Origin of the sequence: Winogradskyella thalassocola, from assembly GCF_900099995.1 — a bacterium.
GTDB lineage: Bacteria > Bacteroidota > Bacteroidia > Flavobacteriales > Flavobacteriaceae > Winogradskyella > Winogradskyella thalassocola.
In genome coordinates, this window is sequence record NZ_FNCZ01000001.1 from 288,357 (window position 1) to 519,042 (window position 230,686).

Here is a 230,686-nt window from a genome sequence, read left to right on the forward strand (position 1 = left end):
CATTAAAGTTGCACACCTCTTTGGTGGTTTAGATTTGGGTGAATCGGATATGCTGCGTCGTGGTATGTCTGGAAAATTCCGCTCGCGGGACGAGTTTGCCAAAGTGAAGCAAAAATTCTTTGACAATTGTAAACACGATGGAAAACCTGAAGATTTGGTTGCTGATATTTGGCGACAAGTTGAAAGCTTTGCTGGTTACGCATTTGCCAAAGGCCATTCTGCATCTTATGCCGTAGAAAGTTATCAAAGTCTGTTTTTAAAAGCCTATTATCCGTTGGAATATATGACAGCGACCATTAATAATTTTGGTGGATTTTACAACACAGAATTATATGTTCATGAAGCGAGAATGCATAACGGCAACATCGAAGCTCCATGTATTAATAAGTCGTTTACACAAGCCATTATAAAAGAGACAACGATCTATTTAGGCTTTATGTTTTTACAATCCTTAGAAGCTAAAATCATTAAACGCATTCTTAATGAACGACAAGAACATGGCAAATTTGAATCGCTCGACGATTTTATAGAACGTGTTCCAATCTCCATTGATCAGATCTCCATTTTAATTAAAATCAATGCTTTTCGGTTTACAGGAATTAACAAACGTGAATTACTTTGGGAGGCGCATTTAAAAATTAGTAAAACCATCATTAAAGAAGACGTCGTTACACTGTTTAAAACCGAACGTATCAATTATAGTACACCTGAACTACCTAGTACAGATCTAGAAAACGCTTTCGATTCGATTGAACTATTAGGATTTAGCCTTTGCAATCCGTTTTATTTACTAAAAACACATTCGATTAGTAATTTGCGTGCAAAACACCTTATACAACTAGAAAATAAACTTGTTAGCATCGAAGGCTACTTAATTACGACCAAAAACACCAAAACAGCGAATGGAAAAATGATGCATTTTGGCACCTTTTTAGATCGTGATGGTGATTTTTTAGACACCGTTCACTTCCCTCCTATTGCAGCCAAATATCCTTTTAGAGGTAAAGGCATTTATAGCATTACAGGAAAAGTAATGGTAGAATTTGATTGTGTAACGATTGAAGTTTCAAAACTTGAAAGATTAGACATTATTGAAGATCCGCGTTATGCAGTAAAATCTTTGAATCCTACATTTCAGAATAAGAAAAGCTTTCAAGATCTAAAACAGGCACAAGCATAAAAATTAAAACCTACTTATCACTTCGGGTGATTTATGAGCTAGGGTAAATTTAAAATTTTCTATATCCTGCAAGGTTTCAAAAACCTTGTAGGTATAATTAACACCCCTAAAGTCCCCTCAAGGGGACAGTCTCACTGTTGCGAATAAAAAAATCTAAAAGATTTTTTTATTAATTGTCCCCTTGAGGGGACTTTAGGGGTGTTTTTAAATCTCACAGGAAAGAAAACCCAAATTAAAAATGAACAAAAACCGCAGCATTGTACACATGGATCTCGACACCTTTTTTGTGTCTTGCGAAAGACATACCGATAGTAGCCTTAACGGAAAACCAATTCTTATTGGTGGCACAAGCGACAGAGGTGTTGTAGCATCTTGCAGTTACGAAGCTCGAAAATTCGGTATCCATTCTGCGATGCCAATGCGTATGGCAAAACAATTGTGTCCTGAAGCTATTGTATTAAGAGGAAACTCTGGTGTATACACCAAATTTTCAAACGCTGTTACCGATGTGATTAAAGAAAGCGTACCGCTTTATGAAAAAACATCAATAGATGAATTTTACATCGATCTCACCGGAATGGATAAATTTTTTGGTTGCCACAAACTCGCTTCAGAACTACGTCAGAAAATCATCAAAGAAACCGGCTTACCGATTTCCTTTGGCTTATCGCTTAACAAAACAGTGTCTAAGATTGCCACAGGAGAAGCCAAACCCAATAACGAGATTCGTATTCTTTCTGGTAACGAAAAACCATTTTTAGCTCCTCTTTCGGTTAAAAAGATTCCTATGGTTGGTAATGTCACTTACAAAGCTTTGTGTGATTTGGGTGTAAAACGCATTCATACCATACAAGAAATGCCCATGGAACTCATGCATAAAGTATTGGGTAAAAATGGACTTGTGATTTGGAAAAAAGCCAATGGCATAGACAACTCTCCTGTGGTACAATACCATGAGCGTAAATCTATTTCTACAGAGCGTACGTTTAATCAAGATACTACAGATGTTGACAAACTTAAAAGTATGGTCGTTGCGATGGCAGAGAATTTAGCCTACCAATTACGTCGTGGTCATAAATTAACGGCTTGCGTCACATTTAAAATTCGGTATTCAGATTTTCAAACGTACACGCAACAACAACGCATTCCCTATAGCGCCATGGATCATATGCTTATTCCTGTGGTATTAGATTTGTTCAAAAAACTATACCATCGTAGACTTTTAGTACGGTTAATTGGCGTAAAGTTTAGTCATTTGGTAGAAGGAGGCCATCAAATAAATCTGTTTGAAGACAACGAAATGCACCTCAACCTCAGCAAAGCCATGGATAAAATGCGCGAACGTTATGGAGACAGAGCTGTAATGAGCGCTGCTGGTATGGACGCCAAAACCATTAGTCGTTTTAATCCTTTTAATGGTGAACCTCCTCCGCTATTGGCTAATCGACGTCACTAATTTCACTTAGCACCCAACCAAGCATCACGATTTGCTTTAGCAACTTCAGATAAATCATTCAAACTTGAAATAGCATAAGATGTATCGGCATCTAAAGTTAGCTTTACAGTGCGCTGTTTTCCGAAGCGCTCATAAACCACATTGACGGTTTGATTCGGTTTTACTGTACCTAAAATTTTATTTAAGTCTGAAGTTTCATTGATCTCAACACCATCAATTTTAAGTAATTTATCTCCTTTTTCGAGTCCTGCGGTATAAGCTCCAGAACCGACCATTGTATTACTCGTTATCACTTGGTTTTTTAAACGCAATCCAAAAGCAGGCTGCTCTATGTTTTGTTTTAACTGAACACCAACGGTTTCAAACAAGGTTTCAAAATCTGGCATGCCGCTTTTGTAGATATAATTATTAAAAAAAGCATCACCAAATTCAGCACCAGCATAAGCCTTTAAAGTTTGCTGTAAATCAGCAATGGTATAATAGGTTTCTGTCTTGCCGTAGGTCTTCCAAACCAATGTCATATAATCGTCTAGATTCAAATTTTCGGCTCTAAGCGATAAATCTAAAGCCAAACCTAGCATACTGCCATACGAATAATAGGAAATAAAAGTATTGCCACGATTGATATCATCTACAGAACGTGCCGCATCTACAAACGGAGCTTGGTAGCTCATCTCAATAGGATTAAAAAACTGTCGTCCTGGTGAATTCCAAACGTAGTTAAACGTTCCTGTCAGCCCTTTTATATAATCCTCTCGTGTGATAAGTCCGGCTCTGGTTAAGGTTAAATCGTCATAGTAACTGGTAAACCCTTCAGCAAACCAAAGCTCGCCACTCATGTTGGCTGCTTCAAAATTAAAAGGCTCTAAACTTTGTGGTCGTATACGTTCAACATTCCAGCAATGAAAAAACTCATGAGACACCGTCCCAATATTTCGATCTGCTCCATCAGCTAAACTTCGTGTGCTGGTGACAATGGTAGAGTTTCGATGCTCCATACCATCTCCTGTAGCATTAGGAATATAACAACCTAAAAACGTGTATTCTCCGTAATCGAAAGTTGGTAATTCGCCAAAAACGGCTTTTTGCTGTAAGATTGTTTTTTTGACCTTTTCAAAATAGTCATCAAACTCTGCTGCGGTTCCATTATGATGTAATGCAAAATTGATCTTTTGACCATCTACCTCAAACGAACGTAACATATGGTCGCTAATTTCCGTTGGACTATCCATAAAATACTGTAAGTTGTCAGCGGAATAAGTGTTGCCTTCTACGAGCTTTAACTGCGTTGCAATTTTCCAGTTTAAGTCTTTGCGAGGTTTAAATTCAATGTTGAAGGTGTCGTTTTCCAAACTCGGAGCATACATAAACGTCGCTGGCATATTAAGATGCGCATGCGTTTCATCAACTTGTGCGTAGGTGCCATCTCCATGATTGGCGTATAAGGTGTAATTGACTATGATAGTGCCATCGTGATTGTTCACGCCCCAAGAATACGGATCGGGACGTGTTGTTTCTAAAACATTACCCTTCCCATCTGTAACTTTTACGTTATAAACATTCTTAGCAAATTCGTGAATAGCGTAACGTCCTGGTGAGCTTCTAGACATTCTAAATTCGGCTTCACCAGTTTTTAAACCTTTAAAAGTGGCCGTAATTTCAGCTTCATGATGCGCTGCATTTTCAAATGAAATGGTATAGTTTGAACTTCCTGTAGTTGTTAATTCTGTTTCAGAAGTTTTGTCTTCCTTGCAATTCACTAAACATAAAAAAGACAGTAATAAAATTAGGCTTCGCATCTATTCAATTTTTTAGACACCCAAGATACTAATTTTTAAAACCTTTTAATCTTCTACGTATTCTAATATATCACTAGGCTGACAGTCCAAAGCTTTACAAATGGCTTCCAAAGTTGAAAATCGAATGGCTTTTGCTTTTCCTGTTTTTAAAATGGACAGGTTTGCGGTTGTAATCCCTACGAGTTCTGCAAGTTCGTTGCTCTTCATGCCACGTTTGGCTAGTATGATGTCTAGGTTAACTATTATGGACATGCTTATATAGTTAGATCGTTTTCTGCTCTCAAATTTTCACCTTCTTTAAAAATCTCTGCCATTACAAAGGCCAAAAGCATATAAATTACAGGAGTCAATGATAAATGTGCAATAGTTTGACTTCCACTTTCAAATCGAAGTACCGTATAACTTATCAGAATTGTAACCACAATAATATAGATTCCAATCTTCCTAAACAGTTTTGCATTACGACTACTAAATGTATGTAATGTTTTTACAGATAACATAATGGTTTCGAAAGCCCTAAGGATTAAAAATAGTAACACGGCAACAATAATGACTTTAAAATAAATTGATATACAAGGATACTGTTTTTAGTTTTCCAAAAGTATAAGGTTTTGAATCATATTTGGCATCCTCAGTATCATCCTTCCAAACATCCGAGATTATAGTTGAAACACCAACATAACCTGGATTAGCCTTTAACACAATCTCTTCTTCTGCAAACCTATCTTTATCAATTTGAGCATATACAAATAAGCCTGTTAAACTTATGGCAACAATTATTAATATGATTTTTAACAGCCTCGTCACCCAAATAGCCGTATTTAAAAGTGTGTTTTTAGTCATAATTAAATCGTTAAATCGTTTTCTTCTTTTATAATCTTAGTATCTCTAAGCACTGTACTCATTAGCATTAAAAATAAGCCCATCGCAATTATCAATAAATAGACTAATGTTTTTTCACTTAACCCAAGTACAACTTGCCGTTTATAAAACATATTGCCAATCTCATCAACCAACCATAAAGCTACTGAAGACAGCACCATTAGTTGTCCCGAGAAGAACATTTCCATTATAAGTTTGGCGTTATGAAAATGATTTTTCAATAATAATTTTGTCGCCATTCTTAATCTCCAAAGTGCAACAACAAAAGCAGCATAAACCCCAAGCTCTAAAAAGGTAAAAACATATAGCATTCTCTCCGTTTTAAAAACCAATGCATCGTGTTTTAAACCAATCAAATCCTGATCTATACCAAATAGAACCATTGCTAAAACAAAAATTCCCAAACCAATACCAATGAGTAAAAGGAAAATAATAACATTTAGTATTGCATAAAGTGTCTTTGCTGAATTCATAATTATCGTTTTACGATAACAAATATATAAAAATTATTGATAAACGATAATTATTTATTAAAAATGATAATTTTCCCAAGACCTAGCAGGTTTTAAAAACCTAGCAGGTCTTTTTCCTATATTTGAAACATGATATCCAATAGCATCATTTCAGAAAGTCCAAGACCTATTTGGCAAATTCCCATTGCTGCCCTATTCTTTACTGCAGCAACCTTTATCCTCTTATTTGCTTTATATGGCATACAATTATCAGAAGAAGGTTTTATACTGTTTTTACACCGACTCGAACCTTGTATTATCTTAATATCTTTTGGGATCGGCTTTACCTTAACAAAAAGCATTCATATTGATATCGTAAACTCAAGGTTTAGACCAACCTACAACATAGGTCCTATAAAATTTGGATCCTGGCAAACCATTAAAAATTACCAATATGTCTCGGTTTTTCATCAGCCCACAGTAGGTGGAGATTACATATTTGAAGTGAATCTGTGGTACGACAACAACAAACATTTTGAACTGTATGAAGAAGACAATTACAAAGAAGCATTTCTTATCGGTTATGAACTTTCGGAACAATTAAACATCGATTTACTAGATGCTACCGAACCAAACAATTTTAAATGGATTGATAAAGACGAATGGAAAGCCAAAATAGCATCTGGTAAAATTGATTAACTCCCTAGAAACCTGTCAGGTTTTGAAAACCTGAAAGGTCTAGTTATATTTACAACATGCAAGACACCTTCGTTACCATAGCCAAATTTCAATATTCAACAGAAGCCGAAATCATAAAAGGCAGACTAGAGTCTGATGGCATCAAAGTATTCCTAAAAGACAATATCACTATTGATACAGATCCCTTAGTAAGTAATGCTATTGGCGGTATAAAATTAAAAGTATTAGCTGCGGACGAAGCCAAAGCAAAAGATATTTTAAATTCCATTAAAGCATATTCTCTAAATGATGATGGCGAAGCTATTGTCTGTCCCAACTGCGGAAAACACCGTATTGAGCTTTATTCTACCATTACCAATTTTAAATCCTTAGTCTCTTTTCTTATTGCTTTTATTACCGGAACACTACCCTTTAGCGCGCGTTACCAATACAAATGTGAAGATTGTAAGACGGAATTCCCTATTAAAAATTAAGGACGTTAACATAAGCACGTTTCAGTTTTTTAATCACGATTTCTAATTCGTCCTCATTTAAATGGCCAAAACCAAAACGAATAGCACAGGTCGTTTTATCTTGATATAAAATCGTTTTTGGGAGAAACAAATCTAGCTTCTCAGCTTCTTCAGCCAGTTTCACCAAGGAAATGGTATTCACAAATTGCAACCATAGCGCCAAACCACCTAAGGGTATATCCCAAGTAATAGCACCTTCAAAATAATAGTTTAAATATTGACATAAACAATCACGTCGCTGTTTGTAAGTGATAATATTTTTCTTCTTAAGGCGATAGATTTCACCTTCCGAAATAAGCTCAGATAACATTTGCTCTTGTATTAAATCTCCTTGCTTATCTAATAATTGTAAATAGTTTTTGGCTTCAGAAATGAGATTTTCAGGTGCCACTACAAACCCTGTATGAAAGCTTGGAAATAACGACTGTCCTAATTTCCCTAGATATATAACCATCCCATCAGCATCTGCACTTGCCATAGGTAACATAGCAGAACCTTCAAATTGAAAATCATAATCGTAATCGTCTTCGATAATAGCAAATCCGTAAGCTTTGGCGAGTTGCAATAATTGCAAACGACGTTTAGCACTTAACGTTACCGTTGTCGGATAATCTCTATGGGCACAGATATACACACAGCGAATACTTTTCTTTACAAAATGGGTTTTTATATAATCCACATCCAAACCTTCATCATCAACCGGAATGGTCCGCATAGTGGCACCAGCTTCCTGAAAAATCATATTAGCAGCATAATTACTTAACTGCCCAACCAACACCAAATCATCTTGTTTTATAAGCAGTTGCGACACCACATAAAGGCTCATTTCTGTGCTACGCGTATTTATTAAATGATGAGGATTAATATGAAATCCTCGTGTGGCATTCAAATAATTACAGAGTTGTGTACTAAAAACCGAAGGTCTTAAAGCGGTTGTGCTGTTCCATTTATTAACTAAGGGTTTCCGTTTCATGGCTGCACTATACCATCTCGAAAATTGGTGCACAGGATGCAAACGCAAATCGGGCTTACCATCATTTATAGAATATTTAGCAGTCGTTTCTTGTACTGTGGATGCTAAATGAAACGATTTTTGAAACGGAAAACCAGCAACTTTAGGATACGAATACGCTTGTTGCAAGTGCTGGGTTGTGGCTTTTATTTTTGCCGTAGATTCTTCGGGTACTAAAACAAAAGTTCCTCTATTAGCTATAATATCTACCCAACCTTGCGAAGCTAATTCTTCATAAATAGCAACAGCCGTATTCCGATGAAGGTTCAACAACTGACTAAAAACGCGAGTGCCTGGCAATTTACTGCCTTTTTCTAAATAGCCACGTTGTATCGCATTGACGATTTGTTGCGCCACTTGAACATACACAGGTTGCACAATAGTTTTATCAAATGTGATAAGCTGTTTTAGTATTTTATTAACCGGACTATTCATTGTTTTAAAACTGGACTACTTTAATCGTCCGGAAAGTTACGACTTTTGCAGCGTTAAAATTAAATGATGCAATAACAACAATTGCAAAACTCAAACAGATGAAAAATACAGTCTTACTTTTTACATTCATAGTAATCGCGTTTTTTAAACTAAACGCTCAAGAAGCAGAGCCCATCATTAAAACAGATTCTTTAAAAGAGGTCATAATTACCTCAACGCGAATTGATTTACCCTTCAGAGAAAATTCCAGAACCATTAACATTATCACCTCAGCAGATATTAAAAGTAGTGCGGCGGTGACCATTTCAGATGTATTACAGCAAATTGCTGGAGTCGATATTAGACGTCGTGGCACAGGAGGAAGTCAAGCTGATTTATTTATTAGAGGTGGTGGATTTGATCAGACATTGTTATTAATTGATGGTATTAAAATGGACGATGCGCAAACAGGGCACCATACCTTAAATGCTGCTTTACCATTGGAAGTCATTCAACGTATCGAAGTCATAAAAGGTCCTGCAGCCCGTGTATTTGGACAAAATGCATTTACAGGAGCTATTAATATTGTGACGAAATCGAGTTTAGACAATGCCGTGTCTGCAAATCTTGAAACCGGTTCCTTTGGTCAACTTAATGGTTCGGTAACTGTTGGTTCTGAATTAAAAAACTCAACACACATCCTTCATGTAGGGAAAATGACGTCTGAAGGCTACCGAAACAATTCAGATTACGACAATTCTAATTATTTCCTAAAAAGTGTCTTCAATAAAAATGCCCAAGCTATTGAAATGATTGCCACATTTTCTGAACGTAAGTTTGGTGCCGAAAACTTTTACACCACCAATCCTACGTTCAGCGAATACGAAGAAACTCAAAACAGTCTAATCGCATTCACCACGAAATTTCAATCTAAAAGATTCAAAATTCAACCACGTATCTACTGGAAACGTAACCAAGATATGTTCCTTCTAAAACGTTTTGAACCTGAATTCTTCAGAAATTTCCACCTCTCTAACAAAATTGGAGCTGAAGCCAACGCGGCATACACCTCTAAATTAGGAGTTACAGGCTTTGGGATAGACCTCTCTAAAACCTATTTAAAAAGTAACAACTTAGGGAATCGTAACCGTTTTATGACGACCTTATTTTTAGAACACCGTTTTCAGTTTATTGATAACCGTTTAGATATTACACCTGGTGTTGCCGTAACCTATTTTTCAGATTTTAAATTTAATGGGTTCCCAGGATTAGATATCGGTTTTGATATTACCAATAACCTTAAAGCCTATGGAAATATTGGATTCACCTATAGAATTCCGACCTATACCGATTTGTATTACACAGATCCAAGAACCAACGGCAACGAAAATTTAGAACCTGAAGAAGCCTTCGCTCAAGAAATTGGAATTAAATATCATTCACCAAGGATTAGAGCAAGCCTATCTGTTTTTAATCGCGATGCTAAAAACCTGATTGATTTTGTAAGACCAAACACCGTTGAAGAAATCTTTACAGCAACCAACATTGCAGAAGTCAACACCAAAGGTTTAGAAATTGATGTCGCTTATAATTTTGAAATGAATAGCTTCAACCAAACCTTAGCTTTTGGTTATGCCTATTTAGAAGATGATATTTTAGAGCAAAACGAAGAACTATCGCGTTATGCCTTAAATACCTTAAAACACCATTACACCACGAGATTAAGCACCCAATTATTTAAAAACGTCAGTCAAAGTATCGTTTACAAATATGCCGAACGCACCACAGGACAAACCTATAACGTTTGGGATGCATCAATTATGCTACAATTAAAACAAGTAGAATTATCGGTAACGGCAAGCAATATTTTTGATGCCGACTATATAGAATCGGGCTTTACACCAATGCCACCAAGCAATGTCTTATTTGGTCTGCGCTACAAATTCCTTTGAAAAAAGGAATCTCGTAAATTGAAACTAAATGCTTATCGCAACGATCCTGCAAGGTCTTTTTTTTGACCTTTTAGGTATAAAAATAACCATCAATCAAAATCTGCGAAAATCTTAAAGAATCTGCGGGACACCAATAAAAACCAAATCATAATCAAAAAAACCAAAGCTATTTGTAGGGTTGCCCCCTTCAGTATTAGCAAGAAACAAAATAGATCATTAGCACTAATTTTCATCTAAACTAAAATGTCTAATCTGTAGATTGTCCCCTTGAGGATTAGTGAGAAACAAAATATATTTTGTTTTGAAGCTACCTAGCGCAGCTCATTAGGGGTGTATAACGTTTATTAAAGCTACAAAGCGCAGCTCACTAGAGGCGTTGAGGTGTAATTAAAAAATATTCCCCAAATTTTTTGTAACAAAATGCCTCCATCCACTACCTATATCTTGAAAGTGGTCCAAATCTCAAAACTTCTTTGAGGCTCCAAATAGTATAAAAACGACCGTACTTCAATAACCATCACAATACAATCAGTATTCTAAGCTTGAATGAGTATAATTCAAATGCGGCAAAAAACTGAGACTTCAAACGTCCGTCTGCTGGTTAAATTTGGTCCGACTTACTTTCAAAAAAAGATTGCAAAGTCTTACAATGGTCGTATATTTAGTAACTCAAATTTAAACAGCATCTTATGGCAGAATGGTTTTCAAATCTAGAATTTCTACCCCAACTCTATTGGTTAGTTGCTATTATTGGTTCTCTTATTTTTTCTGTAGTCATGGTGATGGCTTTTGCAGGCGGAGAAGCTGATGATATTGATGGAGATATTGAAGCCGGATTCCAATTTATATCCTTTAAAAACCTCGTAGGCTTCTTTACCATTTTTGGTTGGAGTGGTATTGCGTGTATAGATGCTGGCTTGTCTTCAGCACTGACCATAATTATATCTGTAATTTGTGGCTTGTTGATGATGGTAATTATGGCGGCCCTATTTTACTTTATTAGCAAACTGTCGGATAGTGGTACTTTAAATTACAAAAATGCACTCGATGCTATTGGTGAAGTCTATTTACCTATTGGAGCAGACCGCTCAAAAATGGGCAAAGTAAATGTAAGTGTGCAAGGCACAATGCGAGAACTCGATGCACTTACCGACTCATTAACGCCCCTAAAAACCGGGACAATCATAAAAGTCGTCGATGTGACCTCTAACGGTATTCTCATCGTTGACCAAACCCGAAAACCGATTGAACCTTCAAAATTACATACTGAAGAATTATCTGAAGGAAAAGACCGATTTATCGAAAATTAAGTCACACTAATATTAAGCTTTATAACCAACCAATCAAATCTAAATGAATATGAAATTACTAACCATTCAAGAAAATTTTAATGTGGAAAGCCTAGGCGGTCCCATGCTACTCATTTTTGTAGCCTTATTTATTGTATTGACCTTAATTATTTTAATTAAACGTTACAAACGTTGTCCTTCAGATAGAATTTTAGTGGTCTATGGAAAAGTGGGTGGCGGACAATCGGCTAAATGTATTCATGGTGGAGCGGCTTTTATAATTCCGGTCATTCAAGATTATGAATTCTTAGAATTAACGCCAATTTCTATAGAAGTAAATTTGGTTAACGCTTTATCTAAACAAAACATTCGTGTTAATGTACCATCGCGTTTTACCATTGGTGTCTCTACAGAGCCAGGTATTATGCAAAATGCAGCAGAGCGTTTATTAGGATTGGGTCAAAATGAAATTCAAGATTTAGCACAAGAAATTATTTTCGGACAATTACGTTTAGTTGTGGCTTCAATGGACATTGAGGAAATCAACAACGATAGAGATAAGTTCTTAACGAATATTTCAGAATCTGTTGAAACGGAATTAAAGAAAGTAGGTTTAAAGTTAATCAACGTAAACATTACAGATATCGTCGATGAATCGGGCTATATTGAAGCACTTGGTAAAGAAGCTGCAGCACATGCTATTAACGCAGCACGTAAATCGGTTGCAGAAAAAACGAGAGATGGATCTATTGGTGAAGCGAACGCTGTACAAGATGAAAGAACGCAAGTAGCAGCAGCCAACGCACAAGCTGTAGAAGGTGAAAATGCAGCGAAAATCTCGGTAGCAAATTCAGATTCGTTACGTCGTCAACGTGAAGCAGAAGCAGAACGTGTGGCAAATGCGTCTGAAAAAGTACAATCTGCAAACGCCTTAACGGAATCTTATGCTGCAGAGCAAATCGCCGAAACAGCAAGAGCGGAACGTGAGCGTTCGTCTCAAATGGCAGATGTTATTGTCCCTGCTGAAATTGATAAACGTAAAGTTGAAATTGATGCTGAAGCAGAAGCAGAACGTATTAGAAGACGTGCAAAAGGTGAAGCAGATGCCATACTTTTTAAAGCACAGGCCGAAGCGCAAGGACAATTTGAAATCTTAACCAAGCAAGCTGCGGGTATGGAGCAAATTGTAAAAGCTGCTGGTAACAATAGTAGAGATGCGGTATTATTATTAATTGCAGATAAATTACCAGAATTGGTAAGAATTCAATCGGAAGCGATTAAGAATATTAAAATTGATAAAGTAACTGTTTGGGATAATGGTAGCAGTGGAGAAGACGGAAAATCGTCAACTGCTAATTTCTTATCTGGCATGTACAAATCAGTACCACCTTTGCAAGAAATGTTTAATATGGCTGGTATGGATTTACCAGAATATCTAAAAGGAAAAGACAAAAAAGAAATCGCAGCAGACGACGCGACTATAGATAAGTTATAATAACAAAATCATCTTTTCTTGACTATAATTAGCTACAAAAGACCAATACCTAAATTAAAGTTTATTTATGGTATTGGTCTTTTTTTTATCGGAATTCTGAGTATCGACACCTATTTTGGTGTGCTTTTCTTAGGAGCAGGAGTCTTCTTTTTCTATACCGATGGTATCGAAATTGACCTCACAACAAAAAAATACCGTAATACTATTAACCTATTTGGCCTTACCTATGGGAAATGGAAAGACTTTCCTGAAATAGAATACGTTTCTGTGTTTAAAACCACGCAGACCACACGCGTTTGGGTCTCCACAGCAAGCACAAACGTAACGACAACGGTGGTTAAAGTCAATTTATTTTATAATACCAATCAGAAAATTGAAGCCTATGAAACCGATGCTACGGATACCGCTTTTGATATCGCCAACCAAATTGCAACAGCCCTACAGATTGATGTCTTAGATGCCACATCGCGAGACACCAAATGGCTATAATTTAATACCAACTGTCATTCCTGCGCAGGCAGGAATCTATGAGATATAAAACCTTCAACTCTATTTAAGTTTTAGGGAGTCCGAGCCTAGTTAACACAAAATCTCAATAATAAAAAATGAATGATGAAGTGGATTCCTGCCTACGCAGGAATAACAAACCATAACGAAGTTTTAAAAATCATATCCAGAACCAATCAAAAAACAACCTACAAATAAACCCTAAAAGCTTAATCCGTAAATTGTCCCCTTGAGGATTAGTGAAAAACAAAATATATTTTGTTTTGAAGCTACCGAGCGAAGCTCATTAGGGGTGTTTCAAAAAACATTGTCAGTTCGAGTGATTTTCGAGTTATCGAAATCAAAATATATTTTGATAGAAGATACCGAAACGAAGTTTTTAAAATCGTATCGAGAACCATCCACCATCCCATTCATTAAACCTAAAACAGAATACATAAATTTTACTAACCTTTTCTTAACTTCGCAACCTAAACTTTGCTCACATTTGAAACTCAATCTTCAAGATATTCCGCGTGTTAAAACCATCACTAAGGAAGATTTTATAAACAATTACTTCAAACCACAAAAACCTGTGGTGATAGAGCATTTTATAGAAGATTGGCCAGCCTATACCAAATGGAATTTAGATTACATTAAAAAAGTTGCTGGCGACAAAACCGTACCGCTTTACGACGACAGACCTGTAGACTATAAAGATGGTTTTAACCAGGCGCATGCCAAAATGAAAATGAGCGATTATGTAGATTTACTGCAACGCGAACCCACGCGATATCGCATTTTCTTATGGAACATTTTAAAGGAAGTTCCACAACTACAAAAGGATTTTAAATTTCCTGATTTTGGATTGCGTCTCATGAAAAAGCTACCCATGCTATTCTTTGGCGGACGCGACTCGTACACCTTTATGCATTACGATATAGATTTCGCTAATATTTTTCATTTTCATTTTGAAGGTAAAAAGCAGTGCATCTTATTCGACCAAAACCAAAACAAATATTTGTACAAAGTGCCCCATGCCTTAATTACAAGAGAAGATATTGATTTCTCTAATCCAGATTTTGAAAAATGGCCAGCCCTCAAAAAAGCAAAAGGTTGGATCTGCGATTTAAACCATGGCGAAGTGCTCTACATGCCCGAAGGCTATTGGCATTACATGCGTTACATCACTCCAGGGTTTTCTATGAGTTTAAGAGCGATTGCCCGAAACCCTAAAAACCTCAGCAAGGCTATTTACAATGTGTTTATCATGCGAAATTATGATAACCTCATGCGACGTCTTAAAAGGCAAAAATGGATTGACTGGAAAAACAAAAAGGCCATTACCAATACCAACCGTTATATTTAATTTTCTGACATTAATAAAATACTATTTGTATATTTGACCCCTATTTTTAAAATTAAAAACATGAAAAACATTGTATTAGTAGTCGCTTTATTAGCTTTTAGTTTTGGTAACGCCCAAGCCTTTGAAGGTAAAGGAGATCAAAAATTTCAGGTAGGAGCTAATATTCAAGATTACGCTACAGGAATTAATGTAAGTTTCGATCACGGTTTAGGAGAAAACATCTCTGTGGGTGTATCGTCTTCTTACGCTTTAGGTGGTGCTAGTGGTATCGAAGATCTAGATTTTGGAGATCGTTTCGATTTCAAAGCACGTTTTAACGCTAACCTAGGTAACGTTATTAACATTGATGAAAACTTTGATTTGTATCCGGGTTTAAACCTTAGCCTTAAAAACTTTGGTGGCCATGTTGGAGCACGTTATTTCTTTACAGAAGGTTTTGGTGTGTATACAGAAGCCAACTTTCCTTTAGCTAAATATGAGAAAGATGCAATTGACATACATAACCAATTTGCTTTAAACATTGGTGCTGTTTTCAACTTGTAGATAAAAAACCGCTGCGCTGTTAGAATTAAAAACATAGATTAAATTCTAGCAACGAACAAACATAATACTAAGCCTTTTCATTCACGTGTAAAGGCTTTTTTTATGGAATTAAATGCTATTAAATCAAAGACTGTCATAATTTACAATACTAATTTCAAGTCTTATTTCTTAATTCTTAAATTTTGATTCTTGGCCCTCTTCTCTCAACCATCAACCAAGAACCAACAACCAACACCACCAACCATCACCCAAAATAAGCATTCAACTTCTCATAAACCAAAGCCGATTCCCAACCACGATACAACAAATAATCAGCTACCTTTTTCTTTTTCTTATACACATTAGGCTCTTTCACTTGAGCAATACGTTTTTGCACCAAATCGTCTAAGGTGTTATAATAGTCATCTAAGTCTATTTCTTTTAGAGCCGAATCGATACTGTATTTAGAAATATCCCTAAACTTCAACTCGCGCAGCAAACGGTTTTTTCCCCATTTCTTAATCCTGAATTTCCCACTAACAAACGCTTTAGCAAAACGTTCTTCGTTAAGGTAATTCTCCTGAATTAAATGCACCATAATCACATCAATAGCTTCAGGAATCATACGCATTTCCCATAGCTTTTGCCGTACCTCTTTATGGCAACGCTCTTGGTACGCACAATAGTGTTCTAATTTTTTTTGTGCTTCGTTTACCGTGTATGTTTTATTGCTATCCATCCATTTCAAAAATACAATAGATTAGGAAAAAAGAGCAGTTTAAATCATATTAAAAAAGGCGCATATAAGTGTATAAACAGCTAGTAATATATACCCATCGCTCTAACTGTAATGACATTTTGTCGTCGTTTTCTTGCATTTAATAGATAACTTGTAAGAAATCTTAACAATTTGTTAATAAATACCTACTTTTCAAGGCACTGACCTACAGACTATTTAATATATCTTTGGTCTTAATTAATTGAATCTATACATCCCTAATATCCCTATGATAAAAAACTACTCCCTCGTTTTTATAGCATTCCTATGTTTTAGCTTGTCTGGTTATGGGCAAGAAATTTTTAATGTAGCCGGTGGCGGTGCCTTTCCTGCCGGTTGGACCGACACTAATAACATCACTCCCAACAATACATCCATATCGGATTACTATCTTGTAGAACCAGGTAACCCCGGAGATATAATAGAAACTGCATCTTATAACTTAAGCGCCAACACCAGTGCAACTTTTGAAGTGGATATTAGATCTTATGGTAGTGGAACACATCGAAGTCTTTTAGTAGAAGTTTCAACAGATGGAGGTACTACCTTTACACAATCGTACACAACCCCTAATGCAACAACAAGCTTCACAACAAGAACAATAAACATTGCAACAGTTTCAGCAAATACGGTCTTAAGATTATCAGTAGATGCAACCTCTGGTAGAGGTATCCGATTGCAAGATTTAATATTAACTGGAGTTGGCGTTGGCTCTACAGACACAGAACTAAATTTCGCTTCAACAGCCTATACAGCAAATGAAGGAGATGGCACGGCAAGTATTTGTGTAGATATAATAAACCCAAGCGCTACACCAACAACAGCAAATGTAGTTTTAACCTCAACTAACGCACCACATGTTACATACGCAACAACAGGAATTACATTCCCTGCTAATAGTTCTACGCAACAATGTGTTACAGTCAATTTAGCAGATAATACCAATTGTGGAGATGCTACAGATTATACTTTTGAATTACAAAGTGTAAGTGGTGGCTCTAGTGCGAGCGCAGGTAGTGATAACGAAACTACTTTAAGTGTTGGTGATGATGATGAAACGTCAAGCACCCCTTTTAATGAAACTTTCTCAAACTTTGGAACTTTTACCCCTGTAAGTATATCTGGAAGTAAAGACTGGGAAATATCCAGTGGAAGAGCTTCAATAAATGGCTATGGAAGTTCAGGAACAGCAGAAGATTATTTAATATCAGCTTCAGTAGATATGTCATCTAACAGTGTAGCAACTTTAGCTTTTGATTTATCTGATGACTATTCTGGACCAGCATTACAAATAATGTACTCAACCAATTTTAATGGTAATTACAATAGTACAGATGTCAATGCAGCGACTTGGACTTCAGTTCCAGGTGTAACTATTTCTAGCGGAACTAGCTCTGTTAACGCAAATGTTTTAGCAATTACAGGTTCTAACGTCTATTTTGCTTTCTATTATACAGCAACTGGCACAGGTGGTGGCCAAGCTGCAACTTGGACCGTTGATAATTTATCTTTAAATATTACAGCCTGTTCAATCCCATCCCCAGAAATAAACCTCCAAGGAAACACAACAAATATAGCAGATGGTAACACAGCTATTAGCACAACAGACGACACCGATTTTGGAGATGTCCTAGTTGGCAATTCAGAAGCACACACCTTTACTATTCAAAATACAGGAACAGCAGATTTAGATTTAACAACGATTACAAGTTCAAACTCTGATTTTGTAGTGTCTGCGTATACAAATCCGACGACAGTTACGGATGGTGCTTCTACAACATTTATTGTAACATTTACTCCAACAACGACAGGCACAAGTACATCAACAATAACAATACTAAGTAATGACGCAAATGAAGCGACATATAATTTTAATGTAGAAGGAAATGGTACCGCAATACCATCCATACTTTTAAATTCTTCAAATCCTGCAGTTGCTGCTAGCAATATTACAGACGGAACGGATGACAATGTTATTTATGCGTTCAACTTGTCAGTCACAACTTACGAAGCAGAATTAACAGCATTTAATTTTACAACATCTGGATCTGCTACAAATGCAGATATTACAAACTTTAAAGTGTGGTACTCTACTAATTCGACTTTTAATGCGGGCAGTGATACTACATTACAAACCATAACCACAAGTTTAGGTTCAGGCTTACATGCGGTAACTGGTGCCTCACAAACCATAGCAAACGGAAGTACAGGCTATATTTTTATTACTACAGATTTACCTTGTGGTGCTACAGATGGAAGAACTATAACAGTAAACGCTATTACAACAGGAAATCTAACCTTTACCACAGGAAACAAATCTGGGACAGCTTATGCAAGTGGCACACACACCATAACCGAAGCAACACCAAACAATGTTGCAAGTTTAGCAACTGCAAACTGTGAAAACGGTGGTGTAGATGTATCTTGGACAGCGGCTACAGGGTGTTTAGATGATTATATCGTTGTGACTTCTACAAGTCCTTTAACAACATCTCCTAGTGGAAATGGAAGTTCTTATACTGCCAATACAACCTATGGTTCTGGTTCTAGTTATGATGATGGTTTTGTAGTTTATAAAGGCACAGGAACATCAACAAGTATTACAGCTTTAACAAATGGTACACAATATTACTATACAGTGTTCACAAGAAATGGAAATTCCTGGAGTTCAGGGGCAACGGTGAATTGCACACCTAATCTAGCCTATTGCGACCCTGGAAGCTGGTCATCTGGAGATTCAGAAATAGAAGGAGTGGTATTAACTGGTGAAAACAACGCTATAAACAACATAACACCAAATACCTGTACAAATACAGTACAAGACAATACAGCTATGAGTGCCGATTTATTTGATGGAGATTCTTATACACTTACAGTTGAATTTGGTGAATGTGACGGTGGATCTTTTTATAGTGGAGCAGGTGGTGTTTGGATAGATTGGAATAATGATGGGGATTTTGATGATACAGATGAGTTAATTGGAACAACTACGCTTTCTTTTAGCGGCTCTAATCTTTTTGAGAATTTCACTATAAACGTGCCTTCTGGTCAAACACTAGGAAATTACAGAATGCGTATTATCCAAGATGAAGGCGGTTCTGAAGCGAGTATAGACCCCTGTACAAGTCCTGGTTGGGGAACCATTGCAGATTACACCATAGAAGTCATAGCTTCTTGTACACCAACACACACATTTACTTCCATGTTACCAACAAGCGGCCCAGAAGATACTGAAATCACAGTAACAGGAACAGGATTCACAGCAAGTACAACCGCTAGTTTTGGTGCTGTAAATGCAACAGTAGATTTTGTAGATGCAACAACATTAATTGTACACGTACCAGCAGGTGCTACAACAAATATGATTAGACTTACTGAAGCTGGTTGTAGAGTTCAAACTGGAACTTTTACTATAGTTTCTACTAGTGGAACTTGTATCAGTTCATCAGGAACTTTTACAGATCTATTTATTTCAGAAGTTTATGATTCAGACGCTAATAATGTTTGGTATGTAGAACTATACAACCCTACTCCTTTTCCAATTGATTTGGATGCTGGAGACTACGAAATTGATAGATACGCTGATTTAACAACAACTGCTGTTACAGGAAATGTTGATTTAACAGGTACAGTTCCTGCTTATAGTGTTTTCACCTTAAGTTTAGGTTCAAGTGCAAATACATGTTTTAATACATTTGATATTAATATAAATGCAGGAGGAATCAATGCAGAGGATAGAAACGTATTAACAAAAGGGGGAGTAGATATTGATGCCGTTGAATTCCCTAATCAAACAGGATATACAATAAGAAGATTAGGTACGGCAACAGGACCTACGGCAACTTATAACGCTGCTGATTGGGATTTGTTAACCACAGAAGAGTGTGATGATATAGGTGTTGCTCCATTGGTAACTTACTCTAATCCAAATATTTCAACAATACTAGATGCTAGCGATTGTACTGTTTTAGATTATTCAGTTACAGCCACCGAAGGTGACTCCAATACAACTGGAGACTTAACATACCAATGGTATTTTAACAATGGTGTAAATGATGTTTGGACTCCAGTAACAAGTACATTACCTTCAGGATATACCATTCTAGGCGAAGATGGAAATAACTTATTAATGGAAGGTGACATTAATTCATTAAATGATTTAGCCAACTATCAATTTTATTGCGAAGTAACCGAAGCAGGCAGTTGTACAAATGTATCTAATGCTATTCAACCAAATTATAACGTGGTGACCTGGAACGGTAGCTGGTCTTCTTTCCCTGGCACAAATAGCACCGTTGTCCTTAATGCTAATTATGATACTGCCTCCGGAGGTGATCAAATTAGTTTCAGCGCTTGTAGTCTAATTATAAATAATGTGCTCTTATCAATTGGTGATGGTGATTTTGTTGAAGTAACAAACGATGTAACAGTTAACGGAACTAATGGAGCTATTGAGATTGAACCTCAGGGATCTTTCGTTCAAATTAATGATTCAGGAATTGTTACTGCCACGATACCAACAAATCTTAAGGTTAGCAAACTAACAGCTCCTTCAAATAACTGGTATGAATACACCTATTGGAGTTCACCTGTTTTTCAAGAAACTCCAGCCAATGGTTTAGCGCTCTCTAATCCTAACAGACGCTATCAATACAATGCGGAATACTATAGAGATTCAACCTTTGAGACCGCTAATGATGGCACAGCTACAGTTGGAGCAGGTGTAGATGATATTGATGATAATGGTAATGATTGGGGTAATATTTCAACAACATATTTAACTCCTGGTGTAGGTTACGCTTCAACACACAACCCTACTGTATTTTCAAGTACGCCGGGATGCCCAGGGCCAACATGTAGAATACGTTATACATTTTCTGGTCTATTTAATAATGGTGTCATCACGGTTCCTTTATACAGAAATGACGAAGAACTAGGTGATAACAATTGGAATTTTGTCGGCAACCCTTACCCTTCAGCAATTAGTGCAGATGTCTTTTTAGCAACCAATATGGGACTTATAGATGAAGAAATTTTGGAACCTAATCCTATTATGGGCGGAGCTATTTATTTATGGTCTCAAAATACCGCACCTTCTAATACTGCAAATGGCAATAATGGTTTAAATTTTTCGGATACAGATTATGCAATTATTAATGGTACCGGACAAACCGCAGCTCAAGAGAATGGAGGCGATTCTACAATCCCAAACAGGTTTATTCCATCTGGTCAAGGGTTCTTTATTTCTATGGATAATAATGCAACTTCAACCACCGTATCACCATCTCCTGTTCCTACTCAAGACATACAGACGGCAAATCTAATTTTTAATAATGCCATGCGTGTTACAGGGGACAATAATCAATTTTTTAGACCTAGTAATGACGCTAATTCTATAAATAAGCTATGGCTTAACCTAACATCAGATAACGGTGTGTTTAGTCAAATTTTAGTGGGTTATCTCGATCATGCCACAGATGCTTATGATGGTATGTATTTTGACGCCCCTAAAAATGGAGTGACATCCTCACATTCTGCGATATATACTTTAATTCCTAATTCTGATAAAAAATTAGCGATTCAAGGTAAAAACTCAAATAGCTTAACACTAGATGAAGTGGTTCCATTAGGCTTTTATACGTCTATAGATGTTGCAACACTATATACGTTTACTATTTCACAATTTGAAGGTGCTTTTATGACTGAAAACGCTGTTTACATTAATGACAAACTACTAAACACGTTTCATAATCTTAAAAATTCAGATTATACCTTTACCTCAGAAATTGGCGAATTTAACGACCGTTTCGAAATTGTATTTACACCAACCATACTACTCTCTATAGACGACAACCTAATTAATTCTAATGAGGTAACGCTTACAGAATTGCAAAATGGTGATGTTGAAATCAAAGTCGGACAGACACATACTATAAAGCATGTGGATATTATAGATATTACCGGAAGACGCGTTTATAGTTTACAAGGCGATGATTCTACCGAGGTGTACAACCTATCTAAACTAAGTCAGGCCGCTTATGTTGCTAAGATCACATTATCTAATGGACAAGTCATTAGTAAAAAAGCGATAAAACAAAAATGATACGATAATTAATATCAAAATAAAAAAGGTTCAATCAATTTGGTTGGACCTTTTTTTATGGCCTTTACCCAAAAGACCTAGCTTTTCTGAATAATTCTGCACTGCTCCAACCCCCTTTCCAACACGCAAACTAACTGACACTTAACATTTAACGTATTGCATCTTAATATTGAATTTTGTATTTTTACTTGTTTTTATAGCATAACATTAGTAATATCCTAATAAGCACCTAAATTACAACACGCTGATTGGCAGTGATTTTAAAAATTATTGAGATTAATCCATTTTTCCTATGATAAAAAACTACTCCCTCGTTTTTTTAGCATTCTTATGTTTTAGCTTGTCTGGTTTTGGGCAGGTTAAGATAGCTGAATTAACTTTTGAAACTCCTGGTGACTATACTACAAGTGTAACTGAATTTTCAGATGGATCTTTAGATTACTTTACTCGAACCGATGGAACCAATATTAGTAGCTCTATTAGTTTTACAAATGTTCAAGGAAGCTATTATTTTGCAGCTCATGACATTGACGGTGAAGTTAGTAGCCCTATACAATCATTATTCTTTACAGGAATTAACATTTCTGGGTACACCACTTTAGAAGTTAGAATTCATATTGCGGAAGATGACGATGGAAATAATCAAGATTGGGATGCTGCTGATTATTTTCATTTAAACGGAAAAATTGATACTGGTGGTTCTCAAAACTTAATTTGGGTAGAAAGCTCTGGCGGCACAAATACTACACCTGCTATTGACACGGATTATAATGGGACAGGTGATAGTACCCAAATAACAGATGCATTTGCACAATTTACAAAAAGCATAGCAGGTACAGGTACCAACCTAGACCTCGAATTAATTTTTAATTTAGATTCTGGTGATGAAGATATAGCAATAGATAATATTGAAATTTGGGGAGTTTCAGCAGGTCCAACAACCTATTCTATTACATATAACGGTAATAGCAACACTGGAGGAACAACTCCAACTGATAGTAATGCCTATGATTCTGGGGATACAGTAACAGTTTTAGGCAATACAGGATCCTTAGTAAACACCTGCAACGCTTTTAATGGATGGAACACAGCATCTGATGGTTCTGGCACATCCTATGTTGCTACTGATACTTTTAATATTACAGCAAATACCATATTATACGCGCAATGGCTACCTACAGGAAATACCGTAACATTTAACAGTAATGGCGGTACAGGTACAATGTCTCCTCAAACAAATTGTGTGGCAGAAAATCTCACAGCCAACACGTTTACCAATGCGGGTTTCACTTTTAACATTTGGAATACTGCTGTTAATGGTAGTGGTACTAGTTATGCAGAAGGAGCTTCATATGATTTTTCTGCTGATATTACTTTGTATGCACAATGGGATGTTTTTGTTGGGCCTTGTTTTACAATGTATGGAAAGGATTTCCCTAATACCTCTGGTTATACAACTAATGATGGTAATGCTAAAAGACTAGCTTCTGGAGGCACTGGCGGTTCAATTTCGACTGACCCATTGTCTGGAGTTTCTGGAGATATTACAGTAGAATTTAACGCTGAAGGATGGGATGATAATGAAAATGAAGTAACCGTCACCTTAAATGGTGTGTCTCAATTTTTCAGTACTATTACGGATGACTCTTTCAATGTATATACGGCAACGTTTACTGGAGTACCAGCAAATTCTGTTTTAGAATTTTCTACGGATTCAGGGAAACGCGTTTTAATAGAATTAGTAGAGGTCTTTTGTGCTGCATCAACTCCTAGCCACACAATCACATTTAATGGCAATGGTAACACTGGTGGGACAATGGCAGATCAAACCATAAACGAAGGAGCTTCAGAAAATTTAACAACCAATACCTTTATAAGAACAGGATATATGTTTGATGGTTGGTCTACGACTTCAGGTGGCGCAGTAGTTTATGCTGATAATGCTTCTTATACAATGGGAACATCAGATGTAACACTGTATGCACAATGGAGCATTGGTAATTATACTGTAAGTTATGATGGTAATGGCAATACTGGTGGTACCGCTCCTGCTGCGAATAATGGCAACTATAATACGTCTATAACATTACCAGGAGTTGGTTCTTTAGTTAGAACCGGATTTGCATTTAATGGTTGGAATACGGCCACTAATGGAAGTGGTACCCACTACAATGCTGGTGCTAGTTATACTATTGGCTCAGCGAATACAACGCTATATGCAGAATGGCTTTCTACATCACCTCCAAATGTTACAAGTGCTTTAACAGCCATTGGAGATTTAGTTAATGCTTTTACATATACAATAACTGCCTCCAACGCTCCAACAAGTTTTAATGCTACTGGGTTACCTCCAGGTTTAAGTATTAACACTTCAACAGGTGAAATTAGCGGTAATCCTACAGTAACAGGGACGTATAACGTGACTATTTCTGCAACTAATGCTTATGGCACTGACACCGAAACATTAGTCATCACTATTAATGACGCACCAGCATGTAATCCTCCTATTTGGGAAGAAAATTTTGATTACGGTTGTGAAGATGCTGCAGATATTTCGACAACGCTTGCATTTCCTAATTGGTCTTTCCAAAGTAACGGAACTGACCCATTAAAATACAGTGCTACAGGTCTTACTTATGCAAGTTACGCAAGTTCTGGTATTGGAGGAAGTGCACAATATCAAGGTGGTGGTGATGACGATATAAAAAGAGAAATCAAATATGCAGACAACACATATCCTGCATCAGGCAATCTTAATAATCCAGATAACAATCTTTTTGTTTCTTTTCTAATTAATATGACCAATTTAGGATCATCAGATTATTTTGTCTCACTTATAGATGGGAGCAATAATTATTATAGTAGAGTATATGCTCGTAATTCTGGATCTGGATATCAAATAGGGATTGTCAAATATACTGGAACAATACAATGGAGTTCCGTTTTAGATTATAATAAAACCTATTTATTAGTATTAAAAAATGAGTTTGTTGTAGGCACAGTTAATGATGTATTAAAATTATGGATAATAGAATCGGGCTTACCTGTATCGGAATCACTTGCAGGGAGTGCAACACTACAAGCTATTACTAATGATACAGATCCGGCACCAGCAAGCGGTGCATCTATTAGAAATTTTATGCTCAGACAAAGCGGGAAAGAAAATGGTGTTGTAGACGGAATTCGTGTAGCAACAAATTGGGAAGACTTATTATGTCCTGTACCTACAACAGCGCTATATTATAGGAGTAAAGATGTTGGGCCATCCAATTGGGCTAATAGTTGTGGATGGGAATCTTCACCTGACAATGTGAATTGGAGTAATTCAACCTCTGCACCAACAAAAGACGCCAATACAATTACTATAAGACCTACTCACACCGTATATGTGGAATCATCTATCTCACTTGATCAAACTGTAATTGAAGGTACATTGGAGTTGAGAACAGGCTCCGAACTTAATATCAATGATGGTACTGGTGATGACATAAAAATTGAATCTGGAGGTCTAATTAGTGTAAAGAATAATTCGGGAGATTATACATCAATTTTTTATCAAGATCCTGATGCATCTATTCATGTAGGATCAAATGGAAAAATAGAAATCATTGGAGGTGTTTCTGCTGTTCCAGGCAATATGGGGAATCTTGCTTCCAATGTTAAAAATGTTTGGGATGATGGATCTATTTATGAATGGAACAGTACAGTTGGTACTCCTGATGGTTCTGGAATAACCTATTTTCCTAATTCAGACAACTCTACCATTCCAATTTTTAGAATCAGCGCTTTATATTCGGGGGATGATACGATAGGTGGATCATTTCCTTTAATTGTTAATGGGCTAATTGATGCCAAAGTGGACATTACATTTAAATCATCCGGTACTAAAGACTTTAGAAATGGGTTTATTGGATCTAATGTTACAATTACATTTTTGGACACTTTAGGGACACTTACCATGAGTGGTCCAAGCGCTGAATTATCAGGAACTCTAAATATTGTGTTGAATAAAACATTGAATCTTACAAATGGCGCCAACGTACCTACAGGCAGCTTAGTCATAATTGACAATGGAAGTAGTTCTAATATTGCAAAGTTGGGAGGAGTTTTTAATGTAGAAACTAATGCCATTTTTGATATAGGAACAAATTGTACTATGTCCAATACATCGGGAAGCGTAGATGTTTCGGGTACTTTTAGAACTGGAAACACTAATGGTTTTACAGGAACTCTTAGTAGCTTACCAACGATAGGTGGGGTTTTAAATCTTAGTACTAATAGTACGATAGAATTAAATAGAAATGATGGAACACCTCAAAATCTTACAGCAAGAAATGACTTTAAAAACTTAACGTTTTCAGGTAGTGGTATAAAAACTATTTCGTCTGGTTTTAACCCAAATGGTCTTGTTTATATCACTGACAACGCCACTTTAGATGTTTCAAATTTTACATTTGGAAACAGTTTAACAAATTTAACGATGGATATGAATAGCCGATTCCGTATAAGTGGTATTGGTACTAAACCAGATATTACAGGTGATTATGATTTACAGGCTGGTGTAGTCGAATTTTATAATTCCGGAACTGCATTAACAGAAAATATTAGAGGTACAAGTGGTGGCACTATAGAATATTATCAAATTGAAGTAACTGGAGATATGGTTGGAAATAGTAATGCTAATATTACATTACAAGACAACGGCATATTTACAGTTAAATCTACAGGTGTTTTTGAAATTAATAATAATGCCATTGTTGGTCCTACCGGAACTCAAACAGTAAGAGTAGAAAATGGAGGTGTCTTTAAAACTGGAGATGTTGATGGTTTCAACGGAGGAACTGGAGCAGTAGCTACTTCTGTACGAAATGATGTAGAGATAATTATACTAGAAGCTGGTAGCACAGTCGAATATTCACGTATTGGTGATCAAACACTAACAGATTTCAATTCTAATGCTGACCCTTCAAATGATTATTATGCAAACCTAACTATTTCGGGTACAGGCACCAAACAAATGGGAGCTAACGACGGAATCATTATCGGTGAAGACCTAAATGTTATAGCGAGTGAACTTTATATAGACAATTCAAAATTTGTACAGGTTGAAGACAATGCTGTTATCGCTGGCGCTATTAAAGTGGAAACAAAAGGAGCGTTCGTTCAGGTTGATGATGCAGGAACATTTAGTCTATCGGGATCCGGAACGGCTACCGCAAATAAAGTGTCTGCCTCTAAAAACACACTGTTAGATTACACCTATTGGAGCTCGCCAATAACAGCGGCTAATCTAAACACGTTATTTTCTGCCGTACCCGTAAACAGAAGATACAAGTACAATGCAGCAAATTACCGCGATGAATTTATGGAAGCGCTTAATGACAACACACAAACCTTAGGGCAAGATGATATTGATGACAATGGTGACGATTGGCAATTAGCGACGGGCATAATGACACCAGGACAAGGATATGCATTTACAGGTCCTACTTTTGTAGGTGGATTTCCTTATGTAGATGATATAGATTTTACAGGCGAATTCAACACTGGAGATATTACAATTCCAATCTATGAAAACGGATTTGCACCAGATAATGATTGGAATTTGATAGGAAATCCTTATCCCAGTGCATTAGATTTTTCGGCTTTTCATACTAAAAATAATAGTTTGGTTGAAGGTGTCGCATATTTATGGTCACATTATAGTGCACTTGACAATACAAATAATGGAAATGAAGGTTACAATTTTAATCAAGATGATTATGCAATTATCAATGTTGGTAGTGGAGGAACCGCTGGTTCAAGTGGCATCATACCACAATCATACATCCCTTCTGGACAGAGCTTCTTTATCGTTGGAACAGCTACTGGAAATGCCGTTTTTAAAAATGCCATGAGAAAAGCCGATGGCACAAGTAATAATCAATTTTTTAGAAGTAATGAACCACAAAACGAAGCCAATAAATTATGGCTAAATTTAACCTCAGATAACGGTATCTTTAATCAAGTCCTAATAGCATATGTCCATGGAGCAACAGACAACTTTGATAGTTATGCTTATGATGCCCCAAGAAATTTATCAAGCGGAACAGCGGCTATTATTTATACTAAGATTGAAGACAGTCCAAATAAGAATTTTGCCATCCAAGGTAAACATCCAAATAGCTTAACACTAGATGAAGTGATACCATTAGGCTTTTACACCTCAATAGATGTCCCTACAATTTACACATTTTCTATCGCACAATTTGAAGGAGAGTTTATGACTAGCAACCCGATATATGTGTTAGACAAACTAAAAAACATAACACACAACCTTAAAGATTCAGATTACACCTTCACCTCAGAAACAGGTGAATTTAACGACCGTTTCGATATTGTATTTACACCAACCACATTGTCTATTGACGATAACATAATGGATGCAAATGAGATAACGATTACAGAATTACAAAATGGTGATGTTCAAATTAAAGTTGGAAACACCCACACCATAAAACACGTCGCTATTATAGACGTAACAGGACGCGTCGTTTATAATCTACAAGGCAATGATGCTATTGAGGTTTACGATCTATCTAAGTTGAGTCAGGCAGCTTATATTGCCAAAATCACCTTATCCAATGGACAGGTCATCAGCAAGAAAGCAATCAAACGCCACTAAATAAACGATCTCTATATTATGTAAAATAAGCCGCATTCAAAAAATGAGGCTTATTTTCGTTTTAGGCCAGAGATGGCAAGGCTTCAACAAGAATCACAACCAGATTTCAATAAGGGTTCACCCGTAGTTGCGTCGGGTCTCCCTCGGGTATGCGTCGGGTATGCGTCGGGTGAGCCTCGGGTACAATTCAAGTCAGATAAGAGTCAAGCAGGAGTAATTCACAGACAAAACATCAAAAAAAAGTTGAGCCCTCTTTTAACCAAATAACTATTAAAGGGTATATTTTAAAGCTAGAATAAAGTTTCTACCTGCTGCAGTTATTCCCGAAGAATACGGTCTATAACGTTGATCCGTTATATTTTCTAAACTAGCCGTTAGACTAAGTTGATCATTATACTGGTATTGCGCTCTAAAATTAAGGGTGTGCCAAGCTGGTGCATAAGGATCTCCATTAGCATCCAAAGCATAAATATAATCTTTCGACGCTTCCGAAGGTGACAATTGATTAAAGGCCAATTCGTTATTATAAACCACAAAAGCATCCAATAACAATTTGTTTGTCTTCCAACTCAAATGGGTACGACCAAAATTGGGTGCCACATGCCGTACGGGTTCTTCTACTCCATTATTATCTTCTGTACCACCAATAACATTGTACTGAGAACGGAGTTTTAATTGTTTGGTGAAGTTAATTTCTACCCCTGCTTCAAAGCCATAAATCCAAGCTTTTGAAGCATTCTGTATCGCCTGAATTGTACTTAATTCACCATTATAAACCATTTCGGTGTCATCATTAAGCTCATAATCGCGTCGAATTAAGGCATTGTCTAAAAAGGTGTAATAGGTGGCTAAATCTACAATGACTTTATTATCAAAATTCAACTTTAAACCCAACTCACCATTATAAGCGTATTCCGCCTTCAAGTCTTTGTTGGGTACCACAACAGCTCCGGGTTCGCTATCAAACACCTTACCGATATCATCTATATTTGGTGCTCTAAATGCTGTAGAGGCGTTAAGCTTCCATTGAATTAAATCGCTCGGAGACCATGTAACACCAGCTGTACCAGTTAAGGCACCGGTATTAACCTCAGCATCATCGAAAGGTAAATTTAAAAATACGTTGTTGGCTGTAAAATCGGCTTTCGCAATCACCTGATTAAACCGAAGTCCAGACTGAAACACAAACTTGGAATTCGGTTTATGCTTTAAACTCGCATAAGCCGCAATAGACTGCCAGGTAGAACCATCCGGATAGCGTGTAATGCTCACCGTGTTTTCATCGGTGTCAATGTTTTTATCATACCCATTTGAATGTACCGTATTATGTAAATATTCTAGACCATAAAAAATACTAGTTTTAGTATTGACGCTTTTTTCTAAATCTAAATTAAACGACACAGCATCAACCGATTCTGCTCTTACAGCACGAATATTAGATTGAAAATCACGATCCTCCCGGCTCTCTTTAAAATTCTGATATGCTAAAGTGGTCTGAATTTTATCATACAAATTAGAACTACTACTCAATTTGGTTAACTGAAAATTCCCCATAAACCATTGTTGTGGTCCATAGTTCCATTCCGCAGAACGTAATTCATCTCCTCGGTAACGAATAAGTCTATCATATCTAGAAAAATCTGAGGTGCTAGAATAATACAAGCCTAAATCAAAATCTAAATGGTCAGACGATTTATAGCTTACCTTTTGCATTGCATTAATTTGATCGTAACCAGTTGGTGTTTGTACTTTAGGATTTGGGTTAGTAACTATAACATCTTCACCGTTTTGCTGCGTTACATATTCTGGTCGCAAATAATCATCCAGACCATGGCTTCCCATTCTTAAATCATCAAAGTCAGTATAACTCACGCTGGTTAAAAAGGCCCAGTTTTTATAACCCAAATTAAAATCTAAATGACCTGTTTTCTCTGTATTTGCAGAGGCGAATCGTGTTATCGCTGTGGCACCAAAATTTAAAGCATCTGTTTCAGAAAATTGAGGCTTCTTAGTATAAAAGCTCATCACACCACCAATCGCATCACTACCATAAACTACAGAACCTGCTCCAAGAGTGACCTCTGTATGTTGTACTGAGAATGGATCTATGGCAATAACATTCTGAAGATTACCTCCTCTAAAAATAGCATTATTCATGCGTACTCCGTCTACTGCAATTAAAAGTCTATTAGTGGAAAACCCTCTAATCATAGGACTTCCACCACCCAATTGACTTTTTTGAATATAAATATTACCCGTATTCTCTAACAAATCGGCACTCGTTTGTGGGTTAGACAAGGCAATGTCTTTGGCACTTATATTCACTATGGTTTGTGGAATATCGCGTTTATGTTGTTCAAACTTAGAAGCTGAAATTAGAATTTGATCTAAACCTTCTACTTTAGGCGTGAGATAAACAATACCCTTATTTTTTGCTATTTGAGCTTTTGTTAAGCGCTGTTCTTCATATAAGAAATCTTTAAAAAAGATGACTTCGTAATCATTAAAGATAGATAAAGACACTTCCCCTTTTAAATCGGTAATAATGGTTTTGCTTTTTATCTGATTAACCACTGCCACACCTGGAATAGGCATATGGCTATCTGCTTCTAAAACAGTAATCGTTTGAGCAGTACTCAGCTGTAAAAAAAGAAATATAAAAATAATATGCGCACTAATGTGCTTCACGTATGAACTCACAATCATTATATTTTATTTTGGTAAAAAGTGATCTAACGAAACACGTCATTAAGTACTTGTAATGATTTAGGTTTTTTAAAACTTCCCAAATGTAATTCAAAATAATACAAGAGCATATTTAAAAACTCTTGCCTTTGTTTTGCCTTAATTGTTATGGTGTTTAGTGCATCAAAACTTGTGCCTAACAAACGTTTTAGGAGTGTTAAATTTTCACCCGACACAGAGTAAATCCCATGATTAGATGCTTCAAAAATTCCAGATTCTAAATTAAAGAATGCGTAGTCATTATCTAAGTTTTCTGGTAGAAATCCTAAATAGCGGGTTAGCTTTAACAAAAACAATAAATGAAAGTTTGAAAATTGATCTTCATTATCTAAATACTGAAGTGACGCTGTTATAAAATGAAATAAATCTTCGTTCTTCTCTTCTTCCTTTAACACATTAGAAAGAATTTCTGATAGAAATAAAACGATTGCACTTTTATAGATATTGGTATGAAGACTTTTGTAGATGTAATTAAACTTGGTCTCATTTATAAAATGAAGCGACTGATTAGGCTTATAATTTTCTTCAATTTGAAGTTGAGATAAAGCTTGAAAATAAACAGTTTTAGAAAGCCCTTTTTTAGATTTTAAAACACCTCTTAGCATATAACTAACCACTCCGCGTTGCTCCGTATAACATTTCACAATGAGGTCGTTATCTCTATACTTTAATTTAGAAAGAACGATGCTGTTATTTTTTGAAAGCATGTTTACCTAACTATTAATACTTTAAGCACTTTGGTTTCAAAAGAATCTAAATCTGAAATTAATATCAAATACACACCAGTTCGCACCACGTTGTTACCAAGGTTTTTACCATTCCAAATAGCAGTTCCTCCATCTATGGCGAAGTTATAACTGGTATTAGATGATCTTAAATTAACGTTAGACTGTGCTTCTGCAACCAGATTACCTTCAATATCTGTAATCTTAATATTCACACGTTCAGTAAGCCCACTAACCTTAATCCCTTTATTTATATCATTAAGATCATTAAAACCAAGAATATTGTATTCTGGTCGTACTGGATTTGGATACACAAAGGCATCCTCTAAGGTAGATCCTGTTTTTGAACCTCCAGCTTTAAAAGACAATAACCCTTTGGTTGTGGCGATATAAACAATACCATTACCTCCATCTATTGAGATATCATTAATTCTATTAGATGGTAACGGAGAATTGTCTTTTGTAAAGTGATAAATCGTAGTTTGCCCATCTGGCGAGAAATAAAACACTCCAGAATCTACTGTGCCAACCCATTTGTTATTCGAGCCATCAACCTTAATATCTGTTATCGTTTCACCTTCTAACAATTCTTTTGCAATCCCATTTTCTAAAATAATGATAGAACTTAGTGTTGGATTAGCATCTTCATAAAACCCAGAAGTATTATAAAGTACTCTTAGTCCTGTAAACATCCCAACCCAAAGTTGATTTCTATTATCTATGGCAACGGCATTAACTCTCGGAACTGGCAAACCTTGCTCTTCAGTACTAATATTACGAAGTGGTGTATTACTTATAGTTTCATTAAAAACATAAAGTCCGTTTTTATAACCACCAATCCATTTGGTACCATTATTATCAATAGCTATATCAAAATAACCAAACTCATCGCGAATAGCATCTTGGATAATACTCGAAAAATCATAGCTTTTCCAATTGCCTGAAATTGGGTCATATGATTTTAAAGGTTCAAATAATAGTGAGCTCAACGACCACAAAAGTCCATTACGGTCAAATGCAGTAGCAGAAACTCTAAGACTCCTAAAGTTTGGTGACCCTGGCAATACTAAGGATTCTAAACCACTATTGGTTTCATCATATAAAATAGTGGGTTCATAATCATTTAATTCTAAAAGGCCATCTTGAAATGAACTTACAAATACTTGGTTTTGAATAAATGGATTTACAGCTATTTGCGATAGATTTTTTGCACCAAAAACACTCTCATAAGGGATACTCTCCCATGCTTCATTTCTATAATAACTTAAACCTCTAGATCGAAGTGGACCAGGAACTAATGCTTCCGTATAATCACCAAAACTAGACCAAACGACACCAGATTCTGCATTAAGCCTAAACGTTTCATTAAATAAAGGGCCATTAGGTTTTATCTCAACATACTCGCCAACTGTAGAAATAGCATTACTTAGTACTCCAAAAGCCTCAGTACCTATATAAATAGAATCATCTAAACTCGTTGCCGAAGTGAAATTAGAATCAAATTCTTCTGTAGGTTGAAAGCTCTTTACGAGTTGTAAATTTTCATCATACACATAAATCGCAGTTGTAGTTGAGTAAATTAGGTTTGATGCTGACATATCAGCGTCTAAAGGTAACAATGGTAAAGTAAACAAGGTATTAATTGAAGCTCCATTTATTTCATAAAGCACCTTATTATCTCGTACCGAATACACTCTATTATTAATGGTATTCATTGTATAATAATTTCCTATTATAACGGTTTGCCATTGCTGATAATCTATTAAATTAGGATTGCTTAAGTCTGCCTTTTTTATTCCATTATTATCTAAGCAGGCCACGTAAATTTCATTATTTAAAATGGATACTTGTTTAACCGTAACCTGAGATCCACCGGTCCCAATAAAATACGTATCACCAAATTCCAAGCGCTCTAGATCATATACCGAAATTCCATAATCTGTTGAAATATAAATTTGTCCTTCATGTTCAAAGAAATGATTGATTCGTTTGTTAACCGGAGTAATGTTAACCTTATCTAAAATATCGACTACGGATAATACCGAATTTTCTGTTTCAGAATAAACTTCAATCAAACCGGTTTCATAACCTATTAGTACGTATTGATACAACTCACTGTAGTAAATGGTGGTAATTTGCTCACCCGAAAGTCCTTCTACCGACGTAATTGTGGTTAGTTCATTGGTTTGTGTATCATATCTAAAAACAGCATTTTGAGCTGCTGCATAAATTTTATGCTCACCACTCACCACATCTATGATATCATTATAAGAATAATGGCCTTGCCATAACGTTGAGAAATCTTGACTATAGCAAGAAGCCGTAAGCCCAAATACTAGAATAAAGATTTTAAAAACAGTACTATACATTAATTAATAAAGGTTTGCTCAAAGATATTTAATACTAACGATAATTATGCGCTTATCATATATAATGTCATAAAAAAAGCTTCTGTAAAAAACAGAAGCTTAAAATATTTTTTTTTTTAAATGGCTTATACTACTCCTTGTGCCAACATCGCATCTGCAACTTTCACAAAACCAGCAATATTTGCTCCTTTGATATAATCTATAGAACCATCTTCGTTTTTCCCATAGTCTACACAAGAATCATGAATCGCTTCCATAATATTTTGTAAGCGTGCATCTACTTCATCCCGAGTCCAGCTTAAGCGAAGTGAATTTTGACTCATCTCTAATCCTGATGTAGCAACACCACCTGCATTAGAGGCCTTACCAGGAGCAAACAACAATTTTGCTTCTTGAAATACTTGAATAGCCTCAGGTGTAGACGGCATATTTGCCCCTTCAGCTACACAAATACAGCCATTTTCAACTAACTGTTTTGCTTCTTCTCCATTTAATTCATTCTGAGTGGCACAAGGCAAAGCAATATCGCACTTTACAGACCATGGTCTTGCGTCAGCAAAATATTTTGCATTAGGATATTTATTTACATATTCACTGATACGACCACGTTTTACGTTTTTAAGGTCCATAACAAAATTTAATTTCTCTTCATCAATCCCTTCTTCATCTAAGATATAGCCGCCAGAATCTGATAACGTAAGTACTATTGCTCCAAGTTCTATTGCTTTTTCCGTTGCGTACTGGGCCACATTACCAGACCCTGAAATTATGATTCTTTTGTTCTTCAATGAATCTTTCTTAAGCTTTAACATATTTTGAACAAAATAAACCGTCCCATAACCTGTAGATTCTGGTCTAATTAACGAACCTCCCCAAGTTGGTCCTTTACCTGTTAATACACCGGTAAATTCATTTTTTAGTTTTTTATAAGCTCCAAACATAAACCCCACTTCTCTTGCTCCAACACCTATATCTCCTGCAGGGACATCTGTAAACTGTCCTATATGTCTAAATAATTCACTCATAAACGCTTGACAGAAACGCATAATTTCATCATCCGACTTGCCTTTTGGGTCAAAATCTGAACCTCCTTTTCCGCCTCCCATTGGTAGTGTGGTCAATGCATTTTTAAATACTTGTTCGAAAGCTAAGAACTTTAGAATACTTGCATTAACAGATGGATGAAAACGTAAACCTCCTTTATAGGGTCCAATAGCAGAATTCATCTGAATTCTATAACCTCTATTAACTTGTATCTCTCCTTTATCATCAATCCAACTAACTCTAAATGATATTAACCTTTCGGGTTCTACCATTCTTAATAGGATATTTTTACCAGTGTATAATTTATTTTGAGCAATAAAAGGGATTAATGATTCTGCGACCTCTTGAACGGCTTGTAAAAATTCTGGTTCATGACTATTTCTTTCCTGTACTTCTGCTAAAAAAGCATCAATTTTCTGTCTCATTAGTAATTATTTATTATCGAAATTAAATAATTCAATGACCATTTCTAAATAATAATCTATTTTTGTCAAAATAACGGGATATTTTATTTTAAACATGTAATTGTAAGAATATTTTGATATATTGTGGCTTCCTTATTACTTTAATAATTAAGCATATATCAATTTTGTAAATGTGATATTATAGCTATTCTTGTTCAATACGAAAAGGGATTAAATTTTATGAAAAAAATAAAAACATGCATTTCGTCGGTTTTATTTGGTAGTTTATCGAGTTTTTATATATTTGCTAGGTAAAAGCATCAATTTTAAAAATTACATGACACTAAAAATAAAAAAAATATCTATTGCATTTGTATTGCTTTTATCAATGCAATTGAGTTTCTCGCAAGCCTTTTCTCACGAGGTTGGAATTATTGCTGGTCCTATAGCTTATCAATCTGACTTTGGTGAGCGTTACGATTTTGAAACAAACTCTGGTAATGTAGGGTTTGGAATCGGTCTTGTTTACTATATGAACTTTGACTACCTTACTAGCTACTATTCTTATTCGAGAAATAACTTTTTCACAAACCACTTTAAAGTGCGAGCTGAAATTTCTTGGAACAAAACAGGACTAAACCATTTTGGCCAATGGGTAGATGAAAATAAAACGAGTACTTCTGCAGATAAATTAAGAGCACATTCTGGGGAATCTCAAAACTTTGATATAGGAGCACAACTAGAATACTATCCTTTAACAACAAGAGCATTGTCTCGAGGAGGTGATAAATTTGCTCCATTTGTAGGATTAGGTGTGCACTACGTATTTTTTAATCCAACTGTAACGACTACGTACGGGGATGAAAACATTAATGACCCTAATAATTTCCATCCAAGTTGGGAGCCAGGTTCTGTAGATGCCCAAAATGGAACAACCTGGTCGGTAGTAGGTAGTTTAGGAGTAAGATATAACCTCAGCCCAATTGCAAATTTAATGCTAGACTTAAGAGTTCAAAGCTTCTTTGATGATAAGACAGATGGGTTAGACCATCAATTAAAATCTAACAAAACAAATGACTGGCTAGTTTGGTTAAATGTGGGGTACATTTTCATGTTCGATTAAAACATTAAAATAATATTTATAAAAAAGACCAAATCTTCTGATTTGGTCTTTTTTATGTTTACGAGATCTTATTCAATGGCCTGTTTTAAATCGGCAATTAAATCTGCTTCATCTTCAATACCAACACTCAATCTAATTAGCGAGTCCACAACACCTATTTTTTCACGTTCTTCTTTTGGAATACTCGCATGCGTCATACTTGCCGGATGACCAGCCAACGACTCCACACCACCAAGTGATTCTGCTAATGTAAACACTTTTAGATTTTCAACTATCTTAATAGCCTCATCAAAATTATTACCTCTAGTTGTAAACGAAACCATACCTCCAAAACCACTCATCTGAGATGTTGCAATCGCATGATTTGGATGACTTTTAAAACCTGGCCAATACACATTTTCAATTTTAGGGTGCTGCGCTAAATATGTTGCAACAGCCATTCCATTTTCACAATGACGTTGCATACGTACATGCAGCGTTTTTAGCCCTCTTAAAGCTAAAAATGCATCTTGCGGACCGCAAATGGCACCACTAGCGTTTTGAATAAAATACAAACGCTCAGCCAAATCTCTATTCTTCACAATTAACGCTCCCATCACCAAATCACTATGTCCACCAAGATATTTTGTAGCTGAGTGCATTACAATATCTGCCCCCAAATCTAATGGTCGCTGCAAGTACGGAGTCGCAAAGGTGTTATCTACCGCAAACAACACATTATGTTTGTTGGCAATCGTGGCAGTCTTTACAATATCAATAATATTTAACATTGGATTGGTTGGTGTTTCAACCCAGATCAGTTTGGTTTTTTCATTAATATAATCTTCAATACTAACTGCATTTTGCATACCTATAAAATGAAACTTTATTCCAAAGTTTTCATATATCTTAGTGAATAAACGATACGTTCCACCGTATAAATCGTTAGTAGAAATGACCTCATCCCCTTGCTTCAACAATTTTAAGACAGCATCAATAGCCGCTAATCCTGAACTAAAAGCCAAACCATGTGTTCCATTTTCGATACTTGCAAAAGAATTTTCTAAAGCATGACGTGTTGGATTTGCTGAGCGTGCATACTCATAGCCTTTATGTCCACCAGGTGTTGATTGTGCAAAAGTAGAGGTTTGATAAATTGGAGGTATTACAGATGCATAAGCAGTATCTGGCTTTTGACCACCATGTATTGTTTTTGTGTTAAATTTCATAATCATCAGGTTAGACGTAAGCCACTAAAATATTAACAGAATTATCGTTTTTGTAGCATAACAAATTTAACGGATAATTCGTTCTATTCAAATCTATACAATACCTTTATTGTTTATTAAACTTAACTCTAAATACTGTGAAACACATAATTCCATTTTTAATATTTGTGATCTTTTTAAATTCATGCAGTTCTGAATTTAAACCTGCTACATTTGATACTATTACAGTTGAAGAACCCTTTGAAGCCGAAATTTCTGCGGTTTATAGCAAGGCAACCGGAAATAGTGAGCTCAGTAATAGTATAAATTCAAATGTAGAAAATGCAATTATTGCAACCCTAAACACATCTGAAAGCAAAATCAATCTAACAGATGTTTTAAAAGCGTTTAATGAAGAATATCTAAGTTTTAGAAAGGATTATGCTGAAATAGACGAACCTGCTTGGGAGCTTCATATTGAAACAGAGCTCGTTTACCAATCTGACGCTATTATTACGATAGCTATTAGCACATATGAGTTTAAAGGCGGTGCTCATGGAAACGATAAAATAAAATTATTAAATCTTGACGCCAAGAGTGGAAAAACAATACAAATCAATGACTTTATCAACGATATTGATGGCTTTACTGCATTAGCGAAGGCTCAATTTATTAAATCTTTAGAAAAAAATAAGGACCAATTAACTATTGAAAATTTCTTCTTTGGTGAACCTTTTCAATTACCTGAAAATATAGGTTTTAGCGAAGAAGGTTTGGTTTTAATTTATAATGTTTATGAGGTAGCTTCATACGATCTAGGCTATACCGAATTTATGATTCCCTTTGATGACGTAGAGTCTTATTTAAAGATGAACTAAACTGCTTTTTTTGTCAATCGCTTTATTATTGGGCCAACCGTTAATCCCTGTCCAACAATAGAAACTACAACGACAACGTAGGTTATTACTAAGAATAATTCTCGATACATATCTTCTGTTAAACTCAATGCTAAAGCAATAGATATACCACCTCGTAAGCCGCCCCAAGTCATTATTAAATTTGTTTTTGGCACAAAATCTAATCGCTTTTCAAAGAATTTAATGGGCAACCAAAGCGAAATATAACGGCAAATTAATATTAAAGGAATCGCTAAAAGACCAGCATAAATGTATTTCCCATCCAATGTTAATACTAACATTTCCATACCAATCATTACAAACAAAATAGTGTTTAATAAGACATCTACAAGCTCCCAAAATTTGTCGACATAAAGTTCTGTAGTTTCAGACATAGCGGAATTTCTAACCGTGTCATTTCCAACAATAAGTCCTGCTGTGACCATGGCCAAAGGAGCCGACAAATGAAATTTATGAGCTAGCATTGTGCCTCCCATAACGGTCGCAAGGGTTAATATCACTTCAATTTCGTAACTATCAATCGATCGCATTAAACGGTATGTAATCCACCCTAAGAAAAGTCCCAAAACAATACCACCAATAACTTCTTGTCCAAATAAGGTGGCGATATCAGCCAACTCAATAGCAGCATTAGGTTTCGCTGCAATTGCAAAAATGGTTAAGAAGACTACAACTCCTACTCCATCATTAAATAATGATTCTCCTACAATTTTAGTTTCTAGTTTTTTTGGTGCACCTGCTTTTTTCAAAATACCTAAAACAGCAATAGGATCCGTTGGAGAAATTAAAGCACCAAACAATAAACAGTAGATAAAATCTACATTTAAATCCATTAACTTTAGGACGTAAAACATCGCAATACCAACTAAAAATGTTGACACCAAAACACCTACAGTAGCAAAAGCCATTATTGGCCAGCGCTGCACTTTAAGCTGATTAAAATTGGTATGTAAAGCACCTGCAAACAACAGGAAACTCAGCATAATATCTAAGAGAACCGTTTCAAAATCTATCAATGCTATAAACTCTCGTTCTTGTATCAATAAGGTATCATCAAATTGAGCAACACCAACCAAAACCACGGTGAACACTATGGTAATTACCATTAAACCAATAGTAATTGGCAACTTTAAAAACTTCTCATTTATATAACCAAAGCCTGCAGAAAGAACGATTAAAATAGTAGCAATTGAATAGTAATCCATAGTTATAGTGATTTTCGGAGTGCTAAAATATACCCTAAATGAATACCTTCATGAAAATTATTGAAATCAATGGCTTCTTCAACATTACTCAGCGTACTTTTTGTAGTCACGGTATATTGATTATAGGTCTGAAAAACTTTATCATCGTAATCTTCCTTCGTCTTTTCTATTGTAGAAAACAATAAGCCTTTTATGGTATCTACTTCAGACTGCGATAAATCGCGTTCCGTTTTAGTTCCTTTTTTAAAACCTTCTACCATCTCATCAGAAACAACCATTGGCAATCCTGATAATTTATATACCAATAATTGTTGCGTAACCACTGTATGCGCAATATTCCAAATGATATTATTATTAAACCCTCTTGGCACTTTATTTAACTCCTCTAAAGTGTGATTTTCAATAAAACTTTTTAATAATTTCCTATTCTTAAGCGCGACGTCGAAAGCAAAATCCATAAAATCATATTTTTTTTAAAAGTAATAAAATTCATTAGAAATACGGTTTCTTTGCATATTGAAATTAAACCGTTTTGATTATGAACAAAATATATTATTTAAGTAGCTGTAATACTTGTACTCGTATCATTAATGAGCTTAATCTTCCTGAAGGCTTTCAACTTCAAGATATAAAGACAGAACCTATTACTGAGGAACAGATCTCACAAATGCGAGCACTAACGGATAGTTACGAGAGTCTGTTTAGTAAGCGTGCTAGACTTTATAATGAATTGGGTTTAAAAGAGAAATCACTAACTGAAGATGATTACAAAAACTATATTTTAGAACATTATACGTTTTTAAAACGTCCGGTAATTTTATATAACGATTCTATTTTTATTGGCAATTCTAAGAAAACAGTCGAAGCCGCCAAACTCGCGATACATGAATAGTAGAAAATTTGCCATTTTCGCACTGATCATGGTGCAAGTATTATATGGTCTCAATTTCACTATTGCAAAAACGGTAATGAATGAAAATTTCATTAAACCCTTTGGATTTGTTCTAATAAGAGTTGCCGGTGCTACGGTTTTGTTTTGGATTATGAGTCTCTTTTTACCAAAGCAAAAAATTGACAAAAAAGACTATCTAAAACTCTTTGTAGCTGCCATTTTTGGAGTCATGATTAATATGCTTTTCTTTTTTAAAGGCTTAGAATACACCTCTCCAATCCATGCTTCTGCCATTACAATTACAGTACCTATTATCATTTTAATTTTGTCTGCTATAATTTTAAAAGAAAACGTTTCTAAGTTAAAAATAGTTGGAGTTACTTTGGGCTTAATAGGCGCTTTAGTTTTAACTATTTATGGTAAATCTGCTAGAGCGGGAGATAATGTACCTTTAGGTAATTTACTCGTGTTTTTAAATGCTATTTCGTATAGTATCTATGTGATAATGATTAAAAAACTGACCTCTAAATACCATCCATTTACATTTATTAAATGGTTGTTTTTGTTTGGTCTCATTATGTTAATTCCGTTCGGTTATAATGACTTAAAAGCCGTAGAGTGGCACACGTTTACACCTAATGCCATTTGGTCTGTTGTATTTGTTGTTGTCGGGGCGACTTTCGGAACATATTTATTTAACCCATTAGCATTAAACAAACTAAAAGCATCTACTGTAGGCATATTTATTTATCTTCAACCTGTAATTGCTGGGCTTTTTGCTATTTCAATTGGTGCAGATTTTATAGACCCCATAAAGATCGGAGCTATGTTACTCATATTTTTAGGAGTATTTCTTGTATCTAAAAAACCTAAAAACGCAATTTAATTTGTCTTTAAGATCTCAAGTTTTTAAAAGCATTGATACTATTCCACAAACTTATTGGGATAGTGTCAATTGCTGCACAAATATTTATTATTCACCCGAATTCTTAAAAGCTTTTGAACTTGCAAATACAGACATAGAATTTAATTATATTTTCATCATTAAAGACCATGAAGCTGTTGCTTTTGCCAATGCTCAAATCGTAACCATCGGTGTTGAAACCATTACAAAAAACATTAAAATGTCTGACAAAATAAGACATTGGGTTAATAACATGTTCTGCAACAATCATATTCGTGTGTTGTTCTGTGGAAATGTATTTTTAAGTGGAGAATATGGTACCTTTCTGAAAGATGGTGAAGATAAAGTCGACACGTTTAAAGCCATTGCAGAAGGTGTAAAACAATTATCAAAATCTACAAAAAAACTAAATGCCATTTTCGTTAAAGATTTTAAAAACGAATCGCTTCCTATTACCAATCATTTAGAATCTTACGATTACGCAGCCATGCAAGTTGAGCCTAATATGATTATTACGCTTAAACCAGAATGGCATTCTTTTGAAGATTATACAACCGCTTTAAAATCTAAATACCGTGTAAAAGCGAATAGAGCAGATGCGAAAAGTACCGCTTTAAATGCTAAATTATTTTCTGAAGACGATATAGAAATTCACAAAGATGCACTTCAAGAATTATATCAAAATACGATTGATAATGCCGATTTTAATGCCCAGATTTTAAATCTCGACACTTACATTCATCTTAAAAAAACCTTTAAAGATCAATTTATAGTGAAAGGTTATTTTCTCGAAGAAAAATTAGTTGGCTTTTTGTCTGCCATGCAAAACGACTCACATCTCGATGCGCATTTTATTGGTATCGATTATTCTCAAAATAAAGATTTTGCTATCTATCCAAGAATACTAAATGATTACATAAGACTCGGAATTGAAACACAATCAACACAGATTAACTTAGGCAGAACTGCTTCTGAAATAAAAAGCACATTGGGTGCAGAACCAGAAGCACTAACTTGTTATTGTAAGCACAAACGGTATTTACCAAATCAGATTTTAAAACCATTTATAAAAAATGTGCAGATTAAATCTTTTAAGCAGCACTCGGTTTTTAAGTAAAATTATAGCTTCATTGGCTTTGGTCGTACTCCATGCTTACGCGTATCTTCTTTTGTCAAAACCTTAAAACTTTCAGACTTCGGGAATTTATGAGCCAATTCTAATAATGGTTCTGGTAAACTCGTTAATTTTCTTGCTTTAAGATCTATCCAACCACCCTGCATTTCGCAATACGCTAAATTTTCACCTTTATGATTGTAAAAATTATGTTCAAACATAAACAACATGCCATCTTCACTTAAGCCAGACACTTCAATAGTTACCGTAATTGGGGTTCCTAGAAATGATTCCTTAAAGTAATACATATGCTCATAAAACACAACAGGACCAACATTGTATTTCATTATTTCTGGCATTGTAAACCCTTGCTCAGTAAAGAAAGCCATACGTGCATGACTCATAAAATTGGTGTAAGCAGAATTAGCTAAATGACCATTAGCATCAACATCACTCCAGCGAATTTCAAATTGTTTTTTGTACATAAGTTTACTTTCAATTTAGGTTTACAAAGTTATAAAAGTCTAATGAGAGAATTGGGCGCTTTCTAAACTATTTAAAAACCATTGATTTTTGTACCTTTACGCAACTTTAAATGCAAAGTTTTAATGATACAATCCATGACAGGTTATGGGAAATCTGTACTTCAGCTCCCAACTAAAAAAATATCTATAGAGTTAAAATCTCTAAATAGCAAAAGTTTAGACCTCAACGCTCGTATGCCTTCTATGTATAGAGCAAAAGAGTTAGATATAAGAAAGCTTATTGCTAAAAACTTAGTTAGAGGAAAGGTAGATTTCTCACTATTTGTAGAAATTACAGGAGAGGACACCAGTTCTAAAATCAACCAAACAGTCGTAAAAGAATACATTAAACAGCTTAAAGAAGTTGTCGATGGTGATGCTACTGAGTTGTTAAAAATGGCGATTCGTATGCCAGATGCCATAACTACTGAACGCGATGATATCGATGAAGAAGAATGGTCTTTAATCAGTAAAGAAATTGACAAAGCTATTTCTAACATTATTATCTACCGAGAAGATGAAGGAGCGACATTAAAGCAAGATTTTGAAGATAGAATCAGCACTCTAAGGCGTTTATTAAACGAAGTCATTACAATGGATCCTGAACGTATTGATGGTGTAAGAGCGCGTTTGGAAAAAGGTATTGCTGACATTAAAGAAAAAGTAGATGAAAACCGTTTTGAACAAGAATTGGTTTATTACATCGAGAAATTTGATATTACTGAAGAAAAAGTACGATTAGAAAATCACTTAGATTATTTTACACAAGCCTTAAATTCTGAAGATTCTAACGGTAAGAAATTAGGTTTTATTTCTCAAGAAATCGGAAGAGAAATCAATACTATCGGTTCAAAATCTAATTATGCTCCAATGCAAAAATTAGTTGTTCAGATGAAAGATGAGCTCGAAAAAATTAAGGAACAATTATTAAACGTACTCTAAATTAGTTGACCATCACAGTCGCGGTATATAGTAAAAAGTAAAACAATTTATTTTGTCAGAAATTAAAAACGAAGTACAAGGCAAACTCATAGTATTCTCAGCACCCTCTGGTTCTGGAAAAACAACAATAGTTCGCCATTTATTAAAACAACAAGAACTCAATTTAGAATTTTCAATTTCGGCGACATCACGCGAAAAACGCGGTAATGAAGTTAATGGAAGAGATTACTATTACCTATCACTTAAAGAATTTAAAAACCGAATTAAAAACGATGAGTTTTTAGAATGGGAAGAGGTCTATAGAGATAATTTTTATGGGACGTTAAAAACCGAAATTGAGCGTATTTGGGCAAAAGGCAAGCATGTAATTTTCGATATTGATGTATCAGGTGGCTTACGTATTAAAAGAAAATTTCCAGAGCAAACTATCGCCATTTTTGTAAAACCACCAGATTTGAATGAGTTGGTAAGACGACTAAAAGAGCGCGGTGAAGAAAGTCCAGAAAAAATAAGCATGCGTGTGGCAAAAGCACCAGCAGAATTGGCTACAGCTCCTCTTTTTGATGAAATTGTGGTAAACGCTAATTTGGACGAAGCTTTAGAGAATGCCTATAAATTGGTTTCAGATTTTATAAAAGAATAGATACTGAAATAAATTCAGCATAAAATGAAAATAGGATTATATTTTGGGACCTTTAACCCCATTCATGTTGGTCATTTAACTATCGCCAATCATTTGGTAGAACATAGCGATTTGGACCAGGTTTGGTTTGTAGTCACGCCATTAAGTCCTTTTAAAAAGAAAAGCAGTTTATTAGATAATTACCACCGTTTAGAAATGGTTCATTTGGCGACAAAAGACTATGATAAACTGAGACCAAGCGATATTGAATTTGGATTAAAAGAACCCAATTATACCATTGACACCTTAACTTATCTTTTTGAGAAACATCCCAACTATGAATTTTCCTTAATTATGGGAGAAGACAATCTTAAAAGTTTTCATAAGTGGAAAAATTATGAACTTATCCTCGAAAATCATAGTATTTACGTCTATCCAAGAATATCTGAAGGCAAAATAGACACTCAATTTAACGATCATTCTAAAATTATAAAAGTGGATGCACCCATTATGGAGCTCTCTTCTACCTTTATTAGAAATGAAATTAAAGACGGAAAAAATGTCCGTCCGATGTTGCCAGAACATGTGTGGCAATTTATTGATGAGATGAATTTTTATAGGTAACTAATGTCATTCTGAACGCAGTGAAGAATCTTTTCCAAATAAATTCTAAATACTGTCATTAAGAAATTTCCAATTGCAATTAAATTCAGAAATCATTATATCCTTTTTAAATCGTTTCCACCCTTTTATTTGTTTTTCTCTTTGTATAGCAGTTTCAACAGAGTTATAGTGTTCATAATAAACCAAATAAAAACACTTGTATTTTGAAGTAAATGCCTTCGAATTTATGCCAGCATTCTCTCTATGAAACCTCACTCGATTATTCAAATCATTAGTTACACCAGTATATAATACTGTTTTATTCTTATTTGTTAAAATATAGACGTAGTAATTATGTGTTCCAAGTGTTTTATGCATTACTCTTTGTTTTAGAGATTCTTCACTTCGTTCAGAATGACAAAAATTAAAAATGATAAAAAGCATTCTCATAATGGGTGAGTTGCTCTGTCGTTTTATTCTTTAAAACAGCAATAATATCAAAACGGGTTTCTAAATCGATATCATTTTCAATTATAAAAGCATCCATGGCTTTCACGAGTAATTTAATTTTACTTGGTGTTACAAATTCTTGGGGATCACCGAAAAAATCAGAATTTCGGGTTTTTACCTCAACACAAATCATTGCATTATTATGTTTAGCTATAATATCTATTTCAGCTTTTTGAAACACATAATTACGAACGATGATTTCATAACCTTTTTTTATAAGTAATTCTGCTGCGAGTTGCTCTCCTAATTTACCAAGTTCGTTGTGTTGTGCCATTTTTTAATCTATTGTTAATCAAGCTAATGATACTTTAGAGATAGCATCAATATACAAAATTGCTTCGACAGAAAAGAAACAGTTATATTTTTAAGGACTATACCTTTAGCATAATCTAGGAATTAATCTCCAACTTATAACCAACACCATGAACATTCGTTAGTTTTATCGTTTTATCGTCTTTAAGTTTTTTTCTCAACTTAGAAATATAGGTATCTAAACTTCGACCAACAAAAACGCCATTATCTTCCCATACTCTTTTGGTAAGTTCTTCACGTTTTATAATCTGATTGGGGTTAGCTACAAAGATTTCTAATAATTCGACTTCCTTTTTTGAAAGGCTAATTTCCACAGCTTCTTTTATCAATTTATTTTGAGCCGCATAAAAGTGAAAACTGCCTATTTTAGAATAATTTTCATCCGTCACTTCGATTGTTTCTATTTTCGTTCTTTTATAGATAACAAAAGCCAATACCATAATCAACCCAAAAAAGACAATCAAAATAATGGTTTGTCGACCAAATATAGAAGCTACTCTCCTATTAAATTTCACCTCAATAGTATAACAACTTTCGGGTAAAATTCTACCAGCACAAGGAATAATCGTACTTTCTTTATCTTCGCTCATTTGGTAACTATAAGCAACTTCGTTATCTATACATTGAATAACCTCTACGCGGTAATGCTGCGGTAATAACGATTTCTGAAACGTATTCTGAATAATAAACACCAAATTACTTGGTTCAAACGTTAACGGTTGCTGAAACGATAATCTATATTCAGATTCTTTTAACGCAATAACAGGAAGCACCAAAGATGTTGAATCTTGGTTAGACAACAATAATTGATTCCCAACCTCTCGTAACGAAATTTTAACCCGTTCTGAAAATGCATCATTTTCGATACTTGAACATGAAAACACTAAAATAAAGAGTAAAACTAGACTACAACTTCCAAATGAATAAATACGTATGCTTCTCATAATTACTGTAAAGAACATACAATTTGATGACATTTTACAACCGTTGACACTTCTTTTACATTTTTTTGACACTCTTGATTTTATCTCAACCTAGTTTTATCGAAAGAAAAAATAATTTTAAAATCAAACTCATGAAAAAACAAATTCTATTCGTTCTATTTACAATTTACACAGTATGCTCTAATGCCCAAATGGCAATAAATCATACAGACGAAACACTAAAAATTGACACCTCTAAAAGCGAGATTAAGTGGACTGGTGAATACGCTTTCTATTTTGGAGGTCATGATGGTACCATTTCATTTAAAAAAGGGTATTTTATTAAAAATAAGAATGTCATAATTGGAGGTGAATTTATTATAGATATGCATTCTATACTAAATACAGACATAAAAGAAGAAGAGGCTAACGAAGATTTAGTGAACCATTTAAAAAATGAAGATTTTTTTGATGTTAAAAAATTTCCTACTGCTAAACTAATTTTCACTAGTGTATCCTATCACAACACCACTACAATGAAAATATATGCAAACCTCACCATAAAAGATGTGACATTGCCTATTAATTTCCGAGCAGAAGTTGATTATGAGCTAAAGCAAATGACGACAAAGTTTAAAATAGATCGCACACTTTGGAATATAAAATACAATTCTAAAGAAATTGAAGGCAATCTAAAAGATGGTCTTATTTCTGACGCTATAGGATTTGAAGTTACATTGGCTCTATAATAAGCCTACTCGTTTAACCTAAAAACCTCTTATAATTATAATTAGTCATACCTTTGCAGTTACTTTAAAAATGCAAAATGGCTAGCCATATCAAATGTCCAAATTGCGGTATCTATAATACAAATAAGGATTATTGTACCAATTGCAACACACTTTTATCCTACAAAAAAAGACGTGAATTAGCCTTTGCTAAAGAAGAAAAAGAGCGTCGTGAGCGCCAGCGCATTCAAGACGAAAAGTCACCCTCATTCTATGAGAAGTATAAAGATCATCGATTTTTAGTAGTGCGTGTTTTTGTAAAAATCACGCACTCTATTTGGATGGGATTTATGGCTATTGGTATGTTTATCGCTTGGTTAATAACTGCTATTGCGGCATGAGAATTTTAAAACATCCAATATTTCTAGTTACTGTTGTAATAGCGATTACATTGTATAGTGCTAATCGTTTTGAAGTACCACTTCCTAATTGGATGTATTTTTATGTCAACGATTTTTTGTGCATGCCTATTGTTCTAAGTACGTGTTTAGCAACTCTAAGAATCATCAAGAAAACTGAAGCGCTTTACGTACCAATAGGTATCGTTTTAGCCTTAACTATGTATTTTTTAATCTATTTTGAATGGTTAATGCCTCAAATAAACACACGTTATACTAGTGATATAATTGACGTTGGACTATATGTTTTAGGAGGCCTTTTATTTTTTAGATTTCAAAAACAATTATTCTGAAAATTTCAACGTCGATTGCGCTTTACCGACTTTCAAGTCTAGAGTTCTCCCTAAAACCAAAGCACGATTATCTTTTTCGTGTCCCGCAGGCATATTAAACGTAATTGGAAAATCGTAGTCTTCTAAAGCATCTAAAATTAATTGCTCAACCGAAGTTCCCCAAAGCGTCGTATTCTTTCGCATTCTAGACATATCACCAACAACAAGTCCATTTAAATTATCAAAATAACCAGCACGCTTCATACTCTGTAGCATACGATCTATATGGTATTTGTATTCACCAATTTCTTCAATAAAAAGAATTTTTCCAGAGGTATCTATACTCTCTTTAGATCCTAACATGGTATGTAGCATCGTTAGATTCCCACCAACCAATACCCCTGAAGTTTCGCCTACTTTATTATAATCAGATCCTTTTAAAGTATAATCCGTCGCATGGCCAAATAAAGCAGCTTTAAACGTATCTACAGATGCGGCAATTTCAGTTAAATCAGTGGTTAAACTCACACACATTATAGCATGTAAGGACTGAAACCCTTCATTATGTACCTGGTTGTGTAATGCTGTAATATCGCTATAACCAATAACCCATTTCGGATTTTTCTTAAATTCCGTATAGTCTAACTTATCTAAAATCCTTACCGTTCCGTAACCACCTCTCGCACACCAAATCGCACTCACAGTAGGATTATCCATAGCGTTCTGTATATCTAAACAGCGCTCATAATCATCTCCTGCAAAATGATTAGATTGACTAAACACATGGTCACCAACAATAGCATACAAGCCCCAACTTTTTAAAAGCGCAACGGCTTGTTGCACTTCTCCTTCACGACTTTTTAAAATTCCAGACGGAGCGACAATGGCAACGGTATCTCCTGCTTTTAAATATGGTGGCTGTATTAATTCTGAAGTCATATCCATAGATTTATTGATTTCTATTTGCGCTCTAACATCGGTGTTCACAACCATAATAAAAATTAAAATGAGATATGAAACGTACTTTTTCAAAATCATAAAATAGTTTTTGTAAATATAAAAAGTAAAAATTGAAGCTTATCAATTTATATAACGAATAACACTTTAAAAAAATACGTCGCCCTTTTCAATCTTCAATTTAAATCAATCAGAAATTTTAGCGCATAAAAAAAGAGATAATCCTATACATAAGACCATCTCTTTTTTCAAAAATTTAATACAATTATTAATTGAATAATGCTTTAGTTTTTGTTGCATTAGAAGTCGCTGATCGACCTAAATCAGATGAGTAATCAACTGACACTAAAGATCCTGTATAGTAACCCGAAAATGAAGCACCGTTAGATACCGTTCCTTCAAATTCAAACTCGTAAGAAGAACCATCATCTAAAACCGTAAAAGTTCCTGAGTTTATTTCGAATGCATCGTAATCTTCATCAACAGTAGCATCGATGATTATCTCAGCATAGCTATAGGCACCCCCTTCAATATTATTTCCAAAAGTATATACTCCTTCTGCTAAATCCTGTGAATTTGATGTAAATAATTCAAAATATACTCCAGAAAAAACATCATTAGTAGGCACCGCTTCACCATCTACAATTCGAAGCCCTGAGTCCACTAAAGAAATATCAAAGTTATATATACCATTAGAATATTCGCCATAATCCTCGATAACTCCTGATTTTAATTGATATTCCGTATCACCATAAACTAATACACCCGAACCACTAGTAGATCCTCCGTCTCCATCATCATCACTTCCACAAGAAAAAGATACTAAGCTAATTGACACTAATAAAATAAGTAATTTTAAATTCTTTATTTTTATAAATTTGTTTGGTTAAGCGCTAAATGTAGTTTAATTTATATTTTTCCAAAAAAAATGTTAAAACTTTTCGATAAAGCGTTTCTATATTTCATTATAATCCACACTACAAAATGCTTACTTTTGTAGCTTCAAAAAAATAAAAACCATGTCGAAAAGATATACTATAACAGCAGCATTACCATATACTAACGGCCCAATTCATATTGGACATTTAGCTGGTGTTTATGTGCCTGCAGATATTTATTCTAGATACTTAAGATTAACAGGTAATGACGTTGCTTTTATTTGCGGAAGTGATGAGCACGGTGTGCCGATTACCATCAAAGCAAAAAAAGAAGGAGTCACTCCACAAGATATTGTGGATAAATATCATGCTATTATCAAACAATCTTTTATTGACTTTGGTATTACTTTCGATAACTACTCACGTACTACAGCTAAAATTCATCATGATACGGCTCAAGAATTCTTTAAGACACTTTACGACAAAAAAGAGTTTGTAGAAGAGGTTACTGAACAATTATATGACGAAGAAGCGAATCAGTTTTTAGCGGACCGTTTCGTAACAGGAACTTGTCCAAAATGTGGAAATGAGGAAGCTTATGGCGACCAATGTGAAAGTTGTGGATCGAGTTTAAATGCTACAGATTTAATAAATCCTAAATCGGCAATAACTGGCAATGTACCAACTTTAAAAGAAACCAAACACTGGTTTTTACCTTTAAATAAGCATGAAGACTTTTTACGCGAATGGATTTTAAAAGGCCATAAAAAAGATTGGAAACCTAATGTTTACGGTCAAGTAAAATCTTGGATTGACGATGGCTTACGTCCACGTGCCGTAACCAGAGATTTAGATTGGGGAATTCCGGTACCTGTTGAAGGTGGAGAAGGCAAAGTACTTTACGTTTGGTTTGATGCTCCTATTGGTTACATTTCTGCAACCAAAGAATGGGCAGCACGCGAAGGTAAAAACTGGGAAGATTATTGGAAAGACGAAGACACCAAATTGGTACACTTTATAGGAAAAGATAATATTGTGTTTCACTGTATTATTTTCCCATCCATGTTAAAAGCTGAAGGCTCTTATATTTTACCAGACAACGTACCAGCTAACGAATTTTTAAATTTAGAAGGTCAGAAATTATCAACCTCTAAAAACTGGGCCGTTTGGTTACCGGATTATTTAATCGATTTCCCAAATCAGCAAGATGTGTTGCGTTACGCTTTAACGGCAAACGCCCCAGAATCTAAGGATAACGATTTTACGTGGAAAGATTTTCAAGCTAGAAACAATAATGAATTGGTAGCTATCTTCGGAAACTTTATCAATCGTGTGGTGGTTTTAACGAATAAATATTACGATGGCATTATTCCAACACCATCGGAATATTCTACTATTGACGAAGAAACATTAGCAGCTGTAAAAGCGTATCCTGCTGTGATTTCGAGTTCTATTGAACGCTACCGTTTTAGAGAAGCGAGTCAAGAGTTGATGAACTTAGCACGATTAGGTAACAAGTACCTTGCAGACGAAGAACCATGGAAGACAATAAAAACTGATGAAGCACGTACCAAAACCGTAATGTTTGTAGCTTTACAAATTGCATCGGCATTAGCCGTTTTATCGGAACCATTTTTGCCTTTTACTTCAAAAAAACTGAAAGGTATTTTAAATTATAATGATGCTTCTTGGGAAGATGTTTCAACAAAAGATATTCTACTTCCGGCAGAACATAAACTACAAGAAGGAAAAGCTGATTTACTATTTTCTCAAATTGAAGATGCTGAAATTGATAAGCAACTTGAAAAATTAATTGCGAGTAAAAAAGCAAACGAAGCGGCTAATAAAGTGGTTGAACCTCAAAAAGAAGAAATTACGTTTGAAGATTTCACAAAATTAGATTTGCGTGTCGGTACAATTATCGAAGCAGAAAAAATGCCGAAAACTAAAAAACTTTTAGTATTAAAAGTAGACACCGGTATTGATACAAGAACCATTGTTTCTGGTATTGCCGAAAGCTTTTCTCCAGAAGACGTCATAGGTAAACGTGTTACTGTTTTAGTGAATTTAGCACCAAGAGCCTTACGAGGTGTTGAAAGTCAAGGAATGATTTTAATGACGGAAGATGAAGGTGGTAATTTGGTTTTTGTGAATCCTGATATTGACGGTGTTAAGAATGGATTGCAGATTAGTTAAGCCCTCCATCTTTTTATTTTAGATTATAAAAGATGGAGCCTCATACAGGTTCCATCTTTTTTTGCTAATGCATCAATAATTTTTTCTTTTCAAGCAAGCCACGCATTACCCTTTAAGTAATTTTGAATTCAAACATTACTTAAAGACAATGAAAAAAATAGCAATACTATGTTTAACCCTTTGCTTTTTAGCATGTGGGTCTTCAAAAACCGTTCGTCAATCAAAAAAAACGATTAAAGGAGATTGGACCTTAACGTCCATAAAATCTTCAGCAATTGGAGATTTAAAAATCACACTACTTAATGATGCCGAAAAAGCTTGCTTCGATAATAGTATATGGCAATTCATACCTAATAACAATACAGGAACTTATACTCTATCCGGATTAAATTGCACTTCCGATAAACGGTTTTTCGTATTCACCATAGATGAAGTTAATGAGGACACGGGATTATATAATTTTCTATTAAAACCCACCAACGAAAAAGGCAAATCGGAAACTAATGCAGGATTCAGACTCGAACTCACGTCTTTATCTGAAACCACTATGCAGTGGCAACAAATAGTGACCTTAGATGGAAAGCCCATCACCATTACAATGAACTTTACTAAACTATAAATATTATGAAATTATTCAATTATAAATTAACATTAGCCATAACCTTATCATTACTTTTAGTACTAATGACCAGTTGTAAGGCTGTAGACAATGCAAACAATAAACAAAAAGGTGGTGTCATCGGAGCCGCTGGAGGAGCCTTATTAGGTGCCATTATTGGAAATAATGTTGGTGATGGTAATAACAGTGAATTAGGAGCTGTTATTGGTGGAGTTGTTGGCGGCGGAGCCGGAGTGCTTATTGGAAACAAAATGGACAAACAAGCCCAAGACATTGAAAATGAAATTCCTGGAGCAACGGTAGAACGTGTAGATGACGGTATTGTACTTACTTTTGATGAACAAAGTGGGGTATATTTTGATACTGAAAAGTATAACATCAATGCAAAATCCCAAGAAACACTAAATAAATTAGCAAGTGTATTTACAGAATACCCGGACACAAACATACTAGTCGTTGGCCATACGGATAGTTCTGGTAATGACGCTTACAATATGACGTTGTCTAAAAACAGAGCTGAAGCTGTAACTAATTACTTAACCGGAAAAGGTTTAGGTTACGGACGATTTACAACCCATTGGTTTGGTGAAGAACAACCGATGTACGATAATACAACAGCAGAAGGACGTTCTAAGAACAGACGTGTAAATATTGCTATTGTGCCGAACGAAACAATGGTTAATGATGCGAAAAAAGAAGCCGGATCTAATTAATAACTTTTGCTAAAACTATTCGGCAATTACAACAGAGTTAAATATATTACAGACCTTATAATTTTAAATTTATAAGGTCTTTTTTATGATGATTAAATATATAGTTCAACACACGCAATTAGCCGAAAAAAATATAAAAAGTACCGTTCAATTACTGAATGAAGATTGTACCATTCCATTCATTTCCCGATACAGAAAAGAAGCTACAGGAAATTTAGATGAAGTTCAAATTGCTGATATCGTCAAATACAAAGAGTTATTTGAAGCTTTAGAAAAACGAAAAATTGCCATTTTAAAAGCTTTAGAAGAACAAGACGTTTTAACCGAAGACTTAAAACAAAAGATTGTAAATACTCAAGACCTAATAACACTCGAAGATCTTTATTTACCCTTTAAGAAAAAACGAAAAACAAAAGCTGAAACCGCTCGTAAAAATGGTTTAGAGCCTTTGGCTAAAATCATCATGAGTCAAAAGGCAAATGACATCGAATCTATTGCATTTAAATATGTAAAAGGCGACCTTTCATCTGTTGAAGATGCTTTAGAAGGAGCCAGACATATCATTGCAGAATGGATTAATGAACGCACTGATATTAGGAATAGTTTACGGAACGAATTAGAACGACATGCTCAAATTACTACCAAAGTAATTAAGTCTAAATCTGCAGACGAAAAAGCGCAAAAATTCCGAGACTACTTTGATTGGTCTGAATCCCTATCACGAATTCCTTCACATAGATTATTAGCCATTTTAAGAGCAGAAAGCGAAGGCTTTATCCGTGTGAAAATTGAAGTTGATGCTGTTAGAGTTTTAGAACGTATTGATAATAGAATCATACAAAGCCAAAATGCTTGCGCAGATCAAATAGAATTGGCCATTTCAGATGCCTATAAACGTTTATTGTTTCCATCATTAAGTAATGAAGCCCTTCAAAAGGCAAAGGAAAAAGCCGATGAATCCGCGATTACTGTTTTTGCTAAAAATTTAAAGCAATTATTATTAGGCTCACCTATTGGTGAAAAACGGGTTTTAGCCATCGACCCTGGTTTTAGAAGTGGTTGTAAAGTCGTTTGCTTAGATGCACAAGGTGCTTTAAAACACAATGAAAACATCTATCCACATGCCCCAAAAAATGATAGTATTGGTGCCATAAAAAAGATTTCTTCTTTAGTCGAAGCTTATAAAATTGAAGCGATTGCGATTGGAAACGGAACAGCATCAAGAGAAACCGAAGCTTTAATTCGAAAAATTCAATTTAAAAACGATATCCAAGTGTTTGTCGTTAGTGAAGCTGGTGCGAGTATTTATTCGGCATCAAAAATTGCTCGAGACGAATTTCCAAATTATGATGTTACAGTTCGTGGTTCGGTTTCTATTGGAAGACGTTTGCAAGATCCCTTAGCCGAATTGGTAAAAATTGATGCTAAATCTATTGGAGTTGGGCAATACCAGCACGATGTGGACCAAACAAAGCTTCAAAAACAACTCGATGTTGTGGTTGAAAATTGTGTGAATGCCGTTGGTGTTAACATTAACACCGCAAGCATACCACTACTAAGTTCGGTCTCAGGAATTGGACCAAAACTAGCAGAAAATATTTTTAATTACCGAAACGAAAACGGAGCCTTTACATCGAGAAACGATATTAAAAAAGTGCCACGTTTAGGAGGAAAAGCATACGAACAAGCTGCTGGTTTCTTAAGGATTCGCGATGCCAAAAATCCATTAGACAATTCTTCTGTGCATCCTGAAACTTATAAAATAGTAGAGAAAATGGCTAAAGACGAAGGGGTTTCGCTTCAAGACTTAATTGGAAACAAAACCATTCTTCAAAAAATAGACTTAAAAAAGTATTATACAGAAACGGTTGGTTTACCTACGCTTCAGGATATTATTAAAGAATTAGAAAAACCTGGATTAGATATTAGAGAAACAGCCAAAGTGTTTACATTCAACCAAAATATAAAAACCATCACCGATTTACACGAAGGGCAATTATTGCCTGGCATTGTTAATAATATCACCAATTTTGGTTGTTTTGTAGATGTGGGGATTAAAGAAAGTGGACTGATTCATGTGTCAAATTTATCGGATAGTTTTGTAAAGGACGTTAACGAACATGTGCATTTACATCAGCAAATTATCGTCAAGGTTTTAGAGGTTGATGTGGCAAGAAAACGGATTCAGCTTAAATTGCATAAATAGATATCTTTAACAACTAGAAAAATCTGATTAAAATTTAGTACTTTACCGTGGATTAATAATCTTTTCTTGGCCTAATTTTTGTCCCATTTTTTTAAACCAACACTTATGAAAAAACACGCTACTCCATATTCTTGTCATTTTGTTTTTATTCTTTTGTTATTCAGCTTTGTTTCTATTAACGCCCAAGAAGATTCTCAAATTTTAGACAGTTACGAGGAGTATACTGAAGCTGCTCGCGAAGTGGTTTACTTACATCTCAATAAATCTAACTACATTAAAGGAGAAGACATCGCTTTCACAGCTTATGTCCTAGACAAAAAAGATAAAAAACCATCTCTTCTTACTACAAATCTATATGTAAGTATTGCGGATAAAGATGACACTATACTAAAACAAAAATTAATAAAAGTCGTCGATGGAGTGGCATCAAATACGTTTGAAATCGACTCCCTTTTTAAGTCTGGCCACTATAAAATAAAAGCATACACCAATTGGATGCTTAATTTTAATGAGAAAAATTATTTTTCAGAATCCATTAGAGTTATCGATGCGGATACCGAAGACTATGCTGATGAAAAAAGAATAGATAATAAAATTGACGCACAATTTTTACCAGAAAGTGGCCACTTATTAAATGGGGTTGTTAATGTGGTTGGTGTGGTTATTAAGGATCAACTTGGTTTTGGTATTCCTTTTGCAAAAGGTGAGGTCGTAGATAAAAACAACGAACTACTAACCTCTTTTGAAACGAATCAATTTGGTATTGGAAAATTTCAGTTATTGCCAGAACTTGGCAACCAATACAAAGTAAATGTAAAAAACACTAATAAAGATTTTACGTTTAACATCAATCAAAACATAGAAAAAGAAGGTATTATCATAGCACTAAAAAGTTTAAATTCTAAACTCTTTGTCTCATTAATAACAAATAAAAAAACATTAGAAACTGTTAAAAACAAAAGGCATACCTTAATGATTCATAACGGAGATCAATTCGATATTATGGACATTTACTTTACAGATTCTACAGAAATAACAAAAGCTATTGAGTATGGCAATACGGCTTCTGGCATCAATACATTAACGCTTTTTAATGACAGTGACCAACCCATTGCAGAACGTTTATTCTTCAACTATGAAGGTCTCTCTATTTTAAAAACAGATACTATAACTCTGAATAAAACAAAAGATTCCGTAACTCTAAATCTTAATTTTAAAGGTATAAATGCGGATACTTTTAATTCCTTAAGCATCTCAGTTTTACCAGAAGAAACCAAATCTTACACTAGTCATAACAATATTATGTCTTATGTGTTTTTAGAACCTTATGTTAATGGAACTATTGAGCAATCTAAATACTATTTTACAGATATCGATGCCAAAAAGAAATATGAATTAGACAATCTACTCATAACACAAGGTTGGAGTAGTTATAATTGGTATCACATTTTTAATACAGAACCAGAAACACCATACGCTTTTGAACAGGGCATTACTATAAAAGCCAACCTTACGGCTAAGGATAAAAATAACGGTAAAGAAATAAATTTTTTAATGCACGCTATAGGTAATGACGCACCAAGAGTCTTCAATGTTAATGATACGCATAATAGTTTTTTAATTGAAAACACCTTTCCTGAAGAGGCGACTACAATTAAGATTTCAAAAATGACTGAAACTAACGGCTTATTGCCTGCCACATTGTATTTGCAGTTTTTCCCGAATATAATACCTCCTTTAAACGATAAAAATTCATTGCTAACACCCAAACCTGATTATAAATTATTAGAAAGCCTTAGTCGCTATCGCAGTAATTTTATGTTTAACAATGCTAACAACGTACAAAAACTAGATGAAGTCACTATAAAATCTAACGTTAACAATAATAAACAGCGATTAGAAAAATTGAACAACAGCGTAGGAGGAAACATTACTGTTTTTGATGAACAAGACAAAAAAACATTTACCACTTTAACTAACTTTTTAATATCTAAAGGCTTATTTGTGGATGACTCAACAAGCGGACTAGACGTCCGTTCTACTTACAGCCCAGATACACCAATGTTAATTTATTTAGACGATATGCTTTTATATGATACAAGTATTTTAAACCGATATAGTATAGAGAACATTGACTATATAGAAATTAATAAAACAGGAATTGGACAAGGATTAAGAGGCGAAAGCGGTGTTATTAAAATTTATTTGAATGAGATTAGCACCACAACCAATTACGACAAAAGCACCATGAAGGAGTTTAAACTTCCTTTAGCATTTAGTCCAGAAAAAAAATACTACGTCCCTAAATATAGAAATACAGGTGATTCATTTTACAAATCGTATGGTGTCGTAGATTGGAAACCGCAATTAAAGATTGATAAAAATGGTAATGCAAGTTTAAAATTTGAAAGACCTAGACTACCAATTACATTATTCATTGAAGGTATAATTAATGACGGCTCTTTTATTTTTGAAGAAAAAACAGTCCCAATGAATTAGGAAGCTTAATCTCCTTATAATAGTAATGTTAAAAATAGCGTTTCACCCAATCTACAGGCATTTATTACCAGAAGGCCATCGTTTTCCTATGGAAAAATATGAATTGTTACCACAACAATTACTCCATGAAGGCACCTGTAGTGACACTAATTTTTTTGAACCAGAACGACCTAATGACAAGCATATTGTTGCTGTTCATGATCCTGAGTATTATTATGATCTAATCAACATTACACTAAATCAACGCGCTGCTCGAAAAATAGGATTTCCGTTGAGTAGGACTTTAGTAGAACGTGAAATACTCATTACAGATGGCACTATAAAAGCTAGTACGTATGCATTACAACATGGCATTGCTATGAATATTGCAGGAGGCACACATCATGCGTTTACGAATCGTGGGGAAGCGTTTTGCATGTTGAACGACCAAGCTATTGGAGCGCGATATCTTCAACATAAAGGACTCGTAAAAAAGATCTTAATTGTAGACCTAGACGTGCATCAAGGCAATGGCACAGCAGAAATTTTTCAGAATGATTCTTCTGTATTTACCTTTTCAATGCACGGCAAAAGCAATTATCCATTTAAAAAAGAACAAAGTGATTTAGATATCGCTTTAGCGAATGATACTGATGATTCTGCTTATTTAAAATTATTAGAAACCACGCTAGCAAAGCTCATCGCAGAACAACAACCAGATTTTATATATTATTTATGCGGAGTTGATGTTATTGCTTCTGATAAATTAGGAAAACTAGGACTAACTGTTGAAGGCTGCAAAGCTAGAGACCGTTTTGTTTTGGAACAATGTAAATTAAATGAAATTCCTGTAATGTGCAGTATGGGCGGCGGTTATTCTCCCTATATTAATACAATAGTAAATGCCCATGCTAATACGTTTCGATTAGCACAAGAACTTTACTTCTAAACCAAAAAGCAATTTCTCACAATTATTTTACCAACGTATTTACAATCCCTATCTTTGTTTAAAACACCACAACTATGTTATCAAAATCTATTGAAGCTGCATTAAACAAGCAAATAAGAATCGAAGCAGAATCGTCTCAAGCCTATTTAGCCATGGCAATTTGGGCAGAAGTAAAAGGACTAGAAGGTATTTCTAGCTTTATGTACAGCCAATCGGACGAAGAGCGCGAACACATGCTAAAGCTGGTAAAATTTATAAACGAACGTGGTGGTCATGCGCATATTTCAGAACTGAATGCGCCAAACGTAACGTTTACATCTTATAAAGCCATGTTTGAAAAACTTTTAGAACATGAAATTTTTGTCTCTGAGAGCATTAACGAATTAGTCCATATTTCTTTACAAGAAAAAGATTATGCCACGCACAATTTCTTACAATGGTATGTTTCCGAACAAATTGAAGAAGAAGCTATGGCAAGAACAATCCTAGATAAAGTAAAGATGATTGGAGATGATAAAGGTGGATTGTATTTGTTTGACAGAGATATAAAGCAACTCACAGTTAGTTCAGCAGCAGATACTCCTGGAGCCTAAATGTTAAATATTATTTAGATTAAATATAAATAGCTATTTTTGCACTATTGATTTTTCATGCAATGGGCAAAAAGAAAAAAAATAAAAAACTAAAAAAAGAACGTATTAAAGTTCTTGAGGCTTCTGGTATTGAAACACTTGGAAATGTAAAAACCAAGTGCTGTAAAAAATATAAAAAAGCCGAAAGCAAGCGTTGTAAAAAATGCCCTTGTTTCGATTTACTAAAAAAGGTGGCTTAAAACTATCGCATTTTATGTTTTAGTTTTTAACAAACATAAAATCTATTATAGATTTATAAACGAGAAACAGGAACCTATTTGGTTGCTGTTTTTGTTTTTTTAGTAATTTAGGATAATGAAACACATCGCCTTCCTTCTACTTTTAATTTTAACGAGTTGCAAAAACGATACAAAGACCGACATACAAACAGAAAACAGCATTGATAAATCCGTTTATGACATGTGGCATAATTACACCGCCTCTCATCCCGAATTTTCAAAAGACGAACTCCCAGACTCTTGGTATTTTCATAACAATAAAAAAGACGCCAATCGGTTAACGGAATTGGTTGTTAACGGCAAAAAGAAAGCAGGCTCTGGTTTATACACTTGGTATGAAGACGCCAGTGCCGATTTACCCAAAATTGGAACAAAACATATCATTACCGATTTTGACGGTAAAGCAAAAGCGATAATTGAAATTAAAAACGTAGACACTATTCCATTTAATCAAATTACTAAAGATTATGCCTCCTTAGATATGGGAACAACTATAGACCCACTTCAAAAATGGAAAAAAGCACATTGGGACTTTTTCGCAAGTACCATGGAACAGAGCGAAGACACACCAATTGAAGAGATGCTAATCGTTTGCGAAAGATTTGAAACGATTTGGCCAGAATAATTCAAATCTCAAAAACACTTCAAAATCATTACACTTTTCATTAGACAAGTTTATAAATAAAGTCATACCTAATGATTTTAAAGCTATATTTATCACAATACAATTTATATTAAAAATATAGTTAAAAGTCACACCTTAATAAAATCAAATAACGAGACTTAAAATAATATAAAGATTGTTATTTGTTTTAAAGACTTTATTTCAAATGATTGCATCAGACCAATTAGTAACCTACATGTGGATTTTATTAGCAGTTTATGCTGCTGTAATTTTGTTTTTCGTGATTCGAGGCGCTCGAAAAAACACGAGTATAAACGATTATGCCGTTGGTACTATTGGTTTCCCTTCTTGGGTTGTTGGTTTATCTTTAGCCGCCTCAATGACGAGTGCTGCGACTTTTATTATTAACCCAGGATTTATTGCACTCTACGGCATCTCTGGAGTAATCTCGTTTGCCATTGTCTTACCAATTGCGGCATTTATTTCGTTAATCGTTTTTACAAAAGGCTTCGTAAAACAAGGAAATGCGGTAAAAGCAACCACCATGGCACAATGGATTGGCAAACGCTATAACAGTAAAAGCTATGCCTTTTTCTTTGGCATCATCGCACTCTTACTCATTACATTTATTGTCTTAATTAATGTTGGATTAACACAAGTAATTTCAAAATCCTTGAATGCCGATCCGTTTTATGTCTTAATGGGAATTACTGCTTTTGTATTTGGATATATGATGTTTGGCGGAGCCAATTCTATGGTGTACACCAACACCATTCAGGCGATAATAATGTGTATTGTAGCCTTAATTTTAATAGGTTCAGGTTCCGAATATTTCGCAGATGGCATCACTGGATTCTTTGATAAATTAAATGCGATTGACCCAAATCTAACAAAACCCACAAATACAGAAAGCTTTCTGTTTCGAGATTATTTTGAAATCATTGCCACCCAAATCGTGATTGGAGTTGCTATCGTTTGTCAACCACACATTATTACCAAATCGTTGTTATTAAAAGATTCAAGTAAAATAAACACCTACCTATTTAGTGGTATTGCTTTTATGATTGTATTCTTTTTAGTAGTCGTAGTCGGTTTATATGCCCGAATCAGTTTTCCTGATTTTATGGTCAACGGTGACAAACTACGAATGGATGAAATCATCCCAACATACGTCGTAACCAAATTTTCTGTTGGAGTTGGGTTGGTGATTGTGGTTGGTTTAATTTCAGCAGGATTGTCTACTTTAGAAAGTTTAATACAATCCTTATCTATTACCATTACTTCAGATATTATCAATCCATTATTTAAGGATAAGTTTACCGAAAACACCATAACTATTAATAAAGTGGTGATTATTGTTTTAGGTATCGTGAGTTTCTTGCTCAGTTGGGAGCAGATTAAAAATCCAGATGTTAGTGTCGCCATTTTTGCTCAAAATGGGGTCTATGCTTATTTTGCTGCTGCATTTGTTCCAGTATTATTTGGAACATTTTTAAAACATGTATCTACCCGATCTGTTTTTATAGCAAGTATCACAGCCATAGTAGTGCATTTCGGAATTTATTACGGAAGAATAACACCTTATATGCAAGAGCCCGTAAACAACCCTGGAGTTTCAGCAGCCATTGGAATCATAACCTCATTAATCGTTGGTTATATAATTTATAAAATAGACACAAAAAAAGTAGAATGTGGACACGCTAGATTGGACAGCTAAATGGGCAGATTACACGCCTGATAAAATTGCTCTTACATCGTATGACGCTAATAAAAGTTATACGTATAGTGACTTACACACTTATGCTAATCGTTTAGTCGATAAATTTACAGCGCTAAAACTAGAGGAAGGAGACCGAATTGCAGTATTAGCAGAACATGGCTTAGAGTATATGGTGCTTTTTGTAGCGTGCCAACGTATGGGACTTATTATTGTACCCTTAAATTATCGTTTATCTTTAAACGAAATCGGAAAACTGATAACAGACTGTACACCAAGTTTATGTATTTATAATTCTAATCATAAGGACCACGCTGAACACTTACCAATTCAAAATTTAAAAACAGTTTCATTTGAAGCACTAGAAGATTATTTTGAAAATTCAGAATGTCCAACCAGTCGAAGCTTTAAAATTAAAGAAGATAATCCTTTATTCATTTTCTATACTTCAGGTACAACAGGCTCTCCAAAAGGAGTAATTTACACTAACAAAATGCTGTTTTGGAATAGCCTTAACACCTCTATGCAATTGGGAATCACCTTTAGAGATTCCACAATAAACACCTTACCACCTTACCATACCTCTGGATGGAATGTGTTTATAACACCATTATTACATAAAGGCGCTCATATTGGTATGCTCGAAAAATTTGATGCCGAAAAAATACTATGCCTTTTAGAACTCAATAAAACCACATTATTTATGGCGCTGCCAACAATGCTGTTAATGATGCAAAAAACACCTGTTTTTAAAGATGTGAATCTTAAGAAATTACGCTACATCATTTCTGGAGGTGAAAAAGTACCATCAGAACTCGTTAGCTTTTGGAAAAATGAAAAGAACATTTATATAAGACCAGGTTATGGCTTAACGGAAGCAGGACCAAGTATTACCTCGCTCCATCATAAAATGGCAGAGCTAAAACCAAACTCTATAGGGAAACCTAATTTTTATTTAGATATAAAAATCTTGAATCAAAATGGTGACACTGTTAAAGTAAATGAGGTTGGAGAACTTTGCATAAAAGGAGATATTGTAACACCGGGTTATTGGAACAATTCGGTTAAAACAAGCAACAAAATTAAAAAGGGATGGTTGTTTACTGGTGATTTTGCCTATAGTGATGCTGAAGGTTTTTTATATATGAAAGGCCGCAAAAACGACATGTATATTTCAGGAGGAGAGAATATTTATCCTCAAGAAATTGAAGTACAATTAGAGCTTATTAATGACATAAAAAAAGCTGTCGTTTTAAGCGTGAAGGATGAAAAATGGGGAGAATGTGGCATAGCCTTTGTAACTTCAGAAAGCAAAACCCTTTCCGTTTTAGACATACGTAAAAACCTCACAACGAATTTAGTGGCTTTTAAGCACCCAAAGTATATATTTATTTTAGACGACATTCCATTAACAAGTTTAGGAAAAGTATCTCGAAAAAAACTCTATAAATATTTTAACGCGATTAAATCAGAACAATGATCAAAACAATGAAACGACTTAGCATACTACTTATATTTATACTGATAAACACCAATGTATTTTCCCAAAACTCTAAACCACTCATGAAAGACATGCTTTCTGAATATAATTTTAAAACCCAATCTACGACTATAGATAGTTTAGAGATCAGTTACATTAAAGAAGGTGTCGGAAAACAAACCTTACTTTTTGTACATGGACTAAGTAGCAATTCTGATGCTTGGTCAAAAAACATTAGCACCCTAAGAGAAAACTACACCTGTATCGCATTAGATTTACCAGGTTATGGAAAATCATCTAAACCCGAAGCTACCTATACCCCAAGTTATTTTGCTGAAATTTTACACAAATTCATCAAAAAACTAGACTTAAAAAACACCATCCTCATTGGACATTCCATGGGAGGACAAGCAAGCATTAAATTAGCAACCACCTATCCTGACACTATAGAAAAATTAATTTTAGTTGCACCAGCTGGTCTCGAACAATTTTCAGAAGAAAATGCTGCTTTTATGAAAGCTTTTTTCACTCCAGAATCAGTAAAAAACACGAGTGATGAGCAAATCGAAAAAAATTATGCTTTAAACTTTTATGCGCAGCCAGACGACGTTTCTAAAATGGTAAATGATCGAAAAAAAATTAAAGCATCATCAGATTTTGAAGCTCATTGCAAAGCCATCGTCAATAGTATTTCGGGTATGTTAGATGATACCGTTTTTAACGACCTAAAAGCTATTTCTCAGCCGACCTTAGTTATTTTTGGCGATAAGGATATGCTCATTCCCAATCGCTATTTTAACCCAAGTCTAACCGTTGAAACTGTTGGAGATATTGCAAAGAAGCACATAGAAAGCGTTACCGTTACGTTTATAAAAGATGCTGGTCATTTTGTTCAATATGAAAAGCCAACCGAAGTGAACACACTCATTCAGCAATTTGTAGATGCAGAATGAAAACAAAGCTTAAAAAATTTACAGAATTTAGCAAAACCATTCTACCCAATGAAGCTAAATATCTAGAATCACGATATCAATTTACAGACCCAGAAAAGCTAAGCATAATTACGCTTGTGGTTACAAATGCGCTGTCTCAAAATAAGCCTATAGATTTTGATGGTGACATCGATAAGCGAAAATATTCCTATATTAAAAATTGGATTGAAAACAAATTAGCAAGCATAGATGTTGATGCCACCATTGCCTGGATCATGTCTCTCAAAAAAAAGATTCTAACCGATGCGATAGCCTCTCACGAAGAAAAAGAGTTTCTACATTACATTTCCACCTATAAAAACATAGAGTTTAATTTTCAGAATTTATATGATCTCGCCAAAGAGTACAAATCGTATCTCTTGGTCAGAATGCGCTACAAAGACCATAAAATTGTAGCTGATTTTTTAGATGCTTATTTAGACAGTTATATCGAAGCCAAAGCTACCAAAGACAAACTTTACGACGCTACAACAGAAATTACCAATCAATATACCCGTAATAATAACGAAACAAAACACTTAGAAACGTGGTTGCTTCAGGTATTTAAATATGAAAACAGTGACGGTAAAAACCGATATCAAGCTTTTGTCTTATTGGCTTTTATGTACACTAATTATAATGAAAACGATAAATTAAAGGTCATTTTCGACCAAATTGATTATTACTTCAGTCAAGGAGAGATGTACTCTAGACGATTATTATCTAATTATTATGCTAGTCGTGTTTTACTACATTCTAAACAAGATGAATTTAAGGAAGCCGAGTTTTATGGATATTTATCCATACGACAAAACAACAATGATGTTTTAATGTATCTAAATAATTTGGTCGCCATTTTATTACGAAATCACAAACCCGAAAAAGCAGTTTCACTTTTAGAAAAGCATCACGATTTATATAAGGAAACGCACAATTATCACCAAAAGATTGGGTATTGTTCTTATCAAATCCGAGTATTGTCTGAACTTCAGAAAAACAAATTGGCAGAAGCTACCGCCAAAACATTTTTGCGACAGTATAAAAATGAAGTGCTAAACCATCGTTGGCATCATTTTTTTACCTCTTATATTAATGTCTTAATTATCTTAGAAAAATATGATGATGTTTTAAAATTAGCTTCAAAATTCAACCTTACAGAAAAGGAAAGTGAACGGCAAAAGCAGAATAATTATGTACCTAATATTTCATGGAGTATTTCACTATCAAGATATATGGAAGGTCAAATTAATTCTTTGCGATTATTAGAGGAAATAAAAGCACCACTTAAAGACATTCAACCTACAAAAAATCAAAAACAACTGATGATTAAGGTTATTGATCGACTCTCAAACAACCTCCCTGAAGCATTTTTAAAATTAAAGTCGCACATCTAGTTCTTTACAGTAAAACAGTACTTACATTGTGAGATTCCTAATTTAATAGCTCTTATTTTAAAAAAGTCACACTCATAAGCTTGTCAATTTATCAATGTTTAATTTGTTTTTCATAATAGATTGCCATTCAAACTAACTTAATCAATAGTCACGAATTATGAAAAAATTATTTTTTTTACTAACCCTCATTAGTTCTTTTATCGTTACTGCTCAAGAAACGGGTAGCATTAAAGGAATAATTACAGAAGAAAGCGGTATGCCACTATCTGGTGCAACCGTATATATTAAGGCATTAGATAAAGGAACCGTTACCGATTACGATGGAAAATTTATGCTAGATAACATTGCAGAAGGCACATACAATATTTCTGTGTCTTATGTTGGATACGGAACCTCAACCACAAGTGTGTCGGTAACAGGTGGTAATACAACCACATTAAATCTTACTTTAAATGAATCTAACAGTCTTTTAGATGAAGTGGTATTAACAGCCAACAAACAACCTCAAAAAATCACAGATGTACCTGCAACCGTCAACGTTATTACAGCTAGAGATATCGAAGAATTTCCGAGTTTTAATATTGGTGAATTAGCCTCTAGACAAAAAGGAGTTGATTTTGTAAGAAGTGGTGTCTTAGGTACAGGAATTAACATTAGAGGGTTTAACTCTGCTTTTAATTCTAAAAACTTACAAGTTACAGACGATAGATTATCTACATTAATTGCAACAGGTTTGCCAATGGGCTCATTCTCTACAGTGACCAAAGATGACATTGCACGTGTTGAAATATTATTAGGCCCTAACGGAACACTTTACGGACCAAATGCACACAACGGTTTAGTAAGTACAATTACTAAAAACCCAAGACAATCTGAAGGAACTACGGTTGCTTTAGGTTTTGGTAACCAAAGTGTTTTTACGACGCGCTTAAGACATGCGGAAGTGATTAACGATAAGTTTGCTTATAAATTTCATTTTGAACATTCACAAGGAAAAGAATTCAATTATGCAGATAGTGTTTACGTAGGCACAAAAGCGTATAAAGAATTGGATTTAGATCGTGATTTTGAATCTTCAAAATATGGTGCTTCTTTATATTATAAACCAACAAAAGCCTCAGAGCTTATCGGATATTATGGTCATAGTAAGAGTAACAACATTGGTATTACAAGTGCCGGACGTAATCAGATAAAAGATTGGACCATTGATGTGGCACAGTTAAAATTTGTATCAAAGCACTTTTTTGCTAATACCTATTACACGTGGAGTAAAACCGACGATACGTATGCAATGAACCAAAGAACACAAAACTATGTATCGTTTATAGAAAATGGCTTTTCAGAAGCTGAAGCGTTAGAGCGTTCATTTACAGAACAGTGGTTTCCAATAAGTCCTGGTTTTGGTGTCCCACTTCAAAGAGGCGCACTCTTCAAAGATGATTCACAACGTTTTAATGCCGAAGCTCAGTACAATAATAACTGGAATGATCTCTATGTAACCTTAGGCGCACAATACCAATTAGACATGGCAGATTCTAAAGGTACTTATCTTTTTGATGAAGGCGGAATTGATTTAGACCAAACAGGTATATACACACAATTAGAGTACAAATTAGACGATTCTGGATGGGGATTTTTGCTTGGAGGACGAATTGATAATCACGAATTATATGGTTCTAACTTTATCCCAAAAGTAGCTATTACGAAAAAACTGAACAACGGAACGTTTAGAGCAACTTACGGAAAAGGTATTGCTGTACCTTCTATCTTAAACCTTAAAGGAAACTTATTTGGTGGTTTGGTAATAGGAAACGGAGAAGGATTTACTTTAACTGATGGTACTAAAATTGGAAGATTAGATGTAGAAACCATTAATTCTTACGAAATAGGCTATAAAGGTCAGTTATCTGAAAAATTATTTATCGATGCCAATGCTTACTATAACCAATCTGATAATTTTATAAGTCCATTAGTAAATGTAGCAGATGCTGCAAATGGAAATAATGTAACACATGTTGGAGATACACCAATTGGCGAACTTGTAGAAGGTTCTGACGGATCGTTTGTATTAACGTATTTAAACTTTGGAAGTGTAGATACTTATGGAGTTGATGTAGGGTTGAATTATTATTTCAGTAATAGCTTTAGAACCACATTCAACTATTCCTATTTTGGTCGTGAGTTAGATAAAGATGACCTTGCTAATGATGGAAATTTAGACGGACAAGTTTTAGAAAGTGAGTTACCAATAAACACACCAAACCACAAGTTTAGCTTAGGATTTCACTACAACAAAGGAAAATTTTATAGTGCTATCTATGGAAGATACGTTCAAAAATATGATTTCTTCTCCGGTATAAATGTTGCCGCAGAAACACAAGATCAAGACGGAGATGGTGTTAACGAAATTGTAGAAAATGCACGTGTAGGAAGAACTTGGAATTACGGACAACTAGGAGGTTTTACTATCGATGCAAATGCTGGCTATAATGTAACGGACCAATTATCAATGGGACTAAGCATCACCAACTTATTAAATGCTAAAAACAGAGAGTTTGTTGCTTCTCCAATTATTGAAACATTAGTTTCTTTTGAATTAAAGTACCAATTCAGTCTTAAACAAAAGACTGCAACCGTAAACTAAGTTTCTAAAACATGTTAAAAAGACAAGTTAACGACATAGAACTAGATTATGAAGATCACGGCAAAGGGCAAGTCCTTTTAATGCTTCATGGCCTAGGATCCACTAAAAAAGATTGGGACGCACAAGTCCCTTTCTTTTCTAAAACCCATCGTGTTATTACTGTAGATTTAAGAGGTCATGGCGAATCTACAAAACCAAAAGACGCGTACGGAGTCAAATTAATGACCGAAGATGTTAAGCAACTTTTAGACCAACTGAATATAAAAAAAGCCACACTAGTTGGGTTTTCAATGGGTGGTGCGATTGCTTTTGAAATGGCTGCAAAACACCCAGAATATTTAGAGAATTTAGTGATTGTAAATAGCGGACCAGATTTTAATGCCATGGGCCAAATAGGAAAAGACCTTTTACAGAACCGAACCCATTTTTTAGAAACTCAAGGTTTAGAAATTTTATCGAAAGAGATTTCTTTTAATATGTTTCCGGAAGATCATCAAATAGATTTAAGAAACGCATTTGAAACCCGTTGCAAAAACAACGATTATAATGCCTATTACAAATCGTTTGTCACCTTAATGGATTGGGGTTTGGGAGACCAACTAAAAGACATTAAAACCCCAACTTTAGTGATCGCTTCAGATATGGATTACACTCCAGTTTCATTTAAACAGGATTACGTCAATCGCATGCAAAACGCAAGCTTAGTTGTAATTAAAAATTCTAGACATGGAGTGGTTTTAGATCAGCCCGATGCTTTTAATTTAGAACTTCAAAAATTTTTAGAAGCATAAAACATCCATAACTAGATTTTAAGACCAAAAGGAAATCATTATATGGATGTACCATGTGACAATTAAAAAACAATAGATATAAACACATGAATAAGACCGTACTTATAACAGGAAGCACAAGTGGTATTGGTTTAGGCATTGCCAAAAAATTTGCTAAAGAAGGTTATAATATTATGTTTCATGGTTTGGAAGCCAACGGACAAGATATTGCTAATGATATAGCACAAGAGCATAATATAAACGTCGGATTTTCTAATGCCAATTTATTGCAATCTGACGCCATAGAACATTTGGTAAATGAAACGATAAACACCTTTGGAAGTTTACATATACTCGTTAATAATGCAGGTATTCAGTTTGTGTCACCTATTGAAGATTTTCCGAATAGTAAATACGAAAATATCATAGCCATAAACATGAATGCTGTTTTCTACGCTTCAAAAGCTGCTTGGAAACACATGAAAAATCAAAACTTTGGAAGAATCATTAATGTGTCTTCCGTACATGGCTTAAGAGCATCCGAATTTAAATCGGCCTACGTCACCGCCAAACACGGCGTTATTGGCATGACCAAAGTGATGGCTTTAGAAGGAGCTCCTTTTAATATTACTTGTAATGCTATTTGCCCTGGTTATGTAAAAACACCTTTAGTTATTGGTCAGATAAAAGACCAAGCCAAGGCACATAATATGACGGAAGACGAGGTTGTAGAAAAAGTAATGCTAAAAAAACAAGCCGTTAAACAATTTGTCCCAGTCGAAGCCATTGCAGACATGGCCATTCTATTAGCTAAAGACAGCTCAACGACTATCACAGGTACCTCTTTTGTTTTAGATGGAGGTTGGAGTGCGCAGTAGTTGTTGGCTGTTAACTGTTAAAAACAGTGACTTATAATTTATATGATTTACTTGTATGTATTTTTTAAACTTCTGCTATTTATAAAATCATACGTTTATTAAAATTAGGCATCAGAACCTTTAAGTGTTAGTCTAAAACTCTGGTGCCTTTTTTATACTTTATCCAGAACGCTTCATATATAATTTTTTCGGTTTGTAATTTTTCGGCTACTTATTAGACTTAGTAGCTATGACTCACACTTTTAAAGAATTTTCTACAAACGCTATTTTTAATATTGGAAATGAAACTGATTTGCTTTCCTTTAAAAAGGCGAAACAATGTGAGTTATACACCTTTATTTGGGCAAAAACTGAAGCTATCGATTTAACTATTGACAGCGTTCCGTTTACGGTACCACCTCATAGCATATTAGCATTAACCCCTATTCAATATCTTCAATACAACGGAGGAAAGGACGTCATCATTTATCAATTTAACAGTGAATTTTATTGTATTAAAGATCACGACCAAGAAGTAAGTTGTGTTGGTATTCTCTTTTTTGGCAATACTAATATTCCAATTATTCATTTAGATCATACAGAGCAACAGAAGTACAACACGCTTCATGAGGTCTTTATAGACGAATTAGAAACTGAAGACAACATACAAGCCGAAATGCTCAGAATGTTAATGGCTCGGTTTATTATAAAGAGCACACGCTTGTTAAAGGCTAAAGAAGGTATTACAGAATCTCCTAAGAGTTCTAAAGTAGATTTATTACGTGAGTTTAATTTCTTGGTAGAACAACATTTTAAAACAGAACACAGTGTCGCGTTTTATGCCGAAAAACTATTTAGATCACCCAAAACCTTATCTAATAATTTTGCAAAACTCAACAGAAGTCCATTACAAATCATACATAATCGTATTGTTTTAGAAACACAACGTCAATTAGTCTATACCGATAAAACAGCAAAAGAAATTGCTTACGATATTGGTTTTGAAGACGCGTCTCACTTAAGTCGTTTGTTCAAAAAAAGTACTTCAATGTCACCTACAGACTATAAAAAACGTTTAAATACCTCTAGTTAGGAAAAATTGACATGCCATAGGGCAAATTCTTCATTTTAAAGCACCCACTTACCACGCATCTTTGCATTGTAATATTAAAACAATAACAAGATGACACTAAAAATCAAATCCATATTCAATCTCATAGAGATACTTACAAACAGTCCAAAAAAAATAGTAAAAACCATTAACGCAGAAACGCATTGTGAGCATAAACATATTCACGATTACTATTGTGATGCCGAAAAGCCATTTATAATCTAAATTAACAACAAGGGAAATAATGACATGACAAAGGGAATAACAAGCATTCTTTAGCACTGAGATATATCCCAACTTTGTACCAACAAAAAAATCGTAACAATTACTAATAATAATTCTGTATCTAATCAGAATAAAAAAACAAAAAACATGAGCACATTTAATATTTTAAAAAGAGAAGACGTTAGCGCTAATAACCAAGCCATATTCGATAACCTAAATAAGGCATTAGGTTTTGTACCTAACTTATATGCAACCTATGCCAATAGTGACACTGCTTTAGAAAACTACTTAGCATTTGCCAATGCAAAAACCTCATTATCCGCTAAAGAAAAAGAAGTTGTGAATCTTGCTGTTAGTCAAGTAAACGATTGTATTTATTGTCTTTCAGCACATACAGCCATTGGAAAAATGAACGGCTTTACAGATGCACAAATCTTAGAATTAAGAGCTGGTTATTCTACTGTAAATGACAAGTTTGATGCGTTGGCAAAATTGGCTAAAAACATCACAGAGAACAGAGGTAAAACAGACCAAGACGTCTTAGAAAACTACTTTAATGCTGGTTATACAAAAGGAAATTTAATAGATACCATTTCTTTAGTTGGCGATAAAACCATCTCTAACTATGTTCACAGCACAACGCAAGTACCAGTAGATTTTCCTGTTGCGCAACCTTTAGAATTAGAAACTATTTAATTAATAATCATAATCCATAAAATTTAAAAAAGATGAAAACAATTGTAGCCATTATCGCGATCGCATTAACCTTTACTTTAACAGGAAATGCACAAGACGCAATGACCACTAAAGCAACAACAGTGTCTTTAGAACAAACAAAAGGGGTATTTACACAAACGGAATTAACCTTAACAGAAGGCGATTATATTTTTGAAATTGCCAATAATAATGTTGGTCTACAAGTTGGTTTTGTATTGGTTCCTAAAGGAAAAGATGCTTCTAAACCAGAAAATCATATTAAAACGGCTTATGTTACTAAAGCTGTAGAAAACAACACTAAAGAATCTAGTAATGTAACCACATTGGCTAAGGGAGAATACGTGTATTTCTGTCCTTTAAATCACACACCTCAATACACACTTACAGTAGAATAGATTTCACTTAAGTGGTCTATTTTAAATTAAAAAAAAAGCAACCTATTGGGTTGCTCTTTTTCGTTTTATCTATAAATAAATCTAATTATTTTCCTAACATTAAAAGCTCATTACAAACCACTTCTGTAGTGTAGCGCTTTATACCATCTTTATCTTCCCAAGATCGCGATGTTAACTTCCCTTCTATGGCCACTTCTTTGCCTTTGGTAATATATTTCTCAATAATCTGTGCTGTTTTTCCCCAAGCAACTACATTGTGCCACTGTGTGTCTGTGATCTTTTCGCCTTGTGCATTTTTATAACTATCATTAGTGGCGATAGAGAATTTTGCTAAGATTTTTCCGGATTCAAAATTGGTGATTTCTGGGTCTTGTCCTAAGTTACCAATCAACTGTACTTTGTTTTTAAGTGTGTTCATAATTTCTAAATTTAATGGTTAAACAGTTAATACTATCGAGTTCTAATGTTTCGACATTGCAAAGATGTGATAGCTTCCAAATATTATTCGGTAGTTACCTACTTACATACGTTTGTAATTATTTGTTATCGCTTGTAAATGGATAATGACTGATTATAGTGGCACCTATATACAATTTACCACAAGATTACTAAGAAATTATAATAGCGAAGAAAATCGCTTTTTTTAATGTGAAGTATGTAAGTTAATTAATTTAAGTAATGCAATACTAGCGAGTCAGTATAGCTACTTAGGCATCCTGCCGATTCAAAAATCAAATTAAAATCTTACATTTCAATGATCGTGTTAGCACTTGTCAATATTTACCGTTTGGCTTAATCTTGACTTACGACCAAAATCGATGCTACTTTTTATCCTTATCCTGTTTAGGTTTAGGAACAGACACTTTTAGAACGTCGTCTAATGTGCCTTTTATTTTTAAGCTTTCCTTTTTGACTGGATTTGTTTCTTGTTTACTCATCTCTAAATGACTTTTATTGATTTTATATAAGCCTTGTTAAGTTTAAGTCTAAACTCTATATAATGAGATCCTTCATAAGGGGTTATTTCAACGTCCACAGAAACTCGTGGTTCTAAATTTGACCAACGCACAAATTTTTTAAATAAAGACATTCCTGCTTTACCATTTAATTTAAAATCAAAAAATAATGTACCTTTTTTTTCAATGATATAATTGATGATAATACTGCTTACGGCACTTCTTAATGATTTACAATAAATAGAGTCACTTTTACCTAATAAATTCACCAATGAAACCTCAGTGTGCTTCATGCTTACTGAATCATCAAAAACTAATTGGTATGGTGTGTGAGTGGAACTCATGAACCTAAAAACATCTAGTCCATAAATATTTTCCCTTGTAACTACAATCATTAAGCCCCTCTTACCTGTTTATATGCGCTAACAGCTAGATTCATTAAGTCTCTCTTTCTAGAGAGAGCTTTTTGAATCCTATTAACCTTTGCAGGTGATGGGTTTTCGTCTACCTTATAGGCAATATTATTGCTGTCAAGATAATCTGTAATTAATTTCGTGGTCATTTTGTTGAGTGTTATAAAATAAACGTTATTAATAATGTAAATAAGGTTCTTTTATGGTGCAAAAGTACAAAACTTGTACCAAAGTCATATGCAATTATACATTATTTTATATAAATTACGCTAAAAATAGTTGCTTATTCGTCGAAATACAATGTTAAAGCTTACGTAAATATTGCATTTATATTGATTTACATATGTTGCTATAGGTTAATCTTTTATAGCTCAACACACTCTCACTATCAACTAAAAACTTCTCAAACTTCTCTTGACTTGTCAACGCTCTAGTATTAAAACGTGCGCTATATTCATCCAAATAACGTTCTAAATGCTTTTCGCTTACTTGGTGGTAAACACCATATAAACCACGCTTTAAAACTGACCAAAACCCCTCAATCGTATTAGTATGAACATTACCTTCAACATAAATATTAAGAGCATGTTTAACATTGTCATGTGTATAGAATCGCTTTAGTTGATTATATGCAGGGGCTTCATCAGAATAGATAGTCGCATCCTGTGGAACGTGTGTCGTCACAAAATCTACCATATTCTGCGTAGTCTCTCCGCTTACGTGTCTCAAAGCAACTTTACCGTTACGCTCGATAATACCTATAATAACTTTTTTAGGCTTATACGCTTTACCCTCATTTGTAAGGTTCTTATCTTCCTGTGAACGTCTTTTATTGTAATGCTTGTTGCGTTCTTTTCCGCCGATATATGTAGCATCGGTTTCTATCGTTTTACTCTCTCCCAACATTTGCGGAGACTTTTCTTTCAGCATTTCTCTAATGCGGTGTAAAACGTGCCAAGCTGATTTTTGAGTAATTCCCAAGTCTAAAGCCAATTGAACCGAACTAATACCTTTCTTGTGCGTTGTAGCTAAGAAAATCGCTGCAAACCAAATTCTTAAAGGAATATTTGAATTATGGAATATAGTTCCAGTTGTTACCGTGAAATCCTTTTTACAATCCTTATCACTACATCTAAAACCTCTTTTCGTTCTGTACGCTTTAACACACCCACAATGAGGACACGCAACATCGCCGTTCCAACGAATAGTCTCGTAATACTCTTTACAGGTACTTTCTTCTTTGAAGTGATCTAAAAGCTGTGGAAGTGATTTAAAATTCATAGTAACGGTTATTAGATATACAAATATATACGTATTATTTTGCAATTACAAATATTTATGCAATTATTTACGTACTATATTGTGATTTATTATATATTTGTACTGTGATTAGAGACTTGAAAAGTTTATATGCGTTGATACTCAATAATAAAGTTGAGTTCTTTGATACTAATTTAAAATCGTTTGTAGAAAAATTAAATGATTTTGATAGTAACTCGAGGAATTACGACTATTACTATAGAAAATTTAAGAATTTAGATTATATAGAAATTGTAAACAAAGATGGTGTAAAATACCATTTGCAAAAACTTTTGTAGATTTGTAAAATGAAAAAAGGGAGCGTCCGTGAAAACTAACTCCCAATTCCGACTTTAAGTTAGAAGCCCTATCCAGATGGAAGACGGCACACTTTTAACGGATAGTCTGATACTTCCAAATGAGGAAGCCTTTTAGTATAAGCACCTTTTGAGGTGCTTTTTTTTTATCCATATAGTTCTTTTTCCGAACAATTATCGGGATTATAATTGCCACTTATGTAGTTAGTATTATATTCAAAACCCTTAATAATACCACCATTTCTATCTAACCAATCTTTTTTGCCCCAAAAAGTATTTCTAGCTTCATTGCCAAATTTATATTTAACAAGAAGACCTTTTTTCTTAACACTCAATGTTTTAATAGATAGTTCTCTAGCTAAATTTGAAGAGTCTATATCTTCTATACCTTTTTCCTTAATCATAACACTTGCGATTTCTCTAAAATGCATGAATCTTTCATTTCTGTTTATGATATCCAACACAGTTGAATTAATATTAAATTCAGGCTTAAAAGATTTCTTACTGTTTGAGGATTTTTTATTTGAAATAACCTTCGAAGATTTACTAAACTCATTATTAGATTCATTATTAGATTCATTAACCATAGAAATATTGTCAAATAATGTTCCAGAATATGAAGAAGAGTTTAATAGCGAGTTAATACTAATTCTTAAACTTTCAAGCTCTTTATTAAGCTCTTGCTCTCTTTCTTTAAGGGCTTCGATTGCAATTTGATACTTGTTGTTTGTCATAACTATATATTTTTGTATATTTGATATAATAAAAAAGTGGAGCTGGAGGGTATCGAACCCTCTGTTTAAGAATAGGAACTCCGTAACATCGCCAGACAGCCCCCTTACTTTTTTATTATAAATGATAAATTTCAAAAAACCTTCAGTTTTGTCGCTAGGAGGTTTTTTTGATTTACCAAAGATATAAATATTTTTCTTAATTAATTTTATATAAAGAGTGCTAACAACCGAAATACGTAGGCTATATAAATATATTACTGTAATTTAATAGCATAATGCTACGCACTAAAAGAGCCGTGTTATAGAGTACGTAAGAGGTCTGTAAAAAAAAGAGGTATTTTCTCTTAGTTTATCTCTTAGTGCTAATTGTTAATAACTTTTTAAATATTGTTAATAACACCAGTTAATATTTTGAAATCAATCTTTTATACAGAGAATGACATTATACGACTTCAATAAACTATCATTAGAAGAGAAACAGGCTACTGTCTGGGGGTTGGTATGTTTTTAGATAACTACATAACTAAAGACGTTAAAATTAACTGCTACGCTATTGATAAATTCTTTGTAGAGGTTCACTACAGCGCAGAACACAACACAATTACAGACGTTACGTCTTTCAAAAGCGGTAAAGACCTGGATAAGTATTCTAATATAGGTAAAGACAATTGGGATAAAGGTGATATTGCTTTGGTAATATTCTTATTTGTTACCACTATTTTAGGATTGTCTTTTATGCGTTAAGAAAGTAATTTGTAGATTAGTAAGATAAATTTATCCCACGCTAAAATATGAATCACTTTAAGGAAACCGATTTAGAATACAACTATTCAAGATGGAACGTAGAAAATGGAGTTCAACACATACTTCCTCCATTGTCATTGGATAAAGACTTGGTAATGATAAAAATAAAGGATGGAAACTTTACAAAAGTTGACTTTAGGATTATTGAATTTAACGGTCTTTTGCTTTTTCAAGAGCTTCTTTCTGATCGGAAATATGGGTTTGACATAAGTGATGTAAATCTTGATAAAATTTACTTTCGTGTCCAAAACGATCAAGGTGTGATTTGGACAAGGCTACTGATAGAATCAATAGATGATTTGATGCATTACTATCGTTAAATTTTTCTTTTTCTACCACGTCCAACAAGGTTGTTAAAACTTCTTTTGGTGTCCAGAATTCTTTATTTTTAATTTCCATTTTTTTAATTTTTAATTTGTGGTAAGTCGTATATAGATGCCATTATAGTGGGTTTTGTTTTGATATTGAAAGAATTAATATATTGCGTATATTTATGTTTTGTAAGTAATTATGAAGAAACTGCTGATTATCATATTCTCATTAGTATCATACTCCGACTTTGGAAATGACAATCAGTTGTATGAGAATTATTGTAAAGCTCTGGACAATTATGGCAGTACTTATCAAAATTATTTAGTAGTTAACATCCAAGATAAATCAAATGGAAAATCTACTGAAATCTGCCTCACAGGATTTGAATTAGTATCGACTATGATGGACGAATGGAATTTTGACATAGAGAATGAATTTAAAGCTGTCCGAAAAGTAAAGCGGAATAAAAAACGAACTTTTAAAGTGGAAAACTATGACAAGCATAAATTTTTGAACAGAATTGAATACTCTCAATCAGAACTTATAAAATATTCTGACCGAATAAATTTTGACTCTATTGCTAATAACATTTCGAACAAAAACGAATGGAGTTATTTTGCGGATAATGAAAAAGAACAGGTAATGATTGCGCATTTACTTTTTAAACAAGGCTACTCAACTGGAATTAATGAATGTTTTGGCGGAGAACAATTGGAATATTACGTTGAGGAAAAATAACTACTTACAACACCATGTATAATTAATTGCTGGTTTTAAGACTACTTACGAACATTCCTGCGGAATATTCTATCTGTGATTTATTTGCTAAATTAGTTGCTTAACCACGCAACTAACCATACACAAAACCGTTGAATGTAATTTTGACCCGTCCTGAATAAAGGCTACATAAATTAACACAATTATGTACAAAAATGACAAAGTAATCAGACGGTATTCAGAACCATTTAAACTGAAAATTTTAGCGGAACTTACAACCGGAAAACACACAAAGAGCGAACTTTGTAAACTCTACTCTATTGCACCTACTACAGTCAATGAGTGGATTAAAAAGTATAATCGTAAAGACTTAATGAACACCAGAGTAAAAGTGGAAACGAAAGACGAAATATCTAGAATCAAAGCATTGCAAAAAGAGAATGAAAAACTTAAAAAGCTACTGCTTAAAAAGGATCTGGATGCAATGGTAGAGGAATCTTATCTTGAAGTAGCTGCAGAAAAATTAGGATATAAAAATATTCAGCAACTTAAAAAAAAACTCAATATCTAGCTTTTATTAAAACTAGAAATAGAGCTAAGGGATTTGCTTCTTTATCTACTATAGCAAGTTGTTTTGGACTTAAACGTGATGCGTATTATAAATACAAATCTAGAGCTGATAAGCGTTTAAATCTAGAACAACAGATTATAAACATAGTCAGTAAAAAACGTAAATCCCTTCCTAGAGAAGGCGTACGTAAACTCATAAAATCATTAGATGATGGTTTTACAAAAGCCAACATTAAAGTTGGTAGAGATACGCTATTTAATGTCCTTAGAAAACATAATATGCTAACACTTAGAAAGAAAACCAGTGCCAGAACTACTAACTCGTATCATCGCTTTTATAAGTATAACAACATTATAAAAGACCTTGAAATAACCCGACCTAATCAAGTTTGGGTATCTGATATTACATACATCAGAACCGTAAAAGGGTTTTGTTATCTAGCCTTAATAACAGATATGTATTCTAGGAAAATTGTTGGTTATGATCTTAGTGATAGTTTGGAACTAAAAGGGTGTGTAAGAGCCCTAAATAAGGCCATATATCAAGCCAAAAACATTAAACAACTTATTCATCATTCAGACAGAGGTATACAGTATTGTAGCAATCAATACACGCAAATACTAAAGAGAAAAAAGATAGATATTAGTATGACTGAAGAAAATCATTGTTACGAAAATGCCATGGCTGAGCGTGTAAACGGTATCTTAAAAGACGAGTTTTATCTCGACCAGACCTTTGATAACGTAGCACACGCTAAAAGAGCTGCAAAAAATGCAATTAATTTATACAACGAAATAAGATTACATTTATCTTTAGACTATAAAACACCAAATATGGTATATAAATTATCAGCTTAATTTAATTTTAACCTGTAGCCGTATTTCAGGACAAGACATTTAACGAACCGATATGAAATCATTATTATTAACATTAATTTCGACCAAAAAAGGTCTAAATGTTTTAGATGAAGAATTTGAAGATGATTTATATAGGAAAAGTCTTTTAATTTTTAGTGTTTACGGAATAGTTAAATTTATATTTGATTTTGACGAACAGACAAATGAGAAAGGTTTTTTTCTAAATTTACTTGAGTTTGGAATGTCCATTTTATTCTCTATCATAATTGGACTTATCTTTTCTTATATTCTTTATAAGGTAGGAAAATGGATTAATGGAAAAAGCAATTTTGTTGAAATTTTTTCTCTTTTTGCTTATTCATATTTTCCAATAATTATTGGGTTAATTATTATTGGAATATTGAAAAAAACTGAATATGAAATCGGGAATTACAACAACATTTACCTAAGATATTTTATTTTGTTTTTAAGTTGGTTATTTTCTATTAAAATAATATTTCAAGGATTAATAAAATTCAATAAATACGGAATAAAAAAAGCAATATTGAATTTATCAATTTTAATTGGATTTATAATTGGACTATATTTTTTACTACCAAATTTAATAATTGAATAAAAAAACTGCATACAACAAAGTACTGTGGCAATAAACAAGTAAAATTTATGAACCTTTTGTGCTTTACCTCAAAATTTCCGTTGGTTCGTTTTCTTTTACTAACTTAGTTAATAGCCAAGTCAACTAACCGTGCACAAGCAGGTTAGATGTCATTATAACCAACACAAAAACAGAAGATTGCACCAATACTATTTAAAATATGATAACATATTTTTTCTTCTTCAATGTTATATAAACATTTAAAAAGATGAAAATAGCTTCGAAAATTACTTTTATTCTAATTATTCTCATGTTGTTATCGTTTAGTTCTGAAGACAATAGAAATTAAACATCAAAATTTCAAGGATACTGGAATGGAACCTACACAGGAAATCAAGATAACGGCACTTGGATTATGCCAGTAGATAATACTGGTGCTATTACGGGAATCTCAACTTCTAATGTGTTTAATCAAACTTTTGATGTTAATGGAAATGTAGAAGACAATGGAAATTTGAGTGTAACCGTTGGAAACGCAAGTAGCGGTGCAACATTTGAAGGAACAATGGACGAGTCAACAGCTAGTGGCACTTGGAATAATACAAGTGTAAATATGAATGGAATTTGGGAAGGAGCCAAGCAATAACTTTTACAAACTAAAGAAATACGTCGCGGCACATTACAAAACAACGCTTTTAAAATATAATTTGCATCTTTTAAAAAGCTATTAACCAATCATATACATAGATATGAAATCAAAAATAAAGTTTGGAATAATCTCGGTATTAATCACATTTGGTACGGTTTCATTTTCAAGCAGCGATAACGTTTTTGCTAAAACTCATAAAACAGAAGCGGTTTCAAGCATTGAAACTTTCACGTTTTTATCACATGGTAAAAAAACAAATGGAAAAATATATTTACCAGCCTCATACCCTTCCAATAAAAATCTGCCTGTTATCTATTTAATAGATTTTGCAGAACAGCATTTTAAACTTGCTACTGATGAATTTGAAAAGGTAATTGATGCTGTAAATCAGGTTGAGGGATTTGAAGCATTGGTCGTTAGTTTAGAAAATATTCCTAATTTTAATGCTGAACCAGAAACATTTAAAGAGCATTATGAGATTTTTAAAAACATGGCTTCTTATGTTGATACTAAATTCACTAAAAACACTTCTAAAACATTAATAGGTAGAGGAAGTGAATCGGGTATAGTTCTTATGACGTTATTTATTGAAAATGAAGACACTTCTGTGTTTAATAATTTTATTGCAACAGACCCATCACCAAAATATACATCGGCTCTTATGGACTTAATCGAAAAGGATGGAGTTCCCAAAAAGGAATCAAATAAAAAACTTCATTTGTCTTTTTCAACAACTAATGACCAAGTACAATGTACCAAACTAATTAACCTCATTAAAGACGCCAATTACCATTGGCTAGACTTTGAGTCAATTGAATATACAGAAAGTGATTATGAAAATGCATATCCTATGGCTTATGCAAATGGGATAAAATATGTTTTCAATAAATAACATTAGAAAACAAGAAACGTGCTATAACCCGGTATAAATTAATAATTAGTTCTAACCTACTTAAAAAAATATTTTAGATTTTAATTACTAGTCTACGACACTCAGCGACTATTAGGTTTGCATGTGCTAAATCAGGTGCTTCAATACGCAACTACCCACACCCAAACACCTCACCATCAAGACATAAAATTATAAATTCTATTTAATAACGTAACGCATCATATTTAATTAAAAGCTATCAACTTTTCATTCAAATCAATAAAAATCCAATTTAGAAGTGTAACTTATACACCAAAACCAACCAAAAATGAAAAAACTTCTCACCATCTGTTTAACGGTCGCATTAGTATTCGTCTCGTGTAAAGAGGACGTAAAAAAAGATATTATTACTACTAAAAATTCAGATTTCACCGCAATGTTAGCGAATTACAGCGAAGGAAAATTGAAGCTGAATCCAATTGAAGCCACGTTTATTGGAGATGGTCGCTTCGATGCTGCCTTTCCTAATTATTTATCTGATGACTTCCGGAAGGACTGGCATGATTTTTATTCGTCTTATGCATCTCAATTAAAAGAATTTAAAGATGCCGATCTTACAGAAAGTGAACAAATGAGCAAAGGAGTTATGGAGTGGGATTGCGAAATGGCATTGGCACAATCTAGTTTTAAAAATGACTTATATATGCCTATTAACCAGATGTGGTCTGTTAATTTAGTAATGACACAATGGGCTACTGGCACAAGCGCACAACCTTTTAAAACCGTTAAAAATCACGAGGATTGGCTAAAACGATTAGAACACTATAACGTTTGGCTGGAAACAGCAGAAAAACGCATGAAAGAAGGTGTTGCAGAAGGTTACGTATTGCCAAAATCGTTGATAAAAAAAGTGATCCCACAGTTTGAAGCGCTCACTAAAGTCAACACTTCAGCTGAAGGCATTACCGACCTTTCGGAACACTTATTCTTTTCTCCAGTAATGACTTTACCAGATAGTTTTTCATCTGAAGAGAAAGAACGACTAACTGAAGCTTATTCTAAACTAATATTAGATAAGCTTATACCGTCATTTAAATCTATGGCATACTATTTAAAATCTGATTATTTAGATGCAGGACTAGAAAGCAGTGGTATTTCTGATATTCCTAATGGTAAAGCCTATTATGACCATGCCATTAAATTTTACACAACAACAAACATGACGGCTGATGAGATTCATGAACTAGGTTTAAAAGAAGTGGCTAGAATTTTAGCCGAAATGGAAAAAGTAAAGGAGCAAGTTGGTTTTGAAGGAGATCTTAAAGCATTTTTTAATGCTGTGAGATCTAATAAAGCGTTGATGCCTTATACAACTCCAGAAGAAGTGATTGCTAATTTTAATACCATTCACAACAAAATGAAACCACAATTAAATGAACTTTTTGCGAATAAGCCGAAAGCAGCATTTATAGTAAAACAAACAGAAAAATTTAGAGAAGCTTCAGCAAGCGCAGAATATAATCCTGGATCTGCAGATGGTACAAGACCCGGTGTTTTTTATGTGCCTATAATAGACGCTTCTGCTTATAATGTGTTTTCTGATGAAGCTTTATTTTTACATGAAGCTATACCAGGACACCATTATCAAATATCTTTAACTATAGAAAACGAGGACTTACCAGAATTTAGAAAGTCGTTATGGTATAGTGCTTATGGTGAAGGTTGGGCGCTTTACACCGAAAGTTTAGGTAAAGAATTAGGCTTATACACAGATCCTTATCAATATTTTGGAATGTTAGGCATGGAAATGCACAGAGCAATAAGATTAGTCGTAGATACAGGCATCCATTCTAAAGGTTGGTCTAGAGAAAAAGCTATACAATATTCGTTAGATAATGAAGCTGAGTCTGAAGCTAGTATTACCTCCGAAATTGAGCGTTACATGGCCAACCCAGGACAAGCCTTATCTTATAAAATAGGACAACTAAAAATTAGAGAATTGAGAGCAAAAGCAGAAGAACAATTGGGTGATGCTTTTGATATCCGTGAGTTTCATACACAAGTTCTCGAAACCGGTTGTATTCCACTTGCACTTCTAGAAAATAAAATTAATAACTGGATTACTACGACTAAATAACGAAAACACATCACTATATATAATGTATCGCTAGTTCTTGCCTACTTACAAAATTGCTGGCATCAGTTCGAGACACTCAGCAACCATTCGATTTGTATTTCCTAAATTAGATGCTTCAATACGCTACAATCCATATCTAAAAGCGTTAGGCATAAACTGAAAGCACAAAATGAAACACAATATTTGTATCCTAATTTTAATTCAACTACTTAATTTTCAGTCATTTTTACAAGACATTGTTATGACAGGAACTATTTTAGATTCTGAAAGTAATAATCCAATTGAATTTGTAAATATTGGTGTTTTACATAAAAACAAAGGAACAATTTCGAACCTAAATGGAAAATTCAGTTTAAGGGTTTCTAAAGAATTTAAAAATGATAGTCTAACGTTTATTACTATTAAATCAACTAACGTATCTTACAATCAAAAAGCCATAGTTATCAGTTATTAAATGCTATATATCAAATTCAAAATACAAGACGCTTCTAAGTATCGAGATTTTCAAAAACTCTATGATCATATGGTTATGGTAAGGCAGCCCAATTTTGTAATTGAGGATGACGAACCTCCAGAATTTGATTGGGATCATATGACGGCTCAAGAATCTGAAGATGCCATCGAGACACTTCTCGATTATTGCGAACGCGATAAATTAGACTTTATGAGGTTCCAGAAACTCATACCAAATTACGCTAGTGTTTATTTAGAAAGCTACCATAAACAAGATAGTAATAACGTTGAGCCACTTAGTGAATCAGACTCAAATGCCATACTAAATTATTTAGAATACGGATTTGAAGTCGATCTAAATAAGCTTCAAAATCCGACTAAGGATCTTTCTATTATTGAATTCTCTACAGGAAACTTTCCTTTTGGAGGTTTGGAGCGGTTTTTAATGACACTAAAAGCTTTTGATTTACTACCTGTTGAATGCTTTGATGGGTTTTCGGCATTGCGACTAGATTGGACCACTGAATTTGAATATGACAGCACCGTATTACCCGAAAAAAAACAAGGCCTTTTTCAGAAATTTAGAGCCTTGATTTTTCGGTAATAGATTAGTCTAAAAAAACAAGAATCATTAAACACGCTTACTTAGCATATCGTTGATTTTCTATTTGGTTTTTATTCACTAAATTTAATGCACAACTGTTAGCTTTCTTAATGAGCAGTTCAGAGACTCTTAAAAAGAAAGAACCTCGTTATTTAAGCAGCTTAGACAAGCTGTTCTTAGCACGACATAAACTACGAAATCATGAAAAAAATAATAGGATCAATCCTTTGCATTTTAATGACCTTTGGAATTGAAGCTCAAGGTATAATTGGAGCTTGGGAAAGCTACACCACTTCAGAAAATGGAGACCAATTAAAAAGCGTGGTTATTTTTACTGAGGGCTATCAAGTACTAACAATATATAATGCTACCACCGGAGAGTTTATTCATAGCAACGGTGGAACATGGAAATTAGACGGAGATATGATGACCGAAAAAACGGAATTCAACACCGATAATTCTGAAGTCGTTGGCACTGAAGTAAGCTTTAAAATTAGTGTTACCGATAATACATTAGAAATCCCTGATAGTGAGTTAAAATATAATAAAATAGATAATGGCACTCCAGGAAAACTGCAAGGAGCTTGGCTAATGTCTGGTAGAGTTAGAGATGGCAAAACAGAAACACGTGACACTAGCAAACCAAGAAAAACGATGAAAATATTGTCTGGCACGCGTTTTCAATGGATTGCTTACAACACCGAAACCAAACAATTTATGGGCACAGGAGGCGGAACATACACCACCATAGACGGAGTCTACACAGAAAATATAGAGTTCTTTTCAAAAGACGATTCTAAAGTGGGCATATCTTTAGAATTCAATTTTAAACTTAGAGATGGACAGTGGATTCACACCGGATTTTCGAGCAAAGGCGATCCCATACACGAAATTTGGAGCTTAAGAGCATAATTTATCATACATAAACGACACAATGTTAAACGTAAAGAAAATTTTAGCACTATTAATCATTGCGAGTATTTCTATTTCTTGTAAAAATACGGAACATGAAAAGAAAGAACCCGTTACAGAAATTACATTTGAAGACATTATAAATGAGGACTACGAATTACATAAATCTTCTAAAAACTCCAATGGAGTATTAGTCCTTTTTGGTGGTTTTCCTGAAAGTGCTAAAGACATAAAACGCGAATTTAAAATACTTGAAAACGCAGAAAACCATAACATTTCTGTTCTGTATATGAATTATAGCCAAAAAATTTGGCTAGAGCAGGATGAATTATCGCAATTATCAGAACAGCTTCAGGATATTTTTAAAGTGAATATATTACCAACCGATAATGTTTACATCGGTGGGTTTTCGAGTGGAGGGAATATGGCACTTTTAATTAGTGATTTTATGACAAATCAACAATCTAATATCATTCCAAAAGGTGTTTTTATAGTTGATTCCCCTATTGATTTGGTCGCATTATATAACACTGCTCAGAAAAACATAGAACGTAATTTTTCAAATTCAGCAGTACAGGAAAGTACATGGTTGCTGGAAACTCTAGGTGCAAAATTTGGCAATCCAAAAGACAGTATCTCAGGTTATGAGGAGTATGCTATTTTTACTTCTAAAACGAATAACATCAACACTATTAAAAACTTAAAAAACACAAAAATTAGATTGTATACAGAACCCGATACGCTTTGGTGGAAAGAAAATACCATGGCAAAATACGAGGACTTAAACGCTTACTATATCAAAAAGCTTTCGGAAGCATTGCAAACATCGCAATTTAAAGATGTCACGTATATACCTACAACGGACAAAGGCTATCGCTCTAATGGAGATAGACATCCACATAGTTGGGCCATTATAGACACTAAAAACTTAATAAATTGGATGTTAAATTAACAAACATAACAGCCAACAATCTTTATATCAAATTCTTAGGCAATTACAAGCTTTCTAAGTCTTAGTAAATCCGCAGAATTAATATATATTTTTTAATTTAGTGTTCATTAAAGCATTCCATAACCGATTGCAAAGTGACTAAAATCGTACCCATGAAAAAGAATTTATCAAACATAAAAGCAGAAATAGAAAACTATGCTAGTGAATCTAATTTAACAGCATTACAAGTTGTTGATAAACTGAAAGATTATTACTTCAACAAAAAAGTAAATGAGAATTTAAAACTCTATAAAAAAGGACAGAAGAAAGTAAGTGAGGTTACTAAAGACTTAAAAATCTCTCCACGAAAGTTTTATGCCATTCTAGAAAAGAAAAACATAAACTACACCAAATACAATAAAAATAAAGACGCCTAGCTTATAGCAAAGCAACGAAATAAACTACCTTTAGTAACTATGAAGCAATTGCTCAGTTACATTTATCCTGTTACAAAAACCATTGATTCTAAGTACAGCGGTAAGCTAGAAATAACGTGGTACAATGGTAAAAAACATCTCAATTCAGAAAACGCCAATTACAGTTATGGTTCTTTACAACGCATTTTAAAATATGGATTAGATAAAATTGAACTTTCCAAAGTCAATTCAATCTTAATTTTAGGCATGGGAGGCGGAAGCGTTATTAAAACCCTTAGAACCGATTTTAACTATACCAACATTATTGAAGCCGTAGAATTAGATCCTGTAATTATAGACATTGCCAAATCAGAATTTGGGATTATAGAAAACGAACATCTTAAAATTCATTGTGCAGATGCCTTTCATTTTATTGAAGCAAACACTAAATTATTTGACCTAATTATAATCGATCTTTATATAGATCTTTCTGTTCCAGATAAATTTTTAAGTCCTACGTTTTGGGACCAAGTGCTCAACTCAAAATCTTCAAAAGGATCGTTGCTTTTTAATGCTTCTGTGAAAGAATCAGAATTGGGCAAAGTTAAAGGTATCGTAAGTTACCTTAAAACAAAAGTCTTTAAAGTAGACATTTACGAAAAAGTAAACAACACCAATACCGTTATCATTACCAGTTCTTTATAACATTATAATTTAGTATATTGTAAGTACTTAATTTAAAGTTATGCGGAAAAAGTGTCCAGAGTGTGGTGACGTCATCGTTGGCAGAATAGATAAAAAATACTGTAGCGATGGCTGTAGAAATACGCAGAATAACCGTCTTAATAAAGATTCTAAAAATTTAATTAGAAACACTAATAACCGCTTAAGAAAAAACTACAGAATTTTAGAAGCACTCAATCCCAATAAAAAAATGAAATGCTCTAGAGCAAAATTAGTAGAGAAAGGCTTCGATTTTAATTATTTTACAAGCACCTATACAACCAAAGCTGGCACAATCTATTATTTTGTGTATGACCAAGGCTATTTACCTCTCGAAGGAGATTATTATGCATTGGTAAAGCGCGATGATTAAGACCCTCTTTTCGTAGTACTATTCCAATTCTCGCCTTTCAATTCTAGTGCTGCAATCAAAATATCCTTTTGGCTAATTTGCCCTATTAGTTTTCCATTTTCTACAATTGGAAAACGACGCCTTTTAGATTTTAAAAACTTATTTGCTGCATCAAACACATCCATATTACCGTCAATAGTTTCAACATCTCTTACCATACGTAACTCCACATTATCGTGGGCTAAAGGCATATTATAATACCGACTTTCACTAAGCTGTTTTAAACAATCTCCTTCAGAAATAATACCAATTAATTCTTGTTTATCATTAACCACCGGACCACCAGAAATCTTATTTCTAATTAAAGCTTCAACCACCTCTTGTACGGTTTGCTCTGGTCTAAACGTTATGAGTTTTGTACTCATATAATCCTTTACTTTTAATTGCGTAGGTTCATTAGCATTTTGCTGCTTACGAGCTCCTTGAAAACTTTTTATAGCCATAACGTTATGATTTTAAAGGTTAGAGTTAATTCTAAAAATACTGAAAATTAACCACTTAAAAAAATCAAAATGCCAAAGCGCATATATTCCGTATTTTTAACCTAAATATTTATCCATTTATATTGAAAACTCAAATAAGCATTATTGGTTGCGGTTGGCTAGGTCTTTCTTTAGCTCAGAAATTAGTTGAAGAAGACTACACCGTCAACGGCTCTACGACCTCCAAGGATAAGTTGCAAGTACTACAAAAGCATCGTATAAATCCATTTTTAATCACTTTAACAGAAACCTCAATTTCAGGTTCTTATTCTGAGTTTTTAACAGGAAGCGCAACCGTAATTATTAATATTCCGCCTGGATTAAGAAATAATCCAAATAAAAATCATGTTGCAGAAATAAAGCTTCTAATATATGAAATTGAAAAACATGGGATAAAAAATGTGTTATATATTAGTTCTACTTCTGTATTTGAAGATGGCCAAAACTTTCCAGTTATTACGGATAAAATAGTTCCAAATACAACTTCAGAAAGCGGTAAACAACTCATAGAGATTGAACAAATGCTTCAGGCAAATTCTAATTTTAAAACTACAATTTTACGGTTTGGCGGTTTAGTAGGCGACGAGCGTCATCCTGCTAAATTTTTATCTGGAAAAACCAATATTTCAAATCCCGAAGCTCCTATTAATTTAATTCACAAAACAGATTGTCTGGCTATTATAAGTTCTATTCTTAAAAATAAACTTTGGAATATCACCTTAAACGCAGCTTATCCTGAGCATCCCAATAAAGATGTTTACTATGTAAACTATTGTAAACATCATAACTTACCACTTCCTAAATTTAATTCTTCAGAAAAAAGCAAAGGAAAAATTATAGAATCTAAATTAGTGGTACAACTTTTGAACTACACCTTTAAAGTATCCCCATAGAAATTAATAGATTTTTAAGACCATTTCTGTTTAATTTTTATAGATTTAGCACTTTAAAGTTAAAATTATTAAAGAACAATAAACTAAAGAACAAATGAAGACTATTACAATTGCAATTCTTATGTTATTCTCAGTAAGTGTGTTTGCACAAACGAATACAGAGTTAAAAAAACATTTTGAAGCGTATTATACTCAAATGAAAAAACAAGGTGATAAGCAAGGCGTTATAAATGCCATGACACATCTCGATGTTTTAGAACCTTCTGTAGCACGTAAAGATACTTTAGCATACATCTACCTTTCTGAAGGACAATACATGCAAGCTTTAAATACTATTGGAGTCGAAAAAAACGCAACAGACTCTGATATGAATGTAGAAGTAAAAGCGTTAGCATTAAAAAATCTTAATCAGATAGAAATGGCTTTAGAGCATTTTGAAGTGCTTTACCAACGTGCACCAAATGCCTATTTAGCTTACGAAATGGCTGATATGAAAATTCAGACTAACGATTTAGTAGGAGCACGATTAAACATTGATTACGCTATGGCTAATGTTACAGACGACATGAAGCGTGCTTTCTACGAAAAGCAACAACCTTATGAAACATCTATGAAGGCAGCTTTAATGTATTTAAAAGGGCTTTTAACGTTTACTGAAAATAAGAGCACCAATATGGATGCCGCTTTAAAATTAATGAACGATGCGTTAGCTATTGATCCTAATTTTAATCTCGCTAAGATTAGTAGAGAAGCACTAGAAGCTCAAAAGGCACAACGTGCAAAGCAAGCAGCAGCAGAGAAAAAAGGCTAAAATATTACAAATTATAGATTATAAAAAAAGCAGCTCATTGAGCTGCTTTTTTAGTTTTATATTTATTCGGGTTGAATTTTATTATAGAACTCACTTTCTAGCTTTTTATTAATGAGGTAATTAAGATTTGAAAACGCAACAAAAAGCGCTTTAATATTTAATAATTTCTCTTCTCTACTAATATTATCTATCGTTAGATTTTCATTAAGCTTTAAAAGTTCTGTCTCAATAATGGCATTTCGCGATATAATATGATTCGTTTGAAACTGATCTGGCATTTGTGTCTTAAATTCATTAATAAACTTTTTTAAGAGTTCTAAATCTCCATTAAAAAAAGAAAAATCTGCTTTCTTTAAGTAACTGATTTGAGTTGCCAACTCATGGTACCTTTCCCAAGTGACAATCGCACTTTGACTTTCGCTACTCAATGCATAATCCCTGTAATCTATGTTCTCAATAGTTTTCGCTGTAATTTTTGTGTTCTGTTCTGTATTTTCAGTTATTTCTAGTTCTTTAGTGCTATTGGTATCATCATCACAACTGATAACCATAATACAACTTAATACTAAAACGATGAATCTAATTTTCATAAGTGCTAACTAATTTTGACTGTAAATATACTAAACTATACATTTTAATGATTTAGTATCTGCGTTTGAATCTAAATTGAAGAATTCATAATAAAACCCGGATTTTCTGAAAATTTTAATATTACGATGCCTAAATTCTTACTACTTTTGGCGATAATTTAAAAAGAGTAGATGTCTTCAAAAATATTAATCATTGGTGCCTGTGGGCAAATAGGAACAGAATTAACTACCAAATTAAGAGAACTACATGGCGTAGATAACGTTATTGCTAGCGATATTAACACACGTAAGTTAGAATTGGTAAACGCTGGACCTTTTGTAATATTAGATGCTAAAAACTTTAATGCCATAAAGGATTGTTGTATTAACCATAAAGTAGATACCATTTATCTTATGGCCGCTTTACTAAGTGCTACAGGCGAAAAATACCCAATGGAAGCTTGGGATTTAAACATGAACTCATTATTTCATGTGCTTAATTTAGCCAAATCCGGTCAAATTAAAAAAGTGTTCTGGCCAAGTAGTATTGCTGTTTTCGGGCCTACTACTCCAACCAAAAACACCCCTCAACATACTATTTGCGAACCTACAACCGTTTACGGTATTACCAAACAAGTTGGAGAACGCTGGTGCGAATATTATCATGATAAATACGGTGTAGATGTAAGAAGCATTCGTTATCCAGGTATTATCAGTCATAAGGCAATGCCAGGAGGTGGCACTACGGATTATGCTGTAGAAATTTATCACGAAGCTATAAAAGAAGGCAAATACGAGAGTTTTTTATCAGAAGACACCAATCTACCAATGATGTTTATGGATGATGCTATTAAAGCCACAACTCAAATTATGGCCGCACCTGCTGAGGATATAACCATAAGATCATCTTATAATTTATCGGCTATTAGTTTTACTCCAAAAGAAATTGCAGAAAGTATTAAAGCCGAAATGCCAGATTTTAAAATGACTTATAAACCAGACTTTAGACAAGCTATTGCAGACAGCTGGCCGTCATCTATTGATGATAGCGTCGCAAGAAAAGATTGGAACTGGTCGCACGATTTTGATCTAGAGAAAATGACTTCTGAAATGTTAACGCAGTTGAAGAAGAAGTATCAATCGTAAAATTTACTCTTTTCGAAATAACATAAAAAATCCTATCGATTGATAGGATTTTTTATTTGTTAAATAGCACCATTATACAGAAATAAAAAAAGCAAGAGAAACCTAACTCTTGCTTTTTTACTGTAAAAGATTTAATAATTGGTATTATTTATCACTATTTAGCATACTCTTATAGACAATTCCTTTAGATGATTCCAACTCAGCCCCAAGCAAATAAGCGGATAATGTTGGAATATCTTCCATTTGGATTTCTGGAAAAAGAATACCTTTTTTAAAATCAGGACCAAAGGCTACAAAACCCGTTTGAATATTTTTAGTGTCAGGATATTGACCATGCTTACCACCATGTGCTGCTTTAATTAATACACCTTCTCTGTCATTATTAAAACTAAAGCCATCGTTTGCAGTTAAAGCTAATACGGCATTTGGATTAGCTCCTCTAGAAGTCATCTCATCTCTAGAAATAATTCTAAAGGCTTTTTTGATACTAAAAGGTAAACCTTCGAGTTTCTCTACAATTTTTTCTATTGTTTTTGTATCGTTTTTATTCTTCACATGTAAGAATGCCGAACCACCAGTACTTAAAAAGAATGTGTCTTTATCTAGCAGGCCTAACTCTTTTAACCATAGATTGGGAGCCATACTAGAATGTACAGTATAAAAACCATGATCTCCGGTGATAATAATATTGGTTTGTTCTAAAATATTCGCTTTTTTTAAGGCATCAATTATAGTACTCACAGCCTGATCTGCACCTGCAATTGCTTTTTTAACTTCAATACCTTCACGTCCATTTTTATGTTGTGCACCATCGGAATTTGGTAAGTGAATCGTTAATAAATTTGGAGTATAGGTTCTAATTATATAGCCTGCTATTCTAGCTAAATTTTGATCCATACTTAAAGAACTTAGATTATAGTCATCTATATCTAAATTCCCTGTAGCATTAGCTATGGCATCCTCAAACAAACCTTCAGGTGTTGCATATTTTTGAGTAGCACCACGACGGTCTCTCGGATTATCAAACGACCATATTTCTGGTATATTATAATCTATAAACGGTGCATTTACAGTAATGGGCCAAGAAACAGAGGCCGTTTTTAATCCAGCGTTCTTTGCAGCCTCCCATAAGGTTTTAGCTTTTACGGACTCAAAATCATAATACCAATTTCCAGGTGTCCCTTCTTCCGAAACTTTAGTGTTGTAATATATCCCATGCTCATCTGGACCGACACCAGTAATTAAAGTCGTATGTGAAGGGTACGTCACTGTCGGGAAAATACCATTGACACCTTGAGAAGCAATTCCATTATTGGCTAAATCCTTAATATTAGGAGTCGGCCATTGGTCTTGTAAATAAAAATCTGGCCTAAAACCATCGATACTAATAATAACCAAGTGCTTTGCCTCTTGTGCAGCGATTAGGTTTAATCCAAAACATGTTAATATTACACAATAAATATATCTAAGTTGCTTTTTCATAATATCGTATTTAATTGAAAGGCAATACATGATTTGATGCTTTATTCGCTACCAATACACGGTTCATATCATATAAGATAGTCACATTTCCTGTGGTTTCATCCGCAGTAAAATCGTCTAAACCTAAATTTAAAGGAATGAAACTAGGTATAGTAGGCTGTGTAAATTCATCTGAAATATTAGAATTGTTTAACTGCTCGGTTTGAGAAACAGGAAACTTAATACCTAAGTCGTTAGAACGTCTACCTTCACTAATAAAAATTTCTTGACGCATTAAGTAAATCAGGTATAATACATCATCTGCACTTGCTGTTGCATCAATATCTTGAATTGTGATACTTGTGCCAGAAACGGTATACACAGGTATTAAACCAGCTTGTCTATCTAAGATATACCCTGATTTAGATTCTTGACCACTTTCAAAACTAACATTAACAGCTGTTATTGGATAATCTTGTCTATTAGTACCATTTCTCAATTCTTCGCTATCGTCTAAATACATAATTGGTCTAGATGCTAAAACATTATCTATTAAATTAGTCAATGTGGATTTAGCCAATTCTAAATTATTTTCAGCCGTATACGCTTCCGCTAAAATTAAATAGGCTTCTTCTACTTTAGCTAGAGACAATGGTTTTTGATCTTCTGTAGCTGTTCCTATATCAAAGTATTTAGGGTCTAAAAAGTCTAACCTTGGAAGTGGTGCAAATCTGTTCTCGCTAGCCGTAAAAGTGGCATTTTGGATTTCATTAGGAACTCCATTGGTGCCATCGAATTCTACAACAAATAATAAGCTATTATTACTAATCGCTGCTAAAGCAGAGGATTTCGCATTATCTATATCTCCTAAACCACGGTACACTCTAGACTTTAATAATTGATAAGCTAAAATGGTTTCAGAATCACTTTCATTGTCAATGGCAAGATCTAAATGGCTTAAGCTAGCTTCTAATAATTCGTTTGCCGTATAAGCTTCACCATTACTGTTCATTGGTAGACCTGTAAAATTTTCGCCAGATAAAATTAAGGCGTAAGCTTTTGCAAAATGAGCGTAAGACCATTCTTGAGCTGTAGCATCTGGATCGTTTGGAAGTACTGTTTCTAGAGCATACTCTGCCATTTCTCTTAGCGCTCCAATTTCAACCTGCATACTATTACCATCAATATCTGTATAGTCAATTTGCGGAATATCGTATACTTTATTATAAAGGGTATAATTATTAAAATAATTATCAGAAACCATTTCAGAATTGATGACGATAGCGTTCATGGTTAAGGCAAGTTGCCTTTTAACACCTGTAATCCAGCTCGTAGCAGAATTGTTGTTGTCCAAGAAATCGTCTTCTGTAACATTTGGGTTATCGACACAAGCGGTAAGTGTCAGAAACAAAACGGTTATGTATATATAAATTGTTTTCATGTTTTTTGTTATTAGAAGTTTATTTTTAATGAGGTTAAAAATTCTCTAGGCGCAGAGTACGTAGCATAAGATATTCCACCAGTAGAAGCACCACCTTGTCCCGTTGCCGAACCACTAATTGTAGCTTCAGGGTCAAACGACGATGCTGTAAAACTAAGCGGGTTATTAACACTAAACCCAATTAGGATGGATTTAATAGTATTAGTGTTTTTAGGGATTAAATTGTAATTCATTCCGATGGTCCTAATTTTTATAAAATCAGTCTTTTCTGTAAATAAATTTGTGAAGTTTAACCAATTTGATGTCCCGTTAGCTTCAACTTCTGCTGCTGGCACTATATCATCCGATGCACCATAAAGAAATCTAAACTGTTGATCAAAACTGTTTGCGTAAGCCCCTTTTTGGTAATTACCGTTTGCAAAGAGACTGAAGTTTTTATAGGCGAAATTCATACCGAGATTACCAAACAAATCTGGAATCGTAGTCCCTAAATAAGACTGTGCTGTTGTCGATTCTAAAACACCATTCTCATCAAAGGTTCCATAGTTTCCTCTTATATATCCTATAGGATAACCTTCTTCTACCACTGTTTGAATGGTTCTGGCACTAAATCCATTAATATTAAACGGAGCTACACCTCCAGAGTCTACCACTAGGTTATCTAAAGTGTTTACAGATACATTAAGCGATAAGGTTACATTTTCGGTTTGAATAGGAATAAAGCTGGCATTTATTTCCCAACCCTTATTTTCTATTTCTCCTATATTGTACAATTGACTATTGGCATATCCACTAGATGGTGTTGGCGGCACATAGAATAAAGCATCTTTTGTATTTGCGTTATAGTAACCCACAGAAAGATTTACCCTATTATTAAACAATGCGGCATCGACACCGACTTCAAATGTTTTCGTTTTTTCAGGTTTTAAATCCGGATTACCTGACTGTCCAAAAAAGGCAGCTTGTTCTCCTAAAAAACCATCAAAATCAATGGTTCTTTCATTTACAAAAGCAGGAGGTAAATTACCCGCCACACCGTAGTTTCCTCTTAATCTTAAAGAATTTATAGCTGTTGAATTTTCTAACCAAGGTTCTGAGCTTAATAGATATGAAACACCTGCTTTAGGATAGTATTGCGTCCCAATATTATCTCCAAAAGATGGGTTACGATCTCCTCTAATACCGAGGTCAAAGAACAACTTATCTTTAAAGCCAATATTTTCTTGAAAATAAAAGCCATAGTTGAGCACTTCTGCCAAATATTCTTCACTTGTTTTTATAGCGGCATCACTAATAGTTTCGGCTCCGTCTCTAATATTAGTACCTGTATATTGTATTTGATGATCTGAGTTTCTAAACAACTGACCTCCCACTGTAGAGATAAATGAAAACTTACCTGTTTCAAATTTATGTTGCGCACTTAACTCTAGAGTAATACCAAAGTATTTACGTTCTAGGTTATTTATATTTCCTTCGTCTGTAACGTTAGTTTGAGTTGTATGCGTTAGGTATTCATTGGTTTGGATGGCCTTGTCATTCTGAACTCTATAATCGATACCTCCAACAAATTTAGCTTCAAAATTATTCACCGGTTTGTAAGAGAAACTTTGAGACGTTGTAAATCTATTAATAGAGATTTCGTTGTCTTGTAATTCTTCCGCCGTTTTCACAAAATCATTAATTTCACTAAACTCGGCAGTACTAAGGTCGTCTAATCTATTGTTAAACCCTTTTAAGACGGAAGCACCACTTTCCGCAAACCACAAACCTGTATAACCTCCTTGGTTACCATTTCGGTTTCTGTTGTAAGTATTGTTTACGTAAATAAAAGAACTATTATACGTTACTTTTTCTCCTAATTTAGCTTTAAAACCAGTGCTAAAATCTATTTTTTTGTTGGCATTATTATCGGCTATTTGAGCTCCTGTATTCTCAAGAAAATTTCCAGAAAAACTATAGCCAAAACCTTCAGAGTTACCACCACTTATACTTAAGTTATACTTTTGATAGGTTCCTGTGTTAAACAATAAGTCTTTAGAGCGATCAAAATACAGAAAATCTGTAGTGGGTGCTATAATTCCCATTTGAGTTGAAGCTGTAATTTGCGTTCCTCTAGAACTTCCTTTTTTAGTGAAAATTTGAATCACCCCGTTCGCTGCATCTGAACCGTATAATGTTGTTGCGGCACCACCATTAATGTATTCAATACGCTCTATATTATCCATTGGAATATCGGCAATAGAACTCATAGCTGCTCCTTGTGCACTACCACCACCTAAAGCGCTCGTGGTATTTAAGTTATCCATACGAACTCCATCTATATAAAAAACTGGTGTTGAACTAAGAAAAGCAGAATTAATACCTCTAGATCTGATTAAGGTTGTTGATCCCGATTGACCTCCTGTAAAATTAATCTGTGTATTAGGCAATTTGGTTGCAATCAATTGGTCTATACGTTGCGATGGTAAACCGGCTAAATCTTCCGCCTTAAGAACTTCAACATTGTTAGATAACCTTTTACGCTGTACACTTGCCCCTTGTCCTGTAATTACCACTTCATTTAGCGCAGCAAAATGTGGTGTTAAATGAACAGTAATTTCTAATTGACCTTCTAAAGGATAATCTACGTTTTCGTATCCTATATAAGTAATTTTTAACGTCTTAGTATCGGCCGGAACCGTAATCGTAAACTGGCCATCATAATCCGTTACAGCACCAATATTATAGGCAGTAGCGTAAATATTGGCGCCAAGTACAGGCGTATTGGTTTCATCATATACCACACCTTTTATCGTGATATTCTCTTGATTAATTTCAGAAACAGTTTTGGGTATGGGTTTAACGAGTATACCATTATCGGTGATTTTAAAATCTATTGGTGACTTTTGTTTTAAGGTCTTTAAAACAGCCTCTAAAGGTTGATTATTTATACTTAAATCAATTTTAGTGTTTTGATAAAGCTCATTAGAAATATAAATGAATTTTAAATCGGTTTGTTTTTCAATTAAATTAAACACCTGAATTAAGGATGCTTTTTTTAACTGTAAATTAATAGTGTTATTACTAATATAATAACGCTCAGTGTTGTGTTTTGGATGTATACTTCCATAAACATTTAATAAACTTGCCAAGATTATGACAGTACTTAATATGAATTTGTGATATTTCATAAAGTTGTAATTTTTTTATGATTCGTTGTGATTGTTATAATCGTTTGAGATTAGAAGGATGGGGTGACGAGTAGCTGTATTTTTAACACATACTATTTTAGCTTATTTATATTTACACTAATATGCTTGAGGGCTAACCCAATATGATTCTCTACGGTTTTAGGGGCTATGTCTAGCAGTTCTGAAATTTCTTTGTATTTAAATCCGTCAATTCTACTCATTTCAAAAATTTGACGTGTTCGTTTTGGTATGGATTCTAAAACATTTTTAATGACATTTCTATTAATTTCTTTTTGTTCGTTAGCAATAATTTCATCTTCGATACTTGGATAAAGACTGCTATTATTTAAGTGGTCTTCATTTTGTAGTGATCTGATTTCGTAATTCTTCTTAACTCTTAGGAGATCGTTTTTTAGTATGGCATAGATATATGATTTTGGATTTTTAATTTTATTAAGCTGGTCTCTATTAGACCATAATGAGATGAAAACATCATCTACTTTTTCTTCTATGATATGACTATTGGATTCGAATAAAACACCAAATCTGCACAGTTTTTGATAGTATTTTTTAAAGAATAGATCGAGCGCTTTAGTATTACCTTCTTGCATTTGTTCAAATAGAAAAAGGTCTTCGTTTTTAATTACTGTATGACGAATGCTTTTAATCTTCATGGTTTTGAGTTATTAGGTATTCGTTATGATTCACCTTCTTTATTTTAACATCAGCAATAAATTCTATTGAATTAATAAATTCATCAATATTTTGTTCTTTAAAAGCACCTGTAATCTTTTTTTGATTAATTTTTTCATCTGTAATCTTAAAGCTTACTCCGTAAAAATTATTTATTTTATATAAGGCGCGTTTGAATATTAAATTATCGAGAATTAACATGTTCTCTTTCCAGGCTAAAGCCTTGGTGATATTGAAGTTTCTTTTAGTAACATCCGAAGTTTTGGTGTTATAAATAAGCTCTTCTTTTGGTAATAAATTAAGACTGTTTTTAGAGGCCTTAATTAATACATTTACTTTACCGCGTTCTAACGAAACTGATTTGTTATCGAAGACTGTGCTAACGTTAAATGCGGTTCCTAAAACCGTAATATTTAAGTCTTCGGTATGGACTATAAAAGGAATTTTTTCATTATGAGTAACATCAAAATAGGCCTCTCCTTTTACATAAACACGCCGTTGATTTTTAAAATCTGAGTTATATTTGATCTCACTTAAGGCATTCAAAACAACTAAACTACTGTCGGGAAGGTAAACCGTTTGCCGCTGACCTTTGTTTGTAGTCACCTGATTTGTATAGCTTAACTCATTTGAAGGTGAAAAATAACCATAGGCTATAAAGATTAAAGTAATTGCAGCAAGACCAATTGTTAAGCTATTAATTACTTTTCTCTTTTGGTTTTTATTACTTAGAACAGCCTTAGATTTTAATTGTATTTCTTCTTGCCCAGGATACTCTTTTAAGCTAGCAGGATAGGTATCCCAAACTAATTTATAATTCTCATACGTTGTTTTTAATTCATAATCTAAAGTCAGTTCTATTTCAAATACAGCTCTAGCGGCTGTAGATAATTCATGTGTTAAATACCGAACGCATTTTCTCTCATTTTTGGTCATATTAATCATGGAGTACTCCTTTTACTACTATGAGTAGAAAATTAGAAAATACCCTCAGTGATTGACATCAAGAGATTGACAAGGAATTATTAAGTAAATGTTAATTGTATTGTTAGAAGGCTTGTTGCGCTATTTTAATAGGTTTAAAGTATAGTACTAAAGAGTCATTAAAACGAAATACAAAAGGAAAGTTTAAAAGATTGGATTAGACAGGGATGATTAAATGAAAACGATATCAAAAACACTTTGTCTTAAATCTTAATGGATTAAGATTAATGGTTGATTAGAAATTCTGGAAGACTAAGTTTAAGAAGCTTTAGATAATGGTTCAAAATCTTTTATTTGCAAAAACCAGAAAAGTATAGATAATTCACACACAACTTTTAGTCTTTGATCCCCTTTTAGTCTTGATCCCATAATGGATCTAAAAGCAAGACATAAACAAAACGCATTAAAACACAAAAAAGCCACTACTTTCGTAATGGCTTTGTTTGCTCCTCTTCTTAGGCTCGAACTAAGGACCCTCTAATTAACAGAGATAAACTGAAAATTCCGCAAAATTAACTATTTGATTTGCAGACTTTTAAAATTTAAAAACACTCTAATTATGAGCCTATAAATTCCATTATTAACTATAATATTAACGGATAATTACGTTTAAACGCCCATCTATCAAGACTTAACGCTGAGGTTCATATCCCCGAAATATTAGTTTTGTTCATTAATTGTAAAATACAAAAGTAAAAGTAATTATTATAGCCTGCAAGAAAGTCTTTAAAATAGCTGCTTGACTCTGTGCATTATTAATTACTTTAATAAGATTTAACTGAATAGTTTACAAGCTCTTTAAAAAAGCAACTATCCGTTATATACATTATGCAATACTCCCATACTTCATAAAAATATAAGAAAAAAAAGCTAACAAAAAATTTAATTGAGTTGGATTAATTAATCCATTTTATTAATTTATAAAATATATTACTCCATTTTATTAATTCAATTAATTACCAATAAAGCTTTATGACAACAATAACTATCGGAAAGATTTTACATAAATACCAAAATTTTCTAACAGAATATGAAGTTAAAAAACTTAGAGAAGTTCAAAGAGGAAAAACCGACTTTCCTACACAAGTCAACGACTTAAAACACGCGTTATTTGGAGAAGAGTGGGATTTCATGACAAAAGAAAACTCAGATACAGGTAACCCCATGTCTCAAGAATACACAGACCGAGTTAATAAAAAAAGAGAAGCTTTTGGGGTGAGTCCTATAAATGACGACGGGTATTCTACAGATAACACTTCTGACATCTTTTGCGAAGAAGTGGTACGACACACCAAAAACTATAAAGAACTCTTAGAGCTTAAAAAGAAGAACGCCAAACAAATTGTTTTTGTAGATATGGATAATGTTTTGGTGAATTTTCAATCAGGAATCGATAAGATTTCAGAGGAAGAAAAACTAAAATATGAAGGTGATTTAGACGATGTACCTGGTATCTTTTCTCTAATGGACCCTTACGAAGGCGCTATTGAAGGCTATAAATGGCTCGCTAAAAACTTTGACACCTACATCCTTTCCACTGCTCCCTGGGATAATCCTTCTGCATGGACAGATAAGTTACTATGGGTCAAAAAACATTTACCTGACGTTGCTTATAAAAGATTAATCCTTTCGCATAACAAACACTTAGCCAAAGGTGATTTTCTCATCGATGATCGTACAGCAAACGGAGCTGAAAATTTCCCTGGGAAACACATCCACTTTAGTGAAAAAGGAAAAGGATTTGAGGATTGGAAAACTGTCATTTCATACATGAAAAATCTCGCCTAAGCGTGAAATACCTATAATATTTTATCCAAATTCAAATTAAGAAGAGAGACGAAATTTTTTATTCCAAAACAACATTAATAATTACTTTCAAAAAAATTATTAAATATAAAAAGAAGAGATAACCATAAATCATTACTTCGATATTTTGAGCAAAATTACAGCGAAAAGACTTCGGAAATAGACATAAAATGACCTTAGAACAACCTTAAAAAAAACAATACTTGGTAAAATCTCTTAACCATTATTAAACAAATCTATCCCGGTGCAGAAAAGAACAAAAACGATCATAAATTAGAAATAACAAATCCTACAAATCAGATACATCAATTATAATTACAAAAGAAAAAAGCTGAACAAAATCAGTTTTGCACAGCTTTAATCATTTAGTATTCTCAATCGATTATTAAACCAATTGACATATATGTCCTTATTGTTTCATTAAACGCTTTGTAATTGAATTACCATTATCATCAGTAATTTTTACGAGATACATACCCGAGGCCAAATCGCTAATATCATAGTGTTCTTGATTAGCAGTAGGCTTTCTATGCATTACTCGCTTTCCTAAAAAATTAAAAACTGAAATATCAGTTATACTAGTATTATCCATAGCTTTTATTTTAAATGCAGAATCTGCTGGATTCGGATATATTGAAATGTTATTTGCAATATCAAAGCTATTTACATGTAATGGATTAGTATCCAAAATACGAATTTCATCTATATAACCAAACATATCTGTATCATTGAGAATTTGCCCAACAGGATCATTTTCAAAACCCATATCAGGATGAATGGATAGTCTATACAAGGTTCCTAAAGTAAATGCCGTAGCAGTTTCATTGTCTTTTATTTCAAAAACAATTTCTTGCCACTCACCTGAAGATGTAGCATCGTATTCATTTAATGGTCTCACAACTTCATTCCCATTATTATCATCTGCCGTAGCATCAAAGCGAATACCTAAATCTGATTGCGAAGGAAAATTAACCATCATACTTAAATATTTGATTTCCGTATCTGATATCATCAAATCATTAACATCAACACCAGCAAAAACCCACCATTGGGCAGCTGTTCTTCTTATTTCTAAACAACTTGAAGTTGTATTTAATCCAGTCATATTAGGGTTCGTTACAACATCAGCTGTCATACCGCCCCCTAAATTTAATAATGCTGCAGAGCCAGCCTCAAAATCGTTAACCATTGTTTGTCCGAAGGATACAAATGCAGTACTTATAGACAAACCTAAAAGTAAAATTTTTTTCATAATGTAATAATTTAGAAATTGTTAGAATATATTTTAGTTTATATCCTATGAAATTACTAGATTCTATAGCCTTACTAATGGAGTATAATTACGACTATATGGATTATATTTCTTTTTAACAATCAATAAATCAATTTATCAACTTACAGCTAATTAATTGATTCAATTACACAAAAGACAACAAGGATATACATAGCACTAATGGATTATTATGTTGTCATAGTTAACTTAAATAACAGGATACACACACTTATGATGTCTAACAGAATTTAAAGATACCTACTAAATCTATTCATCATAAATATCTGTAGTCGAGAAACTACCTTTTGATTTATCTAACTGAATTCTCTTAAGCGCATCGAATTTAATTGTCTTCGAAGGATTAAATGCTTCACTTTCCATATAATTCAATAAACTATGACGAAGTTGTCTAGCAACTGGTCTTTCATTCAGTTTTGTGGTTAAATCAATAGAGGAAAAAATTAATTTACCATCACCAACTTTGGCTTCAAAGACATTTGATAAATGATGATTTGTTACAAAATTATCAATAACTCTAACCAATGGAGTTACATCTAACGAATCCGTAATAACAGATTTTGAATTGATACATAAATCCCACCATTGCCAGTCTGTGTGCATACTAGTTGGAAAACTTTTAAAAGCGGCATGTTCTTCATCCAATAAAACTCCCATCGTAGCAGGTTGATTCGGAAAATGTACTGGACTCCAAAAAACCGGAACAAAACGACCTTCTATACCTTCTAAATTATTAAAATCTGGATTTAACAAAACATTCTTACCTTCCTTTAATGCCTCAGCTGCTTTCACAAATGATGTTGTAATCACAATACCCTTTGGTTCAACAGGCACTTCTTTTGGATAAACCCAAATATTCCAACTGTTCTTATACTTAGTATTTTTTAAACTTACCGTAATGGTTAATTGCTGTGCTTGTTGTGGATTAACAGAAAAATCTATTAAACCTAAATCTGTATTATTACCAATTTTCAAGTCTACATTATCAATGGTTCCCTTTTTCACCTCAACTCCTTTTTTATCTGTAATCGTCCAAACTATGGTCTCCTGTTTTTTCTCTTCAAAAAAGTTAGCAAACTCTATACTAGCTTCAAATGTTTCACCAGCTTCATAAACTGCTTTTTCAAATCTAATTAAAGGGACCATCTCGCTATTGAACTGACTAAATTCCTCTGCTGAAATCACACCTTTAGATTCCCAAAAAGCATTTAACAATCCAACCAAAGCAGTTCCCTGTCCGGGAAAATCTTGAAGTTGCAACAACTGAAATCCATCAAAACTAGGTGTTTTTAATGCACGCTCAATCTCCTCTTTATATAACAGTGCAGCTAACTTACCAGAAGCGAATGTGAAATCTGGTGCTAATTCTAAAAGTCCTTTTTTCTCAAGATCTTGTTTTACTGCAACAAAGTTTAAAGGCTCTAAAAGTCCCGTATATTTTTCTATCTCACTCATATCTGGATAAACAGAGTATTGTCCAATTTCATGAGAAATTAAAGGAATCTCTATGTGCGCTGAACCAGATGAATAGTCTGCATCAAAATGTGGAGATTTAGAATTAAAAATGCCTTGTCCTCTAATCCATCCCCTATCAGTCCATTGTGTGATAAAAAACTCATCTTCTATCTCTGGACGAGTTCCTGTAGGTTTTTGAAACGAAAATGCTGTTGTTGCATATAAATGACGATTGTCTTCCTTTTTTAGATCAGCAACCATAGTATTTAACACACTTATATCTCCTTGCAATTCGTTACCCATCGCCATAAAAATAAAAGAAGGATGATTGCCATAATCTTTGATAATTTTTTGAGCTTCCTCTTTTAAGAACTCTGTAGTTGCTGAGTCTTCACCAACCTCTAAACTCCAATGTGGTAACTCAACTTGATAATAAAAACCTGCTTCATCAGCAGCTTCAAAAGCGGCTTTAGGTGGGCACCATGAATGAAAACGTAAATGATTTAGTCCATAAGCTTTAGCCTGTTTAATGAGTTTTGCCCAATCTGATTTATCCGTAGGGGGATATCCTGTTAATGGAAAAATGACACACTCAAGATTACCTCTTAAAAATATACGTTTATCATTAAGTAATAAATCTCCGGTTTTAGAACTCACCCATTTATAACCAAAAGAGGTTTGAACATTTCCAGAATTTGTTATGACCTCAACGTTGTATAAATTTGGGTTGAATTCATCCCATAGTTCTAGATTACTTGGTCTATTGATTTCAAATTCAATAATACCATTTTGCTGTTTATTAACAACTATCTTTTCATTAAAAATTTCCTCTCCACTAGTAGACTTTATGACGCAATTAACATTTTCACCTTTGCCTATTTCCTGCTGAAAAGTAACCTTCAATTTATTCAGTTCTGCATTTGGATACACCTGTAAATTTTTAGGTTGATTTTTACCCAAAGCCCTAAGTTCAATATCGCCAAGAATACCATTCCATTTAATTTGTGTATGGTTCGTATAGGCATGAGCCATATCTTGATTTACCTTGTCTGGATACCTCGTACCCGCAACATTTATATTTGGAAATTTATTAGAATTATCTATTACTATAGTAAGCAAATGTTTACCGGGAGCAATATTATCGGTAAATTCAAACTCATGCTTGCCAATTAAACTATTTGCAGAACCTATTTCTTGACCGTCTAAATACACTGTAGATTCCCAAATGATACGCTCTAAACTCAACACCACATTTTGGCCTTTCCATGCACTAGGAATTTCAATCTCTTTTTGATACCATGCTTTACCAATGTACTGATGTTTCCTGGTTAAATTAGACATTACATAGTTGTTAATGGCAGGCTTTAAAGTGTTCGGCTTTCCTAAACCCGCATCATCTAAGGTTCCTGGCAATTCTATTTTAGAACCTTCAAATTTTGTAGCCGACCAATCCTCAGAAATTCCAATATTTGTTGAATCTAATTTAACATCCCAAGTACCAGATAAATTTATATCTGTAATTTTTTCATCTTTACATGACGTTATACTCAACAGTAATGCGAATAGTAAAATAAAACCTCTATTTTTATTAAAGATGAATTGCGTTTTGTTCAATTGATTTTGAATCATTGTATTGAATTTATATAATTTATTGTTTATTATTATCTACCATACCTTCCAAAGTCATAAAGTCTAAGCAAGATGCCTTTACTTTATAAACCGAAGTTGTATTGTACGTCTGAGTTACCTGTGACCTAAAGGCACTTCTATCATCAAAATATAGTGTATAATTAATGGCAGAAAGCGCTAAATGAGGATTCTCGTCAAGGATGCAAGCTTTTAACACTTCACTCGATTTACTATCTGCACTATTAGAGTAGATAGTCGCTGCAATGTTTATTAAAACAGGCGAATAAGTATCTTTTAAATAAGGCTTCATTTGCTCTAAAACCTCTAAACTTAAGTTAGTTCTTAAATGATATAATCCTAGAGATGCCCAATATCTGACAATTTCATTTTCACTTTTAAGATATTTCAAAAATTGAGACGCATCGTCATTCTTACCAACTAAATTAGCAACTTCAAAGATGTTTTTTAAGTCAAATTGTTCCCCGTCCATCCTAAACTGATATGGTGTACTATTTTTAGAAATTTCACCTAATTCGTATTCAGGTAAAAAATGAACATCCCTTTCTTTTAGAATTTCAGTTTTAAGACGCGCTCGCATGGTTTTTAAAATCTCTTGATGTGCTTCAGAATTAACTAAATTAAATTCTTCCCATGTATCATTCTTTAAGTCATATAAAACTTCAGGAGGTTTATTTCTAAACATATTACTTTGGAATTCATTCAGTTTACCGTTATCATAATCTTCTCGCATGTGTTGGGTAATTTCTCCAATATCTATGTAGTGTATGTATTTTACCTCGGGAAAAAAAGGCATAAAATTTCTCGAATATAAGTACCTTCCATCTGTAATGGTACGCGTCATATCTAATCCATTATCCGCTCTATCTGTAGAAAGGTATGTGTACTGCTTTTCAGGTTTTGGTTGTTTACCTAAAAAAGGACGTCCCTTCATGTAGCTCGGAATTTCAATTCCGGTAATTTGTAATAACGTCGGTGCTAAATCTTCAAAATCAATGATATTATCTGTTACAATTCCACCTGTTCCCCAAGGTGACAAGTGCTTATATTTTTCTGGAAACCAAATAATAAAAGGCACTCTATAACCTAAACCAATACCATTAGTTTTGCCTCGTGGAATACCTTCTCCATGATCCGCAAAAATAAAAACGATGGTATCATCCATTAGATTATCTTCATGAAGTCGGTGAAGAATATTTCCTATTTTAATATCGGTAAGCTTAATGGAATTATAAACTCTTGCTACTTGTTTTCGCATGGCATCCGTATCACGATATATTGGTGGCATATCAAAAGCTTCATCTGAAATTACATGCTTTGTATGAAATCTATTTAATGCTTCTGGCTGTATTGGAATTAATTTGGCATTTTTAGGCAAATCCTCATCAGTATTATCAGAAGTTTTTTGTTTAGGTTGTAAATACTGAAGCACATTTTTTTCGTACCATTCATAAGGCATACTCATCGTACGCGATTGGTGTGAGTCTGGAATATTAAAAACTGAAAAAAATGGCTGATTGTCCTCACGGTTCCACCAGCCGGCTTGATTAGAACTTTCGTGCCATGTCTCTTTTGTAAATTGGTTGACATTAGCAATATTATAATCAGTTTTACTATTGTTAGTTACATAATAGCCGTTGTCCTTTAAATATTTAGGAAAGCCCTTGATTTCTATTGGAATTGGAAAACTACTTCGGTGATTACCACTTCCCATTTTATAAGTAGGTACACCTGTAATTATAGCACTCCGACTAGGGGAACAAACTGTACCTTTAGAAAAAGCACTTTCAAACCTAACTCCTTGACTTGCCATAAAATCCATAACTGGTGTTTCTGCGTTTTCATTTCCATAACAGCCAATAAATTGTGGTGAAGTATCTTCTATAGTTACCCATAAGATGTTTGGTTTGTCTTGCCCTGAAACACTAGTCGCAATACCTACAAACACAAATAATTGAAAACATCTTCTGATTATTTTAAATCTCATTATTTCAATATTTTTTCTAATTGTTTTCCCATTTGCTTTACTATTTCAGGAAATGCTTTGTAAACATTATTAGTTTCTAATGGATCTTCGTCGAGATTAAAGAGTTGCACTTCTTTTCTAAATCCTGGATCAACAAATTTTTGAGCTATCCAACGTGGTACATCCTCATTTTTCGGCTTTATGTACTTCCATTTACCCATACGCAATCCAAATGTATATGCTTCTTCAAGTAAAAACTCACGTCCATTTTTTGATTTACCTAACCAAGATTTTAAATAATCTTTACTGTCTGGCGCTGCCCCTTTTTCTACTTTTTGATTTACCAGTTTAGCTATAGATCGATATAAATCTACTTGAGACAGCAGCGCATCACTAGTACCCGGCTCTACCTCTTTTGGCCAATGTACAATTGTAGGCATTCTTGTACCAGCTTCATAAATTGAATACTTGGCACCTCTATAACCACCACCAGGTTTATGCTCTCCTACTAATTCACGAGCATAATCCAAATAACCATCATCTAGAATTGGACCATTATCACTTGTAAAAATGATAAGAGTATTATCTAATAGGTTAGCTGCTTGTAATTGTTCAGTTATTTGGCCAACACACCAATCCATTTGAGCTATTACATCTCCTCTAGGCCCCATGGTACTACTTTCAACAAACTTTATATTGGCCACTCTCGGCTGATGAATATCGTGTAAGGAAAAATATAAAAAGAAAGGATTATCTTTATTACCTTGTATAAAGTCAGATGCTTTCTCTGATAGAACAAAAGGAATATCTTCATCCACCCAAAGCGCATCCTCACCACCTTTCATATAACCAATGCGACTAATTCCATTAATAATTGCTCCTTGATGGTAAGGATCCGTATGCATTTTCAATAATTCAGGATGCTGAAATCCCCAAGGGTATCCATCGATTCTTGTACCATAACTCACAAAAATAGGATCTTCAGGATTCAAACCTACAACTATCTGATTTTCTAAATAGACACAAGGAACTCGATCACCTGTTGCAGGAATTAAAAAGCTATAATCAAAGCCTAGTTCTTCTGGACCTAAAGGAACTTTTTTATTCCAGTCAATTTTTCCTTTTCCTAGACCTAAGTGCCATTTCCCAACAACGCCTGTTTTATAACCTGCTTTTTGTAACATAGCAGGTAAGGTCTCTTTATTGGGATCGATAATCAGAGGTGCATCACCCTCTAAAATAGCTGCATTATTTCTAAAAGCATAACTCCCTGTTAAAAGAGAATATCTAGACGGTGTACACGTTGCCGAAGAACTATGAGCATCAGTAAAGTTTAAACCATTTTTAGCAAGCTTATCGACATGAGGTGTTTCAACTCCAATCGCACCATTAACACCAATATCTCCAAAACCCAAATCATCTACATAAATAATTACAATGTTTGGTTTTTGCTGTTGAGCAAAAACCAAACTAGTAATGACTAGAAAAATAGCCGAAATTATATTTGCATAAATTGATTTGTAACACATAGTTCTTATAGTGTTTTAAAGTGATACTTCTACTAATCTTGAATGAATGTGAGCTGGTATATGAAATAAATTGGCCTCAGTTACTTTAGCAAAAGCCTCCAACGCTTCTTTATGATTCCCTAAACCTAATTGACCAAGACCTATTAGATAATTACAGTTAATTTTATTGATATCATTTAAGTCTTCTTCCCATATCAATAAATCTGGTAACGAAATTGCAAAGTAATCCAATTTCACATCATCATTCATATGTGTTTCTCCGTAATTCAAAAGATTATTAAAGCGGATATTAGCGTCATTGTCTCTTCCTAATTTTTGTAAGGCTAAACCTTGATAGAATATTTTATCTGGTTGCTGGTCGTTATAAAATATAGCAGGACTAGGATCACTTAAGCCTTTTGATGCATTATCAAAAAAACAATTCGCTTCATTATCGTTATCTAAACCATTATAAGCACAACCCAACCAATAATCAATATCATTTTCAACGGTTCCAAGTAGTTTTCCTTCCCCTAGATTATGAGGATATTCTTTGGCCTCATTCAGTAACTCAATAGCACGACTATAATTTTTTAAATTAATTTCTTCTTTAGCTAATTCTACATGACATGTTATATATTGAAATGGTACCTTTCCTTCACCTCCTTCCCATGGATGGAATTGACGATTTTGGATTAGCTCTTTCGCTGTTTTAAATTCACCTTTTAAATTATACAAACTTATACGCTCTAAATATAAATCATCTCTAGAATTGGTCAACTCTAAGTGTTTTTCTAAAAGTTCTAGACGATCAGCGATCGATACATTATTTTTTTTATAGAATTGATCTAGCTCCATTAACAAACGTGCATCTGTATTGTCTAGATCAAAGGCACGTTCTAAATGCTGCTTAGCTAACTCTTTTTGATTGGTTTTATTAAAATATAGCAACGCTAGATTACGATGAGTAATCGCAAATGAATCATCTAATTTAACCGAAGTTTCCCAGCATTCTTGAGCTTCCGAGTATTGCCTAGATGCGTACCAGAAATTCCCTAAATAATAAAATGCCCTTGCATCTGTTGGATTCGCTTCACAAGCTGATTGTAATGCTAAAACTTCCTCTATTTTATTTGGAAAACAATAATCTGCTGACATTGTTGAAGCTTTTTGATAGCTCTCTAATGCATTTGCATTATCTCCGTTTTGACTATAGTACCAACCCATAAAATAGTATACCATTGGGTAAACAGTTTCATTCTTTGCAGTATAAACTTTTAGTAATGAAATAGCATCTTCAAACTGGCCTGCCATAGCATAATCTAAAGAAAATTCAATATAATTATGAGCATAGCCTCTTAATAAGTTTTCAAACACTGCTAAATGATCTGGTTTGTTTGAAATCACAAAACGTTCATATAATACTCCAAAATTAAATTTATCGATTTCTAAAGACGCTTCAATTAAATTCTTAGCATCTTCTATTCTTCCTAATTTTCTAAGAATAATAACCTTTAAATGTCTCGCTTTATGATTATGCCAATTCTTAATTAAAGCTTTATCGACAAGTTCCAAAGCTTTGTCTAAATCTCCTCTAAAACAATCAATTTGTGCTAGATTAAAATAACCAGCATCCTGCCATTGTGCATTCCAACATGCTTTAAAAAAACTGGCATAGGCCTCTTCCTTTTTTCCAAAGAAATTTAAAGCAACACCTCGATTAAAATAGGGTTCTCCATCATAAGGATTTGGGTTATGATTTGTTAGTGTGTCTATTGCCGTATCGAAATATGAAATAGCTTTTTCCAATTGCCCTTTTCTAAGATACAAAAGACCAATAGCATTATTATTGCGAACATCTCCTGGTGATCTTCGTAATGCCTCCTCATAATAATCCATTGGATTAAAAGTTGCATGCCTATATTGCTCCAAATGCAGCCCTTGCAAGAACAGAGCATCTACAGTATCGATTTCACTTGGAGCTTTTGCAGCTTTTGCAGGTTCAGGAATTTCAATAGACAAATCTTTATCCGGTGTCCAGGACACTAAAAGATTACCCTCTTTATCTAGCACAGAAATTATTAAGTCTTCAAATTTATATCCCTCAATAGAAATAGCTTTTTCAAAACCGTGTTCTGGAGAAAGTTGAACAATATCCTCAAATAAAATAACTTCCTTATTCTTTAAAACAATTTTACTGTCCTTATATTCAGCAGTAACATGAACTTTTATTAATGCTTTACCATCAATAATTTCTAAATTTACCAGAGCTTCTTTTGTTGCATTCTTAACCATACCAACATTATAATATGGCATGAAATATTGCTTAAAACTTTTCTCTTCATAAGGGTGCATCCAAGTAAAATCTGGTTGATTATCTGTATAAACACCACACATTAATTCTATGTATGGACCATCTTCGTCTGTTAAGTTTCTATCCCATGCTCTACCAAAATCCCCATTACCCCAAGTCCATTGTTTTTTTCCTGGTGATACATTATGATCAGCGATATGCAATAATCCTCCTTTAGTATCATTCTCATAACCTCCAACGAAATCGTATTTTGAGGTTATTGCCATATAACTTGTTGGTACAGGAATATTCTTGTAATTAGAAATATCTGTTCCAGGAGAATAATCTACTTTATAATATTCTCCTTTCGCAATTGGAAATTCTGAAACATCGCGCTTACCATGATCAAAAACTGCATTTACATCTGGTGGAAATACAGATTGATAATGATCATTCACAGCCACAGCAGGATTCGCCCACCATAAAAATGTTTGCGGATGTGGAGTTCTATTGTATAATTGCGCTTTTATTTCTAAATAAGCTTTGTCTGGGTGCAATGTAAAGCCGGCCATACCTTTTGTACGGAACATACGCTCTAGCTCACTTACCCAAATCGTTTTACTTCCATCTTCATTGTCTTCTATATAGAAATCTGTTGGATCATAAGTACTTGGTCTATGGTGCTGTGGCCAGTTAAACTCAATACCACCAGAAATCCATGGACCAGTTAAACCAACTAATGCTGGTTTAATAACATGGTTATGATATACAAAATGACGCTCTCTAATTTTATCATAGGCCATTTGAATTCTACCGCCTAGAACAGGTAAAACCATTATTTTTATATAATCATTTTCAATAAAAATAGCATCCCATTCTTTATCTACTTTGGTGTCACTAATTTTTTCTATTACTGGATTAGGATATACCGCGCCACTACTAGCTTGATATACACGTTTTTCTAAAAAAACTGGATATTTTTCTGGTGTTCCAACTTCATAGGTAGGTATGATTACCTTTTCTTTCCAAGCTTTTACAATTCTCATATCTATAATACTTTTAATCTACGATATTGCAGATGGTTATTTATAATTTAATAAGTCATTAATTTTATCAACTGGCACTTCTATTTGAGGGCTAAAATTTTCGCTAGCCATGTAAGTCTCTAAACTGTATAATAATTGTTTTGCTTCGAGTCGATTATCTAAATTTGTATGCAAATCAATTCCAGACATTATAAGTTTTCCTTTACCAACTTTAGCTTCAAAAATTAAGGCTGTTTTTCGGTTTTTAAACCAGTCATCAATAACCCTAATAATTGGATTTAAATCTTCCGGAAAATCATCTAGAATAACAGCATTTGAGTTACTCATAGCATCCCACCATTGCCAATTAGAATGATATTCTGTAGGGAAATTTGAAAGTGCTGAATGTTCAGGATCACATAAAATACCTAACGTATGTGGCTTTTGTTCTTTTGTCCAAGAGGTATTCCAGAAAATACTAGAAAATCCTACTGCGATATCCCCTCCTTTTTCGGCAGCTATATCACCTTTCGCTACATTTAAGAGTACATTTCCACCCTCAATGAGATATTTAATTGTAGCATCATCAAACTTACTCACAACTCTTATGTTCTTACCATTTGAAGTAGGCTTTAATTCGGATGGATACACCCAAACATCCCAGCTGTTTTTAAATTCTTCTACTGAAATAGTGATAGTTAGTTTTTGCGCCTTATCAATATTAATAAGTGGCAATACTATTTTGCCTAAAACAAAACCATTCCCTATTGGAATATTTCGTTTATCAAAAGCCCCTTCAGCAATTGTTGACCAAGCATTAGTTATCTTCCACTGAGCTGTAACACCCTCAAGACTTTTGCTTCCAAAATGCGCAACCTCCGCATTGACCTTTAACGTATCTCCGTTTTTGAACACCCTTTTGCCTAAACGAGCTAATGGCACAGTTTGATTAGAAAATGCCCGGAATTCTTGAGGTGAAACATAACCCTTCTCATCCCAAAACGCATCCAAAACACCAACAAGCGCAGTACCTTGACCAGTAAAATCGTGTAGATCTAATAATTGAAACCCAGCCATATCTTTTGTTCTCAAAGCAGCTTCTATGTCAGCTTTATAACATAGCGTTTGTAACTTCCCCGAAGCCAATAGAAAACTATCAGCCAGCTTCTCCATATTATTTTCCTGCAATGTTGCTTTAAAAATCTCAAAATTCTTAGGCTTCAAAACACCTGTATATTTAGACATTTCCTTAAAATTAGGATATACACACCATTGGCCTATTTCATGACTTACGTAAGGCATAGGTGTCTTATTTATAAGTTCACTATAATCAAATTCTGTTTGTGGTGATTTCGTATTTATAATGCTATTAAGGTTTTGATTCCATCCTTGTATCCGAGGTTTACTATTATTGTAAAAATCGAGATTATCAATAAGTGGCCAACCTGCCGCACCTGTATAAACTCTTCTGTTATCTACAGCTTTAAAATGAGCCACAAAGTCTTTTAAATAAGCCTTATGATTTTTGCCACTAGGCTCGTTACCATAAGCCATCATCACGAAAGAAGGATGATTTCCGTAAGCATCAATAATGTCTTGTGCTTCTTTATATAACCAACGATCAATTGGCTTTCCATCTCCAATTGTTGTCCATGCTGAAGCTTCAACTTGTAAATACACGCCTGCCTTATCTGCAGCTATAAATGCGGCTTCGGGTGGACACCACGAATGAAAACGCATATGATTTAATCCATGATTCTTTATAATTTTAAATATTCGATCCCAAGAATCGACATCTGTCGGAGGGTATCCGGTTAGAGGAAAAATGGCGCATTCTAACGTACCTCTTAAAAAAACTTGTCTATTGTTTATAGTAAATATGGTGCCGTCTGCTTTAAAATTGCGCATTCCAAAATCTATAAGTTTTGTATCTACCCCAGCGACGGACTCTAATGTTAGATTCATTTCATAAACATTAGGATTAAACTCATCCCAAAGCAGTAGGTCATCGCCAATATTGTAATTGAAAGTAATTTCCTGATTTTTATGAATTTGAATCGTTTCTATTTGTTGTAGTAAATCCCTACTATTACCATTTTTTAAATTAGCCTGAAGTGTTAATTGTCCTTGATGCTCTTTATTAGATGCATTTTTAATTTCGACAACAACTTTTACGGAATTATCATCTATATTAGGATACAATTTTACATTTCCAAACGAAATTTTTGGCTTAGCTATCAGTTTTACATCCCCAACAACACCGTTCCAGTTAGTTTGCGTGTTATCTGAAATGCTATGTGCATCTAAACCTACATCGATATCCTTTATTCTATTATCTACCCGCAAGGTTAATAAGTGTTTACCTTCAGAGAGATTTGTATTAATAACATAATGATGTGCAGTAGCTAAACTATTTTTCTTACCTATGAGTTTTCCATCTATCCAGATTGTGGATTCCCAATGTGCACGCTCTAAATAAAGACTTAGTTCTTTATCTCCCCATGATTTCGGAATTTCTATAGTTTTTTGATACCAAGCCGCTCCAACATAATGCTTATTTGGAGTTAACCAGAAAGGTACTTTTACATTATCTTTCTCCCTATATTTCTTCATTTTAGGGTCTTTGTACCATAAACTATCATTCCACATATTTCCAGTCCAATTAGTACTGACAGAAATATCATTTCCCTTACCGTTTTCAGCCATAGAACCAGGCAACATAATCGTTTCCTGAAGTTTATTATTAAACCACTTTTCATCTTCACCTAGATCTAACGAATCTATTTTAAAACTCCAATGACCAGAAAGGTCTATGCTTTGCTTCAATTCATTTCTACACGATAATAGCGTAAGAATGACTGAACACATAAAAAGTAGCTTTATATGATTATGAATTTTCATTAAAAATTTAAAATTTAATCTTTAGAGGGTGAAATAAAATATTCAGAAATAGCATCTGCAACGAATTGATGACCTTTCTGATTGATATGATTATTTTGAGACATATAACCTTGCAAAGGCTGAGTCTCTGAAAGTTTTCTGAACAGAGCATAGCTATCTACCAATCCAACATTATATGTCTTAGCGAGTGATCTTATTTGTTCACTGTGTTTTGCCAAATCAGAATCATCGGATGAAATATCTTCTTTTAGATCTGGTGTTGGTGTTAATAAAATAACTTTGGTTCCGTGTTCTAAAGCCTCTTCTATCATTTGAGACCAAGCTACTTTTGCTCTTTCTAAGCCAATACCTCTATCATTTAATCCATAGTCAATAAATAACACATCGGGCTTATAAATAAGAACTTCATCCGTAAAACGCTTAGCTCCTTGTTCCGACTGCTCACCACCAATTGATGTTGTAATTGTATTTACAACTGAATATGGATAGTAATCATTCACTTCTTTAAGCGTACGATAAGGGTAGGAACTTAAGCGATCTACAACACCTCGGGTTGTATAACCAGTAGGCACAGAATGTCCATGAAAAACTAAATTTATTGTGGTGTTTTTTGGCCATTTAACCTTCAATTCTTTCTTTAAACTATCCAAATATTGACTTGAAGCATTGCTATCTTGGGCTGCTAACAAATTCAAACCAAACTGAAGACTAAGAACTAATAAAATATATTTTATAAAATTATTTTTCATAATACTATTTCTTAGATTCCGTTAATTCAAATTCAATCTCCTCCAAGCTTTTTCCTTTCGTTTCTGGAAGTCTATTTTTTATAAACAGAAATCCTGCGATACAGATAAAACTATAAACCCAAAATGTACCGGAAGCACCTAAAGCATCATTTAAAATTGGAAATGTAAATGTTAAAATAAAGGAAGCTATCCATAGTGAAAACGTCGCAATAGACATCGCAACACCTCTTAATCTATTTGGAAAAATTTCAGATAAAACCACCCATGTTATTGGCGCTAATGACATAGAGTATATAGCGATTGCTATAATTACAAGTAACAATACTGGCCAACCGGTAAACTGCATGTAGTAAGCACCACCAAGAATTGCATAAACCACACCTAAACCAATTGATCCAAACAACATTAATTTTCTTCGTCCCCAACTATCTACTGTACGCATCGCTACAATTGTAAAAATTAGGTTGACACTTCCAGTAATTACAATATTGAATAACATATCACCAACACTATAACCCGCTGCCGTAAAAATCTCTTCGGCATAATTGAAGATAATATTAATACCACACCATTGTTGAAAAATGGCTAGTACAACGCCAATAATTAGAATAGGTTTTACTTTAGGACTTTTAAAGTCTGAGTACTTAATTTTAGCTGTCCCTCCTGCCTCTAAGGTTTGTCTTATATTCTTTAACTCTTCCTCAGCATAAGCATTTCCTCCAATTTTAGATAATACTTTTTTCGCAGCATTATCGTCTTTTATTTTCATTAAGAATCTTGGACTCTTAGGCACCATAAACATGAGAGCGAAAAATAAAATCGCAGGAATCAATTCTGCCCAAAACATCCATCTCCAACCAATTTGGCCATTCCAAGAACTTATAATCATTTCTGGTGAGCTATTATCTGGAATAGCCTCAGCTATAAAGTAATTTGCGATTTGTGCTAATAAAATACCTATAACCAACGTCAGTTGGTTAATTGCAACAAACTGCCCCCTATATTTAGCAGGTGCTATTTCTGCTATATACATAGGCGATAATGTTGAAGCTAAACCAATACCTAAACCTCCTATAACACGATAAATAATAAATGGAGTAAACTCATCAGCATAACCAGTGCCAAAAGCAGAAATAGTGAATAGTGCTGCAGCTAAGATTAAAGGCAACTTACGCCCAAGACGATCTGCCACAAAACCAGATATTACAGCACCAAAAATACAACCAATAAGAGCACTACTCATAGCCCAACCTTGTAAGGTAGGCATATCATTAATATTAAAGTACAACTCATAAAACGGCTTTGCCCCTCCAATTACCACCCAGTCGTAACCGAATAAAAAGCCACCCATAGCAGATACTAAGGCAAGGAAAAGTAAGTACGTAAAATTATATTGGGTTTTGTTTTCCATGTTGTAATTTGGTTAATTTTAATCTTGTCTCTAAATTTTAGTCTTTAGTCAAACTACTATCATACCAGTTGTTCTTTGGATCAAAATCTTTACTCAAAAATTCCTTTCGCTGATCCTCTAATCGTTTCATCATATTAGATTTACGATTTTCATATTGCTTTTTTGCTTTATTATCATCGTATGTTGAATTCTGCTCAGGAAATTTCGCATCTACGTTCTCTAAAAATTCAAATAGCTCATCAACTAATTTCTTTGTAACTTCTTCGTTTTCTTCAGATAAGTTTTTTGTTTCACCAAGATCAGTTTCTAAATTATATAATTCGTTACGACTGTCTTCCCAATAATGTATTAGTTTCCAGTTTTCTTTTCTAATAATACTAACAGGTTCACCTCCTTGATTGCCATAGTGAGGATAATGCCAATACAAACTTCTTTTATTTAATGATTCACCTTTTAATAAAGGCACTAAACTAACACCATCAATAATTTGATCCTGAGGCTTACTTACACCTGTCAACTCCAGTAAAGTGGGGTAAAAATCAATACCAGAAACAGGATAATCAACGACATTTGGCGCATCCTTAATCATTGGGGCTTTTATTAAGTATGGTTCTCTTATTCCACCTTCCCATTGATAACCTTTCCCGCCTCTTAATGGATAATTCGTTGTTGAAAATGCATCACCACTTGCCACGCCTCCATTGTCCGAAGTAAACACAATAATTGTATTCTTATCTAATCCTAATTCCTTTAATTTTTCTAAAACAACTCCAATGGCATCATCCATAGATTCTATCAATCCTGCATAAATTGGATTATCTTGAACAGTTCTAATTGGTAAGTTACGTTCCATAACAAAACCAGAATCCGGAATTCCTTGTGCCTCAGCCTTATCTCTATATTTATTCCATTTAACCTCTGTCGTTTCAATAGGACCATGAACAGCATAAAATGATAGTAATGCAAAAAATGGTTGATCTTTATTCTCTGTTATAAAGTCGGCCGTTTCAAGCGCTAATCTTTTAGTTAAATTTTCTCCTTCGTATTTATAATCTAATTTTGGATTTCTCCAAGGAGCATAATACCCTCCCTTAGGACCACCAACTTCCCAACCACCAATATTGATATCAAAACCATTGTTTTCAGGAGCATATGGTTCATCACCAACATGCCATTTTCCTGCAAAAAACGTTTTATAACCACCTTCTTTTAACGCCTCTGCTATTGTAACACGTTCTTCTGGAATATAATGAGAATACTCTGGTGGCATTATTTTAGAATTATAATGTTCTGCCCAATCCTCACCTGAAGCTGCACCAATCCAATCTGTAACACCATGACGAGGTGTATATTGACCTGTTAGTATACTTGCTCTAGAAGGACTGCATACTTGTGCTGCCGCATAACCTTGAGAAAACTCTACTCCCTCACTTGCTAAAGCATCAATATTAGGTGTCTCATAATATTTGCTACCTGTAAAACTTAAATCATGCGCACCTAAATCGTCTGCTAGAATAAAGACAATATTTGGTCTTTTAGCTTTGGCTTCTTCACCAGTATTCGTTGCTTTGTCTTTACAGCCAAATAAAAAGGCTGTAAAACAAAGACAACTGACTAATCTAAACAATGTATTTTGACTTAATTTCATCATTTTAAAATCCTATTAAAGTGTTTACTGATCTTCCTGTTAAAGTTATTTTACTATTATTGATAGATTTCGACTCTAAATTTTTAGTGTCTGAAGTCACATAAACTTTATCAATATTAAAATCAGAAAAATCTAAATTTCTATTTTCATTACTATAATTTATAGCGACTATAGCTATCTTATTTGTTTCAACATCTAAGTAAGCCGAAAGCATAACATCTGTGTATTGTTCCGCTACACTTTTACCACTATCGTCCTTTATATCAATACGCAACATGTTTGGTTTAATGAATCTTGAGTAATTACCAAATGCCCATAAAAGCTTAGAGTCATGAAAATCTCCATCAGTAATCATAGCGTTTAAGTTGAACAAATCGTTTTCATTTCCTGTATCTAAATAGATAAGTCCGTCTTTAAAATCCGCATTTGTTAAAGCCGTCCACCATTGCCAAGAACTAGCATTTGCCAATGTTAAATCTGCATGCAGTACACGTGCCACATATAAGGCTGTATCCATACCCAAATCTCTCTTTCTACCCCCACCAATATCATCTGTTTTTTCAAGAATACAGAATTCACTTTGCCAATAGTTAAGATTCTTTTGATCTAACTTTTTATTCAATTGTTGTCTAATAGATATTAAACTATCTACTGGCCAAGTTGTAAAATAACTATGTCCTGAAATTGTGTTTTTTAAATTTTGAAATGACACATCATTATTAAAAAAATAATCAATCTGATTTCCTCTATTAGACTTACCATGATCCGAATACAACCATCTTAAATCCGCAGCTTCTGCAATTATAATCTCCGTTGACAAACCGTTTTTCTCAATATCCCTATCGAGTAATTCTGTAAGATCAAGAATGTTGTTGTTAGTTGCAGGTGTGCCTTCCTGAGTTTTAGTTTCCCAGTCCCATTGCGGCTCATTAATTGGACTCAAATAATTAAAATCAATACCCTTAGATTTAAAATGTTTTAAAACCTCAACCATAAATTCTGAATATTCATCAAACTTATCTGCTCTTAAATTTATTTCACCATCCTTATTGTCTCCATTATAACCTTTCCCATTTTTTGTCCAATGTACTGGTGCTGAAATTGAGAAGGCTAAAAAGTTTTCTACACCATAATCTTTTGCTTTATTCAAAAACCATTGTTGACCTTTCTGTTTTGTCCAGTCATAATTCCCTTCAGAATCAATAAATGACTCACCTCTCCTCCATTCATTATTAATATCCGAGTTTTCACCTTGCTCAGTTGTACCAGCACCAATATAAAACCTCCAAAAAGATAGTCCAATTCCTAAAGGATTTCCGTTATCGTCTAATTCATTACTAAATAATAATTCTGCTATACGATCTCTCTTTTTATCTGGCCAGTTCAGTCCCACAAATTGACAGCGCCAAGCATCAGAGGCTCCGAAACCTTCAATTTGTTGATACGTTTTTTGTTCGTTAATCGAAATGCTTAAAGTTTGAGCTTGACTAAAACTTGCAAATGCGAATTGCATCACTATTATTAGCTTCATCATATAGGCTAAAAACTTAAGAATATTTGAAACCATATATTTCTAATTTCCTGTTAAGATAATTTTGTATATCTGAAACTTACCTTCCTTGTTTACTTCTATGACCACCTCATTATTACTGTTTAATGTTGCCTCTGAAGTTTCCGTTAAATAAGGCTCAGCTAAATTAGTTTCGGAATAATCTGCAGGCACAAATCTTGTAACACTTTCTATGGAATCAATATCAAACCCTTGAACACTAATACCAACTTTTGCAGAATTTTGATTTCCACCCGTAACAAATAATACCATGGTTTCATCGTCTTGTAAGGCAGCTGCTAAATGAAATCGATCCGAGGTTGTTTTTAAAGCTTTACCCCTATAAGAATCTGAAAGCTCTCCAAATATTTGACCCACAGGAAAAATTTTTGAGTAGTTCCAATTAGTAATACCCAACCCTGGAACTGAACTATTAATAGGTGGCCAATAAGCACCGGCATTAGCACCAGCACGCGCATAGATGTGTATTATATCCGGTATTATATTTGCAGCTTCCATATACAGTGCATAATCATTATATAATCGAGACGGCATCCATTCCGATAAATAGATATAATTATTATTAGGATTGAAATTATTAGCACAATCCGTGATTCTCTGCTCCAAATCAGCCATGTTATGTGTATCACTATCATAACCAACATAAGTATGCAAAGCCACACCATCAATAGCATCATAGGCTCGAATAAATAAACTTTTCATTGTCGTAAACTCTTCAGGATGCGTGTAATCACCATTAATAAGTAATTTAAAAGTATGGCCTGGGAACTCATCCTCAATATACTCTGCTAATTCCATAGCAATATTTACATATTTGGTTAGCTTTTCTTCTCTATCTGAACCACCTGCATATTGCAACCACCATTCATTACCTATTTCCACAATACCATCACTAATATTTGAACTTACTATCGCTTCATTAGCAAGAGCTTTTAGAGCTTCTATAGCAACATTCCATTGTTCAGAACCAACAGATCTATCCATAGCTTTAGTTGTAGGTATTACTATACTATAATTATTGGTATTATTTTTTAGCGTTTCAACTGATGCACCAGGTGTACTTGGGGTATTATCCCAACCAGGAGTTGAATTACTTTGCCAATCATAAAACTCAGACTCCCAACCTCCAGGATATCGGACAAGTTGGTAATTGATATTGTCTAAAGTATTGGCAAAATTTGGAAATGTACTATTTGGAATTTGTCTCCAATCATTATTTACTCCAAATATTTCAGAATTGATATTTACTACATCTGTAGCATCTACTGATAATGAAACATCTGAAGGAACATTAACAATATCATCTAAGTCGTCATATCTGGAATCATTAGGATCTGTAAAATCACTAGAACTACATGAACTAAAAATCACAACTAAACCTAACACAACTAAGTATTTTCTTTTTAAAAACATATCTCGAAACCTATTTAATTAATTGCTATAACAAGGACAACTTTTGAATCTTTATCATTGTATAGCCAAATATTATAACTAATTCAATTAGTTTAATTGGGCTGTTAGTGTTACTATAGACTTTGCAGGAATTACCACAGCATCATGAGCTACATTAGACTTTAATAAATTACTAGTACTAGAAGTGGTATACATATCAAATGACCCTCCAACTATTTCGAAATCTTCTCCATAATTTTCGAATGAAATTTCTCTATTACTATCTGTATTATTAATACAAACCACTACCACTTCATTAGATGTGGTGCCCTTATATCCGGAAATCATAAAGTTCTCTACCGATGTCGTATCATTGTAATCAGGATCAATTACTTCAAAACGCACCATTCCAGGTCTTACAAACCTACTAAAGTTACCTAGCGCCCAAAGGTTTTTTACGTCATAGAATGAACCATCAGTATGTGAAGGACTATTTGAATTTGGTTGGTACAAAATAAGATTGAACCTAAACGGATGATCCCCATAAGTCGATTGATTTAAAGCCGTCCAAAAACTCCAGCCTGTTGCATCTCCAAAAACTAAATCCGTATGAATAATACGCGTAAGCCAAAGTGCATAATCGATTTCTGTTAAACTAGCAACATCTCTACCCTGCTGATAGTCGGCACCTAACAAACTATATTCAGTCTGCCAATAATCTAATCCATGACCTGCGTTGGCTAACGCCGTTCTTAATGAAGTGCGCTGATTAAGAGACCCACTTGTTGTACCATTACTAAAATAACTATGACCAGCTATGTGATTAGAAAGGTTAGGTAAATCACCTATATAATTTGGGCTGGAAGAATTAAAAAAGTCATTAATTTGGTTGGTAGTATTACCAGTACCTTCATATAAATATTTTAATTGAGCCGCTTCAGGAATCATTATTTTAGCATTAATATTTTGAGCTGTAAACTCAGCATCCATTATACGTGTTACTGCCGCAACCTCTGAATTCGTTGCTCTTGTACCTGACTGAGATGCACTACCAATCTCAGCGTTCCACTCATATTGTGTTTCATTAAAAGCGCAAACCGTCTCAAAATTATAACCGTTATTTTCATAATTTTTAATTACGTCTGCAATAAACTTAGAATACTCCCCATAAGCCGATTCGTCACAATTAAATGTACTAACATCACTAGTACTAAATGTATAACCATTCTTTGTCATAAAATATGGAGGTGTAGTTGCCCAAGCTGTAAATTTTGGCACTCCATATTCTCTTGCTTTTGATAGAAACCATTGCTCTCCTGCTTGTTTTGTGAAATCATAATCCCCATTCGCATTTAAATAACATTCGGTTTCTCTAAACCAAGAAGAAGATGCAAACCCACTATTTACCTGATCTGCTGCGCCATCTCCAATTACAGTTCTCCATAATGAAAGGCCTATACCTTCAGGATTACCTTGCCCGTCTGTATCTGAACTAAACAGCAATTTAGCTATATCATCTTTTGCCGTACTAGACCACTGACCAACCCATTGGTCTTGAAAACCTCCTGATGCTCCAAAATGATCTATAACCTGATATGTATTATCTAAATCGAGTACTATACCAACCTCTTCAGAACCAAATCTCGGATCGTTGGGATCTGTGAAATTATCTTTTTCACAACCAACAACAAGTCCAAATACTATTAGTACTAAAAAAATTCTTTTATAAATTATATTGTTCATCTTTTACTTATTAAGTTTATTAGTAACCAGGGTTTTGTACTACGTTTCCTCTTGAAAGCTGTATTTCTTCTGGAGGAATTGGCCATAATAAATGTATACCAGCATCAAAAAAGATTCCTTTTTCTTGAGGCTCATTTAAATTTGTAGTCTCAAATGGATCAGTACTAACCTCAGTATTATAATGAACAAATGAACCGTTTGGCCCCATTAACAACGCTATTCTAGGTACACCATTAATTTTCTGTCTTCTAAGATCAAAAAGTCTATGCTGTTCTAATGCTAATTCTAATCTTCTCTCTTTCCAAATTGCATCTCTTAAAGCTGTACCTGTTAAAGACATATTTGTAGTTAATTGGACCCTATTACGAACTAACTGTAATGACGCTTTAGCTGTATTCTCGTCACCATTAAAATAAGCAGCTTCTGCATGCATTAACATTACATCCGCCAATCTTAAATGGATATAAGGTAGCGGTATCTGTCCTCTTTCGTACGGAACCGGACGTTGAGCAACCGGTACATAGTACTTTCTATTTGTTCTACCCGATTTATTTTCACTTGGCAAGCCATCAAATTCAGTAACATCAGGATCACCATAAACAGGCTCACCATGTTTAATTATTGTAGAGCGTAGACGTATGTTATCTCCTTCACTTAAAAATGCATTTTCTAAATCGCTAGTAGGTGAACCCCAACCCCATCCTTGGTCGCCACGGCTCCCGTTGGTTATTGATAGATGACCACCAATTTCGTTGTAAAGAGGGTTATTAATATATCCGATTTCAAAAATAGATTCTACACCATGATGATTCTCTACGCTGTAAATATTTGCAAAATCTGGCTCTAAACTATACTCCCCAGATACCATTACATTATTTGCCATTATTTGAGCTTGATTCCATTTTTCTTGAGTTAAATACACTTTAGCTAATAATGATTGAGCAGCTCCTTTTGTTGCTCTACCTAAATCTTGTGAAGCATACTCACTTCTAAGCGGTAAACCATCTATAGCACCTAACAAATCTTCTTCAATCAATGCATAAACCTCTTCAACCGAAGAACGCACTTTATCATTAATCTCAGGTTGCAACAACTCAGTATAGGTTGTAACAATTGGGACACCGCCAAAACTTCGAACTAAATCAAAATAGAAAAAGGCACGTAAAAATTTTGCTTCACCTAACAACCTTAACTTAAGGTCTTCGTCCATTTCTACATCAGGTATACGCTCAAGAGAAATGTTGGCTCTCGTAATACCAATATAATGGTTCTCCCAAAAGGAATTAAAATATGTCGAACCCGGAAAAACGTTATAAGCAGCTATACCTGTGATATCTGGCCTTGGCTGTGCTGTATTACCAGACCAATTGTCGTCGGTAGCCATATCGTTTATTTGACGTGGAAAATTGGCTTGCCACCAGCTCTCTCCATTTACTTTTTTATATATTCCATTTACAAAATTTACTGAGTTCTCTTCAGTTGAAAAATAATCATCTAATTGTTGCCTCCCAGTTAAAGGTTGATCTAAGAAATCTTCTTTATTACAACTTATATTCAATAAGACTGTAAAGATTAGTACTAATAAAACTAACTTTTTCATAATTTTTTATAATGTTAAATTAAGACCTAATAAATAGGTTTTTGTTATTGGGTTTCTCGCATAGTCTATACCGAAGTCGTTAATAACATTCCCTCCTGCTGCAACCTCAGGATCAAACCCAGAATAATTAGTAATTGTAATAAGGTTTTGGCCTGATACATATAATCTACATTTCTGGAATCCTTTTAATTTAAAGTTATAACCTAATTGAATGTTTCGCAATCTCAGATAAGATCCATCTTCAATAAATAAATCTGAAGGACGTTGATAATTACCATTACGATCTTGCTGTGTTAACCTCGGGTATTTTGCACTAGTATTTGTTGGTGACCACACATTATCTAATGCACCAGCGATAACATTTACATCTTGGACGCCAGAGTATAAAAAGGTTGTTGGATAATTAAAAACGTCATTACCATAAGTCCCATACCACTGCATGGATAAATCAAAATTCTTATAGCCCATATTTACCGTTAGACCTCCATAAAAATCAGCAAAGGGATTACCAATCACCTGTAAATCATCATCATTTAATAGTCCATCGTCATTTGCATCCACAAACCGAACATCTCCTGGCCTTGCATTAGGTTGCAACAAAGCACCATTCTCTGAGGAATGCGAATTTATTTCTGTTTGATTTTGAAATATGCCATCATATTTAAAACCATAAAATAAACCAACTGTCTCACCTTCTTCAGTGATTTTTATAAATCTGTTACCTAAATCTGATCTATTCTGACCAAATATTTGCTCATTACCAGGAGCGAGCGCTTTTGCTTTACTTTCATTTGTTGATACATTTAGGTCTAAGCCCAAAGTAAAATCACCCATAGTTTTGTTATAACCTATCTGAAAGTCGATTCCTTTAGACTCGAAACTACCAACATTCTGAGCAACTAAACCAGGTATACCCGTATAATTCGGTAATTCTACATTAAATAATAAATCTTTTGAAGTTCTTTTATAAACCTCGACTGAAAAGTCTAATGCATTATCAAACAAACTCATTTCCAGACCTAAATTTTGATCTTTTACAGTTTCCCATTTTAGTCTTGTATTACCGAATTGGGACAAATAGCTTCCCACAACTCTATCATCACCAAAAACATAACTATCAGACCCTACAGAAAAGAATTGCCCATTTCTACTAATATTTTGATTACCAACTTCTCCTACACCTACCTTTAATCTTAAGTTATTAATGACTTCGCTATTAAAGAATTCTTCCGAATCTACATCCCAAGCAAAGGATGTACTAGAAAACACACCTGTTCTATTATCCTTTGGAAATCTTGAAGATTGATCAACTCTTGTTGATGCTGTTATAAAATATTTATTATCAAAACTATATATAGCTCTAAAAATACCTGACAAAATATTATCTGTAGACTCGTTATTATTTACGGTCAACCCTTCTCCTGTTGCTGCATCAATATACCACAAGTTTGGGTTCTCACTGTCCGGCACACCCTCTCTAGATCCATTAAGGTAATTATAGTTTTGAGAATCGTATAACAGGCCGACTAATACATTTAAATAATGTTTCTCATTAATTGTCTTAGTAAAATTAAGCGTATTATTAAGTACGTAATCTAAACTTTGATTGGTATTTCTATAAACGGTATTAATTTCGTTCTGTTGGTTTGGATTTGTATAATACTCTGGCTGAAAAGCATCAGTTCCTGATTGTGAAATGTTAAGACCGAACTGTGATGAAAACGTAAGTTCTGGTGTAATATCATAATCTAATTGTGTATTAGAGAAAAATCCAAAAAACATAGTTTCATTGAAACTTCTAGCAACTGTACCAACAGGGTTTGGAACACTATTATTACTTGCCGCATATATACTATAACTATTGCGCCCTATGCGCTCACTTTGCGGAATATAAACATCCGTCAAAGGATCTATTCTTAGAAGATTGTATAGAATTCCAGGTGTATTTTCGTAACGTTCCATTCTTGGACTTAAATCTTGCTTTAAAGTAATTTTATCCGAAATTTTAAAATCAACATTAAATCGTCCGGTGACTTTTTGATACCAACCTTTCGTGTAGTTAGATTGTTGATCAAAGAAACTCAAGCTACCCGCATAGTTAATTTTTTCTGATCCACCTGAAGCTCTAAGATTAACATTAGTTATAGGAGCATAATTTTCTATTACCTCATTCCACCAATCTGTATCCGTCGTAATATCGTTTGGGTCATATAGAGGCTGGTTACCATCGTTAGTTCGTCGAAGATTAACAACTCTCATATATTCATCTGCACCCGCCATATTAATTTTCTCTAATTGCTGAGTTCCATGAGATATATCTAAATTGATTACTGCCTTACCTTCTTTACCTCTCTTTGTTGTAATTAAAACCACACCATTTGAAGCCCTAGAGCCATAAATGGCACTTGCAGAAGCATCTTTTAAAATTTGAAAATTCTCAATATCTCCAGGATTTATAAAGTTTAATGAAGACCCGCTTGGTAACATAACACCATCCACCACTATAAGTGGCTGACTACCATTATTACTTGTAATACCCCTAATTAATATTTGTGGAGACGCACCAGGATTACCACCTGAAGACAATACTTGTACCCCTGCTGCTTTACCTTGAAGAGCTTCCGCTGGATTACTAGCCACCATTTTAGCAATCTCTTCTCCCTTTACGGAAGAAATAGAAGATGTAATCTTATCTCGCTTTACAGAACCATAACCGATTAACACTACTTCCTCTAATTGCGAATCGTCTGTTATTAAAACAATAGAAATAGTATTCTTTCCATCAACTACCAATTCCTGTGTTTTAAACCCCACATAACTAAATACTAATGTGGCATTATCATTAACTTTAATGCTATAATTTCCGTCAAAATCAGAAACAGCTCCGTTTGTAGTTTTCTTTTCTAATATATTAACACCCGGTATAGGCTGCCCTGTTTCATCTGTAATAGTTCCTGTTACTAAATTTTGAGCTACTAACGTAAAGCTAGCCAGCAAAAAACTAGTGATAAATAAAATCTTGTATTTCATGTAAGAATTGATTTAGTTTGGTGTATAATTTATCTAAGAATTGCTGAAATTCTATTTAAATGAGTATCGAAAATTAAAGTGTATTCCCCACCCAAAGCTGAATCAGGAAAAACATAATTAGAACCTCCACCTGGTACAGTAGCTTCAGGGTCCTCAGCATTATCGACCCTCCAAAATGGAGCCCATCCACTTGGATTTGCATTCAATATAAATCCATTTTCGCCTTCATCATCAGGCTGATCATCTATAGTGACATCTAATGTCCACAAGTATGATGAATTTGCATCTTGAACAAATGGCTGGCCCGAGTTAAAATGCCAGCATTGATTACTTCCATCTACATTAGAAGTACATGTTGAAGAATCAGCAGTAAAAACACCTCTACCTATAACATATACTTGATCATAAGCGTCATCCGATGGATTATAAGGTGTTACAGTATAACTCTGAGTATTTAGATCCATCGTAATTTCATAATAGCCAATTTCTGGCAATATAATTGGGCTTACTGTTGCATCTGTACCAAGAGCTAGTTCACCTGAAACATCTGGATTTGCCCCAAAGGTATAAGGAGAAAAAGATGTCTTTTGCGGTAAAAATCTAACTTCAGTATTTGTAACTGGAGAATAATATTTTGCTGTAAACACATAACCGTCTTCACCAACGACTTCACTTGCGGCGGCGGCATATGGAATACCGAAAATATCAGAATTAAGCTCTTCATTTGTTGTAACATCGGTAATATACATCACATCAAATAAAAGTTCATTGAACACATTTACAGAAACCGTTTTTGTGGTTATATTCCCAGAAAGATCTGTTGCAGTGATTGTAAACGTGTAAGTATCTGGTATAGATATATCGAATTCGTTAGTATAACTAAAAGTTTCATCTGTTACCGTTATTGTTTCATTTACTAAAGTGCTTTCAATAATTACTTCGGCTAATTCCTCATCAGTAGCCGTAAAACTTAAAGTAATTTCATTACCATCACCAATTAAAACAGTAGAACTATCTGCTGGGCTAGCAATAGTTAAAATTGGATTAGTAATATCTTGGTTTAAAGTAACAACAACATCTCTAGTATTAGTTATACCACCTCTATTGGCAATTGTAACAGGAATAACATGTGAGCTATTCGGTTCTGCGTCTACTGGCACCAAAAAGTCGTAAGACAATGTATAAGTAGTAAACAAGGAATCACTCTTGACAATTGATTTATCTAAAAACCAATCTTCATATTTAATGTTAATAGTCTCAATGCCTGCAGGATCACTAAACACCCCTTGAAATGTTAAAGTTTGTCCGGGCAGCGATGAAATCTCTTCTACCAATGATACAAATTCTGGAACAGAATCTACATCTACAGAATCATCATCACTACAACCTATTATAAACATGAAAATGCCTATAATAAGTAATAAATTTGTTTTTGTTGTTTTCATTGTTGATATATTAGTTGTTTTTGCTTAGTTAAAACATAGATGATTATTCTTTTAAATAAAACTCACCAATTTTAGATAGAGACCATGAGCTTAAAGAAAAATGCTATAATTATATTTTTTATGTCATTTTTTTGACGAAAATCAAATTATATCTACATTTATTTACAAATCTATCACTTATTAAACGCATAAAAATAGACACAAAAACCTAAAACATGGATGATTCTACTATTTTTGTTAATTATAAACTATATACAGAATAATTGTATTATCATAACACTCTGAAACTAAATAAAATGGATTTAAAGAGAACTTTGAGATTAGTAATTATTCAAAAAGAATATAATCTATAAGTACAAACACCATTTAAATACAATATCCATAAGCGTTATTGAAATTAAATATATTGGACAGACAACGGCATAATAATTAATCAGTATTACGTAAATCATAGACCAACTAAATGGAGAATATAGCATTAAAAGAAGGTTTTCTTGGACAGAAAATGATAGCACTACCAAAATCTATCAAAACTGTTGCCCAAAATAATCGAATCACAAAAAAATTTTACATCACTGATCTAGGCTATTATCCTAAAGCTAACCATCATTATAGAACTAGAAAAAAAGGTTCTAATCAATATATCTTTATTTATTGCACGAAGGGAAGTGGTGAAATTATTTTAGATGGAACTAGAACATTAATAAACCCCAATCAGTTCTTTATTATTCCAAAAAAAACAGGACACCAATATAGAGCTGATGAAACTGATCCTTGGAGCATTTATTGGTTTCACTTTGATGGAACAATAGCACCAGATTTATACCAGAGATACATTACAACAAACACCAATAACTATAAAAATGTACCTTTCACCCTAGAAACTATTGAGCTTTTTGACAAAGTGTTTAGCTTATTTAATCGAAGCTATTTAGAAAATCAGATAGAATATGCCAACTTACTTAGTCTTAATTTTATAAGTTCTTTCATTTACCACGATTTCGAATCTAGCATTGAATTAAACCATGGAAATACTTTAATAGACTCAATAAAGAATCACCTATTAAATAATCTAGATAAAAATTTTACTCTAGATGAAATTGCAGCAAAATTTAATTATTCTAAATCCTATTTACACACTAAATTTAAAACAAATACCGGTTATTCTATTATGGTATTTTTTAATTTAAAGAAAACTCAGAAAGCCTGTGAATATTTAAATTATACTGATTTAAGCATAAAAGAAATAAGCTTTAAAGTAGGCATAGATGATCCTCTTTATTTTTCTAGAATATTTAAGAATTTTATGGGCAAATCACCAAGAAACTACAAAAAAAGTCAGACCAAATAATTTTAACCGCATTACTCTATTAACCCCTTTAATCTACCAACCGCTTGTTCTGCAGTAATATCACGTTGCGGTGACCCAAACATCTCATATCCAACCATAAATTTCTTTACTGTAGCACTTCTTAATAATGGAGGATAAAAACTCATATGCCAGTGCCAATGATTATTCGATCTACCATTCGTTGGAGCCTGATGAATTCCACTTGAATAAGGAAAGGAGGATTTAAAAAGTTTATCGTAAGCTTTTGTAATTTTAGATATGACATCTGCAAAACTCAAACTCTCATTTTTAGATAATTCCAAAATATTTTTTTGTGCTCTTTTAGGAACAATCATAGTTTCAAATGGCCATACTGCCCAAAAAGGAGTAAGTACAACAAAATGATTGTTTTCATATATAATGCGTTCTGTAGCCTCAAGTTCTTGCTTTAAGTAATCACCTAAAAGACTACTCTGTTTTTTATTAAAATACGCTTCTTGCTGTTTATCCTTTTTTTCGACCTCGTTTGGCAAGGTTGATTGACTCCAAATTTGTCCATGTGGATGCGGGTTACTACAACCCATTACTGCTCCTTTATTTTCAAAAATTTGCACGTAATTAATTATCGATTCAGATCCTAAAATTTTATATTCATTCTGCCAAGTTTCAACCACCTTATTTATGTCATCCACAGCCATATCTGCTAGACTCTTAGAGTGATCTGGACTAAAGCAAATGACCTTACAAATACCTTGTTCACTTTCTGCTTTAAACAAACCATCATCAACAGAAAAAGTTTTAGAATTAGATTGTAAAGCCGCAAAATCATTATTAAATACAAATACATCCTTATAATTCGGATTTTGCTCTCCATTAATTCTAGTATTGCCAGCGCACAAATAGCAGCTTGGATCATGAGAAGGACGGTCCTCTCCCGAAACCTCTTCATTTTGACCTTGCCATGGCCTTTTTGCCCTATGAGGAGATACTAAAACCCACTCTCCCGTTAAAATATTGAATCGTTTATGCGAGTAATCTTGCAAATCTGTATTCATCTTAATATGTTTTATTGACAACGTGTGTTCCTTGAGATAATTTAACACTATATACCGAACAAGCTTGTCCGAATTCTGATTTAAATTTTTTAGAAATATCTTTTTTAAATTTTTTAAATTCGCTCTTCAATATTAGATTAATAGTACAACCACCAAAACCGCCTCCCATCATTCGAGCACCAAGAATATTTTTGTTCTTTTTTGTTTCATTAACTAAAAAATCTAATTCTACACAACTTACTTTATACTTCTCACTTAGACCATCGTGAGACTGATACAACAGTTGACCTAACAACTCTAAATTATGTTCTTTAATTGCTTCAGAAAATGACTGAACACGACTATTCTCCTCGATAATATAGGACACCTTTTGATAATCTGATTCTGTAATTTCTGATTTAACAGGCTCCAATTCCTTCAATAAAACGTCTCTCAACGCTTTAACATTAAGTTTCTCAGAAACCATTTCACAAACAGACCTTCTATCATTATATGCAGTTTCTGATAAATCATGCTTAACATTGGTATTAATTAACATTAACTTATAATCACCAAAATCAATTTTAAAAGGCTTTGACTCAACAGTTCTACAATCTAGAAGCAAAGCACTCTTTTTCACCCCGAACATGCTTGCATATTGATCCATTATACCGCACTTAACGCCAGCATAATTGTGCTCCGCTTTTTGAGAAACAACAATCATCTCAGTTTTAGATAGCCCTAATTTGAACAATTCATTTAAACCATACACAAAGCTATTTTCTAAAGCTGCAGAAGAAGACATACCAGCACCACCGGGAATATCACCCGCAAAAACAGCGTCAAAATTTCCAATTTCGAAACCTAACTTCTGTAACTCTGAAATCACACCTAAAATATAATTTCTCCAACCACCATCTTTAAGAGGCTTAATTTCACCTAAACCAAACTCATACACTTCGTCTTTATTTAAAGCAAACACCTTACTAACTTCAAAATCACTCTTCTCTATTGCTAAAACAATACCTTTATTTATTGCCGCTGGAAACACAAACCCTTCGTTATAATCAGTATGTTCACCTATTAGGTTAATTCTACCAGGAGAAAACACTAATAAAGGCTTCGTTTTGAAATATTTTTCGAAACTTCGATTAACTTCTTTAATTAATTTTTTATTCATATTCATAAGACGACTTATAGTCCTTTTAAAATTAGATTCTCTACCTCATAAATTATATTAAACTGAAAACAAACGAGTTTTATATGATTTGGCAGATACATTTTTATGTTTCAACACTTATTATCCAATCGAGTTTATAGCTATCATTAACATTAAGTATTTGTAATCCTATTTTATTATTAAAACTATTTGAAACACCAGTCATTGGCTCAATAGCAATAATATTTGGATTACTAGGTGTATAGAGCTGCAAGTAATTAGCTTCACTTAAGCACTCAATCTTTAAATGATATTGAGGTGTTAAAAATTTTATCGTATTATTTTGGAGATTAAAAGCATCATCTAACTTTTTCCCTTTAATCTGATACGGCATTACCTCTTTAGAATCTTCACTTCCAGATACAATGTTCCGCCCATCTTGTAAAAATTTTTTGCTACTCGTAAATTCCATCGTACTAACAGATAAATGAGAACTTGTAAAATATGGGTGCCATCCTAAAGTGAAAGGAAATGACGATTCACCATTATTCTTAATATTAATACTCAAATTAATACCCATTGGGTTTAATGTATAAGTTACTTCAAAATGATACTTGAATGGAAAACCTATTAATTGACCTTCACTTACATAAAGTAATGTTACCGAAGCAGATTTAGAAGTCAGGCTTTTATTGATGATTGTAAAGGGCTTATCATAAACTAAACCGTGCAACGCATTGTTTTTATCTTCCTCATTACATAAAAGATGATAATCTATACCTTCAAAGCTATATTTCCCATCTTTAATTCTATTGGCAAATGGAAATAATATTGATGATGCATAGTTGTCTTTATAGGTTTCTGGCCTTATACTTGAGACGATTTCCATATTATTAAAAATAAATTCGCTCAGCCTTGCGCCTTGACTAAGACATATGCTTGCTTCAGTTGTTTCATTAGGGTTTTGTAGCTTTATATAATCTAAGCCGTCCTTTTTTATGTTCTTTAATTTATACAATTGATTACAGTGATTTTCTTACAATTAGGTTATTAGGGTTTTCTATTTGTGCAAACTCGTTATTCATAATCATATGAGCTAAACGTTTACCCATAAGATTAAAATCGGTAGAAATAGTTGTAATACCACCTTCGACAATCTCTTTTAACAGAGAATCATTTACGGATATAACACCAATATCTTTCGCAATAACTAATTTCTCAACTTTAATTCTTTTTATTACTCTTATTAAATCTCTATCGTCTAGAAGCATATACAATTCTCCCACTGACAAAACTCTATCATTTAAGTTTTCAATAATTTCATATTTAAAATTATTGTTTAAGCAAAACATTTCGAAACCTTCTTTTATTCCAGAAGGCTGTTTTATATCTGAAAACAGTAAAATGATTTTTTCGTAGGATTTTATAAGCGACAAACCTTTAGTAAGCCCTTCATAAATATCTTTTTTAAAATTTTGGTAAACGGAAGGATACATCAACAATTCTTTATGCACTTGATCTAAGATGTAAACTTTATCGTCCGGAAGTCTTTTAATTGAAGCCTCTGTATTCATTAAATTTGCTGGCATAATTACATAATGACTGTAATTGCCATCATTATCTTTTATCAGTTTATCAAAAACATTAGGATTGAAATGATGGAAAAATATATCAACCTGCACCTTTTCGCCTAATGCAGCTAGAAAAGAATTATATAAATCTTCTTTAAATGAATTAAGTTCATCAAACAACACAAAAATCTTCTGATTTACTCCAACATCTTCACTCAAAACATAGTAACCCTTACCAACTACAGACTGCACAATCCCTCTTATTTTCAATTCGTTAAACGCAGAGAGCACAGTATCTCTTGAGAGCGAAAATTGATTCTTAATGCTATTTAAAGAAGGTAATTTATCACCTTTTTTTAGTGAGCCATTAACTATTGCTTCTTCTATAGAAATTACTATTTGTTTGTACTTTGGCGTACCTGACTCCTCTTTTATCGTTACGATTCCCATATAACAAATATAAAATAAAATTTCAATTAAACAAACCGGTAGGTACTAGTAGGCGTTTTTAGTTTTTTTTCATAGTTTAGTCACCTAAAATAAAATTCTATATAAAAAATGGCACATAAAATAATAGTAACTGGTGGTTGTGGCTATATTGGTTCACACACCGCAATTGAACTAATTAAATCTGGTTTTAACGTTGTAATTTTCGATGACTTTTCTAATTCTTCTAAAAAAACAATAGAGCGCATTTATCAGATCACCGGCACCGCTCCAACCCTCATAAATGTCGATTTAAAAGATGCTGACGAGACGCACAAGGCTTTTCTAGCTCATTATGACGCCGAAGGAGTTATACATTTTGCCGCTCACAAGGCCGTAGGCGAATCCGTAGAAAAGCCATTAATGTATTATAAGAATAACCTTTATTCCTTATTAAACACGCTAGAATCTCAAAGCAACTTGAATATAAATAAATTTATATTTTCATCCTCCGCCACGGTCTATGGAACCCCAGAAACCCTACCTATAACCGAAGAAAATGAAACTCAACGCCCATTTTCCCCTTATGGAAACACTAAAAAAATGGCAGAAGAAATTCTAGATGATTTTACAAAAAGCAACAAGTCTTTTTCTGCTATTTCATTACGATACTTTAATCCCATAGGCGCACATGAATCTGGTAAAATAGGAGAACTACCCAATGGTATTCCTAATAATCTAATGCCATATATAACTCAAACCGCAGCTGGCATTAGAGAAAAATTAATGGTATATGGTAATGACTACCCCACCAAAGATGGCACACCAATTAGAGATTATATTCATGTAATAGATTTAGCAAAAGCACATGTTATAGCTATTAAACGCTTAATTAATAATAAGCAGGAAACTTCATTAGAGTTTTTTAATCTAGGCACAGGAATTGGATACTCTGTATTGGACGTTATACATACTTTTGAAAGTGCCACAAAATGTAAACTCAACTATGAAATTACAGAACGAAGAGATGGTGATGTTCCTCAGCTTTACGCCTCTACTGATCTTGCTAAAGTAAAATTAGGATGGACTGCCACTAAAAATTTAGAAGACATGATTAGCTCATCATGGACATGGGAACAAAATCTAAGAAATGAAAACAATTAGACCATTATGATTCAATCTAGAACTACATTATCCGAAATATCTAAGGCCTTAAACTTATCAATATCTACAGTATCAAAATCACTTTCTGATAGCTCAGAAATAAGTGTAATTACTAAAAAAAGGGTTAGAGAGTTTGCTAGACAGTGTAATTATGTCCCCAATCATTTTGCTACAAGTATTCGCAGAGGGTATACTAAAACTATAGGCTTAATAGTACCAACTATCTTAAATCCATTTTACGCTAAAGTGTTAGTTGGCATTGAAAACTATTTAGACAAAAGTGGATATAAGCTTATTATATCAATATCGGATGAATCTATTAATAAAGAATCCAAAAATCTAGCAAAAATGGGAGACGGTTGCGTGGATGGTATAATTATATATACAACTAAAGAAACTGAACTACTAAATGATTACAGCCACATAGAATTATTTAAACGCAAAGGTAAACCAGTAATAATCTTTGATAGACCCAATGAATTGGATAATTGTAACACTTTCATTGTCAATAAAGCTACTGATAAAGTAGGTATTGAAGCCGCAAAACTGATTTTACAAAAAATAAATAATGTAGATATTAATAATTATCGCACAAAATTAAGAATTGACAACATTTCATAGTTACCCGTTACATTCGTATAAATGAACTTTTTAAATTTTAAATAACTTAAAAATCATCACTATACGAAAATAGATTTTATTAAAAACTAATATCGGCTAATAAAACAAGAACATAGTCAGTTCAGAGAGAGCCCGTCGTTATTGAGTTGATAATCAAACCCCATTTTATGCTCGAGTTCAACATATTCAAAAAAACTTTTTAAATCAAAACTTAACAAACAACAATTGACATATAAACTTTTAGGATATTTAGCTATGTCAATCCGCGAAACATAATAATATACTAAAACTATTAACCATAAATAAACAAACGTGACATCGACGAATATGCATATTCCAATATTGTTTTACGCAGAAAATATACGTTTGACTTTTTGTACTGTTCCAAGTGAAACATCACATAGTTTGGATGTTTTACGAAGAGACATCCCCGCATTGAGTTCTTTGATTACACTCGTGTAATTGGACAAAAATTCCTTGTCCGATTGTTTCGATCCTCTCACTCGACCTTTATACACTCCTTTAGCTTTTGCTATTGCAATACCCTCTTTTTGTCTTTCGAGCATCGTTTCCCTTTCCATTTCCCCAATTTGCCCCATTACTGTGGTAATTAATTTGAATGCAGGATTTGGTTTATTCTTAATTCTACTTTCTAAACCTAAAGAATCAATTTTAACTGAGACCTTATGGTCGTCTAAGTACTTTAATGTGGTAAGAATATCCAATAAATTTCTACCTAATCGATCCACAGCATGCACACTTATATTTTCAATTTCAGCGAATTCTACAGATTTCAATAATTGCACTCCCTGTTCCCTTTTATTAAATGGTATTGCCCCGCTACATACATCAATATACAATTTTTCGTTCGGGTAATTATTTACCAATTGACGTTCCTTATTTTGATTAGGTGTACTGATTCTAACGTAACGTGCTTTCATGGTCTGTATTTTTTTTGATTGTAATCTAAAGATAAAACAATCATATTAATGTAGCAAATTTAGGGTATGTATAATTAACACAACATTTCATCAATGAAATTGTCTGAGCTCTCAAATTAATCGTATCACTAATAGACCATAGTCTAAAAGTAACACAAGCTATATTACTAATTGTTTAAGTGCATCTACCTTCATTTTAATCTTTATTGAATTTAATTGAAGTTTGTCAATTTGCTCTTTCAAGACCTTATACTGTTCAGTTGTTAGTATTACTTTCATCGTTCATGTTTTTATCACTTAAATTATTTCCAAGTAAATCCCAATCCTCATTTACAAGCCCTTCTTTGCTCATGTAGAACACGCCAGCTTGATACTTATCGTATTTACCATAATCAACCCTATCAAAACTAAAATAGCTTTGAATCGCTTTTACAACCTCATCATGTAATTTTGTATTACTGACGTATAATGCAAAGTGATTATGATAACCTTTACGATTTGCAAACGGCTCTGTAGTAAAGAATAATCTAATATCAGTTTCAATACCATATTTGCCTATTAAATAATCGTAACAGCCGTGCATCATCTTGAAACAACTCTTTTTATTTCGCTCATACTTATATGCTACCGTAAAAAAGTAAGTCCAATCCATATACCATAACCTAGCTTGTAATGAATCTTTATCTACTAGACAATCAATTAGATTCCGCATAGATTGATTCTTTTGATTTAACACTTTGTTTTCCTCGTGCATTAATTCCGAATTGAAATATTTGGCATGTGTTTCTGGTATTAACCTTTTATGCTTTAGCTTTTTTGTTTCAAAATACAAATATTCGTTTTTACGATAAAATCGATACAATGTACTTTTACCTTTATTAATAATTTTTAAAAAATCATTTACTTTCTCATACTTCATTAGTATTTTAGAAATTAATAGATACAAGAACTCCATACAAGGGGATTATTCAAGTTCTACTATCTATATATACGAGACAATTTCAAAAAGTAAACTATTTTGGCACACTTTTTTATTAAATAGTTGTTTTTACTCCTAAAGTATAACTGTTTCAATATGACACTACTTTATTACAATTTCTAAAATTTTTATCCGAAGTTTGATTAAAACATAATGTTGAGGTATCTATTTTGAAAATGTACATTTAGTAAGAACGGATACAAAAACGTGCTTAAATAGATAAATTAGAGGGAATAGGCAGAGAGTACTCAAACTAATTTCAAAAAACATGTCAAATGTAGGACATTAGTAAATAGGGGCTAAAACACTGCGTTTTATACCCTTTTAAACAACTCATTTACAAACTATTGTCAGAGCTATTTAAAAAAATACATTGCATCTTCATTTTTTTGGGAGTATCTTTGCTTTAAGAAATTAACATTTCTCATCACTCTAAAAGTTAACTACAAGAGTGATTTCAGCAAACAAACAACCCTTAACCACATAATACCAAATTACGCTAAAAACACAAGTTTTCAGATGTAATCTAACCTATTCAAATTTCGAGCGAAATAGGAATAGACAAGCTACGGCTTATAAAGAACAGAATATCGTTCTGGTCGACCGACCTTAAAAAAATAATCCTCGTCACTCAAAAAAAATAAGAGGAAAGAGTGACTGGTTAATGATGTTAAGTTTTACAAAATGTAAAAAGATTTTAAACAAAAATGGAATTGAGTACACTAATAACGAGATAGAAACTTTAAAAATAGTACTCTATACAATCGCTGAAATGCAGTTTCAGCAACAACAAGATAATTGATAATTGATAATTGATAATTAAAAAAAATGAATTTAGATACAATAATATACAGCAGAGTCAGCACAGATGAACAAGCCGATTACGGTTATGGTAGAGACCACCAAAGAGATGTACTTAAAACCTACTGCGAAATAAACAATTACGGTATAGCCAACGAATATATTGAAGACCATTCCGCGAAAAACTTTAATAGACCAGAGTGGAAAAAGCTTGAAACCTTCGTTAAGGCAAATAGAAAAATCATACAAAGAGTATTATTTACCAAATGGGATAGATTCTCTAGAAACATGGAAGAAGCCATGGGGGTTATCAGAAAATTCCGCGAATGGGGCATTACTGTAAATGCAGTTGAACAACCTTTGGATTTATCTGTTCCTAATCAAAAAGTAATGCTTTCAATGTACCTAATCATGCCAGAAGTAGAAAACGATAATATTTCTGCTAGAACTAAAGATGGACTGCATAAAGCAACTAAAGATGGTGCATTTATAGGGACACCACCTTACGGATATTCCAGAGTTCGTTTTGGGAAATATGCATCCATGAGACCTAATAATGACGCCCTATTACTAACTGAAATTTTCAAAAGAGTATCATTGGGCGTTGAATCTCTTGAAGGACTAAGAAGACATTACCAAACAAAAGGGTACAAAAAAGGAAAACAAACTTTTTACAACATGTTACGTAATCGAGCGTATTTAGGTGAAGTAAAAGTTAAAGAATACAAAAAGACAGATGCATATTGGACAAACGGTTTACATGAAGCTATTACAGACCATAAAACGTTCAATAAAGTACAAGCGGTTCTTCAAGGCAAGAACAGAAACGCAAAACCTCCTTGTAAAAAAAATGAAGTCCTTCCACTTAGAGGTTTTTTAGAATGTGGAAAATGCGGTAGCACACTAACTGGGAGTGTTTCAAGAGGAAATGGTGGTAAATATGGCTATTACCATTGTAAAGGAGACTGTAAAACACGTCTATCTGCCACCTACACTCATAAAATTTTTAACACTGAGGTTCTTAATAAAGTTAAGGTAAGTGATAATGTTTTCGATTTATATACAGAGATAATGACTGATGTTCAAAAAACTAAATGTGGTAGCAAAGAAGAGCAAATAAAAAATTTTAATCAAAAAATACAAGGAACGATAAACCTCATTGAAAATACCGAGGACAAATATGCTTCTGACGGAATGAAAGAAGAAGTCTTTAATCGAATGATTAACAGATACAATACAAATTTAATGTCTTTAAGAGCGGAATTAGAAGAACTTAAAGAAGCCAAAGCGTTATCTGTAAAAACTATTGAAACCGCAGTTAAAATGATAAAAAATATGCCTCAGCTCTTTGAGAACGGAGACTTTGACCAAAAAATTAAGATACTTGGTTTATTAATCCCCGAAAAACTGATAATTTCTAAAAACGAATGTCGAACCAAGAAAACGAATATTGCTATAGAGCTTCTTACTAGGATTAACAAGGCTTCCAAAAGATTAGAAAACAAGAAAGCCATCATTTCTGATGGCTTGTCTACTCTTGCTCCTCTTCTTAGGCTCGAACTAAGGACCCTCTGATTAACAGTCAGATGCTCTAACCAACTGAGCTAAAGAGGAATAAAATTCCTTTTTTTAGTGTGTTTTAGAAGGCACTAAACTTCACTTTTCTTAGACTCTAATGAATCTCAAAAAACTTTCGAGGCTCAATTAACAATCAATCGCTCTTACTATTTGGTTATTATTAGCAGAACTAAAGTATGTATTTTTTCGCGTTAGCGGATGCAAATATAGACAGTATTTTCAATATTACAAAACGAAATAATATTTTTTTTGTTAAAATTAAAAAACTATTAATTTGTAACAGCTTTAAAAATATCATTACCGTTGGCAAACAGCACTAAAGCTATTAAAATAAAGAATCCAATTACTTGTGCACGCTCTAAAAACTTTTCGCTTGGCTTACGTCCAGAAATCATTTCATATAGTAGAAACACCACGTGTCCACCATCTAAAGCTGGTATTGGCAATAAATTAAGTATGGCTAACATAATAGATAAAAAGGCTGTTAACCCCCAGAAATCTTGCCAAATCCATTGGTCAGGGAACACATCGAAAATCGCTTTAAATCCACCAACGCCTTTATAAGCACCTGTACTTGGTGTAAAAATCTTTCCTAATTGATCAAAATACCCAGAAACCTGTTCTTTAAACTTATCAACTCCACCACCAAAACTTTCTAAGAAGGTATAATCTTTATGGATAATATTAAAATACCCAAGTTCAGCAAATCGAGAATTATGTGATGCTGGGAAAATTCCAACTCTACCATTGTCATCCACCTTTAAAGTTGTGTTTATTTTTTCATCACCTCTTAAAAAAGTGGCGTCTACAGACTGATTCTTATAGTCTAACAATCGAGATTCAAATTGATCAAAATAACGCAAATCAGTTCCGTTAACAGACAATAAAACATCTCCCTTAGTTAAGTCTGCACCTTTATTTATTGATGTGTCTGGCACACTGCCAACCATAAATGGAATTCTTAATTTAAAGGTTCCATTCTTTCTTTCAGCAGAAGATAGCTGACCCAAGAAATCTTTTGGAAGTACGATCTCTTTATTTTCACCATCTCTAACTATAGAATACTTTTCACCATTTACTAAGTTTTTTCTAACATCATAATAGGTGTCAACCTTTTCGTCATTAATGGCTAATATTTTATCACCGTTTTTAAAACCAACATCTAAAAGCAAATTGTTTTCTATCCAAAAACCATCTTTCATGCTATCCGTAGTAACATCTGTATCTCCATACGCAAAAGAAATAGCGACGTATATAAAGTAGGCTAAAATAAAGTTCACCGTAACACCACCAAGCATTATAATTAAACGTTGCCATGCTGGCTTAGAACGAAATTCCCAAGGTTGTGGTGGAAGAGCCATTGCTTCCTTATCCATGCTCTCGTCAATCATTCCTGCGATTTTCACATAGCCTCCAAGTGGCAACCAACCAATACCATATTCCGTATCACCAATTTTCTTTTTGAAGAGTGAAAACTTCACATCAAAAAAGAGGTAAAATTTTTCGACTTTAGTCTTAAAAAGCTTTGCTGGTATAAAATGCCCTAACTCGTGTAACACAATAAGTAAGGATAAACTAAGTAAAAATTGAGATATTTTTATAACAAATTCCATGTAATCATTTTCAAATTTCGATTTGCAAAAGTAACGTTTTACAGTCACTTAGGAAATAATTGTATTTCTTATCGATTTATTTTTAACATCAATTTATTAATATGCGTACAAATTCCTCACATTTATGTTAAAAAAGGTTTAGAAAATTAGCTTGAATCGTACCTTTACGCTTCAAAATTTAAACACATTATAATGTCGTTTCTTACTTTTTTTAAAGGGTATAAAAAATTCGGAATATTCTTTTCTATACTTTGTATTATCATCATAACTATAATTTATAATGTATTAAATGTAAAACAACAACTGCCTATTTATCAACCTGGTATGGTAAGCGAAGAATTAGTAGATAGTACGATTCAATACCAATTAAAATATCATAAGATTGCAGACTTTAGTTTAACCAATCAAAATGGAGAAACTATAACGCAAGATACCTACAAAGACAAAATATATGTCGCAGATTTCTTCTTTACCACTTGCCAAACCATTTGTCCGATTATGACTAAAAATATGGAACGCGTACAGAAGGCTATTATTAATGATGATGATATTATGTTGCTTTCTCACTCAGTGACTCCAAAAATTGATAGCGTTGCTCAACTAAAAAAATATGCGCTTGAAAAAGGAGTTATTGACCGAAAATGGAATTTAGTTACTGGTGACAAAAAACAAATCTACGAGCTGGCCAGAAAAAGTTACTTAGCCGTAAAAACTGATGGCAATGGAGATCAGTATGATATGATACATACCGAGAACTTTATGTTGATAGATAAAAAGCGTCAAATTAGAGGCTTTTATGATGGTACAAAACCAGAAGATATTGACCGTCTTTTAGAAGATATTGAGACCTTAAAATACTTTGGTGGCTCTTAGCTCTATTAGTGTTTAGTTAATGACTTAGAACTAAAAATTCCGACTTGTTTTACACTTAGAATTAGCAATTAAAACAACATCGTATTCAAATATTCATGGTCTAGTTTTTTACACTAAAAAAAATCGCTTACTTTTGCTTCTTTAAAATTAATCTAAATAAGGATAAGGTTGACATTAGCAGATCTAAAACGCGGACAACATGGCATTATAACTGATGTTTCTTCTATACATATTCCATTAAAATTGCTCGAAATGGGCTGTTTACCTGGTAATTTGGTAGAGCTTGTACAAGTTGCACCTTTCGCAGACCCAATGTATCTTAATATTAATGGTACGCATTTAGCCATTAGAAAAGAAACTGCTATTCATATTATAATTGAAACTGCGCATGAGTAAGCAAATCAACGTCGCGTTAATAGGAAATCCAAATACTGGAAAAACATCTGTTTTCAATGCACTAACTGGATTAAATCAAAAAGTTGGTAATTACCCTGGTATTACGGTTGAAAAAAAAGAAGGTATTTGTAAACTGCCACGAGGTGTAAAAGCGCATATAATAGATTTACCCGGAACGTATAGTTTAAACGCATCATCCTTAGATGAAAACGTCGTGATTGAATTACTACTAAATAAAACCGATAAAGATTACCCTGATGTTGCTGTTGTTGTTAGTGATGTAGAAAATTTAAAACGAAATCTTTTATTATTCACTCAAATTAAAGATCTAAAAATTCCAACAATTTTAGTCATTAACATGGCTGACAGAATGGAATACAAAGGCATTTCGTTAAATATAGAGCATTTAGAAGAGCAACTTAAAACTAAAATAGCCTTAATAAGTACTAGAAAAAATAAGGGCATAGACAAGCTAAAAGAATTAATAGCGACTCATAAAGAACTCTCTATAGAACCTTGCCTAGACGCCTCTACCATAGATAAAGCCTATTTTGACAACCTAAGAAAAGCATTTCCAAATCAATTATTATACAAACTTTGGTTAGTTATAACTCAAGATGTTAACTTCGGGAAAACAGACAGACAAACATTTGATGCTGTAGAAGATTTTAAAACAAAATCTAAAACAGATTTAAAACGACTTCAACAAAAGGAAACTATAAAGCGTTACCAATTTATAAACGAAACACTAAAATTAGGACAAACTATTGACCTTAAATCGGCAAAAGATTTACGTATAAAATTAGATAGAATTCTAACCCATAAAGTTTGGGGTTATTTAATTTTTGGGGTTATTTTACTCACCATATTCCAAGCGATTTACGATTGGTCGAGCATTCCTATGGATTTTATTGACAGTTCATTTGCATCATTAAGCGAGTGGACTAAGAGCAACTTACCAGAAGGAGCGTTTACAAATCTGTTGGCTGAAGGTATTATTTCGGGGCTTGGAGGTATCGTTATATTCATTCCACAGATTGCCTTCTTATTTCTGTTTATTTCTATTCTTGAAGAAAGCGGTTATATGAGTCGTGTAGTGTTTTTAATGGACAGAATTATGCGACGTTTTGGACTTAGTGGAAAAAGTGTTGTGCCTTTAATTTCTGGAACAGCTTGTGCTATTCCTGCAATTATGGCAACTCGAAATATTGAAAGTTGGAAAGAGCGTTTAATCACTATTTTAGTGACTCCTTTCACTACGTGTTCGGCAAGACTACCTGTATATCTTATCATTATTGCTTTGGTTATACCCGAAGGACGAATACTAGGATTAAGCTATCAGGCCCTAACCTTAATGCTCTTATATCTTATTGGATTTGGAGCCGCGGTTGGTTCGGCTTGGATTTTAAATAAAATTCTTAAGATAAAAAGTAAGAGTTTCTTCGTTGTTGAAATGCCAAATTACAAGTTGCCATTATTCAAAAATGTAGCATTAACGGTTTTAGAAAAAACAAAAGCTTTTGTATTTGGAGCTGGTAAAATTATACTTGCCATTTCTATTGTATTGTGGTTTTTAGCGTCTTATGGCCCAGGAGACGACTTTAATAATGCTGAAACCATTGTTACTGAACAATACGCTTCAGAAAATTTAACAGAAGACGAACTAAATCAAAAAATAGAATCTCATAAACTAGAACATTCCTTTATTGGTATAGCAGGCCATGCTATAGAACCAGCAATTAGACCTTTAGGTTACGATTGGAAAATTGGTATTGCCATCGTAAGTTCTTTTGCTGCGCGTGAAGTTTTTGTTGGAACACTAGCCACTATTTATAGCGTTGGTAGTGATGAAGAAGAAACCATTAAAAACAGAATGGCTGGAGAAGTAAATCCGATCTTAGGTGGGCCACTATTTAACTTTGCTTCTGGTATTTCATTACTCTTATTCTATGCCTTTGCTATGCAATGTATGAGTACACTTGCCATTGTAAAAAAGGAAACGAACTCATGGAAGTGGCCAATGTATCAATTAGTGATTATGAGCGCTTTTGCTTATATTGTAGCTTTAATCGCTTATCAAGTCTTAAAATAAATGAACACAATAATTCAAAATATATTAGCTTTTTCTGCGGTAGGTTTGGCCTTACTTTTTCTTGTACGGAAATATATTTGGTCCCCTAAGAAAAAATCAGCCAAAGCTTGCGGCGGTGATGATGGCTGCGGATGTCATTAATCGTTATTTTAATCGCTTACATTTTCGATTATAAATCTAACAAAACAACATTTTTAAAAGACCTCTTCAGTGGCATTCTTATATGCTTAGGCCTTTTTATGTCCGCACTAGTATATGTAATTCTATTTAACGTAACTATTGTTCACGGTGTTTTCTATATGAGTATAGAAATCATTCTCCTGTTTGCCTTAAAAGCCTTTATACAGAGTAAGAATAGCAAATAAGTTAATTCTATTTTTCTATAAAATCTGCAGGAATAGAAAACGCATCAGCATCTGGAGTTACAAACTTTACATTCGTGATAATCGTATTACCAATCACCTTACCTAAACCGGCATCCTTAGACCACTCATAAAATTCCCAGTTATGTGCAATTGGGACGCCATCAATCATTTTATAATTTGAATAACCTATAGCATGTGGATCTGACTCGGCAGCTTCTGTAGATTTATTAACGGTAACAATGTAAGCTGCATAAGCTATCATATTCGTTGTTGGATCGCTGTAAACAATATACCAATCATCTGGAGCATCTCCTGTATTAGCTTCAAACGTCAACGTTTGTGTATTGTATGTTTTGTTATTTAACTCTGAAGTTGCTACATCAGACCAAATAGTTCCTTGGTCACTCAATTTATTAGGAAATAGTAAGAAATACATCCAAGTGTAGGCATCAAATCGAGCTGCTTTAGCATTTTTAAGGTTTGGAGAATGGAATACTTTTTCGCCATCATAATATATAAAAGTATCATCTTTCAATTCAATCTTCCCTTTTGTTGAATTGGTTAAAAACGTCATTTTACCATTAAGGCGTTCATTACCACCAAAACTGATTACCATATCTAACTCAATAGCATCGTTAGATAAAAACACATCCTTGCTATACGCTTTTTCAATAGTTTCGACAGGTGTGAGAATCTTATTTTCTACTATTGGTTCTGATGTTTCTACTTCAATTGATTCTTTCTTTTCACTTTTACAACTTGTGGCAAGTATTAAAAGCAAAGCACAAACGATACTAGACTTAAACATATGAGACATATTATAGGAATTTATTAAAATAATCTACCAAATTAGAATGTAAAATGAACACTAGCGATTAGACCTAACTATTTTAAGATAAGTTTAGCGTTTTAAGCAAAAATTCTATCTAAAGCGAAGTTAAATCTTCTTTAAGTATAAATTTTTAGCCACACTTTGGGAGACTACAATTTCCGAATGTTCTAAAGCAATTTTTATAGAATTATCAAAAGGCTCTTTATGCTTCACTGTAATTATGGTACCGAGCGCAATATGATTACTGTCTAAATATTTTAAAAACTTAGAAGACGTATCATCCACTCCCACACATTTATAAGTAGAGCCAACTTCGGCTTTAGCCAAAACTATTTTTTCAATATGCTTAAAGTTACCTTCCTTATCTGGTATAGGATCTCCATGAGGATCATAAGTTGGAAACTCTAAGAACGCATCTAACTCATCAATCAATTTATCGGATTTAATATGCTCTAAATGTTCTGCGACTTCGTGAACCTCATCCCAAGAAAAATTTAGTTTTTCAACTAAAAACACTTCCCAAAGGCGATGTTTACGAATAATATTTATAGCAACACGCTTACCTTCACTTGTTAATGTAACCCCTTGGTATTTTTTATAATCCGCATAATTTTTTTCAGATAGTTTCTTAATCATATCGGTAACAGAAGATGCTTTAGTCTGCATCGCAGAAGCTATAGCATTGGTATTCACCGTTTTTTCCCCATTACTGCTTAAATGGTAAATGGCTTTGATATAATTTTCTTCTGTTAGTGTAATCATAGTTTTATCGTGTACAGCAAATATAGAAAAAGTAAACTTCTTAAAATATTTTTAGACTAATCTAAAAATATATTTATATTTGATTAAAAATTAATAAAGATGAGACTAATAATTCTGTTTGTACTTACTTCTTTTATACCAATACATGCACAAAGTACTTATGAAATAAAAGGTAAAGTCACCGCTGAAGGCGAAGCATTACCTTATACAAATATTTATATTGAAACAACAACCAAAGGATCCACAACAGATGAGAATGGTTTTTTTAGCATTAAAAATTTAGAACCAGGAATTTATTATGTTGCAGCATCTTTTGCTGGTTATACTACACAAAAAAAGAAAGTTGAAATTACTAATGCTGACCTTACCCTAAATTTTAATTTAAACTATAATGAAAGTTTGGACGAAGTTATAATTACCGGAACTCTAAAACCCGTATCTCGACTAGAAAGTCCTGTACCTGTTGAAGTTTACACACCAACATTTCTAAAGAAAAACCCGACTCCAAATATTTTTGAAGCCTTACAGAACATTAACGGAGTTAGACCACAATTAAATTGTAGTGTTTGTAATACCGGAGATATTCATATAAATGGACTCGAAGGCCCTTACACGCTTGTTTTAATAGATGGAATGCCTATTGTCAGCGGATTATCTACGGTTTATGGACTTTCTGGCATTCCAAATTCGCTTATTGAGCGCATAGAAGTTGTTAAAGGCCCAGCATCATCACTATATGGTAGTGAAGCTGTTGGTGGACTCATAAATGTAATTACTAAACTCCCAGAAAACTCACCACGTTTTTTTGCTGATGCCTTTGTAACGGCTTGGGGAGAAACGAATTTAGATCTTGGTTTTAAAGCCAAAGTTGGCGAAAAAGCCAATGTGCTATTTGGCACTAATTATTTTAAATATGATAATCCGAAAGATAACAATAATGACAATTTTACAGATGTAACGCTTCAAGACCGTATTTCAATATTTCAAAAATGGGACTTTAAACGTACTAACAATCGTAAACTTTCCCTAGCTGGTCGTTATTTTTACGAAGATCGATGGGGAGGAGAAATGCAATGGGATTCTAGTTATAGAGGAGGCAATGAAGTTTACGGAGAAAGCATTTACACCTCACGTTTCGAAATTTTAGGAGACTACCAATTACCAATGACTGATAAAGTAAATTTACAGTTTTCATATTCCGATCATGATCAAAACTCAGTTTATGGAGATACTCCATATTTAGCACAACAACGTATTGGTTTTGGACAATTAATTTGGGATAAGACCGTTAATAAACACGATTTATTATTCGGAACAGCAGTCCGTTACAATTATTATAACGATAATACCACTGCAACCATAACTGCAGACGAAGTCACCATACCTTCACTTTTTATCCAAGATGAAATCGACTTTACTAAAAAACAAAGTTTACTTTTAGGATTGCGATACGATTACGACAGCAGACATGGTAGTATTTTAACACCACGATTAGCCTACAAATACAAACCAACCGAAAATGATATTATTAGACTCAACGCTGGTACAGGGTTTAGAGTGGTGAACTTATTTACCGAAGAACATGCCGCACTTACTGGCGCAAGAGATGTTCTTATACAATCCGAATTACAACCAGAAGAATCTTATAACATTAATTTAAACTACCTCAAAAAATTGTACCTCAACAATGGCATGTATTTTACTTTTGATACCTCAGCTTGGTACACTTATTTTACCAATGCCATTATACCCGATTATGACACCAACCCCAACCAAATTATCTATGACAATCTTGATGGCTACTCTGAATCCAAAGGTTTGAGTTTTAATATAGATGCGATTTTTGGAAGTGGTATTAGTGCTTCAATTGGTGCTACTTTTCAAGATGTTGTACAAACTGAAAATGGTGAACGCACCAAACAAATTTTAACAGAGCGCTACTCTGGTGTTTGGTCATTATCTTATAAAAATTATGCCACTAACCTTACTTTCGATTATACAGGTAATCTTTATGGTCCAATGCGCTTGCCCTTACTAGGAGACTTAGACCCAAGAGCAGAATATTCTCCAACTTGGAGTATTCAAAATATACAAGCGACCTATGACGGTTTCGATAATTTAGAAATCTATGGTGGAATAAAAAACTTACTCAACTGGACTCCAAACAAAGGCAATCCATTCATAATTGCCAGAGCAGATGATCCTTTTGATGAGAATGTACAGTTTAATAGCAATGGCGATGTCATTCCTACACCAGATAATCCTTATGCGTTAACTTTTGACCCAGCTTACGTTTATGGACCAAACCAAGGTATAAGATTATTCTTTGGAATGAGATATAACTTAAATTAATCACACAATTTTAGTACCTTCGTAATAAATATTTAGACATATGAAAAAAATAATTTCCCTTTTAGCTATCACGCTCATTTTTACGGCGTGTAAGGATGAATCTAAAGATAATGGAAAACTAAATATTGTTACTACAACTACCATGATTACTGATTTAGTTCAGAATATTGGTGGAGATATGATTAATATACAAGGCTTAATGGGTTCTGGCGTCGATCCGCACTTATATAAAGCCAGCGAAGGTGATGTTTCTAAATTAGTCAATGCAGATATCATATTCTACAGCGGTTTACATTTAGAAGGAAAACTCGTAGAAGTCCTTGAAAAAATGGAGAGTTCTCAAAAAACAACCATAGCACTCTCAAATGCTCTAGATAAAAACACTCTTATAGGTTCAGAATATTTTGCTTCAAATTATGATCCTCATGTTTGGTTCGATATTAATTATTTTCAGCAATTTGCAAAAAAAACAGCGGCTGTCTTATCTAAAAAGGATCCTGAAAACGCGCAAACATACGAAGCCAACAAGAATGCTTATATCGTTAAATTAGAAGCACTTCAGAATAACATAAAGCAGACTATAGAAACACTTCCAAAGGAAAAAAGAATATTAGTAACTGCCCATGATGCGTTTAATTATTTCGGAAAAGCCTACGGATTTGAAGTCGTCGGTTTACAAGGTATATCAACAGCAACTGAAGCCGGTGTACAAGATGTTCAAAAATTGGCTACATTTATTATCGAAAAAAACATTAAAGCCATATTTATAGAAAGTTCTGTACCAAAACGAACGATTGAAGCTCTGCAGGCTTCTGTAAAATCTAAAGGACATGATGTCGAAATTGGAGGCACACTATATTCTGATGCTCTTGGAAATGCCGGAACGCCTGAAGGTACCTACATTGGTATGTTTGAGTATAATGTAAATACGATTGTAAATGCTTTAAAATAAAATTCCTGCGAAGGCAGGAATCTCATTAAATTAGAGTTAAATCTCAAAAATGAAAATAGAATCAAAGGAAAATATAAAAAACAACGATACTACTGATATGACTCCTGCTTCCTCAGGAGTAATTGCCGTAAAAGTAGACGATCTTACCGTTGCCTACAACTACAAACCAGTTCTTTGGGACATCGATTTAGAAATCCCAGAAGGAGTTTTAATGGCTATTGTTGGTCCGAATGGAGCAGGAAAATCTACACTTATAAAATCTATTTTAGGAATCTTAAAACCGATCGCAGGTAGTGTCACTATATACGGAAAACCTTATAAAAAGCAAAGACAACTCGTAGCTTATGTGCCTCAAAAAGGTAGTGTAGATTGGGATTTCCCAACAACAGCATTAGATGTGGTGATGATGGGAACCTATGGAAGTTTGGGTTGGATAAAACGTCCTGGCCAAAAAGAGAAAAAAGCGTCACTAGAAGCTTTAGAAAAAGTAGGGATGTTAGCGTTTAAAAGCCGACAGATTAGTCAACTTTCGGGAGGACAACAGCAACGTATTTTTTTAGCACGCGCTTTGGTACAAAATGCCTCTATCTATTTTATGGATGAACCATTTCAAGGAGTCGATGCAACCACTGAAATCGCCATCATTAACATCTTAAAAGAATTACGAAAAGCAGGTAAAACAGTTATTGTGGTACATCACGATTTACAAACCGTACCCGAATATTTTGATTGGGTCACCTTTTTAAATGTGAAGAAAATTGCCACAGGCCCCGTAAAAGATATCTTCAATGACGATAACTTAACGAAGACCTATGGCATTAATTATAAAGTGAGTATACAAGAATAGAAACATAGTTGATAGTATTCAGTTGGCAGTTGCCAGTGCTTGCCCTAATGAGAACTAAGAAAGCAATAAAAAAACATGAAATACGCATACACTATTTTATACGTCGAAGATGTTGAAAAGACAATATCATTCTACGAAAACGCTTTTAGGTTTCAAAAAAAATTCATCACACCAGAGCACGATTATGGCGAGCTACTTTCTGGAGAAACCACAATCGCTTTTGCTTCTCATTCCTTAGGGAATTCAAACTTTAAAAAAGGCTTTAAACAACTTTCTATAAACGAAAAGCCAAACGGAATTGAAATGGCTTTTACAACTGAAAATATTGAAGATGATTTTAATAAAGCGATAAAAGCAGGAGCGATAGAATATGAACCTATAATTGAAAAACCTTGGGGACAAAAAGTTGGGTATTTAAGAGATATTAATGGGTTTCTTATTGAAATTTGTACACCAATTAAGAATTAAAATAGATACAGACCTCACAAGTTTTAGAAATCTTTGAGGTCTAACAAACTAAACGAAAAAAAATATTAAAAAGTAGGATGAGATTCCTGCTTTCGCAAGAATTGTGGATATAACAGAATACATAAAACTAGTCTTCACAGACTACACGCTACGAACCATCACTCTAGGAACAGCCATTTTAGGAGCTGTTACCGGAATGCTTGGTAGTTTTGCTGTACTCAGAAAACAAAGTTTATTAGGGGATGCCATCTCTCATGCGGCTTTACCTGGTATTGCAATCGCATTTTTAATTACTGGCGCCAAAGACAGTAACACATTATTAATCGGAGCATTAATTAGTGGTTTAATTGGTACATTTTGGATTAGAGGCATTGTCACCAAAACCCACTTAAAATCAGATACCGCTTTAGGTTTAATTCTATCCTTGTTTTTTGGATTTGGAATGTTACTACTCACCTTTATTCAAAAACAACCCAATGCCAACCAAGCCGGATTAGACAAATACCTATTTGGACAAGCAGCAACTTTAGTAGAAAGCGATGTGTGGCTAATGGCTATTGTCACAGGACTCTGTTTAATTGTAATGCTCACCTTTTGGAAAGAATTTAAAATCCTATTATTTGATGCAGACTACACGCAAACACTTGGGTTCAATACTAAATTTATAGATATTCTTATTACAACATTTATTGTTTTGGCTATTGTGTTAGGACTTCAAACTGTTGGTGTGGTTTTAATGAGTGCTATGCTTTTGGCACCTGCAGCTGCGGCTCGACAATGGACAAATAGCTTATCGGTTATGGTGTTCTTAGCAGCGCTTTTCGGTGCGTTTTCTGGAGTCTTCGGTACTGCAATTAGCGCAAGTCAGAATAACCTATCTACGGGCCCTGTTATCGTTTTAGTGGCCGGCGTTTTCGTAATGTTTTCATTTATATTTTCCCCAAGTCGTGGCTTGTTGTTTAAGCAAATCCGATTTATTAAAAACCGTCGTGATTTAGAATTGCATAAAACTTTAGCATTTATGCATCATATTGCAGAAACACACGAAGATATTTCACATCCACACGCCATAAAACTTTTAAATAATTTTCAAGGTTATACACGTTCTACACTTCAAAAATTGGTAGATAAGGATTATGTACAACTCAATGGAAATATGTGGAGTTTAACCAAAACAGGATTTGAAACCGCAGCGAATTTGTACACTAAACAATCTACCGAAGATGAGTAACGCACAACTTGAAATACAACTTATAGCGAGTTTAGTGGCTGTTGCTTGTGCCATTCCTGGTACGTTCTTAGTCCTTAGAAAAATGGCCATGATTAGCGATGCCATTAGTCATTCTATCTTACCAGGTATTGTCGTTGGTTTTTTTGTAACACAAGATTTAAATTCACCCTTATTAATTCTATTAGCCGCTTTAACAGGCATTGTGACGGTGGTTTTAGTAGAATATATTCAGAAAACAGGATTAGTAAAAGAAGACACCGCCATTGGGTTGGTATTTCCTGCTATGTTTAGTATTGGCGTCATCTTAATTGCTAAAAACGCCAATGATGTCCATTTAGATGTCGATGCTGTTTTATTAGGTGAATTAGCCTTTGCTCCTTTTGATAGATTACTCATTGCAGAAACTGATGTGGGGCCAAAATCACTTTGGGTTGTTGGCACCATTCTACTCATCACAATTACACTTTTAATTCTATTTTTTAAAGAACTAAAAATAAGCACTTTTGATAAAGGCTTGGCGGCATCCTTAGGGTTTTCACCAGCAATTATTCATTATGGATTAATGTCGGTGGCTTCAGTAACCACTGTGGGTTCTTTTGATGCGGTTGGAGCTATATTAGTTGTCGCTTTAATGATTGCACCCGCTGCGGCTGCCTATTTGTTAACCACAGATTTAAAGAAGATGTTGGCTCTAGCCATCGGTTTCGGAATTTTTAGTGCCATTTTCGGTTATTGGGTAGCACATTGGCTAGATGCTTCTATTGCTGGCTCAATTACAACGGTTCTTGGCTTAGTATTTCTACTAGTGTATTTATTTGCGCCATCAAAAGGAGTGATTGCTGTAATGTATAGAGAAAAACAACAACGCACAGAAGTCTCTTTATTGACGTTTTTACTACACTTAAAAAATCATGATGAGCTTGAAGAACGCCACGTAAACCACCTAAGAGAACATATTAATTGGCAAAAAGTACGCGCTAAAACCGTTCTCGATTTAGCGAAAAAAAATAACATGATTCATATTGAAAAAAATATTGTGTCCTTAACAAAAAAGGGAGATGAATTTACCTCTAAAGCCATTGATTATATTATGACCAACGAAGATGCGCAGATTGAAGATATGAAGGATGATTTCTTTTTGTTTAGAGGATAAATTTGATGTATTTATTGACACTACGATTGAAAGCTTCAAGGCTTAACTACGACAGATCCTAAATATTTTTAAACCTCATGAACCTATTAAATTATTTCACCGGTAAAAACGGATTACTTATCATAGGATTTATTGTCCTGTGTGTTTTCATTTATAACAAATATAAAACACAACGCTACTTTAAATACATTGAAAAACGCATGAAAGAAAAAGAAAGGAAAGAATAAACTTTTATAACATCATATTGCTATCCAACAACTAAGAACAGACAACCATCAACGATAGGTTTATTTAAACCCACGTTCCTTCTGAATATGCTCATAAGCCTCTTGCACTTGTCTAAACTTAGCTTCCGCACCTTCTTGATGTTCTTTACCTAAATGACCAACACGATCTGGATGGTATTTTTTAGCCATACCACGATATGCTTTTTTAACCTCAGCATCAGAAACTGATTTATCAATTTCTAGGATTTTATAAGCATTATCGCTACTGTTATAAAACATGGCTTTAATACTTTCAAAGTCTCTATTACTAATTCCTAAATAACCAGTTATGGTATAAATCTGTCGTAATTCGTCCTCAGTAACTAAACCATCTGCTTTTGCAATTCCGAATAAAAAGTGAAGCAATTGCAAACGTGACGCATGATCCATCATTTGCCTAATTTGTAAACAAACTTGGCGTGTAGAAATATTTTGTTTGGTAATACGTTTAAACAATTCAAAAGCCTTATTAGCTCTATCTTTACCGTACATATTGGTAAACTGCTGACGTACAAAATCGAGTTCGCGCTGATCTTGTTTACCATCTGCTTTAATAACAATAGACGCTAAAATTAAGAGACTCACTTCAAAATCACCAGATTGTGTTTGTGGTCGCGATGTGCGCTGACCGTAATTTGGTGTTTTTCGATACGTATCGCGCTGTCTTCCCGCTTGACGATCACCTATTAAAGGCGTACCGCTATCGGTTAAATTATCGACAAAACTACCTAAAGCTAATCCTATAATAGCACCTATTGGACCTCCAAAAGACCAACCTAAAGCACCACCAATCCATTTTGCAAAACTCATATTATATTTTTGATTTTCTAAAACTGTAAATATACTATATGTTAGTTGGATGAAAATGTAATTTGTTACGTTTTGTGCGCAACCATTTGTATAATTCTGTATCTTATAGGCATAACCAATACCTTAATATTATGAAAACTATTTTTAATATTCTAACCTTGATGCTTCTTATACTAAGTTGCAATAGTGATGACGACGCACAACAAAACCCAGCACCAACACTTAATGCAACGTGGTCTTTAGTTAATGTTACTGGTGGTTTAGCAGGTGTGAATGACGATTTTGAATCGGGTACAATTACATGGCACTTTAATAATGAACCCTCTGAAATTACCGTTACCAATAACGACACAAGTAATGCTATACATAGTGGTTACCCTTCTGGAATTTACAGTTACGAAGTCGTTACAACCTCTAATGACACCACAGTAGTTATTGAGAATACAGATTTGAGAGTTATAAGCTTAACTACTAATCAACTCATTTTAGATGAAGGTATGGTTTCAGACGGTTTTCAATATACATTTAGTAAATAACTTAAATTTTCAATAGTTCTAAACACTATTGAAAACCAAAATAGTACCATTTAAACTACGAACTGAAGACTAACGACTGCCTACTATTTTTCATTATCTTTGCAATTCAAAATAAGATTAATTAAAATATAAAAATATGTACCCAGCAGAATTAGTAAAACCAATGCGTGAGGATTTAACCAAAGTAGGTTTTGAAGAATTACATACATCAGAAGCTGTAGAAAGTGCTATCGCAAAAGAAGGCACAACCTTAGTTGTTGTAAATTCAGTTTGTGGTTGTGCAGCAGCAAATGCAAGACCAGGTGCTAGAACAAGTTTAGACAATGCAAAAAAACCAGACCATATCGTCACTGTTTTTGCAGGTGTAGACAAAGAAGCTGTTGATGCAGCGAGAGCACACATGGTTCCTTTTCCTCCAAGTTCGCCATGTATGGCTTTATTTAAAGACGGAGAATTAGTACACATGTTAGAGCGCCACCATATTGAAGGTCGTCCTGCAGAATTAATTGCTGAGAATCTTAAAGATGCTTATAACGAGTATTGCTAAGAGATAAAAAAACTAAGTATTTAAACCACGATTTTTATCGTGGTTTTTTTGTTCCTAAATTCCATTGATTACCTTTGCCAAATGAGAAAACTACTAGCCTATCCGCTTTCGGTTGTATTTTATTTATGCTTTGGGTTAACCTTGGTTATATTTCATGTAATTCAATGGATTAGCTTTAATGTATTTGGCTATAAAGCACTTAAAGTTAGTGTAGATTGGCTACAATTTTTTATTATGCGCTGTCTTAATCTTTTGGGCACCAGAATCTCATTTTACAATCCTTACAATCTAAGTACGGACCGACCTCTAATTATAGTTTCTAATCACCAAAGCATGTATGATATATCACCTATTATGTGGTATATGCGTAAACACCATGTTAAATTTGTTTCTAAAAAAGAATTAGGAAAAGGCATCCCAAGTGTGTCTTACAATTTAAGACATGGAGGATCGGTTTTAATAGACCGAAAAAATCCGAGACAATCACTATCTGCAATGATGACCTTTGGAGATTATATTGAAAAAACAAAACGAGCAGCTGTTATTTTCCCTGAAGGCACACGAAGTAAGAATGGTGTTCCAAGACCATTTAAAACCAAAGGATTAGAAATGCTACTAAAGAAAGTCCCTTCTGCACTTATCGTTCCTGTTACAGTTAATAACTCATGGAAAATGTTACGTTACGGAAATTTCCCAATGGGAATAGGAAATCATATGAAATTTACTGTTCATAAGCCCCTAGAAATTATTAACTTTACAGATAAGACTGAATTAATTGAGCAAGTAGAACAAACCATTGTTGCTGCTATTGAAAATTAATTACCAAAAACACCATATAAGATGTCGCTAAAAAACGTAAGATTAGAAGTGATGCAGCATCTCGAAAAAGATGTACAATCGCTGATTGAAAAATATTTAATTCCGGTTGAAAAAATCTGGCAACCTACAGATTTCTTACCAGACTCTACAAAAGATTCATTTCATGAAGAGGTTAGAGAAATTAGAGAATTATCTAAGGAATTACCTTACGACTTTTGGGTCGTTTTAGTTGGAGATATGATCACTGAAGAAGCTTTACCAAGTTACGAATCTTGGCTTATGGATGTTGAAGGTGTAGACCAAATTGAACGTAACGGTTGGTCTACCTGGTTAAGACATTGGACAGGTGAAGAAAACAGGCATGGTGATGTTTTAAATAAATACTTGTACTTATCTGGTCGTGTAAATATGCGTGAGATAGAAAAAACTACGCAGTATTTAATTAACGACGGTTTTGATATTGGTACAGGTAGAGATCCTTATAAAAACTTTGTTTATACGAGCTTCCAAGAATTAGCGACTTATGTTTCTCATAATCGTGTCGCTAAAATTGCCAAACAAAAAGGCAATAAGCAATTGGCCAAAATGTGTAAAATCATTTCAGGAGACGAAATGCGTCACCACCACGCGTATTCTGAGTTTGTAGAACGCATTTTTGCTGTAGACCCTAATCAGATGATGATGGCTTTTCACGATATGATGAAACGTAAAATTGCGATGCCAGCACACTTTTTAAGAGAATCTGGTGAGAGTATTGGTACGGCTTTCGAAGAATTTTCTAATACAGCACAACGTCTTGGTGTTTACACGTCTAACGATTATGTAGATATCTTACAGAAACTAATTGACCGTTGGGAAATAGGAAAAATGACCGGACTTAATGAGGAAGCCGAAAAAGCAAGAGATTACTTAATGAAACTACCTCCAAGAATGTATCGTTTGTCTGAACGCATGAAGATTCCTGAGAATTCTTATCAATTTAAATGGGTAGATCCTGCGTAATAATTTTGTATGACAATTTCTGATGCGCAACTCATTGAAGCTACTATTGATTTCGTTAAAACCGAACTCAAGAATGCTGAAGGTGGCCACGACTGGTTTCATATTGAACGTGTTTACAAAAATAGCTTACTCATTGCGAAGCAAGAAAATGTAGATATCACAGTCGTTTCATTAGCAGCTTTACTTCACGATATTGCGGATCCTAAATTTCATAACGGAGATGAAGCACTGGGCTCTAGAATAGCTAGTACATTTCTATTAAAACACAATGTAGACAGTGAAATTATTGAGCATGTAACTCAGATTATAGATAACATGTCCTTTAAAAATTCCTTTGATTTAAATACATCGTTCACTTCTAAAGAAATGGAAGTGGTTCAAGATGCCGACCGCTTAGATGCTATTGGAGCTATTGGTATTGCGCGCTGTTTTAATTATGGAGGCTTTAAAGACAGAGCCCTTTATAATCCTGAAATAAAACCTAATCTTAATATGACTAAGGTTGAGTACAAAAACTCAGAAGCACCAACAATTAACCACTTCTATGAAAAATTGTTATTGTTAAAAGATCAGCTAAACACTAAAACAGGAAAACGCATTGCATTAGAACGCCACAAATATATGGAAGGTTTTCTAAAACAGTTTTTTGCAGAATGGGAAGGGAAGCTGTAATTAATCCCAATATATATTTAAAATTAATGTTTTTCCATTTATCACCTCAACAGTTTCATTAATTATAAAATATTTACTTAAGGGAGCTTCTTCGATACCACCAGTACTGTAACTATTTTCTGTTCCCCAGAATTCAAACGTATAGTTATATATGCCAGAAGAAACATGATTAAGCCTAACCTGTCTATCACCAGTTCCGCTTTCTTCTTTTATAATATTGACTTCTGGAAATTCAATACGAACTCTAGACATCGCATAATTATTAGGAATATTAAAATCAATCGTTATAGCACCTGTATTGAACGATGTACCAATACCACCTGAAACATATTCAGCATCTGAAACTTTAATCTCATCTTTTTCGCAGTTTAGCATCAGTAGCGCTAAACATAAAACACCTATTTTAAAAAATGCTGTGTATTTCATATTGTAAATTATTTTACCAATTTACAATATTTTTAAAAAAGGAGTTGAAGCCATACTATTACCTTAGATGTTACTTATAAATACCTAACATAGTCTCTTATAAGAAAAGGGACGAATAAAAAAGGCTAACTCTCTTTAGCCACCTCTAACGCCGTCAACTTATATTCAATCGCAGCCATTTCTTCTCCATAGTGAATAATTTCATCAGCAGATAGATTTGTTTTAGAGTTTACAATATCTAAAATATCCTGGCCTTTTTTGGAATAGTATATTATGGCAGTATCTATTTTTTTACCCATAAAAATTAAATTGTAATTATTGAACCATTAGTTTTAACTCACCTCTATATTTAGAAGCGCTTTTACCAGTAAATTCTTTAAAGAGTTTATTGAAATGTGAAAAGTTATTAAAACCACACTCAAAACTAACATCTGCAATACTCATCTGACTTTCCGAAAGTAATTTAGTCGCATGTACAATACGGTATTCGTTTACCAACTTTGTAAATGTTTTACCTGTTACTTTTTTAAAGTAGCGACAAAACGCAGGCACCGTCATACTGACCTTGCTTGCAATTTCATCTAAACTAATATGCTCTTGAAAATTCTGGTTAACGTGCTTAAAGATGACATCAATCTTTGCACTATCTTGTGGTTCTGTTTCAAAAGCAAAGCCATCTGCATTTAAAATGGTATAATCCTCTGATTTTGCTAAACCATGCAGCACTTCCAACAAAATTAATATTTTCTTAAAGCCTTCTTTTTCATTTAGCTTTTCGATTTTCTTTCCTAACTTTTGTTTTGTTTTAACACCAAAAAGAATTCCTTTTTTAGACAACTCAAACATTTTATTAATCGCTTCCATTTCTGGAATATCAAAAAAATGATCACCTAAAAATTCAGGTTTAAATTGCACTAAGGTTTCTGAACCATTTATAGTTAAACGATCTGTAAAACCATTGTGAGGCAAATTAGAGCCTAACAATAATAGCTGACTATTATTAAAATAAGATAAATGATTGCCTATATGACGTTTACCTTGACCTTTATTAACATAGACCAATTCTATTTCTGGATGAAAATGCCAAAACGGTTTTTTTTCTCCTTTGTAGGAGTCTATTTTATGCTTTCGTACTAATATGGAATTACCAAAATCAGGGCTTATTTTTTCTAAAGTAGGTTTTCTTGTATTCATAATGTAATAATAAGTGCAAAGTTAAATCTATTAGGTTTTAAAACCTATAGCAGATTACCATTAATATACGCTATTTTAACCTAATATGATAATAAAACAACAGATTAAGATAATTATGCATACAAATGTGCCAAAATCCATGTTTTTCTAAAAGCATAACCCTCATAACTTTGTAATGTAAAATCATTTAAACTGATACTTAAAAGATTGCAACTTAATAACTAGCACAAGTTATAAAACGCAGATTTTTAAATTTTAGTTGTAACCCAAAAAATGAAACATTATGAAAACATTATTTAAAAACATTTTAGTATTAGCTGTGATGTTAGGAACATGCACAAGCTACGCAAATGCAACTTTAGAAGTTCTACCTACTTTTAATAGTGTAAAAAAAGGAAATTCTATTTCTGTTACTGATGCTAACGGAAAGATCGTTTTTAGTGGTCTTATAAATTTTAATGGTAATATTAGTCACCTATACGATTTTTCACAATTGAACGATGGTACGTATATCATAGAAGTTAATAAAGATTTTGAAATTGAGATTAGCACTGTAGAAGTTAAAAACAATAGCGTTAGTTATATCAATAAGAAAAGTGAGAAGATTTTTAAACCCGTCTTTAGAATTGCTAATAATAAACTCATGATTTCTAAAATGGCTTTAAACAATCCAGAAATGGAAGTTGAGCTTTATTACGATAATGAATTAATTCATTCAGAGACGGTAAAAGGCAGTGATATATTAAATAGAGTGTACAAACTCGATAATGCTATTAAAGGCGAATACACAGCCGTTGTTAAATCTAACGGCAGAGTATTTACTAAAAACTTTAAACTATAGATTGTTGAATGTGAATTAGAATTATTTATTTAAAAGTGGACCATACAACGTCCACTTTTTTTTGGTTAAAATAATATCATTCAATAAATACTCATGTAATTGTACAATTAGCTTTTGTAATTATTATTTGCCAACACAACTCTGTCTTCTATCACTGTTTTTAATGATGAAAGCTTAAAACTACCCCATTTCCATCTTTTGCTTAAAAAGATATTTCTTTTATAAGGTATAATGTATGACTTGTTTTACACTTAAAAGCTAAGCACATCACAAACCTATAGCAAATTAACATCAATATGTGCTATTTTACCCTATATGACTACACTCAACTATCTTTAGGTTAATTATGCATATAAATATACCAATATGGTTGTTTTTGAATATGTAAACCTACTATAACTTTGCAGTATCAAATCGTTTAGAGCTGGAGTCACACCCCAAATCATAAATTCAGCTTTACAACGATTAAAATTAAAAATTATGAAAACATTATTTAGAAACATTTTAGTATTAGCTGTGATGTTAGGAACATTAACAAGCTACGCAAACGAAACCATAAAAGACACACCTTCTTCTAAGATGCTTAGCGAAGGAGATCATATTTCTGTATCTAACGCTTCTGGTGAAGTCCTTTACAGTGGACGTATTAATTATAACGGACAAATGAAAAGTCTTTATGATTTTTCTCAATTAGAAAATGGTATCTATACTGTTGAAGTGAACAAGGATTATGAAATTGAAATTAATTCAGTTCAAGTAAAAAACCATTTGGTTACATTTTTAGAAACTTCAAACAAAAAGATTTTTAAGCCTGTATTTAGATCTAAAGATTCTCAAATTATCATTTCTAAGTTAGCTATTGATACTAACAAAATGACTGTTGAGTTATACTTTGAAAACGATCTTATCCATTCAGAAACCATAAAAGGTAATGATATTTTAAACAGAGTTTACAAATTAGACCAAAACCTTAAAGGCAACTATACCGCGATTATTAGAGCAAATGATCGTGTGTTTGTCGAAAATTTCAAGATTTAGATTATTGTTTATTTATTAGTTTATTTAGTTAAAAGTGGGTTGTAGAGAGCCCACTTTTTTTTTGTTTAAAATAGTTTCATTTGCCCATCTTTAAAAGGCTCATGAAGATCCGTATTTAACTTTGGCATTGCTTTATTTTTAAAATATTTTAATCGCGCCAACGTTACTAAATCGTTGATTTGTTGCGCAATTTGCCCTTCTCCTCGCATTCTCACTCCATACCGACTTTCGTTAAGCGTGCCTCCATGGCAACTTTCAATTTGATGTAATACTTTATCCGCTCTGTCGGGCATTGTTTTTTTAATCCAATCGCTAAAAATTTCTCCAATTGCCCCGTTTAATCTTACAATAGTGTGCCCAATACTTAAAGCTCCTGCTTCTGATACTGCTTTCGCCATTGGCAGAATTTCATGACTATTAATGGATGGAATAATTGGTGCCAACATCACATTTACAGGAATACCATTATCGCTTAATTCTTTTACAACCTGAAGTCGTTTTTTAATCGTTGCTGTTCTTGGTTCTAAAACTCGTCTAGTGTCTTCTGAGAGTGATGTTATAGAAACATTTACTGATATTAAGTTATCTTTAGACAATGCCTTTAGCAAATCTAAATCTCTTAAGATTAAAGCATTCTTGGTAATGATACCAACAGGATGTTTATATTTTAAAAACACTTTTAAACATTCTCTTGTTATCTCAAATTGCTTTTCGGCTGGTTGGTAACAATCTGTGTTGCCAGACATAATAATTGGGTATGCTTTCCAGCTTTTCTTTTTCAGGTGAGCTTCTAAAAGCTTTGCTGCGTCTTTTTTAACCAATATCTTACGTTCAAAATCTAGACCCGCACTGTAACCCCAAAATTCGTGCGAATTCCGTGCGTAACAATAAATACAACCATGTTCGCAACCTTGATACATGTTCATAGAATAGGCCATCCCCACATCTGGACTCGTTACTTTATTAACAATCGTCTTTGGAAATACATTAAGATATTGAGTTTTGTTTTTATCTACAATTTCACCTTCCTTATGGCAAAACTCTAGAAAATCATCTCGCATTTCATAAGACAACTCAAAAAAACGATTATCTGTATTTTGTTGAGCACCTCTGCCTTTAATTGTAGATTTGGAATGTATCATACCCTAAAATTAGCATGAAAAACGGCTGAACGTGGCTACAAGTTGTAGTTTTAACTTAATTAACTATGGTATCCAAAACCGCATTAGTTTTTGTATCTATCAATATTACTTTGGTGTTTTACTCAAAACTAGAAATACCAGCTTAAATACCAGAATGTACATTATTTAGAGCACTAAAAGTAGATACTAATGTAAGACGACCTATTGAGATCTATAACTTTTACTAATATACAACTCTGAATCTGTCGATGGACAAATCCAGAGTTTAGATTTAAAATAGTAGAGGCTATTTTGTCTATTACAATAGCTCTAAAAGTTTTTATCTTTTGAGGCTTTAATTGCTAATAGAACAACAACCATTGCTCCTAGTATTGAAGCAACAACGTTAATCTCTCCTGTCACAATGATACCACTGTAACGGCTAATAAGATGTAGATTAAACGTTTCATAAGGACTAATAATTAATTTCGAAGAAAAGCATTTACATTAAAGCGAACCAACTACAACTCTATAAGTTGTATTTAAAAATTGCGCCTGCATTTAATATGCCACCTGGCGCAATACTGCTATAAGTTGAAACTATTCTAAGGCCATAATGCAGTTTGCTTTTTAAACCAAATAAGACTTGAACACCTAAATCAATCCCTAAGCCATTATCGTCTTCAAGTTCTAGCTTCTTATCAAAATTAACGTAAGAAAACCCAAAAATGGATTCAAGCTTAGAAGCTTCAGATTTTCCGAAATCATAATTTACATGAAATGCATACTTGTCTAATTTATACTTTAAGTCTAAATCCTTATTTTCCATTGTTGCATTGGACGCACTTAGGACCAGAGTTATATCCGAATTTAAGTTGTAACCCAACAAACCTTCAATGTTTAGTCCCACATCCTTTTGCATAAACTGCTCACTAAGATCAAACCCTAATGTAAATTTAGATTGAGCGAATAGAATAGAATTGAACAGAGATAATACAATAATAAATAATCTTGTTTTCATGGTTTTTAATTTTGATTGTTTATTTGGATTTATATAAATTAGATTGTTATTTAAAAAACCTTATTTCAAGTATTTTATACAAAAAAAAAAACACTTTTTATTCTGGTTTTAGCAAACTTGTGACAGCACTTTACTTATATTGGCTTTCTCGATTATATTTTAACTATCTGCTTTTATCTAATATGTAACTATACCCTCGTTTTCATTTAAAAACATATTGGTTACCACCAAAAATGTTTACATGAATTAAGTTGCAACATATTGACATTGTAAATGTAACATGAGAAAAAGAGGTAGTGTTACGGTTAATCCGTAATCTATGTTAAAGTTAAAAAATGGTTGAAATTAAAGTAGGCCGAGTTTGCGTACTTCTCTTAAAATATCTTCATCGTTACCTTTGGTAATGCCTAAGACATCTTTTATAATAGATTTACGTTTTTCTACAGCACTTTGGGAAAGCGCCAGATGCGTAGGTAGGTTTTTTGTCTTAATACCTTGTGCTAAAAGTTCAATGATTTTCCTATTGGTAGTATCTAAAAGTTCTTCCTTTGAGATGAGTAGTTTTTTTGCCTTCTTTACGCTTTCAGAAAAGTAATAGTTTCCTTTTGTGATTTCAGAGAAAGCATCAAGTAACTCTTCCCCATCAATATCACTTTTTACCAAAAGGCCTTGAGGGTTTACTTTTTTAAGAATATTGTATAAAACTATGGCTTCTGTATGTGAAGTAATAATAACAATTTTAGTTTCTAGGAAGTACATTTGCATTAAACGAGCAATATCCTGACCATTAAATATATTTTGATCCTCATAAGGCGGAATGCTGTAGTCTATTACAGCTAAAGCAAAATGATTTCTATTCTGAGATGTTGTTATAATCTTATATGCTTCTTCACAATTATAACATGCCGTAATATTAAGAAACTCATTGATATCGCTTAAAGACAAAATACTTTTATAGCCATCTATTTGGATAGGATGGTCGTCAATAATCAATACTTCCATAGAGTAGTTCTAAAATAGACTAGGTGCAAAACCAAATATAAAAAAATTAATCAATACTTATCTTTGGATTCAACTTAATCCTTTTTAACAAAAAGTATTAAAACGTTTTGGGTATAGAAATTGAAAGCGTTGTGCCTAAATTACGTTGCGATTCTATGTTTAGTTCCGAGTTTATTTTACCAGCTCTTTCCTTCATATTTTTTATACCAATACCTTTTGATTTGGTAGTATTATGAAAACCTACACCATTATCTATAAGCTCAATAACAATATGTGTTTCCGTTTGCGCCATCTTTACTATAACCGTATTGGCTTTAGCATGTTTATTAATATTATGTAGTCCCTCTTGGAGTATACGGTATACTTCAATTTTAGTAGCATTAGATACAACCTTCCAGTCTATAAGTTCATCAAAATATAAATTGAGTTTTAATTTTGAATCACCAGTAATATTTTCAAACAAACCTGAAATCATTTTGGTAAAATTCACTTGATCTGAAAATAAGTCTTCACTCAGATTATGTGAAATAGCACGTATTTCTTTTTCTACGTCTTGTAAACTTTTTATATAAGGCAAACACTTTTCAACAGTTTCAGCATCTTTTCTTTTGTTAAGCACAAATAGATTTAAACGAATACCAGAAAGCTTACCTAATATTCCATCATGCAACTCTTGAGACATACGTTTTTTTTCAAAATGCTTTCCTTGCTCTATTTTAAATTGCTCTTCCAGCATTAGGTTATACAAGCTCTCATTAGCTTCTAATTCCTTTTGAGCTAGAACTAATTCTTTGTTTTTTAATTTTCTGGCTCTATTGATATAGACCATAATTGATATTACTAAAATGAGTACACTTAATAGTGTTGCAACCCAAAATCCTTTATCGGCTTTGTCTCTTTGTTTTTCAGCAGATTGTTTTTCTTTTATTAAGTTTTCAGTATTAAACTCAATTAAAGCAAACTTTTCTTGTTGGTTGCGTTCGTTTAAAGTAATACTATCTTGTAAGGTTAAATAGGTTTCATACCAGTGTCCTGTTTTTGTTAGACTATCGGTTTGTGCCATTAAATGTATGGCTTTAAGCTCCTCTCCTAATTGTCCATTTTTTTTAGTGGTATGGTATGCCTTTTGTGCAAAATAAAAAGCCGAATCATTATTTTTTATATCCTTATAATAATTAGCCAAAAGCAACTCTCCCGTACTACGCGACGGCGAATCTACACTGTCGTGAACGCGCAGCGCTTTATTAAAAAGCGGCATCACCTTATTTTTGTTTAACTTATGCCTATTATATGCCCAATTTTCTAAGAGGTAGGCATAATTTTATAGGATTTTGTTTGGGAAATACACCTATGTAATCTGTTTGTTCAAAATAAGTTTCTGCTTCCTCATAATGGCCTTGCTGCATTTTTAAAACACCAATATTTAATAACGATTGAGCCTTTAATCTTAATTGATAGGGTTTTTGCTTTTCATTAAAATATTCTGTTACATTAAGCGCCTTATTATGGTAATCAAAAGCTAAACCATATTTTTCGGTCTCAGTAAATAATTTACCTAAAGTATTATAAACACCATATTTAGCCAAAAAATTATCATCATCTTCAACTATTTTTAATGCTTCTACAGCATATTTTTCACTTTTTGTGTAATCTTTGACAGATTTTAAGATTAATGACAAATTTGACAATGCACTTCTTTGAGTATTCTTATCTTTTGTTACTGAAAAATAAGTAGATGCCTTATAGTTATAGTAAAAAGCACTATCTTTCTTCTTTGAATTTAAAAAATTATCACCAATATACATATTGCTTCGGGCAATAATAAAAGTATCCTTAGCCTGGGTAGCTAATTTCAAAGCTGTTAAAGCACTTTTATATTCTCCTTTTAAATCACTAATGCTATAATATCTATTCGCAACTTTTAAATAATTTTTCCTTTTTGTAGAATCGTTTTTTCTTTTATTTAGATAATTCTCAATTTTATGGATAGCTTCCTTTCTAGTATCAAAAGTCAAGGAATCATTATATGCCACATTAAACAAAGAATCCACCTTTTTTGATAAAGGTGGTTCTACATTATTATATACTTCTTGTTTACAAGAAATAAAAAGGAAAATGGTTAATAAGAAAAATAAATACTTTTTCATTCTCTAAAAATAAAGAAATAGAAATAGCAGAGAGACCCATTATAGTAAAACCATACTTTTTGTTAAAGTAATTGGGAAGAAAGAAAAAAAAAACCTCTGTTAATTGACGTTATATGGTTGTCAATTAACAGAGGTTGTCTATTTGCAATATAATTAACAGAAAAACTAAACTATGAATTTAACTCTTAACTGCTATTTTTTAATACATTGTTTTACCACGTTAATTTTCAATATTGAACATTTTTTGTAGTATTCCATTTTTATTCAAGTAGGCAAATAATGATATATCACCAATAATGTTTGCTATCATAACTATTAAGCTTAATTCAACATCATCTTTAAACTTCGTTAACGTATAAATATCTGAACTACTAAAGTTCATAATTACTTTATAGGACAAAACAATAGAAAAAACCGACAGTCCAATGAGAAATATAATGATAGCATAAATTATAAATTTATTTTTCATGAAAAAGCCGCATAAATTGATGCCAAAGCTGATGATGCTCCAATTCGCAATAATGAAGCTACAATTGTTACTGTAGGTATAACTCCTGTTCCACCAGTAGCAACCCCAACAGCGTAAATTGCAGTAAAGGCAGCAGCTAATGTAAAAAATCCAATAGCAGCAGAAATACCATCAGCTTCTCTCCAGCTAGCCTGAGTTTCTACAGGCATATCAGGATTCTGAGTTGACCAAAAATCACCAGAAAACTGATAGACAGTTGACACTAACAAATAAGTATCTAAGTCAACCCCTTTCAATTTGTTTCTAGTTAAATTTTGGTGTTTCATTAACTGATTATTATCGGTAATAGTTTTTATTTCTCTTAATTTTTGAATAAGTAAATCACTATCAACGAAATCACTCTGTGCTTGTTTTATTAAAGAAGTTAAGTATTTGGTGCTAAATTGATCTGATATTTCAAAATAATTGTCAATACTTTTTGAAGTAAGTCCATTATCTTTGTACAGTTCTAATGTTGTTGTTTTAACAACATTTAATTTTGTCGGATTTTTAGACATTAATAATTCTAAATTGGCAGCGTGTTCTTTGCCGATTTGGGTTATTTCTGAATCCGTTAGTAAGCGAATTTTTTTATCATGTTTTTTAGTTTTTTTTAAAATTCCTTGTTGATTTAAGTTTTGACTATTTCCAAACTGACTAAAAGATGTAAATAAAACTAATGATGCTAAAAAAGTTCCGAAATAGGTTTTTCTAATTGTTTTAAATATATTCATAATATTTTAAAGTTTATAAAATTGAAATTAATTTTTTCGATAACTCAGTTTACTTTTTCTTTTATTTCTGTTTCAACTTTCACATTTCCGATTTTGGATGGTCAGTCCTTTTAATGACGTTTATTCAGTTTATATTTTATACAAGGGTTCTAATTTGTTCTGTTTATTAATGCTCTGTAAAACTAAGAAGTAACAAAAAAGGGGGTTTACGGTAAAACCGTCTATTTCGTTAATTTTTTAATTAACAAGAAATGACCTCTACAATTTGGCTCAAAATAAGAGTCAAATTGCAGAGGTCATTAATTACTATTCATAATTTTAGAATAATAGCATCCTATAAACTTGAGTTTTCTATGGATTTATACTTTTTACTTAAAAAGAAAATCAGCCTATGTGATTCTATAAGAAAGGATAATTCTGTGTATATATTAGATAAACCTAATGTTTGTCAGCATCATAATACACAATAGATTTGACAAAAATTAATAATTTGAATTATGTACCAATTATTTAAAATACAATTACTTATAATGAGCCCACTTTTAGTAGCAAGCTTCATTTTAGTGTCTCCCATTTATTTTTTATACAAAGCGTTCTCAAGACAGATGACAATTAAATAATAATCATCTATTTCCCAGGAAAATCCGCCTTACGCTTTTCTAAAAAAGCAGTCGTACCTTCAACAAAATCTTCGGTACCAAAGCATTTTCCAAATTGTTTAATTTCTACTTTGTAACCATCTTTGCCGTCTTTGTAATTCGCGTTAATCGCTTTAATGGCTTTACTGATGGCAACAGAAGAATTTCGCATTATTTTACTTGCAATCTTCTCTGCTAATGGTAGTAATTCTTCTAGCTCAACAACGTGGTTTACTAAACCATAATTTAAAGCTTGGTTAGCATCAATCATACCAGCTGTCATTACCATTTCCATCGCTCTACCCTTACCTACTAGCTGTGGTAAACGTTGCGTACCTCCATAACCAGGAATCACGCCTAGAGACACTTCTGGTAGTCCCATTTTGGCGTTACTACTTGCCACTCTAAAATGACAAGTCATCGCTAATTCTAAGCCTCCCCCAAGTGCAAAACCATTTACCGCTGCAATAACAGGAGTGCTTAAACCTTCCACAAAATCGAATAATAAGGCTTGTCCTTGTGCGGCTAGTTTTCCACCTTCGTTAACACTAAAATCTGCAAATTCGCTAATATCAGCTCCGGCCACAAACGCTTTTTCACCGCTTCCAGTGAGGATGATAACTTTGGTGTTTTCATCTGTATCTGCAGCATCAAAAGCATCGTGCAATTCTTGAATCGTATCCTTATTTAATGCGTTTAGTTTTTTTGGTCTGTTGATTGTAATCGTTGTAATTCCGTTGGAATAATCTGAAAGTATGTTTTCGTAATTCATTGAAAATTTATTTTTTATTCCCACTAGAAGTGGAAATCTGGTTGTTATATTCTTTAAATTACTTTGCAAACACCGCAGCCCAAACAATGGACTATAGTTTTTACAAAGAGATCTCTGCCTGCGCAGAAATTGTTTGATTTTTAGGAAAAGTAACTGTAAAAATTGTGCCTTTTCCTAATTCCGTGGTAAAGGTAATACTTCCATTATAAGTTTCTACAATGTTCTTTACCATAGCCAAGCCTAAGCCCATACCACTAGTCTTCGTCGTGAATTTTGGCTCGAATATTTTGTCTTTAGTGTCTTCATTTATTCCAGAGCCATTATCCTCAATCGTAATACTCACATTATCTCCTTCGCTAAAAACACGTACTACAATTTTAGGATTTTCAGCATCATTAGGAATCGCTTGAATACCATTTTTAACCAAATTAGTAACCACTCTTATTAACTGTGTTCTATCAAATTTAGCAATAATTTCTTCGGTTTCAGAATAGAATTCAATGTACTCTTCATTAAAAATATCGAGAGCCATTTTCACAATATACACCACGTTAAGCACTTCACTTTTTTGAGCTGGCATCTTAGCAAAATTTGAAAACGCCGAAGCAATAGAACTCATGGTATCAATTTGCTGAATAAGCGTATTGCTGTATTCATCTACTTTTTTATGAATGTTTTCATCCTCTGGATTAAACTTACGTTGAAAACTCTGAACAGTCAATCGCATAGGTGTTAGTGGGTTTTTAATCTCGTGAGCCACTTGTTTTGCCATTTCGCGCCAAGCCTGCTCACGCTCATTAGTTGCTAAAACCACAGCACTCGCTTCTAGCTCATCAATCATGCTATTATAAGAATTGATAAGCGTTCCGATTTCATCACTTGAAGAATCTATCTGAATTTTTGTATTACGCTTTTCTAATCGCGTTTCATTCATCTTATCACTAATAGTCCGAAGTGATTTGGTTATAAATTTAGATATAAAATAAGCAAAAACAATTGCGACTAAAATCAATACTAAATAGGCATAAGCCAAACGTTTTAAAAACTCCTTTAGCTCTTTATTAAAAAAATCATCATTTTCTAAATAGGGCAAATTTAAAATGGCTAACGTCTTAAATTTTTCATCCATGATATAAGAGTAGGATGACTGAAAAGTTTGCCCAGCAACTTTATTCTTTACGACATAACGATGCTCTAAAGTATTAGATAAGGTGTTTAATATTTCAACATCTAAACAGAGATCTGAAGAGTCTCTTTGAATGGTCCGTTTTGAACTTTTAAGTAATTGCCCTTCTAAATCATAAAGGTTAATTTGTAAATTATGAATGGCATCAATTTCAAAAATTTCATCTTTGAAAATTAACGGAATATTCTCTGTTGTACGAGGATATGTGGTTTCTCCAATAACAAAATTAATACTTTGCTTAATCGCTTTTTCCTTACGTTCTAGGCGCTCACTATGGTATTCTCTAGCCTCTTCGCTATATTGATAAATAGTTACCCCAGCTATCAAAATCGACGCTACAAGTACTAAAAGTATCATGGCTACATTTATTCGAGCTCTTAAGGATAGGCGTTGCATCATTATTGAAGTGTCCAAGAAAATGGACGTGTTTTAATTCTGAAATATAAGTTTTAAATATAGCAATAATCAATCCAAAGACAGCATGTGTAAATTTCAAATTAATAAAAACTAAAATTTAGCTTTTAAAAAGTCTATTAGGCTTCCGGATTTTTAGAACGTATATTTTTATACAATTTAAAACCTAACATAATTAAGACTCCTAAAGCTACCATTCCTATAATTCCAAAAACCCAGTTGATTGCACTTTTAAGAATAACTAGAAAAACCACAGCAAATAGTATGAATGTTGCTCCCTCATTCCAGATGCGCATAAAACTAGAAGTGACTTTAACCTCATCATTTTGAAGTTGCTTAAAATATAGATGTGTTTTATAGTGATACATAAAAAGTAAAAGCACAAATAATAATTTAACATGCATCCAACCCATTTGCAACCAACTTGGCATTAAAATCATTAACCAAACCGCAAATAGCGTCGCTAAAATTGCAGAAGGCCAAGTGATTATAAACCAAAGACGTTTTGCCATTAATTTTAATTGTTTTCCTAAAATTTCTTTTTCTGGTGATGGTTTGTGAAATGCTTCAATTTGATAGACAAATAATCTCGGAATGTAGAATAAGCCTGCAAACCAAGTAATCACAAAAATGAGGTGTAATGATTTTATGTAATTATAATATTCCATAGTGTAAAATGGTAATTTTATGTTGTTTTAATATAAATTTTGTCACTCTAATTTTATATTCGAAAATGACATTTTAAATTTACAAATAACAAAAAACGTCATCTTTAAAATCAGTAAATCACTCAATCAATTCAGCTTTCAGATTCAACTTTACTTCGCGATATAAAAAATAAGCCGTGACTACCGTTGAAAGCACATCTGAAATTGGAAACGACATCCAGATCCCTAATTCACCAAAATATAATGGTAAAATATACATTAACGGAATAAAGAAAATCGCTTGCCTTGTCAACGTAAGGAATAATGCAGGCAATGCTTTACCAACTGCTTGAAAATACGCTGCACCTACAAGTTGCAATGCTACAATTGGTACCGCTGCAAAAGCCCATCGCATATTATTTGGGGTGACACTGATAACATCTGCATCTGTTGTAAACCATTTTGTAATAATATCTGGGAAGAACATTAAACCTATAAAGACTACGGTTCCTAAAATAGTGGCATATTTTATAGCCGTATAAATAGATTCCTGAACACGTTCATATTTTTTTGCACCATAATTAAAACCTGCAATAGGAATAAAGCCTTGTGTAATTCCAAACACCGGAAACAATACAAACATCATCATCCTACCAACTATAGCATAAGCCGTAACTGATGTTTCACCACCAAAATTGAAGAGTGCATTGTTCACCAATAAGAACGTAACACTTACAACAGCTTGCCTCGCTAAGGTTACAAAACCTAACGATGCAATTTCTGAGACAATAGACTTCTGTAATTTAAAATGTGAAAAGTTGATTTTTAATTCAGAATTATCGGATAAAAAATACCAAAATATAAACAGAAACGCCACGATATAAGACCCTGTTGTAGCCCATGCGGCTCCTGCCATTCCGTAGTCTAAAACATTAATAAACATATAGTCTAAAACCAAGTTACCGACGGAAGGAATAAGCATCGCATACATCGCGAATTTAGGTTTCCCTTCAGCTCTAATGACAGTATTACCCATCATTACAAATCCTAAGATGGGTACACCGTAGAGAATGATTTCGTAATATACTTTTGCTGGTTCAAAAATATTGCCTTTCCCACCAAAAGCAGGAATTAAGGTGTCCACAAAATAAAGCCCAAACACGGCAAAAGTCACCGTAAACAATAGGGTTAGCGTCAGCTGATTTCCAAAAGTTTTAAGCGCCTTAATAGTATTATTAGCACCTAAAGCTCGCGAAATCATTGAAGACCCTCCAATACCAATAGCCATACCCAATGCTGCAATAAAAAACGACACTGGTAGTACTACGTTAATGGCTGCAATAGCTGTAGACCCAATCCAATTTCCAACAAAAATAGTATCGACCAAGATGTTAAGCGACATCACCAAAATACCAATAGATGCTGGTACGGCTTGCCTAATAAGTAATTTGCCTATAGGCTCATTTCCTAGATCTTGTGACGATACATTTGCCATTATACGACTTTGGTTTCAGCAGTTGACCATTCCTCTACCATAGTACTAAGTACTTCAGCAAAATCGTCGCGGTCGTTGAGGCAAGGGATCACTGTAAATTCTTTTCCGCCCATTTCGTGAAAGATTTCTTCACCTTCCATCGCAATTTCTTCCAACGTTTCTAAACAATCGCTTACAAAAGCGGGTGTTACAATGGCCATTTTTTTGGTACCAGCCTTACCCATTCTTTCAATAGTACGGTCTGTATAGGGCTTTAACCATGGATCAAAACCAAGTCTCGATTGAAACGTCGTAGAATACGTGCCATTTTTTAAACCTAACTTTTTAGCCACATTTACGGTGGTAATTTCGCATTGGTGACGGTAACAAAATTCGTGTTGTTTACTGCCCATTTTAAAACAGCATTTGCCATTCATTTGGCAGTTACCATTGGTAATATCACTTTTACGAATATGTCTTTCAGGAACCCCGTGATAACTAAAAAGGATATGTTCATAATCCAAATTATTCAAGGTTTCACCAATGCTTTTAGAAAGTACATTAATATAATCTTCACGATTGTAAAATGCTGGTGTTCGTGTAATTTTTAGGTCTGGAAAATATTCAGCAACCAACTCATCTACTTTTACATCAATCGTTTCTGTGGTTGCCATCGCAAATTGTGGGTATAGCGGAATGGTCTTTATTTCAGTACAGCCTTTATCAACTAATTCTTGCAGTCCCTTTTTAATCGTCATGCTGCCATAACGCATTGCTAAAGCCACAGGATAATCTACTTTTTGCTGCACTTTTTCTTGAAGTCGCTCCGAAAGTACAATTAACGGAGAGCCTTCGTCCCACCAAATTTTTTGATACGCTGCTGCCGATGCTTTAGGTCTGGTATTTAAAATAATACCTTTTACTAAAATAGTACGCGCCACTAATGGCACATCAATAACGCGTTCGTCCATTAAAAACTCACCGAGATACTTCTTAACATCTTTAGGGCTTGGACTGTCTGGAGAGCCCAAATTAACTAATAAAATTCCTTTTGACATGCTTTACATTTTCAACTGCAAAAGTACGATACTAATCGCAATACTTAATAATGGTTTGTATTGGTTTTATTTATCCTACCATCTTAAAATATTTTATCTACTTTTAGGTTATAGATACCTAAACAATAGTTTTATGACTTGTTTTTAATCGAGTTTAACTATTTCTATAAGTCTGTTTAAAGGATTTAAATATCTTTACAAGCCTTGATCAAAATTTATTATGAACCGAGCATGTTCAAAATTTAATTATTTAAAACATAATTAATAGCGAACTGCACGTGACAATTATAATGTCAGCAAACACAAACACATGAAAAAATACTTATCACTACTTATATTTTCCTTTACAATAGTTGCCTTCTCACAACAACAATATCAAAGCTTACTTTGGAAAATTACAGGAAACGGATTAGAAAAACCGTCATATCTCTATGGCACCATGCATGTCAGCAAAAAAGTAGCCTTTAGATTAGACGATGTATTTTACAAGGCATTAAATCAAAGTGATTGTATTGCACTAGAATCTGACCCAACTACTTGGCCAGGTTTTAATTACGAAATGATGCTTGGACAAATGGCTGCCTACACTAATTATAATGAAGATTTCTATACCAACCTTTTTAAGCTAACGCACCCTGAAGAAATGGCAATTAGAGGTTCCGTGCGTATGGATAACAATGCTGTGAATGCCTATTTATATAGAAAAAGTAGCTCTTCAGATAATTTTGAAGAAGAAACCTATTTAGACATGTTTATTTTTCAAGCCGGAAAGAAAAACAATAAAAAAATATACGCCCTAGAAGATTTAGAAGAATCTAGATACTTAACCACAAAAGCAGCTTACAATGCCAATAAAAAAGAATTAGACCCATGGTTACAAAAATTGTATGCTAAAGAGAATGCGTATTTAATTCAAGAAAATTTATACCGCGATAGAAACTTAGACTTACTCGATTCTATTGGAGCTGGTGTTAACACCGAATTCTTCCGCGAAAACATGCTCTATATTCGAAACGAGAATATGGTGATCTCTTTAGAAAAATTAATGCCTACCAAATCTGTATTTGCAGGAGTTGGTGCCGCACATTTACCAGGAGAACACGGTATGATAAATATGTTACGTCAACGTGGTTATACCGTAAAAGCCTTAACATCTGACCAAACGGACTATAGCAAAACAGAGAAAATAAAATTAGACAGTCTTTTTGTGAGTCCGGAATTACAAAAACATAGCACTCCAGATGGTTTTCTAAGCATTAACACCTATGATAAACTAAGAGAGTTTTCTTACGGTGGTCAGAAATATTATTTAGATCCAGACATGACTAATGGTGCCTATTTAACTATTAATAGAATTAGTCGTTTTACGTATTTACCAAACGAAAAAGAAAATATTAGCCTTAAAGATATTGACCATTTACTGTATGAAGACATTCCTGGAGATATCATTAAGAAAGACGAATTAACGCAACCTTATCCAGGAATAAGCATCGTTAATAAAACCAAAAAAGGGGAGTTTCAGAAGTACCATATTTATGAAACACCCTTAGAAATTATAATTATAAAATTTGCTGGCCGTAGTGACTTTGTACTCAAACATGAAGATAAGATTTTCAATTCAATAGTATTGAGAACTCCTTCAGACGACACACAATTATTCAACTCTCCAAAACGTAAATTTCAAGTAGATTTTCCTGAATATTTTATTTCTAGCAACATGAATAACTATGGAAAAAAGCTAGTGGAAGGTCATAAAGATGGAGCTTATTATTTTATTGAAGAAGCCGTTTTAAATGACTTAACATATATTGAAGAAGACAGTTTTGAGGCAAAGTATTTTCACCATGCCCTATATAAAAATTACAAATTAGTTGAAGCTGAAGGTGGTTTTAAAGCAGGTGATTACAAAACCTATGAATCTAATGCCATTTTAGACGCTGATACTAATAAAAGATTATATCTAAAAACCATTGTTAAGGATGGCAGTTACTATTTATTAGGTTACGTGGGCACAAATGAAATTGATAAATCGGCATTTTTTAAGTCCTTTAAATTCAACAAAACAGATTACAAAGGATTTGAAAAAGTGATAGATACCTCTTTACATTTTTCGGTTAACACAAACGGAAAAGCACCTTTACCAAATCCATACAACTATAATTACAATGGTGGTAAAAAAGCTAAAGATTATGAGCAAACCATAAACGAAACGGTTTATTCTACTTATGCTAACGAGCAAATCTCCATCTCAAGGACTAAGTTTCACGATTTACAAATGTTTCATAATGTAGATAGCCTTTGGAAAGATTTAGAAGAGAAAGTAAATTACAGAGCACGTTATTATAAAGCCGAAAAAGCATTTCATATTGCCAATCGTAAGTCGTCTAAAACTGATGATGATATCTACATCAATACTTTTAGTTACACAGATTCTTCAAGTGCAAAGCAAGTATTAGTTAAGAATATTTTAAAGGAAGGAGTGCTTTTCGAATTAAAAACGTTGGTGGATTCTATAAGCGGTCCTTCAAAATTTGTGACAGAATTTTATGAGTCATTTACACCAAAAGACACCCTTTTAGGGAAAAATGTGTTAACCGATAAAACCAAACAATTTTTTGAAGCCTTACGAGCAAAAGACAGTATTGTTTTAGAATCTTACGGTCTTATTAAATTTAAGAAACACAACAGTAAAGACATCGTTTCAATTCTAAAGGATTTTGAATTTGAAAAAGAACGCCTAGAGATAAAATCGTACCTCGTTGAACAACTCATCGAAATAGACTTAAAGAACAATCTACCTTTTATAAAGCAACTCTATCACGATAGTTATTCTGATCCACAAACTCAAACCTCTATTTTAGAAGGCTTATTAGATTCTAACACCAAAGAATCATATACCATTGCTTTAGAATTAATGGAGCGCGATTTACCCTTAGGAAGTGTTGGCAGCATGTTTTACAATTACAATCGTAAAGACTCTTTAGAACTGAAAGCTTCGCTATTTCCAAAAATTTTAGAATACAGCACCATACAAGAATATAAGCAACCACTTTATACTTTGCTTGCCAAAGTAAAAGACAGTGGATTAGTAAAACAAAAGACCTATAAAAAATATAAAAATCAGTTGATAAATGACGCTAAAATGGAAATAAAGCGGAATTTAGGAAGCTATAATAATTACGGTTACAATTCGTATTCTCACAATTTGGCGACCTATGTTCGACTCATTTTTCCTTATAGAGAAGAACGTACAGCTAAAGATTTCTTTTCAAAATTGCTTAATGTAGATGACATAAATGCCTTGGTAAAATATTATGTATTATTAACGAAGGCCAAAGAAACAATTCCTGCTCAACTTACAGAAAAGCTTGTTAATGATGAAGAAAACCAATATTTACTTTTAGAAGAATTAGATGCTTCTGAATTATTAGGTAAACTAAAATCTATCGGTATTAATCAACAACAATTTGCCAAATCGAAACTATTATCTGACGCTAATTATGAAAAAGAAAAAGATTCTATTGCCTTTCTTTTTAAGCGCGATTTTGTCACTGATAAAGGTAAAAATGCCATAATGTATTTCTTTAAAATAGATAAGGATGACGAGTATTCTGGTAAAATGGAAGCCTTACATTACATTTCATTTATTAAACCAAAAGACCCAAAGCAATTGGTTGTAGATTATTATTCTATATCAGAAAGTTATGGCACTATGGTTGATAAAACGAAAGAACTCGAAGAGCAATATACCGAAATTCTTAACCTAGCGATCTATAAGGATAGACAACGGGTTACTCCAACTGGAGGTGATGGCTATTATGATTATTAGAAATTTATGACGATGCTTGAATATACTTTTTAGGCGTCGTCCCAAATTTCTTTTTAAAAGCAGCTATAAAATGACTTCCTGTACTGTAACCTACCCTTAGTCCAACTTCATTCACATTATAATCGCCAGACTCTAAAAGTTTACGTGCCACTTCCATTTTATAATCGAATAGAAAACTAAAAACCGAATCTCCATAAATCTGTTTAAAACCTTCTTTTAATTTTTTTAAACTAAGGTCTATTTCATCTGCCAATTCTTGCAAACTTGGTGGTTCAGCCATATTTGCTATCATAATGTCTTTTGCTTTTTTTAATTTGGCAACATTGACCTCATCCACTAAAAACGGACATTGTTCAATATCGGCATCTTCACTTCGGTTAAAAAACAGACTCAATAATTCATAAGCCTTGCCTTTAAAATATAAGGGTTTTATGGAATTGTTCAAGTTAAAACTGATGAGCTGATTCAAAACCACAGCCATGGATGGCGAAATTTTTCCATCTTTATAATATTTTTTATCTCTATTATCGTCCGTTAAAAACGTAACATAATTAGCATCTTCTGAAAACAAACCATGAAATTTCTTAATAGAAATCACTAAAGACACCAACCAAGAATGCGGCTGAATTTCTAAATGAATCGGTAAATCACGTTCTGGATTATAAAGCAATAAGGACGTTTCTTCATCAATATTTAAGGTGTAGTTGCCCTGATTAAACTTAAAAGCAGCTTTTCCTTTAGTGCAAAAATGAAACTGAATATAGCTACTATCAATCTCACGCTCAAGAATTTCGACGCTGTCATTTTCATTTTTATGTGTTAACACAAAAAAGCCATCTTCAATACGCGTTTCCTCAAAAGTACTTATAGCGATACTTTCTGAGTTGTTTTTTTCTAAATCCATTTCGTTATTATTTAGATTCATTCTAAACAAAAGCCTAAAAAGCCCTTGATTTTGCTACAAAAGTATGATAATTATCATGTTTTAGTTAAAAACAATCCTAAAAAACCAGAAACGATACTTTAAGTTCTTCTAGCGTTGTTTTTATTTAAATTTCAAAATTACATTTGCGCTGTTACTTTCCAAAGTCAGGTAAACGAGCGAACGCAACACATGCCAAATAGAAGCAAATATTTTTACGCCATAGGTCTCAGCTATCAAAAAGCAGATGCAGAAGTGCGCGGTCATTTTAGTTTAAGTGACACGGCTAAACATAATGTATTGTCGCAAGCTAAGCAAAACGGCATCGAAAGCCTTTTAGTAGTTTCTACTTGTAACCGAACTGAACTTTACGGTTTTGCTGAGCATCCTTTTCAACTGATTCAATTATTATGTGACAACACAAAAGGTACCGTTGAAGAGTTTCAAGAGGTTGCTTATGTTCACAAAAACAAAGATGCTATAAACCACATGTTCCGTGTAGGTTCTGGTTTAGATAGTCAGATTCTTGGAGATTTCGAAATTATATTTCAGCTTAAAGCTGGTGCAAGAATTTCGAAAGAAGTCGGTTTATTAAATTCATTTACGGAACGTTTAGTGAATTCTGTGATTCAAGCAAGCAAACGTATTAAAAACGAAACGCAATTATCTTCTGGTGCCACATCGGTTTCTTTTGCTTCTGTTCAGTACATTATGAATACCGTTGAGCATATTTCTAAAAAGAATATTCTACTCTTCGGAACAGGAAAAATTGGAAGAAATACTTGTGAAAACTTAGTTAAACACACTAAGAATTCTCATATCACTTTAATTAACAGAACTAAAGATAAAGCTGAAGAAGTAGCCGGTAAATTTAACCTTGTCGTAAAAGATTACGAGAATCTAGAAGACGAAATTAACGCTTCAGACATTGTCATTGTTGCAACAGGCGCTCAAAACCCAACGGTTTACAAATCTTTAATTTCAACCGAAAAGCCATTATTGGTTTTAGACTTATCGATTCCAAAGAACGTTAATGAAGATATTAGAGAACATTCTAATATCACTTTAGTACATTTAGATGATTTAGCAAAAATCACAGATGACACTTTAGAAAAGCGAAAAGCATACATTCCAAATGCCGAAGCGATTATTCTAGAAATTTCAGCCGAATTTAATGCGTGGTTAAATACGTTAAAATTCGTTCCTACCATTCAGGCTATAAAACATAAATTAACAGATTTTAAAAATTCTGAATTCAATACACAACGCAAAAAAATGTCTGACTTTAACGAGGTTCAGGCGGAGTTGATTACTAATAATTTGATTCAGAAAATAACAAATCAATTTGCACATCACTTAAGAGAAGATGGCAATACTTCAGATGAAAGCATAGAGCTCATCAAAAAAATATTTCAGTTAGAAACTACCGATAATGTCTAAAATAATTCGCATTGGCACACGCGACAGCCAGCTCGCTATGTGGCAAGCAAAAACAGTTCAATCACAACTTGAACATTTAGGTCATAAAACCGTCCTTGTTCCGATAAAATCAACAGGAGATTTAGTTCTCGATAAACCGTTGTACGAACTCGGTGTTACCGGAATTTTCACTAAAACTTTAGATATCGCCATGCTTAAGGGCATTATTGATATTGCGGTGCATTCCTTAAAAGATGTACCAACCGTTTTACCAAAAGGCATTATACAAGCTGCTGTTTTAAAACGTGGAAATATTAATGACACCTTAGTTTTTAAAGACAATGAAGAGTTTTTATCTGCTAAAGATGCCGTTATAGCAACAGGAAGTTTAAGACGACGTGCACAATGGTTAAACCGCTATCCAACGCATACTATTGTTGGTTTGCGCGGAAACGTGAACTCTAGACTAGAAAAGCTTGAAAATAATGACGATTGGGATGCTGCTATTTTTGCAGGAGCCGGTTTAGGAAGGTTAAATTTAACACCCGAAAATTCGATAAATTTAAGTTGGATGATTCCTGCGCCAGCACAAGGAGCCATTATGATTACGGCTCTAGAATCCGCAGAGGAAACAAGGGAAATTCTTAAAGAAATAAATCACGAAGAAACCGAAATTTGTACGTCTATTGAGCGCGAATTTTTAAATCGTTTAGAAGGTGGTTGTACAGCACCAATTGGAGCTATTTGTTATATTAATAAAGAGGAAGAAATCAACTTTAAAGGAATTCTTTTAAGTACCGATGGCACTAAAAAAATTGAAGTTGTTAAAGTAGTTCCTCTCGGAAGTCATCATAATGTAGCAGAATTCTGCGCCGATTATATCATTGGAAAAGGTGGTAAAATATTAATTGACGAATTAACGCAAGGTGACAAAATCACTAATATTTATTCTACGAAACAATTAACTAATGATCAGAAAGCAATGTTTCATGATGATGTTGTCGCTGAAAGTAACGATGATATTAAAATTAATTCTAATAGGCTTAGCAAGAGTATTATTCGTAACGAAATTGAGAACGTTATCATTACAAGTCAGAATACAGTAGAATCGTTACTTACAAATTTTTCGGCAGTAGAATTACAATTCAAAAATATTTATTGTGTTGGTCGAAAAACCAAACGCATGGTAGAAAAACGTATTGGAAAAGTAAAGCATTACGAGCAGTACGCTAAAGATTTAGCCAATCACATGGTTGAATTTATGGATGGTGCTGAAGTGACTTATTTCTGTAGTAATTTGAGGTTAGATACCATACCCGATATTTTATCTGAAAACAACATCAAAGTCAACGAAGTTGAAGCCTATGAAACTAAGCTTGATGCTAAGAAAGTAGAAGGCGATTTAGATGGTGTAATGTTTTATAGTCCATCTACAGTTCAAAGTTTTTTACAACAAAATGAAGCTAAAGGCATTGCATTTTGTATTGGAGAAACGACGGCTACTGAAGCTAAAAAGTACTTTAAAGAGGTGAGAGTTGCTAAAGTTCCTTTGGTTGAGAGTGTTGTTGAGTTGGTGAATGAATTTTACAAATAGAGCCATTGGCTTTTAGCCTTTAGCTATTAGCACCACTGTTGTGAAAAGTCAAAAGCTAAAATATGAGAAATTTTAGGACACTTGAAATTTGGAAAAATGGAATTGAACTGGTAAAACAAGTTTATGTCCTTTCTCAGCAATTGCCATCCGAAGAAAAGTTTGGACTGAGAAGTCAAATAACAAGAGCAGCCATATCGATTCCTTCTAATATTGCAGAAGGTTCCAGTAGAAATAGTGATATAGAATTCAAACGGTTTCTTGAAATAGCAATGGGCTCTCTCTTTGAAGTTGAAACACAATTAATTATTTCAAAGGAATTAGAGTTTATTCCAGAAGAAAAATTAACAACTATTTTTGAACTTCTCAGTACAGAAGCAAGAATGATAAATAGTTTAATAAGTAAAATTAAAAACAGCTAATAGTAACTGGCCAAAAGCCAAAAACTAATAGCCAAAAGCCAAAGGCTACAATGATAAAGAACGATTTATTTTTAAGAGCATTAAAAGGAGAAACTGTAGAACGTCCACCAGTTTGGATGATGCGTCAAGCAGGCAGATACTTACCTGAGTTTATGGAAATCAAAGCGAAATATGATTTCTTTACACGTTGCCAAACACCAGAATTAGCAAGTGAAATTACAGTACAACCAATACGTCGTTATGGTATGGATGCTGCGATTCTGTTTTCAGATATTTTAGTGATTCCACAAGCGATGAATATTGAGGTACAAATGAAGCCTAATTTTGGGCCTTACTTACCAAATCCTATTCGCTCTCAAAAAGACGTCGATAACGTCATTGTTCCTGATGTAAAAGAGGCTTTAAACTATGTTTACGAGGCTATAAAAGCGACCAAAGAAAAGCTAAATGACGACATTCCGTTAATTGGTTTTGCGGGTTCACCTTGGACCATTTTATGTTATTGTGTGCAAGGTCAAGGCTCTAAAAACTTTGATAAAGCCAAAGAGTTTTGTTTTACAAATCCGATTGCTGCACATGGTTTACTGCAGAAAATCACAGATACAACCATCGCCTATTTAAAGGAAAAAGTAAAAGCGGGTTGTAATGCTGTACAAGTTTTTGATTCTTGGGGAGGCATGTTATCTCCTGTAGATTATCAAGAATTTTCTTGGCAATATATACAACAAATTATAGATGCTTTAAAAGAGGATGCACCAGTTATCGCCTTTGGAAAAGGCTGTTGGTTTGCCTTAGATACAATGGCAAAATCTGGCGCTTCAGCATTAGGTGTCGATTGGACCTGTTCTGCAAAAAATGCTCGTTACCTTACAGGAGGAAATATCACTCTACAAGGTAATTTTGACCCAACACGTTTATTTTCGCCACCTGCTGAAATCAAGAAGATGGTGACTCAAATGATTAATGAGTTTGGGAAAGATAAATACATCGTTAATTTGGGACATGGTATTTTACCAAACATCCCTTTAGAAAACGCCAAAGCATTTATTGACGCCGTTAAGGAATACAAAGCAGACTAAGTTTAATTCTCTATTATTGTAACTTAGAACACCTTTTAACGTCTTTTAAGTGTCGTCAACTAAAAACAATAATATGATCAATAACATATTAAAAGGGATACAAGCTTATGCAGGGTCCTTCGCTTTAATTTCAAAATTAAAACTTTGGAAATACTTCGCCATTCCTATACTTATTAGTGTTGTAACCGCTGTAATGATTGGGTTGTCTGCTTACGGATTATCAGATAATATCGGTCGTTTTATTGCCAGTATTTGGCCTTGGGATTGGGGAAAAGAAACCTTTACTGCCATCTCAACATTTATTGGAGGCATCATCGTAATTGCCATAGGCTTAATTTTGTACAAACACATTATAATGGCATTATCTGCGCCATTTATGAGTCCGGTTTCAGAAAAAATTGAAGCACATTTAACAGGTGTAGAACAACACAATCACAGAAACACATCGTTTAAAGACCAGCTGTGGCGAGGCATAAGAATTAATATCCGGAATTTAGCCAAAGAACTATTAGTTACAATTCCTATTTTGCTTTTAAATTTTATCCCGTTAATTGGTAATATCGCTTCGTCTGTCTTATTATTTTTAGTCCAATCCTATTATGCTGGTTTCGGTAATATGGATTACACTTTAGAACGTCATTTTAAATACAGAGAAAGCATTAATTTTGTTGGAAGACACAAAGGAATTGCTATAGGAAACGGTATTGTTTTTATGCTCTTTTTATTGATTCCGGTTGTCGGCGTTATTCTTGTTTTACCATTGAGTGTTACAGCGTCTTCTGTGAATACTGTAAAGCTATTAGAACAGGAAAAAGCTCTAAACCAAAATAGCCTCACAGTATAATGGTTGCTAAATTCGATACATTTGAAATCAATCCGATACACGAAGGCGACGCCTGGAGAATTTGTGATTTGTGTGTTGCCAATGAAGATAGACTCAAACGTTATTTTCAAAAAACTTTAGAACAGAATTTAAACCCAACCTTATCTCAACTATTTGTTGAAAAGATGGTAAAGCAGTTTGAAGAAAAAGAAACGTTTCTATTTACATTAAAACATACTGAAACCAGAGAACTCGCAGGACTTATTTACATCAAGGAACTCGATTGGAATATAAAACAAGGAGAATTTGCCTACTGCATTGGCTATCCTTTTGAAGGGCAAGGCTTAATGTCTGGAGCTATTAATCAACTATCTCAACATGCTTTTACTAGTTTAGGTCTAGAAACACTTCAGATTATTGCTCATAAAGGTAATTTACCGAGCGTAAAAGTGGCTTTAAAAAATGATTTTAAATGGGTTAAAACCTTGACTAATGAGTATACACCAATTGGTGAACAGCCTTTGGATATGGAATTGTATGAGTTAAATAACCAAAACACACGCTAAGACCTTGCAGGTTTTTAAAACCTAGCAGGTCAATCCTACACTTAATTCAAGACTAAATTTGTAATACAATGGAATTACTAAAAAAAGACAATTACTATCATATTTATAATCGTGGTATCAATAGTGAAACTGTTTTTCAAGACGACAACAATATGTCTTATTTTCTCAAACTTGTTGAGAAATACCTAATTCCAAAAGTTAACATTCTAGCTTACTGTTTACTCAATAATCATTTTCATTTTGCTATTGAAGTCACAACAGACACCAAAGAAGTTAATCAAGCTTTTTCAAATTTATTTAATGCCTATACCAAAGCTTACAACAAGCAGAATTATAGAACAGGGGCTTTATTTGAAAGACCATTTAAAAGAAAGCACATTAAAGATGAAAATTATTTAAAACAACTCATTTTATACATACATAGAAATCCAGAAAATCATAATATTGTTGAAGATTTCAAATCTTATGAGTTTTCCTCTTTTAAATTATACAGTACTGAAAATACTACATTAATTAGCGAGAAAAAGCCATATATTATTGGGCTTTTTGATGCCTTAAAGAACTTCAATATAACACATAACAATAATACACCGAACGAATTAAATATGGAATACGATGATTCTAGACCTGCTGGGTTTGAAAAACCCGCTAGGTCTTCAATGAAAGACCAATTCTTCAAATACATACACCAATTACAAGACACTATTACCTCTAAACTAAAGGAAATAGACGGCAAGGCTAAATTCCAAGAAGACCTTTGGGACCGACCAGAAGGAGGCGGAGGAAGAACACGCGTTATTGAAAACGGTGCTGTTTTTGAAAAAGGTGGTGTAAACATATCTGGTGTTCATGGAAAATTACCCGACAGCATGCAGAAATATTTTGGTGTAGAGGATGCCGATTTTTTTGCTTGTGGATTAAGCTTAGTCTTACATCCTAAAAATCCAATGGTACCAACCGTACACGCCAACTGGCGCTATTTTGAAATGTATGATAACGAAGGAAATATTGTAGACCAATGGTTTGGTGGTGGACAAGATTTAACGCCTTACTATTTGTTTGAAGACGATGCGAAACACTTCCATCAAACTTGCAAAACGGCTTGCGACAAACACAACCCAGAGTTTTATGCTAAATACAAAGCGCGTTGCGATGAATATTTTTATAACGCACACCGTAATGAAGGTCGTGGTATTGGCGGTTTATTCTTTGATTATTGCAAAGCTACAGACGAGATGAGTATGCAAAACTGGTACGATTTTGTAACCGAAGTTGGCGATAGTTTCTTAGAAGCGTATGTTCCTATTGTTGAAAAACGAAAAGATTTAGACTACACCAAAGCGCAACGTGACTGGCAAGAAATTAGAAGAGGACGTTACGTAGAATTCAATCTCGTACACGATAAAGGCACCTTATTCGGATTAAAAACCAATGGTCGTATAGAAAGTATTCTCATGAGCTTACCGCCACATGTGCAATGGGTGTACGACCACCAGCCAGAAGCTGGAAGCGAAGAAGAAAAACTAATTAAAGTGTTACAAAACCCTGTAGATTGGGCTTAATTTAAACAGACCTTCAGACCTGCTAGGTTTTTAAAACCTAGCAGGTCTCTAAAAAATAGCAACAATGAATTGCCACTGCGGAACTACCAAAACCTACCAGGACTGCTGTGAAGTATTTCATCGCAACAACGGAAAAACAGAAACCGCCGAACAACTTATGCGTTCTAGATATTCCGCTTTTGTCATTGCCGATGGCGATTATTTAATGGCAACGCATCACAGCTCTACACGACCAACAAAAGAGAAAAAAGCGATTGTAAAATGGGCAAAATCTGTTCAATGGATACGACTTGAGGTTTTAGAAACCACAAAAGGAACTGAGAACGATACAGAAGGCACGGTAACCTTTAATGCTTACTTTTTTGAAAATGGAAACGTAGATGTTATTCATGAAAAATCAGCTTTTGTAAAAGAGAATGAGCAATGGTTTTACTTAGGCTTGAGTCGATAGCAAAAACTCAAACCTGACCTAGCAGGTTTTAAAAACCTTGCAGGTCTAACTTATCACTTCCAAACCATAACCTCTTTGGTTACTTCCTTAAAAGCATTATACACATGAAACAATCGCGCTTTTAAAAGCAGTTTTCGGCCTTCCACGCTTCGTGTGAAAACCAGTTTGTTTTTGCCTAAATACTGTTTCCAATGTTTTTGAAACACTAAGGCATTTTCTTTTTTATCACCAAACAATTCCGGAACTGGATAGAAATTTTCAACATCTAATCGCTTTCTGAAAAAATTCGTCTTTACAATTAAATATCTTGGCGATTCTATAGGTTCTAAAAGCTCAGTCAACGCTTTTGCGAATAGCGAATTTTCAAGCGCATTAGCACCAACCAAATTACAAACCACATCGCCTTTTCCTAATACATAAGAATTCACGTTTATACTAGCTCTACCCGAAGTGATATAACCCAATTCATCTAAAGTATCTAAAATGGCTAATCCCATTTTTCCAATTTTCTTATACAAATAACCATGACGAATGTAGAGTTTTGCAGCTTTCCACAGTTTATAGCCAAACACACCTATAAAGGCCGCTAAAAGCGCATATATAAAATAAAAAACACCACGTTGTAAGATGAGATGAAAACTTTGAGCAACAAACTCCACATAAAATAGCATCATGGTAAATAACAATTCGACTATAAAAAAGCGAAGCACATCAAAATAATAAATCTGTTTTTGAGCTTTAAAAGGACGTTTTCCTGAATGTAAAATCTTGACTTCTTTGGTTAGTTTTGTGCCTTTTCCGATGGCATTATTCCATTTTTCGGTGATGAGAATTCGTTTTGTAGCACGATTTATAGTGTCATCGTTCAAGGCTTCAATAGATTCTACATTAATTTTCATCTGGAATATTTAAGCGTTCAAAACCATTAGAAATAAACGAAATTGTACTGTTAGTAACACCTACAAAAGCTTCAAAACGGCGCTTTAAAGTATCGACTTCCTTTCCGCCATCTAAATCTGTTGGGTCCACGCAGGCCAAATGCCAAATGTTTCCGGTTTTGTTGGGTGAATTGGCATCTTTTCTGATTGCTCTTCCTCGCATTTGATTAGAAGACACAAAAGATCCTATAAAAGACGCTAGAATTAAACTGTTAATAGATGGTGCGTCCCAACCTTCACCTAACAAGGATTTTGTACCAATGAGCACTTTAATGTGTCCCGATTCAAAAAGTTGAGTGATAATACTTACAATGGAAATTTTTGGCTTTCCTTTTGGACTCACCAACAAAAATGACGCATCCATTTGTAATGGTGAAAATGAAAAATCACCCAATGTAGCAATCGTTTCAAAAGCAGTTAAAATAGATTGATGAATAATTACAATACTACCCGAAAGCACCGCTAATTCTTCAGGCTTATCACAAAAATGTCTTATATATTGAAAAATAGGAAGCACACCAATTTTATCGATGTCTTCTATTTCTTCAGTTTTGATATTTAAAAATTCTTTTCGAATATAATCTGTTAGAATCACGCATCTTAAATCTCGTTTTAAGCTTTCGCGTTCTGCCTTAACAATACTAACGATGCTTTTTAATTTACTTGGACTGTTAGATAAGGATTTGTAAAGCAGTTGTTCTCCAATAAAATCGACTGAATTTCGTTCAAAAACATGAAGCCGTCTTAGTCGTTTTTCTAAAGTTGAAACGTACTTTTCTTGCTCAATTAATTGTTCTCTGTCTGAAACTAAGATGTTCTGAAACAAAATACCAAGCCAATGTAAATTGAGTTTAGGAAACTGAATCAGTTCTTGTTTTTCAAAACCTAGAACTTCTAATTTTTGATGATCAATTTCAAAGCCACAGGCATACAAAAAGATAAGTATCGCAGAAAAATATTCCGTATTTGAATAGAGTTCATCCAAATGCCAATTCGGGTTTTTATAAAAACGATGTTCAATTAAAAAGTTAATGAAGGTTTCATCCTTTAATAATTCATCTTTAAAATCGGCTATATTTCGTCTGTAATCGACGATAAAATTTATCTCTAAATCTTCGGGTTTTGAGAAATAGACAAAATCTTGATGCGGACTTAAATCGCCTTCGCGCACCAAATCAGGAACCGCAATTTCATCATCAACCTCTCCACAAAGCGTAAAGTATTTAGACACCTCTGCTCTACTGCTATCGTAAGGTGGTGTTGCTGTGAGTGCCACGATATAGAACTCAGAATTCCGTTTTAAATCCATTAAGCAATTCCACCACGCATTTTTTAAATGATGGGCTTCGTCTAAAACTAAGGTTTCAATATTATGGCTTATGAAGAATTGGTAATATTCGGTTTTATCTTCAAACATTTTATAAAAGGCATGAAGCGATTGATAGGTAGAAAACGTAACATCGCTTGGCGATTTAATATCGAATGAATAGGCTTTAAAATCACAATTTTCAGTAAAAAAGGATTGTAAGCGGTCTTCCCACTGATTTCTTATAGTCAATGTTGGAGCAATAACTAATGTTTTCTTTCCTAATTTTCTAACGATTTCTAATCCTAAGATGGTTTTCCCAGAACCTGGAGGTGCAATAACATGAAAATGGTTATCCGCAATATGACTATTAAAATGCTTTAAAAGTTCAGCCTGATAACTTCTCCAAGGAAAAATAAATTCTAAATCATCTAAGGATTTGAGCACTCAGAAATGGGTTTTATTAGTTAACTTTGTGGTGATAAAAGTAATCATAATCCTCATACATTAAAACCTGTCAGGTTTTAGAAACCTGACAGGTCTAAAAGATATAATCATGTTTCCATTACGAAGAAATAGAAGACTAAGAACTAACGCGGCTATTAGAAGTTTAGTTAGAGAAAACTACATTACACCAAATGATTTTTTAGTACCACTTTTTGTGGTTGAAGGCAAGGGCGTAAAAGATGAAATTCCGTCTATGCCCAACTATTTTAGGTACAGTTTAGATTTACTTGAAGGTGAAGTCAAAGAATTATGGAACTTAGGTTTAAAAGCGGTGTTACTCTTTGTAAAAGTTCCGGATAATTTAAAAGATAATAAAGGTACAGAGGCATTAAACCCAAATGGATTGATGCAACGCGCTATTAAAACCGTAAAAAATGCTTGTCCGGATATGATAGTGATGACAGATGTTGCCCTAGACCCTTATTCTTCTGTTGGTCATGATGGTATTGTACAAAACGGGATGATTATTAATGACGAATCGGCCGAAGTGCTAGCAAAAATGGCCTTAACACACGCTCAAGCGGGTTCTGATTTTGTAGCACCTAGCGATATGAACGATGGAAGAACGTTACAAATTCGCCAATTATTAGAACAAGAAGGCTATAAAAACACTGGTATTATGGCTTATACTGCAAAATACGCGTCTTCGTTTTATGGTCCTTTTCGCGATGCTCTTGATTCTGCACCTGTGGATTTAGTGGATGTACCAAAAGACAAAAAAACCTACCAAATGGATTTTGGTAACCGAATAGAAGCGGTTAGAGAAACTCTAATAGATATTGAGGAAGGTGCCGATATTGTTATGGTTAAACCAGGCCTTTCATATCTTGATATTTTAAGAGATATTAAAAATGAAGTCAATGTGCCTGTGGCAGTTTATCAAGTCTCAGGCGAATACGCCATGATAAAAGCAGCAGCAGAAAAAGGTTGGCTTAATCACGACCAAGTGATGCTAGAAACCACGATGGCTTTTAAGCGTGCTGGTGCTGATATTATTGCTAGTTATTTTGCTAAGGATGTGGTAAAGCTTATAAATGGATAACGAAATAAATTAAGTCTAAAACGAATGATTTCGAATATCAACCAAGAAACTGTTAAAAATGTTATAGGTATATATCCAAGTATTATTTACTGCACTTGTAAAAGCTGCTAAAGTAAAATAAGCCATGAACAAGAATTGGAAAATACCATTAGCATTTATAATTTTGGCTTTATGTTTTAGTTGTAAAGATGAAAATAAATCAAGAATCGAAGAATTATCCGATTTTGAAATTCACTCTAATGAAGATTCTTTAAACATTAGAAATAATGAATTTGCGAACTATCCTATTGATGAAATTCATTCAAACTTTAAAACAACATATAAAGACTCTTTAGATTTGCTTCGTTTTTGGAGAAAATCAGCCTTTTCAACATTAGATACCATAAATGCTGACTTTTCAAGTTTGAAGATCAAAAAATTATTATCCGATTATTCTGACGGAGATAAGGGTATCACTCTAGGTAGAGTTTATACCTCGCCAGATAACCTGTTTAAAATAGTTATTGGACGTGGAGAATCTTGTGGTGCATACTGCAATCCTTATTGGATTTCCGAAATTGTATTCGCAAATGGACAAATCATAAATGACTTAAATTTTAAAGATATTGAGAACATTTATCTAATGCCTGATGGAAAATATCTAATAAAGGAAAAAAGCTTTGGCAGACCAGCAGCTGTTTATTCTGAAACAACAACATCGGCGACTCTAATATCATTTGAAGGGAATACTATAAATTATCACCGATTCAATTATAATTACCCGAAATACAACGAGATTCAAAACGACAGTATTTATAATCCAAGCGGAAAACTTTCCTTGTCTCAAGAACATTTTATTGAAACAACGCAATATCTAACTTTTAACAACAGCTCTAAAAAACTCTCATATGGCTATGCCACAGATTTTTCATATTGCTGTCAGATTGATTCAATATATGCTTATACAGGTGAATTTGAATATAAAAATGGGGAATTTGTGCACTTAACTGAACAAAAAAAATATATAAAAGTAGATTAATTGTTGTCTAAATGGATAATATTCACTCACTAGAAAACTCAATATGTTCCGTTTTTCGCAAGAACCACTCAAAATGATGTTGTTTCTGGTACAACAGGAGATATTCCTACAGAAGGAGAAGCTGTTAATTCGAAGGAGGCTCAGATGCAAGTTTTTAAACAGGTGATGGCGAATTCAATCAACTGATACAGCTAAATTAAGATAAATCATTCAACATTTATAATCAGCCGTTTTATGGTAAAGCGTATTTAGGTTTTAGCAATAGAACGAATGATTTTTCAGATCAAACCACAAGAGTAATAAAGTTTGGAACACCGTTAATTTAAAAAAATATTGGTGAATAGGAAGACAAAATACAACCCAATCCCTGCATAACGGCAATCTAAATGCTCAGAATTCTCAGGGCAGTATATTTGCTAATAATATTGAATATCTAGGTATCGGAGGAGAAGCCTCTTATTATATAACTAAAAAATTAGGAGTCTCATTAAATTATAGCTCACTTTTAAGTGGAAGAATTAGTGCCGCTAATCCATCAATTAGTGCAAGAGTATTTTTAGACATCAAATAGAAAAACACGTCAAACTCACATTAGAGTATCCCTTTTAATTACGCCCAAAATGTCGTAATTATTTTGAATACATAAAGCTAGTAATAGATGCTATTTTTGAAAAACATACTATAAACCCTCTTATCAAACCTTCATTGTTGATTACTAATCAAATTAATTTTACTATATTTAGTTTCGAATCAATCGAATAATAAACAAATTAATTTCGAAATTAAGAATGGACGACATTGACGAGAAAATTATAAAAATGTTAAGTGCCAATGCACGTGAATCTTTTGCTACCATCGGAAAATCTGTAGATTTATCTGCTCCTGCTGTTGGTAAGCGCGTGAAACAATTAGAAGAAAAAGGATTTATTTTAGGCTATTCACTTCGCGTTAATCATGAAAAATTCGGAGTCAATGTTAAGGCTTATATCAATCTGAAAATTCATCGATCTAGTACTTTAAGAACCGCCTACAATCAAATTAAATACTTAGATGATGTACAACGTTGCGATCGCATTACAGGAGAAGATAGTTTGTGTATTTTAGCTTATTTTAAAAGCAACAAAGATTTGGTGACTTTTTTAGAACGCATTTCCCAATATGGAGTTCCAAATACAAGTATCATTTTAGAAAGTTAGTACCATCTAAATATTGTTGATTTCCTCCTCTAATGATTTAATTATCCCCAAAAGGGTTACCACTAAACTTTATATACTCTTCTTGTGTTAATAACTCACCTTCCATAGGTTCTATGAAATCATCAGCTTCAGGATTATCAATATCAATTTTAACGACTGTCCATAGCAATACAATATCTTCAATTTCCATAATTAAACCTGGCAATCCATTAAAACCTCTTGGACCATGTTTCACAGGGATTTCTGGTGTAAACCATGCCTTTACTTTCTTATCGTTGCGTTTATCTATGGTTGCTAAATAGCATGTATAGCCATCTATAACTTTAGATTCTTCCGTAATAGTCCATTCTTTTGGTTTTTGTATGACTCTCCGCGTTGGACCCATTATAGCGTTTTGAGTAATACAATAATCACGACTCCAATCATTGTAATAGGTTGTACTTCCCCCTGCCATTATCCATGAAAGATTAACATTACTTGGGGAAATTATAAGTCCGTCACTGCCATTATTCCATCCAGGAATATCAATTTTAGGCTCTACATTATAAATTGCAATACTATCATTAAATATCAAATAGCCTTCAACGGGTTGCGATTCGTGCATCAATGCAAATACCTCATTCTGAGCATCTGTGTTTTCCTTATTTTCAAAAGGTTGCTCTATACTGTCCTTAATAATTTCAAGACGATAAGTTATTTTCCCTTTCAATTGTGCAGATAAGCCATATGACCCTAGTAAAACGATTATTAAAATTGTATTCCTCATAACTTTAAATTTACAATTTTTTCTTAACTTGTTCTTTTTGATTATTCACTATAACTTAGTAATAACTAAAAAAATAGCGCACTATAAATTAGTATTCATTTCGTAACTTTGTACATCTAAAAACTTCATAACATTAATGGGCTTACTCATTTTTTACGCTGTCATATCCATCTTTTTTTCATTTCTATGTTCTATTTTAGAAGCTGTGCTTTTAAGTTTAACACCAACTTTTCTCAATATTAAAAAGAAAGAAGGCAAAGCTTATGCTTTTGAATTAGAGGAATTAAAAAAAGATGTCGATCGTCCATTAATTGCTATTCTAACATTAAATACCATTGCACATACTGTTGGTGCCATCTTAGTTGGTGTACAAGCAAAAGTCGCTTATGTAGAAATTTATGGTACTACTAAACGCTCTATTTTAGGTTTTGAGTTTACAGAAGATATCATGGTTGCTGTTGTGTCTACGGTTATGACTATTCTAATATTAGTCGCTTCAGAAATTATACCTAAAACTATTGGAGCCACTTACTGGAGGCAATTATCTAATTTCACTGCAAAAGCTTTAAATATTTTAATATTTCCACTAAAATGGACCGGTATTTTATGGGTACTTCAATTAACAACAAAACTAATCGGAGGTAAAGGTCATGGTAGTATTTTAAGCAGAGAAAGTTTTGCCGCCATGGCAGATATTGCACATGAAGAAGGTGTATTTGAAGAAAACGAAAGTAAAGTCATTAAAAACTTATTGAACTTTAAAGAAGTACAAGCAAAGGATATTATGACTCCGCGTACAGTTATGAAAACTGAAAACGAGAGTATGACAATTGAAACGTTTTTTAAAGCCAATTCTAATATTCGATTTTCTAGAGTTCCTGTCTATACGGATGAATCTGATAATATTACAGGTTTGGTTTTAAAGGCTGAAGTTTTTAAAGAAATGGCACTGGGTAATGGTTCAAAATTATTATCTGATATTAAACGAAGCATTATTATTGTGAATCGTAGTTTACCAATTCCTACTTTATTTGAGCAACTGGTAGAAAGCCGAAATCACTTGGCTTTGGTTGTAGATGAATACGGTACTGTAAGCGGGTTAGTAACTATGGAAGATGTTATTGAAACACTTCTTGGATTAGAAATTATGGATGAAAGCGATAATGTATCTGACTTACAACTTTTAGCAAGACGAAGCTGGGAATCTAGAGCAAAACGTTTGGGTATAATTGAGAATGATAATCCGGAAAACTAAACCTTCTATTGGAACAGTCGCTTCTACAAACCTGCTATATTGAAACTCCACTTGGACATGCCAAAATTAGCGGAAATGAGAATGGTATTGCCTCTGTTTCAATCTTAGATTCGCAAGAAGAATTATCGGAAAGTATTCCTGAAGCATTATTAGACTGTGTGATTCAGCTTAAAGAATACTTCAACACTACTAGAAAAAATTTCGACTTAAAATTACATCCTGAAGGCACTGAATTTCAGAAAAAGGTATGGAAACAATTGGAAACTATTCCATTTGGTAAATCCATTTCATACTTACAATTATCAAAACAATTAGGTGATGTAAAAGCCATACGCGCTGCTGCTCGTGCTAACGGAAAAAATCCACTTTGGATTATTATACCTTGTCATAGAGTCATTGGAAGCGATGGAAGTCTTACGGGATATGCTGGTGGGTTGCATAGAAAACAATGGTTGCTAAATCACGAAAGTGAGTATAAACAACAGTCTTTATTTTAGACGTTATGAGTTTAGGACTAAAAAAATCTAGAATTGCCGAGATACTATCACTCATAGTACTAAGCATCATCACTATTATAGCTATTGTAAATAAACAAGTCAGTGTATTTTATATTATTTACTTGTTTTGGTTTGATGAGTTACTTAAAACTATTTTCGATTTTTTAAAAAGCAGATTTCAAAACAAAAATATTATTCATTTACAGCGCTACAAAGGCCTGGTAAAGAGTCGTTTTTTTATGCTTGGTATTTATCTTATTTTTATTCTTGTGTGTTTCGGAATCCTATTAGACTGGAATGATTCTGATATCGTTATAGGAAATTTCGAAGTGTTTTTCTTTAAAAATTTATGGTTTAATATAAGTGTTTTAGGATTTTTGGGACGTGAAATTGTTCAATATTATTACGACGACACCATACAACCATCAGCACACAATATCGTTTCTAAAGGAATGCTCACCCTTCACCTATCCATTATTTTAGGAGTTTTACTATGGTTTTTCTTCTCTAAGAACTGGGATAACGACATATTTAACTTAAGTGCTTATAATAGCACTTTAGCCATACTACCATTTGTAATTATCAAATTTGTTTTTGAAATTATGGAAATCAACGACAGACACAAATCAGTTAATACCTCATCTAAATTATAATCGTAGTCATAGGACTATGCCCTTTCATTTATTTATAAATTCTTACTTATGAAATTCATCAAAAAACTACTAAAATGGCTTCTCGGAATTATTGTCGCATTAATTATTGCTGCTTATATTTTTGATTATGATTACATCTTAAAAGGTGTCCGTGTTGTTTATTTCACAGGCCATTCTACAGCCTTTATTGACGATTACCCTTATTTTGAAAATGATACGATTAAAAAAGGTACAACAACGGATGCCTGGCCATTACACACAAAATACAATTCTGTAACTGCTACAGACAAGTTAAAAACAACAAATGATGAGTTTGGTACAGTTGCATATCTTATTATAAAAAATGATAGTATTTTCTATGAAAATTATGCTGAAGATTACAGTAAAGATTCTAAAACCAATTCGTTTTCAATGGCTAAAAGTATCACCTCAGCTTTACTTGGTAAGGCGATTATGGATGGCTATATAAAGAATTTAGATCAACCCATCAGTGATTTTTACCCGCAATTTAAAGGTACAAAAACAACTGTCGGCGACTTATCGTCTATGTCTTCTGGCTTAGATTGGGTAGAATCTTATACAAGCCCATTCTCTATTACGGCAAGAGCGAATTATGATGATGATTTAGCTGAAACAATTTTAAATCAGAAAGTCGTAAAAACGCCTGGCAAAGAATTTGAATACTTAAGTGGTAGTACACAATTGCTAGGTATGGTCATCAAAGAAGCCACCGAAAAACAACTAGCAACCTATCTTTCTGAAAGTTTTTGGCAACCTTTAGGGGCAGAAAATGATGCCTTATGGCAATTAGATGATGGCGACAATAAATTAGCAAAAGCCTTTTGCTGTATCTCTAGTAATGCTCGAGATTTTGCACGCTTTGGTAAGCTCTACAAAGACCATGGAAAATGGAATGGCAAACAAATACTAGATTCTACTTTTGTAGCCACGTCAACCCAATCTAGATTTAAAGGTCAGCCTTATGGTTATGGCTTTTGGGTAAGTGATTATAACAATAAACACACCTTTGCAATGATTGGTATTTTAGGGCAATATGTAATTACGATTCCTGAAGATAACGTCATCATTATCAGACTAGGACATCATAGAAGTCCTGAGAAAGTTAATTTTTTCCCTTCGGATTTTTATGTTTATATTGATGAAGCTTATGCGATGATGAAGAAATAGACTTATTTAGAATTAAAATCTCTGAGGCTTTTTAAACTTTTGAGGTTTAAAAATTGACACCTATGATTTCAAAACTCAACCTAGAACACATTCTATTCTTAGACATAGAAACTGTTCCTGAAACGGAAAATTTCACTGATTTAGACAAAACAAAACAAGAGCTTTGGGATGCTAAATCGCGTTATCAACGTAAAGAAGAATTTACAGCCGAAGAATTTTACGACAGAGCAGGCATTTGGGCTGAGTTTGGAAAAATTGTATGCATTTCCGTTGGGTATTTTAATATAGAAGGTGAATCGAGAACCTTTAGAGTTACGTCGTTTTATGGCGATGAAATTAAAATATTAAAGGATTTTAAAAATTTACTGATTTCACATTTCAGTTCTAATAAGCACTTACTTTGTGCCCATAACGGTAAGGAATTCGACTTTCCATACATCGCAAGACGTATGATTATCCACAACATAGAATTACCACACAAACTAAATCTCTTCGGCAAAAAACCATGGGAAGTACCACATCTCGATACTTTAGAGTTATGGAAATTTGGTGATTACAAAACATACACCTCTTTAAAATTATTGACGAACGTTTTAGGCATTCCTTCACCTAAAGATGATATTGATGGCAGTGAAGTCTATCATGTTTATTACAAAGAAAAAGAGATTGACAGAATTGTTGTCTATTGTGAAAAAGATACGATTGCCGTAGCTCAAATCTTCTTAAGATTGCGAGGAGACGAATTACTTCACGACAATGAAATAAAACATATATAAAAAAAGTCCAGATTTTAAATCTGGACTTTTCATTTTCAACTAATTCACTAAGATCTTATTCCTTAATAAATCGCTGTACTTTAGTTTTCTCGCCAATGTTTACTTGTAACATATAAACACCACTATCAAATTTAGAGACATCAATCGCAGAGGTGTAACGTCCTTTTGCTACCGTCTGCCCTAACATATTTGTAATTTGAAACGTTTGTGCTTCAAAACCAACTAAATCAATATTAAGCGTCTGCTTAACAGGATTTGGATGTACTTTAAAATATTGGTTTGGATTATCTGAAATTGTACCAGGATTAGTATCTAAGGTTGAATTCCCCACGTTACCTAAACAGAAATTAGTAGTTTGTGAGCTTGTAAATGATGCACCTGATGCTAATGTAATTCCTGAATCTGAATTTGTTAATGAATAAGAACCATTCCCATAAGAACAGCAAATACCATCTCCATAAACATCAGTAATTATAAAATCGTAGCAACCATCTTCTAAACAGCCTACATCAACAGTTAAAGTAGAACCATCTGCCTGAGAGCCATAAGTTCCTCCAGAAGCCACTGTACTGCCAGATGCATCTCTTATACTCCAAGCCGTTTCTTCAGGATAATTATCAAATGTAATTGAAAGCGACACATCAGAACAAGAACTAGAACCTCCACCTGTAGTAAGATTAACAGCATCAATAGCCATATCACCTTGCCAAGTTGTTCCTGTGACTCCATTAAAACGTAATTGAATAGATCCACCAACATAAGCAGCTAAATTCACACTCCCTGTTAACCATGAATTTCCTTGGTTACCAGATTCACTCCAAATACTTGTCCAAGTTGCTCCATTGTCATCACTTAACTCTACAGCTAAACTTCCCATAGAAGATGCTCCATACATATGGTATTTAAACATAAACGTCGCTTGAGAAGCACTTCCTAAATCAAAACAAGGAGAGTTTAAAATGGCTCTTTTTGTTGAATAATTAGGAGAAGAAGATTCCATAAATAAATAATAAGAACCAGCATCAGCACTTGAAGGGCCAGTACTACTAGATGGAGTACTTCCACTTCTATTTGTCCAATTAAAATCATCGCTAGAACTTTGAGACCAAGATCCTAAAGTGTTTTCAAAACTTTCAGAATATGGGAATGTAGAAATACCACCTGAACAATCACCTGTAGAAGGTTGGGTTACTATAATAGATCTTATACGTTGTGTTGCTGAGTTTCCAGCGGCATCACTAACATTATAATATTTGGTGTATGTTCCTGCTGAATTGGTATTTACCGTTCCTGTGATTATGATACTCGATGTTAAGTTGCCATCAATATTATCAGTTGCAGTTGCCCCTAACTCATTATAAGTATCTCCAACTTCTAAGTTAATTGTTGATGCTCCTGTTAAGGTAATTACTGGTGCAGTTGTGTCTGCAGGTTGTGATACAACAATCGATCTTGTACGTTGCGTTGCGGCATTTCCTGCGGCGTCGCTTACATTATAATATTTGGTATAAGTTCCCGCGGAATTGGTATTAACCGTTCCTGTAATTACAATACTAGACGTTAAATTACCATCAATATTATCGGTTGCTGTTGCCCCTAACTCATTATAAGTATCTCCAACTTCTAAGTTAATTGTTGCTGCTCCGTTCAGCGTAATAACTGGCGCTGTTGTATCTGCAGTGCCTGCAATTAAGTTAACGGTGTAATCTTCAACTTCACCATAAGTAAATGATTGACACGCTGTAGGAATCGCATTATAACTCATAGACACACGCATTCTTGTAGCTCCAGAATAGGTTCCTGCTGGTATTGTAAAGCTTGCGCTAACAGGTGACGTTTGTGTTGCTGCTTGTGATAAAACTTGTTCTCCCGAATCTGAGAAATCACCATCATGGTTATAATCAATCCATACGGAATACCCTTCATTATATTGCGTTCCCGTCCAAGTTGGAGTTACACTTACCGTATAAGTTTGACCTTGGGTTAAGTTGGTTGACATATTTGTAAAATCCGAATAAAACTGTGCTCCAGAGGAATTATTAATAGTTCCTAATTGCACTCTACTAATGTACTCATCATTAACATTACTACTTGTAGATGTACAATAATTTAATTGCACTTCTGTTGTTGTAAAGTTTACTGAACTTGTATAACTTGATGTTGAACTATCTGCACATTGACTTCTTACTTGCACTTCATAAGACGTTTCTGAAGATAAACCAGACAAAGATGTTGATGTTCCTGAAACTGCAGATGATGTCCATGTCGATGTTCCGACTTGACGGTATCTAAAATCATATGACGCTCCAGATACAGCATCCCAAGATACTGTTGCCGTAGAAGACCCAAACCCATCAATGGATAAACCTGTTGGTGTTGTTGCGCTACAAACTATTGGCGTTTGAGATAAGCCTGTAACAATTAAGGAATAATTTTGACTTCCACCTGTTAATGAGCCCTTGTGCGTAATTGTAATCGTATACGTTCCTGAAGCATTTGCTACATCTACACGTTCGTACGGATCTTTTGTATTATCTCCTTTTCCATTTGTTGTGACTCCTGTTAATCTCCAAGGAGTATAACTTGTACCTCCTTTAGTAACTCTAATATCTAAATCATTAACTAAATTAGATGCTGTAGAATTCACAGATGTAGAAGCTGTTCCCGCTCTATCTGTCCAAGAAACTGAGGCATACAAATCATTTATGCCGTCAGAATCTACAGTAATTTGATACGATTGTCCATTAGATAATGTTAACTCTTCAATTTTAGATGCATTTCCATTGTTTGTAATTGCTTCTGCAGCACGCTTAGTATTCATTAAACCCCAGCCAAAAACAGCATCAGGTCCACTAGAACCAGCATCATCCGCAGTATGAAGCGCCAATCCCTTTAAAGTCGCAGCGCGCATATAACTTCCATTTACATTATTAGCATGTTGTTGCAGTAATAATAAAGAACCAGCAACATTTGGTGATGCCATAGACGTACCAGTGATACTAGCATATGCTGTATTACTAGACTCGTATGTAGAATATACAGCTGTCCCATTACCTGTAATGTCTGGCTTAATTCTATAATCATCTGTAGGTCCTTCGCTACTACTACTGTTTATCGTTACACTTACAAGGTTTCCGTTAGCATCAATATTAGCATCATTAGCATTGGCCACAACTATGTTGTTTTTAGCTGTTGCATGACCAGAAAGTTTATCATAGGAAGAATTTCCAGCTAAAGGTGAACTATTTGCTGAATTATCAGAACCATCATTACCTGCGGCAACAACCATTAAATAATTTGGCGCATTAAACATAATCTCATCCCAATCTCTAGAGTCCGTGATATAACCTCCAAAATAATAACTAGGCAATTGAGCTTGCCCTGCTGAATTTCTAGCCGCATACCCATAAGAATGATTTGAAATTAACATTCCGTTTCCTGCAGCAGTTGCGGCCTCAGAAGTATCGTTATTCCATTCGTAACCCACAGCACTTGCCTGGGGAGCCATTCCTTTTGCATTAGCAACGACACCAGACGCTATAATAGTTCCGGTAACATGTGCAGAATGGTAATTTAAGGTTGTGGTGCCATCTCCTATCGAAAATCTGTTATTACCGCCAGGCCCATCATATTCTTGGTGAGATGCACGCGCTAAACCCCCATCCCAAACATGTGCTATCATGTTTTGACCGTCGAGGCTCAATCCTAAAGAACCCCCAGAATTTAAATGATTCGCTCTCGTAGATTTCGCCGCAGCAACATTAAATGTTCTATAATAAATAGGTTTGCCTTCTGAAGAAATTTTTTGAAGTTCCATATAAGAATCTTCAGTTTTAATTATAAGTGGCCAACCATTAACTAATGCCATTTGTGTCGCAAAATCTTTCTCGGCTTTAGTTTGTTTATCAAAATTCTCACTTAATTCTTGAATCGCTTGCTTATCGTAGCGACTTGTGATCTGTTCTTTTTGAGGATCGGTTTGTGCATATGCTGACAGAACAGACAGCATTAACAAGATTACACAAACACCATTAAAATACTTTTTTTTCATACGAAATAGGGATTATTTAAGATTATTTTACTATTAATTTCTATGAAAGTATTAAAATTTTGTTAAAACAACAATTTAACGAAAACGTTTTCGCTGAAATATCGGTGACTTTTTTAAGGTTACGGTTTTACCACAGCACTATTGAAGAAAATAACTACATTTACATATGGCAAATGAAAAATTATTAGAAGTTGAAGGACTACAAATTTCCTTTTATAAGGATAACATTGAAAAGGAAATTATTAAAAATATTTCATTTCATATTAATTCAAATGAAATTGTAGCTGTTGTTGGTGAATCTGGTTCTGGAAAATCTATTTCATCATTAGCGTTAATGGGTTTATTACCAAAGCAGATTTCTAAAATTACTTCTGGTTCTATCTTATTTAAAAATGAAAATCTAGTTGGTTTGTCTGAAAAAGAATTTCAAGCCAAAAGAGGAAAAGACATTGCGATGATTTTTCAAGAACCTATGAGTTCCTTAAATCCGTCGATGCGATGTGGTAGACAGGTTGAAGAAATCTTAAAGCAACATTTTAAATTATCTAATTCAGAACTAAAGACCGAAGTATTAAATTTATTTGAAAAAGTAAAGCTTCCAAATCCTGAACGTATCTACAAAGCTTATCCTCATGAAATTTCAGGGGGACAAAAACAGCGTGTGATGATCGCCATGGCAATTGCCTGCAAACCAAAACTATTAATTGCGGATGAGCCAACTACAGCTCTAGATGTAACAGTTCAAAAAGAAATTTTAGAGTTGTTGAAGACCATTCAGACCGAAACAAAAATGAGTGTGTTGTTTATTTCTCACGACTTATCCTTGGTTTCCGAACTCGCAGATCGTGTCCTCGTAATGTATAGAGGCGAAATTGTAGAACAAGGCACTACGGACACCATATTTAATCGTCCGGAACATAATTATACGAAAGCATTAATCGGAGCACGACCTTCAACTAAATTTAGATTAAAACAATTACCAACGATTTCAGATTTTATGACTGATAAGGTGAGTACAGCAATTGTTTCAGATTTAGATAGAGCAGAAAATCACGAAAAACTATATGCACAGAAACCGTTATTAGAAGTTATAGATGTTGAAAAAACATATTACTCAAAAACAGGATGGTTCACAAAAGACGAACCCTTTAATGCTGTTGATGGTGTAAGTTTTAAAGTATATCCTGGTGAAACTATAGGTTTGGTAGGTGAATCTGGTTGTGGTAAATCGACTTTAGGTAATGCGATTTTACAGCTGGATAAAGCCACAGCCGGACGCATTTTATATAATGGAAAGGATATCACTAATTTAAGCCGTTCGGACATGAGAACGTTACGAAAAGATATTCAGATTATATTTCAGGACCCCTTTGCTTCTTTAAATCCGCGGTTAACCGTTGGCAATGCTATTATGGAACCAATGATTGTACATAATATCGAAACGTCTAACAAAGCACGAAAAGAAAAAGTAATAGATATTTTAGAAAAAGTAGGTTTAGATGCTTCAGCTTTTGATCGTTATCCTCATGAATTTTCTGGAGGTCAACGTCAACGTGTGGGTATCGCAAGGACAATTGCTTTAGAACCCCAACTTATAGTTTGTGACGAATCGGTTTCGGCTTTAGACATTTCTGTACAAGCACAAGTTTTAAATTTATTGAATGATTTAAAGTCCCAATTTGGGTTTACCTATATATTTATTTCACACGATTTGGCCGTTGTAAAATATATGGCTGATCAATTACTAGTAATGAATCAAGGAAAAATTGAAGAAATTGGAGATGCAGATCATATTTATGCGTCTCCAAAGCAAGCATACACAAAAAAGCTAATTCATGCTATTCCGAAAGGATTATAGCATGAATACTCTTTTTGCTAATTTTAAAACATTTGAGACTAACTCCAAAGTGTTTTCTAATGCTGAAAATCCGTGATCTTCATTTAAAGTAGGTTCTGGTAGATTTGATTTAGTTTTCATAAGCAGTAATTCTTGGTAGATTTGGGGCAAAAAGGTAAATTTCGTTTTATGTTAAATCAGGTTAATAAAATAGTTTTGTTTGGGGACTGCAATATGAAATATATTTTTAATTAATCAGGTTAAATACATTATAAATCGATGAAATACGCTAATTTTTAACGTTTAACATATAATATTAGGAATTTACGCACAAAAAAGCCACTAAAAATTAGTGGCTTCAATTTTTTATAATAGAATTATCTACAATTTCATTTCAGGGATATCTCCTTCAATAATTAGCTCTCCTTCTGTTGCATTTTTGATATCATCAACAGAGACTCCAGGTGCACGCTCTAAAAGTTTAAACCCTTTTGGAGTAACCTCTATAACTGCAATGTTCGTTACTATTTTCTTCACACAACCAACTCCCGTTAATGGTAAGGAGCACTTTTTCAGCAACTTAGACTCACCCACTCTGTTGGTATGCATCATAGCCACAATTATATTCTCTGCACTGGCCACTAAATCCATAGCACCTCCCATACCTTTAACCATTTTACCTGGAATTTTCCAATTGGCTATATCACCATTTTCTGACACTTCCATGGCTCCAAGTATCGTTAAATCAACATGTTGACCTCTAATCATAGCAAAACTCATTGCTGAATCAAAAAATGAAGCCCCTGGTAAGGTTGTTATAGTTTGTTTTCCTGCATTAATGATATCTGCGTCTTCTTCTCCTTCAAAAGGAAATGGTCCCATTCCTAAAACACCATTTTCACTCTGAAACTCTACTTCGATATCATCTCTTACATAATTAGCAACTAAAGTAGGTATACCAATACCTAAGTTTACATAATATCCATCTTGTACTTCCTTTGCAATTCGTTTTGCTATTCCGTTTTTATCTAACATAACTATGCTTTTTGTCTTACCGTTAGTTGCTCAATTCTCTTTTCGTACATCTCACCTTGAAATATGCGTTGTACAAATATGCCTGGTACATGAATTTGATTAGGATCTAACTCTCCCACTGGTACTAACTCTTCAACCTCAGCAACTGTTATTTTTGCTGCTCCACACATTACAGGATTAAAATTTCTGGCTGTTCCTTTAAAAATTAAGTTACCGGCAGCATCACCTTTCCATGCTTTTACAAAAGCAAAATCAGCTTTAAATGCATGTTCTAGCACATACATTTTTCCATCAAATTCTCTGGTTTCTTTACCTTCTGCGACTTCTGTTCCATAGCCAGCAGGTGTGTATATTGCAGGAAATCCCGCTTGTGCAGCTCTACAACGTTCCGCTAAGGTACCTTGAGGAATTAATTCAACGTCTAACTCACCTGAAAGCATTTGTCGTTCAAACTCATCGTTCTCTCCAACATAAGATGAGACCATCTTTTTAATTTGCTTTTGATGTAGTAATAAGCCTAAACCAAAATCATCGACTCCAGCATTATTAGAAATACAGGTTAGTCCTTTTATATTACGTTTTACGAGGTCGGCAATGGCATTTTCTGGTATTCCAGATAAGCCAAAACCACCGAACATAAAGGTCATATTATCACTGACTCCTTTTAAGGCTTCAGAAATATTGGCCACTTTTTTATTAATCATATTTTGAAAAATTTTGCTTCTGAAAAATACAAAACTATGTCCAAAACTTATAATTAATAATCATAAAATAAGGGTGTGACTTTTAGATAGTCTTAGAAATCGAATTCGATATTTTCGACACCATCTGACTCATCAACGAGATCTCCTTCATCTTTAGCTGTACAGTCTATATCTATTTTTAAATTTAAAGGTTTCTCAAATGCTCCATTAGAGACATTTAAAGTTTCATCGGCATAGCATGCATTCATATACAAGCCCCAAATTGGTAATGCCATAGACGCACCTTGACCATAAGTAATTGTTCTAAAATGAACTGCTCTATCCTCTGCACCAACCCAAACACCAGTCACTAGGTTTGGCACCATACCCATAAACCAACCATCACTTTGGTTTTGCGTAGTACCTGTTTTACCAGCAATAGGATTTTGCAAATCATAAGGATAGCCTGTCATTACTTCTTGATACATTTTATTGTACTTATCAACCCCTTTAGATCTTAAACGTCCTCCAGAGCCCGCTTTCGTAACACCTTCCATTAAATTTACAGTAACATAAGCTACTTCTTCACTTAAAACATCTTTACTCTCAGGAGCAAATTGGTATAGAATTGTACCATTCTTATCTTCAATACGCGTCACCATTACAGGCTTGTTGTAAACTCCTTTATTTGCAAACGTAGAATACGCTGCAACCATCTCATAAACGCTGATATCTGCTGTTCCTAAAGCAATGGCTGGCACTGGTAAAATATCTGACGTAACACCTAGTTTTTTTGCCATTTCAACTACAGGTTGAGGTCCAACTTCATTCATTAAACGTGCTGTAATTGTGTTTGTTGAACTTGCTAAAGCATCTTTTAGCGTTTGCTCACCTGAATAATTACCATCAGAATTTTTAGTGGTCCAAGGCTCTGGATTTCCGAACTTATTCGCCTCAATAGTAATTGGGGTTCTTGGAAATATATCGCAAGGAGACAACTGTAATTGATCGATTGCTGTGGCGTAGACAAAAGGCTTAAATGTAGAACCTACTTGACGCTTTCCTTGCTTTACCATATCATATTGAAAGTGTCGGTAATTCATACCGCCAACCCAAGCTTTTACATGACCTGTATTCGGATCCATAGACATCATTCCTGTGCGTAAAAATGATTTATAATAACGCATGGAATCTATTGGCTTCATAACCGTATCTACTTCACTCGGTTTACCATTTATCCATTTAAAAACCGTCATTTCAGTTGGTTTTTGAAAAGATGCTTCAATCTCCTTATCTGATTTCCCTTGATTTTTAAGAATTCTCCAACGCTCGCCACGTCTCATACCGTCATTCATCAACTTATTAATCTCCGAAGTATTAAGTTCTCGGAATGGCGCTGTTTTATTGCGCTCTGGAGTATTCTGGTTGTCAAATTCCGCCTGCAACCTTGGCATGTGCTTCCCTACAGCATCTTCAGCATACTGCTGCATGCGAGAATCTATAGTGGTAAAAATCTTAAGTCCATCAGTATATAAATCGTATTTACTACCATCTGGCTTTCTATTCTTATCATCCTTTGCCCAATCTTTCATAAAACCCCTTAGGTATTCTCTAAAATATGTCGCAATCCCTTCTCTATGAGATTCAGGTGAATAATTTAAATCTAATTCTGTTTTTTGAAGCGAATCTTTTTCAGTTTCTGTGATGTAATCGTATTTAGCCATTTGAGCTAATACCACATTTCGCCTATTTCTAACACCTACAGGGTTTTTGTGTGGTCTAGGATTGTATAAAGAAGAATTCTTAAACATACCAACCAACATTGCCGATTCTTTTACATCTAAGTCTCTTGGCTCTTTTCCGAAATAAATTCGAGATGCAGAACGTATACCATCACCATTATTACCAAAGTCATAGATATTAAAATACATGGCAATAATTTCTTCCTTTGTGTATTGGCGCTCTAAACGAATGGCTATGACCCATTCTTGTATTTTCTGAATTATAGCATTTGTTGTATTGTCTTTATCCCTAACTCCAATAAATAATTGTCTAGCCAACTGTTGTGATATGGTACTTGCTCCACCTTTACTTCCTAAAAAAACAAAAGCTCTAAGCGTACCGCGTCCATCGATCCCAGAATGCTCATAATGACGGACGTCTTCTGTAGCGATTAAGGCATCTACTAAATTTTTTGGTAAATCTTCATAACCAATTGGAGTTCTGTTATCATCAAAATAAAACTTGCCTAATGTTTCACCATCGGAAGATATTATTTCTGAAGCCAGATTGGTTTCAGGATTTTCTAATCTTGTATAATCTGGCATTTCACCTAATACTCCCCAAGATGCTAATAAAAATATTAACACTACGGCTGAGATGCCACCTAAAAATACTATCCAAAACCAACGTACATATTTTGAAAAATCTAAAGTTTCTGATTTAGATTTCGTTGTTTTCTTTTTTGCCATATTCACTACTTTTGAGCTTGTTCTACTCTAAAACCAATATCTGTTATACCTTGTAAGTTTTCTACACCATTAACAACACCATTGCTTCGCATGGCATGTTGAATATTAACAGTGTAATCACCTTCTTCGTTAAATACAAATGGTTCTTTATAACCTTTAAACCACAATTTATTTTCTTTTAAATCTGAAAATCCAGTACCTAAAAGTTCACCATTTGGTGCTGCCATTTTATATTCTAAAGTATCTTTAACAACCTTTCCGTTAGGGTAGTTCATCTCTACAATAAGAAATAAATTGCTAAACTTATAAGCGTCAGTATTTCTTAAATTAACATATAAATTGTAACTATTTGAGGTATCTGGTGCTTTAAAATTAAAAGTCGCTATCGAATCTTTATGCCATTGGTTCGGCACTGATTTATAAGTATCAAAAACGGCATTAGAATCACAATTGGTAAATAAAAAACAACTGATGACTACAAGAAATAACCTGTTAATTTTTCTTAGCATTTGGCTTTGGCTTTGGCTTTGCATTAGAATTTTGATTCCGGTTTCTATTTCGAGGTTTGTTTTTGTTGTTATTTTGATTGTTCTTATTGTTTTTACGTTTCTTATTCGATTTTAGATTATCGAAACGTGTTAAACTATCTTGACCTACAACGTTTTCAAACTCGTTTTTAGTGTCCTCAATATGCTCAACAGCATATTCTTCTAAACTTGCTACTTTTTCTTTATTCTTGTTCTTCTTAATAATTTCATTAGCTTGTTCTGTAGTGATAATGTGCCAATTCATCCATTCACCTTCATAAGCGTACCACATTAAGCCTTTGAAAATATCTGTTTTTTGACAAACCGCATTTCCCTTTTCAGTATACAATTTAGTATCCGTCTTAGGAAACGCTTTTAGCGCATCTAAATAAGAATCTAACTCATAATTAAGACAACATTTTAGCTTACCACATTGTCCTGCAAGCTTTAATGGGTTTAAAGATAGTTGCTGATATCGTGCCGCTGAAGTGCTCACAGATCTAAAATCCGTTAACCATGTAGAACAACACAATTCTCTACCACAAGAACCAATTCCACCAAGTCTTGCCGCTTCCTGTCTAAAGCCAACTTGCTTCATCTCAATACGTGTTCTAAACTCGCGTGCGAAGACTTTAATTAACTCTCTAAAATCTACACGTTCTTCTGCAGTGTAGTAAAATGTAGCTTTACTCCCGTCACCTTGAAATTCAATATCCGAAATTTTCATTTTCAGCTTTAAATCTATAGCAAATTGACGTGCTTTTACCTTCATTGGCTCTTCTCTATCTCTAGCTTCTGACCAAATATCAATATCCTTCTGAGACGCTTTTCTATATATTTTTAAAACATTTTCAGCATCGTCAAGTCTTACTTTCTTACGCTTCATTTGTATACTTACCAATTCACCAGTAAGAGTAACCATACCAATATCGTGACCAGACTTTGCCTGTGTTGCCACAATATCACCAATGCTTAGTGTGAGGTTTTCTGTGTTCTTATAATAATGTTTTCTGCCATTTTTAAAACGCACTTCGACACCAATAAAGGGTTCTTGTCCGTTAGGAAGCGACATATTAGCTAACCAATCAAAAACAGTCAATTTGTTGCAGCTATCTGTACCACAAGTTCCGTTGTTTTTGCATCCTTTTGGTTGGCCATCTTCACCAGTTGAGCAACTGTTACAAGCCATAAAAATTTTATATATTAAATCTAAAAACTATTGGATTTTAGATATAGGATTCGTAAATAATTAATGAGTAAAGATAATATTATTTCTTTAGTTATCTAAAGTCTGCTTTGTTATTGCTATACGCCGTAATTATATTACTCTATAAAAATTTAATGCTCACATTTTTGAAACGTTTCGATTACATAATATTAACCAATACTCTAATTATTATGACATCTAAAAAAATTACATCGCTCGTTTTCTTTTTTCTGTTTTTTAGTTTTAGTTATACTCAAAATTCGCTAACACCAAGTGGTGGAGGTGAATTTATTTTTAATGCGAACAAAACACCATGTTTAACAGATGTTCAACGAGAAGTGCTTCTAAGTGACATTAAAAACGGAATTCAACAATTAAAACTTGAGAAAAAACTGGTTTTTAGCAAATACCACAAATCTGGCGGTCACCCCCTGTTTATTTGGCCTGTAAAAAAGAAAGATGGTCTTGAATATAATGACGTGTGGGGTATTTCTAATTATGTCGATCAAAACCTATCATATCCAAATCAAGTTTTAGATTATAATTGTGGATCTAAAACTTACGATACAGCATCAGGTTATAATCATTGGGGAATTGATATTTTCAATTGGCCATTTCAATGGAAAATGATGGATAACGATGATGTCGAAATTATTGCTGGTGCTCCTGGTCAAATTATTCTTAAAATAAGCGCTATGGAAGATAGAACTTGTTCAGCAGCAAGTGACATAAACAATTGGAATGTCGTAGTTATACAGCATACCGATGGAAGTGCAGCTGTATATGGTCACATGAAACAGAACTCATTAACTACAAAAAACGTCGGAGATATGGTAACCGAAGGTGAATTTTTAGGAATCGTAGGCAGTTCTGGCAACTCTAGTGGCCCTCATTTACATTTTGAAGTATATTCTGAAATTGAATGGGATGGAGTAGGACAAGACATCTTGGTTGACCCTTATGCTGGAGATTGTAATACTATGAATACAGACTCTTGGTGGCAAGACCAAAAACCTTATACTAATCCAAACATCAATGCTGTACTTACTCATAGTACTATTCCTGTCTTCCCAGATTGCCCAACGCAAGAAATAACCAATGAAAGTACTGATTTTGATGCTTCTGATGACATCCATTTTGGACTATACATGAGAGATCAAGTGAATGGCACAAGCATTAATCTAAAAGTTATAAGACCAGATAATACAGAAGTTTACAATTGGAATTTTCCTTTTACAGCAAATTACAACGCATCTTGGTTTTATTGGAATTTTTCAAATATTTATGACATGGATGGTGAATGGAAATGGGAAGCAACCTATCTAGATCAAACAGTTACAAATATGTTCAATGTTACGGGTTCTTTAAACGTTGATGAAGAAGATTTTAAATCCACTTCAATCTATCCAAATCCGTTTAATGCTATTGTAAACATCTATTCAAAAACTAAAATAAAATCGGCTCGTATTGTTGATGTTTTAGGAAAATCAATTTTAGAATTTAATAAAAATTCTGAAGAAGGCATTAAAGAATTAAACTTAGAAAAACTTTCTAAAGGGATGTACTTCTTAACACTAGAGGGAGATGGTAACCAAAAAAAAACAATTAAGCTTATTAAGACATAAAGAGCAGTTGTCAGTCTGAGCGCAGTCGAAAACCTTTTGATCTTCGTTCTTAAGACCTTTTCGACTCCGCTCAATATGACATTTATCTATGCTTTAGGTTTCATAGTTTCAAAAATATTCCGCAAATCCTTTTTAAAAGGCAAATGGTCTGCACGTCCTTTTTTGAAAATATCATTACTATTACCTTGTCCTTTTCGTAATGCTTTTTGCTCTTCAAAAGGCAATCGATTTATTTCCATACAGTTTGAAGAACAACAGTTTTCCATTTTTTCTTTACAAGAATCGCACTGAATAAATAATAAATGACAGGCTTCATTAGCACAGTTGGTATGTAAATCTGCTGGCTCCCCACATTGGTGACAATTGGCAATAACATCATCACTTATACGCTCTGATCGTCTTTCGTCGAACACGAAATTTTTACCTAAGAATTTATTTTCTAAACCTTCAGCTTCAATTTGACGCACGTAGTTAATAATACCACCTTCTAATTGAAATACGTTTTTAAAGCCTTTATGCTTGTAATAGGCACTTGCTTTTTCGCAACGGATTCCGCCAGTACAATACATGACTAGTTTTTTATCTTCTTTGTGTTCTCTTAAATCTTCTTCAATTAAATCTAAAGACTCACGAAACGTATCTACATCTGGTGTTACGGCATTTTTAAAATGACCGATTTCACTTTCGTAATGGTTTCGCATATCTACCAAAACGGTGTTTGGGTCTTCAATAAGCTCGTTAAACTTTTCAGCATTAACATGGACTCCTTTATTAGTCACATCAAAAGACGCATCGTTTAAACCGTCTGCGACAATTTTGTTACGCACTTTAACTTTCAACTTTAAAAAGGCAAAATTATCATGCTCAATAGCAATATTTAATCTTACATTTTCTAAAAATGAAATGGTGTCTAAATGGTTTTTGAATAGCTCAAAATTTTCTGCAGGTACAGAAAGTTGGGCATTAATACCTTCGTTAGCTACGTAAATCCTTCCAAGAACCTCTAATTGGTCCCAAGCAAGAAATAGGTGATTTCTAAAAATTTCGGTATTGTTAATTTTGGCGTACTTGTAGAAAGAGATTGTTAAGCGTTCTTTTCCCGCTTGTTCAATAAGTTCTGCTCTCTCCTTAGCACTTAAGTTATTGTACAGTTGCATGCTATACTAATTTTTAAGGTTAAAGAATTAAATAAATAATATGATGCAAAGGTATAATTTTTACTGAAATGCTTTAGAATAAGCACAAAAAAAAGCACCTTGAATATTTCAAAGTGCTTTACTAGATTAACTTACCAACTTAAAACAAATTAAAAAGTTAATCTACATCGGCTTAACAATTATTGAGGGATAATAAACGATAACTGAAACACCTAATGCTTTACTAGTTTATGTTAAAAAGCAGAAAAACAATTCAACTTTTTAAGGGCAATCATAGCAATCATTTCCTTTTTCATTTAGTAGATGCATAAAGTGTAAAATGGTTGCGTCAAAAAAATAAAAAATTTGACTTCTTTTTAGGTTTTTGAAGCCAAAGCATGCTATTCGGTCTTAGACCTTTATAAAATTGACAAATCAATTACCCTAAAAATCAGTGAAGAATAAATCTTACTTTATGATTTTACACGCTCTTATCACGTCTTTAAAATAAATAAAAATAATCACTATTTTTATTTGGAATAAATATAAATAAGGATATTTTTGCCAAAAATTTAGTTGTGTCCCTATTCAAAATATTTTCTGTTTTTTTATTCTTGGCTTACAGCATAGTTGGTTTTAGTCAGAACGGCCGTTTCTACGGAAAGGTAAAATACGATTCTAACGAACCTGCTGTTTCTACATTTATAGTACTAAATGGGAATGACATCACGAAAGAAACAAACTCTAATATAAATGGTAGCTATAGCTTTAAAGATATCCCATACGGAACTTATACAATAGCCTTTTATTCACTAAACGACATACCCAAAACCGTAACGGTAGATTTAGCATCAAAAAACCAAGAAGTTAACGTTACTTTAGAAGTTTCAGCCTTAGATGAAGTTGTTGTAAGATCTAAAACCGTTCAACAAAAAATTGAAGAAAAAGGATTTGCAGTTAATGTTATAGAAACTAAAGAAGCGGCAATTCAATCGATACAAGTTAACGAATTACTAGATCAATCTGCTGGTGTTAGAGTCCGTCAGTCTGGTGGTTTAGGATCTCACGCACATTATAACTTAAATGGGATGACAGGGAATTCAGTCAAAATTTTTATTGACGGAGTTCCAATTCGGAATTTTGGGCCCTCTTTTTCATTAAACAGTATTCCTCCGTCTTTAATTAAGCGTATTGAAGTTTACAAAGGTGTTGTACCTCCACATTTATCTGATGATGCCATGGGTGGAGCTATAAATGTTGTGCTAAATGATATTACCAAAAATGAATTAAAAGCGTCTATTTCTGCAGGGTCATTCGGAACCTACCACACCGATATTAATGGAGGGTACAGAAATAACAAAAACGGCTTCACTGCTAGAGGTTCTGCCTTTATAAACTATGCCGATAATGATTATGAAGTTTGGGGAGACCAAGTTGCTGTTGCGCTTTCTGCCGGCACACCTGATGTTTATATTAGAGCGAAACGTTTTCATGATCGCTACAGATCTCAAGGCGGTAAAGCTGAATTTGGATATACAAATGTTTCTTGGGCAGATAAGTTGTTGGCTGGTGTTTTACTTTCCAATATGGATCAACAAATTCAAACTGGTGCCACCATGGAAATAGTATATGGTAACCGATTTACAGAGCAAAACACCAAGATGTATAGTCTAGATTATGCAAAAAAAGAAGTTCTTAAAAATTTAGATGTCAGTGCGTTTGCATCGTATTCGCGTCTCAATCGAAAAACCATAGATACTATTGCAACACAGTACAGCTGGTTAGGTTATCCTACTAGTTATTATAATGATCCTGATGTTTGGGCCACAGGCGCAGAAGCAGGAGACCCAACACTACAGAAGGATATTGACGAAACTATTAACGCACGTACTAATGTGGCCTACCACACTAATGACAATAATACCATTCAGTTAAATCATTTATTAAACACGTTTACACGAGATTCTGATGACCCAATGCTGCCTGCAGCAGAAAATGCACTAAAAGAAGAACGCAAATATTTGAAATCTATACTAACACTTTCATTTGAAAATAGTGCCTTTGATGAAAAACTAAGAACTTCAGTTTTTGGAAAATCGTATTATATGGATAGAACTTCTAAACTACGAACACGAAGTTCTAACACATCCAATTCAACCATTAATATTGAAGAAAATAACATCACTTCTAACGATTTTGGTTTTGGTGGATCCATTTCGTATTCGATTTCTCCTAAATTAACCGTATTTGGGTCTGCAGAGAAAGCCCTCCGTTTACCAGAAGCCAATGAGGTTTTTGGTAATGTAGCAGCAAATTTAAATGCTTCAGTGAATTTAAAACCAGAGCACAGCAACAACTACAATCTAGGATTTACCTACGATAACTTAAAGCTTAAAGAACATACGTTTGGAATTACAGCTAATCTATTTATTAGAGACACGGAAGATTTAATTATGCAGTTTCCGACAGGCAGTAACGAAGAATTTTTTGAAAACTCTAACATCGGAAAGATTTATACCGAAGGTGTAGATTTCACATTAGACTATAATTTTAAGGAAAGGCTTTTTTTTAGTGCCAACTCTTCCTTTTTTAATGCTAGAGATTATAATGTAACCTATGATGTGAATGGTAACCTAATTACGCCAAGCTACGAAAGACTTGCCAATACACCCTATTTTACAATGAACTATAACATAAAATTCAACACACAGAATTTTATTCAAAAAGGGTCTAGGCTATCTACATATTCTAATTTACTATATGTACACGATTTTTTTAGAGGTAGTAGTGTCCTTGGTGGCTCAGGAAAAACGGTAATTCCTAATCAAGTTTCATTTGATGCTGGCTTTGCTTACACATTTCCAAAAAATAAAGTTTCACTAAGCTTTGATGTAAAAAACATATTAAACAATCAATTATTCGACAATTACGCGCTTCAAAAACCTGGAAGAGGGTTTTATGGCAAACTTTCATTTACAATTTTATAAACACAATTTTAATTTAAAAATTATGAATTACAATATTAAATCACTTTTAAGTATCGCCTGTGTATCGGCTTTAGCTTTGACCTCTTTTTCATGTAGTGAGGACGACGCTCCATCTACAACTCCTACCGAATCGGCTTATAGACCTTACCACTTAGTTATAGGCTCTAGCCCAACAGGTGAATCAGAAACTTACACGCAAGGAGTCACTGTAGAAGAGCTTAACGACCCAAATAAAACGTTTACATTTAATGGTTACGGTCAAGAGATTCCATCGACACGTACCGCAAGATTATATACGTCTAATGATGGTGAAACGGTATATAACTTAAATTATGGTGGCGGTGATATTGCTAAATATGACTATATCAACGGACAAAACTATAATTTACTTTTAACAACGGATATTCAAGCTGTAATGGGAACTGCCTATCCACGTTGGACAAAAATTGATGACAACTACGCGATGTTACACAACGTAACTACAGAAAACATCTATGAAGACCCAAATGATGAATCCTCTCCATATGTAAAAACGAATGCTACAGTGACTTTAGCACGTGTAGATTTAAATACGATGACGGTTTTAGAAAATGCCTCATTTGCTTTTCCTTATAATGAAGATGAATCTACAGAAGGTATTCATACCTTTCGTATTGATGCTCCTGTTATCACAAATGGCAAACTATATTACGGAGTTGCTAAACGTTTTTACGACGCTTTAACTGGTGAGAATGGCACTATGGTTTATGATAACGTTGAAACCTTAGTTGTAGATTATCCTTCTTTAGAAAACGAAACAACAATAACCTCAACATTAGCACAAGGATCTACAAATGGTTACAGAACACCTGTTGCTCATAAAGATGAAAATGGAGATACCTACCAACTAATAACGTCTGGAGATGCTTCAATTATGAAAATCAGTAACGGAGCTTACGATACAGCTTATGGCAAATTTGATATTAAATCGATTTTAGGTCATAATGCAGAAGCTAATACAGGTTGGTTTTATGTCGGTAATGGTATCGGTTATGTACCTGTTTTAAATACAGATTTAGGAGATAGTGCAAGTTCTAATTGGGATATTGTACGTGTTGATGTGTATAATAAAACAGCAATTAAAATGAATATCCCATTAGATTTATGGTTACGTCAGTACCAATGGGCAAGCATCATTGATGGCAAATTATATATGGCTTTAGCATCTTTAGGAGGTGTAGGCAATGTTTATATTTTTGATCCTAGTTCTACAAGTGCAGATGGTTACACTACAGGTGCTACCTTACAAACAGGAACAACAGATGCTTCATACATTGGGTTATTCTAAGCCTAAAAACACAATAAACCTACAGTCCTGAGACTAGGTTAACTATTTCAATAAAAAAACCAGAGCATGTATTTACTCTGGTTTTTTTTATGGTAAAAAGCGTTAGTTAATACTATTACTTCACCTAAATTATTAAAAAGTCAAAAAATCATCACTTTCATTTGTAGTAATTTGAAACGAGAAATGTTATTAATTAAAATAAGTGGTATTTTTGAATAATTATTTAATGAAGAATTCTAAGAAAAAAAGAACATATGAGTAGCGAAAAAGATGCAAAATTAAAAGCTTTAAAATTAACTTTAGATAAGTTAGACAAAGCTTACGGAAAAGGGACAGTAATGAAAATGAGTGATCAAGCTGTTGTAGATGTTGAAGCTATACCTTCTGGCTCATTAGGATTAGATATTGCTTTAGGCGTTGGCGGCTATCCAAGAGGCCGTGTTATTGAAATATATGGACCAGAATCTTCTGGTAAAACAACCTTAACACTTCATGCTATTGCTGAAGCTCAGAAAGCAGGTGGTATTGCTGCATTTATTGATGCAGAGCACGCTTTTGATCGTTTCTATGCTGAAAAGTTAGGAGTAGATATTGATAATTTAATTATTTCTCAACCAGATAATGGAGAGCAAGCTTTAGAGATTGCAGATAACTTAATTAGATCTGGTGCTATTGATATCGTCGTAATTGATTCTGTTGCAGCCTTAACACCCAAGAGTGAAATTGAAGGTGAAATGGGAGATTCTAAAATGGGCTTACATGCACGTTTAATGTCTCAGGCACTTAGAAAATTAACAGCTTCAATTAGCAAAACGAATTGTACAGTAATCTTTATTAACCAATTACGTGAAAAAATTGGTGTAATGTTCGGTAATCCAGAAACGACTACTGGTGGTAATGCCTTAAAATTCTACGCTTCTGTACGTTTAGATATTAGAAGATCTACACAAATTAAAGATAGCGATAGTAATGTAATGGGTAATAAAACCAGAGTTAAAGTGGTTAAAAATAAAGTGGCTCCACCTTTTAGATTGGCAGAATTTGATATTATGTATGGAGAAGGTATTTCTAAAGTAGGTGAAGTATTAGACCTAGCTGTAGAACACGAAATCGTTAAAAAGAGTGGGTCTTGGTTTAGCTACGGAGATACCAAACTTGGACAAGGACGTGATGCCGTGAAGATGATTATAAAAGATAATCCGGATCTTATGGACGAACTAGAAGCGAAAGTTAGAACGCTGATTAAAGAGTCTAAATAGAAATTTAAAAAAAATCCTGAATAAAATCAGGATTTTTTTGATTTTAGACGCAACCCTTTTGCGTTTTCTGCATCTATAGGGTGAGATTGATTATTTTTAATTATGGCGTAAACATATATCCATAATAAAGATATAAATAGAAATACATGAAAAGATATGCCCTTTTAGTCTTTATTCTTGTTTCAACGCTTACGTCATGTAGCATTGATAATGATAATAACTACGTTGGTACAGAAGTGATGCCAATAGAAAGTATTGATATACCAGAATACTTTGTTCACGGTGAAAGTTATGAAATTATGATAACTTATAATCGCCCGTCAACGTGTTACCAATTCTACAATTTTCTATACGATATTAATGGAAATGAGCGCACCGTAGCTGTAATTAACTCGGTGTATTCAAATTCATCTTGTGTTGAAGAATTAGAATCGGTTACAGTAAGTTTAAATTTTATGGTTACCGGAACAGAAACTTATCTTTTTAAGTTTTACCAAGGTCATGATGATGAAGGTGAAGATCAGTACTACTTAGCAGAAGTACCCGTTCAAAGCCAGAGATCTAGTTCAGAAAGCGAAGTATTAGACTAATTATTAATTAATCCCTTAACTAATGTGAGTTTAGACAAGCTCATAGAAAATTGTATTAAACAAGATGTACAAGCTCAAGGCCAATTATACAAGCAATATGCAAGTAAATTATTTTCGCTTTGTCTTAAGTACTCTAAAAATTATGCAGAAGCAGAAGATAATCTGCATGATGCATTTTTAACTATTTTTAATAAAATAGAGCAGTATAATAATAAAGGTTCTTTTGAAGGTTGGCTAAAACGCATTGCAATTAATACATCATTGCAACGCTACAGAGAAGATGTTGGAGTCTATGATATTGTTAATGAAGGCAATATTGAAGATGTTTCTGTAGATATCAATGATGATAATATGAGTATTGATTTTTTATTAAAAATCATTCAAGAATTACCAGACAGATATAGATTGGTATTTAATTTATATGTTTTAGATGGCTATTCTCATGTTGAAATTAGTGAATTAATTCAAATTTCAACAGGCACCTCAAAATCTAATCTAGCGCGAGCTAGATTGATTTTAAAAGAAAAGATAGAAACCTACAACGCGAGGTCAAATTCGCAGAGTTTATAAAAATGAGTGATAAGAAAAACATAGATCGACTTTTTCAAGAAAAGTTTAAAGATTTTGAAGTGGCACCTAATGATGCGCTTTGGGATCGTATAAACGAAAGTCTTCCTAATAAAAAGAAAAAGCGCAGAGTCATTGCACTTTGGTGGCAGATTGGTGGAGTAGCTGCTGCTATCGCACTATTGTTCACTGTTGGAGTTACTGTTTTTAGTTCAGACGATGGTAATTCTCAAGAATTTCCTATTGTAAATACTGAAGATGTAGAAAATAAATTAGAGAAAAATAATCCTAATAATACTTCGACTCATAAGAATCAGAATGACCTTAATGTTAAAGATGAAAAGACCACGATTGTTGATTCTAACTTAGACTCTGAACAAAAATCGAAAGTAAACGATTCTGAAAATGCAACGTCTCAAAAAACGAATCCTTCGAATCAATTAACAACACCTAATAATTCGAATCGAAAATCGAATACTGTTGCTAACACCACTAATAAAGAAACAATACATACGACTCAGAAGCAAAAAAATACATCCTCAGTTGCTGATAAGGCTACTCATGTGAAAGTTGCAAATCAAACTAAAACGCCTAAGTCTAATTTAAAAACGGATTCCAAAACACAATTGGAATCTGAAACAGAAAGAAAATCTGCTATTAAAAAGAGTATTGAAGATACTAAAACTGCTGTAGCAGAAAATACAAGATCTAAAAAACTAGAATCCGAGACATCGAATTTAGAGACCAGCAAAACAAATGAAGCTGAACCAGAGAATTCAATTATTGAAACTCTAGAACAACAAACCATTGAAAATGCTATCGCAGAAAATAACGAAACTATAGATGAAGAAGAAAAAGAAGATGAACGAAGCAGGTGGAGCATTGCACCAAATGTTGCGCCTGTTTATTTTAATTCTTTAGGCCAAGGCTCTTCTTTAGATAAACAATTTAATGAAAATTCTAAAAGCTCTGATGTTAATATGAGCTATGGTATTGCTGGTAGTTATGCTATTTCTAAAAAACTAAAAATTAGGACTGGTGTTAATCATGTTAACCTCAATCAAACCACCTCAGATGTCTTTGCTTTTGTAGGTGCAGAAACTGCAGCTAGAGGTATAGATGCTTCATTTAATAATATAGCATTTAGCTCAGAAGACCAACAGGTATCTCTTATGAGTGCTAAAATGATGAATAGATCTTCTACTCCAGAATTATTTAATACAAAAATTGCTGGTAAAATAGATCAGCGATTTGGGTTTATAGAAATACCTTTAGAATTAGAATACAGATTATTAGATACGAAATTCGGAATTAATGTTATTGGCGGATTTAGTACGTTCTTTTTAAGTGAAAATGAAATTTATGCTGATATCAACGGAAGTACAACTTCTATTGGAGAAGCTAACAATATTAATGATACAAGTTTTAGTGCCAACTTTGGTTTAGGTATGGATTACAGTCTTTCTAAACAATGGAATATAAATCTTGAACCAACATTTAAATATCAAATAAATACTTTCAATAATACAACAGGTGATTTTAAACCTTTCTTTATTGGTTTATACACTGGATTAAGTTATAAGTTTTAGGTTAGGTTAGGTTATTGCAACGCATACGCTATGAAAATGCAATGATGATAAAAGCTACTTTTGGTTAGAGTAGCTTTTTTTTGTGATTTGACTACGCGTCAATTCGTCCCAAATTAATGTTCGTGCTTTTTCATTTAATCCTTTTGTATCTGCAGTCTCCAAACCATTTGTTAGTAAAAAAGGAAGAATTTTAGCTCTCATTTTACCAGGACTTCCACTGAAAAAAGTGTATGAGAATCGTTTTTTATTATCGTAGAAAGCAATAGGAACTACAGGTATTTGGTGATTAATTGCCAAACGAAACGCTCCATCTTTAAATTCATCTAACAAAACATGTTCTTCTGGCACTCCTCCTTCTGGAAAAATACAAATACTAACACCTTGTTTTAAACGTCGCTGTGCTCTTAAAAACACGGCTTGCCTACTTTTAGCACTACTTCTATCAACTAAGATACAGGTACGCTTATAAAAGAATCCAAATAGTGGAATTTTAGCTAATTCTTGTTTTCCTACAAACACAAATGGGTTTTTAACAGCCACCAACATTAACATAATATCCGCCATAGAGGTGTGATTGGCCACAAACATGTAACTTTTATCAGGATCAGGCGTTTCTTCTCTTGTAATTTTATATCCAAAGCCCATTCCTATTAAAATAAACTTAGACCAGATGCGCGCTAGCTTAAAAAAATACCGATACCATTCCTCTCTAGAGATAGAAATAATCAACAGAGGAAACATTATAATAATCGGAATAGCTACTAAAATGTAGAACCAAATGCGATATAAAAGCCAAAATGGATATTTAAAAAATGCCATAGCACCAAAACTAGTTAATTAAATTAAATGACTTCTTATAGTTCTACTAAAAAATTTACCTTTGCTTATTATATAAGTTTAATTTAAAGAGATACCTGCTTTCGCAGGTAATGTTATGGCAAGAATACTAACAGGAGTACAAAGTACAGGGACACCACATTTAGGAAATATTTTAGGCGCAATTATGCCTGCAATTGAACTATCTGAAAAAAGTGATAATGAATCGTATTTATTCATTGCGAATATGCACACATTAACACAAATTAAAGATGCAAAAGAATTGAGAAATCACACCTATTCTGTAGCTGCAACTTGGCTAGCTTTTGGATTAGATATTGAAAAAACGGTGTTTTATAGACAAAGTGATATTCCACAAGTCACAGAACTCTCTTGGTATTTAAGTTGTTTCTTTCCCTACCAACGTTTAACCTTAGCACATGGATTTAAAGATAAAGCCGACCGTTTAGAGGATGTGAATTCTGGATTGTTTACCTACCCAATGTTAATGGCTGCAGATATCTTATTGTATGATGCTGAAATTATTCCGGTTGGAAAAGACCAATTACAACATATTGAAATGACACGTGATGTTGCGTCTCGTTTTCATGCCAAAATGGGTGAAACTTTTGTATTACCTGAAGGAAAAATTCTAGAAAACGGTATGCTTATTCCTGGAACTGATGGAGAAAAAATGAGCAAGAGCAGAGGGAATTTTATCAATATCTTTTTACCTGAAAAACAACTGCGTAAAAAAATAATGTCTATTGAAACTGATAGCACACCTCTTGAAGAACCAAAAGATTGGGCGACTTGTAATTGCTTTGCTATTTATTGTTTATTAGCTTCTGATGCTCAAATTGCAAATATGAAAGCTAATTATGAAGGTGGAAATTACGGTTATGGTCACGCCAAACAAGCCTTATATGAATTAGTATTAGAACGTTTTTCTGAACAAAGAGAACGCTACCATTACTATATGAGTAATCTAGATGAAGTTGATGCCGCTTTAGCTAAAGGTGCTGCAAAAGCGAAGCTGGTTGCTGATGACGTTTTACAACGTGTTAGAGAAAAGGTTGGGTATTAATCAATTTTAATTTTTAAAAATTTCAAATAAAAAAGACCTCTATTATTTAAATAGAGGTCTTTTTAGTTTAGCGATTACCTGAATTAATCCTTAATTTATAATTTTCTTAGTTACAGTAACATTACCTTCTAAAGTAATAGTTGCAAAATAAACTCCTTTAGAAAACTGGAAGCTTTCACTCAAAGTATTATTCTGTCCATTAGACGCATAAGAAACTACTTGTCTTCCGTTGATATCATATACTTTAACGTCTTTAATTACAGAACCAGATCTTACATTTAATGCACCATCTTTTACGTAAGCAAAAGTGTTAGACATTTCGTTGTCATCAATTGATAAAGACATTATATAACGTAAGTTAAATCTATCATTAATTTTTCCTTGTACTCCAGAGAAAGCATATGGAGATGTTCTTAAATCATGTTCAGTATTTAAAACCGTATCTTCAAGATAAATACCTACACTAGTATCCGCAAATACACTACCATCTAAATCACCAATAGCAATTTTAAAAATCCCGTTTTCGGGTAATTCAACTCCTAAAGGCACTACATCGGCATTTTCAAATGGTAAAGGACGACCTTGAATAACCATTTCTTCATTATTCACCATAGAATAGATACGCATTGCGTTGTCATCAGAATAAGCATCAAAAAGTCTATCTTTTCCTAAAGTAGCTCCATCTACATAACCAACTAAAGTACTTGCAGAAACATCTGTAGCATCAATTAAACTTAACCAAACTAAATGCTTTTCTAAATCTTGAGCATTGTTTGCTCCTCTATAAAATTCAGAATTATCATGCGCTACGTCCGCATCATCAGAACGCATAGCGTTTGTAAATATTACTGAACCTTCAGTAGCACTATCATCAACTTGAACAAAAAATCCTTGACCAGAACCAATAAAACCATTTGTACTTTCTGGAGGGTTCGCTCCTGTAAGGTTATAACTTACATACGGCTCACCATAATTGTAACTTAAATCTTGGTAAGCAGAACTAGATAAAGGAGTTGTCGCATTTGGTATTGCTGTATTATGCGCCCATATTTTAACATTACCTTCTAATAAGGTATTATCTGCTAATAACTGATCTGCACTAATTGCAGAAGGATATGGATTTCCAATAAGGTTTCTATGTCTAGCTTCAACATTAGGCTGATTTCCTATTGATTTATATACATCTACAGAAATATCTCCATTATTTGGCTTCCCAACAAAACTAGCCGTAAATCCTGTTGAAACAAATTCAGCTGGTACATTAACAGCATATCCTAAACCAGCATTCATTGTACCACTTGTAAGCATCCAATCACCAGCAACACCATTAGTATTAGCAGTGTTTACACTCCAGTTATAAGCATTAACTGTATGTGGTGCTGTAATATTAGATACATTAAAACCAACTACAGGAGATGACCATAATACATAATCATTATCATGTAAATCTGTAACATTACGTTCTACTTTAATTAAACCACTATTTTCGTTACTAGACACGACCTTAGTTTGAATTAAACTAGCACCATCTTTAAAGGTTAATGAAGCTCCGGATTCAACTGTTACTTCACCATAAAGTTTAAGTGTAGATCCAGAAGCTATTGTTACATTACTACCTGCAGGCACTAAACAATCACACCCTTCTATATCACCTGCGGCATTATAATTAGAAGAAAATACTAAACCTCTATCTTGCGGCTCAACAACAATACCTGCATTTTGATACACTGGAGGCAATTGCCAATCAGAGCCATTCCAATAAACAGGAGTTCCCCCAATTGATAAACTCACTGGAACCACAACAGATCCAAAGGCATTAATGACTCTTAACTTATAGTTTCCTAAGCTTTCTGCATCTATATTACCAGGAATGGTGTATGTATTACTATTCGCACCAGGAATTGGCTCATTGTATTTAGACCATTGGTACGATAATGTTTCTTCAGGAGCACCTGTAGCACCACCAGACACTTCTGCTACAGCCGAAAATGCAATATATGAATCACTTGGTAGATTACATACATATCTCGCTAATGGATATTCTGTAACTACAGGTGTTTTTATATCGAAAGAACCTCTATTATATGCTAGAAAAGCAAGATCAGCTGTACCACCAGCAACCATATTTATATTGTTAATATCTGAAATATTAGTGTCGTTAATTTGAAAATCCTCAAATTTAAATGCCACCATACGTAATGGTCTTTCTTCATTATTAGAAAAAGATCTTATTGTAGGTGTTGCTATTCCATAATTAACACCGGGTAAAAAGCTGTACAAATCAAGCCTCCATTTAGCCAACAATGCATCTCCATCATTTTGAGTTTCTTCTCTAATAGTTATTTTTATAGGTCTCCCTATAACATTCTTTTCTGCATCTGCATAATAATAAATATCCGTACTACCAGCTGCAGCGATCTGAGAAATTAAGAAATCTGGAATATCATCTTCTAAAGCACCTAATTGCCCTCCACTACTGTAAAACTCAACATCGGCAGTCGCATTAAAATTTGTAACACCTGTTCCTAAATCTAGTCCGTTTACACCATCAATAATAGCATCGTATACTGTAGTTCCACTAATTTCTGGAGATGTTATTGCAGTTCCCTCTCCTACTGCACCATCAATCATATCTGCCATCGCTAAATAATTGTTTGGGTTGGTTATCCCATCAACACCATTAGTAGTATAAGCATAAAATAACTGTGTACTAAACGCAACACCATTATCGGTAAGCAACTGATCATTAACACCTGTTGAATATGTAACTCCATTATACGTAAAAGCTAATAAATCGTGACTTGTATTTGGCTTCAAACTATTATTAGTTGGATCGGCTTTCCATTGTGAAGATCTCCAGAACCCATTATAAGTTGTGAAAATTTCAGTTATTTTAGTAACGTTACTCTCCTCTCCATTTTTTAATGTTTTTGCAGTAGGACTCACATATTCTATGCTTTTTCCTGTTGGGATACCTCCTAACATAAGCTCGCCTGAAACGTCCACTGACCCAGAATGTGATATTTTAAATGTCATTTCTGTATCACTTACCATTGTAATACTAGAATTCTCTATACTTATACCACTTACGTTAATCGCCGTACTCTCCGTAAAGCCAGTTCCTAGTACAGTAATTAAAGAATTTGTAGTAATCCGCGAAGGAAAAACTTCAGAAACAAGTTCTGATTGTGCAAATAAGCCATTTGAAATTGTTAATAACACTACAAAAACCATCCACTTCATTGATTTGAGCATTTTAAAATTTAAAGTAATTTTCAAGTTCATACATTAAGATTTAGTTATAAGGCATGTAGACATGCCTTAAAGATTGAAAAAGTTATAATAGTTGTAAATAAAAAAATGAGTTTGTGAATATTAATTTATAAGCTTTTTAGTCACCACACTACCATTATCTAGCTTTATGTTAGCGATGTAGATGCCATTTGCGAACGCAAATTGTGTACTAAAAGAATTTGTATTGTCTTTAACAGTATAGTTTA

At 33.7% G+C, this 230,686-nt stretch carries 194 protein-coding genes and 1 tRNA gene (2 of these 195 only partly in view); 108 read left to right on the forward strand and 87 right to left on the reverse strand.

The annotated features are described in order from the left end of the window. A protein-coding gene (locus tag BLT80_RS01200) for a DNA polymerase III subunit alpha (protein WP_092465764.1) crosses the window boundary here: on the forward strand, positions 1-1,180 show its end. Its footprint begins 1,841 nt before the window's first position; the window shows 1,180 of its 3,021 coding nt (coding positions 1,842-3,021); its start codon lies beyond the left edge, outside the window; it ends in the stop codon at positions 1,178-1,180. A gap of 238 nt (positions 1,181-1,418) precedes the next feature. Continuing rightward, the gene (dinB, locus tag BLT80_RS01205) at positions 1,419-2,636 is read left to right on the forward strand and encodes a DNA polymerase IV (RefSeq protein ID WP_092465765.1); all 1,218 of its coding nucleotides are present in this window, start codon (positions 1,419-1,421) and stop codon (positions 2,634-2,636) included. Positions 2,637-2,638: 2 nt separating this feature from the next. Here dinB and BLT80_RS01210 read toward each other — a convergent pair whose 3' ends face one another. Genes BLT80_RS01210 through BLT80_RS01230 form a run of 5 tightly spaced genes read right to left on the reverse strand, consistent with a single transcriptional unit; the run spans position 2,639 to position 5,790 of the window. Beyond that, on the reverse strand, positions 2,639-4,435 hold the full coding sequence (locus tag BLT80_RS01210) for a M61 family metallopeptidase (protein ID WP_092465766.1): 1,797 nt from the start codon (positions 4,433-4,435) through the stop codon (positions 2,639-2,641). A gap of 45 nt (positions 4,436-4,480) precedes the next feature. After that, the gene (locus BLT80_RS01215; RefSeq protein WP_092465767.1) at positions 4,481-4,687 is read right to left on the reverse strand and encodes a helix-turn-helix domain-containing protein; all 207 of its coding nucleotides are present in this window, start codon (positions 4,685-4,687) and stop codon (positions 4,481-4,483) included. A 2-nt stretch (positions 4,688-4,689) separates the two neighbouring features. Beyond that, a complete protein-coding gene (locus tag BLT80_RS01220; protein WP_092465768.1) occupies positions 4,690-5,007 on the reverse strand; it encodes a DUF2975 domain-containing protein in 318 nt (105 codons plus the stop codon). Continuing rightward, the gene (locus BLT80_RS01225; protein WP_092465769.1) at positions 4,991-5,278 is read right to left on the reverse strand and encodes a hypothetical protein; all 288 of its coding nucleotides are present in this window, start codon (positions 5,276-5,278) and stop codon (positions 4,991-4,993) included. The genes BLT80_RS01220 and BLT80_RS01225 overlap by 17 nt, the downstream gene beginning before the upstream one ends. Positions 5,279-5,280: 2 nt before the next feature. Then, complete coding sequence (locus BLT80_RS01230; protein ID WP_092465770.1) at positions 5,281-5,790, reverse strand: hypothetical protein; 510 nt, start codon at positions 5,788-5,790, stop codon at positions 5,281-5,283. A 129-nt stretch (positions 5,791-5,919) separates the two neighbouring features. Between BLT80_RS01230 and BLT80_RS01235 the strand changes: the two genes are divergently transcribed. Both BLT80_RS01235 and BLT80_RS01240 read left to right on the forward strand, forming a co-directional pair. After that, positions 5,920-6,468, forward strand: coding sequence for a hypothetical protein (locus BLT80_RS01235; RefSeq protein WP_092465771.1), 549 nt, complete (start codon positions 5,920-5,922; stop codon positions 6,466-6,468). A 56-nt stretch (positions 6,469-6,524) separates the two neighbouring features. Continuing rightward, a complete protein-coding gene (locus tag BLT80_RS01240; protein ID WP_092465772.1) occupies positions 6,525-6,941 on the forward strand; it encodes a putative signal transducing protein in 417 nt (138 codons plus the stop codon). Here the strand turns inward: BLT80_RS01240 and BLT80_RS01245 are convergent. Further along, on the reverse strand, positions 6,931-8,427 hold the full coding sequence (locus tag BLT80_RS01245) for an aminotransferase-like domain-containing protein (RefSeq protein ID WP_092465773.1): 1,497 nt from the start codon (positions 8,425-8,427) through the stop codon (positions 6,931-6,933). The two genes, BLT80_RS01240 and BLT80_RS01245, sit on opposite strands and share 11 nt — an antisense overlap. A 98-nt stretch (positions 8,428-8,525) precedes the next feature. Between BLT80_RS01245 and BLT80_RS01250 the strand changes: the two genes are divergently transcribed. The 6 genes from BLT80_RS01250 to BLT80_RS01275 all read left to right on the forward strand — a co-directional run bounded on the left by BLT80_RS01250 (position 8,526) and on the right by BLT80_RS01275 (position 15,540). Next, a complete protein-coding gene (locus BLT80_RS01250) occupies positions 8,526-10,358 on the forward strand; it encodes a TonB-dependent receptor plug domain-containing protein (RefSeq protein WP_092465774.1) in 1,833 nt (610 codons plus the stop codon). A 689-nt stretch (positions 10,359-11,047) separates the two neighbouring features. Beyond that, complete coding sequence (locus BLT80_RS01255) at positions 11,048-11,668, forward strand: hypothetical protein (RefSeq protein ID WP_092465775.1); 621 nt, start codon at positions 11,048-11,050, stop codon at positions 11,666-11,668. A gap of 49 nt (positions 11,669-11,717) precedes the next feature. Beyond that, positions 11,718-13,142: a flotillin family protein gene (locus BLT80_RS01260; protein ID WP_175455522.1), complete on the forward strand. Its 1,425-nt coding sequence runs from the start codon at positions 11,718-11,720 to the stop codon at positions 13,140-13,142. Positions 13,143-13,160: 18 nt separating this feature from the next. Then, complete coding sequence (locus BLT80_RS01265) at positions 13,161-13,631, forward strand: hypothetical protein (protein WP_092465776.1); 471 nt, start codon at positions 13,161-13,163, stop codon at positions 13,629-13,631. Positions 13,632-14,136: 505 nt separating this feature from the next. Then, positions 14,137-14,997, forward strand: coding sequence for a cupin-like domain-containing protein (locus tag BLT80_RS01270; protein ID WP_092466849.1), 861 nt, complete (start codon positions 14,137-14,139; stop codon positions 14,995-14,997). Positions 14,998-15,057: 60 nt separating this feature from the next. Further along, positions 15,058-15,540, forward strand: coding sequence for a DUF6646 family protein (locus tag BLT80_RS01275; protein ID WP_092465777.1), 483 nt, complete (start codon positions 15,058-15,060; stop codon positions 15,538-15,540). Positions 15,541-15,784: 244 nt separating this feature from the next. On the opposite strand, the gene BLT80_RS01280 is transcribed toward BLT80_RS01275, so the two are convergent. Then, the gene (locus tag BLT80_RS01280; RefSeq protein ID WP_092465778.1) at positions 15,785-16,258 is read right to left on the reverse strand and encodes a regulatory protein RecX; all 474 of its coding nucleotides are present in this window, start codon (positions 16,256-16,258) and stop codon (positions 15,785-15,787) included. Between the two features lie 268 nt (positions 16,259-16,526). On the opposite strand from BLT80_RS01280, the gene BLT80_RS01285 reads away from it, so the two are divergent. Then, a complete protein-coding gene (locus tag BLT80_RS01285) occupies positions 16,527-22,400 on the forward strand; it encodes a choice-of-anchor D domain-containing protein (protein ID WP_092465779.1) in 5,874 nt (1,957 codons plus the stop codon). A gap of 292 nt (positions 22,401-22,692) precedes the next feature. After that, a complete protein-coding gene (locus BLT80_RS01290) occupies positions 22,693-29,064 on the forward strand; it encodes an InlB B-repeat-containing protein (protein ID WP_092465780.1) in 6,372 nt (2,123 codons plus the stop codon). A 270-nt stretch (positions 29,065-29,334) separates the two neighbouring features. Here BLT80_RS01290 and BLT80_RS01300 read toward each other — a convergent pair whose 3' ends face one another. The 4 genes from BLT80_RS01300 to gdhA form a co-directional block, all read right to left on the reverse strand. Next, positions 29,335-31,770: a TonB-dependent receptor plug domain-containing protein gene (locus BLT80_RS01300; protein ID WP_092465782.1), complete on the reverse strand. Its 2,436-nt coding sequence runs from the start codon at positions 31,768-31,770 to the stop codon at positions 29,335-29,337. Between the two features lie 26 nt (positions 31,771-31,796). Further along, on the reverse strand, positions 31,797-32,516 hold the full coding sequence (gene recO / locus BLT80_RS01305; protein ID WP_092465783.1) for a DNA repair protein RecO: 720 nt from the start codon (positions 32,514-32,516) through the stop codon (positions 31,797-31,799). Positions 32,517-32,518: 2 nt separating this feature from the next. Next, on the reverse strand, positions 32,519-34,903 hold the full coding sequence (gene porZ / locus BLT80_RS01310; protein ID WP_092465784.1) for a type IX secretion system anionic LPS delivery protein PorZ: 2,385 nt from the start codon (positions 34,901-34,903) through the stop codon (positions 32,519-32,521). Between the two features lie 125 nt (positions 34,904-35,028). Further along, positions 35,029-36,372 carry an NADP-specific glutamate dehydrogenase gene (gene gdhA / locus BLT80_RS01315; protein ID WP_092465785.1) on the reverse strand — a complete coding sequence of 448 codons (1,344 nt, stop codon included), beginning with the start codon at positions 36,370-36,372 and terminating at the stop codon, positions 35,029-35,031. A 316-nt stretch (positions 36,373-36,688) separates the two neighbouring features. On the opposite strand from gdhA, the gene BLT80_RS01320 reads away from it, so the two are divergent. Next, complete coding sequence (locus BLT80_RS01320) at positions 36,689-37,474, forward strand: THC0290_0291 family protein (protein ID WP_092465786.1); 786 nt, start codon at positions 36,689-36,691, stop codon at positions 37,472-37,474. A 68-nt stretch (positions 37,475-37,542) separates the two neighbouring features. Here BLT80_RS01320 and BLT80_RS01325 read toward each other — a convergent pair whose 3' ends face one another. Then, positions 37,543-38,682, reverse strand: a complete 1,140-nt coding sequence (locus BLT80_RS01325; RefSeq protein ID WP_092466850.1) for a cystathionine gamma-synthase — start codon at positions 38,680-38,682, stop codon at positions 37,543-37,545. Between the two features lie 137 nt (positions 38,683-38,819). On the opposite strand from BLT80_RS01325, the gene BLT80_RS01330 reads away from it, so the two are divergent. Beyond that, the gene (locus BLT80_RS01330) at positions 38,820-39,539 is read left to right on the forward strand and encodes a DUF3298 and DUF4163 domain-containing protein (RefSeq protein WP_092465787.1); all 720 of its coding nucleotides are present in this window, start codon (positions 38,820-38,822) and stop codon (positions 39,537-39,539) included. On the opposite strand, the gene BLT80_RS01335 is transcribed toward BLT80_RS01330, so the two are convergent. Then, complete coding sequence (locus BLT80_RS01335; RefSeq protein WP_092465788.1) at positions 39,536-40,783, reverse strand: cation:proton antiporter; 1,248 nt, start codon at positions 40,781-40,783, stop codon at positions 39,536-39,538. The two genes, BLT80_RS01330 and BLT80_RS01335, sit on opposite strands and share 4 nt — an antisense overlap. Before the next feature lie 2 nt (positions 40,784-40,785). Next, complete coding sequence (locus tag BLT80_RS01340) at positions 40,786-41,241, reverse strand: DinB family protein (RefSeq protein ID WP_092465789.1); 456 nt, start codon at positions 41,239-41,241, stop codon at positions 40,786-40,788. 80 nt (positions 41,242-41,321) lie between these two features. On the opposite strand from BLT80_RS01340, the gene BLT80_RS01345 reads away from it, so the two are divergent. The 3 genes from BLT80_RS01345 to BLT80_RS01355 are packed head-to-tail and all read left to right on the forward strand — an operon-like array spanning position 41,322 to position 43,696. Beyond that, positions 41,322-41,675 (forward strand): arsenate reductase family protein, encoded by a 354-nt coding sequence (locus tag BLT80_RS01345; protein ID WP_092465790.1) that lies wholly within the window; start codon positions 41,322-41,324, stop codon positions 41,673-41,675. Beyond that, on the forward strand, positions 41,668-42,561 hold the full coding sequence (locus BLT80_RS01350; RefSeq protein WP_092465791.1) for a DMT family transporter: 894 nt from the start codon (positions 41,668-41,670) through the stop codon (positions 42,559-42,561). Before BLT80_RS01345 ends, BLT80_RS01350 begins: the two co-directional genes overlap by 8 nt. A 1-nt stretch (position 42,562) precedes the next feature. Then, the gene (locus BLT80_RS01355; RefSeq protein ID WP_092466851.1) at positions 42,563-43,696 is read left to right on the forward strand and encodes a peptidogalycan biosysnthesis protein; all 1,134 of its coding nucleotides are present in this window, start codon (positions 42,563-42,565) and stop codon (positions 43,694-43,696) included. Between the two features lie 2 nt (positions 43,697-43,698). On the opposite strand, the gene BLT80_RS01360 is transcribed toward BLT80_RS01355, so the two are convergent. Then, positions 43,699-44,178, reverse strand: coding sequence for an acyl-CoA thioesterase (locus BLT80_RS01360; protein ID WP_092465792.1), 480 nt, complete (start codon positions 44,176-44,178; stop codon positions 43,699-43,701). Between the two features lie 123 nt (positions 44,179-44,301). Here BLT80_RS01360 and BLT80_RS01365 point away from each other — a divergent pair, with 123 nt between their 5' ends. Genes BLT80_RS01365 through nadD form a run of 3 tightly spaced genes read left to right on the forward strand, consistent with a single transcriptional unit; the run spans position 44,302 to position 46,405 of the window. After that, the gene (locus tag BLT80_RS01365; RefSeq protein WP_175455523.1) at positions 44,302-45,159 is read left to right on the forward strand and encodes a YicC/YloC family endoribonuclease; all 858 of its coding nucleotides are present in this window, start codon (positions 44,302-44,304) and stop codon (positions 45,157-45,159) included. Positions 45,160-45,211: 52 nt separating this feature from the next. Next, positions 45,212-45,802 carry a guanylate kinase gene (gene gmk / locus BLT80_RS01370; RefSeq protein ID WP_092465794.1) on the forward strand — a complete coding sequence of 197 codons (591 nt, stop codon included), beginning with the start codon at positions 45,212-45,214 and terminating at the stop codon, positions 45,800-45,802. Positions 45,803-45,826: 24 nt separating this feature from the next. Further along, positions 45,827-46,405, forward strand: a complete 579-nt coding sequence (gene nadD / locus BLT80_RS01375) for a nicotinate (nicotinamide) nucleotide adenylyltransferase (protein ID WP_092465795.1) — start codon at positions 45,827-45,829, stop codon at positions 46,403-46,405. 45 nt (positions 46,406-46,450) lie between these two features. On the opposite strand, the gene BLT80_RS01380 is transcribed toward nadD, so the two are convergent. From BLT80_RS01380 to BLT80_RS01390, 3 genes are all read right to left on the reverse strand, one after another. After that, entirely contained in the window at positions 46,451-46,762 is a 312-nt protein-coding gene (locus tag BLT80_RS01380; protein ID WP_092466852.1) for a GIY-YIG nuclease family protein, read from the reverse strand. A gap of 46 nt (positions 46,763-46,808) precedes the next feature. After that, complete coding sequence (locus tag BLT80_RS01385; protein WP_092465796.1) at positions 46,809-47,168, reverse strand: YraN family protein; 360 nt, start codon at positions 47,166-47,168, stop codon at positions 46,809-46,811. Between the two features lie 115 nt (positions 47,169-47,283). Further along, positions 47,284-48,150, reverse strand: coding sequence for a winged helix-turn-helix domain-containing protein (locus tag BLT80_RS01390; RefSeq protein WP_245710064.1), 867 nt, complete (start codon positions 48,148-48,150; stop codon positions 47,284-47,286). Between the two features lie 131 nt (positions 48,151-48,281). Between BLT80_RS01390 and BLT80_RS01395 the strand changes: the two genes are divergently transcribed. From BLT80_RS01395 to BLT80_RS01405, 3 genes are all read left to right on the forward strand, one after another. Next, positions 48,282-48,878, forward strand: coding sequence for a YceI family protein (locus BLT80_RS01395; protein ID WP_139180992.1), 597 nt, complete (start codon positions 48,282-48,284; stop codon positions 48,876-48,878). Positions 48,879-48,955: 77 nt separating this feature from the next. After that, entirely contained in the window at positions 48,956-49,258 is a 303-nt protein-coding gene (locus BLT80_RS01400; protein ID WP_092465799.1) for a hypothetical protein, read from the forward strand. Further along, positions 49,255-49,608 carry a hypothetical protein gene (locus BLT80_RS01405; protein ID WP_092465800.1) on the forward strand — a complete coding sequence of 118 codons (354 nt, stop codon included), beginning with the start codon at positions 49,255-49,257 and terminating at the stop codon, positions 49,606-49,608. Before BLT80_RS01400 ends, BLT80_RS01405 begins: the two co-directional genes overlap by 4 nt. On the opposite strand, the gene BLT80_RS01410 is transcribed toward BLT80_RS01405, so the two are convergent. Both BLT80_RS01410 and BLT80_RS01415 read right to left on the reverse strand, forming a co-directional pair. Next, positions 49,600-50,625, reverse strand: a complete 1,026-nt coding sequence (locus BLT80_RS01410; protein ID WP_175455524.1) for a S66 peptidase family protein — start codon at positions 50,623-50,625, stop codon at positions 49,600-49,602. The two genes, BLT80_RS01405 and BLT80_RS01410, sit on opposite strands and share 9 nt — an antisense overlap. Positions 50,626-50,812: 187 nt before the next feature. Next, positions 50,813-51,382 (reverse strand): hypothetical protein, encoded by a 570-nt coding sequence (locus BLT80_RS01415; RefSeq protein WP_092465801.1) that lies wholly within the window; start codon positions 51,380-51,382, stop codon positions 50,813-50,815. A 181-nt stretch (positions 51,383-51,563) separates the two neighbouring features. Here BLT80_RS01415 and metG point away from each other — a divergent pair, with 181 nt between their 5' ends. The 20 genes from metG (at position 51,564) to BLT80_RS01505 (ending at position 74,360) form a co-directional block, all read left to right on the forward strand. Next, positions 51,564-53,618 (forward strand): methionine--tRNA ligase, encoded by a 2,055-nt coding sequence (metG, locus tag BLT80_RS01420; RefSeq protein WP_092465802.1) that lies wholly within the window; start codon positions 51,564-51,566, stop codon positions 53,616-53,618. A gap of 148 nt (positions 53,619-53,766) precedes the next feature. After that, a complete protein-coding gene (locus tag BLT80_RS01425) occupies positions 53,767-54,237 on the forward strand; it encodes a lipocalin family protein (RefSeq protein WP_092465803.1) in 471 nt (156 codons plus the stop codon). Between the two features lie 5 nt (positions 54,238-54,242). After that, positions 54,243-54,950: a YiaD family glycine zipper/OmpA-like lipoprotein gene (locus BLT80_RS01430; RefSeq protein WP_092465804.1), complete on the forward strand. Its 708-nt coding sequence runs from the start codon at positions 54,243-54,245 to the stop codon at positions 54,948-54,950. An 88-nt stretch (positions 54,951-55,038) separates the two neighbouring features. Further along, positions 55,039-57,156 carry a Tex family protein gene (locus BLT80_RS01435; RefSeq protein WP_092466854.1) on the forward strand — a complete coding sequence of 706 codons (2,118 nt, stop codon included), beginning with the start codon at positions 55,039-55,041 and terminating at the stop codon, positions 57,154-57,156. A gap of 105 nt (positions 57,157-57,261) precedes the next feature. Next, the gene (locus tag BLT80_RS01440; protein ID WP_092465805.1) at positions 57,262-59,655 is read left to right on the forward strand and encodes a hypothetical protein; all 2,394 of its coding nucleotides are present in this window, start codon (positions 57,262-57,264) and stop codon (positions 59,653-59,655) included. A gap of 25 nt (positions 59,656-59,680) precedes the next feature. Then, positions 59,681-60,583, forward strand: a complete 903-nt coding sequence (locus tag BLT80_RS01445) for a histone deacetylase family protein (RefSeq protein WP_092465806.1) — start codon at positions 59,681-59,683, stop codon at positions 60,581-60,583. 74 nt (positions 60,584-60,657) lie between these two features. Beyond that, entirely contained in the window at positions 60,658-61,176 is a 519-nt protein-coding gene (locus BLT80_RS01450; protein WP_092465807.1) for a ferritin, read from the forward strand. A 62-nt stretch (positions 61,177-61,238) separates the two neighbouring features. Beyond that, positions 61,239-61,415 (forward strand): hypothetical protein, encoded by a 177-nt coding sequence (locus BLT80_RS19955; RefSeq protein WP_175455525.1) that lies wholly within the window; start codon positions 61,239-61,241, stop codon positions 61,413-61,415. A gap of 115 nt (positions 61,416-61,530) precedes the next feature. Then, complete coding sequence (locus BLT80_RS01455) at positions 61,531-62,079, forward strand: ASCH domain-containing protein (protein WP_092465808.1); 549 nt, start codon at positions 61,531-61,533, stop codon at positions 62,077-62,079. Positions 62,080-62,284: 205 nt separating this feature from the next. Then, positions 62,285-63,796, forward strand: a complete 1,512-nt coding sequence (locus tag BLT80_RS01460) for a sodium:solute symporter family transporter (RefSeq protein WP_092465809.1) — start codon at positions 62,285-62,287, stop codon at positions 63,794-63,796. Continuing rightward, entirely contained in the window at positions 63,771-65,276 is a 1,506-nt protein-coding gene (locus BLT80_RS01465) for a class I adenylate-forming enzyme family protein (RefSeq protein WP_092465810.1), read from the forward strand. Before BLT80_RS01460 ends, BLT80_RS01465 begins: the two co-directional genes overlap by 26 nt. 83 nt (positions 65,277-65,359) lie before the next feature. Beyond that, positions 65,360-66,229 carry an alpha/beta fold hydrolase gene (locus BLT80_RS01470; RefSeq protein ID WP_175455526.1) on the forward strand — a complete coding sequence of 290 codons (870 nt, stop codon included), beginning with the start codon at positions 65,360-65,362 and terminating at the stop codon, positions 66,227-66,229. Then, on the forward strand, positions 66,226-67,641 hold the full coding sequence (locus tag BLT80_RS01475) for a hypothetical protein (protein ID WP_092465812.1): 1,416 nt from the start codon (positions 66,226-66,228) through the stop codon (positions 67,639-67,641). Before BLT80_RS01470 ends, BLT80_RS01475 begins: the two co-directional genes overlap by 4 nt. 157 nt (positions 67,642-67,798) lie before the next feature. Then, positions 67,799-70,285 (forward strand): TonB-dependent receptor, encoded by a 2,487-nt coding sequence (locus BLT80_RS01480; protein ID WP_092465813.1) that lies wholly within the window; start codon positions 67,799-67,801, stop codon positions 70,283-70,285. Positions 70,286-70,296: 11 nt separating this feature from the next. Next, positions 70,297-71,076, forward strand: coding sequence for an alpha/beta fold hydrolase (locus BLT80_RS01485; RefSeq protein ID WP_092465814.1), 780 nt, complete (start codon positions 70,297-70,299; stop codon positions 71,074-71,076). A gap of 86 nt (positions 71,077-71,162) precedes the next feature. Next, positions 71,163-71,933, forward strand: coding sequence for a 3-hydroxybutyrate dehydrogenase (locus tag BLT80_RS01490; protein WP_092465815.1), 771 nt, complete (start codon positions 71,163-71,165; stop codon positions 71,931-71,933). A gap of 229 nt (positions 71,934-72,162) precedes the next feature. Further along, a complete protein-coding gene (locus tag BLT80_RS01495) occupies positions 72,163-73,005 on the forward strand; it encodes a helix-turn-helix domain-containing protein (protein WP_092465816.1) in 843 nt (280 codons plus the stop codon). 90 nt (positions 73,006-73,095) lie between these two features. Beyond that, on the forward strand, positions 73,096-73,248 hold the full coding sequence (locus BLT80_RS19960) for a hypothetical protein (RefSeq protein ID WP_175455527.1): 153 nt from the start codon (positions 73,096-73,098) through the stop codon (positions 73,246-73,248). 147 nt (positions 73,249-73,395) lie between these two features. Further along, positions 73,396-73,944 (forward strand): carboxymuconolactone decarboxylase family protein, encoded by a 549-nt coding sequence (locus tag BLT80_RS01500; RefSeq protein WP_092465817.1) that lies wholly within the window; start codon positions 73,396-73,398, stop codon positions 73,942-73,944. 32 nt (positions 73,945-73,976) lie between these two features. Beyond that, positions 73,977-74,360, forward strand: coding sequence for a hypothetical protein (locus BLT80_RS01505; RefSeq protein WP_092465818.1), 384 nt, complete (start codon positions 73,977-73,979; stop codon positions 74,358-74,360). Between the two features lie 85 nt (positions 74,361-74,445). Here BLT80_RS01505 and BLT80_RS01510 read toward each other — a convergent pair whose 3' ends face one another. From BLT80_RS01510 to BLT80_RS01530, 4 genes are all read right to left on the reverse strand, one after another. Continuing rightward, positions 74,446-74,778: a single-stranded DNA-binding protein gene (locus BLT80_RS01510; protein WP_092465819.1), complete on the reverse strand. Its 333-nt coding sequence runs from the start codon at positions 74,776-74,778 to the stop codon at positions 74,446-74,448. Positions 74,779-75,300: 522 nt separating this feature from the next. Continuing rightward, positions 75,301-75,660: a hypothetical protein gene (locus BLT80_RS01515; protein ID WP_139180993.1), complete on the reverse strand. Its 360-nt coding sequence runs from the start codon at positions 75,658-75,660 to the stop codon at positions 75,301-75,303. A gap of 396 nt (positions 75,661-76,056) precedes the next feature. Further along, positions 76,057-77,010, reverse strand: coding sequence for an IS1595 family transposase (locus BLT80_RS01520; protein ID WP_092465821.1), 954 nt, complete (start codon positions 77,008-77,010; stop codon positions 76,057-76,059). Positions 77,011-77,491: 481 nt separating this feature from the next. Next, the gene (locus tag BLT80_RS01530; protein ID WP_092465823.1) at positions 77,492-78,079 is read right to left on the reverse strand and encodes a hypothetical protein; all 588 of its coding nucleotides are present in this window, start codon (positions 78,077-78,079) and stop codon (positions 77,492-77,494) included. A gap of 501 nt (positions 78,080-78,580) precedes the next feature. Between BLT80_RS01530 and BLT80_RS01535 the strand changes: the two genes are divergently transcribed. Then, complete coding sequence (locus BLT80_RS01535) at positions 78,581-78,823, forward strand: hypothetical protein (protein ID WP_092465824.1); 243 nt, start codon at positions 78,581-78,583, stop codon at positions 78,821-78,823. A gap of 210 nt (positions 78,824-79,033) precedes the next feature. Here the strand turns inward: BLT80_RS01535 and BLT80_RS19820 are convergent, their stop codons facing one another. Beyond that, the gene (locus BLT80_RS19820; protein ID WP_139180994.1) at positions 79,034-79,282 is read right to left on the reverse strand and encodes a hypothetical protein; all 249 of its coding nucleotides are present in this window, start codon (positions 79,280-79,282) and stop codon (positions 79,034-79,036) included. 111 nt (positions 79,283-79,393) lie between these two features. On the opposite strand from BLT80_RS19820, the gene BLT80_RS01545 reads away from it, so the two are divergent. The 14 genes from BLT80_RS01545 (at position 79,394) to BLT80_RS01610 (ending at position 90,004) form a co-directional block, all read left to right on the forward strand. Beyond that, positions 79,394-79,933, forward strand: coding sequence for a hypothetical protein (locus tag BLT80_RS01545; RefSeq protein WP_092465826.1), 540 nt, complete (start codon positions 79,394-79,396; stop codon positions 79,931-79,933). Between the two features lie 184 nt (positions 79,934-80,117). After that, positions 80,118-80,483, forward strand: coding sequence for a transposase (locus BLT80_RS01550; RefSeq protein ID WP_092465827.1), 366 nt, complete (start codon positions 80,118-80,120; stop codon positions 80,481-80,483). Positions 80,484-80,488: 5 nt separating this feature from the next. Then, on the forward strand, positions 80,489-81,340 hold the full coding sequence (locus BLT80_RS01555) for an IS3 family transposase (RefSeq protein ID WP_139180995.1): 852 nt from the start codon (positions 80,489-80,491) through the stop codon (positions 81,338-81,340). Positions 81,341-81,392: 52 nt separating this feature from the next. Beyond that, positions 81,393-81,956 carry a YIP1 family protein gene (locus tag BLT80_RS01560; RefSeq protein ID WP_092465829.1) on the forward strand — a complete coding sequence of 188 codons (564 nt, stop codon included), beginning with the start codon at positions 81,393-81,395 and terminating at the stop codon, positions 81,954-81,956. Positions 81,957-82,350: 394 nt separating this feature from the next. After that, positions 82,351-82,581: a hypothetical protein gene (locus BLT80_RS01565; protein WP_092465830.1), complete on the forward strand. Its 231-nt coding sequence runs from the start codon at positions 82,351-82,353 to the stop codon at positions 82,579-82,581. 103 nt (positions 82,582-82,684) lie between these two features. Further along, positions 82,685-83,476 (forward strand): alpha/beta hydrolase, encoded by a 792-nt coding sequence (locus BLT80_RS01570; RefSeq protein WP_092465831.1) that lies wholly within the window; start codon positions 82,685-82,687, stop codon positions 83,474-83,476. 307 nt (positions 83,477-83,783) lie between these two features. After that, positions 83,784-85,592 carry a DUF885 domain-containing protein gene (locus tag BLT80_RS01575; protein ID WP_092465832.1) on the forward strand — a complete coding sequence of 603 codons (1,809 nt, stop codon included), beginning with the start codon at positions 83,784-83,786 and terminating at the stop codon, positions 85,590-85,592. Between the two features lie 169 nt (positions 85,593-85,761). Next, positions 85,762-86,046, forward strand: a complete 285-nt coding sequence (locus tag BLT80_RS01580; RefSeq protein WP_092465833.1) for a carboxypeptidase-like regulatory domain-containing protein — start codon at positions 85,762-85,764, stop codon at positions 86,044-86,046. Then, positions 86,047-86,649 (forward strand): hypothetical protein, encoded by a 603-nt coding sequence (locus BLT80_RS01585; RefSeq protein ID WP_092465834.1) that lies wholly within the window; start codon positions 86,047-86,049, stop codon positions 86,647-86,649. A gap of 201 nt (positions 86,650-86,850) precedes the next feature. Further along, positions 86,851-87,561 (forward strand): DUF4488 domain-containing protein, encoded by a 711-nt coding sequence (locus BLT80_RS01590; RefSeq protein ID WP_092465835.1) that lies wholly within the window; start codon positions 86,851-86,853, stop codon positions 87,559-87,561. Between the two features lie 22 nt (positions 87,562-87,583). After that, the gene (locus BLT80_RS01595; RefSeq protein ID WP_092465836.1) at positions 87,584-88,513 is read left to right on the forward strand and encodes a hypothetical protein; all 930 of its coding nucleotides are present in this window, start codon (positions 87,584-87,586) and stop codon (positions 88,511-88,513) included. Positions 88,514-88,665: 152 nt separating this feature from the next. Continuing rightward, the gene (locus BLT80_RS01600; RefSeq protein ID WP_092465837.1) at positions 88,666-88,929 is read left to right on the forward strand and encodes a hypothetical protein; all 264 of its coding nucleotides are present in this window, start codon (positions 88,666-88,668) and stop codon (positions 88,927-88,929) included. A gap of 39 nt (positions 88,930-88,968) precedes the next feature. Then, positions 88,969-89,613: a spermidine synthase gene (locus tag BLT80_RS01605; protein ID WP_092465838.1), complete on the forward strand. Its 645-nt coding sequence runs from the start codon at positions 88,969-88,971 to the stop codon at positions 89,611-89,613. Positions 89,614-89,653: 40 nt separating this feature from the next. Then, entirely contained in the window at positions 89,654-90,004 is a 351-nt protein-coding gene (locus BLT80_RS01610; RefSeq protein ID WP_092465839.1) for a hypothetical protein, read from the forward strand. On the opposite strand, the gene BLT80_RS01615 is transcribed toward BLT80_RS01610, so the two are convergent. Beyond that, a complete protein-coding gene (locus tag BLT80_RS01615; protein WP_092465840.1) occupies positions 90,001-90,486 on the reverse strand; it encodes a CBS domain-containing protein in 486 nt (161 codons plus the stop codon). The genes BLT80_RS01610 and BLT80_RS01615 overlap by 4 nt on opposite strands. 122 nt (positions 90,487-90,608) lie before the next feature. Between BLT80_RS01615 and BLT80_RS01620 the strand changes: the two genes are divergently transcribed. Then, complete coding sequence (locus BLT80_RS01620; RefSeq protein WP_092465841.1) at positions 90,609-91,418, forward strand: NAD(P)H-binding protein; 810 nt, start codon at positions 90,609-90,611, stop codon at positions 91,416-91,418. Positions 91,419-91,512: 94 nt separating this feature from the next. After that, on the forward strand, positions 91,513-92,229 hold the full coding sequence (locus BLT80_RS01625) for a hypothetical protein (RefSeq protein WP_092465842.1): 717 nt from the start codon (positions 91,513-91,515) through the stop codon (positions 92,227-92,229). Between the two features lie 62 nt (positions 92,230-92,291). Here BLT80_RS01625 and BLT80_RS01630 read toward each other — a convergent pair whose 3' ends face one another. Beyond that, the gene (locus BLT80_RS01630) at positions 92,292-92,819 is read right to left on the reverse strand and encodes a hypothetical protein (RefSeq protein ID WP_092465843.1); all 528 of its coding nucleotides are present in this window, start codon (positions 92,817-92,819) and stop codon (positions 92,292-92,294) included. A 171-nt stretch (positions 92,820-92,990) separates the two neighbouring features. On the opposite strand from BLT80_RS01630, the gene BLT80_RS01635 reads away from it, so the two are divergent. Then, a complete protein-coding gene (locus BLT80_RS01635) occupies positions 92,991-93,944 on the forward strand; it encodes an NAD-dependent epimerase/dehydratase family protein (protein ID WP_092465844.1) in 954 nt (317 codons plus the stop codon). 144 nt (positions 93,945-94,088) lie between these two features. Here BLT80_RS01635 and BLT80_RS01640 read toward each other — a convergent pair whose 3' ends face one another. The 5 genes from BLT80_RS01640 to BLT80_RS01660 all read right to left on the reverse strand — a co-directional run bounded on the left by BLT80_RS01640 (position 94,089) and on the right by BLT80_RS01660 (position 101,654). Then, positions 94,089-95,426 carry an alkaline phosphatase family protein gene (locus tag BLT80_RS01640; protein ID WP_092465845.1) on the reverse strand — a complete coding sequence of 446 codons (1,338 nt, stop codon included), beginning with the start codon at positions 95,424-95,426 and terminating at the stop codon, positions 94,089-94,091. A 10-nt stretch (positions 95,427-95,436) separates the two neighbouring features. Further along, entirely contained in the window at positions 95,437-96,846 is a 1,410-nt protein-coding gene (locus BLT80_RS01645) for a hypothetical protein (protein WP_092465846.1), read from the reverse strand. An 11-nt stretch (positions 96,847-96,857) separates the two neighbouring features. After that, positions 96,858-100,016: a TonB-dependent receptor domain-containing protein gene (locus tag BLT80_RS01650; RefSeq protein ID WP_092465847.1), complete on the reverse strand. Its 3,159-nt coding sequence runs from the start codon at positions 100,014-100,016 to the stop codon at positions 96,858-96,860. 92 nt (positions 100,017-100,108) lie between these two features. Next, positions 100,109-100,690, reverse strand: coding sequence for a sigma-70 family RNA polymerase sigma factor (locus BLT80_RS01655; protein ID WP_092465848.1), 582 nt, complete (start codon positions 100,688-100,690; stop codon positions 100,109-100,111). Next, the gene (locus BLT80_RS01660) at positions 100,680-101,654 is read right to left on the reverse strand and encodes a FecR family protein (RefSeq protein ID WP_092465849.1); all 975 of its coding nucleotides are present in this window, start codon (positions 101,652-101,654) and stop codon (positions 100,680-100,682) included. Before BLT80_RS01660 ends, BLT80_RS01655 begins: the two co-directional genes overlap by 11 nt. Before the next feature lie 1,011 nt (positions 101,655-102,665). Here BLT80_RS01660 and BLT80_RS20225 point away from each other — a divergent pair. Beyond that, complete coding sequence (locus tag BLT80_RS20225) at positions 102,666-103,481, forward strand: 5' nucleotidase, NT5C type (RefSeq protein WP_245710066.1); 816 nt, start codon at positions 102,666-102,668, stop codon at positions 103,479-103,481. Positions 103,482-103,908: 427 nt separating this feature from the next. Here BLT80_RS20225 and BLT80_RS01670 read toward each other — a convergent pair whose 3' ends face one another. The 15 genes from BLT80_RS01670 to BLT80_RS01740 all read right to left on the reverse strand — a co-directional run bounded on the left by BLT80_RS01670 (position 103,909) and on the right by BLT80_RS01740 (position 132,173). Beyond that, positions 103,909-104,751 carry a T9SS type A sorting domain-containing protein gene (locus tag BLT80_RS01670; protein WP_092465850.1) on the reverse strand — a complete coding sequence of 281 codons (843 nt, stop codon included), beginning with the start codon at positions 104,749-104,751 and terminating at the stop codon, positions 103,909-103,911. A 288-nt stretch (positions 104,752-105,039) separates the two neighbouring features. Beyond that, positions 105,040-107,874, reverse strand: coding sequence for a sugar-binding domain-containing protein (locus BLT80_RS01675; protein ID WP_092465851.1), 2,835 nt, complete (start codon positions 107,872-107,874; stop codon positions 105,040-105,042). Between the two features lie 19 nt (positions 107,875-107,893). Next, the gene (locus tag BLT80_RS01680; protein WP_092465852.1) at positions 107,894-109,879 is read right to left on the reverse strand and encodes a sulfatase family protein; all 1,986 of its coding nucleotides are present in this window, start codon (positions 109,877-109,879) and stop codon (positions 107,894-107,896) included. Further along, the gene (locus BLT80_RS01685) at positions 109,879-111,387 is read right to left on the reverse strand and encodes a sulfatase family protein (RefSeq protein ID WP_092465853.1); all 1,509 of its coding nucleotides are present in this window, start codon (positions 111,385-111,387) and stop codon (positions 109,879-109,881) included. The genes BLT80_RS01680 and BLT80_RS01685 overlap by 1 nt, the downstream gene beginning before the upstream one ends. A 15-nt stretch (positions 111,388-111,402) precedes the next feature. After that, a complete protein-coding gene (locus tag BLT80_RS01690) occupies positions 111,403-114,705 on the reverse strand; it encodes a DUF5107 domain-containing protein (protein WP_092465854.1) in 3,303 nt (1,100 codons plus the stop codon). 36 nt (positions 114,706-114,741) lie between these two features. Next, positions 114,742-117,552, reverse strand: a complete 2,811-nt coding sequence (locus tag BLT80_RS01695) for a sugar-binding domain-containing protein (RefSeq protein WP_217630745.1) — start codon at positions 117,550-117,552, stop codon at positions 114,742-114,744. A 47-nt stretch (positions 117,553-117,599) separates the two neighbouring features. After that, positions 117,600-118,334, reverse strand: coding sequence for an SGNH/GDSL hydrolase family protein (locus BLT80_RS01700; protein ID WP_092465856.1), 735 nt, complete (start codon positions 118,332-118,334; stop codon positions 117,600-117,602). Between the two features lie 4 nt (positions 118,335-118,338). Continuing rightward, on the reverse strand, positions 118,339-119,745 hold the full coding sequence (locus tag BLT80_RS01705; protein ID WP_092465857.1) for a sugar porter family MFS transporter: 1,407 nt from the start codon (positions 119,743-119,745) through the stop codon (positions 118,339-118,341). Between the two features lie 37 nt (positions 119,746-119,782). Beyond that, positions 119,783-121,396, reverse strand: coding sequence for a sulfatase (locus tag BLT80_RS01710; RefSeq protein WP_245710067.1), 1,614 nt, complete (start codon positions 121,394-121,396; stop codon positions 119,783-119,785). Position 121,397: 1 nt separating this feature from the next. After that, entirely contained in the window at positions 121,398-122,927 is a 1,530-nt protein-coding gene (locus tag BLT80_RS01715; RefSeq protein WP_175455528.1) for a glycoside hydrolase, read from the reverse strand. 39 nt (positions 122,928-122,966) lie between these two features. Beyond that, positions 122,967-124,376: a hypothetical protein gene (locus BLT80_RS01720; RefSeq protein WP_092465859.1), complete on the reverse strand. Its 1,410-nt coding sequence runs from the start codon at positions 124,374-124,376 to the stop codon at positions 122,967-122,969. Positions 124,377-124,463: 87 nt separating this feature from the next. Further along, positions 124,464-126,098, reverse strand: coding sequence for a glycoside hydrolase (locus BLT80_RS01725; protein ID WP_092465860.1), 1,635 nt, complete (start codon positions 126,096-126,098; stop codon positions 124,464-124,466). A gap of 19 nt (positions 126,099-126,117) precedes the next feature. Further along, a complete protein-coding gene (locus tag BLT80_RS01730) occupies positions 126,118-127,698 on the reverse strand; it encodes a RagB/SusD family nutrient uptake outer membrane protein (RefSeq protein WP_092465861.1) in 1,581 nt (526 codons plus the stop codon). A gap of 6 nt (positions 127,699-127,704) precedes the next feature. Further along, a complete protein-coding gene (locus BLT80_RS01735; RefSeq protein ID WP_092465862.1) occupies positions 127,705-130,728 on the reverse strand; it encodes a SusC/RagA family TonB-linked outer membrane protein in 3,024 nt (1,007 codons plus the stop codon). A gap of 29 nt (positions 130,729-130,757) precedes the next feature. Continuing rightward, positions 130,758-132,173, reverse strand: a complete 1,416-nt coding sequence (locus BLT80_RS01740; protein ID WP_092465863.1) for a hypothetical protein — start codon at positions 132,171-132,173, stop codon at positions 130,758-130,760. Between the two features lie 463 nt (positions 132,174-132,636). Between BLT80_RS01740 and BLT80_RS01745 the strand changes: the two genes are divergently transcribed. After that, positions 132,637-133,524 (forward strand): AraC family transcriptional regulator, encoded by an 888-nt coding sequence (locus BLT80_RS01745; RefSeq protein ID WP_092465864.1) that lies wholly within the window; start codon positions 132,637-132,639, stop codon positions 133,522-133,524. An 11-nt stretch (positions 133,525-133,535) separates the two neighbouring features. Here the strand turns inward: BLT80_RS01745 and BLT80_RS01750 are convergent, their stop codons facing one another. The 4 genes from BLT80_RS01750 to BLT80_RS01765 all read right to left on the reverse strand — a co-directional run bounded on the left by BLT80_RS01750 (position 133,536) and on the right by BLT80_RS01765 (position 137,717). Next, positions 133,536-134,558: a UDP-glucose--hexose-1-phosphate uridylyltransferase gene (locus BLT80_RS01750; RefSeq protein WP_092465865.1), complete on the reverse strand. Its 1,023-nt coding sequence runs from the start codon at positions 134,556-134,558 to the stop codon at positions 133,536-133,538. Position 134,559: 1 nt separating this feature from the next. Continuing rightward, positions 134,560-135,717 (reverse strand): galactokinase, encoded by a 1,158-nt coding sequence (gene galK, locus BLT80_RS01755; protein WP_092466857.1) that lies wholly within the window; start codon positions 135,715-135,717, stop codon positions 134,560-134,562. Between the two features lie 103 nt (positions 135,718-135,820). Beyond that, the gene (locus BLT80_RS01760) at positions 135,821-136,714 is read right to left on the reverse strand and encodes an aldose 1-epimerase (protein WP_092465866.1); all 894 of its coding nucleotides are present in this window, start codon (positions 136,712-136,714) and stop codon (positions 135,821-135,823) included. A 4-nt stretch (positions 136,715-136,718) separates the two neighbouring features. Then, entirely contained in the window at positions 136,719-137,717 is a 999-nt protein-coding gene (locus BLT80_RS01765; protein ID WP_092465867.1) for a GntR family transcriptional regulator, read from the reverse strand. A 108-nt stretch (positions 137,718-137,825) separates the two neighbouring features. On the opposite strand from BLT80_RS01765, the gene galE reads away from it, so the two are divergent. Continuing rightward, complete coding sequence (galE, locus tag BLT80_RS01770) at positions 137,826-138,857, forward strand: UDP-glucose 4-epimerase GalE (RefSeq protein ID WP_092465868.1); 1,032 nt, start codon at positions 137,826-137,828, stop codon at positions 138,855-138,857. A 6-nt stretch (positions 138,858-138,863) separates the two neighbouring features. Further along, entirely contained in the window at positions 138,864-139,478 is a 615-nt protein-coding gene (locus BLT80_RS01775) for a LacI family DNA-binding transcriptional regulator (protein WP_092465869.1), read from the forward strand. 347 nt (positions 139,479-139,825) lie between these two features. Here the strand turns inward: BLT80_RS01775 and BLT80_RS01780 are convergent, their stop codons facing one another. Together BLT80_RS01780 and BLT80_RS01785 are read right to left on the reverse strand one after the other, a co-directional pair. Further along, a complete protein-coding gene (locus BLT80_RS01780) occupies positions 139,826-140,419 on the reverse strand; it encodes a recombinase family protein (protein ID WP_092465870.1) in 594 nt (197 codons plus the stop codon). Between the two features lie 256 nt (positions 140,420-140,675). After that, the gene (locus BLT80_RS01785) at positions 140,676-141,338 is read right to left on the reverse strand and encodes a hypothetical protein (RefSeq protein ID WP_092465871.1); all 663 of its coding nucleotides are present in this window, start codon (positions 141,336-141,338) and stop codon (positions 140,676-140,678) included. Positions 141,339-142,226: 888 nt separating this feature from the next. Here BLT80_RS01785 and BLT80_RS01790 point away from each other — a divergent pair. Further along, positions 142,227-143,774, forward strand: a complete 1,548-nt coding sequence (locus tag BLT80_RS01790) for a recombinase family protein (protein ID WP_092465872.1) — start codon at positions 142,227-142,229, stop codon at positions 143,772-143,774. Here the strand turns inward: BLT80_RS01790 and BLT80_RS01795 are convergent. Both BLT80_RS01795 and rseP read right to left on the reverse strand, forming a co-directional pair. Next, a tRNA-Asn gene (locus tag BLT80_RS01795) sits at positions 143,740-143,813 on the reverse strand. The genes BLT80_RS01790 and BLT80_RS01795 overlap by 35 nt on opposite strands. A 233-nt stretch (positions 143,814-144,046) precedes the next feature. Further along, complete coding sequence (gene rseP / locus BLT80_RS01800; RefSeq protein ID WP_092465873.1) at positions 144,047-145,390, reverse strand: RIP metalloprotease RseP; 1,344 nt, start codon at positions 145,388-145,390, stop codon at positions 144,047-144,049. 192 nt (positions 145,391-145,582) lie between these two features. Between rseP and BLT80_RS01805 the strand changes: the two genes are divergently transcribed. The 3 genes from BLT80_RS01805 (at position 145,583) to feoB (ending at position 148,751) form a co-directional block, all read left to right on the forward strand. Beyond that, positions 145,583-146,263 (forward strand): SCO family protein, encoded by a 681-nt coding sequence (locus BLT80_RS01805; protein WP_092465874.1) that lies wholly within the window; start codon positions 145,583-145,585, stop codon positions 146,261-146,263. 162 nt (positions 146,264-146,425) lie between these two features. Beyond that, a complete protein-coding gene (locus BLT80_RS01810) occupies positions 146,426-146,659 on the forward strand; it encodes a FeoA family protein (RefSeq protein ID WP_092465875.1) in 234 nt (77 codons plus the stop codon). Further along, a complete protein-coding gene (feoB, locus tag BLT80_RS01815; protein WP_092465876.1) occupies positions 146,652-148,751 on the forward strand; it encodes a ferrous iron transport protein B in 2,100 nt (699 codons plus the stop codon). Before BLT80_RS01810 ends, feoB begins: the two co-directional genes overlap by 8 nt. 372 nt (positions 148,752-149,123) lie before the next feature. On the opposite strand, the gene BLT80_RS01825 is transcribed toward feoB, so the two are convergent. Both BLT80_RS01825 and BLT80_RS01830 read right to left on the reverse strand, forming a co-directional pair. Next, positions 149,124-149,933: a DUF6503 family protein gene (locus BLT80_RS01825; protein ID WP_139180996.1), complete on the reverse strand. Its 810-nt coding sequence runs from the start codon at positions 149,931-149,933 to the stop codon at positions 149,124-149,126. A gap of 120 nt (positions 149,934-150,053) precedes the next feature. Continuing rightward, a complete protein-coding gene (locus tag BLT80_RS01830) occupies positions 150,054-150,710 on the reverse strand; it encodes a metal-dependent transcriptional regulator (RefSeq protein WP_092465879.1) in 657 nt (218 codons plus the stop codon). 99 nt (positions 150,711-150,809) lie between these two features. Between BLT80_RS01830 and BLT80_RS01835 the strand changes: the two genes are divergently transcribed. From BLT80_RS01835 to BLT80_RS01860, 6 genes are all read left to right on the forward strand, one after another. Then, positions 150,810-153,062 carry a TonB-dependent receptor gene (locus BLT80_RS01835; RefSeq protein WP_092465880.1) on the forward strand — a complete coding sequence of 751 codons (2,253 nt, stop codon included), beginning with the start codon at positions 150,810-150,812 and terminating at the stop codon, positions 153,060-153,062. 40 nt (positions 153,063-153,102) lie between these two features. Continuing rightward, positions 153,103-154,014 (forward strand): metal ABC transporter solute-binding protein, Zn/Mn family, encoded by a 912-nt coding sequence (locus tag BLT80_RS01840; protein WP_092465881.1) that lies wholly within the window; start codon positions 153,103-153,105, stop codon positions 154,012-154,014. A 97-nt stretch (positions 154,015-154,111) separates the two neighbouring features. Further along, positions 154,112-154,861, forward strand: a complete 750-nt coding sequence (locus tag BLT80_RS01845) for a metal ABC transporter ATP-binding protein (RefSeq protein ID WP_092466858.1) — start codon at positions 154,112-154,114, stop codon at positions 154,859-154,861. A 75-nt stretch (positions 154,862-154,936) separates the two neighbouring features. Then, a complete protein-coding gene (locus tag BLT80_RS01850; RefSeq protein ID WP_092465882.1) occupies positions 154,937-155,329 on the forward strand; it encodes a VOC family protein in 393 nt (130 codons plus the stop codon). Between the two features lie 103 nt (positions 155,330-155,432). Beyond that, on the forward strand, positions 155,433-156,560 hold the full coding sequence (locus BLT80_RS01855; protein WP_092465883.1) for a metal ABC transporter permease: 1,128 nt from the start codon (positions 155,433-155,435) through the stop codon (positions 156,558-156,560). Next, complete coding sequence (locus BLT80_RS01860) at positions 156,553-157,713, forward strand: metal ABC transporter permease (RefSeq protein WP_092465884.1); 1,161 nt, start codon at positions 156,553-156,555, stop codon at positions 157,711-157,713. Before BLT80_RS01855 ends, BLT80_RS01860 begins: the two co-directional genes overlap by 8 nt. Positions 157,714-158,000: 287 nt before the next feature. Here BLT80_RS01860 and BLT80_RS01865 read toward each other — a convergent pair whose 3' ends face one another. Beyond that, on the reverse strand, positions 158,001-158,789 hold the full coding sequence (locus BLT80_RS01865) for a TerB family tellurite resistance protein (protein ID WP_092465885.1): 789 nt from the start codon (positions 158,787-158,789) through the stop codon (positions 158,001-158,003). A gap of 131 nt (positions 158,790-158,920) precedes the next feature. On the opposite strand from BLT80_RS01865, the gene BLT80_RS01870 reads away from it, so the two are divergent. From BLT80_RS01870 to BLT80_RS01890, 5 genes are all read left to right on the forward strand, one after another. Continuing rightward, a complete protein-coding gene (locus BLT80_RS01870) occupies positions 158,921-159,325 on the forward strand; it encodes a hypothetical protein (protein WP_139180997.1) in 405 nt (134 codons plus the stop codon). A gap of 136 nt (positions 159,326-159,461) precedes the next feature. After that, a complete protein-coding gene (locus tag BLT80_RS01875; RefSeq protein WP_092465887.1) occupies positions 159,462-159,872 on the forward strand; it encodes a BrxA/BrxB family bacilliredoxin in 411 nt (136 codons plus the stop codon). Between the two features lie 81 nt (positions 159,873-159,953). Continuing rightward, on the forward strand, positions 159,954-160,691 hold the full coding sequence (locus tag BLT80_RS01880) for a lysophospholipid acyltransferase family protein (RefSeq protein WP_092465888.1): 738 nt from the start codon (positions 159,954-159,956) through the stop codon (positions 160,689-160,691). Positions 160,692-160,712: 21 nt separating this feature from the next. Continuing rightward, on the forward strand, positions 160,713-161,693 hold the full coding sequence (locus BLT80_RS01885; RefSeq protein ID WP_092465889.1) for an acyl-ACP desaturase: 981 nt from the start codon (positions 160,713-160,715) through the stop codon (positions 161,691-161,693). 9 nt (positions 161,694-161,702) lie between these two features. Next, complete coding sequence (locus BLT80_RS01890) at positions 161,703-162,365, forward strand: HD domain-containing protein (protein ID WP_092465890.1); 663 nt, start codon at positions 161,703-161,705, stop codon at positions 162,363-162,365. Here the strand turns inward: BLT80_RS01890 and BLT80_RS01895 are convergent, their stop codons facing one another. From BLT80_RS01895 to BLT80_RS01900, 3 genes are all read right to left on the reverse strand, one after another. After that, entirely contained in the window at positions 162,366-162,791 is a 426-nt protein-coding gene (locus tag BLT80_RS01895) for a hypothetical protein (RefSeq protein WP_092465891.1), read from the reverse strand. It lies immediately after the preceding gene. 125 nt (positions 162,792-162,916) lie between these two features. Beyond that, positions 162,917-163,090 carry a hypothetical protein gene (locus tag BLT80_RS19965; RefSeq protein ID WP_175455529.1) on the reverse strand — a complete coding sequence of 58 codons (174 nt, stop codon included), beginning with the start codon at positions 163,088-163,090 and terminating at the stop codon, positions 162,917-162,919. A gap of 16 nt (positions 163,091-163,106) precedes the next feature. Further along, entirely contained in the window at positions 163,107-163,985 is an 879-nt protein-coding gene (locus BLT80_RS01900; RefSeq protein WP_092465892.1) for an AraC family transcriptional regulator, read from the reverse strand. Positions 163,986-164,268: 283 nt separating this feature from the next. Here BLT80_RS01900 and BLT80_RS01905 point away from each other — a divergent pair, with 283 nt between their 5' ends. Then, on the forward strand, positions 164,269-164,826 hold the full coding sequence (locus tag BLT80_RS01905; RefSeq protein WP_092465893.1) for a hypothetical protein: 558 nt from the start codon (positions 164,269-164,271) through the stop codon (positions 164,824-164,826). Positions 164,827-165,306: 480 nt separating this feature from the next. Further along, on the forward strand, positions 165,307-165,864 hold the full coding sequence (locus tag BLT80_RS01910; protein WP_092465894.1) for a hypothetical protein: 558 nt from the start codon (positions 165,307-165,309) through the stop codon (positions 165,862-165,864). A 65-nt stretch (positions 165,865-165,929) separates the two neighbouring features. On the opposite strand, the gene BLT80_RS01915 is transcribed toward BLT80_RS01910, so the two are convergent. From BLT80_RS01915 to hemH, 11 genes are all read right to left on the reverse strand, one after another. Further along, a complete protein-coding gene (locus tag BLT80_RS01915; protein WP_092465895.1) occupies positions 165,930-167,006 on the reverse strand; it encodes a PA0069 family radical SAM protein in 1,077 nt (358 codons plus the stop codon). A 508-nt stretch (positions 167,007-167,514) separates the two neighbouring features. Continuing rightward, positions 167,515-168,006, reverse strand: a complete 492-nt coding sequence (locus BLT80_RS01920; protein ID WP_092465896.1) for a hypothetical protein — start codon at positions 168,004-168,006, stop codon at positions 167,515-167,517. A gap of 345 nt (positions 168,007-168,351) precedes the next feature. Beyond that, complete coding sequence (locus BLT80_RS01925; protein WP_092465897.1) at positions 168,352-169,008, reverse strand: response regulator; 657 nt, start codon at positions 169,006-169,008, stop codon at positions 168,352-168,354. Between the two features lie 97 nt (positions 169,009-169,105). Continuing rightward, positions 169,106-170,266, reverse strand: a complete 1,161-nt coding sequence (locus tag BLT80_RS01930) for a sensor histidine kinase (RefSeq protein WP_092465898.1) — start codon at positions 170,264-170,266, stop codon at positions 169,106-169,108. A 28-nt stretch (positions 170,267-170,294) separates the two neighbouring features. Next, positions 170,295-171,155, reverse strand: a complete 861-nt coding sequence (locus BLT80_RS01935; RefSeq protein ID WP_092465899.1) for a tetratricopeptide repeat protein — start codon at positions 171,153-171,155, stop codon at positions 170,295-170,297. A 465-nt stretch (positions 171,156-171,620) separates the two neighbouring features. Beyond that, entirely contained in the window at positions 171,621-172,397 is a 777-nt protein-coding gene (locus tag BLT80_RS01945; RefSeq protein WP_092465901.1) for a hypothetical protein, read from the reverse strand. 627 nt (positions 172,398-173,024) lie between these two features. Next, entirely contained in the window at positions 173,025-173,807 is a 783-nt protein-coding gene (locus tag BLT80_RS01950; RefSeq protein WP_092465902.1) for an enoyl-CoA hydratase/isomerase family protein, read from the reverse strand. A gap of 100 nt (positions 173,808-173,907) precedes the next feature. Beyond that, a complete protein-coding gene (locus BLT80_RS01955; RefSeq protein ID WP_092466859.1) occupies positions 173,908-175,350 on the reverse strand; it encodes a sensor histidine kinase in 1,443 nt (480 codons plus the stop codon). Positions 175,351-175,526: 176 nt separating this feature from the next. Continuing rightward, a complete protein-coding gene (locus tag BLT80_RS01960) occupies positions 175,527-176,075 on the reverse strand; it encodes a CopD family protein (RefSeq protein ID WP_092465903.1) in 549 nt (182 codons plus the stop codon). Between the two features lie 118 nt (positions 176,076-176,193). Continuing rightward, positions 176,194-177,549 carry an MATE family efflux transporter gene (locus BLT80_RS01965; protein ID WP_092465904.1) on the reverse strand — a complete coding sequence of 452 codons (1,356 nt, stop codon included), beginning with the start codon at positions 177,547-177,549 and terminating at the stop codon, positions 176,194-176,196. Continuing rightward, positions 177,549-178,586 carry a ferrochelatase gene (gene hemH / locus BLT80_RS01970; protein ID WP_092465905.1) on the reverse strand — a complete coding sequence of 346 codons (1,038 nt, stop codon included), beginning with the start codon at positions 178,584-178,586 and terminating at the stop codon, positions 177,549-177,551. Before hemH ends, BLT80_RS01965 begins: the two co-directional genes overlap by 1 nt. A 310-nt stretch (positions 178,587-178,896) precedes the next feature. Here hemH and BLT80_RS01975 point away from each other — a divergent pair, with 310 nt between their 5' ends. Next, positions 178,897-182,415 (forward strand): TraB/GumN family protein, encoded by a 3,519-nt coding sequence (locus BLT80_RS01975; protein WP_092465906.1) that lies wholly within the window; start codon positions 178,897-178,899, stop codon positions 182,413-182,415. Between the two features lie 4 nt (positions 182,416-182,419). On the opposite strand, the gene BLT80_RS01980 is transcribed toward BLT80_RS01975, so the two are convergent. Next, a complete protein-coding gene (locus tag BLT80_RS01980) occupies positions 182,420-183,319 on the reverse strand; it encodes an AraC family transcriptional regulator (RefSeq protein WP_092466860.1) in 900 nt (299 codons plus the stop codon). A gap of 210 nt (positions 183,320-183,529) precedes the next feature. On the opposite strand from BLT80_RS01980, the gene hemA reads away from it, so the two are divergent. From hemA to BLT80_RS02020, 8 genes are all read left to right on the forward strand, one after another. Beyond that, entirely contained in the window at positions 183,530-184,777 is a 1,248-nt protein-coding gene (hemA, locus tag BLT80_RS01985; RefSeq protein WP_092465907.1) for a glutamyl-tRNA reductase, read from the forward strand. After that, positions 184,770-186,350: a hydroxymethylbilane synthase gene (hemC, locus tag BLT80_RS01990; RefSeq protein WP_092465908.1), complete on the forward strand. Its 1,581-nt coding sequence runs from the start codon at positions 184,770-184,772 to the stop codon at positions 186,348-186,350. The genes hemA and hemC overlap by 8 nt, the downstream gene beginning before the upstream one ends. Before the next feature lie 62 nt (positions 186,351-186,412). Next, a complete protein-coding gene (locus BLT80_RS01995; protein WP_092465909.1) occupies positions 186,413-186,769 on the forward strand; it encodes a four helix bundle protein in 357 nt (118 codons plus the stop codon). Between the two features lie 50 nt (positions 186,770-186,819). After that, a complete protein-coding gene (gene hemE, locus BLT80_RS02000; RefSeq protein WP_092465910.1) occupies positions 186,820-187,848 on the forward strand; it encodes a uroporphyrinogen decarboxylase in 1,029 nt (342 codons plus the stop codon). 73 nt (positions 187,849-187,921) lie between these two features. Continuing rightward, positions 187,922-188,692 carry an EI24 domain-containing protein gene (locus BLT80_RS02005; RefSeq protein WP_092465911.1) on the forward strand — a complete coding sequence of 257 codons (771 nt, stop codon included), beginning with the start codon at positions 187,922-187,924 and terminating at the stop codon, positions 188,690-188,692. After that, positions 188,692-189,237: a GNAT family N-acetyltransferase gene (locus tag BLT80_RS02010; RefSeq protein ID WP_092465912.1), complete on the forward strand. Its 546-nt coding sequence runs from the start codon at positions 188,692-188,694 to the stop codon at positions 189,235-189,237. The genes BLT80_RS02005 and BLT80_RS02010 overlap by 1 nt, the downstream gene beginning before the upstream one ends. A gap of 659 nt (positions 189,238-189,896) precedes the next feature. Continuing rightward, positions 189,897-190,799: an oxygen-dependent coproporphyrinogen oxidase gene (hemF, locus tag BLT80_RS20235; RefSeq protein ID WP_092466861.1), complete on the forward strand. Its 903-nt coding sequence runs from the start codon at positions 189,897-189,899 to the stop codon at positions 190,797-190,799. A 64-nt stretch (positions 190,800-190,863) separates the two neighbouring features. After that, entirely contained in the window at positions 190,864-191,250 is a 387-nt protein-coding gene (locus BLT80_RS02020) for a YchJ family protein (protein ID WP_092465913.1), read from the forward strand. A 53-nt stretch (positions 191,251-191,303) separates the two neighbouring features. Here the strand turns inward: BLT80_RS02020 and BLT80_RS02025 are convergent, their stop codons facing one another. Beyond that, positions 191,304-192,149: a hypothetical protein gene (locus BLT80_RS02025; RefSeq protein WP_092465914.1), complete on the reverse strand. Its 846-nt coding sequence runs from the start codon at positions 192,147-192,149 to the stop codon at positions 191,304-191,306. Continuing rightward, entirely contained in the window at positions 192,139-193,941 is a 1,803-nt protein-coding gene (locus BLT80_RS02030; RefSeq protein WP_092465915.1) for a DEAD/DEAH box helicase family protein, read from the reverse strand. Before BLT80_RS02030 ends, BLT80_RS02025 begins: the two co-directional genes overlap by 11 nt. 109 nt (positions 193,942-194,050) lie before the next feature. On the opposite strand from BLT80_RS02030, the gene hemB reads away from it, so the two are divergent. From hemB to BLT80_RS02045, 3 genes are all read left to right on the forward strand, one after another. Next, positions 194,051-195,043, forward strand: coding sequence for a porphobilinogen synthase (gene hemB / locus BLT80_RS02035; RefSeq protein ID WP_092465916.1), 993 nt, complete (start codon positions 194,051-194,053; stop codon positions 195,041-195,043). A gap of 124 nt (positions 195,044-195,167) precedes the next feature. Continuing rightward, entirely contained in the window at positions 195,168-196,061 is an 894-nt protein-coding gene (locus BLT80_RS02040; protein WP_092465917.1) for a hypothetical protein, read from the forward strand. Between the two features lie 788 nt (positions 196,062-196,849). Next, a complete protein-coding gene (locus BLT80_RS02045; RefSeq protein WP_092465918.1) occupies positions 196,850-197,257 on the forward strand; it encodes an Lrp/AsnC family transcriptional regulator in 408 nt (135 codons plus the stop codon). A 37-nt stretch (positions 197,258-197,294) separates the two neighbouring features. Here the strand turns inward: BLT80_RS02045 and BLT80_RS02050 are convergent, their stop codons facing one another. Then, positions 197,295-198,023: a GLPGLI family protein gene (locus BLT80_RS02050; RefSeq protein WP_092465919.1), complete on the reverse strand. Its 729-nt coding sequence runs from the start codon at positions 198,021-198,023 to the stop codon at positions 197,295-197,297. Positions 198,024-198,159: 136 nt separating this feature from the next. Here BLT80_RS02050 and BLT80_RS02055 point away from each other — a divergent pair, with 136 nt between their 5' ends. The 5 genes from BLT80_RS02055 (at position 198,160) to BLT80_RS02075 (ending at position 202,392) form a co-directional block, all read left to right on the forward strand. Further along, positions 198,160-199,278 (forward strand): CNNM domain-containing protein, encoded by a 1,119-nt coding sequence (locus BLT80_RS02055; RefSeq protein WP_092465920.1) that lies wholly within the window; start codon positions 198,160-198,162, stop codon positions 199,276-199,278. 8 nt (positions 199,279-199,286) lie between these two features. After that, a complete protein-coding gene (locus BLT80_RS02060; protein ID WP_092465921.1) occupies positions 199,287-199,775 on the forward strand; it encodes a methylated-DNA--[protein]-cysteine S-methyltransferase in 489 nt (162 codons plus the stop codon). Positions 199,776-199,780: 5 nt separating this feature from the next. Then, on the forward strand, positions 199,781-200,428 hold the full coding sequence (locus tag BLT80_RS02065) for a DUF6498-containing protein (protein ID WP_092465922.1): 648 nt from the start codon (positions 199,781-199,783) through the stop codon (positions 200,426-200,428). Positions 200,429-200,476: 48 nt separating this feature from the next. Further along, positions 200,477-201,616, forward strand: coding sequence for a serine hydrolase domain-containing protein (locus BLT80_RS02070; protein ID WP_092465923.1), 1,140 nt, complete (start codon positions 200,477-200,479; stop codon positions 201,614-201,616). A gap of 62 nt (positions 201,617-201,678) precedes the next feature. Further along, positions 201,679-202,392 carry a 3'-5' exonuclease gene (locus tag BLT80_RS02075; RefSeq protein ID WP_092465924.1) on the forward strand — a complete coding sequence of 238 codons (714 nt, stop codon included), beginning with the start codon at positions 201,679-201,681 and terminating at the stop codon, positions 202,390-202,392. Positions 202,393-202,447: 55 nt separating this feature from the next. Here the strand turns inward: BLT80_RS02075 and BLT80_RS02080 are convergent, their stop codons facing one another. After that, a complete protein-coding gene (locus BLT80_RS02080; protein ID WP_092465925.1) occupies positions 202,448-206,443 on the reverse strand; it encodes an immunoglobulin-like domain-containing protein in 3,996 nt (1,331 codons plus the stop codon). 166 nt (positions 206,444-206,609) lie between these two features. On the opposite strand from BLT80_RS02080, the gene BLT80_RS02085 reads away from it, so the two are divergent. Further along, positions 206,610-208,301 (forward strand): ABC transporter ATP-binding protein, encoded by a 1,692-nt coding sequence (locus BLT80_RS02085; protein WP_092465926.1) that lies wholly within the window; start codon positions 206,610-206,612, stop codon positions 208,299-208,301. Here BLT80_RS02085 and BLT80_RS20360 read toward each other — a convergent pair. The 6 genes from BLT80_RS20360 to BLT80_RS02110 all read right to left on the reverse strand — a co-directional run bounded on the left by BLT80_RS20360 (position 208,296) and on the right by BLT80_RS02110 (position 214,185). Next, positions 208,296-208,421, reverse strand: coding sequence for a hypothetical protein (locus BLT80_RS20360; protein WP_262508015.1), 126 nt, complete (start codon positions 208,419-208,421; stop codon positions 208,296-208,298). The two genes, BLT80_RS02085 and BLT80_RS20360, sit on opposite strands and share 6 nt — an antisense overlap. Before the next feature lie 240 nt (positions 208,422-208,661). Then, the gene (locus BLT80_RS02090; protein ID WP_092465927.1) at positions 208,662-209,315 is read right to left on the reverse strand and encodes a CoA transferase subunit B; all 654 of its coding nucleotides are present in this window, start codon (positions 209,313-209,315) and stop codon (positions 208,662-208,664) included. A 2-nt stretch (positions 209,316-209,317) separates the two neighbouring features. After that, positions 209,318-210,019, reverse strand: coding sequence for a CoA transferase subunit A (locus BLT80_RS02095; RefSeq protein ID WP_092465928.1), 702 nt, complete (start codon positions 210,017-210,019; stop codon positions 209,318-209,320). Between the two features lie 92 nt (positions 210,020-210,111). Further along, on the reverse strand, positions 210,112-212,469 hold the full coding sequence (locus BLT80_RS02100; protein ID WP_092465929.1) for a penicillin-binding protein 1A: 2,358 nt from the start codon (positions 212,467-212,469) through the stop codon (positions 210,112-210,114). A 5-nt stretch (positions 212,470-212,474) separates the two neighbouring features. Further along, the gene (locus BLT80_RS02105) at positions 212,475-212,978 is read right to left on the reverse strand and encodes a gliding motility lipoprotein GldH (protein WP_092465930.1); all 504 of its coding nucleotides are present in this window, start codon (positions 212,976-212,978) and stop codon (positions 212,475-212,477) included. Beyond that, a complete protein-coding gene (locus BLT80_RS02110; protein WP_092465931.1) occupies positions 212,962-214,185 on the reverse strand; it encodes a PSP1 domain-containing protein in 1,224 nt (407 codons plus the stop codon). The genes BLT80_RS02105 and BLT80_RS02110 overlap by 17 nt, the downstream gene beginning before the upstream one ends. A gap of 209 nt (positions 214,186-214,394) precedes the next feature. On the opposite strand from BLT80_RS02110, the gene BLT80_RS02115 reads away from it, so the two are divergent. Beyond that, positions 214,395-215,828 carry a peptidoglycan DD-metalloendopeptidase family protein gene (locus BLT80_RS02115; protein ID WP_175455530.1) on the forward strand — a complete coding sequence of 478 codons (1,434 nt, stop codon included), beginning with the start codon at positions 214,395-214,397 and terminating at the stop codon, positions 215,826-215,828. Positions 215,829-215,914: 86 nt separating this feature from the next. Here the strand turns inward: BLT80_RS02115 and trhO are convergent, their stop codons facing one another. Continuing rightward, positions 215,915-216,985, reverse strand: a complete 1,071-nt coding sequence (trhO, locus tag BLT80_RS02120; protein WP_092465933.1) for an oxygen-dependent tRNA uridine(34) hydroxylase TrhO — start codon at positions 216,983-216,985, stop codon at positions 215,915-215,917. A gap of 557 nt (positions 216,986-217,542) precedes the next feature. On the opposite strand from trhO, the gene BLT80_RS02125 reads away from it, so the two are divergent. From BLT80_RS02125 to BLT80_RS02150, 6 genes are all read left to right on the forward strand, one after another. Beyond that, a complete protein-coding gene (locus BLT80_RS02125; protein WP_092465934.1) occupies positions 217,543-219,951 on the forward strand; it encodes a TonB-dependent receptor in 2,409 nt (802 codons plus the stop codon). 22 nt (positions 219,952-219,973) lie between these two features. Continuing rightward, a complete protein-coding gene (locus BLT80_RS02130) occupies positions 219,974-221,278 on the forward strand; it encodes a hypothetical protein (protein ID WP_139180999.1) in 1,305 nt (434 codons plus the stop codon). Positions 221,279-221,532: 254 nt separating this feature from the next. Then, positions 221,533-222,537 carry a recombinase RecA gene (gene recA, locus BLT80_RS02135; RefSeq protein WP_040757350.1) on the forward strand — a complete coding sequence of 335 codons (1,005 nt, stop codon included), beginning with the start codon at positions 221,533-221,535 and terminating at the stop codon, positions 222,535-222,537. A gap of 146 nt (positions 222,538-222,683) precedes the next feature. Next, entirely contained in the window at positions 222,684-223,127 is a 444-nt protein-coding gene (locus BLT80_RS02140) for a hypothetical protein (RefSeq protein ID WP_092465936.1), read from the forward strand. A gap of 24 nt (positions 223,128-223,151) precedes the next feature. Then, entirely contained in the window at positions 223,152-223,697 is a 546-nt protein-coding gene (locus tag BLT80_RS02145; RefSeq protein ID WP_092465937.1) for an RNA polymerase sigma factor, read from the forward strand. A gap of 2 nt (positions 223,698-223,699) precedes the next feature. Next, positions 223,700-225,283, forward strand: a complete 1,584-nt coding sequence (locus tag BLT80_RS02150; RefSeq protein WP_092465938.1) for a hypothetical protein — start codon at positions 223,700-223,702, stop codon at positions 225,281-225,283. Between the two features lie 54 nt (positions 225,284-225,337). On the opposite strand, the gene BLT80_RS02155 is transcribed toward BLT80_RS02150, so the two are convergent. Then, positions 225,338-226,102 carry a lysophospholipid acyltransferase family protein gene (locus tag BLT80_RS02155; protein WP_092465939.1) on the reverse strand — a complete coding sequence of 255 codons (765 nt, stop codon included), beginning with the start codon at positions 226,100-226,102 and terminating at the stop codon, positions 225,338-225,340. A 115-nt stretch (positions 226,103-226,217) separates the two neighbouring features. On the opposite strand from BLT80_RS02155, the gene trpS reads away from it, so the two are divergent. Further along, positions 226,218-227,186 carry a tryptophan--tRNA ligase gene (gene trpS, locus BLT80_RS02160; RefSeq protein WP_092465940.1) on the forward strand — a complete coding sequence of 323 codons (969 nt, stop codon included), beginning with the start codon at positions 226,218-226,220 and terminating at the stop codon, positions 227,184-227,186. Between the two features lie 90 nt (positions 227,187-227,276). On the opposite strand, the gene BLT80_RS02165 is transcribed toward trpS, so the two are convergent. Together BLT80_RS02165 and BLT80_RS02170 are read right to left on the reverse strand one after the other, a co-directional pair. After that, positions 227,277-230,429, reverse strand: a complete 3,153-nt coding sequence (locus BLT80_RS02165) for a T9SS type A sorting domain-containing protein (protein WP_175455531.1) — start codon at positions 230,427-230,429, stop codon at positions 227,277-227,279. A 132-nt stretch (positions 230,430-230,561) separates the two neighbouring features. Further along, on the reverse strand, positions 230,562-230,686 hold the 3' end of the coding sequence (locus tag BLT80_RS02170) for a T9SS type A sorting domain-containing protein (protein ID WP_092465942.1). It continues 3,169 nt past the right edge of the window; only the last 125 of its 3,294 coding nucleotides appear in the window; its start codon lies off the right edge, out of view — the gene reads right to left on this strand; the stop codon is at positions 230,562-230,564.

What these genes read in the sequence shown, in the direction of transcription:
- BLT80_RS01885 (WP_092465889.1), top strand. Translation starts at nt 160,713, where the DNA reads ATGTCGCTAAAAAACGTAAGATTAGAAGTGATGCAGCATCTCGAAAAA.
- BLT80_RS01260 (WP_175455522.1), top strand. Translation starts at nt 11,718, where the DNA reads ATGAAATTACTAACCATTCAAGAAAATTTTAATGTGGAAAGCCTAGGC.
- BLT80_RS02140 (WP_092465936.1), top strand. Translation starts at nt 222,684, where the DNA reads ATGAAAAGATATGCCCTTTTAGTCTTTATTCTTGTTTCAACGCTTACG.
- BLT80_RS01725 (WP_092465860.1), bottom strand. Translation starts at nt 126,098, where the DNA reads ATGAACAATATAATTTATAAAAGAATTTTTTTAGTACTAATAGTATTT.
- BLT80_RS02090 (WP_092465927.1), bottom strand. Translation starts at nt 209,315, where the DNA reads ATGTTAGATAAAAACGGAATAGCAAAACGAATTGCAAAGGAAGTACAA.
- BLT80_RS02110 (WP_092465931.1), bottom strand. Translation starts at nt 214,185, where the DNA reads ATGGCTTGTAACAGTTGCTCAACTGGTGAAGATGGCCAACCAAAAGGA.
- BLT80_RS01495 (WP_092465816.1), top strand. Translation starts at nt 72,163, where the DNA reads ATGACTCACACTTTTAAAGAATTTTCTACAAACGCTATTTTTAATATT.
- BLT80_RS01675 (WP_092465851.1), bottom strand. Translation starts at nt 107,874, where the DNA reads ATGATTCAAAATCAATTGAACAAAACGCAATTCATCTTTAATAAAAAT.
- BLT80_RS01870 (WP_139180997.1), top strand. Translation starts at nt 158,921, where the DNA reads ATGAAAACTATTTTTAATATTCTAACCTTGATGCTTCTTATACTAAGT.
- BLT80_RS19960 (WP_175455527.1), top strand. Translation starts at nt 73,096, where the DNA reads ATGACACTAAAAATCAAATCCATATTCAATCTCATAGAGATACTTACA.
- BLT80_RS01850 (WP_092465882.1), top strand. Translation starts at nt 154,937, where the DNA reads ATGAAATACGCATACACTATTTTATACGTCGAAGATGTTGAAAAGACA.
- BLT80_RS01590 (WP_092465835.1), top strand. Translation starts at nt 86,851, where the DNA reads ATGAAAAAAATAATAGGATCAATCCTTTGCATTTTAATGACCTTTGGA.
- hemC (WP_092465908.1), top strand. Translation starts at nt 184,770, where the DNA reads ATGTCTAAAATAATTCGCATTGGCACACGCGACAGCCAGCTCGCTATG.
- BLT80_RS01915 (WP_092465895.1), bottom strand. Translation starts at nt 167,006, where the DNA reads ATGATACATTCCAAATCTACAATTAAAGGCAGAGGTGCTCAACAAAAT.
- BLT80_RS01240 (WP_092465772.1), top strand. Translation starts at nt 6,525, where the DNA reads ATGCAAGACACCTTCGTTACCATAGCCAAATTTCAATATTCAACAGAA.
- BLT80_RS01530 (WP_092465823.1), bottom strand. Translation starts at nt 78,079, where the DNA reads ATGACAAACAACAAGTATCAAATTGCAATCGAAGCCCTTAAAGAAAGA.
- BLT80_RS02025 (WP_092465914.1), bottom strand. Translation starts at nt 192,149, where the DNA reads ATGAAAATTAATGTAGAATCTATTGAAGCCTTGAACGATGACACTATA.
- BLT80_RS01385 (WP_092465796.1), bottom strand. Translation starts at nt 47,168, where the DNA reads ATGGCACAACACAACGAACTTGGTAAATTAGGAGAGCAACTCGCAGCA.
- recO (WP_092465783.1), bottom strand. Translation starts at nt 32,516, where the DNA reads ATGCTTTCAAAAAATAACAGCATCGTTCTTTCTAAATTAAAGTATAGA.
- BLT80_RS01690 (WP_092465854.1), bottom strand. Translation starts at nt 114,705, where the DNA reads ATGAGAATTGTAAAAGCTTGGAAAGAAAAGGTAATCATACCTACCTAT.
- BLT80_RS01945 (WP_092465901.1), bottom strand. Translation starts at nt 172,397, where the DNA reads ATGAATATATTTAAAACAATTAGAAAAACCTATTTCGGAACTTTTTTA.
- BLT80_RS01830 (WP_092465879.1), bottom strand. Translation starts at nt 150,710, where the DNA reads ATGATTACACTAACAGAAGAAAATTATATCAAAGCCATTTACCATTTA.
- BLT80_RS01910 (WP_092465894.1), top strand. Translation starts at nt 165,307, where the DNA reads ATGAAAACATTATTTAGAAACATTTTAGTATTAGCTGTGATGTTAGGA.
- hemE (WP_092465910.1), top strand. Translation starts at nt 186,820, where the DNA reads ATGATAAAGAACGATTTATTTTTAAGAGCATTAAAAGGAGAAACTGTA.
- BLT80_RS01975 (WP_092465906.1), top strand. Translation starts at nt 178,897, where the DNA reads ATGAAAAAATACTTATCACTACTTATATTTTCCTTTACAATAGTTGCC.
- BLT80_RS01225 (WP_092465769.1), bottom strand. Translation starts at nt 5,278, where the DNA reads ATGACTAAAAACACACTTTTAAATACGGCTATTTGGGTGACGAGGCTG.
- gdhA (WP_092465785.1), bottom strand. Translation starts at nt 36,372, where the DNA reads ATGAGACAGAAAATTGATGCTTTTTTAGCAGAAGTACAGGAAAGAAAT.
- BLT80_RS01875 (WP_092465887.1), top strand. Translation starts at nt 159,462, where the DNA reads ATGTACCCAGCAGAATTAGTAAAACCAATGCGTGAGGATTTAACCAAA.
- BLT80_RS01335 (WP_092465788.1), bottom strand. Translation starts at nt 40,783, where the DNA reads ATGGATTACTATTCAATTGCTACTATTTTAATCGTTCTTTCTGCAGGC.
- BLT80_RS02165 (WP_175455531.1), bottom strand. Translation starts at nt 230,429, where the DNA reads ATGAAGTGGATGGTTTTTGTAGTGTTATTAACAATTTCAAATGGCTTA.
- BLT80_RS01895 (WP_092465891.1), bottom strand. Translation starts at nt 162,791, where the DNA reads ATGAAATACACAGCATTTTTTAAAATAGGTGTTTTATGTTTAGCGCTA.
- BLT80_RS01425 (WP_092465803.1), top strand. Translation starts at nt 53,767, where the DNA reads ATGAAAAAAATAGCAATACTATGTTTAACCCTTTGCTTTTTAGCATGT.
- BLT80_RS01520 (WP_092465821.1), bottom strand. Translation starts at nt 77,010, where the DNA reads ATGAATTTTAAATCACTTCCACAGCTTTTAGATCACTTCAAAGAAGAA.
- BLT80_RS01650 (WP_092465847.1), bottom strand. Translation starts at nt 100,016, where the DNA reads ATGAAATATCACAAATTCATATTAAGTACTGTCATAATCTTGGCAAGT.
- BLT80_RS01250 (WP_092465774.1), top strand. Translation starts at nt 8,526, where the DNA reads ATGAAAAATACAGTCTTACTTTTTACATTCATAGTAATCGCGTTTTTT.
- BLT80_RS20225 (WP_245710066.1), top strand. Translation starts at nt 102,666, where the DNA reads ATGACAACAATAACTATCGGAAAGATTTTACATAAATACCAAAATTTT.
- BLT80_RS01670 (WP_092465850.1), bottom strand. Translation starts at nt 104,751, where the DNA reads ATGAAAAAAATTTTACTTTTAGGTTTGTCTATAAGTACTGCATTTGTA.
- BLT80_RS02050 (WP_092465919.1), bottom strand. Translation starts at nt 198,023, where the DNA reads ATGAGGAATACAATTTTAATAATCGTTTTACTAGGGTCATATGGCTTA.
- BLT80_RS01280 (WP_092465778.1), bottom strand. Translation starts at nt 16,258, where the DNA reads ATGGATAGCAATAAAACATACACGGTAAACGAAGCACAAAAAAAATTA.
- BLT80_RS01660 (WP_092465849.1), bottom strand. Translation starts at nt 101,654, where the DNA reads ATGATTAATATGACCAAAAATGAGAGAAAATGCGTTCGGTATTTAACA.
- BLT80_RS01835 (WP_092465880.1), top strand. Translation starts at nt 150,810, where the DNA reads ATGAGACTAATAATTCTGTTTGTACTTACTTCTTTTATACCAATACAT.
- BLT80_RS01480 (WP_092465813.1), top strand. Translation starts at nt 67,799, where the DNA reads ATGAAAAAATTATTTTTTTTACTAACCCTCATTAGTTCTTTTATCGTT.
- BLT80_RS01585 (WP_092465834.1), top strand. Translation starts at nt 86,047, where the DNA reads ATGCTATATATCAAATTCAAAATACAAGACGCTTCTAAGTATCGAGAT.
- BLT80_RS01790 (WP_092465872.1), top strand. Translation starts at nt 142,227, where the DNA reads ATGAATTTAGATACAATAATATACAGCAGAGTCAGCACAGATGAACAA.
- BLT80_RS01285 (WP_092465779.1), top strand. Translation starts at nt 16,527, where the DNA reads ATGATAAAAAACTACTCCCTCGTTTTTATAGCATTCCTATGTTTTAGC.
- BLT80_RS02045 (WP_092465918.1), top strand. Translation starts at nt 196,850, where the DNA reads ATGGACGACATTGACGAGAAAATTATAAAAATGTTAAGTGCCAATGCA.
- recA (WP_040757350.1), top strand. Translation starts at nt 221,533, where the DNA reads ATGAGTAGCGAAAAAGATGCAAAATTAAAAGCTTTAAAATTAACTTTA.
- BLT80_RS01255 (WP_092465775.1), top strand. Translation starts at nt 11,048, where the DNA reads ATGGCAGAATGGTTTTCAAATCTAGAATTTCTACCCCAACTCTATTGG.
- BLT80_RS01515 (WP_139180993.1), bottom strand. Translation starts at nt 75,660, where the DNA reads ATGAGTTCCACTCACACACCATACCAATTAGTTTTTGATGATTCAGTA.
- BLT80_RS01700 (WP_092465856.1), bottom strand. Translation starts at nt 118,334, where the DNA reads ATGAAAAATAATTTTATAAAATATATTTTATTAGTTCTTAGTCTTCAG.
- BLT80_RS02115 (WP_175455530.1), top strand. Translation starts at nt 214,395, where the DNA reads ATGACATCTAAAAAAATTACATCGCTCGTTTTCTTTTTTCTGTTTTTT.
- BLT80_RS02055 (WP_092465920.1), top strand. Translation starts at nt 198,160, where the DNA reads ATGGGCTTACTCATTTTTTACGCTGTCATATCCATCTTTTTTTCATTT.
- BLT80_RS01290 (WP_092465780.1), top strand. Translation starts at nt 22,693, where the DNA reads ATGATAAAAAACTACTCCCTCGTTTTTTTAGCATTCTTATGTTTTAGC.
- BLT80_RS01705 (WP_092465857.1), bottom strand. Translation starts at nt 119,745, where the DNA reads ATGGAAAACAAAACCCAATATAATTTTACGTACTTACTTTTCCTTGCC.
- BLT80_RS01215 (WP_092465767.1), bottom strand. Translation starts at nt 4,687, where the DNA reads ATGTCCATAATAGTTAACCTAGACATCATACTAGCCAAACGTGGCATG.
- BLT80_RS01505 (WP_092465818.1), top strand. Translation starts at nt 73,977, where the DNA reads ATGAAAACAATTGTAGCCATTATCGCGATCGCATTAACCTTTACTTTA.
- BLT80_RS02005 (WP_092465911.1), top strand. Translation starts at nt 187,922, where the DNA reads ATGATCAATAACATATTAAAAGGGATACAAGCTTATGCAGGGTCCTTC.
- BLT80_RS01410 (WP_175455524.1), bottom strand. Translation starts at nt 50,625, where the DNA reads ATGATTTTGAAAAAGTACGTTTCATATCTCATTTTAATTTTTATTATG.
- BLT80_RS01365 (WP_175455523.1), top strand. Translation starts at nt 44,302, where the DNA reads ATGATACAATCCATGACAGGTTATGGGAAATCTGTACTTCAGCTCCCA.
- hemA (WP_092465907.1), top strand. Translation starts at nt 183,530, where the DNA reads ATGCCAAATAGAAGCAAATATTTTTACGCCATAGGTCTCAGCTATCAA.
- porZ (WP_092465784.1), bottom strand. Translation starts at nt 34,903, where the DNA reads ATGTATAGTACTGTTTTTAAAATCTTTATTCTAGTATTTGGGCTTACG.
- BLT80_RS01455 (WP_092465808.1), top strand. Translation starts at nt 61,531, where the DNA reads ATGAAACACATCGCCTTCCTTCTACTTTTAATTTTAACGAGTTGCAAA.
- BLT80_RS01880 (WP_092465888.1), top strand. Translation starts at nt 159,954, where the DNA reads ATGAGAAAACTACTAGCCTATCCGCTTTCGGTTGTATTTTATTTATGC.
- BLT80_RS01380 (WP_092466852.1), bottom strand. Translation starts at nt 46,762, where the DNA reads ATGCATAAAACACTTGGAACACATAATTACTACGTCTATATTTTAACA.
- BLT80_RS01405 (WP_092465800.1), top strand. Translation starts at nt 49,255, where the DNA reads ATGAGAATTTTAAAACATCCAATATTTCTAGTTACTGTTGTAATAGCG.
- BLT80_RS01565 (WP_092465830.1), top strand. Translation starts at nt 82,351, where the DNA reads ATGCCAGTAGATAATACTGGTGCTATTACGGGAATCTCAACTTCTAAT.
- BLT80_RS01630 (WP_092465843.1), bottom strand. Translation starts at nt 92,819, where the DNA reads ATGAAAATTAGATTCATCGTTTTAGTATTAAGTTGTATTATGGTTATC.
- BLT80_RS01485 (WP_092465814.1), top strand. Translation starts at nt 70,297, where the DNA reads ATGTTAAAAAGACAAGTTAACGACATAGAACTAGATTATGAAGATCAC.
- BLT80_RS02010 (WP_092465912.1), top strand. Translation starts at nt 188,692, where the DNA reads ATGGTTGCTAAATTCGATACATTTGAAATCAATCCGATACACGAAGGC.
- BLT80_RS01935 (WP_092465899.1), bottom strand. Translation starts at nt 171,155, where the DNA reads ATGAAAAAGTATTTATTTTTCTTATTAACCATTTTCCTTTTTATTTCT.
- BLT80_RS01745 (WP_092465864.1), top strand. Translation starts at nt 132,637, where the DNA reads ATGGAGAATATAGCATTAAAAGAAGGTTTTCTTGGACAGAAAATGATA.
- BLT80_RS02085 (WP_092465926.1), top strand. Translation starts at nt 206,610, where the DNA reads ATGGCAAATGAAAAATTATTAGAAGTTGAAGGACTACAAATTTCCTTT.
- BLT80_RS01965 (WP_092465904.1), bottom strand. Translation starts at nt 177,549, where the DNA reads ATGGCAAATGTATCGTCACAAGATCTAGGAAATGAGCCTATAGGCAAA.
- BLT80_RS19965 (WP_175455529.1), bottom strand. Translation starts at nt 163,090, where the DNA reads ATGGGTAAAAAAATAGATACTGCCATAATATACTATTCCAAAAAAGGC.
- BLT80_RS02040 (WP_092465917.1), top strand. Translation starts at nt 195,168, where the DNA reads ATGAACAAGAATTGGAAAATACCATTAGCATTTATAATTTTGGCTTTA.
- BLT80_RS20360 (WP_262508015.1), bottom strand. Translation starts at nt 208,421, where the DNA reads ATGAAAACTAAATCAAATCTACCAGAACCTACTTTAAATGAAGATCAC.
- BLT80_RS01625 (WP_092465842.1), top strand. Translation starts at nt 91,513, where the DNA reads ATGAAGACTATTACAATTGCAATTCTTATGTTATTCTCAGTAAGTGTG.
- BLT80_RS19955 (WP_175455525.1), top strand. Translation starts at nt 61,239, where the DNA reads ATGGGCAAAAAGAAAAAAAATAAAAAACTAAAAAAAGAACGTATTAAA.
- BLT80_RS01615 (WP_092465840.1), bottom strand. Translation starts at nt 90,486, where the DNA reads ATGGCTATAAAAAGTTTTCAAGGAGCTCGTAAGCAGCAAAATGCTAAT.
- metG (WP_092465802.1), top strand. Translation starts at nt 51,564, where the DNA reads ATGTCGAAAAGATATACTATAACAGCAGCATTACCATATACTAACGGC.
- BLT80_RS02020 (WP_092465913.1), top strand. Translation starts at nt 190,864, where the DNA reads ATGAATTGCCACTGCGGAACTACCAAAACCTACCAGGACTGCTGTGAA.
- BLT80_RS01510 (WP_092465819.1), bottom strand. Translation starts at nt 74,778, where the DNA reads ATGAACACACTTAAAAACAAAGTACAGTTGATTGGTAACTTAGGACAA.
- BLT80_RS01475 (WP_092465812.1), top strand. Translation starts at nt 66,226, where the DNA reads ATGAAAACAAAGCTTAAAAAATTTACAGAATTTAGCAAAACCATTCTA.
- BLT80_RS01710 (WP_245710067.1), bottom strand. Translation starts at nt 121,396, where the DNA reads ATGATGAAATTAAGTCAAAATACATTGTTTAGATTAGTCAGTTGTCTT.
- BLT80_RS01685 (WP_092465853.1), bottom strand. Translation starts at nt 111,387, where the DNA reads ATGTGTTACAAATCAATTTATGCAAATATAATTTCGGCTATTTTTCTA.
- BLT80_RS01950 (WP_092465902.1), bottom strand. Translation starts at nt 173,807, where the DNA reads ATGAATTACGAAAACATACTTTCAGATTATTCCAACGGAATTACAACG.
- BLT80_RS01955 (WP_092466859.1), bottom strand. Translation starts at nt 175,350, where the DNA reads ATGATACTTTTAGTACTTGTAGCGTCGATTTTGATAGCTGGGGTAACT.
- BLT80_RS02100 (WP_092465929.1), bottom strand. Translation starts at nt 212,469, where the DNA reads ATGGCAAAAAAGAAAACAACGAAATCTAAATCAGAAACTTTAGATTTT.
- BLT80_RS01610 (WP_092465839.1), top strand. Translation starts at nt 89,654, where the DNA reads ATGCGGAAAAAGTGTCCAGAGTGTGGTGACGTCATCGTTGGCAGAATA.
- BLT80_RS01245 (WP_092465773.1), bottom strand. Translation starts at nt 8,427, where the DNA reads ATGAATAGTCCGGTTAATAAAATACTAAAACAGCTTATCACATTTGAT.
- BLT80_RS19820 (WP_139180994.1), bottom strand. Translation starts at nt 79,282, where the DNA reads ATGGAAATTAAAAATAAAGAATTCTGGACACCAAAAGAAGTTTTAACA.
- BLT80_RS01400 (WP_092465799.1), top strand. Translation starts at nt 48,956, where the DNA reads ATGGCTAGCCATATCAAATGTCCAAATTGCGGTATCTATAATACAAAT.
- BLT80_RS01805 (WP_092465874.1), top strand. Translation starts at nt 145,583, where the DNA reads ATGTCGTTTCTTACTTTTTTTAAAGGGTATAAAAAATTCGGAATATTC.
- BLT80_RS01845 (WP_092466858.1), top strand. Translation starts at nt 154,112, where the DNA reads ATGACTCCTGCTTCCTCAGGAGTAATTGCCGTAAAAGTAGACGATCTT.
- BLT80_RS01500 (WP_092465817.1), top strand. Translation starts at nt 73,396, where the DNA reads ATGAGCACATTTAATATTTTAAAAAGAGAAGACGTTAGCGCTAATAAC.
- BLT80_RS01605 (WP_092465838.1), top strand. Translation starts at nt 88,969, where the DNA reads ATGAAGCAATTGCTCAGTTACATTTATCCTGTTACAAAAACCATTGAT.
- BLT80_RS01920 (WP_092465896.1), bottom strand. Translation starts at nt 168,006, where the DNA reads ATGAAAACAAGATTATTTATTATTGTATTATCTCTGTTCAATTCTATT.
- BLT80_RS01640 (WP_092465845.1), bottom strand. Translation starts at nt 95,426, where the DNA reads ATGAAAAAGCAACTTAGATATATTTATTGTGTAATATTAACATGTTTT.
- BLT80_RS01695 (WP_217630745.1), bottom strand. Translation starts at nt 117,552, where the DNA reads ATGTGTTCAGTCATTCTTACGCTATTATCGTGTAGAAATGAATTGAAG.
- BLT80_RS01430 (WP_092465804.1), top strand. Translation starts at nt 54,243, where the DNA reads ATGAAATTATTCAATTATAAATTAACATTAGCCATAACCTTATCATTA.
- BLT80_RS01680 (WP_092465852.1), bottom strand. Translation starts at nt 109,879, where the DNA reads ATGAGATTTAAAATAATCAGAAGATGTTTTCAATTATTTGTGTTTGTA.
- BLT80_RS01560 (WP_092465829.1), top strand. Translation starts at nt 81,393, where the DNA reads ATGAAATCATTATTATTAACATTAATTTCGACCAAAAAAGGTCTAAAT.
- BLT80_RS02155 (WP_092465939.1), bottom strand. Translation starts at nt 226,102, where the DNA reads ATGGCATTTTTTAAATATCCATTTTGGCTTTTATATCGCATTTGGTTC.
- BLT80_RS01470 (WP_175455526.1), top strand. Translation starts at nt 65,360, where the DNA reads ATGAAAGACATGCTTTCTGAATATAATTTTAAAACCCAATCTACGACT.
- BLT80_RS01655 (WP_092465848.1), bottom strand. Translation starts at nt 100,690, where the DNA reads ATGAAGATTAAAAGCATTCGTCATACAGTAATTAAAAACGAAGACCTT.
- BLT80_RS01325 (WP_092466850.1), bottom strand. Translation starts at nt 38,682, where the DNA reads ATGAAATTTAACACAAAAACAATACATGGTGGTCAAAAGCCAGATACT.
- BLT80_RS01775 (WP_092465869.1), top strand. Translation starts at nt 138,864, where the DNA reads ATGATTCAATCTAGAACTACATTATCCGAAATATCTAAGGCCTTAAAC.
- BLT80_RS01545 (WP_092465826.1), top strand. Translation starts at nt 79,394, where the DNA reads ATGAAGAAACTGCTGATTATCATATTCTCATTAGTATCATACTCCGAC.
- BLT80_RS01925 (WP_092465897.1), bottom strand. Translation starts at nt 169,008, where the DNA reads ATGGAAGTATTGATTATTGACGACCATCCTATCCAAATAGATGGCTAT.
- BLT80_RS01235 (WP_092465771.1), top strand. Translation starts at nt 5,920, where the DNA reads ATGATATCCAATAGCATCATTTCAGAAAGTCCAAGACCTATTTGGCAA.
- BLT80_RS01535 (WP_092465824.1), top strand. Translation starts at nt 78,581, where the DNA reads ATGTTTTTAGATAACTACATAACTAAAGACGTTAAAATTAACTGCTAC.
- BLT80_RS01340 (WP_092465789.1), bottom strand. Translation starts at nt 41,241, where the DNA reads ATGGATTTTGCTTTCGACGTCGCGCTTAAGAATAGGAAATTATTAAAA.
- feoB (WP_092465876.1), top strand. Translation starts at nt 146,652, where the DNA reads ATGAGTAAGCAAATCAACGTCGCGTTAATAGGAAATCCAAATACTGGA.
- BLT80_RS01460 (WP_092465809.1), top strand. Translation starts at nt 62,285, where the DNA reads ATGATTGCATCAGACCAATTAGTAACCTACATGTGGATTTTATTAGCA.
- BLT80_RS01210 (WP_092465766.1), bottom strand. Translation starts at nt 4,435, where the DNA reads ATGCGAAGCCTAATTTTATTACTGTCTTTTTTATGTTTAGTGAATTGC.
- BLT80_RS01450 (WP_092465807.1), top strand. Translation starts at nt 60,658, where the DNA reads ATGTTATCAAAATCTATTGAAGCTGCATTAAACAAGCAAATAAGAATC.
- BLT80_RS02080 (WP_092465925.1), bottom strand. Translation starts at nt 206,443, where the DNA reads ATGAAAAAAAAGTATTTTAATGGTGTTTGTGTAATCTTGTTAATGCTG.
- BLT80_RS01345 (WP_092465790.1), top strand. Translation starts at nt 41,322, where the DNA reads ATGAACAAAATATATTATTTAAGTAGCTGTAATACTTGTACTCGTATC.
- BLT80_RS01865 (WP_092465885.1), bottom strand. Translation starts at nt 158,789, where the DNA reads ATGAGTTTTGCAAAATGGATTGGTGGTGCTTTAGGTTGGTCTTTTGGA.
- BLT80_RS01300 (WP_092465782.1), bottom strand. Translation starts at nt 31,770, where the DNA reads ATGATTGTGAGTTCATACGTGAAGCACATTAGTGCGCATATTATTTTT.
- BLT80_RS01395 (WP_139180992.1), top strand. Translation starts at nt 48,282, where the DNA reads ATGAAAAAACAAATTCTATTCGTTCTATTTACAATTTACACAGTATGC.
- hemB (WP_092465916.1), top strand. Translation starts at nt 194,051, where the DNA reads ATGTTTCCATTACGAAGAAATAGAAGACTAAGAACTAACGCGGCTATT.
- BLT80_RS02130 (WP_139180999.1), top strand. Translation starts at nt 219,974, where the DNA reads ATGAATTACAATATTAAATCACTTTTAAGTATCGCCTGTGTATCGGCT.
- BLT80_RS01890 (WP_092465890.1), top strand. Translation starts at nt 161,703, where the DNA reads ATGACAATTTCTGATGCGCAACTCATTGAAGCTACTATTGATTTCGTT.
- BLT80_RS01765 (WP_092465867.1), bottom strand. Translation starts at nt 137,717, where the DNA reads ATGGGAATCGTAACGATAAAAGAGGAGTCAGGTACGCCAAAGTACAAA.
- BLT80_RS01995 (WP_092465909.1), top strand. Translation starts at nt 186,413, where the DNA reads ATGAGAAATTTTAGGACACTTGAAATTTGGAAAAATGGAATTGAACTG.
- BLT80_RS01750 (WP_092465865.1), bottom strand. Translation starts at nt 134,558, where the DNA reads ATGAATACAGATTTGCAAGATTACTCGCATAAACGATTCAATATTTTA.
- BLT80_RS01825 (WP_139180996.1), bottom strand. Translation starts at nt 149,933, where the DNA reads ATGTCTCATATGTTTAAGTCTAGTATCGTTTGTGCTTTGCTTTTAATA.
- BLT80_RS01980 (WP_092466860.1), bottom strand. Translation starts at nt 183,319, where the DNA reads ATGGATTTAGAAAAAAACAACTCAGAAAGTATCGCTATAAGTACTTTT.
- BLT80_RS01635 (WP_092465844.1), top strand. Translation starts at nt 92,991, where the DNA reads ATGTCTTCAAAAATATTAATCATTGGTGCCTGTGGGCAAATAGGAACA.
- BLT80_RS01575 (WP_092465832.1), top strand. Translation starts at nt 83,784, where the DNA reads ATGAAAAAACTTCTCACCATCTGTTTAACGGTCGCATTAGTATTCGTC.
- BLT80_RS01390 (WP_245710064.1), bottom strand. Translation starts at nt 48,150, where the DNA reads ATGAGAAGCATACGTATTTATTCATTTGGAAGTTGTAGTCTAGTTTTA.
- BLT80_RS01600 (WP_092465837.1), top strand. Translation starts at nt 88,666, where the DNA reads ATGAAAAAGAATTTATCAAACATAAAAGCAGAAATAGAAAACTATGCT.
- hemH (WP_092465905.1), bottom strand. Translation starts at nt 178,586, where the DNA reads ATGTCAAAAGGAATTTTATTAGTTAATTTGGGCTCTCCAGACAGTCCA.
- BLT80_RS01960 (WP_092465903.1), bottom strand. Translation starts at nt 176,075, where the DNA reads ATGGAATATTATAATTACATAAAATCATTACACCTCATTTTTGTGATT.
- rseP (WP_092465873.1), bottom strand. Translation starts at nt 145,390, where the DNA reads ATGGAATTTGTTATAAAAATATCTCAATTTTTACTTAGTTTATCCTTA.
- BLT80_RS02105 (WP_092465930.1), bottom strand. Translation starts at nt 212,978, where the DNA reads ATGCTAAGAAAAATTAACAGGTTATTTCTTGTAGTCATCAGTTGTTTT.
- BLT80_RS01735 (WP_092465862.1), bottom strand. Translation starts at nt 130,728, where the DNA reads ATGAAATACAAGATTTTATTTATCACTAGTTTTTTGCTGGCTAGCTTT.
- BLT80_RS01435 (WP_092466854.1), top strand. Translation starts at nt 55,039, where the DNA reads ATGATTAAATATATAGTTCAACACACGCAATTAGCCGAAAAAAATATA.
- galE (WP_092465868.1), top strand. Translation starts at nt 137,826, where the DNA reads ATGGCACATAAAATAATAGTAACTGGTGGTTGTGGCTATATTGGTTCA.
- BLT80_RS01730 (WP_092465861.1), bottom strand. Translation starts at nt 127,698, where the DNA reads ATGAAAAAGTTAGTTTTATTAGTACTAATCTTTACAGTCTTATTGAAT.
- nadD (WP_092465795.1), top strand. Translation starts at nt 45,827, where the DNA reads ATGAAAATAGGATTATATTTTGGGACCTTTAACCCCATTCATGTTGGT.
- trhO (WP_092465933.1), bottom strand. Translation starts at nt 216,985, where the DNA reads ATGCAACTGTACAATAACTTAAGTGCTAAGGAGAGAGCAGAACTTATT.
- BLT80_RS01360 (WP_092465792.1), bottom strand. Translation starts at nt 44,178, where the DNA reads ATGTACAAAAAACAATTTGAAATTCGCTGGAGTGATGTTGATGCTAAT.
- BLT80_RS01550 (WP_092465827.1), top strand. Translation starts at nt 80,118, where the DNA reads ATGTACAAAAATGACAAAGTAATCAGACGGTATTCAGAACCATTTAAA.
- BLT80_RS01320 (WP_092465786.1), top strand. Translation starts at nt 36,689, where the DNA reads ATGACACTAAAAATAAAAAAAATATCTATTGCATTTGTATTGCTTTTA.
- BLT80_RS01445 (WP_092465806.1), top strand. Translation starts at nt 59,681, where the DNA reads ATGTTAAAAATAGCGTTTCACCCAATCTACAGGCATTTATTACCAGAA.
- BLT80_RS01900 (WP_092465892.1), bottom strand. Translation starts at nt 163,985, where the DNA reads ATGAATACAAGAAAACCTACTTTAGAAAAAATAAGCCCTGATTTTGGT.
- BLT80_RS01785 (WP_092465871.1), bottom strand. Translation starts at nt 141,338, where the DNA reads ATGAAGTATGAGAAAGTAAATGATTTTTTAAAAATTATTAATAAAGGT.
- BLT80_RS01860 (WP_092465884.1), top strand. Translation starts at nt 156,553, where the DNA reads ATGAGTAACGCACAACTTGAAATACAACTTATAGCGAGTTTAGTGGCT.
- dinB (WP_092465765.1), top strand. Translation starts at nt 1,419, where the DNA reads ATGAACAAAAACCGCAGCATTGTACACATGGATCTCGACACCTTTTTT.
- BLT80_RS01440 (WP_092465805.1), top strand. Translation starts at nt 57,262, where the DNA reads ATGAAAAAACACGCTACTCCATATTCTTGTCATTTTGTTTTTATTCTT.
- BLT80_RS01840 (WP_092465881.1), top strand. Translation starts at nt 153,103, where the DNA reads ATGAAAAAAATAATTTCCCTTTTAGCTATCACGCTCATTTTTACGGCG.
- BLT80_RS02075 (WP_092465924.1), top strand. Translation starts at nt 201,679, where the DNA reads ATGATTTCAAAACTCAACCTAGAACACATTCTATTCTTAGACATAGAA.
- BLT80_RS02070 (WP_092465923.1), top strand. Translation starts at nt 200,477, where the DNA reads ATGAAATTCATCAAAAAACTACTAAAATGGCTTCTCGGAATTATTGTC.
- BLT80_RS01740 (WP_092465863.1), bottom strand. Translation starts at nt 132,173, where the DNA reads ATGAAAACAACAAAAACAAATTTATTACTTATTATAGGCATTTTCATG.
- BLT80_RS01595 (WP_092465836.1), top strand. Translation starts at nt 87,584, where the DNA reads ATGTTAAACGTAAAGAAAATTTTAGCACTATTAATCATTGCGAGTATT.
- BLT80_RS01275 (WP_092465777.1), top strand. Translation starts at nt 15,058, where the DNA reads ATGAAAAACATTGTATTAGTAGTCGCTTTATTAGCTTTTAGTTTTGGT.
- BLT80_RS01580 (WP_092465833.1), top strand. Translation starts at nt 85,762, where the DNA reads ATGAAACACAATATTTGTATCCTAATTTTAATTCAACTACTTAATTTT.
- BLT80_RS01490 (WP_092465815.1), top strand. Translation starts at nt 71,163, where the DNA reads ATGAATAAGACCGTACTTATAACAGGAAGCACAAGTGGTATTGGTTTA.
- BLT80_RS01905 (WP_092465893.1), top strand. Translation starts at nt 164,269, where the DNA reads ATGAAAACATTATTTAAAAACATTTTAGTATTAGCTGTGATGTTAGGA.
- BLT80_RS01230 (WP_092465770.1), bottom strand. Translation starts at nt 5,790, where the DNA reads ATGAATTCAGCAAAGACACTTTATGCAATACTAAATGTTATTATTTTC.
- hemF (WP_092466861.1), top strand. Translation starts at nt 189,897, where the DNA reads ATGAAAGACCAATTCTTCAAATACATACACCAATTACAAGACACTATT.
- BLT80_RS02150 (WP_092465938.1), top strand. Translation starts at nt 223,700, where the DNA reads ATGAGTGATAAGAAAAACATAGATCGACTTTTTCAAGAAAAGTTTAAA.
- BLT80_RS01570 (WP_092465831.1), top strand. Translation starts at nt 82,685, where the DNA reads ATGAAATCAAAAATAAAGTTTGGAATAATCTCGGTATTAATCACATTT.
- trpS (WP_092465940.1), top strand. Translation starts at nt 226,218, where the DNA reads ATGGCAAGAATACTAACAGGAGTACAAAGTACAGGGACACCACATTTA.
- BLT80_RS01720 (WP_092465859.1), bottom strand. Translation starts at nt 124,376, where the DNA reads ATGTTTTTAAAAAGAAAATACTTAGTTGTGTTAGGTTTAGTTGTGATT.
- BLT80_RS01350 (WP_092465791.1), top strand. Translation starts at nt 41,668, where the DNA reads ATGAATAGTAGAAAATTTGCCATTTTCGCACTGATCATGGTGCAAGTA.
- BLT80_RS01780 (WP_092465870.1), bottom strand. Translation starts at nt 140,419, where the DNA reads ATGAAAGCACGTTACGTTAGAATCAGTACACCTAATCAAAATAAGGAA.
- BLT80_RS02065 (WP_092465922.1), top strand. Translation starts at nt 199,781, where the DNA reads ATGAGTTTAGGACTAAAAAAATCTAGAATTGCCGAGATACTATCACTC.
- BLT80_RS01645 (WP_092465846.1), bottom strand. Translation starts at nt 96,846, where the DNA reads ATGAAAACAATTTATATATACATAACCGTTTTGTTTCTGACACTTACC.
- galK (WP_092466857.1), bottom strand. Translation starts at nt 135,717, where the DNA reads ATGAATAAAAAATTAATTAAAGAAGTTAATCGAAGTTTCGAAAAATAT.
- BLT80_RS02095 (WP_092465928.1), bottom strand. Translation starts at nt 210,019, where the DNA reads ATGATTAATAAAAAAGTGGCCAATATTTCTGAAGCCTTAAAAGGAGTC.
- BLT80_RS01715 (WP_175455528.1), bottom strand. Translation starts at nt 122,927, where the DNA reads ATGATGAAGCTAATAATAGTGATGCAATTCGCATTTGCAAGTTTTAGT.
- BLT80_RS01930 (WP_092465898.1), bottom strand. Translation starts at nt 170,266, where the DNA reads ATGCCGCTTTTTAATAAAGCGCTGCGCGTTCACGACAGTGTAGATTCG.